Here is a 169,453-nt window from a genome sequence, read left to right on the forward strand (position 1 = left end):
GTCGCGCCGGCGTCGGCTGGTGGTCCATCTCCCCGCCCGGAGGCGGGGCATTTTGTCAGGCGGCGCTGTTCGCCGCGCCGTCAATCAGCGCCATCTCTTCGCTGTTGAGCAGCTTTTCAATGTTGACCAGAATCAGCATCCGCTCGTCGAGGGCCCCCAGGCCGGTCAGGTACTCGGTCGACAGGGTGACCGCGAACTCCGGCGCCGGGCGGATCTGCTCGGCGGTCAGGGAGAGGACGTCGGAAACGCCGTCAACCACGATGCCCACCACGCGCTGGCTGAGGTTGAGAACAATCACCACGGTATTGTCGTTATACTCCACCTCCTGCTGGCTGAATTTAACCCGCAGATCGACAATCGGCACGATTACGCCGCGCAAATTGGTTACCCCTTTGATAAACGCCGGCGTGTTGGCTATGCGGGTCACCTGGTCATAGCCGCGGATCTCCTGCACCTTTAGAATATCAATACCGTACTCTTCGTTCCCGAGGGTGAATACCAGGAACTCCTGGCCGGAAGGCTCTCCGGCGAGAGTGGCTACATTGGTCATACCGGTCATCTTTAACCCTTTATCTGATTATCAGGCGGCGCTTGCCGCCACGCGTTGTTCACGATTTAAGCCCTGCAGCGCCGACACATCGACAATCAGCGCCACGCTGCCGTCGCCGAGGATAGTGGCGGCCGAAATTCCCGGCACCTTGCGATAGTTGCTCTCCAGATTTTTCACCACTACCTGGTGCTGGCCGATAAGCTGGTCCACCAGCAGCGCGTAGCGGCGGCCCGCGCTTTGCAGGATCACCACAATGCCGGTAGTGGCATCGGTTTTAGCGCCCCCAACGTCAAAGAGCTTCCACAGTTCAACCAGCGGCAGGTACTCACCGCGCACCTCCAGCATCCGCTCGCCGCCGGCCAGCGGATGCAGATCGCCGGCGCGGGGCTGCAGCGACTCCATCACCGCATTGAGCGGCAGGATGAATACCTCATCGCTGACCTTCACCGACATGCCGTCGAGGATAGCCAGGGTCAGCGGCAGCAGAATGCGGATAGTGGTGCCTGCGCCCGGCTTCGAGCGGATCTCAACGTGGCCGCCCATCTCCTGAATGTTGCGCTTAACCACGTCCATGCCCACGCCGCGCCCGGAGACATCGGTCACCTGTTCAGCGGTGGAGAAGCCCGGCGCAAAGATAAGCATCGCCACTTCATCGTCGGTCATGCTCTCGCTGACCGCCATGCCCTGCGAAGCGGCTTTATCCAGAATGCGCTGGCGGTTCAGTCCCGCGCCGTCGTCCGTCACCTCAATGCAGATATTGCCGCCCTGGTGTTCGGCGGAGAGGGTCAGCTGGCCTGTCGCCGACTTGCCGGCGGCGAGGCGCGCTTCCGGCAGCTCAATGCCGTGATCGAGACTGTTGCGCACCAGATGGGTCAGCGGATCGATAATGCGCTCGATCAGGCTCTTATCCAGCTCAGTGGAACTGCCCTGCTGGACCAGTTCCACCTGCTTGCCGAGTTTGCCCGCCAGGTCGCGCACCAGCCGCGGGAAGCGGCTGAACACGTACTCCATCGGCATCATGCGGATGGACATTACCGACTCCTGCAGGTCCCGGGCGTTGCGCTGCAGCTGGCCGAGGCTGCCTATCAGGTCGCCGTGCTGCACCGGATCGAGTTCGCCGGAGCGCTGGGCCAGCATCGACTGGGTGATCACCAGCTCCCCGACCAGGTTTATCAGCTGATCGACCTTCTCAACGGCCACCCGAATGCTGGTGGATTCGCTGGCGCGCGGCGTCCTGTCGCGCCCCGCGGCGGCCTGAGGCGGCGCCTCGTTTGTCTGTGCAACCTCGACCTTCGCGGCGGGCGCGTCGTCCGCCAGCGGCGCAAAGCTGATTTGGTCCGCGTCAATCACAAAGCAGAGCACCGCCGCGATGTCATCCTGCGCCACGTCGCCTTCAAGAACCGCGCTCAGGCTATCGGCGGTCTTCTCTACCTCCGTGACCCGGGCAAGGTTGCCGAGCTCCTCCTGCAGCAGCTCGGCTTCGCCCGCCTTCAGCCCGTGCAGATGAATGCGCATTTTCTGGCCCGCCGCCGGCTGCGGCGCCACGACTTTCAGCACCGCTGGAGACGGCGGCGGTTCAACGGGCTCGCCCTTCGCCTCAAGCGCCAGCTGGCGCAGCGCGCTGCAGATATACTCAAAGCTGGCGGCATCGGGCTCGCGGGTGTGTTTATATGCCTCAAGCTGTTCCTGCATAATGTCTTTCGTTTCCAAAAACAGGTTAATAATATCGACGCTGAGCGTCATTTCGCCGCGCCGCGCCTCGTCGAGCAGGTTCTCCATCAGATGGGTCGTCTCCTGCAGCACGCTGAAGCCAAAAGTGCCCGCCCCGCCCTTAATCGAATGGGCGGCGCGAAAAATGGCGTTAAGCTGCTCGGTGTCCGGCGCGGAGGGCACCAGATCCAGCAGATGCTGTTCCATATCGGCCAGCAGTTCATCGGCCTCATCAAAAAACGTCTGATAAAAATCGCTGATATCCATGCTCACGCTATCACCTCGGATCTGCCCGCGGCGCGGGAAGCGCCGCCGGCTGCTGTAGTACGCTTAAGGGTTCGTTCTGGCTTTCGGCGTTCTCATTGACGATAGCCTGCTCTGCCTGGTTATTGAGCACCAGCAGGCTGATGCGCCGGTTAACCGCATCGTCGCCGCCGTGGGCCTGCAGCTTCATGGTGTTGGCCATACCCACCACCCGCAGAACCTTATCGCCGTCAAGTCCGCCGGCAACCAGTTCGCGCCGGGACGCATTCGCCCGATCGGCAGAGAGCTCCCAGTTGCTGTAGCCTCTGTCGCCGCCGGCGTAGGGGTAGTCATCGGTATGGCCCGACAGGCTAATCTTGTTGGTTATCTCATTGAGCACCGGGGCAATACCGCGCAGGATGTCGCGCATATAGGGCTCGACCTCCGCGCTGCCGGTTTTAAACATCGGCCGGTTCTGGCTATCAATGATCTGAATGCGCAGCCCCTCCTGCACCAGATCGATCTTCAGATGCGGCTGCAGCGCCTTAAGCTTCGGGTCGCTTTCAATGAGCTGGTCAAGCTCGCCGCGTATCTTCTTCAGCCTGCTCTGCTCCATGCGCTTTTTCAGCTCGCCGATGCTGGGCTCTTTTTTGATCTCCCCCTCGCGGCGGGTGTAGTCATCGCCGCCGCCGGGGATCGGGCTTTCGCTTTCCGAGATGCGCGTGCCGCCGGTGATCGCCGTAGCCAGCGGCGTGCGGAAATACTCCGCCAGCTGGATAAGCTCCTTCGGGCTGGAGATGGCGATGAGCCACATCACGAGGAAAAAGGCCATCATGGCGGTCATAAAGTCGGCGTAGGCTATCTTCCAGGAGCCGTGCCCGCCGCCGCCGTGCGCCTTCGGCTTACGGCGCCTGACCACCACGATACGATGAGGCTGACTCTTCATACTTCCTCGGTGCTTTCCGGCTGCGCGGCAGGATTACGCACCGCGCGGACGTGCTCTTCCAGCTCAATGAAGGAGGGGCGCTCGCTGGAGTAGAGCGTCTTGCGGCCAAACTCCACGGCAATCGGCGGCGCGTAGCCGTTAAGGTTTGACAGCAGAGTGATTTTTACGCACTGCATCATCTTGGTGGTTTCCGCGCTCTTCTGGCGCAGTACGGTCGCCAGCGGTGAAATAAAGCCGTAGGCCAGCAGAATACCGAGGAAAGTACCGACCATCGCGTGGGCGATCAGCGAACCGAGTTCGGCGGCGGGACGGTCCGCCGAGGCCAGGGCGTGCACCACGCCCATCACTGCCGCCACGATGCCGAACGCGGGCAGCGAGTCCCCCACCATCGCCAGGCTGTTGGCCGGCACTTCGGCTTCGCTTTCGTGAGTTTCGATCTCTTCGTCCATCAGGGCTTCTATCTCAAACGGGTTCATGTTGCCGCTGATGATGAGCCGCAGGTAGTCGACGATAAACTCCAGCATCACTTTATCTGCGAGGATGCGCGGATAGTCGGTAAAAATCTCGCTCTCGCCGGGGTTCTCAATATCGCGCTCCAGCGAGAACATTCCCTGCTGGCGCGACTTGGCCATCAGGCGGTAGAGCAGCGCCAGCAGATCCATGTACAGGGTTTTGGTGTAGGTCGAGCGGCGAAACAGCAGCGGCATCGCCCGCAGCGTGCCCTTGATCGCCTTGCCGTTGTTGCCCACGATGAAGGCGCCGATCCCCGCGCCGCCGATAATGATCAGTTCAGCAGGCTGATAGAGCGCGCCAAGGTGCCCGCCGGTCATCGCGTAGCCGCCGAAGACAGTTCCAAGCACAACCAGGTAACCCAATATGATAAGCACGACATCATCCTTCCGCTGTTAAAAAGCCAGGGATGAAGCAGCGGCGCGCGGTTTAGCGGGCAAAAAAACAGCGGACCGAAGTCCGCTGCCGGGTGTTTGCCGCACCTGAGAGGAGGTTAAACAGCGCGCTCTATCTGTTCATCCAGCAGTTGTGGAGGGTTATCGGCACGCGTCGGAGAAAGTTTACGTCTTTTTACCGCCCGCGACGGCGGCTGGCACAGGCTGCAGACAAAGCTGCCCGCCGGCTGATGGGCGTAGGTGATGAAGTTGCCGCCGCAGCAGTCGCAAACGTTCAGCTCCAGCATATGACTCTCGACAAAACGCACCAGCGTCCAGGCGCGGGTGAGCGCCAGAACAGGCCCGTCAGGCCCCGGCTGACACTGCTCAAGGTAGAGACGATAGGCCTTCACCACCGCGTCAACGCCGCTGCACAGTCCGGTTTTCAGCAGGTACTGCCAGGCGTTGCAGAACATCGAGGAGTGAATATTCTGTTCCCAGGTCATAAACCAGTCGGTGGAAAACGGCAACATGCCCTTCGGCGGCGGGCTGCCGCGCAGCTCTTTATAGAGCTTGATCAGACGGCCGCGGCTGAGCTGGGTTTCGCTCTCCAGCATCTGCAGGCGCGCGCCAAGCGTAATCAGCTCCATCGCAAGCTGAATATCCCGGGCCTCCTGGATAATGCTCTTTTCGCTCATGCTCAGGCCCTTTTGCTGGTTTTATGGGCAGCGCCGTCCGCCTGGCCTGCCTCTTTCAGCAGGCGGCTGGAAAGCAGAATACCGGTGTGGATCTGCTGGAGATCGTCAACCCGCGACTCCTGGGTGAGCTGGGCGATGGTTTGATGGCTGTCGAAGCGAAACTGACAGATAAGCTGGTTCGTCTCCGCAAGTTTGACCATCTCGGGCAGAGTCAGCGCGCCCAGCGTCGTCGCCATCTCTTCGCTCACCCCGAGACGAAACATTGCGGTGGCTTTATCCTGACTAATTAAACGCTGTGCAAGTAGTAAATAAGATAAATTGATATCGTAGATATGCTTCAGCAACTCGGATGTGTGCATTTTTCCCATCCAGAATAAACCCAATCAATGTTACATGCGGCGAAACCGCACCCCGTGATGTCGGCGAGAAAATCCCGCATGAAGAAATAGCCAAAGGCATAACTCATAGTAGGGTCGTATCCATACAGAACGCCGGGCTGACAGGAAACCCGCCGAATGCTTAACATTTCTTACAATCTATTAAGACTTTTCCTAATTGGTGGCAACTCTACCCGTCACTTCAGAGACATACAACGTGACCTTACATGAAATTTAAAAATTATGTGATATTCGTCACAAAATTTAGCTCTTTCACCGCAGCAAATTCATCAGCAAGGATTGTGAATAGGTTATTTAGCTCTCAAAACCGGTCTTTTTCATTCCACGCCGCGGAATAAGGCCGCCCGGGTGGCTTTTGCGATGTGAGATCGGCACAATCCGCCCCCGCGCCGGCGCAGTAAAAGGGTTAAAACAGCGCTCATAATAACGGCAAGTAACATATTGAAAAATATTATGTTATGAAAATGATACATTGATGATCTTTTGCATGCATAAGTATTAATTATGTTGCTCATAAAAGCATCGACGTTGCAGGTGATTTAGCAAAATTTTTATCTGCCGATCGTCGCGGGGAGAGCGTGTGGCTGCGCGAAGGCGCTATTCTTTAGTTAAGAATAATTAATATTTCAAAGAGGATCTCCGCAACCTACACCGGCAATTCCTTGCGCAGAGTGGGGAAAAGGAGTAAGAGAGAAGAAGCGGTCTATTCGTCGTATTCAAGGAGCCAGAATGACGTACTCGCATATTTTAGTCGCCGTTGCGCCTACCCCGGAAAGCCAAAGGCTGGTCAATAAAGCCGTTTCTATTGCCCGCCCCGCCAATGCGCAAATCAGCCTGATTACCTTTGCCGCCGATCCCGAAATGTATAACCAGTTTGCCGCCCCGATGCTGGAGAATCTGCGCGAGCTGATGCACGAAGAGACGCAGCAGTTTCTGAACGGACTGGTGGCGCGCGCGGACTATCCCATCGCCACGACCGTCATCGCCAGCGGCGAAATGAGCGAAAGCATCAAGTCATGGTGCGGCAAACACCAGGTGGATTTGGTGCTGTGCGGTAACCACAATAAGAGCTTTTTCGCCCGCGCCACCACCGCGGCGAAAACCGTGGTGGGCTGCTGCGGCGTGGATGTGCTGCTGGTCTCGCTCCAGGGAAATGAATAAAGCCCGGCAAACGCCGGGCTGAGCGGTATTACGCAAGCTTAGGAAAGGTGGCGACGTTATTTTTCAGGCGGCTCTCTTCCGTGCGCGCCTCCACCTGCTTTAGGTCCTGAATAAAGCGCTCCTGCCAGTGGTTAATATCGTTATGCTTAATCACCGCCAGCATCTCGGCGTGGCGCGAAATCCGCTCGGTCAGCGGCATCGTCAGCGCCCGGTCAAGGGCCTTCGCCACATCGTCGCGATCGTAGGGGTTAACGATCAGCGCCGAGGTCAGCTCATTAGCCGCGCCGGCAAACTGCGACAGCACCAGCACGCCGGGGTCGGCGGGATCCTGCGCGGCGACGTACTCCTTCGCCACCAGATTCATCCCGTCGCGCAGCGGCGTCACCAGTCCGACCTCGGCGTAGCGGAAAACCTTCATGATGAGCTTGCGGTCGAAGTGCTGGTTCAGATAGTACAGCGGCGTCCAGCCGAGCTGCCCATACTGGCCGTTGATGCGGCCAGCGGCGTTCTCCAGCTGATGGCGGATCTCCTGGTAGGCCTGTACCTCGCCGCGCGAGGTGGGCGCTATCTGGGTGTAGCGAATTTTGCCGTGATGGTTCGGGTACTTCTCCAGCAGCGCCTCATAGGCCTGAAAGCGCTCCGGCAGTCCTTTCGAGTAGTCCAGCCGCTCAACCGAAAAGATATTCTTCACGCTCTTGAGCTCCGCCTTGAGCTGCGCCAGCTTGGGCGGCAGCGGCCCCTGCGCCAGGCGGGCGATCTCATCGGCGTCAATGCCTATCGGATAGACCTCGGTGCGGAAACGGTGGCCCCAGGCGGTATGATCGTTGCTGCCCTTGCTGCTGAGGCGGGTCTGGCTGGCGACGCAGTCGAGGAAAGCGACGCGGTCATTTTCCGTCTGGAATCCCAGCAGATCATACTGGCACAGCTGCTCCAGCAGTTCGGCATGCGTCGGCAGGGCGTTAAACACCTCCGGCGTCGGGAAGGGGATATGCAGGAAGAAGCCGATGCGGTTATTCACCCCGCGCTGGCGCATTTCGCTGGCAAAGGGCAGCAGATGGTAGTCGTGCACCCACAGATTATCGTCCGCCTCAAGGAGCGGCAGCAGCTTGTCGGCAAGGGTCGCATTGACCTTAAGGTAGCCCTCCCACGCTTCGCGCTGGAAGTTCACCAGGTCGAGCCGGTAGTGAAACGCGGGCCACAGCACGGCGTTAGAAAACTGATTGTAATAGAGATCGTGATCCTGCTCGTTAAGATTAAACGACGCCCAGGTGATATTGCCCCGGGTGACTTTTTTAAGCGGTTTGTCCTCGTCGCCTACCTCACCGCTCCAGCCATACCACAATCCCCCAGCGGCCTTCAGTGCGCCTAAAATACCCACCGCCAGCCCGCCGGCGCTGGCCTTCTTTTCGTCCGGCGGCGCGATACGATTAGATACGACTACTAAGCGACTCATTGCCATTTCTCCTGTCTGTTAGCGCATTATTTTGTAATTGTTTTTCGATTTCCAGCAGCCAGCGGTGCGTCTCTTCCACACCGGCTAAACGCCACTGCGCGCGCGTCTTGCCCTGCCCAACCTTAATCGTGACGCCGCCAAGGGCGTTCACCGCCTCAAAGCCGGCTTCATCGGTCAAATCATCGCCCGCAAATACCGGGGTACGGCCCCGGAAAGGCGATTCCTGCATGAAGGCCTTTATCGCCTCCCCTTTACTGATGCCCGCCGGCTTGATCTCGACAACGCATTTTCCCGGCTGCAGCGCCAGGCCGGGAAACCGGTTAACCGCCGCCTGCGCCAGGGCAACGACGGCCTGCTGATGTTCAGGAGCCTGGCGATAGTGCAGCGCAAACGCCATGCCTTTACTCTCAAGCTGGCTACCGGGCAGCCGTGCCAGCCCCTCTGCCAGCCACGGCTTAAGTTCAGCGGCAAGCCCGTCGGGCAGCGACAGCGTGTGCGATTGACCGTTGATGTCGCGGCGTTCAGCCCCGTGTACCCCCGCCAGCGGGAAACGGTACGGGGCCGCGAGCATATCCAGCTCGGCCATTGAGCGCCCTGAGATCAATGCCAGCGCCCCGCCCTGCTGCTCCGCAAGTTGAGCAAGCGCATGGCGAACGTGGGCGGGAATAGAGACCTGATCCGGGCGCGGTTTAATCTCAGCCAGCGTTCCATCCAGGTCGAAGAAAAATGCGTAATTTCCGGTCAGTACAGGTGGTGCGTATAGCGTGTCTGACACCCTAAACTCCTCCTTTCTTATGCTGTTTTTTATCGTATGTTAACCAACGGTTAGCAGTGTAAGTATAGACAGTGTGACGGGGCTCGCCATTTCTGAACGAAAACGCCAGCGGAATTTACCGCTGGCGCCTCTCCGGACATAGACTTAAAAGTTAGCGATCGATCAGGCCGCGCGCCCTGATTTCTGCTTGTAGCGGTCAAAAATGACGGCGGCAAGCAGGATAGCCCCGCGCACCACGTACTGCGAAAAGGGCGAAATATTCAGAAGATTCATAGCATTCTCCACGGTCCCCAGGATCAAAATCCCCGCCACCACGTAGGAAATCTTGCCGATCCCGCCCTTGAGCGACACGCCGCCGAGCACGCAGGCCGAGATAACAATCAGCTCATAGCCGATGGAGGTCATCGGCTGTCCGCTGGTCATCCTTGAGGCGAGAATGATGCCCGCCGCCGCCGAGACCAGCCCGGAGAGCACGAAGATAATGATTTTGGTGCGCACCACCGGTACGCCCGCGAGGCGAGCGGCCTCTTCGTTGCCGCCAATGGCCAGCGTATTGCGGCCAAAGGTGGTTTTATTGAGCAGCAGGCCAAAAACAATCAGACAGCCTACCGTCAGCCAGATAGGCGCCGGCAGTCCCAGCCAGCTGGCGTAGCCGAGGGTAAAGAAGCGCTCGTCTTCAATGCCGACGGCCTTGCCGTCGGAGATGATATAGGCAAGGCCGCGGACGATCTGCATGGTGGCCAGGGTGGTTATCAGGGCGTTGATTTTCAGACGGGCGATCACAAAGCCGTTTACCAGCCCGCAGAGCGCGCCGAGCAGCAGCCCGGCGGCAATGCCCAGCCACAGGCTCTCGCTGAGGTTAATCACTACCGCCGTGGTCACCCCGGCGCAGGCGATGACCGACGCGACGGAGAGGTCGAAATCGCCGGAGGCGAGGCAGAAAAGCATGCCGCAGGCGACCATGCCGGACATTGAGATAGCCAGCCCCAGCCCCTTCATGTTGACGAAGGAGGCAAAGTTCGGCACGAAGATGGCGCAGGCGATAAACAGCGCGGCAAAGACCACCAGCATGCCGTACTGATCCCAGATGCGCCCCAGGCTAAAGCCGTTCCGGCGCGGGCCGGTCGTGGTGACAGATGACATCATATTCTCCTTTGTGCAGATCTCAGGCGACGGCCTGGGTGGTTTTGGGCATCGCCAGGCGCAGCGCCCGCCGTTCGTCGGCCTCGTCGTGCAGCAGCTCACCGGCAATCTCGCCTTCGCGCATGACGAGGATGCGATCGGCCACGCCGAGCACCTCCGGCAGATCGCTGGAGGCAAACAGTACCGCCACGCCCGACGCCGCCAGGGCATAAATGACGCTGTAGATTTCATGCTTCGCGCCGACGTCAATGCCGCGCGTCGGCTCATCGAGCAAAATGACCTTCATCTCCTCCGACAGCCAGCGGCCGAGGATGGCCTTCTGCTGATTGCCGCCGGAGAGGTTCATGACCAGCTGTTCTGCGCCCGGAGTTTTAATGTTGAGCGCGCGGATGTGGTGCTGGGCGTTGCTCATCTCCCAGGCATCGTTAATCAGGCAGCCGGCGCGGATATGCCTGCGGCGGGCGCTAATATTGATGTTCTCCTGTACCGAGTGCACCGGAATAATGCCGTCCGCCTTTCTGTCCTCCGGGCAGAGCATCATCCCGGCGCGGATGGCGTGGGCAGGCTTGCGAATGTCCACCGCCTCGCCGTCGATAAACACCTCTCCCGCGCTTATGCGCGTCGCGCCGAACAGCCCCTTCATCAGCTCGCTGCGCCCGGCGCCCACCAGCCCGAACAGGCCGACTATCTCGCCGCTGCGCACGGTGAGCGAGACCGGGCGGCGCACGCCCGGCGCCCTGACGTCAACCAGGCGCAGACGCTCCGGGCCATACTCGCGCGGCTGCCAGCCGTAGACGTCGCCGATGTCGCGCCCCACCATCGCCTGCACCAGCAGGTCGTGATTGACCTGCTGCATATTGTCGAAGGTGCGCACGTAGCGGCCGTCCTTAAAGACGGTGATCGCATCGCTGAGGGCAAAAATCTCCTCCATGCGGTGGGAGACGTAGAGGATGACCCGGCCCTCGCTGCGCAGCTCGCGGATCACCCGAAACAGATTCTCAATCTCCCTGGCGGAGAGCGAGCTGGTGGGCTCGTCGAAGGCAATGACCCGCGCGTTGCGCGCAAGGGCTTTGGCGATCTCCACCATTTGCCACTGACCGATGGAGAGGTACTTCAGCGGCGTGTCGGGATCGATATCGAGGCCAAGGTGCTGCAGCTGTCGTCCGGCTTCGGCGTTGAGCCGCGAACGGTTAACGATCCCGGCCCGCTGCGGCAGCTGGCCGAGGTAGATATTTTCCGCCACCGTCATCTCCGGGACCAGGTGCAGCTCCTGGTAAATGATGGCGATCCCGGCGTCCAGCGCCGCGGCGGTGTTGGGAAAGACGACGCTTTCGCCGCGAAGCGCCAGGGTGCCCGCGGTCGGCGCGTAGCTGCCGCTGAGAATTTTCAGCAGCGTCGATTTCCCGGCGCCGTTCTCGCCCATCAGGGCGTGTACCTGCCCGGCATAGCAGTCGAAGCTGATATCGGTCAGGGCCCTGACGCCGGGAAAGGTTTTACTGATACCGCGAAATGAAAGATAGGGCGATGAGTGTTGCATAGTGACTCCACGCGTAAAGCCCCGGCCTGCGCCGGGGCGGCTATCAGGCCTTACAGTCCCTTCTTCGCCAGCTCGGCTTTGAAATTGTCGCGGGTGATCAGCACCACGTCGGTGACGGCGGTGAATTTCGGCGGCTCGGCGCCTTTCGCCACCCAGTTGTAGAGCATTTCGCTGGTTTTGTAGCCGTGAATATCGGGGCTCGGCAGCAGCGAACCGTAGAAACCGGTCGGCTGGGCCTTGGAGAGCTCATTCACCGCATCCACGCCGTTAATGCCGATGCCGATAACGTCGGCCGCCTTGAACCCCTGTCCTTCGGTCGCGCGCACGCCGCCGAGGACGGTGTTGTCATTCATGCCGAGGATCAGCCAGTGCTTCACTTCCGGATGCTGCACCAGCAGGGAGTTGCCGGCGTCAAAAGCGCCGGGGATGTCGTTTGACTTGGTGGGGACCTGATAAATTTGCCCCGCCGGGAAGCCGGCTTTTTTCAGCGCCTCCATTGAGCCGGTGGTGCGGCGGCGGGCGGTATCCAGCTCGTTGGCCGTGATCGCCATAACGCCGGTTTGCTTCACCTCCCAGCCGCGCTTTTGCATCTCTTTATACAGCTCCTGGCCCTGGCGGGCGCCGATCTCGCTGGCGGCCATCATCACCAGCGGTACGCTCTCCATCGGTTTGCCCTTCGGGCTGACGAACTGATCGTCGACGGTAATGACCTTCATGTCGTAGCCGCGCGCCTTGGCCATTATCGCCGAGCCCAGTTTTGGATCCGGGGTGCAGATCACGAAGCCCTTGGCGCCGTTCGCCGCCAGGCTATCAATAGCGTTAAGGGTCTTTTCGCCGTCGGGCACGGCGATTTTGATCACCTCGAAGCCGAGATCTTTTCCGGCCTTATCGGCAAACTTCCACTCGGTCTGGAACCAGGGCTCTTCCGGCTGCTTGACCAGAAAACCGAGCTTCATGGTGTCGGCAATAGCCGATTGTGACATAACCGCCGCCAGCCCGAGGGCTGCCAGCGCTTTAGTGAATTTGTGCATGGTTTACTCCAGCTCTGCTGTCATTTTGCATAGGGTTAATTCGGAATGCTGTTTTTTTATAATCATTAAAACAATGCATTAGTTGCCTATCAGAAATAATGCATTGCGTGGATACAGTAATAGCGTGGATTTAATTATCCATAAGAGAGCGCCATCACACCGCAGAATTACAGTTGCGCCGTACATATATTCAGCAGAATAAGCCATAAGACCGGGCGAATTTAAACCATGAATAGCGCAATGGATAGCATAATAATCCATAACTACAGCTGCTCTATCCCTATCCGGGCCAGGAGCCCTCGCGATGCAAACGATTTACTGAGCTAACGGCCAAATATATTAATTTAATGCTTCAGCTCTCATTATTAAGAGACGGTCGCGGGACTTCACCTGAGAAAATGATACAAACAGGCGCCGGTGCATTTTTATACGGCTGACCGGTATATTCTTCATGGCTTGTGAATTAACAGATGAACGGGCGTGACGCCTCGCGGCCGCCCTTCAGATAAGGATATAAGTATGACAGTTCCGGGAATGGTCCAGAAGCTTAATACACAGATGAACCTCGGGTTCACGGCATCAAATCTCTATTTACGGCTGAGTGAATGGTGCTGTGAGCATAAACTCACGGGAGCGGCGGCGTTCTTACGCTCCCAGGCGCAGTCTAACGTCACCCGGATGATGCGGGTGTTTGACTATATGAAAAAGGCGGGCGCGCATCCGATAGTGACGGCGAACAGGAGCAGCCCGACGCCGTGCGACTCTCTGGAAGAGCTCTTTGCCAGGACTCTTGATGCCCACCAGCAGCTCTCGGGAAAGATCAAAGAGCTGACGCAGGAAGCCCGCACTCTTGACGATGAGGGGACGCTGGGCTTTCTGAAATCGCTGGAGAAAGAGCTGCAGCAGGAGGGCGTGCTGCTACAAACTATTCTGGATGAAGTTCGCAGCGCCCGCCGCTCGGGGCTGTGCATGCACCAGACCGACAGACTGCTGATTACCGTCGTCAACAATCAGATCCACTGACCCCCGTGAGACGCACGGCTCAGTGCGTCTCTTCCTGAGGGGTAAACTTCAGCTCAATCAGCGCCACGGCCTTCTGCACGGCGCGCAGCGTCACCGGATCGGCCGACGCCGGGTTGCTGGCGAAATCAATGGCCCGCAGCTGGTTAGCCATTTTTTCGCGAACCTCAACCGGGGCGATAACGTCAATAACGTCGAGAATTTGCTTAATGACCAGCTGGCAGGCGACAACGTCGGAGACCAGTTCATCATTGGCGGTCAGATTCTGGGACATAACTCACTCCTGTTTTAAAAGTGCGTCATAGTAACCTGAATTGCGCCGGGGTTAAGCAAAAAACCTCGCCTCTGCCGGCGTTTTGCCGCGCAGCGTTAAAAAGGTGCTGAAAATTTCCCACTTTTTTGTCGAGAAAGCCGCGCAAAACGCGTAAATTGCCATAAAAAAGATGATATGGCATTTCATTATGAATGAACCTGCAGCCCAAAACGAGCGCAAGGGGCTATCGCCGGCGGCCCTGCTGGTCGCCGGGGCATTTTTTATGGAGTTTCTCGACGGCACGGTCATCGCCACCGCCCTGCCGGATATGGCGAAGAGTTTCGGCGTCGATGCCGTTGCCCTCAACGTCGGCATCAGCGCCTATCTGATCACCCTCGCGGTGCTGATCCCCGCCAGCGGCTGGATCGCCGACCGCTTCGGCGCGCGCAAAGTGTTCGCCCTCGCGCTGGCGATTTTTACCTTCGCCTCGGTCTGCTGCGGGTTTGCCCAAAGCGTTGACGGCTTTGTCGCCATGCGCGTCCTGCAGGGCGCAGGCGGCGCGCTGATGGTGCCGGTGGGCCGTCTGGCGGTGCTGCGCACCACGCCTAAGCATCAGCTCATTACCGCTATCGCCACCCTGACCTGGCCCGCGCTGGTGGCGCCGGTCATCGGCCCGCCGCTGGGGGGCTTTATCACCAGCGTCGCCGACTGGCGGTGGATCTTCTTTATCAACGTGCCCATCGGACTGGCGGCGATCGTCCTCGCCCTGCGGCTGATTCCCGATATTCGCGAAGAGGCGCGGCGGCCGTTCGATATTACCGGTTTTGTGGCCACCAGCGCGGCGATGGTCAGCCTGGTCTATGCCATGGAGGCGCTGGGAAATGCCCAGGCGAAGAGCCTGCTGCCGCTCCTGCTGCTGGGCGTCGGCGCGGCCAGCTTCCTGTTCGCGCTGCGCCACTTTCGCCGCGCGGCGGCGCCGATGATCCGCCTCGACGCGCTCAGGGTGCCCACGTTTCGGGTAACGATGTACGGCGGGTCGCTGTTCCGGGCATCAATAAGCGCGGTGCCCTTCCTGCTGCCGCTGCTGTTTCAGGTCGGCTTTGGCATGGATCCGTTTCACGCCGGGCTGCTGGTGCTGGCGGTTTTCGTCGGCAATCTGACCATTAAGCCCGCCACCACGCCGCTGATCCGCCGGCTGGGATTTCGCCGCCTGCTGCTGATTAACGGCGGCCTGAACGTTATCGCTCTGCTGGCCTGCGCTTTTTTAACGCCGCAGACGCCCGCGTGGCTGACGCTGCTTATCCTCTATCTGGGCGGCGTGTTTCGCTCGATTCAGTTTACCGGCGTCAGCACGCTGGCCTTCGCCGACGTGCCGCCGGCGGAGATGAGCTATGCCAATACGCTGTTCAGCACCGCCTCGCAGCTGGCGATCGGTCTGGGCATTACGCTTGGGGCCATCGGCATCCGGCTGGGGGAGAAGGTAAGCGTGTGGACGGGGCTGACGGCAGTGCCGGGCATCAGCTTTCGTCTGTCGTTCGTGTTTATCGCCCTGATTTGCCTGGTAGGGATGCTGGATACGCTGAAACTCACCCGCGATGCGGGGAGCGCCGTGTCGAACAAGCGTTAGGGAGCGCGCCCGGCGAGGCGGGCGCGGAAGGAGGATTTACGCCAGCACCTCGCGGACGAAGGCTTCAATCTCCTTATCCTGGCAGTTCTCAAAGAAGCACTGCTGGAAGCGCTGGCCGCTGACGGCGGTCTTCACCAGTTCGGGGTCGATAGCGCGCAGGGTGTCGAGGTAGTTCTCTTTCACCACCGCCGCCTTCACCTGGTTGAGGATGCCGGCATTGCGCACCTGCGGCTCTTTACGCTCCGGCGGATAGCCTTCGCCGTTGCGCCCGGTAAACGCCTTCTCAAAGATAAAGCGCACGTTCAGCTCGGCGCCCCAGCCGAAGCCCTTGGCGAACGGCAGGGAAAGCGCGTTGCCGTTGTTGATCTGGGCAAACAGGAAGGCGTCAGCCGGATCGATGCAGTAGCCGCACACCACGCCCGGATGGATATTAAGGGACATCAGCGCCCCCTGGCCGGTGCCGCAGCCGGTGACCACGAAGTCAACGGCCTTCGAATTGAGCAGAATGCTCGCCATGATCCCCAGGTGGATATAGGTCAGGTGATGGTCCTGCTCATCGCTCATGCCGACGTTAAAGACCGGAAAACCTTTCTCGTCGGCCACCGCGCGCAGCTCGCGGTGGATGACCGCGTTTTTGCCGGCCTGGCTGTTTTCCATCATCAGTGCAATTTTCATTCGTCTCTCCTGGATACGGTAGGCAATCGTGTTCTTACTCACTGCATCTTACCCCCAAGAAAACGTTCATTCAAATTTAATGAAAAGATGTTTCATAAATTTGCCTGGCGATCACGTTTTCCCGGCGGCCACCGTCAGAAGTGGCGCGGGATCCGGCGGCTGTTCGCCGGATTGCCGCCGCGCGGCTCTGCTAAGCTGTCATCAATGAAAATGTCACCCGAGCAGATCATGAAAAAAAGTCTTACCGGAATTGCGGCTCTCCTGCTCTGCGCCTGCGCCGTGCAGCGCCAGGCGGAAGTCAGCGAAGTGGACGCCAACAGCGGCATCGTGCGCCTGACCTACGGCCAGGCGATGCTGCAGGATGCCAGCACCGACCGCTATGTGGCCGACGGCACCGCCACCAAAGCGTGCCAGAAACTGGGCTATGCCAGCGCCTTTGCCTACGGCCAGCCGGTGACCACCTGCAGCGTCACCAGCGGTTCGCTGTGCGTTAACGAGCGCGTCACGCTGCAGTATCAGTGCCGCGCCGCGGCGGCGCAAATTGTCGGCTGGTAATACCATTAATATTGCCGGGATTATTTCCCGGCAATGAAAAAGAATTATTCTCATTATATTTAATAGCCGCAATGCGTGTTATTCCCATTTGCATTTAACATATTTAATTTTTTATTTTACCTTTTGCATATAAATTAATTACAAATTATAGTGGGCGCGTTTTCACCACTTTATAAATATTATGGAGCGCCCGCATGCTTAAAACAGAAATGATCGACAAGTTAAATGAACAAATGAACCTGGAGCTTTACTCTTCCCTGCTTTATCAGCAGATGAGCGCCTGGTGCAGCTACCACAGTTTCGAAGGCGCCGCCGCGTTCCTCCGCCGCCACGCGCAGGAAGAGATGGGCCACATGCAGCGCCTGTTTGACTATATGGCCGATACCGGCAGTCTGCCGCGCATCAACGCCACCGAGTCGCCTTTCGCCGAATACGCCTCGCTCGATGAACTGTTCCGCGCCACCTACGAGCACGAGCAGCATATTTCGCAGAAAATTAACGAACTGGCCCATGCGGCGATGACCAGCCAAGACTATGCGACGTTTAATTTCCTGCAGTGGTACGTAGCCGAGCAGCATGAAGAGGAGAAGCTGTTCAAATCGGTTATCGACAAACTCTCTCTTGCGGGCAATACCGGCGAAGGGCTTTACATTATTGATAAAGAGCTCTCTACCCTCGACGCGCAGAGCTAATCCTCCCGTGGGCAGCCGCGCGCTGCCCGCCTCTTTATCTGTACATCATTCTTTACACCCACTGTAACCCTCATTTGACGTCCCTGCGCTTTTGCCCTACTCTGCGCGGCATATTTTGCCGTGATTATTGTATTAAGCAGAGGAAAGCGTGAAGAACCGCACCGTGGGGAGTATTTTAATTGTCGCCGGCACCACGATCGGCGCAGGAATGCTGGCGATGCCGCTGGCGTCGGCCGGCGTGGGATTCGGCGTCACCGCCGGGCTGCTCTTCGGCCTGTGGGCGCTGATGTGCTATACCGCCCTGCTGCTGCTTGAGGTGTATCAGCACGTGCCGGCGGATACCGGCCTCGGCTCCATCGCCAGGCGCTATCTCGGCCGCCCCGGCCAGTGGCTGACCGGCCTGAGCATGCTGTTTTTAATGTACGCCCTCACCGCCGCCTACATCAGCGGCGCCGGTGAACTGCTGGCAGCCAGCCTCAGCCAGTGGCTGCACATCCGCCTTGCGCCGTCCGGCGGCGTGCTGCTGTTTACGCTTATCGGCGGCGGAGTGATCTGTGTGGGCACCTTCCTGGTCGATCTGTTTAACCGTTTCCTGTTCAGCGCTAAGATCCTGTTTCTGGTGGTGATGCTGGCCCTGCTGATGCCGCACATTCATCAGCTTAACCTGCTGACGCTGCCGCTGGCCCAGGGGCTGGCGCTGTCGGCGATCCCGGTTATCTTCACCTCGTTCGGCTTTCACGGCAGCGTGCCGAGCATCGTCAGCTATATGAACGGCGACGTGCGCAGGCTGCGGCGCATTTTTATTATCGGCAGCTTTATTCCGCTGGTAGCCTATCTGTTCTGGCAGCTGGCGACGCTTGGCAGCATCGACTCCCCGGTATTTCACGCCCTGCTGGCGGATCACAGCGGCCTCAACGGTCTGCTGCAGGCTATCCGCACGGTCGTCGCCTCTGCCCACGTGGAGCTGGCGGTACACCTGTTTGCCGATCTGGCGCTGGCGACGTCGTTCCTCGGCGTCGCGCTCGGGCTGTTTGATTACCTGGCGGACCTGTTCGGGCGCAGCAACACCCCCGCCGGTCGCCTGCAGACCGGGGCGATCACCTTCCTGCCGCCGCTGGCGTTTGCCCTCTTCTATCCGCGCGGGTTTGTACTGGCCCTGAGCTACGCGGGCGTCGCCCTCGCGGTGCTGGCACTGATCGTCCCGTCGCTGCTGGCGATGAAGAGCCGCCGTCTGCATCCGCAGGCGCGCTGGCGCGTTGTCGGCGGCGCGCCGGCCCTGTGGCTGGTCTTCGGCTGCGGGATTGCGGTGATCCTGATCCAGGCGGCAATCGCCTGCGGCTGGCTGCCGGAGGTAGGCTAAGAAAAAGGCCCCACAGGGCCTTCCGGAAAGCGGTATTACTTCAGGCAGCAGTTTTTATACTTCCTGCCGCTGCCGCAGGAGCAGGGATCGTTGCGCCCGGGCGTCTTTTCGCGGGTCACCGGCTGCTTAACCGGCGCCGCCTGCGGGTTTGCCATCCAGTAAGCGTGCAGGGCCAGGGCCGCGGGGGCGATCTGCTCCACGCTGTCCACGTACTCCTCCGCCGACAGCGCTTCAAGGCGGGTAAAGTTCTCCTCTTTGCCATGCAGGGCGATAGCATCGAACGCCGGCTGCAGATCTGCCGGCAGCGCCGACCAGTCGCTCATCGCCGCGCCCCGCAGGTAGCCGAAGCACCACTCCTCAACGATAGTGATCTCCTGCCCCTCTTCCTCGCGGGTGCCGAACAGCGGCGCGTACTGATCCGGATAGTCGCTTAAGCGCTCGGCAACGTCGTCCATGTGCTGCAGGACAAGATTAACGAAACGGTCGCGCTCGCGGTCATTGGCCCAGCGCGGAACGTGCTGGGCCCCGCCCCACAGGGCCAGCAGCCAGTCGGCGGGCTCAATGTCGGACGGCGATGACAGGACCGCCGTCAGCATGCCGTCGAGTTCGGCAACGTCCATTATCGAGGCTTCATTGCCGTAGCGGGCCAGCACATCGTCCAGCCATTCAAGTTCACTTTCGTTAAGCGGTCCGGTTTTCATTACCTACTCTCAAAATCATCATTCACAAATCTGTAAGGTGGGTGAGAATAGCGGAAAAGCGCCCGGACATACAGCGGGGAACGGCAGGTTAAGGGGACATTACCCTAATCTGCCTCACGAAAAATGACGTTTTTTTTGATATTTATTTCTTTACATTAATCTACAATGTATAAGGCCATTGATTACAATGACAAACACTACGAAGCTAAACTTAACAAGGATATTTAAGATGAAAAAAGTTACCCTGGCTGCATCGCTACTGATTTCCTGCTTTTCCTTCAGCGCCTTTGCCGCTCAGTTAGTCTCCCAGCAGGAGGTCGATCATTACAAACTGGTGAAAGTGGGTTCGGTAAATGTTGCTCAGACCGGCGGTGCGGTCTCTTCTCCGAGCGACCTGCATGAAAAGCTTTCCGATCTGGCGGATAAAAAAGGCGGCGCCTACTATCGCATCGTCGCAGCCAAGCAAATTGGACCGAACTTTGAGGCCTTTGCTGACGTCTATAAAGACGCGAAGAAATAAGTCCCCCGCATTTCAAAACACCGCGCCGGGCGCGGTGTTTTTGCTCCTGAGCAACCCCCTTGCCGCAACGCTTTCTCTTCCCTCTGTATCCCCGGGCAGGGATGCGCTACTCTGAAGCTTGTATCTCGCAACAGCAAATGGCTCCGGTATGCACAACAGCGTCCTACAGTTCTGGTTCGAAGAGATCTCACCCGGCCAGTGGTTCAGAGGCACGCCGGCGCTGGATGAATCCCTGCGCAAACGCTTCGGGGATCTGCTGGCAAGCGCCCGGCGCGGAGAGCTCGCCGCGTGGCGCGACACGGCACAGGGCAGGCTGGCGGAAATTATCCTGCTGGATCAGTTTTCGCGAAACATTTACCGGGGCACCGCCGACGCCTTCAGCGCCGACGTGCTGGCGCTGGTTCTGGCCCAGGAGGCCGTTCGGGCGGGCTGCGATCGCGAGCTTAATGCGAGCATGCGCGCGTTTTTATATATGCCCTATATGCATTCCGAATCGGCGTTGATCCACCGGGAGGCGCTGAGGCTCTTTAATCAGCCCGGGCTGGAGAAAACCTATGTTAATGAAGTAGAGCATAAGGCCATCATCGATCGTTTTGGCCGCTATCCGCAGCGCAATAAGGCGCTGGGCAGAACGTCAACGCCGGACGAAGCGCAATTTCTCGCGCAGCGCCCCACCTCCTGGTAATGCAGGCCCGACCGGCACCAGGAAACCATCCGGAAAGGGATTATGGACATTATCCGTAGCGCAATTGAACGCAGCGTACTTAACCTCACGGGCATGGCGCTCAGGGAGATCGACTTCGAACACCCCGCAGGTGATCCCGGCTGGTACGGTCCTGATTCAGCCATCTGGCAGGTTCACGGAGACTTTAGCTCTATGCTGTGCGGGGGCATCAGCGCCCTGCTGCTGCAAATGCTTCACCCGCTGGCCCTCGCCGGCGTGTGGGACAACTCCCGATTCCGGGAGGACATCTATGGCCGCCTGCGCCGCACCAGCCAGTTTATTTCAGCCACCACCTTTGCCCCTTCTGCGGTTGCTGAGCAGCTCGTCGCGCGGGTAAAAGCGATTCATCTGCGGATTAACGGCGTCGACGGCCGCGGTGTGCCTTATGCCGCCAGCGACCCGGCGCTGCTCACCTGGGTTCACGTGGCAGAATGCAGCAGCTTTATGGCGGCGCACCTGCGCTACCGGCGGCGGATCGTTACCCCTGCACAGCAGGACCAGTATTACGCCGAGGCGGCCAGAGTGGCGATAGCCCTGGGGGCGACAGATGTGCCGGCCTCCCGGGCGGATATCTGCGACTATCTTCATCAGATGCGCCCTCAGCTGCGCTGCGATGCGCGCACCCGCGAGGTGACCAGCGTGCTGTTTCAGGCCCCGCCCCCTTCCCCACTCGCCCGCCCGGCGATGGCGATTATGCTGAGAGCCGGGGTCGATCTGTTGCCCGTCTGGGCCAGTGATATGCTCGGGCTAAGCCAGCCGCCGCTTCAGCGCCGTCTGATCCGGGCCGGCGTCCATAGCCTGGCGGCGGTTATCCGTAGCTCGGTGCGCAACGGGGCGTATCATTGCTCAATGCGCCGGATGGGGCGGGCATTTTAATTTTGCAGGTCTGCGGCGCTGGCCGAACGACAGGCACAAAAAAACCACCCGAAGGTGGTTTCACGACACTGCTTATTGCTTTGATTATTCTGATGTTTCCCACTGGTACCCGGAGCGGGACTTGAACCCGCACAGCGCGAACGCCGAGGGATTTTAAATCCCTTGTGTCTACCGATTCCACCATCCGGGCTCGGGGAATAAAGTGGAGGCGCGTTCCGGAGTCGAACCGGACTAGACGGATTTGCAATCCGCTACATAACCGCTTTGCTAACGCGCCTTAAATCTGACATACCCGCCTGCTGCCGATATGTTTAAACTGGAGCGGGAAACGAGACTCGAACTCGCGACCCCGACCTTGGCAAGGTCGTGCTCTACCAACTGAGCTATTCCCGCGTATCAGGTGATTCACTTAATCACTTGATTTCATTACCGTCTGGCAAGCTGTGCTGCCGTTCGATGCGATGCATTCTACTTACCTGACGGATTGAGTCAACGATATTTTTCACCACCTTGCATCGTTTGCTGCATTTTACGGCGAAACGATCACTGTTCAAGCAGATCGCCGCGGGCGGCGTTCAGATACTGCAGCATCGACCACAGCGTCAGTACCGCAGCCACGATAAACAGCGCGATCCCGGCGCCTTCAACCCACTCGTTCGGACGCCACAGCATCCACACCAGCGCCGTCATCTGCGCCGTGGTTTTCACTTTGCCGATCCAGGAAACCGCCACGTTGCTGCGCTTGCCCAGCTCCGCCATCCACTCGCGCAGCGCGGAGATAATGATTTCGCGGCCGATCATGGTCGCGGCCGGCAGGGTTATCCACCACTGGTGATAGTGTTCGACCACCAGCACCATGGCGATGGCGACCATCACTTTATCGGCCACCGGGTCGAGAAAAGCGCCGAAGCGGGTGCTCTGGTTCCAGCGCCTGGCCAGGTAGCCGTCGAACCAGTCGGTCACGGCGGCAATGAAAAAGATCAGCGCGCAGAGAAACGGTGCCCAGCTAACAGGCAGATAGAACGCCAGCACGAAAAAAGGGATCAGGATGACGCGAAACAACGTGAGCAATGTAGGGATATTGAATTGCATGGCGACGGTAACTATCTGTTGTCAGTAAAATTAGCTCTATGTTGCTACAGAGCCCTCAATGTTTCAACGAGTAGAAGATCTTTTCTGCCAGGCCGTGTGAGATGCCGGGCACTTTGGCAATATCTTCAACGCTCGCTTTCTGTAAACCCTGCAGGCCGCCCATGTACTTGAGCAGCATCTGCCGCCGCTTCGGCCCCACGCCCTCGATGGTCTCCAGCGCGCTGGTGTTTTTGACCTTCGCGCGCTTTTTACGGTGGCCGCTGATGGCGTGGTCGTGCGAATCATCGCGGATGTGCTGAATCACGTGCAGCGCCGGCGAGTCCGGCGGCAGGCTGAAGCCCTCCCCTTCCGGCTCGAAAAACAGCGTCTCCAGACCGGCTTTGCGGTCGCTGCCTTTCGCCACGCCGAGCAGCAGCGGATGGTGCTTGTCCCAGGGGACGTCGAGTTCGGCAAACACCGCCTTCGCCTGCCCCAGCTGCCCCTTGCCGCCGTCAATCAGGATGACGTCCGGAATTTTACTCTCTTCGATCGCCTTGCCGTAGCGGCGCCTGAGCACCTGGTTCATCGCCGCGTAATCATCGCCCGGCGTAATGCCGGTGATATTATAGCGTCGATATTCGGCGCGCAGCGGACCGTTGCTGTCAAACACCACGCAGGAGGCAACGGTCTGCTCGCCCATGGTGTGGCTGATATCGAAACACTCCATGCGCCGGACCTCCGGCAGCTTCAGCACGGTGGCCAGCGCCTGCAGGCGCTGGGTGATGGTCGACTGCTGAGAGAGTTTGGTCACCAGCGCCGTCGCGGCGTTGGTGCGCGCCAGCTTCAGGTAGCGGGCGCGATCGCCGCGCGGTTTAGTCTGGATATGGACTTTTCTTCCGGCAATGGCCGACAGCGAATCGGCCAGCAGGGTTTTATCCCCGAGATTAAAGTCCAGCAGGATCTCGCCGGGCAGCGTGCGCGCCTGGCTGCCCTGCAGGTAGAACTGGCCGACGAAGGTTTCCACCACTTCGCCCACGTCGGTGCCGCCCGGCACCTTCGGAAAATAGCTGCGGCTGCCGAGCACCTTGCCCTGGCGGATAAACAGCACGTGAACGCAGGCCATGCCGCTGTCGAAGGCCACGCCGATGACGTCGAGATCGTCGCCGTCGTTGGAGACGAACTGCCGCTCGGTGACCCGGCGCACCGCCTGGATCTGATCGCGTATGCGCCCCGCCTCTTCGAAGGCCAGCGCCTGGCTGGCCTGCTCCATCCGGCTGACCAGCATATTCACCACCTGCTCATCCTTGCCGGAAAGGAACAGCCGCACGTACTCAACCTGTCGCGCGTACTCCTCTTCGCTGACCAGGCCCGACACGCACGGCCCGAGGCAGCGGCCAATCTGATACTGCAGGCACGGGCGCGATCGGTTGCGGTAGACGTTGTTCTCACACTGGCGGATGGGGAAGATTTTTTGCAGCAGCGCCAGGGTTTCCCGCACCGCGTAGCCGTTGGGGAACGGCCCGAAGTACTCCCCTTTCGCGTGCTTGGCCCCGCGATGCATCGCCAGACGCGGATGAGCGTCGGCGCTGAGAAAAATATAGGGATAAGATTTGTCGTCGCGCAGCAGCACGTTGTAGCGCGGCTGATAGAGCTTAATGTAGTTATGCTCCAGCAGCAGCGCTTCGGTTTCCGTGTGCGTGACCGTAACGTCGATCTGCGCGATTTGCGCCACCAGCGCCTCGGTTTTTCGCGACGCAAGATTGCTGCGAAAATAGCTGGTAAGGCGCTTTTTCAGATCTTTGGCTTTGCCGACGTAAATAACCGTACCGCCGGCATCGTACATACGATAGACGCCGGGTTTACTGGTTACTGTCTTAAGAAAGGCTTTTGAATCAAAGACATCATTCACTGATTTGCTAAGGACTCCGCATTACACAGGCCGTGGCGGATTGCCATGTGGGTCAGCTCGACGTCTCCGTGAATGTTTAGTTTACTAAACATACGGTAGCGGTAGCTGTTCACCGTTTTGGGACTGAGATTCAGCTGTTCTGAGATCTCATTCACTTTCTGACCTTTGGTAATCATCAGCATAATCTGCAATTCACGTTCAGACAAACTGGCAAACGGCGATTCGGTTTTTTCCGGCTCAATCTGGCTGAGCGCCATCTGCTGAGCAATATCAGAGGCAATATAACGCTGGCCGGAGAAGACGGAGCGAATGGCGTTGACCACCTCCTGTGGTGCGGCGCCCTTGCTCAGGTAACCTGAGGCGCCCGCCTGCATCACTTTCGCCGGCAGCGGATTTTCGGTGTGAACGGTAAGCATAATGACTTTAATACCGGCCGAGGAGCGCGCAATCTTCCGCGTGGCCTCCAGACCGCCGATACCGGGCATATTCATGTCCATCAGCACCACGTCTACGGGGTTCGTGCGGCACCATTTCACCGCATCCTCACCGCAGCTTGCCTCACCGACCACCTTTATACCCTTTATGTCTTCAAGAATGCGTCGTATCCCTGCGCGCACCAGCTCATGGTCATCAACAAGAAGTACGTTGATCAAAGGAATATTCTCCTGAATAGGGATAACGCTAACTGCCTCTTAATTCTTAACATACTAACGGTTTTTAACGTAACTTTAAAAGATAAAAAATTGACCTATCAAAATTTTACGGTTTTTTCTGGAAATTAAGTAGTAGTTATAAGGAAATCATCACATAACTGTGAGGCGCCGCAACTCTGGTTAAAAAGTACAGTTTCTGAATGTCGTCAAAAAAACATAATTATGCGTAGATGCTAAATAGTTAATTAAATATGTAACAATAATTAACCCTACGATCGTCATTGTACCAAAAAGGTAAATGGTAAGTTAAAACAATTAATGCTCATCGGACAACCAGGACAAAGAGAACAAAAATCAGACGCTGCTTTTTTATCAGGCCTTTGTGATATACTGCGCGCCCCTAAAAGCGAAACCGCGCCCGTGCGCAAAGATTAAACGAGGAAATAGATGAGCACTCCCGATTTTTCTGCTGCAGAGAATAATCAAGATCTGACCCAGGAAGTTGATTGCATCAAGGCGCTGATGGCGCTGATGCTGCAGGCGATGGGCCAGGCCGACGCCGGGCGCGTGATTGTTAAGATGGAAAAGCAGATCGCGCAGATGGAAGATGAAGCCCAGGCAGCGGCATTCTCCAGTACCGTTAAGCAGATCAAGCAGGCTTATCGCCAGTAATGATTAACCGGTCGCGTCCTGCGGCCGGCGCTTTCCCTCATATAAGCCCTATCGCCGCCGCGTAGCAGGCCACCTGCGTTTTGTTTGGCGCATTAAACTTCTTCTGCATATTCTTCTGGTGAAAATTCACCGTATTCTCCGAAATCGACAGGATCAGGGCGATCTCCGCCGAGGTTTTGCCTTCCGCCGTCCACTTGAGGATCTCCAGCTCGCGCTTGCTGAACTTCATCTCCGGCATCATCACCTGCTCGTCCTCAAGGCGCAGCAGCGTGGCCATACTGAGATCGGCCAGCGTCTGAATACGCAGTTGCTGTTCTTCGTTGCTGAAGGCGCCCCGCTCGGTGTCGCGGGAGAGCGACAGGTAGCCCAGCGCCCGGTTGGGCAGCACCAGGCAGTGGGTCACGCCCTGACGCAGGCCGTGATCGCGGGCGGCGTCCCAGAACGCCGGCGTATCCACAAACAGCTTATCGTCCCAGACCAGATAGCCGGAGTGCATATTCTCAGGCTTAAGGACCGGGTCGATAGCAAAGTAATTTTCCGCCTGATAGCACGCCACCCAGGCCTCGGGATAGGTGGTTTTCAGACTGAACTTCGGCCGGGTGAAGGGCACCGGATGGCGTACGCAGAGCGCGTACCAGTCATAGGCCATCTCGCCGGCCTGCTGCTGAAGGATGCGGAAGATTTGCTCACTGTCGGTGACGCCCTGAAACTCCTGCAGCATTTTGCGCCGCCAGCGTAAAAACTCAATACCCCACATAGCAATGAGAAACCCCTGAAAAATTGATTCAGTGAATGTATCAAATTAACACATAAGAAGTATTTATATTTAGAATATTATTTTTTATGTATTGCGGCCGGAGACCCGGCCGCCGGGGGGTTACTGGGCCAGAAACTTCTCAAGAAACTGGCGGGTGCGGGGCTGCTGCGGGTTAGCAAACAGCGTCCGGGCGTCGCCCTGCTCGACGATGCGCCCCTGATCCATAAAAATAGCCCGGTCCGCCACGTCGCGGGCGAAGCTCATTTCATGAGTGACGATAACCATCGTCCGCTTCTCCAGCGCCAGCTGACGAATGGTGTTCAGCACCTCGCCCACCAGCTCGGGATCGAGCGCCGAAGTCGGCTCATCAAACAGGATCACGTCCGGGCGCATGGCCAGCGCCCGCGCTATCGCCACCCGCTGCTGCTGACCGCCGGAGAGGCGCCGCGGATAGCTTGTCTCTTTGCCGGTCAGCCCCACTTTCGCCAGCAGCTCGCGGGCGCGGGCCGAGGCCTCCGCCCGGCTTTCGCCTTTGACGATCACCGGCCCCTCAATCACGTTATCCAGCACCGTGCGGTGCGGAAAGAGGTTGAAGTTCTGAAACACGAAGCCGACGTGCTGGCGCAGGCGCCGGATAGCCGCCTTCTGCTTGCCGAGCGGCCGGGCGGCGTCGATAGTAATGTCGCCAACGCGGATAGTGCCGCTCTCGGGCTGCTCCAGCAGGTTAATGCTGCGCAGCAGCGTGGTTTTACCGGAACCGCTGGGGCCGATAATCGCCACCACTTCGCCCTCGTTGACCTGCAGATCGATGCCGTGCAGCACCGTCTGGCCGTGAAACTTTTTCACCAGTTTACTGACGTCAATTGCACTCATTTCGGATCGCGCTCCTGGCGGTTCAGCCGGTTCTCAAAATAGTTTTGCAGGGCGGAGAGTACCGTCGCCATGATCCAGTAGATCAGCGACGCCGCGAGGTACATGGTGAACACTTCCAGGGTGCGGGAGGTGATCAGCTGCGCCTGGCGGAACAGCTCCGGCACCTGAATGGTGGCCGCCAGCGACGTATCCTTCACGAGGCTGATAAAGCTGTTGGAGAGCGGCGGCAGCGCCACCCGCGCCGCCTGCGGCAGAATGGCCCGGCGCATCGTCTGCCAGGGGGTCATGCCGATACTGGCCGCCGCCTCCCACTGTCCCTTATCAATAGATGAAATTGCCGCGCGCAGCGTCTCCGCCGCGTAGGCGGCGGTGTTCAGCGACAGGCCGATCATCGCCGCCGGAATGGGATCCAGCTCGATGCCGAACTGCGGCAGGCCGTAGTAAATCATAAACAGCTGGGCGATAAGCGGCGTGCCGCGAAAGACCGAGATATAGAAGCGCGCCAGCCAGCGCAGCGGCGCCACCGGCGAAATGCGCATCAGCGCCAGCGCGAAGCCCAGAATCAGGCCAAAAAACATCCCGCCGATGCTGAGCTGGAGGGTAAATACCGCCCCCTTCAGCAGAAACGGCAGCGAGTCGATGACCAGTTGAATACTTTCTTGCATCGGTTAAGTTCTTATTAAACGTGAGGATGATAGGCGAACAGCGCCGGGGCGCCGCCGGTGTGGACAAACAGGATAGGTCCTTCATCCTTAAAGCGTTTCTGGCTAATGCCGTCGATAAGCCCGGCCATCGCCTTGCCGGTGTAGACCGGGTCGAGCAGGATCCCCTCCAGCTGCGCCAGCAGCTTCACCGCCTCCATGCCCGCGTCGTTCGGCGTGCCGTAGCCCGGCGCGAAGTAGTCGTCCCACAGCGTGATGTCCGCCCGGGCCTGCAGCTCAAGGCTCTGCGCCAGCGCCTGCTGGATGGCGACGACCTTCGGCTTCTGCGCTTCGACGCTGCGCGACACGGTCACGCCGATCAGTTCAGCCTGCGGCATCAGCTGTTCGAGGCCGACCGCCAGCCCGGCGTGAGTGCCCGCGCTGCCGGAGGCCACCACCACCGAGGAGATCGCGACCGCCCCCTCACACTGTTGGGCAATTTCCTGGGCGCTTTCGACGTAGCCCAGCGCGCCGAGGGCGTTAGAGCCGCCCACCGGGATCGTATACGGACGGAAGCCCTGCGCTTCGAGGCGGGTGGCCAGTTCACCGAGCTGGGCCTGCGGATCGGTGAGGGCGTCGCACATCTCCACCTGAGCGTTAAACAGATCCAGCAGCAGGCGGTTGCCGTTGGTCAGGTAGTTTTCAGCGGTCGTGCCGATGGGATTCTCCAGCAGCGCCACGCAGTGCAGGCCGAGCTTTGCCGCCACCGCCGCCGTCTGGCGAACGTGGTTAGACTGAATGGCGCCGGCGGTGACCAGCGTGTCCGCACCTTCGCGCAGGGCGTCCGCCGCCAGAAATTCGAGCTTGCGCAGCTTGTTACCGCCGAGCGCAATGGGCGTGACGTCGTCACGTTTGATGAAGATGTCGCGGCCGAGGTGATCGGAAAGACGCGGCAGGTACTCCAGCGGCGTCGGCGCGCCGATCAGTTCCAGTCTGGGAAAGCGTGAAAGGTTAAGCAGTGACATAGCACCTCCTGTTTTTTGCCTTATTATGCACCCGGTTGCAGCGAAATAAAAAAGGTGCCGCAGTGGGCACCCTTAATAGTGGCTGGCGAAGCGGTTATTTGGTCACGTCTGCGCCAAACCACTTCTCGGACAGCGCCTTCAGGCTGCCGTCTTTCTGCATCGCCGCGATGGCGTCGTCCACCGCCTTCAGCAGATCTTCGTTACCCTTGCGCAGCGCCACGCCTGACTCCAGTCGGGAGAACGCCGGGCCGGCAACCGCCAGCGTATTGTTGGTCTTCTTCACCAGATCCAGCGCCGCCAGGCGGTCAACCAGAATGGCGTCGATGCGGCCAACGCGCAGATCCTGATACTTGGTCGGATCGTCGTCGTAGGTGCGGACGTCAACGCCCTGCACGTTCTGGCGCAGCCACTCTTCGTAGTTGGTGCCCAGACCCACGCCCACTTTTTTGCCCTTCAGGTCCTCGGGCTTCTTGATGGTGTCTTCATTGCCCTTTTTCACCAGCGCCTGGACGCCGGAGACGGTGTACGGCGTGGAGAAGTCATACTTCTTCTTGCGCACGTCGGAGATGGTGACCTGGTTAATCACCACGTCGATGCGCTTGGCGTCCAGCGAGGCCAGCATACCGTCCCACTTGGTCGGCTTGAGGTCGGCCTTCACGCCGAGGTGCTGGGCCAGCTCCTGAGCAAACTCCACTTCAAAGCCGGTCAGCTTGCCGTCGTCGCCCTGGTAGCTGAACGGCGGATAGGTGCCTTCCAGCCCGACGCGCAGCGTGCCGCGCTCTTTAACCTGGTTAAGCAGATTGTCGGCGGCGAAGCTCTGTACGCTCACGCCCGCCGCGAAAACCATCGCCATCATTCCCATCAGAGCCCGACGGCCCGGAAGTGCTAATTTCATTACGCCCCCAATAAGGTCAATGTTTTGAGCAGTGTAAGACCATTCGCCGCCGCAGCTTAGTTCGTTACGTTACATATTATTCTTTTTTAATATAACTCCGACGATGCTGCGCTTACCGGCTTATCGGATGCGGTAGCGGGGCGCATAAACTGCGCGTATTTTCGCAGCGCGATGCGGTAGTTATTGGTGCTGGTGGGCGGCAGCCAGCGGGCGAGCGATTCGTCCGGATTGTCCGCCAGCAGGGCCGGATCGACGTTGTTAGCGCTGAGGTACTCCCCGAGCCGGCGCAGGCGCACCACGTACTCGCGCACCGTGCCAGGGCTCATATCGGTCTGCTCAAACAGATAGCGCTTGAAGCCGATGATATCGAAGAAGCCGCTGCGGGTTTTGCAGTGCAGATCGCCGCAGAAGCGGCACAGGGCGGTCCAGCGCGGGCGCTCGGCCGCCCACTGCGCATCGTCCATCAGGGTATCCAGCCGGGAAATGGCGAGTTTATTAATGATTTCGCCATCGCGCACCAGCGTAATGCGGTCCAGCGCTTTGCCGCAGTGGGCGCAGCGGATCTGGGTATGCTTAAAGTCTTTGAGGTAGCGGCTCAGCGGCCGTTTTTTTGCTATGTGCACTGTCCTGAAACTCCCGTTGTGTGATGAACACCAGGAGAGACAGACTAGTTGTCGTCCTGGTAGCGCCCGAGTTTGGTCCTCAGCCGCTTGATGGCCTGGCTGTGCAGCTGGCTGACGCGCGACTCCCCCACTTCCAGCACGGCGCCGATCTCTTTGAGGTTCAGCTCCTCCTGGTAGTAGAGGGTCAGCACCAGCTGCTCGCGCTCGGGCAGCGCCTGAATGGCCTCTATCACCCGCTGGCGCAGGCTGCTCTCCAGCAGCTGCTGCAGCGGATTCTCCCGCTGGGCCGCCTCGGTCACCGGCTCGATGCTGTCGCCGTGCTCGTCGCGGAACTCGTCCCACGAGAAGAGCTGGCTGTTATTGGTATCAAGCAGCATCTGGCGATACTCCTCCACCGGCACGCCGAGCCGCTGCGCCACTTCCGTTTCCGTGGCGTTGCGCCCAAGCTCCTGCTCCAGCTGCCCTATCGCCTGCGCCACTTCCCGGGCGTTGCGCCGCACGCTGCGCGGCGCCCAGTCCCGGCTGCGCAGCTCGTCGAGCATCGCCCCGCGAATGCGCTGCACTGCGTAGGTGGTAAACGCCGTGCCCTGCAGGGCGTCATAGCGCTCCACGGCGCTGAGCAGGCCAATGCCGCCCGCCTGCAGCAGATCGTCCAGCTCTACGCTTGCGGGCAGCCGCACCTGCAGGCGCAGCGCTTCGTGCCGCACCAGGGGAATGTAGCGCTGCCACAGCGAGTGTTTATCCATTACACCGTCCGCGGTGTAGAGTGATGGCATGGTAAACGGCCCTGCGGTAGTTAAGTTATCGGCACAATTATCCGTTTCTACAGCGCTTTTAATGGCTGGAATAGTGGCGAAAAGGTGGGGTTATTTGGGGGGTTAGCTTTGGGGAAAAGAAACCCCGCCGGCGGCGGGGTTGAGTAGCGCGAGCAATTAGCCCTGCAGCAGGGAGAGGATCTGCTGCGGTACCTGGTTAGCTTTCGACAGCACGGAGTTGCCCGCCTGCTGAATGATCTGCGCTTTCGACATATTGGACACTTCGGTCGCATAGTCGGCGTCCTGAATACGGGACTGCGCTTCGGACAGGTTGGTAGTGGTGTTGTTCAGGTTGGTGACCGCAGAGGTCAACTGGTTCTGAACGGCACCGAGGGAGGAGCGGAATTTGTCGACGGAGGCGATGGCGGCGTCGAGTACTTTTAACGGATCAGCTGTTGCAGTGCCGGTGACCTCATCAGTTGTTACAGTAACCTTGGCTTTTGCCGGATCGGTACCATCAGCATCTGTCATCTCAACTGTTGCTTTGTAATACTTACCATCATCACCTTTTACAGCATACAGGGTGTTACCGTCGGTATCTTTGTATGATTGCAGATCAATTGTTTTAGGGTTTGTCTCTGCTCCATCAGTAATGTTTGATGCAGTTACAACATTACCTTTTGTATCAGTGAGTTTAGCTTCAGAGAAATCTTTTTGCCCTGATACAGTAAAATTATCAAGTTTGAGACTTTTGGCATCAATTGTTTGGAGATTAATTGAAATAGTCTCACCATCGTTAGCGCCAACCTGAATCTTCATTTCTCTGTTATCAGAAAGCACATTAACGCCGTTGAACTGAGTCTGCCCTGATACACGATCGATCTCATCCAGACGAGACTTAATTTCGTCCTGAATAGAAGACAGGTCAGAGTCAGAGTTAGTCCCCGTCGACGCCTGCACCGTCAGCTCACGCACGCGCTGCAGGTTGTTGTTGATCTCGGACAGCGCGCCTTCGGTGGTCTGCGCCAGGGAGATACCGTCGTTGGCGTTACGCGCCGCCTGAGTCAGGCCCTTGATGTTGGAGGTGAAGCGGTTGGCGATCGCCTGGCCGGCGGCGTCGTCTTTAGCGCTGTTGATGCGCAGGCCGGAAGAGAGGCGCTCGATAGAGGTTGCCAGCGCGGACTGGTTTTTGTTGATGTTATTCTGGGTGATCAGCGAAAGGCTGTTGGTATTAATGACTTGTGCCATGATTACGATTCCTGTTATTCAAGTCGTTGATAACGATGTGGGTTTCCACCCGTCGGCGCATTCGCCGTCAGTGTGGTTATCGTCGCCTCTGCCCTAACCTTTAGGATTTTTTTCGCCATCGCCTAAATAATTTTTAACGGCTAAAAAATAGCGCTATTCCGGCCATTAAAAAAAAGGAATTAACCGTAAACTTCCCGCCATTCCCGCCGATAACCCCGGTATCGTTTTACGCGTCAAAGGAGCAAACATGGCAAGTATCTCTGCGCTGGGCGTCGGTTCGGGGCTCGATTTAAACACCATCCTCAGCAATCTGGAATCGGCGGAAAAGGCGGGCCTGAAGCCCATCTCGGATCAGCAGTCCTCCTATACGGCTAAGCTCAGCGCCTACGGCACGCTAAAGAGCGCCCTGACCGCCTTTCAGACTGCCAACACGGCGCTCAAAAGCGGCGACCTGTTTACCGCCACCACCACCGCCAGCAGCTCGTCGGCGTTCAGCGCCACCACCACCGGCAGCGCCATTGCCGGAAAATACACGATTAATGTCTCGCAACTGGCGCAGGCGCAGACCCTGACCTCCGCCGCAAGGACCGACAGCAAAGCGGCAATCGCCGCCGGCGACAGCGTGCTGACCATTCAGCAGGGCGGCGATAAAAAACCGGTCTCGATCACTATCAGCGCCGCCAACTCCTCGCTGACCGGCATTCGCGATGCGATTAATAACGCCAAAGCGGGCGTCAGCGCCAGCATCATCAATGTCGGTAACGGTGAGTATCGCTTATCCATCACCTCAGACGACACCGGCGAAAAAAATGCCATGACCCTGAGCGTCAGCGGCGATGATAAGCTCCAGGATTTTCTGAATTACAGCAAAACCGACAGCGGCAATATGACCGAATCCGTCACCGCCCAGGATGCCGAGCTGACGGTCAACAATATTCCCATCACCAACAGCAGCAACACCATCAGCGACGCGCTTGAGGACATCACCCTTAACCTCAACGATACCACCACCGGCAACCAGACGCTGACCATTACCAAAGACACCAGCAAAGCGCAGAAAGCGGTCGACGATTGGGTTACCGCCTACAACGCCCTGCAGGATACTTTCGCCTCGCTGACCAAATATACTGCCGTCGATAAGGGGGCGGATACCCAGGACGCCAGCAACGGCGCGCTGGTGGGCGACTCGACCCTGCGCACGGTGCAGACCCAGCTGAAAAGCATTCTCGGCAACACCGCCAGCGGCAGCGCCTTCAAGAGCCTGACCCAGCTGGGCATCACCTCCGATCCCTCGACGGGCAAACTGAGCGTTGACGACAGCAAGCTGAAAACTGCGCTGACCAAGGATGCAGGCGGTGTCGCCACGCTTATCGTCGGCGACGGCAAGGACAGCGGCATAACCACGGTGATTGATAAAAACCTGACCGGCTGGCTGTCGAAGACCGGCATTATTCAGGCCGCCACCGACGGGGTCAGCAAGACGCTGAACAATCTGACCCAGCAGTACAACGCCGCCAGCGACCGCATCGATAGCCGGATGGCCCAGTATAAATCCCAGTTCACCCAGCTCGACGTGCTGATGAACTCGCTGAACTCGACCAGCAACTATCTGAATCAGCAGTTTGAGTCATCAAATAACAGTAATAAAAGCTAATTAACGCCAGGAGAGACTATGTACGGCGCAAAGAGCACCCAGGCATACGCCCGCATCGGCGTGGAGAGCGCAGTCATGAGCGCCAGCCAGCAGCAGCTGGTCACCATGCTGTTTGACGGCGCGCTCAGCGCCCTGGTGCGCGCCCGCCTGTATATGCAGGAGGGCAACATCGCGGGCAAAGGCGCGTCCCTTTCCCGGGCGATCAATATCATCGATAACGGCCTGAAGGTGGGACTCGATGAGGATAGCCCGGACGAGCTGACGCAAAATCTGATTGCGCTATATGCCTATATGGTACGGCGGTTAATCCAGGCAAATGCCCAAAGCGATATTGCCGCCGTTGAAGAGGTCGAAAAGCTGCTGAGCAATATCGCCGATGCCTGGAAAGACGTCGCCGCCACGCCACCTATCACTCAGGATGCCGTTTAAATGAGTAACGCACCGTCTCTGTATAGCCTTTACCAACAGCTGTTGACCCGGGGTCAAACCATGCTGGCGCTGGCGGCCAGCGCGCAGTGGGAGGCGCTTATCGCCAGCGAAATGGATTATGTCAGAGCGGTGCAGCAGGTAGCACAACTCACCGAGACATCGCCCCCCTCAGCGGCAGTCCAGCAGCAGATCCGCCCGCTGCTGGGGGCGATACTTGATGTGGAGCAGCAGATTAAAACGCGGCTGCAGGCGAGAATGGACGAGCTGGCTACGCTCGTGAACCAGTCGAGCCGGCAAAAGTCTGTCCTTACCGCCTACGGCAATCAGGGCGGCAAGGTGCTGGTGCCGCAGGCGAGCCGCGATCCCGGATAAAAACGGCGTCACTAAATGCGACGCCGCGGGCAGTTTAGCCGATTTCATCCATACTAGAGTCTCCCATATAAGGAGATTCTGGTATGCGCAACCCCACCCTTCTGCAGTGTTTTCACTGGTACTACCCCACCGGCGGCGAACTGTGGCGCGAAGTTGAAGCCCTCGCCCCCAGCCTCAACGAGATAGGCATCAATATGATCTGGCTGCCGCCCGCCTATAAGGGCGCCTCCGGCGGCTACTCGGTGGGCTACGACAGCTATGACCTGTTTGATCTCGGTGAATTTGACCAGAAGGGCTCCGTCGCCACCAAGTACGGCGACAAAGGCCAGCTGCTGGCGGCGATTGATGCGCTGAAAACCCACGATATCGCCGTGCTGCTGGACGTGGTGGTCAACCACAAGATGGGCGCCGACGAAAAAGAGCCGATCCGCGTTCAGCGGGTCGATGAAAACGACCGCACGCAAATTTCCGACGAGATTATCGAGTGCGAGGCGTGGACCAAATACACCTTCCCGGTGCGCGCCGGGCAGTATTCGCAGTTTATCTGGGACTATAAGTGCTTCAGCGGCGTCGATCATATCGAAAATCCCGACGAGGACGGCATCTTCAAGGTGGTGAACGACTACACCGGCGACGGCTGGAACGACCAGGTTGACGGCGAAAACGGCAACTTTGACTATCTGATGGGCGAGAATATCGACTACCGCAACCGGGCGGTCACCGAGGAGATCAAATACTGGGCCCGCTGGGTGATGGAGCAGACCGGCTGCGACGGCTTCCGCCTCGATGCGGTGAAGCACATTCCGGCATGGTTCTATAAAGAGTGGATCGAGCACGTGCAGGAGGTGGCGCCGAAGCCGCTGTTTATCGTCGCCGAGTACTGGTCTCACGAGGTGGATAAGCTGCAGGCCTATATCGATCAGGTTGACGGCCAGACCATGCTGTTCGACGCCCCGCTGCAGATGCACTTCCACGACGCCTCCCGCCAGGGCCGCGAATACGATATGAGCCAGATCTTCACCGGCACGCTGGTGGAAGCCGATCCGTTCCACGCGGTCACCCTGGTGGCCAACCACGATACTCAGCCGCTGCAGGCGCTGGAGGCGCCGGTCGAGGCGTGGTTCAAGCCGCTGGCCTATGCCCTGATCCTGCTACGTGAGAACGGCGTACCGTCGGTCTTCTACCCGGACCTGTTCGGCGCGACCTATGAAGATACCGGGCGCGACGGCAACAGCTACAAAATTGAGATGCCGGTGATTGCCCAGCTGCACGAGCTTATCGACGCCCGCCAGCGCTTCGCCCACGGCGTGCAGACCCTGTTCTTCGATCACCCCAACTGCATCGCCTTCAGCCGCAGCGGCACCGACGAAATGCCGGGCTGCGTGGTGGTGCTCTCCAACGGCGACGACGGCGAGAAGACCATTACCCTCGGCGAGAACTACGGCAACAAGCGCTGGAAGGATTTTCTCGGTAACAGGGAAGAGACGGTGGAAACCGATGAAGGGGGCACCGCGACCTTTACCTGCCCCGGCGGCGGGGTCAGCGTCTGGGTGCTGGAGGACGTACTTTAGCGGCTGAAGACGCGACAGCCGGGCATTCGCCCGGCTGTCGGAAGGTTACTGCGGCAGCGCCGAACCCAGCGGGTTCTTCTGCAGGTAGTCGGCGCACTCCACCGTCGGGCGGTCGACGCGCTTGAGCGTCATGCGGTCATACTTGAGGTGGCCGCCGTCGCGGTCGATTTCATACAGATCCAGCTTGTTGGTGACGTTATAGATATCGTCGCCGTGCTTCATCAGCTTGCCCGGCAGCGCGATGGTGCGCAGCCACTGGCGGCAGTCGAGGGTATCGCCCTCTTTGGTCACCACCAGCGTCGCAATCGCCTCCGGGCTGACCATCGCGCTCTGCGGCCCCGCAGACTGCCAGTAGCCTTCCAGGCCCGCCGGCGCAGGCGCTTTCACCACGTCATGATAGTTGTCCACCTGAACACAGCCGGTAAGCGCCAGCAGCGCGCCGAAAATTGCAATCTTCTTCATTGGTTATCCTGCAAAACCGGGAAAAAAATATTGTGGCATTAAAGCATTTACTCCACAAGCAAACCGGCCGCCGCGCGCGTTAAAACCTGACGACAATCCGCATTGCTGCCTGTTAACGGCACTGTCCCCCTTCCGTCAGAGCGAGGCTCAAACCATTGCCGCTGACTTTTCATTTTCAACGCCCGGCGCTGTCTCAGAGAGATCGCCGCCAATAATGAATTTTGATACCAGCTGATTAAGGACATCGGCCTGTTCCATAAGCGAAGCGGAGGCCGCCGAAGCCTCTTCGACCAGGGAAGCATTCTGCTGCGTAACGCTATCCATTTCATTGACTGCCTGGTTGATCTGCCCTATTCCAAGCATCTGCTCATGTGCCGCGCCGGATATTTCATTGATAAGATCGGTAACCTGCCTTACGGCATCGTTCATATGGCGCATATTCTTACCCACATCTTCAGCCTGCTCCACACCGGTCTGTATAAACTGCATGGAGGATTCAATCAGCATTTTAATCTCCCGGGCCGAGGTAGATGAACGCTGCGCAAGATTGCGAACCTCGCCGGCCACGACGGCAAATCCGCGCCCCTGCTCGCCCGCGCGCGCGGCCTCCACTGCCGCATTGAGGGCCAGTATATTTGTCTGGAAGGCGATCCCTTCAATAAGTGAAATAATATCGGTAATTTTCGCCGAGCTGGCGCGGATATCTGACATCGTCGCCAGCATTGTCGCCACTTTTTCTGTGCTGTTATCGGAAATATTCCGTACGTTCGTCGAAAGCTCGCTGGCGATGCGCGTATTTTCCGCCGTCTGCCTTACCGTCTCCGTCAGTTGTGACATACTGGCCGCCGTCTCTTCCAGCGATGCCGCCTGCTCTTCGGTTCGCGATGATAAATCTTCATTGCCTGCGGATATCTGCGAAGAAGCGGTACTCACGGATTGAGAGGCCATGCTGACAGCCGCCAGAGATGAGGCGACGTTGCTGACCAGATGGTTATACGCTCTCGCCGTCAGGCCGATTTCATCATTACGCGCATCATCCACCCGCCGCGTAAGATCCAGCGCCGCGCTGGAGCGCGCCATCGTATCGCGTATCGCATTCAGGCTGTTGCGAATGCCAAGGATCGTTCTTAACGTCAGCACACTCAGAATCAGCACAATCGCCGATGCGGCAATAATCATGCTCCAGAAAGTGAGGTGATAAATACGTTTATTGTAGCGCTCCAGGTTTTCGCCATATTCCATATTATGTTTTAATTGCACACGATAATTGGCGATAAGATCGCGCGCTGCCTGCCCTATCCCTTTGTTTCCCTGCAATTCCCGCAGAGTAATCGCATCATCCTGGGCAATCGAACCGGTAATAAAAATCGGCAGTTTCCCACGGAGTGTATCAATAATATTGAGCGCGTTTTCCGTCAGTTGGCGGTCGCGGTCGTTAGAAGTACTGTTTTTCAGATACCGCAGGTTCGACTGACGCAGGTTCTCAATGGTCTGATTAATCTGTTTTTCAATCTGCATCTGCTTTTCTTTATTAGTCGAGCTCTGATGCCGATAGAGCCAGATGATTAAACTATCGCTTTTATCAATCATATCGCCTAAATCGATGATTGAGGGGATTGCGTGCTCCTGCACATACTGAAACCTGCCCTGAAACCCGGACATAATCAAAACGGCTGCGATAACCAGAGAAATGAGTGAAGTAATTAATAAAGAATAACTTAAAATCAGTCGCTGCGTGATATTCATACAACATCCTTCGGTGTCAACGGAAAAAACCAAGTCGATAACTTAGTTTTTTTACTATCGGCAGCCTCGGGGCGTTTATTAGGTTTTTTTAAAGGTTATTAATAAATTCAATTAATGACTAAGCTATTTCCAATTTGAATATAGAAAACCATGACCGGGCGCATTGCGACAGCTCATGAAATAGTTTATATGCGGCCAGAAATAACCGTGTGATAGAGCACGTTACGCGACTGATAATCACGTATTAATAAAAGGCGTTCGGCGTTGGCAACTTAAGGCCCCGCAGCCGCCCCCGGCGCGCTGGCTGGGGCTATCACAACGAGGGCCACCGCTCTTTGATAGCGCTATTTACTCAGCGCCGCCTGCGCCTCGCGCAGTTCATCCTGCGCTTTGTTCAGCTTCTGCTGCTTTTTGCTGATTTTTTCCGGCCGGCCGTCGGCCTTCGCTTCTTCCAGCTCCTGGCGGCGCTCGGCAACCTTCTGCTGCTTCTGCCGGACTTTGGCTTCACGCTCCGCCTTCAGGCCGGCGTCGGTGCAGTTGGTGTTAACGTCATAGAGCGCTTTCTGAAGCCCGGCGGCGCGGTTGGTGTTGCCATGGGCGCGGGCGTGCTCAAGCTGGCGCTGAATATGCTGCGCTTTCGCATCGCAGCCGGTGGCGGAGGTCTGCTGGCGGGCGAATGCCGCCGGGGCGGACAGCATCAGCAGGGCACAGGTCAGAGTGAGGGTCTTTTTCATAAACAATCTCCGGGCTTTCGTATCCGTTATCAGCGCGTTAAGGGTACCACACCGATATTAACCGCAGCTTAAACCGTCTTACGATAGGTCAACCTTCGCTGCGCGAGCGGACCGGTTAATCGCAGCGAATGTTGCGCCCGGGGAAGATAACCCTGCCGCCGGGATTTTGCGTGTTCTTGATGCGCAGTACCTCGTTGTCGCGCATAAACACCCAGTAAAGAACATCCCCGGTTTCGCTGCCGGAAGGGGTTTTATGATTCACGTAAACACAGGTGGCATAGCCGTAGATAAGCTTGCCCCTGTCTGCCAGCACTTCTTTACGCGGTGGGGTAAAACCGGAGAATTTCGCCGAATCAGGATCGTCGAGCACGAAGCGAATCGCCTTTTTGACCCGCTTCTTATATTTCTTCGGCTCATCCCCGAGATTAGCGGTAGCGAAATTGATGCTGTCGATCCTTTTTTGCAGCGCCGCCTGCTGCCGGCTTTCCCACGCCTGCTGGTCACCGATGTGTGCCTCTTCCGCCGATATGGAGGCCCCGCAGCCCATCAGCGACGAGAGCGCCGCGGCTGTCAGAATGGCTTTTTTCATGATCTGTGTCCTTAATCGCAATCGGCAACATCCTAACAATCGCGGTAAAGATTTCAACGCAAAACGCGGCAAATCCACGCCCGTCACGCTCTGAATGCAGAAAATGAAAAAAACCGCTGGCCTTTCCGGGCACGCTCGCAATTGCGTTATTTTACCGGTCTTTTCTGCACGAAACGCGGGACGTAACGCGCGGGCGAGCATAAAGTACCCGCGCAGACAATAAGGCGCGCGGCAGATCCGAAGATCGGCGAAAAGCCGCACTTTGTATATTGACAATCATGGAGGTGTTTTACCATAATGGTAACTATCGTAAGCGAGTATCAGGATGGATTCACCGGCGCGAATACCCGGATAGCCTGCGGCCCTCTCTATTCGAAGAGGATCCTGAGCATGATTGATATTGCCCGTATCGCCGTTGTCACAAGGCAGTGCCGGCGGGATGTTGCCAGCCTGGGCAAAGACGAGAAAGCCCTGAAAGAGGCCGTCAAAACGGCGGTTAAATCCGGACGCTGTCTCTGTTCTGAATGGTGCCAGCTGAGCGCCGCCGGCGCGTGGGCCGCCTGCGATGCACACGGCTACACCGAGCGCGCGTGGGTCGAAGCGGCATGGAAAGAAATGGACTGCGATTTTTATATTAAATTCTGCGTCGGGAAAACCGGGAGCGTCATTTTGACCCTCTCCCACCACCCGCACAGGCAACGCCACTGAGGTGAGTGATGAAAGAACAAATGGAATGCCCTGTCTGCGGCGAAGGACACTTAACCCGCCGGGTTCAGATGTCCCCGATCATCTACCGGGGAGTGACTAAGCAGGTTGAAGATCATTTCAGCGTCTGCGACGCCTGCGGGCTTGAGCAGGCTGATGCAAAAGCGCTGAAGCAGAATAAGCGCGCGGTCATCAAGGCGAAAAAAGAAGTTGACGGCCTGCTGTCCGGCGCAGAGGTGCTGGCGATCCGCAAACGGCTGGGCATTAACCAGGAACAGGCATCGCGCATTTTTGGCGGCGGCCCGACGGCCTTCACCAAATATGAAAATGATGACGTTGCGCAATCCGAGGCAATGGACAAACTGATTAGGGTCGCCGACGAATTTCCGGTGGTTTTTAATAAGCTTTGCGCCTGTGCAGACGTAGTGCCCGCATCCGCCATCAACGGCCGCCCGGGATCTGCGAGCAGCATAGCTGATAATATTAATGCGTAAGCTATCCGCGATGTGCTGGCGATACGAAAAACACTATTTTCAGAGCACTACTGCATCTGTTTCTTTTGATATTTTTTGCGGTACGCCAGCACTTTTTCAACATTCTCATTAGACCAGCCAAACAGCGGTTTCACCACTTCATACAGATCTATACCGAAAGCGGTTATTTTATAGGTCACTTCGATCGGCATTTTATTTCCGTTAACATGGCGCGTAACCAACCCATCCTCCTCAAGATTTTTTAACGTCTGCGAAAGCATTTTTTGAGAAAGTTTCTGATGTTTTTTTAGCAGAGAGCTAAAACGTTCAGGCCCGTTCACAATGTCCGAAAGCAGCATCAAAAACCACTTATTCGCCAGCCTTTCGAAGAGCAACGTCTGCGGACTATCGGCATCATTATTTATTGAAAAGTCATTGAAATTTTTGTTTTCTGGTTTCTTCACGGTAACCACCTATCCCACGGGTACCTGCTTTACAGGGCAATAAATACAATTAGTATAACTCTCGACCCATCATACAGGAGCATATACCATGAGTGAAACCGCCCTCAGGACTAAAGTATTTCTCAGCAGTGATGAACATGACGGATTCGGCGTCACCTCAACCATTATTTATGGTGAAAAAGAGGCCATGTTGGTCGATGCCCAATTTACTATTGCTAATGCGCACCGTCTGTTAGCGGACATTATTGAATTAAATCGCGAACTGAAATACATTTTTATCACGCATCTTCACCCCGATCACTACCTGGGGCTCGAGGTCATTAAGGCCTATTACCCGGATGCCCGCGTCATTGCCTACCAAAAGGCCGCTGACGATATTAATGACGCCTACGATTTCAAAATTGATTACTGGGGTAATACGGTTCTGAAAAGTAACGGCGCCAATATTAAATTTAGCGTCGAAAAATGGCAGCAGGATGAAATAACGCTGGAAGGCGAGCAAATCAAAATTCTCGGCCTGCTCTGCGGCGACTGCACGGATATTGCCGCGCTGTGGCTTGAAAAAAGCCGCACGCTGATTGCCTCCGACCTGGTCTTCGCCGACTGTCACGTCTGGATAGCGGATATGCGCACGCCGGAAATATTGAAAAACTGGTTTAAGACACTGGATACGCTGGAAGCGCTGGAGCCGCTGCGCGTTATTCCCGGACACTCTTCGGCCGCCCTCACGCTCCATCCGTGCGCCATCAGCTTTACCCGCCAGTATATCAACGATTTTATTCGCGAGCTGAAGCGCAGCAAAGACTCCGCGCAGCTGGTGGCGACGATGGACAGACTTTATCCGGACTATCCGATACGCATCTGCCTCGAATACAGCGCGAAGATCCTTAAAGACCGCTATGTCTGGCCCGGCGACTGGCCGCTGTCGCTGCGGCATTTAGCGTCAGGCTACTGATCCCGGCGCGGTCTGCATCGCAGCACGGCCTGCGGTGCGAAGGCATTTCTGCTACACCTGCATATTCATAATGTCCTGATACGCCGCCACCAGCTTGTTGCGCACCTGAATCCCCATCTGCAGCGAAATACTCGATTTTTGCAGGTCGGTCATCACATCGTTGAGCGCCACGCCCGGCTCGCCGATGGCAAACTTCTCCGCCTGCAGCTTCGCGCTGTTCTGGGCGTCGCTGATGCGGTCAAGGGCGGCGGTAAGCTGCCCGGAAAAGCTGATTTCGGGCTCCACATCGGGGCGCTGATTGCGCGCCAGGCTGGCGGTGGCCTGCATCTGCGACAGCACGCCTTCAATACCGGTTACGGCCATAGCTCTCTCCACTAAAATTTTTACTGCACTGAGAGTAGCAGCAAGTCAATAAGACAAAGACGCTAATTAGCGTGAAAAACCCCGGCTATTTGCGCCATCGGAATTGCGGGAACGCCGAATAATGGCACGGCTATCACTTTGTCTTTGCCAAACCGGAGCACGTTTTGCTTTTCAACACCGTTAACGCCGTCAGGCAGGAATGTCGGGGTGCGCGATGAACGCAACAGCCGCAAACACAACACCAACAAAAATGGCTGAATGGTTCGCACGCCTGCGCGAGAATCCGAAAATTCCACTTATGCTCGCCAGCGCCGCCGCGATTGCCATCGTGGTGGCGCTGGTGCTGTGGGCAAAAGCGCCGGACTACCGGGTGCTGTTCAGCAATCTCAGCGACCAGGACGGCGGCGCCATCGTCACCCAGCTGCAGCAGATGAACGTCCCCTACCGCTTCGCCGACGGCGGCGGCGCCATTGAGGTACCCGCCGACAGCGTGCACGAGCTGCGTCTGCGCCTCGCCCAGCAGGGGTTGCCGAAGGGCGGCGCGGTGGGCTTTGAGCTGCTGGATCAGGAGAAGTTCGGCATCAGCCAGTTCAGCGAGCAGGTCAACTACCAGCGCGCCCTGGAGGGCGAGCTGGCCCGCACCGTTGAAACGCTCGGGCCGGTGAAGAGCGCCAGGGTGCACCTCGCGATGCCGAAGCCGTCGCTGTTCGTGCGCGAGCAGAAGCTGCCTTCCGCCTCCGTCACCCTCAACCTGCAGCCGGGCCGGGCGCTGGACGAGGGGCAGATTGCCGCCGTGGTACACCTCGTTTCCAGCGCCGTGGCGGGCCTGCCGCCGGGCAACGTCACGCTGGTCGATCAGAGCGGCCACCTGCTGACCCAGTCCGCCAGCGGCGATCGCGATCTCAACGACGCCCAGCTGAAATACGCCGCCGACGTCGAGGGCCGCATCCAGCGCCGCATCGAACTTATCCTCTCGCCGATCGTCGGCAGCGGCAACGTCCACGCCCAGGTCACCGCGCAGATCAATTTCGACAATAAAGAGCAGACCGAGGAGCAGTACCGCCCCAACGGCGACGCCAGCCAGGCGGCGCTGCGCTCCCGCCAGGTGAGCGAAAGCACCCAGGGCAGCGGCCAGTCGCCGGGCGGCGTGCCGGGCGCGCTCTCCAATACGCCCTCCCCGGCCCCTACCGCGCCGATCAGCACCGCCCCGGCTAACCAGAACGGCGGCCAGCAGAAGAATCTCAGCACCACCGGCCAGGGCGGCGCCAGCAGCAGCTCGCGCAATGAGACCAGCAACTACGAAGTGGATCGCACCGTTCGCCACACCAAAATGAACGTCGGCGACATCACCCGCCTGTCGGTGGCGGTGGTGGTGAACTATAACGACCTGGCGGACGGCAAGCCGCTGCCGCTCACCGCCGACCGGATGAAGCAGATTGAAGATCTGACCCGGGAAGCGATGGGCTTCACCGCCGCCCGCGGCGACAGCCTTAACGTCGTCAACTCGCCGTTTACCCGCAGCGACGACAGCGGCGGCGAACTGCCCTTCTGGCAGCAGAGCGCCTTTATCGATCTGCTGATGTCGGCGGGACGCTGGCTGCTGATCGCCCTGGTGGCCTGGCTGCTGTGGCGCAAGGTGGTGCGCCCGCAGCTTCAGGCCCGCCAGCAGGAAAGCAAGACCACCCTGGAGGCGGTGCGCGTCCAGCAGGAGACGGCTGACGCCGTGGAAGTCCGCCTGAGCAAAGATGAACAGCAGCAGGCCCGCAAGGCCAGCCAGCGGATGAACGCCGACGTGATGACGCAGCGCATTCGCGATATGTCCGACAACGACCCGCGCATCGTGGCGCTGGTCATTCGCCAGTGGATGAGTAACGACCATGAGTAACCTGACCGGCAGCGACAAAAGCGCCATCCTGCTGATGACCCTCGGCGAAGATCGCGCCGCCGAGGTGTTCAAACACCTCAACAGCCGCGAGGTGCAGCAGCTCAGCGCCGCGATGGCCAGCGTGCGCCAGATCTCCAACAAGCAGTTGACCGACGTGCTGGCGGAGTTTGAGCAGGAGGCGGAGCAGTACGCTACCCTCAATATCAACGCCAACGAGTATCTGCGCTCGGTGCTGGTGAAGGCGCTGGGGGAAGACCGCGCCGCCAGTCTGCTGGAGGATATTCTCGAAACCCGCGAAACCACCAGCGGCATGGAGACCCTCAACTTTATGGAGCCGCAGAGCGCCGCCGACCTGATTCGCGACGAACATCCGCAGATCATCGCCACCATTCTCGTGCACCTCAAGCGCGCCCAGGCCGCCGATATTCTGGCCCTGTTCGACGAGCGTCTACGCCACGATGTGATGCTGCGCATCGCCACCTTCGGCGGCGTGCAGCCGGCGGCGCTGGCCGAGCTGACGGAAGTGCTCAATAACCTGCTCGACGGCCAGAATCTCAAGCGCAGCAAAATGGGCGGCATCCGCACCGCCGCCGAGATAATCAACCTGATGAAAACCCAGCAGGAAGAGGCGATCATTACCGCCGTGCGCGACTTCGACGGTGAGCTGGCGCAGAAGATCATCGACGAAATGTTCCTGTTCGAAAACCTGGTGGACGTGGACGACCGCAGCATCCAGCGCCTGCTGCAGGAAGTGGACTCCGAATCGCTGCTGGTGGCCCTCAAGGGCGCCGAACAGCCGCTGCGCGAGAAGTTCCTGCGCAACATGTCCCAGCGCGCCGCCGATATCCTGCGCGACGACCTGGCCAACCGCGGCCCGGTGCGCCTGTCGCTGGTAGAGAACGAGCAGAAGGCCATTCTGCTGATTGTCCGCCGCCTGGCGGAGAGCGGCGAGATGGTGATCGGCAGCGGAGACGATGCCTATGTCTGACAGCACGCCCTGGCAGATCTGGCGGCCTGACGACCTGCTGCCCGCTCCCGATGCCGCAGAGATGCCCGCTGAGCTGCCTGCCGGGCTGCCGCCCGATACCGCACCGGCTGAAGAGGTACTCAGCGACGCACAGCAGCTTGCGCAGCAGTTGGCCCAGGCCCAGCAGCGGGCCCACGAGCAGGGCTACGCCGCCGGCCTTGCCGAAGGCCACAGCGCGGGCCACGCCAGCGGCTTCGCCCAGGGTTTAAGCGAGGGGCTCGCCCAGGGGCTGGCCCAGGCCCGCGAAGAGCAGGCCCCGGTGCAGGCGCAGATGCAGCAGCTGCTGAGCGAGTTTCAGCACACCCTCGACGCGCTGGACGGCGCGATCGCCTCGCGTCTGATGCAGATGGCGCTGGCGGCGGCCCGTCAGGTTCTCGGCCAGGCGCCCGCCGTCGACGGCAGCGCCCTTATCCAGCAGATTCAGCAGCTGCTCCAGCAGGAGCCGCTGTTCAGCGGCAAACCGCTGCTGCGGGTGCACCCGGACGACCTGGCCCGCGTCGAAGAGATGCTCGGCGCCACCCTTAACCTGCACGGCTGGCGCCTGCGCGGCGATCCGGCCCTGCACCGGGGCGGCTGTAAAGTCGCCGCCGACGAAGGCGATCTCGATGCCAGCCTCGCCACCCGCTGGCAGGAGCTGTGTCGGCTGGCCGCGCCGGGCGTGCTCTGATGACCGCCCGTCTGACCCGCTGGCTAACGGCGCTCGACGCCTTCGAAGCCAGAATCAGCCAGCTGCCCGCCGTGCGCCGCTACGGTCGACTGACCCGCGCCACCGGCCTGGTGCTGGAGGCCACCGGTCTCCAGCTGCCGCTGGGGGCCACCTGCGTGATCGAACGCCAGCAGAACGGCGGGATCTGCGAGGTGGAGAGCGAAGTGGTCGGCTTCAACGGCCAGCGCCTGTTCCTCATGCCGCTGGAGGAGGTCGAAGGCATTGTGCCCGGCGCCCGGGTCTACGCCCGGGGCAGCGATGGGCAAAACGGCAAGCAGCTGCCGCTCGGCCCGGCGCTGCTCGGCCGGGTGCTGGACGGCAGCGGCAGGCCGCTTGACGGCCTCCCCGCCCCGGATAGCGGCGAAACCGGGACGCTGACCAGCGCGCCGTTTAACCCGCTGCAGCGCACGCCCATCGAAGAGGTGCTCGACACCGGGGTGCGGGCTATCAACGCCCTGCTCACCGTCGGGCGCGGCCAGCGCATGGGGCTGTTCGCCGGCTCCGGCGTCGGCAAAAGCGTGCTGCTGGGGATGATGGCCCGCTACACCCGCGCCGACGTGATCGTCGTCGGCCTGATCGGCGAGCGCGGCCGCGAGGTGAAGGATTTTATCGAGAATATTCTCGGCGCAGAAGGCCGGGCCCGCTCGGTAGTGATCGCCGCGCCGGCGGACGTCTCGCCCCTGCTGCGGATGCAGGGCGCGGCCTACGCCACGCGCATCGCCGAAGATTTCCGCGACCGGGGCCAGCACGTCCTGCTGATCATGGACTCGCTGACCCGCTACGCTATGGCCCAGCGCGAAATCGCGCTGGCTATCGGCGAGCCGCCGGCCACCAAAGGCTACCCGCCCTCGGTATTCGCCAAACTGCCGGCGCTGGTAGAGCGCGCGGGCAACGGCATCAGCGGCGGCGGCTCGGTTACCGCCTTCTATACCGTGCTGACCGAAGGCGACGACCAGCAGGATCCGATTGCCGACTCGGCGCGGGCGATCCTCGACGGCCACGTGGTGCTCTCGCGCCGCCTGGCGGAGGCCGGACACTATCCGGCTATTGATATTGAGGCGTCGATCAGCCGGGCAATGACCGCCCTGATAAGCGACGCGCACTATGCGCAGGTCCGGCAGTTCAAGCAGCTGCTCGCCAGCTTCCAGCGCAACCGCGATCTGGTCAGCGTCGGCGCCTACGCCCGGGGCAGCGATCCGACGCTGGATCGCGCCATCGCCCTCTGGCCGCAGCTGGAGCAGTTTTTACAGCAGGGCATCTTCGAGCAGGCGGACTTCGGCGCCTCGCTGCAGGCCCTTGACCAGATTTTCCCGGCTGTCCGATAGCCGCAGAGGAGTCCTATGACGCAACATGGCGCACTGAATACCCTGAAGACGCTGGCCGAGCAGGAGGTGGACAGCGCCGCCCGCCTGCTCGGCGAGATGCGCCGGGGCTGCCAGCAGGCCGAGGAGCAGCTGACCATGCTGATGAACTATCAGCTTGAGTACCAGACCGGTCTCAACGGCGATATGGCGCAGGGCATCGCCAGCCTGCGCTGGCAGAACTACCAGCAGTTTATCCAGACCCTGGAGACCGCCATCGAACAGCACCGCCGACAGCTGATCCAGTGGCAGAACAAGGTCGAGCAGGCGCTCGGCGCCTGGCGCGAGAAAAAACAGCGCCTGCAGGCCTGGCAGACGCTGCAGGAGCGGCAGGCCAGCGCCGCCCGGCTGGCGGAAAACCGCCTCGATCAGAAAAAAATGGACGAGTTCGCCCAGCGGGCCGGACAGAGGAAACCCGAATGATTACGCTTGCCACTCTCCGCACTTCTGACGCAGCGCTGCCCGGCGGGAGCGGGCGCGCCGAGCCCGGCGACGCCGCAGACGGCTTTCTGGCGCTGCTCGGCGACGCGCTCGCCGCCGGCGCGGACAAAAAATCGCCGCTGAAGGGCAAACTGCTTCCCGTTGACGATAGCGCCGTCGGGCGGCGGACCGCGGACGACGAGAAGCCGGCCCTGACCGCCGCTCTGCCCCTGCCGCGATCCCTGACGCCCGCGGCGGCGGCAGGCGAGCGGGCGGAGAAGACAAGTCCGGCCGATAAGCCCGGGGACGACGGCGACCCGGCGGCGGCGCTGGGCGCCCTGCTGGCCATGCTGCCGCAGGTCACCCAGCCGCCCGCGCAGGCTCACGCCGGCCGGGCCGCCGTCAGCGCCGCGCCGCCTGCGGGCGGCGGCCGGAGCACCGGGACAGAACGCCCGGCGGACGCGCTTCCCCTCGCCGCCGCTGCCGCCGCACCCGCCGGACAGCAGGCGCCCGTCCCCGATGCAGACGCGCGGCCGATTGCCATTCAGCCGGCCGCCGCGCCCGCGCCGGCTGCCGCCGATATCAGCCCCGCCGCCGCACCGCCGGCGCCGGTTATCAGCGCCGCGACGGCGACGGTCAATACGCATCCGGTGGTCACGGTCAACGCCCAGCTCGGCACCCCGGAGTGGCAGCAGAGCGTCAGCCAGCACATTACCCTGTTTACCCGCCAGGGGCAGCACAGCGCCGAGCTGAAGCTGCATCCGCAGGATCTGGGCCAGGTGACCATCAGCATGAAGGTGGAGGATAACCAGGCCCAGCTGCAGATGGTTTCCGGCCACGGCCACGTGCGCGCCGCGCTGGAGGCCGCTCTGCCCCAGCTGCGCAGCCAGCTCGCCGACAGCGGTATCCAGCTCACCCAGAGCAGCATCAGCAGCGATGCCTCCGGCGGTCAGCAGCAGTCTGCCTTTCAGCAGCCCCCGCAGCCGCATTTCACTAAAGGAAACGGCTTCACTGCCGATGATAGCGCTGCGGCCCCGGGTGAAGAGAGCCTGAGCGCGCCCGCCGCGCTGCAGCTGCGCGCCCGCGGCGACGGCGCCGTCGACACTTTCGCCTAACGCCCGAGGTAAGGCGATTATTCCCGCCTTTTCCGCGCTTTGCGCGCGGGGTAAGGCGGGATAATGCCCCGATAAGCCTAAAGGAAAAACCTAACCCATGACTGACTCCGCGATTGCTAAGAAAAGCAGACGCCAAATCTGGATCCCGCTGCTGGTACTGGTCGCGCTGCTGGCCTGCGCCGCGGCGGGCTATGCCTGGTGGCGGCTGCAGCACCAGCCCGCCGCCGAAGCGAGCAAAGCCCCGCCGCCGCCCGCCGCGCCGGTGTTCTGGGCGCTGGATACCTTTACCGTTAACCTCGGCGACGCCGACCGGGTGCTCTATATCGGCATCACCCTGCGCCTGAAGGACGAGGCGACCCGCGCGCGGATGAATGAATACCTGCCGGAGGTGCGCAGCCGCCTGCTGCTGCTGTTCTCCCGCCAGGACGCGACGCAGCTCGCCTCCGACACCGGCAAGCAGAAGCTGGTGGAGGCTATCAAGCAGACGCTGGCCGCGCCGCTGGTGCCGGGTCAGCCGAAGCAGGATGTGACCGACGTGCTCTACACTGCCTTTATTCTGCGGTAGCCGTATGGGTGACAACATTCTTTCCCAGGCGGAGATCGACGCCCTGCTCAACGGCGACGGCGACCGGGGCGATGAGCCGCAGGCCGCCGCTATCGGCGACGATCTCGTTCGTCCCTACGATCCCAACACCCAGCGCCGCGTGGTGCGCGAGCGTCTGCAGGCGCTGGAGATTATTAACGAGCGCTTTGCCCGCCACTTCCGCATGGGGCTGTTTAACCTGCTGCGCCGCAGCCCGGATATTACCGTCGGGGCAATTAAGATCCAGCCGTACCACGAGTTCGCCCGCAACCTGCCGGTGCCGACCAACCTCAACCTCATCCACCTCAAGCCGCTGCGCGGCACCGGGCTGTTTGTCTTTTCCCCGGGGCTGGTATTTATCGCCGTCGATAACCTGTTCGGCGGCGACGGGCGCTTCCCGACCAAAGTGGAGGGACGCGAATTTACGCCCACCGAGCAGCGGGTGATCCACCGCATGCTCAAGCTGGCGCTGGAGGGCTACAGCGACGCCTGGAAGGCGATCAATCCGCTGGAGGTAGAGTACGTCCGCTCCGAGATGCAGGTGAAATTCACCAACATCACCACCTCGCCGAACGATATCGTGGTCAACACGCCGTTTCACGTCGAGATCGGCAACCTGAGCGGCGAGTTCAACATCTGCCTGCCGTTCAGCATGATCGAGCCGCTGCGCGAGCTGCTGGTCAACCCGCCGCTGGAGAACTCCCGCCGCGAGGATCAGCACTGGCGCGAAAACCTGGTGCGCCAGGTGCAGCACTCGGAGCTGGAGCTGGTGGCCAACTTTACCGACATCTCGCTGCGGCTGTCGCAGATCCTGACCCTGAAGCCCGGCGACGTGCTGCCCATCGACAAGCCGGAGCGCATCATCGCCCACGTCGACGGCGTGCCGGTGCTGACCAGCCAGTACGGCACCGTCGGCGGCCAGTACGCCCTGCGGGTCGAGCACCTGATTAACCCGATACTGAATTCCCTGAACGAGGACCCGCCCAAATGAGCGACATCAATAACCCCTCTGATGCCAATAGCGGAGACGATGCCAATAGCGGCAACATGGACGACCTGTGGGCAGAGGCGCTGAACGAGCAGAAATCCTCCGGCGAGAAGAGCGCGGCGGATGCGGTGTTCCAGCAGCTCGGCGGCGGCGACGTCAGCGGTACGCTGCAGGATATCGACCTGATCATGGATATTCCGGTCAAGCTGACCGTTGAGCTGGGCCGCACCCGGATGACCATCAAGGAGCTGCTGCGCCTGACCCAGGGCTCGGTGGTCTCGCTGGACGGGCTGGCGGGCGAACCGCTGGATATCCTGATCAACGGCTATCTGATAGCCCAGGGTGAAGTGGTGGTGGTCGCCGACAAGTACGGCGTGCGCATCACCGACATCATCACCCCGTCCGAACGCATGCGCCGCCTGAGCCGCTAACGTGAAGCCGCAGATCGCCGTCGCGCAGAGCGCCAGCGCTCCCTCACCCGCCGCACCGCTGATGGAAGTCAGCGGCGCGCTGCTGGGCATTATTCTGCTGATCCTCGCCGCCGGATGGCTGGCGAAGCGCGTCGGCATCGGCGGCGCCCGCCGCGGCGGCCAGAAAGGGCTGAAGGTCAGCGCCAGCGCGGCGCTGGGGCAGCGCGAGCGGGTGGCTATCGTTGACGTCGACGGCGCGCGGCTGGTGCTCGGCGTTACCGCCCAGCAGATCACCCTGCTGCACACCCTGCCGCCGGCGGCGGAGCCGGAAGGGGAGGCGGCGCCCGCGCCGGCGGATTTCGCCGCGCTGATGAAATCGCTGCTGAAAAAGCCGGGGAGAGGGTCATGAGACGTTTAACATGGGCTGCGGCCACACTGCTGCTGTCGCCCGCGGCTTTCGCCCAGCTGCCGGGGCTGGTGAGTCAACCGCTGCCGGGCGGCGGCGAGAGCTGGTCGCTGCCGGTGCAGACGCTGGTGTTTATCACCTCCCTGACCTTTATTCCCATTGTGCTGCTGATGATGACCAGCTTTACCCGCATCATCATTGTCTTCGGCCTGCTGCGCAACGCGCTGGGCACCGCCTCGGCGCCGCCCAACCAGGTGCTGCTGGGGCTGGCGCTGTTTCTGACCTTTTTTATTATGTCGCCGGTGCTGGATAAGATTTACGCCGACGCCTACCAGCCGTTCAGCGAAAATAAAATCTCGATGGAAGAGGCGTTTGACCGGGGCGCGAAGCCGCTGCGCGAATTTATGCTGCGCCAGACCCGCGAAGCGGACCTGGCGCTGTTTGCCCGCCTGGCCAATACGCCGCCGATAGCGGGGCCGGAAGTCGTCCCGATGCGTATTCTGCTCCCCGCCTACGTCACCAGCGAGCTGAAAACCGCCTTCCAGATTGGCTTCACTATCTTTATTCCCTTCCTGATCATCGATCTGGTGGTGGCCAGCGTGCTGATGGCCCTGGGGATGATGATGGTGCCCCCGGCGACCATCGCCCTGCCCTTTAAGCTGATGCTGTTCGTGCTGGTGGACGGCTGGCAGCTGCTGGTGGGCTCGCTGGCGCAAAGTTTTTACAGCTAAGGAGCACCCGATGACACCCGAATCCGTCATGCTCATGGGCACCGAGGCGATGAAAGTCGCCCTCGCGCTGGCGGCGCCGCTGCTGCTGGTGGCGCTGGTCACCGGCCTGCTGATCAGCATCCTGCAGGCGGCGACGCAGATAAACGAAATGACCCTGTCGTTTATCCCCAAAATCGTCGCCGTGTTCGTGGCGATGGTGGTCGCCGGGCCGTGGATGCTGAACCTGCTGCTCGATTACGTGCGCACCCTGTTCAGCAACCTGCCCTACATCATCGGCTGATCGTGATCCAGCTCACCAGCGACCAGTGGCTGCACTGGGTAAGCCTCTACTTCTGGCCGCTGCTGCGCATCCTGGCGCTGATCGCCACCGCGCCGATCCTCAGCGAAAAGTCGGTGCCGAAGCGGGTTAAGCTGGGGCTTGGGGTGCTGATCGCGGTTATCGTCGCGCCGTCGCTGCCCGCAACGGACGTGACGATTTTTTCCGGTAACGCCCTGTGGCTCGCCCTGCAGCAGATCCTGATTGGCACCCTGATTGGCTTCACCATGCAGCTGGCCTTTGCCGCCGTGCGCACCGCCGGGGAGCTTATCGGCCTGCAGATGGGCCTGTCGTTTGCCACCTTCGTCGATCCCGGCAGCCACCTCAGTATGCCGGTGCTGGCGCGGATTATGGATCTGCTGGCGCTGCTGCTGTTCCTGACATTTAACGGCCACCTGTGGCTTATCTCGGCGCTGGTCGATACCTTCCACACCCTGCCGGTCGGCGGCAACCCGCTTAATGCCAACGCCTTTATGGCGCTGACCCGCACCGGAGGACTCATCTTTCTCAACGGCCTGATGCTGGCGCTGCCGGTGATCACCCTGCTGCTGACCCTCAACCTCGCCCTCGGCATGCTCAACCGCATGGCTCCCCAGCTGTCGGTCTTCGTGATTGGCTTTCCGATAACCCTCACCGTCGGCATTATTTTAATGGCGGCGCTGATGCCGCTGATTGCCCCCTTTTGCGAGCATCTGTTTAGCGAGCTCTTTAACCTTCTCGCCGATATTATTGGCGAACTGGCGAAATAGCCAACACCCCATTATTCACAGGGTTAACCTGAGGTAATTCTCAAAATAAATCCGCCCGTCTCCCTGGCGCGTTAATGCTGACGCCTGACGCGCGCATTTCGCCACCGCGGCGCGCCCGGCGGCCAAAATACTTTGGGATAATTCCTGGCAAATTGCCCCACGCTTTACGGGATAGTGAAGTCAGTGGATTGTGTTCTTTAAACTTTTTGGCTTTTAACCATTTTATCAATAAGACACAGGCGAACTTTGGGTTAAATTTCGGCACTCATCGTGAGAGGATATGCCATGTCAATGATTATTATGGATCTCTGCAGCTATACCCGGGTTGGGTTAAGCGGATATCTGGTAAATCGGGGAGTAAAGCGACGGGACATTCGCTATGTGGAGCGCGTTAGCGGTCTGCACAGCGCCTGTAAGCTCAAGGCCCCTTCCGTGGTATTTATTAATGAAGACTGTTTTATTCATCATCAGCAGCGCAGTCAGCTTATTCGCCAGATCATTACTGAGCAGCGCGATACGCTATTTATTGTCTTTATGTCGATTGCCAATGTCCATTTCGATGCTTATTTATTGGTCAGAAAAAACTTACTCATCAGTTCAAAATCCATCAAGCCGGCATCGCTGGACACCATCCTCGCCGGATATTTAAAAACCAGCGCCATTGCGCTGCATAAAATCAATATTCCGACGCTGACCCTCAGCCGCACCGAATCCGATATGCTGAAAATGTGGATGGCCGGTAAAGATACGATTCAGATTTCGGACTTGCTCAATATTAAGGCAAAGACCGTCTCATCCCATAAAGGCAATATTAAGCGGAAAATTAAAACCCATAATAAGCAGGTTATTTATCACGTCGTCAGGCTGGCGGAAAACGTGACTAACGGCATCTTCGTCAATATGCGCTAAGAGAGACTGGCGGACCGGCCGCCAGTACCCTGAAACCTACTCGGCTTTCTCGACGAAAACGCCGTCGGCGTGGCCAATTTCGTTAAAGAACCAGATCCCCAGCGGATAATCCTCCAGCGATACCAGGTACATAACGCCCTCATTGAACGGCTCTACCGCCAGCACCACGCCAGGCCGGCGCGGGCCGCCGTCGGTTTTGACCGTGACGCGATCGTTAACTTGCATAACTGTTCTCCTGTCTTTCACTTCCAGCCAGTGTAGAACAAAACCCGCCCGCCGGGCAGCGTCCGGCCGTTAACTGCTGCTTTTCTCAGCCGCCAGCCGCACCGGGCACGCCGCGCCCGCCCCGCGACGCCCCTGGACCGCGCTCTTCGCCAGCAGCGCGACCACGGCAATGGCCGCCGGGATCCCCAGCAGCAGGAATACCGCGCTGAAGCTGAGGTTGAGGGCTATCATTTCCGCCCCGGCAAAGGCGCTGAGTATCGCCCCCAGCCGCCCCACGCCGTGCATCCAGCTGGAGCCGGTGGCCCGCGCCTGGGTGGGATAGAAGCGGGCCGACAGCGCGTTCATCCCGGTATTGGCCCCGCTCAGGCAGCCGCCGCTGACGAAGGCCACCAGGCAGATGCCGATAAAGCTTCCCGAGGCGAATCCGAGGGCAACGGTGAACAGGCCGCCGACGGTGTAAATAAGGCCCAGCGCGCGGTCGGGATTGACGCGGTCCATCAGCCAGCCCGCAAACAGCGAGCCGAGAGTGCCTCCGGCCTGGTAAAGTGCGGTCATCACCGCCGCCTCGCTGACGCTCAGCCCCACCTCGCGAACCAGCGTCGGCAGCCAGCTGCCGAGCAGGTAGACGAGGAAAAGCCCCATAAAGTAGACCACCCACAGCATCAGGGTGCCGAAGCGGTACTCGCGGGAGAGCACGATCCCGACCGCGCTCTTTACCACCGTCGGTTCCGGCATCGCGAACTGCGCGTCGGCGGCAATCTGGCCGGGATAGAGGCGCTGGAGAATGCGCCGGATGCGCGCGGCGGGGGCGCCTTTAATGACGAGAAAGCGCACCGACTCCGGCAGCCAGATAATCAGCACCGGGGCAAACAGCAGCGGTAAAATGCCCCCCAGCGCCATCAGCGAATGCCAGCCGTAGCGCGGGATCAGCCAGGAGGCGGTAAAGCCTCCCACCGCCGCGCCGAAGGTGAAGCCGCAAAAAATCAGGGTGATCAGAAACGAGCGCCGCCGCTCCGGGGCGTACTCCGACACCAGCGTACTGATGTTGGGCATCGCCGCCCCGAGGCCGAGCCCGGTCATAAAGCGGAAAAACACCATCTGCTCAACGTGTTGCGAAAAGGCGGTCGCGATGGTCCAGAAGCCGAAAAAGAAGACGCTGTTGACGATGATTTTCTTGCGTCCCAGCCGGTCGGCCAGCGGGCCTGAGAGCATCGCCCCCAGCGCCAGGCCCACCAGCGCCGCGCTGATGATAAAGCCGAGTTCATAATGGGCGACGCCCCACTCCTGCTGCAGCGAGGGCGCGATAAACCCCATGATGGCAATATCAAACCCGTCGAGAGCGATCACGCAGAAGCCGAGAAAGACGATCAGCTTCTGGTAGCGGCTCAGCGGCAGGGTGTTGATTAACGTTCTGACGTCAAGGCAGTGATTCTGTGGCATAGACGCTCCTCAGCGGACAGAATGCAGACAGGCGCGGGCGGCGTCGGCAAGCCGCCGGGCGCGAACCCGGGCCGGCAGTTTTCCCAGTTCGCCGCCGAGCGGCACCTCCACGGAAACCGGCAGCCCGGCGGGCAGCGCCCGCAGCAGGCCGTGCAGGTCGAGCCCGCCTTCGCCGGGGACCATCCGCGCCCCGCGCGCCTGGACGATCAGCGCCGCTTCGCTTTCCGGCGGCTGTGCGGGCGCGTCGCACAGCTGCATATAGTTCAGGGCCGACGCCGGCACGGCGGCGAGGCTCTCCAGGGTTTCTCCGGCGCGCCAGAAGTGCAGTGCGTCCACCAGGATGCCGACATCATCGCGGCCGCTGGCGCGGATCAGCGCCAGCGCCTGCGCCAGATTGCGCACGCTGGTCCACGGCATTGGCTCAAGGTTCATGGTCAGACCGTGCGCCCGTCCGGCCTCCGCCAGCCGCGCAAGGTTGTCGGCGGCGCGCGGCGCGTCAGGATCGTTACCGGCCACCAGCACCTGGGCTGCGCCCAGCCGCCGGGCGGTATCGAGAAACAGCTGCATCCGGTCGTCGAGGCGAAAATCCGGGACCAGACGGACAATCTCCACGTCGGAGACGCCGATGCCGGTTTCGCGCAGGGCGGCGAGCGTATCGCGCACCGCAGCGGTATCGCCGAGCATGTCATAGTCCGGATCGGCCGGCGTCGCCGGCAGCAGGCGCAGGCCAACGTGGGTATAGCCGGCCCCGGCCGCGATCCGCACCTGTTCAGGCGGCGGCACATCAAGCGTCGTCAGGGCGGCAAGAGACAAAATTCGGTTCGTCATAGCGTACTCCGGTGCGTTGTTGTAGGGTCAGGCAGTGCGGCCGCGGCACCCGGCCGCAACCGCTTTGCCCACCAGGTAACCAAAGGTCATCGCCGGCCCGAGGGTAATACCGCCGCTGGGATAGTAGCCGCGCATCACGCTCGCCATGTCGTTGCCCACGGCATACAGACCGTTAACGGGGCGCTGCCCGGCGTCCAGCACCCTCGCCGCGTCGTCGGTCACCAGCCCGCTGAAGGAGCCGAGAGAGCCGGGCAGAATGCGCACGGCGTAAAACGGCGCCTCGCTGAGCCTGCCGAGCGTCACGCCGCCGTCGCCCTGCGCCCGATTATAGGCGGACGCGCCGCGCTGAAAGTCCGGATCTTCCCCGCGGTCCGCGAAGCCGTTAAAGCGGCTGACGCTGTCGCGCAGGCCGGCGGCGTCGATGCCGCAGCGTTCGGCCAGCCCCTCGAGGGTGTCCGCGCTCTGCAGGTAGCCGGTGCGCAGCCACGCCTGCGGCGAGAAGGGAAAGGGTCGCGCATGCCCGAGACCGTAGCGGCGCAGCGCCCGGCTGTCCGCCAGCAGCCACGCCACCGGCGTCTCGCCCGCCGGCGTCGCCGCCAGCAGCGCGGCAATAAAGTCGTGATACGAGTCGGCCTCATTGACGAAGCGCCTGCCGTCCGGCAGCACCGCCATAAAGCCGGGCTTGGCCCGCTCCACCAGGTGCGGGAACACCAGCTGCTGCCCGCTGGCAAGGGTCACCCGCGAGACCGGCGCCCAGGCCATCGGGTTTTTCAGCGTGTCGTCGAACTGCCCGCCGGCCGCCTCGCCCAGGCGAATGCCGTCCCCCTGATTGACCGGCGGCGCCGCCGAGAAGTGGCCGTAGCCGCCCGGAGCGTGGGGGACCTGCTGCGCCAGCCGCGCGCGGTCGTGGGGAAAGCCGCCGCAGGCGAGGACCACCGCCCGGGCGCTGACCTGCACCTCGCCGTCATCGCTGCGCAGCACGGCCCCGCGGACGCCGCGCTCATCGCGGAGCAGGCGCTGCGCCGGGGCGTTGAGCTGAAACTGCACGCCCGCATCGAGGGCCGAGCGCAGCAGACGGGCCACCAGCGCGTTGCCGTTGACCAGATGCTGCCCGCGCCCCGCCCGCAGGTGCTGCCAGCCGTGGCGCAGCAGGCGCCGCGAGGCGTACAGCGCCGAACGCGGCGAGCGGGTGGCGTTAAAAAAGTGGGCCATGTCGCTGCCGCCGGCGATGCCCATCCCGGCGAGGCTGATGACCTCCAGGGGCGGACGCAGGCGGTGCAGCCAGTCGCCGAGCAGACGGCCGTCGAACGGTTTCGCGGTCACGGAGCGTCCGCCCGCCGCGCAGCCGGGCGAGCTGTGGAAATCCGGCATCCGGGTACCGGAGAGAAACTGCACCGCGGTGTGGCGGCGGAAAAACTCCACCATCTCCGGACCGTGCCGCAGAAAGGCGCGCAGCCGGGTATCGGCGGGCTGGCCGCCCATTTCGTGCTGCAGGTAGGCCAGCGGCGCCTCCGGCGGCTCGTCGAAGCCCTCCTCCTTCGCCAGCGGATTGCGGGGGATCCACAGCCAGCCGCCGGACCAGGCGCTGGTGCCGCCGAGGGTCGAGGCTTTCTCCGCCACCAGCACCGTCGCCCCGCCCTGCGCCGCCGTGACGGCGGCGGAGAGCCCCGCCGCGCCGGAGCCGATGACCAGCATATCAACCGTTATCTGCCCGCGCATCGGCCGCTCCTTACTGCAGGGGAGAAAAGTCGGTCGGGCGCATCAGCACCGACTCCAGGCGCTCGACCGCCGCCAGTTCGCGATTTTTCCGCGAAAAGGTCAGCCAGCGCTCGTCCTGCGCCATGCGCGCGCGGCGCTCCATCCGGTCATCGAGACTCTCATAGGCCCAGATGTGCACCACCTGGTTGACCACGCCAATCTCGGTAAAGAAGAAACCGATCAGCGTCCCGAGATGCTCGGTCTGCACCGCATAGGCGTCGCTTTTGTACAGCGCCAGCCAGTCGGCCATTTTCAGCGGATTGATGGTATAGGTGCGTTTTTCATAGATCATGGGTATCTCCTGATTACAGTGAATGCTGCTGCGCCATATGGGCAGCGGAAAGGTAGCCAAAGGTCAGCGCCGGACCGAGGGTAATGCCGGGGCCGGGATAGGTGCCCGCCATCATCGAGTCCATGTCGTTGCCGACGGCGTAGAGTCCCGGAATCGGCGCGTTCTGCTGGTTGAGCACCTGGGCGTGGCCGTTAGTGACCAGCCCGCGCGAAGTGCCGAGATCGCCGGTGTAGAGCGTGACCGCGTAAAACGGCGCTTCGCGCAGCGGCGCATTGCAGGTGTTGGGCCGGTGCCCCGGATCGCCCAGCGCCCGGTTGTAGCTGTTGCCGCCTTTGCCGAACTCGCCGTCAACGCCGCTTTCGGCATCGCGGTTGTAGCGCGCGACCGTGTCCGTCAGCTGCTGCGGATCCAGCCCCAGCTGTCCGGCCAGCGCCGCCAGTGAATCGGCCTGGTGCAGATAGCCCGCTTCCACCAGCGCCCGGTTGTTGACCGGCGCGGGCCGCGCCAGCCCCAGGCCGTAGCGGCGCATGGCGACGGCGTCGCAGATCAGGTAGCAGGGCGCATTGTCCGGGCTCTGCTGCATAGCGCTGGCGAAGTGGTGGTAGGAGTTGGACTCGTTGACGAAGCGCACCGCGCCCTGGTTAACGGCAATCACGCCCGGCTTGGCCCTGTCGGTCACCAGATGCGGGAAGCGCTCCTCGCTGCCGTCGGCGCGGCGCAGCACCGACACCGGCGCCCAGAAGAAATTCGACGGCAGCGCCGCCCCCTCCTGCGCCTGCACCGCCGCCGCCAGGCGCAGGGCCGCGCCGTCGTTGGTCGGCGGCGACATGGTGTAGTGCTCCCCGGTGCGGGGGCGAAACTGCGCCGCCAGCTCGCCGGCGGCAAAGCCGCCCGCCGCCAGCACCACGCCGCAGCGGGCGTGCAGCGTGCGGGTTTCGCCGCCCTGCTCCACGGTCACGCCGGTGATGCGCCCCTCGTCGGCGATCAGATCCAGCACGTTGACCCCCAGCTCCAGGGCCATGCCTTTCTCAAAGGCCAGCGCCGCCATGCGGGCGATCAGGGCGTTGCCCATCGCCAGCCGGGTGCCGCGCGGGTATTTAAGACGGTCGCGGCCAAAGCGCAGCAGCAGGCGGCTGCACCAGACAAAGGAGCGCAGGGAGCGGCGCATATCGAGGAAGTGCTGAATATCGACCCGGTTGACCATCATGCCGCCAAACAGCAGCATCCCCGGCGGCGGCGAGCGCAGGTCGCGAAAGCGCGCCCCGAGGCGGCGGCCGTCAAACTCCACGACCTCCAGCGCCCGGCCGACGTCGACGGCGCCGGGTTCGTCCGGGTAGTAGTCCGGCGACAGCGGACGCAGGCTGTACTTCACCGCGCCCTCTTTTTCCAGAAAGGCCAGCGCCTCGCGCCCGGAGGTGATAAAGGCATCGACCACTTCCGGGCGGTAATTCTCCGCCCCGATGATGGTCTGCAGATAGGTTTGCATCGCCTCCGGCGAGCCGCTTTTGTTCTGCGCCCGCGCCTGGTCGCTGTCGTTGATCCACACCGCGCCGCCGGAGATGGCCGAGGTACCGCCGAACTGCGGCGCTTTCTCCAGCATCAGCACCGACAGCCCCTTGCAGCAGGCGGTGACCGCCGCGGCAAAGCCCGCCGCGCCGCTGCCGATCACGATAACGTCCCAGCTTTTCATGCCGCGTCCTCCGACGGCGGCGGCATGGCGCCGATAAACTCGCCCATCAGCGTCATCTGCGCGAGGGCCATCTCCGGCCCGGTCTGCACCGCGCAGCCGCGGCTGCGGGCATACTCCAGCAGCGGGGTCATCACCGGGGCGGTGACCACGTCGGCCACGTGCGTGCCCGCATTGAGCGTGCCGAGCAGCGCTTCCGGCAGCGGCAGCGCGTCGAAGCCCGTCATTCCGGCCGGCGAACCGTTGACCAGCAGGTCGACGCCGGCCAGCGTCTGCGGCAGCCCGCCGAGCTGCACCGCCGGGAAGTGCTGCGCCAGCCGGTCATGCAGGCGCCGCTGCATATCGGGCTGGGCATCGTACAGCGCCAGCCCGGCAATGCCCGCCTCGCACAGCGCCCAGGCGATGGCGCTGCCGACGCCGCCGCAGCCGCAGAGCAGCGCCCGCCGTCCGACGGCCTGCCAGCCGTGGGCCCGGGCGGCCATTAAAAAACCGGTGCCGTCCAGCATATCGCCCTGCAGGCGGCCGTCCGGCAGCCGGCGAATGACATTCACGGCGCCGAGATGCTGCGCTCTCGGCGTCAGGCTGTCCACCAGCCCGGCGGCGCGCTGCTTGTGCGGCACCGTTACCAGCACCCCGCTCATATTGTGCATACCGCGCAGCGCCTGCAGGTAGCCGGCAACAGCCTCCGGCGCAATATCGACCGGGATCATAACGCTGTCTATCTGCCGCTCGGCGAAATAGCGGTTGAAGTTATCCGGCGATTTCACCTGCGCAATCGGGTGGCCGATAACGGCAACAACCTGAGTGGATCCGCTGACCATATTCACACCTCATTTGTTAATACAATGTTGTGGAAGTATTTCAGCGGAAGTTGAGAGCGACAACGCAGAATCCCGCACAGACGCTTGTTAATCGCCATTACGCTGCGATAATCGCACTCCTTGAGCCGATATGTTGCAAAAGTGTGATCTGATATGCAAAACAGCGTTCATCAGCGAGACTTAATTGTGGGGCTGCAAAAAGGCCTCGCCATCATCCAGCTCTTCTCGAAAGCCTTTCCGCGCCTGACGGTGCCGCAGGTAGCGAAAATGAGCGGCCTGACGCCCAGCGCCGCCCGCCGCTTTCTGCTCACACTGCTGCACGAGCGCTATCTGCAGACCGACGGCCGCCACTACTGGCTGACGCCGAGAACCCTGCGGCTGGGGCAGGCGTATGTCGACTCCGCCCGCTTTCCCCGCATGGTGCGCCCGGTCGTGGAGTACATCGCCAGCCGCACCGGCGAGCACGCTTCGGTGGGGGTGATTGACGACGATGAGCTGGTCTATATCGCCCGCAGCAAGCACACGCCGCTGAACTCCACCTCGGTGCGGCTCGGGGAGCGGGTCCCCATCTACTGCACCGCCGGCGGCCGCCTGTGGCTGGCCACGCTCAGCGAGCCGGAGTGCGAGGCGGTGCTTAAGCGCATTCACCGCGAACGGCGCACGCCCTACACCATCACCGATATACCGGCGCTGATGGAAAAAATCGACGAGGTGCGCGCGCTGGGATACGCATGCATTGAGAAGGAGTTTGAGGTAGATATGCTGGTGGTGGCGGTGCCGCTCAGCGACCGGGAGGGAGAATACTGGGGCGCGCTGAGCCTCACCAGCCACCAGTCGCGCACCACGATGGAGGCGCTGTGTGGCGATCATCTGGATCTGCTCTACAGCGCCCGGGAGATGCTGGCGGTTTAAGCCAGCGCGGAATTACTGCTCCGTCAGCTCAAGATCGGCAATCACCGGCAGGTGATCGCTGGCGGCGGACCAGGTAAAGCTGGCGGAGTCCTGCGGGATCTCAATCTTCTTCACGTTCCACTTCTGGCCCTTGAAGGTAAAGATGTGGTCGAGATCGATAGCCGGATTCACCGCCGGCCAGGTGCGGTAATCGGTGCCCTGCTTCTCAACCGGATTAAAGAAGTAGCGGATTTCGCGCAGCGGCTGCTCGTCGCGGGTAGAGTTGAAGTCCCCGGCGAGAATTTTTATCGATGAAGCAATGTCCTTAAAGTCGGAAGGCGCATCGCCGATGCTGAGATCGAGCAGATAGCGGGCCTGCATCAGGCGCACTGCCGGATCTTTTTGCCAGTCGAGATGGGCCGCCATGACCACTACCGGTGAGTCAAAGCCCGGCACCTTCACCTGCGCCATCAGGGTCGCGCGCTGCTCGGCCTGGCCGGAAGGGAGCTTCACCACCTGGCTATGTTCGATAGGATAGCGCGAGAGCACGCCGACGCCGTACTCGCCGCCGTCAAAATCCAGCGCTTTACCGAAGGCATAGTGCATGTGGTTGGCGTCGGCAATCTCTTTAAGCTGATCGACTTTCTTGCTGCGGGCGGTTTTATTGTCGATTTCGACCACGGTAATAATATCGGCATTAATATTTTTTACCGCCTGATTAAGCGCGGTGAAATCGGTAACGTTGCCGGAGGCGTCATTTTTACCGATGTTATAGGTGGCGATTTTTAAATGCGGTTTCTTCTGCTGATAGACTTTATTCGGTACACCACCTTTCTGAACGGAGAGTATTTCGTTCCCCGCCAGCGGCTCACCGGCCTGAGAGGCAAAAGAGAGGAAAGAAAGGCTCATCAGGGTCAGTGCGACTGTTTTTTTCATAGAATACTCGATGCGGTTAGTCATAAACGGCAGGGAGTGTAGCGAAAGCAGCAATAAACTATTGTGACCGATTGCACAACCTTTTCTCGCGACGAAAATTAAGTCCGGAGATCGTTATCAGCTTGTCAACTTATTGATAATGGAAGATTTAAATTGTAGCGCACGCCTGGCGTTAATGTGCAGCAGAGACAACCTGTTTTACGCCAAATACATTAACTTCATGAATGATTCAAATAAAAAAAAACCGACCGCGAATGCAGTCGGTGTGAAACTTACAGTAGCAAAATTGCTTGAAAATTCGTTACATCGGGAAAAAACGATGTAGCAAGACTGTATAGGTAAGCGAATTATATAACAAGCCCTTTTTATAAGTTAAATGAATACATTTAAGAACTTTCTACTATATAGACCGCATTTTCTAAGCATTTTAGACTGATATAAGATCGTACACCAGCATTACACCTCATCCACATCGCGGCAACACACCTTATTGCGCCCCGATGCCTGGCCCGTCAGCGGCGCGTTTTGGGCCCCCACCGACCGTGACCCGATACCATAACAGTCCTGCTCATCGCTGCCGCCGGGCGCAGGAGATAGCCGCCCTCAGGAAGGCGATGAACTTATTTCACAGGAGATATCGCAGCTGAGTTCAGTGCGCGAAGGTCGCGGAAACGCCCGGTCTGAACCGGGCGCCGGGTCAGGTCTCCTGCCGGACGCGCTTGTCGCCCGCCACGAGCTCATCCTCCCGGAAAGCCTCGCGCTTAACGCTGAAACCATCGTACCAGCGGCACTCAATCATGCCGCTGGCGTAGCCGGTGACCACCATGCTGGGGCCGCCGGTTTTCGCCTTAACTTCATCGCTGACCAAAAAGACCATCGCCGCCTCCGGTATCAGGTGAAACAGTTTCACCTTAGCCGAAGAGCGGCCACTTTGCATAACGGCAGGGACAATATTTACTTTGCCGGGCGCAGGCGCGAAATCAGGCTAACGACCCCAAGCACCACCAGTCCGAGGACGAAGCCGAATACGAGGTTAAACAGGTTAGGCGCCAGCGTTTTGACCAGCGCGCCGAAGTCTGCGGCAAAGGACTCCACCAGATGGTGCAGCGGCGCAATACCGTGAACCACGATGCCGCCGCCCACCAGGAACATCGCCAGCGTACCGACCACCGTGAGAATTTTCATCAGCCAGGGAGCGGCCACCAGCAGTATTTTGCCGACGCCTTTCGCCACCGCGCTGCTGCGCTCCGACAGCCAGTACCCCATATCGTCGAGCTTAACGATGATCCCTACCAGGCCATAGACGCCAATAGTCACCAGCACGGCGATACCGGCAAGGATGATCACCTGGTTAAGCAGCGGCGCGTCGGCCACAATGCCGAGAGTGATAGCGACAATTTCCGCCGAGAGGATAAAATCGGTGCGCACCGCGCCTTTAACTTTATCGCGCTCAAAGGCCTTCGGGTCTTTGCCTGCCACCGCCTCCAGCCGCTGCTGGCGCGCCTGCGGGTCCTCTTTATGCTTGCGCGCATGCAGGCTGTGCAGCACTTTCTCCGCCCCTTCATAGCAGAGATAGGCCCCGCCCAGCATCAGCAGCGGGGTGATAGCCCACGGAATAAAGGCGCTGATCACCAGCGCCAGCGGGACGAGGATCACCTTGTTGAGCAGCGATCCCTTCGCCACGCCCCAGACCACCGGCAGCTCGCGGTTGGCGCGCACCCCGGTCACCTGCTGAGCATTGAGCGACAGATCGTCCCCCAGCACCCCGGCGGTTTTCTTCGCCGCGACTTTTCCCATGACTGAAATATCGTCCAGCAGCGTGGCGATATCATCTAATAGCGTTAACAGACTGCTCCCGGCCAAAGTTAGGTTCCTTATTGATTTATCAGACAGAGATCGGTTTTTTTACAGTATGAAGTAAAATACGCGGCGCGCACAGGTGAGCGTAATGATGGCAGCGACAGACCGGATTAATCCGATCCCCCCGACGCCGAAATCCCCCGCATATCGATCTGCGCGCCGCCGCTGCCGCCGAAGACCCACTCCTCCAGCCGCGCAATCAGGGCGCTATCGCTCAGCCGATGCTTACCCCGCAGGGCGCACTCCCACACCACCAGCACCCGCCAGCCCTGCTCCGCCAGGCGGGCAGCGTCGCGGCGGTCGCGGCGGACGTTGGCGTCGATTTTATTCAGCCAGAACTCGCGGCGGGTGGCGGGGAGCCTGAACAGGTAGCAGTCGTGGCGGTGCCAGAAGCAGCCGTGGGTGAAGATAATGCAGCGGTACTCCGCCAGCACGAAGTCCGGACGGCCCGGCAGGGAGGCGTCCTGGACGGTATAGTCAAAGCCGGCCTCCCTCAGCAGCCCGGCGAGCCGCTTTTCAATGGCGGTATCCCGGGTGCCGATGGCGCGCATATTCTTGCTGCGCGTGGCGGAATTATGGACGTCCGCCATCGCCCTGCTCCGCCCTGCGCAGCGCCGCCGCCTGCAGAATGCGCGATTTCAGCAACTTCGCCACGGCGGCGAAAGCGGGCACCACCACCGAGTTGCCGAACTGGCGGTAGGCCTGGGTATCGGAGACCGGAATGCGGAACTGGTAGCCCTGCGGCGTTTCGAAGCCCATCAGCCGGGCGCACTCGCGCGGCGTCAGGCGACGGGGGCGGCGGCGCTGGTTGTCGGGATCGTCAAAGTGCTGTTCGCCAAGCGCCCGGTCCCAGCCGCGATCGACCAGGATCTCCGCCCCGTCCTTGTAGTAGCGCGCAGACAGCGTGCGGGCCACGCTGTCTGCCCGGGCCGGATTCACCAGGCCGTAGCCGAAGCCGTTGCCCCGCGCCTGGTGCTTTTTGGCGTAGCGGTAGAGGTACTTCCACAGCACCGGCGTGAGGATAAATTTGGCGTCCACCGTCGGCTCCAGCAGCTCGCCGAAGGTCGGGCGGCGGGCCGGATAGAGTGCCGGCAGATCCCGCAGGGTAAAGCCCCGGGCGAGGTCAAGATCGCGGCGAAAGCCGACCAGCACGATGCGCTCGCGGTGCTGGGGCAGAAAGTGCTGGCCGTCGACGATCTTCGGATCGTCCGGCCCCATCTCGGCGGCGTCGGCCACATCGTAGCCGAGATCGTCGAGGGTCTGCATGATGATGCGGAAGGTTTTGCCGCCGTCGTGACTTTTGAGGTTTTTAACGTTCTCCAGCACGAAGATGGCCGGGCGGCAGGCGTCGATGATGCGGGCAACGTCAAAAAAGAGCGTGCCCTGGGTATCGCAGGCGAAACCGTGGGCGCGGCCGAGGGCGTTCTTCTTCGACACGCCGGCCAGGGAAAAGGGCTGGCACGGGAAGCCCGCGAGCAGCACGTCGTGCCGGGGCATAACCCGGCGGATGTGCGCCGCCGCCTCGGCGTCGCTGACTTCGCCGCGGTGGCTCAGGGTAACGCTGCGAATATCCTCGTTAAACTGGTGCGCGTCCGGGTCGCAGTACCAGTTGGCGCGGTAGGTGCGCACCGCGTGCTTGTTCCATTCGCTGGTGAACACGCACTGCCCGCCGATGGCCTCGAAGCCGCTGCGGATCCCGCCGATGCCGGCGAAGAGATCGACAAAACGAAAGGCGTAATCCGGATGATGGGCGGGCGGCGCGGGCAGCAGCTGCGCCAGCCGCTGATATTCGCGCTCGCCGAGGCGGCGGTCGATTTTCCCGGTGTCGATTGCACGCTTGAGAATGGCGGGCGTCCAGTGCTGCTCGCCTGCGGCCAGCAGTTCAGCAACCAGCGTTCTGATACCGTAGATAGCCAGCAGCGGGTCAAGCAGAGCCCGGGCGTGCGCGCCATCAGGCTCAGAGCACGAGTAGGAGGCAAGGGTGTTATGCATATCGGTAACCGGTACAGTCTCTTGTTTTTGTGAGAGTACCATACTTTTCCGGCATTCGGCGGCGCAGCGCCATCGGGCTGACGCAGATAAAAAACGGGCGGCACTTTGCGGCGCCGCCCGAGGTGGGGATCGCAAGCCGGCGTCTAGCGGCGCGCCCGGCGGCGCAGCCACCAGATCACCAGCAGGATAACGATAATTACCCCGACGACCATCCCCGGCACAATCATCGGCTGCACGCGGGCCAGCAACGGCTTCGGCCCTCCGGCGCGCACCTCGCTGACGTCAGCCTCGGTGACGCTCACCGCGCTGTTGCCGTACTTCTGCAGCACGAAATTGGCGATATCGGCTACCTGCTTGTCCGTCAGCTCGCCGACGTAGGAGCCTTCGCCGAAGCCCGGCATCAGCACGTGCTTGCCGTCCGCCTGGCGATCGACGCCCAGCAGGATAGTGGCAATCAGGTTTGACGGGTTGCTCCCCGAGGTGGCGGAGTTGTTGAACAGGGAGGGATAGGCCTGATTGCGGCTGCCGCTGCCGTCCGGCTGGTGGCAGCTGGCGCAGTAACCGCTGTAAAGCGCCTCGCCGCCGTTGAGCGTGTGGTTGACGTTGGGCGGATTTGCGCCGCGCAGGTTAAGCTCGACGTTATAGTGCGGCTGCGCCGGGGCACTGCCCTCCGCGCCGCCTTTACCTTCTTCACCCTGAGCGGGCACCGTCTTCAGATAGGTCACAATCGCCCGCAGCTCCCGCTCGCTCAGGTGCTGAAAGCTGTGCTCTACGGCTTCGGCCATCGGCCCCGCCGCCTGCCCGCGGCCTGCGGCCCGGCCCGTTTTCAGGTAGTTCACCAGCTCCTGCTCACTCCAGCCGCCAATACCCGCGTGCGGATCGGAAGTGATATTGGGCGCGTACCACGAGCCCAGCTGCGCCCCCGCCAGGAAGCGGGAGTCGTCCTCCGCCATCATCACGTTGCGCGGCGTGTGGCAGGTGCCGCAGTGGGCCGCGCCCTGCACCAGCGCCGCGCCTTCGTTCCACATATCGCCCTTCGCCGGGTCCGGCGTAAAACGGGCATTGTCCAGATAGAGCAGGTTCCACGCCGCCATGGAGAGACGAATATTGAACGGAAACGGCAGCGCAGTCTCGTGCGCCGCCGGTTCGTCGACCGGCGCGACGCCGTGCATAAAGTAGGTATAGAGGGCGTGGATCTCGTCATCGCTCAGGCGGGTGTAGGCGGTGTACGGCATCGCCGGGTAGAGGTGAGCGCCATCCTTGCGAATACCGGTCCGCAGGGCGGCGGCAAACTCGGCCTCGGAATAGCCGCCAATGCCGTATTTGACCGACGGCGTGATGTTAGTCGCGTAGATGGTGCCCATGGGCGAGGCGATGCCGTAGCCCCCGGCGTAGGGTTTCCCCTGCTGCGGGGTATTGGTGTGGCAGGCCATGCAGTCTGAGGCGACGGCAAGCGCTTTGCCTCTGGCAATCAAATCCCCGTCAATGTTCTCACCGGCGTGGGCCGCGAGGCCGCAGCCCAGCAGCAGCGCCGCGCTCAGGGAATGCGCAATTTTGTTCATTTTCCCTCCAGGACGCGAAGCACGTCGTTGGCCGCCTTGAGGCCCAGCGCCGCCATCGTGAGGGTAGTGTTAACCACGCTGGCAGAGGCCATCGCGCCGCCGCCCGGGATCCAGAGATTGGCGTGATCGTGGGCGCGGCAGTTGCCGTCCACCACCGACGTCTTCGGATCGCTGCCCATGATGTGGCCGCCCATAATGTGATTGTTGGCGTTCAGCTTGTCGTTGATGACAAACTCTTCCGCATCAAACAGGTCGCCTATCTGCCGCAGCTGGGTTTTCACCACCTCCAGCCCCTTGCGCACGTAGTCCCCGACGTCATAGTGGATGTCCGGACAGGCCAGGCCGTGCCTGTCTTTGCGGGTCGGGCTCAGGGTCAGGCGGTTGTTGGGGTCCGGCAGCGGCTCCAGACTGATGGAGAGATCCACCGAGCGGCTGGCGCGGTCGCGCACCGCCTCCTGCAGCGCTTTACCCACCGCGCCCTTTTTCAGGACCTCAACGGCGGACGGAATGACCCGGTTGATGTTGTTGATGATGATTTTATTGGCGGAGTGGTCGGCGCGGAAGCCGCCGTCGCGATAGCCCACCATGCAGCTGCTCTGCGCCGGGCCGCGGCCAATCCACAGCGGCTCGCGGGCAAGGAATGAGCAGTGCAGGCCGGAGTGATCCATCATGTTGCGCCCCACCTGATCGGAGCTGTTGGCGATACCGTTCGGGTTCTTCTCATTGGCCGCTAGCAGCAACAGGCGCGGGTTTTCAATCCCGTTGCAGGCCAGAACGAAGGCTTTACCGCTCGCCCGGTGGGAGGCGTGCGCCGTGTCATACCAGTGGACGCCGGTCACGCGGTTGTCGTCGTCGGTGTCGATTTTGTATACCACCGCCTCGGGGATCACCTTCGCCCCCTTGTGCTCGGCGCGCTCAACGTGGTGGATGCCGTTGTACATCGCCCCGATAGGACAAATGGGCTGGCAGTTATTGTTGCCGCAGCAGGTCGGCCGCTCCTGCCAGGGCCGGGTGCTGCGCCCCTGCGGGATCGGCACCGATTTAAAACCGTGGGGATTGACAATCTCGGCGATGCGCCTGTCGCCGTAGGCCCAGGGCACCATATCCATCGGATAGGGCCTGCTGCGCTCGGAGGGGGACTGCCACTCCGGGTTGTTGGGCCCGGCGACGCCAATCTCCTCTTCGGCTTTGCTGTACCAGGGCTCTATCTCCTCATACGAGATAGGCCAGTCGCGGCCAACGCCGTAAAGGGACTTCATGCGAAAATCGTTGGGATGGTTGCGCCAGCAGGAGGCGGCCCAGTGCCAGGTGGTGCCGCCCACCACCCGCAGGTAGCCCTGCCTGAAGCCAGAGCCGTTGGGGCCGGTCAGCTTGATATAGTCGTTCTCCGGGAAATAGAGCGGCGCGGTGGCGTACTCCGACTGGGGATAGAGTCCCTGGAAATCCGAGCCGGCGCGGTTGCGCAGCGGCATATTGCGCCAGTTCTCGACCACCTGGCCACGCTCAATGCGCGGGCCCGCCTCCAGCACCAGCACCGAATAGCCCTGACTGACCAGGGCATTCGCCATCAGGCCGCCTACGATGCCGGAACCGACAATAACCACGTCGGCTTCTGCATCGCCGTTCGCATTTATGATTGGGCTTTTCACGCATTGTCCTCGTTGGTTGCTAATACGGCAGGTAAATCGATGGCGGGTACGGAAGGCTGGCGGGTTACGCCGGGCGGCAGGTCAGTCCACCACAGGGGCCCGAAGGTGCACCAGGTGGGCACAATCAGCGCATCCTGTACGGTGCGGTACATCAGGGCCTCTTTGTAAGCGACCAGCTGGCTGTTATCGACGCTTGCGGGATCGACAGTGCCGGTATACCACGCGGTGACAATGGCCTGAATCGTCTCCGCCATCCCCCGCTCCCGGGCCATCTGATTAAAAACCTGCGCGTCTGCCGCCTGCTGGCTGAGCGCGTACAGGGCGCTAAGGTGCTGGCTCAGCTGCGGAAAACGGGCGTTCAGTGCGGAAAAATAGCGGGCGGAAAGCGCAACGTCTAACGGCTCAAACCCGGTAATTTTTTGCGAAATCTGCAAAAACTGGGCGTATTCAAGCGGCGCGGAGGCAGCCTGGGCCCGCTCCGCGTGGGTTATTGTTGAATAGGGTAACAGGCTGGCGGTGACCATTACGGCCGCCATCTTTACCAGCGCCTCTCTGCGGGTCAGCGAGGTGTGTAACGACATACTCAGCTCCATAAGATATCAGTGCTATTAATTCATTACGTTCACGCCCCTTCGCGCTGCGTCGGCAAAGGGTAAGTCGTATATAAATGCGCGGTGAACGTAAGGAAGGCGAAGTAATTTACCATCGGAAATTAGGTTTGTGACTGTCTTCTATTACTGGTTTTTTTTAACAAGATGATTAAAAAATTAAGGGTAGTTTGGCTAATATTGCGAACCAGGAAATGATAATGGCGCTGCATCTTAACTCGTTAAAAATCATAGTGAGGTATTACTGAAATAGAACCTCCGCTTTTTAAATAATAGTCTTAGATATAAAATCTATTGATTTACAAATAGTTATAAACCATACCACTGGGTAAAAAAACCTTGCTCCGTATTATTAATAAGCAGATTAGTTTTAATTATGAAATATCGCACTGAGAAATGCGTAAGTTTTTATAATAGAGAAGAAACAAGTGGAGTAACTATAAGGCGCCATGACAATAGCGCTCAATTTGCTAATTGACATAAACCGGGGGTCCGTGCCATTAAAAAAGCGAGGGGTTCCCCTCGCGTCATAAAAAGCATTAGCAATACAGCGATAAATAGCGGCTAGGTGCCAGCCAGCTCATATTTCTTAATTTTACGGTACAGCGTCGCAATACCAATCCCCAGCTCGTCCGCCGCCTGCTTCTTGTTGCTGTAGCGGGAAAGCGCGTCGCGGATCATCTGGCGCTCCATCTCCTCCAGCGCGGTAACGCTCTCCTCCGCCGGCGCGGCCGGAGAAGCGCCGCTGCGCGGCGGCTCCGGTTCAGCTACCTCGCTGCTACTGATAAGGTTTGGCGGCAGCAGCGACATATCAATAATTTCGCCGGAGGGCACGACGTTGACCAGATACTCCATCAGGTTGCTCAGCTCGCGGATGTTGCCCGGCCAGCGGTAGCGCTTGAGGAAGGCGATAACGTCCGGCGCGACGCCGGGATAGACCAGATCCAGGCGGCGGGTGTGCAGATGGAGGAAGTAGTGGATAAGCAGCTCAATGTCGTCCTGGCGCTCGCGCAGCGGCGGCAGGCGCAGCGGGATGACGTTGAGGCGATAGTAGAGATCTTCGCGGAATTTGCCGGCGGCAATGTACTGCTCAAGGTTCTGGTTGGTCGCCGAGATAATGCGGATATCCACCGGCACCGGATGGCTGGCGCCTACCGGCTGGATCTCGCGCGACTCGATGGCCCGCAGCAGCTTGGCCTGCAGGGTCAGCGGCATATCGCCGATTTCATCGAGAAACAGGGTGCCGTTGTTGGCCGCCTGAATGAGTCCGGTCTTGCCGTTCGCCGACGCGCCGGTAAAGGCGCCCTTCACGTAGCCAAACAGCTCGCTCTCCAGCAGCTGCTCGGGAATGGCGGCGCAGTTAATAGCGATAAAGGGCTTCGCCTGGCGGTCGCTCAGCTTGTGGATAGCGCGGGCGACCACCTCTTTGCCGGTGCCGCTTTCGCCGACGATCATCACGCTCGACGGGCTCGGCGCCACCCGGGCAATCAGCTTTTTCAGCTGGCGCATGGGCCGACATTCGCCGACCATCGCCTCAATCTGCGGCCCCTCCTGCGCGCTGCTGAAGTCCGCCGAGGAGTGGGACTGGTGGAAGGCCATCAGAAACAGCCACTGGTCCTGCACCGCGTGCAGCTGGCCGATGATCAGCTCCTTGCGGTCGTCAAAGGAGATAACGTGCTGCATGTGGCCGTGCTTGAAGTTATCCTCAAAAGTCAGCGGCTGAAAATGTAGCGCCTTGCCGATCAGGCCTCCCTGATTAATGCCCATAATTTTCAATGCGGTCTGGTTAGCGAATTTCACCTTTTGGTCATTACCGACCACCAGCACGCCCTGATCCATATTTTCGATCATCGTCAAAAATATTTTCTGAATATTATCGCCGCCGCCCTGATCGTGCAAAAAGCGCGAAACAAATATGCTGGAAACGTGGCGAACGTAGTCGGAGAACTCCTGAATGTTATCATTAATGCGCTCCTGCTGTTCGCGGGTCAGCGCCACCAGACTAATAACGCCGACGCACTGGTCGTGGTATATTACCGGCGTACCGAGAAAGGCCTTTTCTTCGCACTTCTCTTTATTTGTGCAATCTTTACAGAGCGGATCAAAACGGGAATGGGTCACCACTTTTTCCCGCTTTGTTTCTATAATGTAACTAAGAAGTCGAGAGTTTGTATCCAACTTCTGCCCAAGCTGTTTACTGAACATGCCCGTGCCGGCAACGCGGTATAGGGCACTATCGACAATCTCAACTTCCAGCTGGAGCACGCCGGACAGCATCCTGGCAAACTTTTGAATTGTAGGCTGAATTTGCATCAGCACCGAGGGCTTAGTGGACGGTATCATAATCGACCTTTGTTATATTGCTCACCTGGCGCATCACCAGTAGATAATTTTTTATTATTTGCCGGGATGATAACACCCTCAGTACCGGCACGCGTTGATATAGATTGCGCTCTCTCCCCCTCGTTATATGAAATATGCTGTCGCAATCACATTTTCATCTCAATGTGATAATGACGGCAGAGGAATTATCAATTTGGATTGAGTCAACGGCGATAATCCGCCGGATGGTCACTGCATAAATGTCGCGCTGCAACAAAAAACCGCGCTGGATCCCTCGGGCAATTTCAGGACGCGCCCTTTCCTGCGCTTAAATTCGTGATAAACCTCGCAGAATCTTCGTCATTCAATGTCGGTCCCGCACCTTGCCGGGGAACTGGCACGCTTATTGTTAGTGTTATTCCAGCGCTGGCAGTCAGCATTCGGCATTCACGCTCATCCGACCGCACAGCAATCATTAAGCCCGTCATTCACGACCAGGATTGAAACATGAAAACTGTTAACGAACTGATTAAGGATATCAACAAGCTCAACTCTCACCTCAGCGAGAAGGACTTCCTGCTGACCTGGGAACAGTCGCCGGATGAACTGAAGCAGGTGCTGGACGTCGCGGCGGCCCTGAAGACGCTGCGCGCTGAAAATATCGCCACCAAAGTGTTTAATAGCGGCCTGGGCATCTCGGTCTTTCGCGATAACTCCACCCGCACCCGCTTCTCCTATGCCTCGGCGCTGAACCTGTTAGGCCTCGCCCAGCAGGATCTGGACGAAGGTAAATCGCAGATCGCCCACGGCGAAACGGTGCGCGAAACCGCCAACATGATCTCCTTCTGCGCCGACGCCATCGGTATCCGCGACGACATGTTCCTCGGCGCCGGTAACGCCTATATGCGCGAAGTCGGCGCAGCGCTGGACGACGGCCACAAGCAGGGCGTGCTGCCCCAGCGCCCGGCGCTGATTAACCTGCAGTGCGATATCGACCACCCGACCCAGTCGATGGCCGACCTGGCGTGGCTGCGCGAGCACTTCGGCTCGCTGGAAAACCTCAAGGGCAAGAAGATCGCCATGACCTGGGCCTACTCCCCGAGCTACGGCAAGCCCCTCTCCGTGCCGCAGGGCATCATCGGCCTGATGACCCGCTTCGGTATGGACGTCACCCTCGCCCACCCGGAAGGCTATGACCTGATCCCGGACGTCATCGAAGTGGCGAAAAATAACGCCAAAGCCTCCGGCGGCAGCTTCCGTCAGGTAACCAGCATGGAAGAGGCGTTTAAAGACGCCGATATCGTTTATCCGAAGTCCTGGGCACCGTACAAGGTGATGGAGAAACGCACCGAGCTGCTGCGCGCCAACGACCACGACGGCCTGAAGGCGCTGGAAAAAGCCTGCCTTGAGCAGAATGCGAAGCACAAAGACTGGCACTGCACCGAAGAGATGATGAAGCACACTCGCGACGGCGAAGCGCTGTACATGCACTGCCTGCCGGCAGACATCACCGGCGTCTCCTGCAAAGAGGGCGAAGTCACCGAAGCGGTGTTCGAGAAGTACCGCATTCCGACCTACAAAGAGGCGAGCTGGAAGCCGTACATCATCGCCGCGATGATCGTCTGCCGCAAATACGCCAACCCGGGCCAGGTGCTGGAGCAGCTGCTCAAAGAGGCGCAAAAGCGCATTAAGTAATCTCCCCCGGCTGGCCCGCGGGCCAGCCCCTCATTTTCGTCATGCATGATAAGGACAGAGTATGTCTGCTTTCTCACTGAAGATGGATATCGCCGACAACCGCTTTTTTACCGGGGAAACCTCCGCGCTGTTTTCCCGCCAGCAGGCGCGGCAGGCGCGCCACTTCCACCAGAAAATCGCCGGCTATAAGCCGACGCCGCTGGTCGCTCTCAACGAGCTGGCGAACCTGTTCGGCGTCAACAAAATTCTGGTTAAGGACGAGTCGCAGCGCTTCGGCCTTAACGCCTTCAAAATGCTCGGCGGCTCTTACGCCATCGCCCGGCTGCTGTGCGAAAAGTATCAGTTAGATATCGACGCCCTCTCCTTTGAGAAACTGAAATCAAGCATCAAAGAGAAGATGACCTTCGCCACCACCACCGACGGCAACCACGGCCGCGGCGTGGCCTGGGCGGCGCAGCAGCTCGGCCAGAACGCGGTTGTCTATATGCCGAAAGGCTCCGCGCAGGAGCGCGTTGACGCCATCCTCAAGCTCGGCGCCGAGTGCATCGTCACCGACATGAACTATGACGACACCGTGCGCTTCACTATGCAGACCGCGCAGAAGAACGGCTGGGAAGTGGTGCAGGACACCGCCTGGGAAGGCTATACCAAAATCCCCACCTGGATCATGCAGGGCTACGCCACCCTCGCCGATGAGGCGGTCGAGCAGATTGCCTCGATGGGCATCGCCCGCCCGACCCACGTCCTGCTGCAGGGCGGCGTTGGCGCGATGGCCGGCGGCGTTCTCGGCTACCTGGCCGACGTCTACGGGCCGAAAAATCTGCACGCGATCGTCGTTGAGCCGGAACTGGCCGACTGCCTCTACCGCTCCGGCATCAAGGGGCAGATCGTCAACGTCGGCGGAGATATGGCGACCATCATGGCGGGCCTCGCCTGCGGTGAGCCGAACCCGCTCGGCTGGGAAGTGCTGCGCAACTGCGCCAGCCAGTTCGTCTCCTGCCAGGACGCCGTCGCGGCGCTGGGCATGCGGGTGCTGGGCAATCCGCTGGGGCGCGACCCGCGCGTGATTTCCGGCGAATCCGGCGCCGTCGGCCTCGGGCTGCTGGCCGCCGTCCACTTTCATCCGCAGCGCGACGCGCTGATGCACAAGCTGAAGCTCGATAAAGATTCTGTGGTGCTGGTGATCAGCACCGAAGGCGATACCGACGTCAAGCACTATCGCGAAGTGGTCTGGGAAGGTAAACACCCGGCCGCGCAGTAACCCACTGACTAAATTCCTCCCGCCGTGCGGGACATATTAAGGACTGGAGAACACATTCATGGCTAAGCAAATTCCGTTTAAAGAGATCGTGGCAAAAGCAAAAAGCTACGAAAAAGAGATGACCCGCTTCCTGCGCGACATGATTGCCATCCCGAGCGAAAGCTGCGACGAGAAGCGCGTGGTACACCGCATCAAAGAAGAGATGGAAAAAGTCGGCTTCGATAAAGTGGAAATTGACCCGATGGGCAACGTGCTGGGCTACATCGGCCACGGCCCGCGCCTGGTGGCGATGGATGCGCACATCGATACCGTCGGCATCGGCAACATCAAGAACTGGAACTTCGACCCGTATGAAGGCATGGAAACCGACGAGCTGATCGGCGGACGCGGCACCTCTGACCAGGAGGGCGGCATGGCCTCCATGGTCTACGCCGGCAAGATCATCAAGGACCTGGGGCTGGAAGACGAGTACACCCTGCTGGTGACCGGCACCGTGCAGGAAGAGGACTGCGACGGCCTGTGCTGGCAGTACATCATCGAGCAGTCCGGCATCCGTCCGGAGTTCGTGGTCAGCACCGAGCCGACCGACTGCCAGATCTACCGCGGCCATCGCGGCCGCATGGAGATCCGCGTTGAAGTACAGGGCGTCAGCTGCCACGGCTCCGCGCCGGAGCGCGGCGACAATGCCATCTTCAAAATGGCGCCGGTCCTGACCGAGCTGGAGCAGCTAGCGCAGAATCTGGGCCACGACGACTTCCTCGGCAAGGGCACCCTGACCGTGTCTGAAATCTTCTTCACCTCCCCGAGCCGCTGCGCGGTCGCCGACAGCTGCGCCGTCTCCATTGACCGCCGCCTGACCTGGGGCGAAACCTGGGAAGGCGCGCTGGAAGAGATCCGCGCCCTGCCGGCGGTTAAGAAAGCAAAAGCCGTGGTCTCGATGTACAACTACGAGCGTCCGTCGTGGACCGGCCTGGTCTACCCGACCGAATGCTACTTCCCGACCTGGAAAGTGGAAGAGAACCACTTCACCGTCCGCGCCCTGAGCAACGCCTATGAGGGCCTGTTCGGTAAAGCGCCGGTGGTCGATAAGTGGACCTTCTCCACCAACGGCGTCTCCATCATGGGCCGCCACGGCATTCCGGTGATCGGCTTCGGTCCGGGCAAAGAGCCGGAGGCCCACGCGCCGAATGAGAAAACCTGGAAATCGCACCTGGTGACCTGTGCCGCGATGTATGCCGCCATCCCGCTGAGCTGGCTGGCAACAGAGTAATTGTTTGTCCTTTCTCCCGCCGCGTTCTGCGGCGGGATATTGAGGTTCCTATGCGCGTACTGATTAAAAATGGCCTCGTCGTCAATGCCGATGGGCAGATGCAGCAGGATCTGCTGATCGAAGATGGCCTCGTCAAGCGCCTTGCCGACTCTATTGAGGCGGAACACCCCTGCGAAATCATTGACGCCGACGGCTGCTACGTGATGCCCGGCGGCGTTGACGTTCACACCCACTTGAATATTGACGTCGGGCTGGCCCGCAGCTGCGACGATTTCTTTACCGGCACCCGGGCGGCGGCCTGCGGCGGTACCACCACCATTGTCGATCATATGGGCTTCGGGCCGCCGGGCTGCCACCTGCGCCACCAGTTCGACGCCTACCGCGGCTACGCGGCCTACAAGGCGGTCATCGACTACAGCTTTCACGGCGTTATTCAGCACGTTAACCACGGCATTCTCGACGAGATCCCGATGATGGTTGACGCGGGCATCAGCAGCTTCAAGCTCTACCTGACCTACCAGTACAAGCTTAACGACGACGAGATCCTGCAGGCGATGCGCCACCTGCATCGCGCCGGGGCTCTGACCACGGTGCACCCGGAAAACGATGCCGCTATCGCCCAGCGGCGGGCGGAGTTTATCAACGCCGGCAAGACCGCGCCGCGCTATCACGCCCTGAGCCGTCCGCTGGAGTGCGAAGCGGAGGCCATCGCCCGCACCATCAACCTGGCGAAGCTGGCGGGTAACGCGCCGCTCTATATTGTGCATCTCTCCAACGCGCTGGGGCTGGACTATCTGCGCCTCGCCAGGGCGCGCCATCAGCAGGTGTGGGTGGAGACCTGCCCGCAGTACCTGATGCTCGACGAACGCTGCTACGAGCGCGACGACGCGCTGAACTATCTGTGCAGCCCGCCGATGCGCAGCGCCAGCAATAACGACGCCCTGTGGTGCGGCATCGCCGATGGCGCCATCGACACGGTCGCCACCGACCACTGTGCTTTCTCAGCGGCGCAGCGCAGGCAGATCTCCGACGGCGATTTCAGCCGCTGTCCGAACGGCCTGCCGGGCGTGGAAAACCGCCTGCTGCTGCTCTTCTCCCACGGCGTGATGACCGGGCGCATCAGCCCGGAGCGCTTCGTGGCCCTGACCAGCGCCAACCCGGCGAAGCTGTTCGGCCTGTGGCCGCAGAAGGGGCGCCTCGCACCCGGCGCCGATGGCGACGTGGTAATTATCGACCCGCGGCGCACCACCACCATCCGCCACGAGATGCTGCACGACAACGCCGACTACTCGCCCTACGAGGGCTTTATCTGCCGGGGCGCGATTCGCCAGACGCTGTCGCGCGGGCGGGTCATTTTTGATAACGGCACCTTTACCGGCAGCGCCGGGCAGGGCCGCTTCATACGCCGTACGCCATTTTCCGCCGCCGCGCTTCCCGTGGGCGGACCCGACACTTTAGAGAGGAATTTATGAGTAAAAAAATCGTGCTCGCCCTCGGCGGCAACGCGCTGGGCGACGATCTCGCCGGACAGATGGCCGCAGTCAAGCAGACCTCGCGGGCCATCGTCGACCTTATTGCCCAGGGCCACCAGGTGGTGGTTACCCACGGCAACGGCCCGCAGGTGGGGATGATCAACCTCGCCTTTGAAGCGGCGGCCAAAACCGAGGCCCATACGCCGATGCTGCCGATGTCGGTCTGCGTGGCCCTCAGCCAGGGCTACATCGGCTACGACCTGCAGAACGCCCTACGCGAAGAGCTGCTGTCGCGCCGTCTGGATATCCCGGTTGCGACCCTGATAACCCAGGTGGAGGTAGACGCTAACGACGAAGCCTTCCTGAACCCGACCAAGCCGATCGGCTCATTCTTCAGCAAAGAGGAAGCCGACAGGCTGACGAAAAACGGCTACATCATGAAAGAGGACGCCGGGCGCGGCTACCGCCGCGTGGTGGCCTCGCCGAAGCCGGTGGACATCATTGAAAAAGAGACGGTGAAGGCGATGATGGACGCCTGCCACGTGGTGATCACCGTCGGCGGCGGCGGCATTCCGGTGATCCGCGAAGGTAACCACCTGCGCGGCGCCAGCGCGGTGATCGATAAGGACTGGGCCAGCGCCAAACTGGCGGAGATGATCGACGCCGACATGCTGATTATCCTCACCGCGGTGGAAAAAGTGGCCATCAACTTCGGCAAGCCCAACGAGCAGTGGCTGGATAACCTGTCGCTGCGCGACGCCGAGCGCTTTATCGCAGAGGGACACTTCGCCAAAGGCTCGATGCTGCCGAAAGTGGAGGCCGCCGCCTCGTTTGCCCGCTCGCGCCCGGGGCGCAAGGCGCTGATCACCGTGCTCAGCAAGGCCAAAGAGGGCATCGAAGGAAAAACCGGGACGGTCATCAGCCAGTAAATCGTTCCATCACGCTGCCGGGCTTTCTGCCCGGCGCACCGCCGCCCGGCACACTGCCGTCCGGCGCGCCGCATTCGCGCCAGTCGTTCGCCGTAACTCTTTCTCTTCGGGTAAGCACGTACAGATATAAGCCGGTTTCTTAGCGTCAGCAATTCTGCGACCTTCCGGCAGGCTGAGGTTCATAAGCCAGCAGGGCTATGTGAATACGGTCGATAAGATAACGTGAAAGCCCGCATCGCACAGTGTCTTTAAACCATTTTTGAACAAGGTTCTGCTTTAACTTTAAGCAAAGGAAAAACCATGAAACGCAAAATATGCGGTTATACCTGTGCCAGCGCTTTACTGTTTTTTGCCGTTCCCGGGGTCGAAGCCGACACCCGAAGCAATATCGACGCATCCTGCAGCTACGGCGCGGACGGCGTCAGTACCCTGAGCGATTTCCTGACCTGCGGGACGGTCAGCGGCACGCTCCGCTCGCTCTACTACTCCACCCACAACGCCTATTTCAACAAACACCTCAATCAGGACACCATCAGCTACGGCGGCAGCATTAACTACACCACGGCGGTGCTGTCAGGCTTTCAGGTTGGCCTGAGCGGCGTCTTCCTGCGCGGCATTAATCACGGCGATAACAGCCGCACCATCAGGGATATCGGCCAGAACCAGAACAACCTCGGCGAAGCCTGGCTCAGCTGGCAGTACCGGGACCTGAAAATCACCGCCGGCGATCAGCGCCTGACCCTGCCGTTTATGGGCGACTACGACTGGCGCATTACGCCGATCCTCTACCGGGCTCTTGACGTCAACTACGGCGACAAGGAGAACTTTCTGCGCGCCACCAAAGTCTGGCGCTACAAGCCGTGGGGCGATGATAATTTTCTCAAAACCACCGCCTTTAGCGAGATTGATACGCCGATCAACGGCATGTGGGGCGTCGGCGCCGGGCGCGGCGTGCAGCTGGAGAATAAGCGGCTGACGGGCCAGATATGGTACCAGGAGTACGATGACTACGTGCGGCTGGTGTACGGCGAAAGCCATCTGAACTGGCAGCAGGCCGCCCTGGCGCCGGATATCGGCGTGCAGTTTATTCGCGGCACCGACGCGGGCAAAGCGCTGGCGGGCGAGGTCAACAGCACCTCCTACGGCACGCAGCTGGCGCTCACACTCACCCCTTCCCTGAGCTGGAAGCTTGGCTACAACCACATTGCGGCCAGCGGCAGCAGCTGGAAAAACGGCGCTCTGGTGCTGCCCTACGCCCACAACACCGCCTCCGGTCCCTACTTTGCCCAGCCCTACTTTACCAGCACTCAGGATCTCGGCAGCGGCAACGCCTGGGCCACCGGCGTGCACTTCATTGCCAGTGAGAATCTGACGATGGGCGCCCGCTACGCGTTTATGGATCTGAAGCCCTCGACGGCCAGCGCGAGCATCAATCAGTCCGAGTATCTGCTGTACGCCAGCTGGGCATTTGACGGTGCGCTAAAAGGGATAAGCATCAGCAATTTTACCGGCGTGCAAACCTCGCCGCTGTACGACCACAGCTTCTGGCAGAACCGCCTGACGCTGCAGTATCGTTTCTGAATTTTGCCCGCAGCGGTAATTATCAATTGGCGCAATCAATTTGAGAATCGCGCCGCCGCAATTGAGGTAACGCTGCGATTTTATTCATTTTCCGGTTATTTGATGGCCGTTGCAGAAAATGAACGCTTCAGCCTGATTACTGTGATTACTCACTCACTTCAATCAGTTTACTCCCCGTTTGCGGCTTTCTGGCACCGGATAAGCATAGATAGCCGAGCGTTAAAAGAAAGTAGGTTCATGACAATACCAGGAGGAATGTCTTCATGAGCAACGCAAATTCGCACGCAAACGCTGTACCTTTAGAAAATCCCCCCGTTGATGACGTCGATCGCATGCTGCCGATCGGCAAACTCATTATTCTCGGCCTCCAGCACGTACTGGTGATGTATGCCGGGGCCGTTGCCGTGCCGTTAATGATTGGCAGCAGGCTGGGACTGGATAAACAAACCGTCGCGCTGCTCATCAGCTGCGACCTCTTCTGCTGCGGCGTGGTGACGCTGCTGCAGTGCCTCGGTATCGGCCGCTTTATGGGCATCCGCCTGCCGGTGATCATGTCCGTGACCTTCGCGGCGGTCACGCCGATGATCGCCATCGGCATGAACCCCGACATTGGCCTGCTGGGCATTTTTGGCGCCACCATCGCCGCCGGCGCCATCACTACGCTGCTGGCGCCGCTGATCGGCCGCCTGATGCCGCTGTTCCCGCCGCTGGTCACCGGGGTCGTTATCACCTCCATCGGCCTGAGCATCATGGGCGTCGGCATCGACTGGGCCGCCGGCGGCAAAGGCAACCCCCACTACGGCGCGCCGATCTATCTCTGCATCTCCTTTGCGGTGCTGCTGTTTATCCTGCTGATCACCCGCTTTGCCAAAGGCTTTCTGTCAAACGTCGCCGTGCTGCTGGGTATCGTTTTTGGCTTCGTCGTGTCGGCAATGATGAATGAGGTTAACCTCGCCGGGCTGCGAGACGCCGCGTGGTTTGCCATCGTCACCCCGCTGGCGCTGGGGATGCCGGTGTTCGATCCGATATCGATCCTGACGATGACGGCGGTGCTGATCATCGTCTTTATCGAGTCGCTGGGGATGTTTCTGGCGCTGGGCGAAATCGTCGGCCGCAAGCTCACCTCCGACGATATCGTCCGCGGGCTGCGCGTGGACGGCATCGGCTCGATGTTCGGCGGCATATTTAACAGCTTCGCCCACACCTCGTTTTCACAGAACGTAGGTCTGGTCAGCGTCACCGGAGTCCACAGCCGCTGGGTGTGCGTCGCCTCCGGCGCCATTCTGATTATTTTCGGCATGGTGCCGAAAATGGCGGTGCTGGTCGCCTCGATCCCGCAGTTCGTGCTCGGCGGCGCCGGGCTGGTGATGTTCGGCATGGTGCTGGCCACCGGCATCCGCATTCTGTCGCGCATCAACTACTCCACCAACCGCTACAACCTCTACATCGTGGCCATCAGCCTCGGCGTCGGCCTGACGCCCACGCTGTCGGTGGATTTCTTCTCGAAATTCCCCGCGGCCTTCCAGCCCCTGCTGCACAGCGGGATCATGCTGGCGACCATCAGCGCCGTGGCGCTCAACCTGTTCTTCAACGGCTTTCATTCCGGCAGCGAAGAGGAGAAGCGCTCCCCGGCGAAGTTCCTCAAGGTGAGAACCGTGCGGATGTGGCTGCTGCTGCGCAAAGTGGAGAAAGACGAGCAGTCCGGCGGGGAGCACTAGCGGCCCAACGCGGTGAAACAAAAAAACCACTCGCAGACTGTGAGTGGTTTTTTTTAGCCTGCTGGCGTCAGGCGACGGTCAGCACCGGGGCCTCCTCTGCCCGGGGCTCGGGCGGAGCGACCAGCAGCCCGCCGGCGGCGCCGTTTTTCACCTGCAGGATCTCCGCCAGCACGCTGATGGCAATCTCGTGGGGCGCCTCGGCGCCGATATCGTAACCGATGGGCGCCCGCAGGCGGCTGAGATCCGCCTCCGGCACGCCGTTGTCGCGCATCTGGCGCATAAAGGTCTGTACCTTGCGGCGGCTCGCCAGCAGCCCGAGCCAGGCGCAGGGCTGAGAAATCAGCCGGTCCAGCGCCTCGCGGTCCTGATTATTGGTGGCGATCAGCACGAAGTCGTCCGGGCGCACGGCCATTATATCGACAACCCCGGAAAAGGTGTCCGCCTGCAGCAGCCGGGTCGCGGGCGGAAAGCGGTCGGCGCCAAGGCTCTGGGCGTAGATATCGCCGACGCACAGCTCGAAGTCGAGCGGCGCCGCATACTGGGCAATGGCGCGGTTCACGTGCCCCGCGCCGACCAGCAGCAGCCGGGGGCGCTGGCCGTGGACGCTGATGTAGACCGACATCGCCCCGCCGCAGTCGGAGCCCACCGCATCGCTGCCGCTGCGCGCCATCCGGCCGTGAAACATTCTTGACGCCTTCGCGCGCAGGGCCGCCAGCGCTTCGTCGATCACCATGCGCTCCACCATGCCGCCGCCGATGGTGCCGGCGATGGTGCCGTCCTCGCGGATCAGCATCTGGGCGGAGTGTCGGGGGGTGGAGCCCCGGCTGTCGACAATCTGCGCCAGGGCAAAGGGGCGATTCTGTTCTTCAAGACGTGCTGCTTCTGCAAAAATAGTCATACCAACCTCAGGGGATATTTCTCGGGCCCGTGGCCTGCTGCTGATGAATTCTCCGGCGGCGCGTTTTCTCAGTTTGAGACCGGGGCAACGGCCGCCTCGCCATGCTTAATTAATGCAATATTCATGCAGGCCACCGTGCCTTTTGCCCTGAAGCGTGAGCGCCATCATTATCGGCAAGCTGAACGCGCTACTGCGAGGGTAATATTGCAGAAATTCTGCGCAGGGGCGCGAAAATAACCGTCATCCTGCCGCCGATAATTATCATTGTGATATTGCCGCATTATTTTTGAGAAATAATGGCGGCGATAAAAATGGAGTGATTTTAATTCTCATTAAGCCGCTGTGAATTCATTCACACTCTGCTATCGGGATTCGACCTGCCTCACAATTTCATTATTCGCCATAACCTTATCTGAATAACTGGTGTGATTGTTGCTCCTCTCTCATCACCCGTCGGGATTATTTAAACCGGCAATGTCTGTCTTATAAATATGTCTAAGGAGAGGGTTATGGGAGACATCATGCGTCCCGTCCCGTTTGAGGAACTGTTAACGCGCATTTTTGATGAGTATCAGAGCCAGCGGTCTATTTTTGGCATTCCCGAACAGCAGTTCTACTCGCCGCAGGCGCCGCACCACCTCAGCGTCTTTGGCGAAGGCTGCGCCACGCCCCTCGGCCCGGCCGCCGGGCCGCACACCCAGCTGGCGCAGAATATCATTACCGCCTGGCTGACCGGCGGGCGCTTTATCGAACTGAAAACCGTGCAGATCCTCGACCGGCTTGAGCTGGAAAAACCCTGTATCGACGCCGAAGATGAGTGTTTTAACACTGAATGGTCCACCGAGTTCACCCTCAAAAAAGCCTGGGACGAATATCTCAAGGCGTGGTTTGCCCTGCACCTGCTGGAGCAGGTCTTCCCGCTGACCCCGGTCAAAGACGGCAAGTCGTTTATTTTCAATATGAGCGTCGGCTACAACCTCGACGGCATCAAGCAGCCGCCGATGCAGGAATTCATCGACAATATGATGGACGCCTCCGCCCATCCGAAGTTCGCCCAGTACCGCGAAATCATGCAGCGCTGGCTGCGCGATAAGGGCTTTATCGACCGCCTGCCGCAGAGCGCCCGCCGCGAGGAGCTGGCGACGCTGGCCGAGCGCATTCCGGCCACCATGGTTCACGCCGTCACGCTCTCCACCATGCACGGCTGCCCGCCGGATGAAATCGAGGCCATCTGCCGCTACATGCTGGAAGAGAAAAACCTCAATACCTTCGTCAAGCTCAACCCGACTCTGCTCGGCTTTGTCCGGGTGCGCGAGATCCTCGACACCTGCGGCTTCGGCTATATCGGCCTGAGCGAAGAGTCCTTCGAGCACGATCTGAAAATTGACCGGGCGCTGGAGATGCTCACCCGCCTGATGGCGCTGGCGAAGAGCCGCAATCTGGGCTTCGGCGTCAAGCTGACCAACACCCTCGGCACCGTCAACAATAAGGGCGCGCTGCCGGGCGATGAGATGTACATGTCGGGCCGGGCGCTGTTCCCGCTGTCGATCAACGTCGCCGCCCTGCTCTCCCGCGCCTTCGACGGCAAGCTGCCTATCTCCTACTCCGGCGGCGCCAGCCAGCTCAATATTCGCGAGATTTTCGAAACCGGCATCCGGCCGATCACCATGGCGACCGACCTGCTCAAGCCCGGCGGCTATCTGCGCCTGAGCGAGTGTATGCGCGAGCTGGAGAAAGCCGACGGCTGGAACATGACCCAGGTTGACGTCGCGCGCCTCAACGCGCTGGCGGAAAAAGCGGTCAGCATGGAGTACACCCAGAAGCAGTGGAAGCCGGAGGACCGCATCGACGTCGGCGAGCCGCTGCCGCTGACCGACTGCTACGTGGCGCCCTGCGTCACCGCCTGCGCCATCAAGCAGGACATCCCGGAGTATATCCGCCTGCTGGGCGAGGAGCGCTACGCCGACGCCCTGGAGCTGATCTATCAGCGCAACGCCCTGCCCGCCATCACCGGCCACATCTGCGATCATCAGTGCCAGTACAACTGTACCCGCCTCGACTACGACAGCGCGCTCAACATCCGCGAACTGAAGAAAGTGGCGCTGGAAAAAGGCTGGGAAGCGTACAAGCAGCGCTGGCATAAGCCTGCGGGCTCCGGCTCCCGTCACCCGGTGGCGGTGATTGGCGCAGGCCCCGCCGGACTGGCGGCGGGCTACTTCCTCGCCCGTGCGGGCCACCCGGTGACGCTGTTCGAGCGCGAAGCCAACGCCGGCGGCGTGGTGCAAAACATCATTCCGCAGTTCCGCATTCCCGGTGAGCTTATCCGGCAGGATATCGACTTCGTGGTCAACCACGGCGTCAAGATAGAGTACGGCTGCGATCCGCAGCTGACGGTAGAGAAACTTCGCGAACAGGGCTTCAGCTATGTGCTGGTCGGCACCGGCACCGACAAGAACAGCGGCGTCCGGCTGGCGGGCGATAACCAGAACATCTACAAATCGCTGCCGTTCCTGCGCGACTTCAACCGCGGCGTCGAACTACCGCTCGGCAAGCACGTGGCGGTGGTCGGCGCCGGTAATACCGCCATGGACTGCGCCCGCGCCGCGCTGCGCGTGCCGGGCGTTGAGACGGCAACCATCGTCTATCGCCGCTCGCAGCAGGAGATGCCCGCCTGGCGCGAAGAGTACGAAGAGGCGGTCCACGACGGCGTCCGCTTCGAATGGCTGTGCAACCCGGAATCGTTCAATGCCGACGGCACCCTCACCGTGCGCGTGATGACTCTCGGCGAGCCGGATGCGAAAGGCCGCCGCCGCCCGGTCGAGACCGATGATACCCGCGTGCTGAAGGTGGATGCGCTGATCACCGCCATCGGCGAACAGCAGGACGGCGAAGCGCTGTCGGCCATGGGCATTCCGCTGGATGCTCAGGGCTGGCCGGTGGTTAACGCCGACGGCGAAACCAGCCGCCCGAACGTGTTCCTGATTGGTGACGTCCAGCGCGGACCGTCCTCTATCGTCTCCGCCATCGGCAACGCCCGCCGGGCCACGGACGCGATCCTGGCGCGCGAAAATATCGCCAGCCACCACGGCAGCAAGCGCTGGAACAACGTCGATCCGGCGGAGATCTACCAGCGTAAAGGCACCATCGCCGTCGCTCTGGTCGATAAAGACGATCGCGAGGCCTTCGTCGCTCAGGAGGCGAGCCGCTGCCTGGAGTGTAACTACGTCTGCAGCAAGTGTGTCGACGTCTGCCCGAACCGCGCCAACGTCTCTATCGCCGTGCCGGGCTTCCAGAACCGCTTCCAGACCCTGCACCTCGACGCCTACTGTAACGAGTGCGGCAACTGCGCCCAGTTCTGCCCGTGGCAGGGGCGTCCTTACAAAGACAAAGTTACCGTCTTCAGCCTCGAGCAGGATTTCCTCAACAGCACCAACCCGGGCTTCTTTATTGAAAACGGTAAGGTCAACATCCGTCAGGACGGAAAGACCTGGCAGTTCTACATCACCAGCGACGGCCAGTTTGCCGGCGTGCCGCAGGAGCTGACCGACATCTGCCGCATTATCACTCACGTGCACCAGCACCACCGCTATCTGCTTGGAGGGGTTGAAGTATGAGTATCGTTATTCTGAAGAATGCGACTGCCGCACAGCTGTATCCGGCAAAAGTGTGGGAAAACGTCGATATTGCCATCGAAAACGACAAGATCCTCGACGTTGGCCCGGCGCTGAGTCAGCGCTATCCGCAGGCGCAGATCAAGGAGATGCGCGGGCGGCTGGTGATGCCCGGCATGGTCTGCTCCCACAACCACTTTTACTCCGGCCTGTCGCGCGGTATCCAGGCCAATATTGCGCCGAGCCCGGACTTTATCTCGACGCTGAAAAACCTCTGGTGGCGCCTGGACCGGGCGCTGGACGAGGAGTCGCTGTACTACAGCGGCCTTATCTGCGCGATGGAAGCGGTACGCAGCGGCTGCACGGCGGTTATTGACCACCACGCGTCGCCGAACTACATCGCCGGCTCCCTCAGCCAGCTGCGCAACGCCTTTATCAGGGTTGGCCTGCGCGGGATGACCTGCTTTGAAACCACCGACCGCAACTTCGGCAGCCGCGAGCTGCGCGACAGCGTCGAGGAAAACATTCGCTTTGCGAAAGAGATTGACGCCGCGCGGCAGAAAGGCGACCAGCCCTATCTGGTGGAGGCCCACATCGGCGCCCACGCGCCGTTCACCGTGCCGGATGAAGGTCTGGCCATGCTGGGCGAAGCGCTGAAAGCCACCGGTCGCGGGCTGCACATCCACGCAGCGGAAGACAGCTACGACGTCTCCCACAGCCACCACCATTACAGTAAGGATCTGCTGGTGCGGCTGGACGACTTCGGGCTTATCAACAGTAAAACCCTGATCGCCCACGGCCTGTACATCTCCGAGGCTGACGTTGAGCTACTGAACGCCAAAGACGGCTTCCTGGTGCACAACGCGCGCTCGAACATGAACAACCACGTGGGCTATAACCACCGCCTGCCGCAGATCCGCAACCTGGCGCTGGGCACCGACGGCATCGGCTCGGACATGTTTGAAGAGATGAAGTTCGCCTTCTTCAAGCACCGCGACGCGGGCGGCCCGTGGTGGCCCGACAGCTTTGCGAAGGCGCTCAGCAACGGCAACGAACTGCTCAGCCGCAACTTCGGCGCGCAGTTTGGCCGCCTGGAAGCGGGCTGCAAGGCGGATCTGACCATCTGCGACTACCTGCCGCCGACGCCGCTGCTGGCGGCAAACATCGCCGGACATATCGCCTTCGGCCTCGGATCTAACAGCGTGCACAGCGTGATGGTCAACGGGGTTATGATCTACGAAGACCGGCAGTTCAGCTTCGACAGCGCGCCGATCTTCGCCGCCGCGCAGAAGGTGGCGAAGAGGATGTGGGAGCGGATGGATGCCCTGCCGTAATGGCGTAGCCTGATGTTCTGAGTGAGCCCGGCCTGAGATGGCCGGGCTTTTTATTAGGCGATGTGGAAGCGCCGGATGCGCTGCGCAATTATAAATATCCATTCTGCAATGGGTTGTGGAATAGTTCCGTTCACTCGTAGCACTCTGCTTCTCTGTAAGAGTTTCTGCGGTGAACGTGTTAAGAGGGCTCGCCGCCGCCCTCTTAACAATCTCGGCTCCCGGCAACAAAAATCGCCGCTGCGCGGAACCTCAGATTATTGCTACTGGCTAATCGGGTACGGCTCGACTCGGCATCCATGCCTCGTTTCGCCTCAGCCAGCATCCATGCTGGCTGCCCCGGCCATCCGCAATAATCTGAGGCGATTTTAAGCCGGAACTAAAACCCTCAGAGTACATAGCATAAGCGCAAAAGAGTTATGGGGACACGTAGGTCGGTGCAAGCGAAGCGCCGCCCGACAGGAGGGCGGCGCGATGGTTGAGGAAAGAGCAAAACCCGGCAGGCGGTGCACCGCCGGGGATACGGTTACAGCGTCAGCAGCGCGGCGGTCTTTATATTGCGCTGCTTCTGCAGGGCCACCAGTTGCGCTTCGGTCATTTTGCTCAGCGCCGCCGTCGGGCAGACATCCACGCAGGCGGGACCGCGGTCCCGATCGTGGCACAGGTCGCACTTCACAATCACCGGCGCCGCCCCGGCGCTGGCCTCGATGGTAATCGCACCGAACGGGCAGGCCACCGCGCAGCTCTGGCAGCCGATGCAGCGCGAGGCGTCGGCCTCGACCCGCTCGGCGCCCATCGACAGCGCGCCGGTCGGACAGGCGCCGACGCAGGGCGCGTTCTCACACTGGTGACACATCACCGGCACGCTGAGGTCGTCCAGGCGCATCACCTTCAGGCGCGGATGAAACTCCGCGCCCGGCGCGACGTGCTCCAGCGCACAGGCCACTTCACAGGTCCGGCAGCCGATACAGGCCTGCGGACTGGCGACGATAAAACTGGTCATACATCCTCCTTCTCCCTGAACAGCGTCAACATCTCGCTGGCTGCCTGGCGTCCTGCCACCATGGCGGTAACGACCAGATCGGCGCCGGTCACCGCATCGCCGCCGGCAAAGATTTTATCGTTGCTGGTCTGCGTGGTGCCGCGCCCTTTCCCGCCGGTGCAGATCTGCCCCCAGCGGTCGAGCTTGATGCCGTGGCCGCGCAGCCACGGCATATCGTGTGCCTGAAAGCCGAAGGCCATAATCAGCACGTCGGCCGGCAGCTCAAACTCCGAGCCGGGGATCGGCTGCGGGCGGCGGCGGCCGTCCGGACCGGGCTCACCCATTTTGGTGCGGATCATGCCCACGGCGCTGACCTGCCCCTTGCGGCCGCGCTTGATATACTGCGGCTGGACGTTAAATTCGAAGTTAACTCCCTCTTCCCGGGCGTTCACCACCTCTTTCTTCGAGCCGGGCATGCTCAGCTCGTCGCGGCGGTAGGCGCAGGTGACGCTCTCCGCGCCCCGGCGCACGGCGGTGCGCAGGCAGTCCATCGCGGTATCGCCGCCGCCGAGCACCACCACGTTCTTGCCCTTAATGTCAGTCAGCGGATACTCGGCGCTCTCCTCAAGGCCCATCACCTCGCGGGTGCTGCCGACCAGGAACGGCAGCGCCTGGATCACGCCCGGCGCGTCTTCGCCCTCCAGCCCGGCGGCCATCAGGCCGTAGGTGCCGACGCCCAGAAAAACGGCATCGTAGCTGTTGACCAGATCGTCAAACGCCACATCGCGGCCAATTTCCTGATTAAGGTGGAAGTTAATTCCCATGTTGCTGAAGATGTCGCGCCGCACCGCCAGCACGTTTTTGTCGAGTTTGAACGGCGGAATGCCGAAAGTCAGCAGGCCGCCGATCTCCGGATGGCGGTCAAAGACGTCCACCTGTACGCCGGCGCGGGCCAGAATATCGGCGCAGCCCAGCCCCGCCGGACCGGCGCCGATCACCGCCACCCGCTCTTTGCGCGGGGTGATTTCGCCAATAGTCGGCCGCCAGCCCATCGCCAGCGCGGTGTCGGTGATGTAGCGCTCAAGGTTACCGATCGCCACCGAGCCGCCTTCGCCCTTCATCGTGCAGGCGCCTTCGCAGAGGCGGTCCTGCGGACAGACGCGACCGCAGATCTCCGGCAGGGAGCTGCTCTGGTGACAGAGTTCGGCCGCCTCGATAATTTTGCCCTCGTTGACCAGGCGGATGAAGTCGGGAATGTGGTTGTGCAGCGGGCAGGTCCAGTTACACCACGCCTTCTGTGAACAGTAAAGGCAGCGCTCGCTCTCGTATTCGGCGTCGCAGGCGGCCAGCGGCTGATAGATTTCGCCGAAGTGCTGGCGGCGCGCGTCGGCGGCGACTTTTTTCGCCCCAATGCGCGGCGCCTTATCCAGAATCGCCTTACGCCGCGCGCCGCGCGCAGATGCCATCGGCTGGCCGAGCGCCGAGCGCACCTGGCGCTCTTTGCGCAGCGCGGCAATGCCGGCTTCGTCCATCAGGCGCAGGGCCTGAGTCGGACAGCTGGCGACGCAGGCCTGCTGCCCGGAGGGATGCTGGCTGCACAGGTCACACTTCTGCGCCAGCTGCGGGCCGTCCTCATCGTTGGCGACCATCTCAATGGCGCCGAACGGACAGGCCACCACGCAGTTTTTACAGCCGATGCACAGGGCCTGCTTAAACTGTACGCTGTCGTTCTCAAACTGCAGCGCCTGCGTCGGGCAGGATCCCACGCAGGGTGCGTCGTTGCAGTGGTGGCAGGTGGTAGCGCTGCTGGCATTGCGATGAAAAAAGACGCGGATACGCGGAAGAAAGTCGTCGCGCTGTAGCGGCCAGCTGTCCTGATGATGTGAGGTAACGCAGGCAACTTCACAGGCGTGACAGCCAATGCAGTTTGCGGCGTCGGCAACGATAAATTTATTCATTTGCTTCCCTTTATTATTCTTAAGCTCACTTCGGGCTACGATGCAATAATCAGGCGACTTTTGTTATTTCACTCCATCGAGGCATATTTTTGCGAGTCAACTCAAAAAATAACACCACAGGCGGCCCCCAAAAAATGATGAAGGACCATAAAAAGAACTATTACGCAGCGAATGATTAATTTTACAGCGATACGGGCTCTGCGAAATGAGAATCACAACGCCTATCTGACATACCAAAATGAGAGATCTCTTATCTCATTGTGATAGCGATATTCCCGCGCTATGCCACAAATAGTTCATTTGTATGAATCCTCGCCAATTTAATATTGAACGGCGCGTGAGTTAATTCACAAATATATTCTCCGTTCCTCCCGGTCCTCATTTTTGGCACAGCTTACGCATAGCTCTCCTGTACCCACAACACGCCGATGAAATATCGGCTTAGAAAGGCACCAGCCTTCACACTATAACTTCTGACCTTTCGTCACTATCTGGAAGGGAGTTGTACAGGAGAGAGTACTTTCATGAAAGATCTTGCCCAATCTGTCACACAGACGTCGGGGCCAGTCGCTCCCGTCGATGAGGTTTTACCCTTTACGCAAATGTTCCTCTATGGCCTGCAGCATGTGCTGGTGATGTACGCCGGCGCGGTTGCCGTGCCCCTGGTCGTGGGCAATGCCGTCGGACTGCCGCCCGAACACATTATTCTGCTGATTAGCGCCGACCTGTTTATCTGCGGCGCCGCGACCATTGTCCAGTCCCTCGGGGTGACGCAGTGGTTTGGCTGCAAACTACCGCTGATCCAGGGCTGTACCTTCGCCGCCCTTATCCCTCTGATCCTTATCGGCAAAGAGTACGGGATGGGCGGGATCTCGGGCGCGGTTATCTGCTGCGGTATTTTCATTCTCTGCTGCGCGCCGTGGATAAGCCGCCTGGTGCGCTTTTTCCCGAAAGTGGTGATGGGCAGCATCGTGACGCTTATCGGCATGTCGATTATGCCGGTCGCCGGGGGATGGATCGGCGGCGGCACCAGCGATATGGACGGCTTCGGCGGTTACTTTGCCCTGCTGATGGCCTTCATCACGCTGGTGATTATCCTCAACGTCTACACCTTCGCGTCGGGCATGATCAAAAATACCTCCGTGCTGATCGGCCTTATCATCGGCAGCGTGCTGTGGAACTTCTTTAAGCCGCTGGATTTCCATCTTGTTCACATCACGCCCTGGATCCACCTGCCGGAATTCATGCCCTTTGGCCGCCCCGAGTTTCACATCATCCCCGTTGCCCTGCTCTGCATGGTGATGGTGGTGGTGATGGTGGAAACCATGTCCTCGATTATTGCCACCGGCGATATTGTCGGTAAAAAAGTCGATGCCAGGATGCTGCGCAACGGGCTCAACACCTGCGGTCTGGCGACCACCGTGTGCGGTTTTTTCAACCTGTTTCCCTACTCTGCCTTCGCCCAGAACGTCGGGCTTATCGGCCTGACGGGGGTGCGCAGCCGCTTCGTGGTCTCGGTCTCCGGGATCATTCTGATTATGATGGGCATCTTCTCGAAAATGGCCGCCCTGGTGGTGCTGATCCCGAAACCCGTGCTCGGCGGCGCCGGAATCGTGATGTTCGGCATGGTCGCCGTCTCCGGCATCCGCACCCTCGGCCAGGTGGACTACCGCAACAACAACAACGGTATGGTTGTCGCCCTGACCCTCGGGCTCGGCATGATGCCGGTGCTGGTGCCGAACCTGTTCAGCCAGTTCCCGCCGATGATGCAGATGTTTCTGCACAGCGGTATCACTATCGGCACGCTGACCGCCATCGTCGCCAACCTGACGCTCAACGGCAACGTGCCCTTCAAATTTACCCGAGAGACCCCGGTACCGGATCCGGCGCCGCCGGCTTCTGCCGCGCGCAATATGGCCGTCAGGACCGTCAGAATGTGGCTGCTGCTGCGCAAAGTGCAGAAGGAGCAGCAGCCGCAGGAGGGAAAATAATGACCCTGCGCATGATTGTCGCGCTGGTATTCCTGGCCCTGCTGGCGCTTCCGGCGGTCCAGCAGGCCATCGCCTTAGCCTTTAACAGCCGCTTTGGCGTTGCGCTGCTGTTTTAGTGTTGCAGATTAAGGAGCGTCATGATGACAAAAGTGACCACCGTCTGTCCCTACTGCGCCTCCGGCTGCAAGATGCAGCTGACGGTAGAGGACGGCAAAATCACCCGCGCCGACGCGGCGATGGGTAAAAATAATCAGGGCACCCTGTGCCTGAAGGGCTACTACGGCTGGGACTTTATCGACGATCCGCAGATCCTCACCCCGCGCCTGAAGTCGCCGATGATCCGCAGAAGCCGCGGCGGCAAGCTGGAGTCAGTCTCCTGGGAAGAGGCGCTGGACTATGTCGCCACCCGCCTTAGCGCTATCAAGGAGAAATACGGCCCCCACGCCATCCAGACCACCGGATCGTCGCGGGGCACCGGCAACGAGACCAACTACATTATGCAGAAGTTCGCGCGGGCGGTGATTGGCACCAACAACGTCGACTGCTGCGCGCGCGTCTGACACGGCCCTTCGGTTGCAGGTCTGCACCAGTCGGTCGGTAACGGCGCCATGAGTAACGCAATCACCGAGATCGATAACACCGATCTGGTGTTTATTTTCGGCTATAACCCGGCGGATTCGCATCCAATCGTGGCGAATCATATCCTCAATGCGAAGCGCAACGGGGCGAAAATCATCGTCTGCGATCCGCGCAAAATCGAGACCGCGCGCATCGCCGATATGCACCTGGCGCTGAAGAACGGCTCGAACATCGCGCTGCTGAACGCCATCGGCCACGTCATTATTGAAGAGAACCTCTATGACAGCGCCTTTGTCGCCGGGCGTTCGGAGGGTTTTGAGGCGTATCGCAACATCGTCGAGGGCTATACGCCGGAGTCCGTCGAGGCAATAACCGGCCTCAGCGCCCGGCAAATCCGCGACTGCGCGCGGATGTACGCCACCGCGAAGACCGCCACCATCCTGTGGGGCATGGGCGTGACCCAGTTCTGGCAGGGCGTGGAGACCGTGCGATCGCTCACCAGCCTTGCGATCCTCACCGGCAACCTCGGCAAGCCGCACGTCGGCGTCAACCCGGTGCGCGGGCAGAACAACGTCCAGGGCGCCTGCGACATGGGCGCCCTGCCGGACACCTATCCGGGCTACCAGTACGTGAAGTTCCCGGAGAACCGTGAGAAGTTCGCTAAAGCCTGGGGCGTGGAGAGCCTGCCGGAAACGCCCGGCTACCGCATCAGCGAACTGCCGCACCGGGTAGCCCACGGCGAAGTGCGGGCGGCGTACATCATGGGCGAAGACCCGCTACAGACCGACGCCGAGCTGCCGGCGGTGCGCCAGGCGTTCAGCGATCTGGAGCTGGTCATCGTTCAGGATATCTTTATGACCAAAACCGCCGCCGCCGCCGACGTGGTGCTGCCCGCCACCTCCTGGGGCGAACACGAGGGCGTCTATACCGCGGCCGACCGCGGCTTCCAGCGCTTCTTCAAGGCGGTGGAGCCGAAGTGGGATCTGAAGACCGACTGGCAGATTATCTGCGAGATAGCCACCCGCATGGGCTACCCGATGCACTACGATAACACCCAGCAGATCTGGGACGAGCTCCGCCACCTGTGCCCCAACTTCCTCGGCGCGACTTACGAAAAAATGGGCGAGCTGGGCTACGTGCAGTGGCCCTGCCGGGATGAATCCGACGCCGACCAGGGCACCTCTTACCTGTTCGCGGAGTCGTTCTCCACCCCGAACGGCCTGGCGCAGTTCTTCACCTGCGAGTGGCAGCCGCCGCTGGACAAGCTCAGCGATGAGTTTCCAATGGTGCTCTCCACGGTGCGCGAGGTGGGCCACTACTCCTGCCGCTCAATGACCGGCAACTGCGCGGCGCTGGCAAAGCTTGCCGACGAGCCGGGCTACGCCCAGATCAACACCGCCGATGCCCGGCGGCTGGGGATCGACGACGAGGCGCTGGTGTGGGTCAACTCGCGCAAGGGCCGGGTCATCACCCGGGCGAAGGTCAGCGACCGCCCCAACCCCGGCGCGGTGTATATGACCTACCAGTGGTGGATCGGCGCCTGCAACGAGCTGGTCACGGAGAACCTCAGCCCGATAACCAAAACGCCGGAGTATAAGTACTGCGCGGTGAACGTCGAACCGATTGCGGACCAGGCGGCGGCGGAGCGGTATGTGGTGGAGGCGTACGGGAAGCTGAAAGCGCAGCTCCGGGAGAGTGCCGCCGGGTAAGGGCTAAGGCCGCCTTCTTGTCGGAAGGTGGCCGTTTCTATCAGCGCTCACATTATTTTCCAGCGCAGGTTCTTATTTTCGGTTTGTTGATTTACTTCACCGCTGTAAGTACACCGTGCACCTGCTCAAAGTTACCTGTCAATAAGGATATCAACGTTAACGCGCCTGTTTTGCTGACTGTCCTGCCAGTTAAGCATCGCAACGACCGAAACATATCACTCACCACGGAAATATACAGGGTCAACTTTTCTCTGCGCGGTGACGTGGAGGTCAGCGCCCGCGCGGCATGGTATCGCGCCGCCTGGGACGCCGCCAATGCGGTTTTACTGCGTCATAACGCCTCGCTCAGCCACCATCATGGAGTAGGATTATTGCGCTCCCCCTACATGCGTGAGTCGCTTGGCGAGGCCCTTACTGTGCTTGCAGATATTAAGCGGGCGCTGGACCCGCACGGCATTCTCAACCCAGGAAAGCTCGGGTTAAGCGATAATCTTTCGTCACACGCACAGGCTAACCATGATTAAAAACCTTGGCGCGCAACTGGCGCGCCATCCCGTTATAATGGCGGTCTATGGTATGGATCGACTGGAAGCCGCGCTCGCCAGCCGGGCGCAGGTGTGTATTATCGCCAATATCGATCTGATAAAGCTCCAGCCGGTTGTCGCCCTGCTGGAGAAGGCGGATAAGTACGTTATCGTCAATATCGACAGCTGCAGCGGCCTGTCGCAGGACAAGGGCGGTATCGACTATATTGTAGAAACTGGCGCAATGGGCCTGCTCTCCACCCGGCTGCAAACCATCCAGCGGGCGAAAAAAAGTGGGCTGCTGACCATGCAAAAAATCTTCGTCACCGACCGCTCCACCTGGCTGCGCAGCCTGCACGCGCTGGAGCTGAGCGAGCCGGACTACGTTCAGCTGATGCCCGCCCCGATGCTGCCGTTGATTACGAAAGAGGATCGCCTGCGCCTGCCACCCATCGTGGCGTCGGGATTTGTGAGTCACGAAGAACACATCCGCGCCGCTCTGGCGCACGGGGCCGCCGCGGTATCCAGCAGCGACAGCGCGCTGTGGGATCTGGCCCCGCCAATCTGACAAGAGGAAAACGTTATGGCACATCCATTACAGGTCATCGCCCACTATTACGTACGGGACGGTAAAGCTGACCAGGTCGCCAGCGCACTGCAGGCACTGGCGGAAGCAACGCGCACAGAGCCGGGCAACCGGTCTTATGCGTTTTTTCAGTCCTGTGAAAACCCGCTGCATTTCGTCATTCTGGAGCGGTACAGCACCGAACGCGGGTTAGAGGAGCACCGCGCCACCGGGCATTTTCAGACCATTGCGACGGACATCATCGCACCTCTGCTCCAGAGGAAAGAGGTGGAGACATTTATTGTGTCGGATGATGGTGGCTGAGTGCGAGGCCATAGCGTGGTGCAAGGTTGACGCTGGGGGCGCAGGAATAAATCTTAAATGGAAGACGGTGTTGTACCAAACGCCGTCGTCATGGATTTCACACGAGGCCTATTTACAAGTGGTGCATCACATAAAATGAAAATATACTTTGTGGTGCCTATGCTTTATTTTTTTATAATATAAAGGATTATTTATGTACAAAGTACACTTTTCGATGTGCCCAATATTAATTTTATCTATTTTGCCGTTTTCTTTTGCTCAGGCTACAGATAAGATTGTCGTGACCAGTGGCGGTACTAATCCCTTTTCTGTAACCAGAATCCACGATCGTGTAAATTACATGACCTCATTAAACTTTAACAATGGAAAAGCTGCTCAACAATGGCGTTCAGTCGATTGTAAGCAAGGGAAGGCAGAGCTTCTCTACAAGGATTTACTTAATGACAAAGGATTAACCGAAACTCGCTTTTACGGCAATAGTTACCTCCGTTATGCACCTGCCCAGGACGATAACTATATGTTAGAAAAAGATATCCATAAAATTTGCCAGCTACCAGTAAAGGAGGCTCGATGGGAAAAATTATCAGTCACATCAACCACTGGCATTACCGACCTTATTGATGTTAACAGTATTCAACGCATTGGCGATATTTTATCCGTACAAATGGGATATGACTTTGCAGATATCATTTGGGAACCCCCTTACGACGCACCGCTGGTGCTAAAAATTGAACACTATCTATATAACTGTAAAACACATCAGAGCGATGCTGTTGCTGCCATGAACTTCGATAGTGAGGGACGTGTAACCGACTCGCTCATCACAGCCGATATTGTTCGTCGTAAGAGTAGTTTTAGTCTTTCTCCTGAAAAAGCGCATATTTTCGAGCAACTATGCCAATTACCTGCAGGCAAAACGTTCACTGCCGAAGGGCACTTTGTACCTGCTGCTAATAAAAAAGCATCAACTCTGATGGGACCTACAATGCCCGATTTGAGTAATAACAATCCTCAATGGTTGAATAAATACCCTCTTCCAAATGGAGTTGAACAGCAGGCACAATCATTAATCAAGCCATTGGCATTTCCGCGCTTTAAACAAATTCGGTATACCGAAGTCAGTGCGTTTGGTAAGGTCAAAGTACAACTGGATGCACAACCTGATGGATTTATCCGCAAGTTGGAAGAATATGGTATCTGGGCCGTGCAACGGTTAACGCTGGCAAATCAGCTACAACTAAAATTCGCCATGTCCATCAGCAGGGGAGCTTCACTGCTTAACAAACTGCAGACGGATCTACACTTCCCTTTGGTGAAAGGTCAGCGATATCAAGCACAATGGGACAGTATTGATGGCGACAAGAAAGTAACAGCTGCAACATTACGTTGCGAGGTGACCGGACAAGGGAAAGCAAATAATATTGCCCCTGAGTTTAATGGGACGTATCTATTAGTCGAGTGTAATGAAACGAGGAAAGGGCAAGTCGAAAGCCGTAATAAACTCGCCTGGCTACAGGAATTCAATGTTTTTGTTCCGGTTGCTATGCAAGTAGGAGATAAACCCGAAAGCCCGGTAAAACTGGAAGAAATCAGTGTAATACGCTAATAAAAAACAAGGCTCACCATTCTCACTGGCGAGCCTTTCATCAGGCAATGCTGCCTTAATCAGGAATCACTTGTATCGTTGATATTCAAGTATGTTGCTCAATAGACGCATACAATAAAAACTCAAATATTATTCCAGAAAGCCTTGAACTAAATATTGTAAATGATGCATGCATTTTTATTACTAATACCTACTTTTCACCCACTTAGCCGGTTGAATACAACCTTGTTTAGCCTCCAAAGCCAGGCCAATCCAAATCAGATAAAATACGCTCCTATAAAGCCTACCCCTATAGGTATAAATGTTGCAGCCAGTTTAGTCTCATTCACCGTGGTGAAGCCGGATCATACTGAAGAATGTGACGATATCGGGCACTGCCCGAAACTAAAATGGTAAGCAAATTTGCCCTCATGGGATAGGCCCTGACAAACGCCAATAACGCCCCCTTCTGTCACCCCGCCGCCGCCTCCACGCGGCTCAACCGCCCGACCCGCTCATAATCCACCGGCGTATCCACGTCCCAGTGGATCCCCTGCGCGTTGACCGGGACCACCTTCGTTTCCAGCTGGCGAATCACGTCCTTCATCGTCGAGCCCGGCGGCGCATTGCGAATAAGCGCCAGCGCCCGCTGGGGCAGCAGCACCGGATGCCCCTTGCCGCGGTCGTAGCCGGGGATCAGGCAGGCGCCGCGTTCGGACTGCGCCCACAGGGTGCGGTAGACGCCGGGGGTGACTTCGGGCATATCGCCGAGGGCAAGAAAGAAGCGATCGGCGGTGACCGCCGCCGCGCCGCGCTGTACCGAGGAGAACATGCCGTCTTCAAAGCTGGCGTTGTGGACGATATCAATGCGCGGGTGGTCCTGATAATACGCCTTCAGCTCGTCGCCGCGAAATCCTGTGACCAGCACCACGCGGTCGCAAACGGCGAGCGCGCTGGCCAGCGCGCTGTCGAGAATGGTGCCCTCGCCCCACGGCATCATCATTTTCCACTTGCCCATGCGGCTTGAGAGCCCCGCCGCCAGCATCACGCACTGTTTCGCTTGCTGTTTTCTCATATTGATACCCTCCTTGCGCACCAGCGCCGCCGTCACCGGCGACGCTGGTGCCGGCTCAGGCCTTCAGTACCGCCTTGATGGAGGTGATGATCGGCTGATAGCCGGTGCAGCGGCAGAGGTTGCCCTCCAGCGCCTCCTTCAGCTCGTCGTCGCTCGGCGAGGGGTTCTCATCCAGCAGCGCTTTGGTGCTCATCAGCACCCCCGGCGTGCAGAAGCCGCACTGTACGCCGCCGTGGCGGACAAAGGCGTTCTGCAGCTTTTTGCCGACCGGATCGTGGTGCAGCGCTTCGACAGTAGTGACTTCCGCACCGTTGCACTGGGCCGCCAGCAGCAGGCAGGAGCAGACGGACTTGCCGTCCATGATCACGGTGCAGGCGCCGCATTCGCCGACGGAGCACCCCTCTTTGGTGCCGGTTAACTGCAGATCTTCGCGCAGAAAGTCGATCAGGCGGAGATTGTCTTCAACATCGCGGGCAATGCGGATGCCATTCACTTTTAGCTCAATATGGTTCACGGTCATGGCTCCTTATTTCTTCTGCTCTGACATCACGTCTTCCAGCATCTGCCGGAACATGTCGATAAATACCGGGATTTTGTACGGTGCGGACCAGCGCCCGCCGATCGCTTTCTCAATGATGCCGCCGAGCACCTGGGCGGCGGCGTCGATGGTGTCGGCATTGAGCGGCTTGCCAATCAGCGCCTGCTCGACCTCCACCAGCCGCTGCGGCTTGCTCATCAGCGCGCCGTCGACCAGCCGGCACAGGCGGATAGTGCCGCCGTCGACCAGGAACTGGCCGGTGAGGCTCTGGCGGGTAATGTTCAGCGCATTGCGGCGGCCCAGCTGCAGATAGCGGTCAATCAGCGGCTGCTTCATCGGCGGCGGCAGGATAAAGCGGGTCACCAGCTCGTCCTTCTCAAGCTGCGTGCGGTAGCCGCCGGTGACGAACTCGCTCACCGGCATGCGGCGGGTGCCGCGCGCGCTCTTAAGCTCGATCTCTGCGTCGTAGATAATTAGCGGCGGCATGGAGTCGGCGCACGGCGCGGCGTTGACGATATTGCCGCCGATAGTGGCGCGGTTGCGCAGCTGCAGGGAGCCGACGGTGCGGCAGGCGGTGACCAGCAGCGGGTAGCGCTGCTGGATCAGCGGATGCTTCACGAGGTCGGTAAAGCAGACGCCTGAACCGATGGAGATCCCGCCGTCGACGTCAAAGATCTCCTTCAGCTCGCGCAGGCCGGCAATATTGACCAGCGGCACGTCGCCGGACTGCATCCGCGCCTGGACCAGCACGTCGGTGCCGCCGGCAATCGGCATGGCGCCTTTTTCCGCCATCAGGGCCAGGGCCTCTTTCACGCTCTGCGGCACGCTGAGCGACAGGGAGTTGAGGCGATGGACCTGCTTCTTATCGCCGGACTCCAGCATCTGCTCGCTCTGGCGTTCGGGTTTTTTCAGGTTGTAGCCGAGGCGCACCTGCTCCAGAGTCAGCGGCAGGATGCGGTTGTGGCGCTCGATGGCGAAGCTGACGGCGTTATTGAGCGCCGCGGCCCCCAGCTCCAGCACCGGTTCGCCGATCACTTTCGCCCCCATCGGGCCCGCCTTGTCGTAGTTCTCGACCGCGATAATGTCGATGTGCGGCATATCCTTGATGGTCGGCAGCAGGTAGGTATCGAAGTTCTCCGACTTGACCACGCCGTGCTCGGTGTTGAAATCTTCCAGCATGCCGTAGCCAATCATCCCCTGCAGTACGCCGCCGTACACCTGGCCGGTAAAGCCGACCGGGTTGATCACCTTGCCCACGTCATGGGTGGCGACGACGTTGTTAACGGTGATTTTGCCGGTGCGGGTGTCAACCGCCACGTCCGCCACCTGGCAGCCGTAGACCCAGGTGAAGTACGGGCTGCCGCAGCCCTTCTCTTCGTCCCAGTGGATGTTCGGCGCCACGTGCCAGCCGTAGGAGGAGAGGTTCGCTCCGGTGGCTTTGGTCATGTCGCACACCTGCTGGAAGCTGAGGCTCAGGTCCGGGTTATGGCGGTTAAACACCTTCCCGTTCTGCCACAGGATGTCGTCGATACCCTCGACCTTGAGAGTCTCTTTGATGGCGTCCGCCATGCGCTTTTTAATTTTGTTGGCGGCGCTGAGGATAGCCTGACCGCCCATCAGGGTGCCGCGCGAGGCGACGGTGGAGCCGCCGTCGGCGATCATCGCGGTGGCCGGTTCGGTGAACATTACCTGGTCAAGGCCGATGCCGAAGGCTTCCGCCGCCAGCAGCGACATGGTGGTCTGCAGGCCCTGGCCGTTCTCGGACACCGAGGTGGAGATGTTGACGCTGGCGTCGGCGTTGACCTGAATCAGCGCCGAGGAGGCGTCCAGACCTTCCGCGCCCAGCGAGCAGCCGCGGTGGCTCAGCGCGAAGCCGATGCCGTAGCGGATCGGCCCGCCCTGGGCGTTGAGCTTCTTATAGTGTTCGCGCTTAGCCTCGTACTCGGCCTTGATCAGGGACTTCTCGAGCACCTCCTGGGCGGAAACGGTGTGGTCGCTGAACACCTGGCCCGCCATGCTGGTATCGCCCTGCTTAAGGACGTTGCGCAGGCGCAGCTCGGCCGGCGAGATCCCCATCAGCTCGGCCACTTCGTCCATCAGCGATTCGTTGGCAAAAATAACCTGCGGCGCGCCGTAGCCGCGGTAGGCGGAGGTGTAGTTGTTGTTGGTGTAGACGCCCACCAGGTCAACGCGGACGTTGGGAATGTTGTATGGCCCGGCGGCCTGCACGGAGCTGCGCCAGGTGACGAACATCGTCTGCCCGCAGTAGCTGCCGCCGTCGGCAATAATGTTGATCTTAATGGCCTGGATGCGCGCCTCGTCGTCCAGCCCGATGCGGTACTTCATCTTGTAGGGATGGCGCTTGTAGCTTTCGCGCATCGACTGTTCGCGGTTGTAGGAGATTTTCACCGGGCGGCCGGTGAGGTGCACCAGCAGCGCCGCGCGGCAGGAGACGTTATCAATAATGTCGTCTTTACCGCCGAAGGAGCCGCCGAGCACCGAGCGCTTGACGTTGACCTTCGACTGCGGCAGCGCGAGGTACTTGGCGATCACCGCCCGGGTGCGGTGGGCGTTCTGAATCGAGCCCTCGATGGTCATGATCTGCTCATTGTTATCGAGATAGGCGGTAATCGACTCCGGCTCGATATAGCCGTGCTCCTGGAAGCCGACCTCGTATTCGCGCTCAAAAATGTGGGTCGAGGCGGCAAAACCGGCGTCGATATCGCCCTTCACCGTATGGTGGCGGTTGATAATGTTGCTGTCCAGCTCGCTGTGGATCAGTCGCGCGCCCGGCTTCATCGCCTCTTCCGGGCAGGTGATCGGCTCCCACGGCGTATAGCTGATTTTGATCTTATCGACAGCGATACAGGCGGCTTCATAAGTTTCAGCCGCCACCACCGCCACCACATCGCCGCGATAGGCGATTTCATTGTCGATAATCGGCGGATGGTCCGGGAGGATAGCCCCCAGCTTGCGCTGGCCGGGGATATCGTCCCAGGTGGCGATACGCACCACGCCGGGCACTTTCTCCGCCTCGGAGAGATCGAGTGAATCGACCCGCCCGGCGGCGATATCGACGTAGCGGCAGACGCCGTACAGCATGCCCTTCATCTTGATATCGTCGCCGTAGACGGCTTTGCCGGTAACCTTGGCGAGGCCATCGACGCGGGGCACTTCATTGCCAACCAGCAATGTTTCCATGTTATTCAGTCTCCACTAGCAAGGAATGATGCCTGAATAAAGCAATGGCTATGCCAGCTCGCGGAAATAGAATATTGGCGATAACGTTATGTGAGGTAAATCGAAAAACGATCGGAAAATGAGAGCGCGCGCAGTCCCTGCATTTCCGCGCCGATTATCAAAAAGAGAAACGAAATATCACTATGATAAGAGACTGATTTTTATCATGTTATTTAATATACTGGCATTTGGTAAATACAGTGTTATGAAGCCAGAAATAATATGTAGCTAACGAAAATGAGTGCTATTCCGGTTAATCTTTTGCGCACATTGACTGCCGGACAAAATAGCAGCGTTATAAACCAAAGTATATAGTGCCGGGATATTTATCCCGGCGCGCGATGATTAACAGCGGGCCCTCAGTCCGGCGATATCCGCGGGCGTGGTGCGGCAGCAGCCGCCGATAAGCCTTGCGCCGGCATCCAGCCATTGGGGCAGATAGTCCGCCAGGCAGGCGGCGCTTTCGCCGTGAGAGTGCCAGGTTTTGCTTACCGCATCATAGTGCTCCCCGGAGTTGGGATACACCACCAGCGGCAGCGCCGTAAGCCCCTGCAGCGTGCGCAGCGCGGCGGTGGTGCTTTCCAGCGCGATGCAGTTGATGCCGATCGCCACCACCTGCGGATTATCCGCCAGCGCGGCCGCGACTTCCGCCAGCGGCGTGCCGTCGCTGAGGCGGCCGCTGTCGCGCAGGGTAAAGGAGAACCAGGCCCGGGCGCGGGGATAGTCGGCCAGCAGGTCGCGCAGGGCGCGGATTTCGTCAAACGACGGCAGGGTTTCGCAGGCCAGCAGATCGGCCCCGGCGTCGAGCAGGGCCTCCACGCGCGGGCGGTGGAAGTCAGTAAATTCTTCGCGGCTGCGGCGGTAGTCGCCGCGGTACTCCGAGCCGTCGGCCAGAAACGCCCCGTAGGGCCCCACCGAGCCGGCCACCAGCAGCGCGCCCGCCTGCGGATTTTCCGCCAGGTAGGCTTCCCGCGCCCGACGGGCCAGCGCCACGCTCTTGCTAATCAGCGCCCGGGACTGCGCCTCATCGAAGCCGCGGGCGGCAAAGCCCGCCGGAGTTGCCTGGTAGCTGGCGGTGATCGCTACCCGCGCCCCGGCGCGAAAATAGTCGAGATGAACATCGGCAATCAGCTGCGGGTTTTCCAGCAGCACCTTCGCCGACCACAGGCCGTCGGCCAGGTTACAGCCGCGCGCCTCCAGTTCAGTCGCCATCGCGCCGTCGAGTACGATAAACGGCTGCGCGCCGAGGATCGGGGTTAAGGGATTATTCTGCGACACGCTCGGTGACCTCCTGCGTCTTGTTACGCGTTTGCGTCAGGTAGTAGACACCATAGCAGAGCGCAACGAAAGGAATACCGCACCACAGGGCAATGCGCTGGGCCGGGTCAAAAGCCAGCCCAGCGCAGGCCAGCAGGCAGAGCGCGAAGCCCAGCAGCGGCACCAGCGGATAGCCCCACGCCCGGTAGTGCAGCTCGCTCAGCACCCTGCCCTCCGCCAGGTGGCGGCGGCGGAAAAGATAGTGCGAGGCGCAGATGCTCAGCCAGACGCCGACCACCGCAAAGCCGGAGATCGCCGACAGCGCCACGAACACGGTATCCGGGGCCACCACGCTTGAGAACAGCGCCAGCACGCCGCCGAGCATGCTTACCGACAGCGCGGTCAGCGGCACGCCGCGCGTCGTCACCCGGCTGAAGCACTCGGGCAGCGTCTTTTCGCGCGACAGCGACCACAGCATCCGCCCCGAGGCGTACAGCCCGGAGTTGGCCGCCGAAAGGATAGCCGTCAGGATCACGACGTTGAAGATATCGGCGGCGTAAGGAATGCCGACCTTCTCAAACACCAGCACGAAGGGGCTTTTCTCGACGCCCGCCTGGTGCATCGGGATCAGCGCCGCCAGCACGAACACGGTGCCGAGAAAGAAGATAATCAGCCGGGCGATGGTAGTACGGATAGCCAGCGGCACGGCCTGCCGCGGGTTTTCGGTCTCTCCCGCCGCGATGCCGATAAGCTCGGTGCCGGAATAGGCAAAGTTCACCGCCACCATAGTCATCAGAATCGGCAGACCGCCGTGCGGGAACCAGCCTTCGGCGGTGATGTTGCTCAGCCCCGGCGCCGGCGATCCGTCGTGCATCGGGATAATACCAAACACCGCCGCGCCGCCGAGAATAATAAAGGCAATAATGGTCACTACCTTCACCAGCGAGAACCAGAACTCGCCCTCGGCAAACAGCCGCGTGGAGAAGACGTTAAGGCCGAAGATAACCGCGCAGAACACCACGCACCAGGCCCACACCGGCACCTGCGGGAACCAGTACTGCATGCAGAAGCCGGCGGCGGTAAAGCTGGAGCCCAGCGCCACGGTCCAGGTCAGCCAGTAGAGCCAGGCCACGGTATAGCCGGTGGCCGGGCCGAGATAGCGCGCGGCGTAAACGTGAAAGGCGCCGGTTTCCGGCATTGCCACCGACAGCTCGCCGAGGCACTGCATCACCAGCCACACCACCAGGGCGCCGATCAGGTAGGCCAGCAGCGTGCCCACCGCGCCGGTGGTCGAAATGATATAGCCGGTATTAAAGAAGAGCCCTGTACCAATTACGCCCCCCAGCGAGAGCATCACCAGGTGGCGGGTTTTCATCGTGCGCTTAAGCTGCCCGCACGGTTGTTCGGTTTCCTGCATATTTCTTCCAGGCATGTAGCCATCTAAACGTCCAGAAGTATGTTTATAGCGCGTTCAAAGGCAAAAAACCAGCGCGCCGCGCGTTTTAACGCGCGGCGCGGGTGCCGCGATGGAAGTGAGGTAACCCTTCAGCCGAACATGGCGGAACGGCGCCGGGACGCTATGCGCTGGCGCGCTGGCGTTCGACCTCGGCGTCAGGCGCGCCGCTGCGCTCTTTGTGCAGCGTAAAGTTGAAGTCGATTGAGGAGAAAGGCTTGCTCAGCTCGCGGCTGTCCAGCGCCTGCGGATCGCTGACTTTTTTCACCTCCGGCACCAGCCCCTCGCGGCTGGCGAAGGCAAAGTCGTCCCACAGGTACTCGTCGCCGTCGATGTTGATCTGGGTGGTCAGCTTGCGAAAGCCGTCGGCGGAAGCGAAGAAGTGGATGTGCGCCGGGCGGCGGCCGTGGCGGCCGAGCTGGTCAAGCAGCGCCTGGGTGGTGCCGTCCGGCGGGCAGCCGTAGCCCGACGGCATGATGCTGCGAAACTGATAGTTGCCCTCTGCGTCGGTGACGATCGTGCGCCGCAGGTTAAAGGCGGGCTGGGTCTTATCGAAGAAGGAGTAGTTGCCCATCAGGTTGGCGTGCCAGACTTCGACTTTCGCCCCGGCGATCGGCGCGCCGTCCTCGTCCAGCACTTTGCCCTGCATAAACAGCACTTCGCCCTCGTCGCTCTCGCTGCCGTCGTCAAGGCGGGCAAAGCCCACCGACTCCGGCGCGCCCGCCACGTACAGCGGCCCTTCAATCGTGCGCGGCGTGCCGCCGGTGATGCCGATCCGGGCGTCTGCCTCGTCGGCGCGGATATCGAGGAAGCGCTCCAGGCCGAGGCCCGCGGCCAGCAGGCCAATCTCGTGGCTCATGCCGGAATCCGCGATGTACTCCAGCCCTTTCCACACTTCGCTGGGCTGCAGATCGAGATCCTCAATCGCCTTAAACAGGTCGCTCAGCAGGCGCACGGTCACCTGCTGAATGCGGGGATTCACGTCGCCGGTCGCGGTATCGACGATGAAGTTTTTGACCAGCTGGTCAATCTCGTTATGTGTCATTTCATTGCTCCATAGTTATCGTATTTGTGAACAATTACTTTGCCGTAGGGGTACAGTCTCCGGCAGGATGAGAGGGTCTTATTACTTACCGGCGGCCTCTGCCGCCGGGCAGTGCGGGCGCTGCTGCGCGGCCGCTAGCTGTCATCGTCGCGAATCGACGACGGGTGGCGGCACAGGGGCATCACCTCCAGGGTCATATAGGGGAACAGCGGCAGTGCCGAGAGCAGCTGATGCAGCTCTTCAACGCTTTCAACATCGAACAGGCTGATGTTGGAGTACTGCCCGGCGATGCGCCACAGGTGACGCCATTTGCCGCTGGCCTGCAGCTCCTGGGAAAACGCCTTTTCTGTGGCTTTCAGCGCTTCGGCGTCGGCCTTTGGCATCGATGGCGGAAGATGAACGTTCATCCTGACGTGAAATAACATAGGCACTCCTGATAAAAAGATTAATGACGAAGAAGAGCGGCGACCCGGTCAGGATCGATGGCGATCCCCAGTCCCGGCCCCTGCGGCACCTGCAGCATAAAGTCGCGGTAGACCAGCGGCTCGCGCAGTATGTCCTGCGTCAGCAGCAGCGGGCCAAACAGCTCGGTGTCGAAGCTGAGATCGCTGAAGGTGGAAAACAGATGCGCCGAGGCCGCCGTACCGACCGCGCCCTCCAGCATGGTGCCGCCGTAGAGGCCGATCCCGGCCTGAACGGCGATGTCGGCCACCTGTCGGGCCTTAATCAAGCCGCCCGCCTGGTTAATTTTGACCGAGAAAACGTCCGCGCCGCTGCTGGCCGCCAGTTCAAAGGCGTCCTGCGGGCCTTTCAGCACCTCATCGGCCATGATCGGCGCCTGGAAACGGCGCGCCAGGCGCTGCAGCGCGCCGCGGTTTGCCGCCGCCACCGGCTGTTCGATGGCGTCAATGCCGCCCGCCTCCAGCATGGCGATGCCGCGCTCGGCCTGCAGCTCGCTCCAGGCCTGGTTAACGTCCACGCGGACGCTGACGCTATCGCCCAGCGCTTTTTTGATCGCCAGCACGTGGGCGACGTCATCGGCGACGTCGCGCAGGCCGATCTTGAGTTTAAAAATGCGGTGGCGGCCCAGGTCCAGCATACGGTTGGCTTCAGCGATATCTTTCTGCGTGTCGCCGCTGGCCAGAGTCCACGCCACCGGCAGCGCCTCCCTGACCCGCCCGCCGAGCAATTCGCTGAGCGGTATATTCAACTGGCGCGCGCGGGCGTCCAGCAGCGCCGTCTCCAGCGCGCATTTGGCGAAGCGGTTGCCCTGAATCACCTTGTTGAGGCGGGCCATAATCACCGCGGTCCGGCTCTCCTCCATGCCCACCAGCAGCGGCGCCATGTAGGTATCAATATTGATCTTAATGCTTTCCGGGCTCTCTTCGCCGTAGCTCAGCCCGCCGATAGTGGTCGCCTCGCCCCAGCCTTCGGTGCCGTCATCGCAGAGGATGCGCACCAGCACCAGCGTCTGCACGTTGACCGTCGCCACGGAGAGTTTGTGGGGGCGGATAGCGGGTACGTCGAGCAGCAGTGTTTCAACTTTTTCAATCATAGGATTCAGGTATTAACTTTGTGAAAAAGGGATACAGAAACCATAGCTTTGGCCGACAATATTCGTCCATGACTTAATTTGCATCAGTTTGATACCTTTAAGGTATCATAGGCGCTAAAACTGCTCGCCCGGAGAGACCATGGAATTACGCCACCTGCGCTACTTTATTGCCGTAGCCGAAACGCTGAACTTCAACCGCGCGGCCGAGCGGCTGCACATCAGCCAGCCGCCGCTCAGCCGCCAGATCCAGCAGTTGGAAGAGGAGCTGGGCGTCGCCCTGTTCGAGCGCGGGGTGCGGCCGCTGGCGCTCACCGAGCCGGGGCGCTTCTTCTACGCCCACGCCCGGGAGCTGCTCGCCCGCAGCGTCGAACTCAAATCGATGACCCGGCGCATCGGGCAGATGGAGCGCTCGCTGTCGGTCGGCTTCGTCGCCTCAACCCTGTACGACATTCTGCCCCGGCTGATCCGCCGCTTTCGCCGCGAGCATCCCGAGGTGGAAATAACCCTGCACGAAATGACCACCATGGAGCAGATCGCCGCCCTCAAAGAGGGGCGCATCGACGTCGGCTTCGGCCGCATTCGCTATGAAGATCCCAGCGTCAGGCGCATCGTACTGCGCGACGAGCGCCTGATGGCGGCGCTGAGCGTCGATCATCCCCTGGCGCAGCAGCAGCCGCTGACGCTCGGCGACCTGCTCGATGAAACGCTGATCCTCTACCCGCAGGCGCCGCGGCCGAGCTTCGCCGATCAGGTGCTGGCCGCCTTCCACGATCGCGGCATGACGCCGGAGAAGATAACGGAAGTGCGCGAGCTGCAGGTCGCCCTCGGGCTGGTCGCCGCCGGAGAAGGCATCACTCTCGTGCCCGAGTGCCTGCACAGCCTGCAGCGCCAGGACGTCGTCTACTGCCCGCTCAACGAGCAGGCGCTGGTGTCGCCGATTATTCTCAGCACCCGGCTGCTGGACGAATCGCCGGATATCCGCACGCTGCTGGCGATGGTTTATGAGCAGTATCAGGGCGAGGGCATCGCGCATTTGAAGCCGGGGGAGAGCGCGTAAGGTCGTTCTTAAGAACGATAGCCAGCGTCAGATTGCCTTCTATGATGAATAATCAGCCAGAAGTCATCTGATAACGAGACGCCCTTATGAACGCGCCGCCCGCTTTCGCCGGCGGTAAAAACAGGACCCGCCACTATGCCGGATATTGCCACCCTGCGGCGGCAGCAGATCCCCGCCATTGTGGATGCCCGCGCGCCGGTGCCGTTCCACATTCTGATGAAGCCTATCGGGCCCGCCTGCAATCTCGCCTGCGGCTACTGCTACTACCCGCAGGGAGAAACCCCGGTGCGCAAAATGGGCGATGAGATGCTGACCCGGTTTATCCGCCGCTATATCGATGCCCAGCCCGCCGGGGCCAGAGAAATTAATTTTGTCTGGCAGGGGGGCGAGCCGCTGCTCGCCGGGCTGCGTTTCTACAAAAAAGCGCTGGCTATCCAGCAACGTTTCGCCCCGCCGGGTGTGACGATCAGTAATAGCCTGCAAACCAACGCCACCCTGATCAACGACGCCTGGTGCCGACTGTTTCGCGAGCACAACTTTACCCTCGGCGTCAGCCTGGAGGGGAGCGCCGCGCTGCAGGCCCGCCACCGCCCGGACAGGCGCGGGCGCTCCAGCTACGCCGCCGCTGAACGGGGCATCGCCCTGCTCCACCGCCATCAGGTGGATTTCAATCTGCTGATCGTGGTGCACGATGAGATGGCCCACGACGCAGCGGCGGTCTACGATCGCGCCGTCAGCCTCGGCGCCCGCTATCTCCAGTTCCAGCCGCTGATGAGCGAGGGGGAAGCCCTGCGGCACGGCTACCGGCTGAGCGCGGAGAACTGGGGGCGGTTTATGATCGGCATCTGGCGCCAGTGGCGCCGGCGGAGCGATATCGGCCGGGTGTTTATCATTAATATCGAACAGGCCTGGAGCCAGTACTTCACCCACACCAGCGCCACCTGCGTCCACGCCGCGCGCTGCGGAACCAACCTGGTGATGGAGCCCGACGGCCAGCTGTACGCCTGCGACCACCTGATCGACCCTGAACATCGCCTGGGCCACCTCGATGCTCAGCCGCTGCCGCAGGCGATCGAAGCGGCCACCCGGCTTGAGTTTGGCGTGAAAAAGAGCCAGCGGACCGAGTGCCAGCGCTGCGCGGTAAAAATGGTTTGTCAGGGCGGCTGCCCCGCCCACCTCAACGCGGCGGGCCACAATCGCCTGTGCAGCGGCTACTACCACTTTTTCAATGAGATCCTCGCGCCCCTTCGCCCCTACTCCCGCGATATGAGCGGCCTGCGGGCCTGGCGGGCGGCCTTCGTCGAAGGGCGGCCTCAGGCGTGCTAGCCGCAGGCATCGCGTTTTACCCATCATGGAGAACAGGCAGTGAATAAAAAAACTATGGCCGCCGCCGTCGGCTTGATCCTGTCAGGTGCCGCGCAATCGGCGCATTCCGGCACGCATCCCAACGTCATCGTCATCATTGCTGACGATATGGGCTACTCGGATATCAGCCCCTTCGGCGGGGAGATCCCCACCCCCAACCTGCAGGCGATGGCCGAGCAGGGCCTGCGCATGAGTCAGTACTATACCTCGCCGATGTCGGCGCCGGCGCGCTCCATGCTGCTGACCGGCAACAGCAACCAGCAGGCGGGTATGGGGGGCATGTGGTGGTATGAAAATACCCTCGGGAAAGAGGGCTACGAACTGCACCTGACCGACAGAGTGACCACCATGGCCGAACGCTTCAAAGACGCGGGCTACAACACCATGATGGCGGGCAAATGGCATCTCGGCTTTATGCCCGGCGCAACGCCGAAAGATCGCGGCTTCATCCACTCGTTCGCCCTGATGGGCGGCGGCGCCAGCCACTTCAGCGATGCGCTGCCGCTGGGCACGGTCGAGGCTTTCCATACCTTTTATACCGAGAACGGCAAACGGACCTCGCTGCCGGCGGACTTCTATTCCAGCGCCGCCTATGCGGGAAAAATCAATACCTGGATCAGGGAGACGCCCGCCGACCAGCCCTTCTTCGCCTGGCTGGCATTTACCGCTCCCCACGATCCGCTGCAGGCCCCCGACGAGTGGATCAGGCGCTTCCGGGGCAAGTATGAGGAGGGCTACGCCGAGGTTTACCGGCAGCGTATCGCCCGCCTGAAAGCGCTTGGCATTATTGGCGACAGCACCTCGCTGCCGCAGCTGTCTCTCGATAAGGAGTGGGAAGCGCTAACGCCCGAGCAGCAGAAGTACACCGCTAAAGTGATGCAGGTTTACGCGGCGATGATCGCCAACATGGACGCGCAGATTGGTACGGTAATGGAGACCCTGAAGCAGACCGGGCGCGACAAAAATACGCTGGTGCTGTTTCTGACGGACAACGGCGCCAACGCCGGGGGGCAGATGCACTACGCCTCAAAGCCGGAGTACTGGAAACAATTTGATAATCGCTATGAGAATGTAGGCCGCCGGGGCTCATTCGTTTCTGAAGGCCCCACCTGGGCCAATATCAGCGACGCTCCCTACGCCAACTACCACAAAACCACCAGCGGTCAGGGTGGGATCAATACCGACTTTATTATTGCCGGGCCGGGGATTAAGCACCCCGGTAAAATTGATACCGCCACCATGGCGGTGTACGACGTCGCCCCGACGCTGTACGACTTTGCAGGCATCGACGCCACCAGGCCGCTGGGCGGCAAGCCGACGCTGCCTATGATTGGCATCAGCTTTAAGCGTTACCTGACCGGGGAAACGGCAACGCCGCCCAGGCGCGAATTTGGCGTCGAGCTGCACAATCAGTCCGCCTGGGTCGAGGGCGAATGGAAACTGCGCCGGCTGGTTAAGGGCGGTACGCAGGCCGGGGACGCGCCGTGGGGGCTGTTTAACCTTAAAACCGATCCGCTGGAAACCCGCGATCTTGCTGCCCGCTATCCCGACAAAGTCGCCACCCTGCGCCGGCACTACGAGGATTTCGCCCGCCGCACGCTGGTGACACACGCCCGGGGAAGGATGCTGGACTATGCCGGTATCGACGAAAAAACCGGCCGCTACGTGGTGCTGGATGCCGCAACACTACGACCGGTTTCCGCACCGCAGGCCGTTGTGCCCGACAAAAAATAGCCCCCGCTGCTAATGCCGCTGCTGAGCCGCACAGCGGCGGCATTTTCTCCACCGCAGGTGTGCATAAGCGCGCCGCAGCAAGAATCAGAGATAACCTAATGCAGATCCCCGGATGCCAGGCCATCTTTGAATAAGCGAGTTCATCGGCAGGGGCACCTGACTTAGTTCACAAAATGAAGGAGATACTGGTAAACCGCTACCGACAGGCCACCCTAAGTGGTAACGTACCCGGGCGTGAGAAATCTCCGGCACGGGTGAACGCCAGAAGAGATACGGAAAGAATAACGCGTTGACTGGAGCCGTTTGAAATCAGAAGGATAAAGGGGAAGTTGGCGGAGAGAGGGGGATTTGAACCCCCGGTAGAGTTGCCCCTACTCCGGTTTTCGAGACCGGTCCGTTCAGCCGCTCCGGCATCTCTCCGCTGAAGCGGTTGCTATAATACGATTTCTTTCGCATTTTAACAGCCCTACGCCCTTAATTTGTGTTCAAGTGACGAGTTTGCGAGCAAAGCGATGATCAAATGGCCCTGGAAAGCACATGAAACATCCCGGAATGCGGATATCGAATGGGAGCAGGCTCTGGATGTGCCGATTCTGGCAAACCTCTCTGCAGACGAGCAGGCGCGCCTGACCCAACTGGCGACCCGCTTTCTGCAGCAAAAGCGCATGGTGCCGCTCCAGGGACTGAACCTTGAACCTATCCACAGCGCGCGCATCGCGATGCTGTTCTGCCTGCCGGTGCTGGAACTGGGCTTCGAGTGGCTCGACGGCTTCCACGAAGTGCTCATCTACCCGGCGCCGTTCGTGGTCGACGACGAATGGGAAGACGACATCGGCCTGGTGCACAGCCAGCGGGTGGTGCAGTCCGGCCAGAGCTGGCAGCAGGGGCCTATCGTGCTCAACTGGCTCGATATCCAGGACTCCTTCGACGCTTCCGGCTTTAACCTTATCATCCACGAAGTGGCCCACAAGCTCGACGTGCGCAACGGCGACCGCGCCAGCGGCATTCCGCTGATTCCCCTGCGCGAAGTGGCGGGCTGGGAGCACGATCTGCACGCAGCGATGGACAACATCCAGGAAGAGATAGACCTGGTGGGCGAAAGCGCCGCCAGCATCGACGCCTACGCCGCCACCGACCCTGCGGAATGTTTCGCCGTACTCTCAGAATACTTCTTCAGCGCCCCGGAGCTGTTCGCTCCCCGCTTCCCCGCGCTGTGGCAGCGTTTCTGCCACTTTTACCAGCAGGATCCGCTGCTGCGGATGCGTGATAATTACGGCGATGAGGGGAAGGGTCTGCGCGCAGTTCACTAAAACGGCAGCCTGAGCTAAAATTAGCCATCTGAATCAGCGAGTTAATTTTAGTATTGACACAAAAAACGGTGGCCAGTAATATGCGCCTCGTTCACACGATTCCTCTGTAGTTCAGTCGGTAGAACGGCGGACTGTTAATCCGTATGTCACTGGTTCGAGTCCAGTCAGAGGAGCCAATTTCCTGTTTGCATGCATCTTTGCGAATCCTTATCTGATATTGATTCAAGAGGTTAGCGTGAAAACTCTTCCCGGTGCATTTTGATTTTACCCTCCGCATCGGGAAAAATTGGTGGTCAAATCTGGGGTCAGGTTAGTTCGATGACGGAGTGACCCCCAAATGTCCCTTAACGACTCAAAAATCCGCAACTTAAAACCATCCGCAAAACCCTTCAAAGTTTCTGATTCTCACGGTCTGTACCTTCTTATCAAACCAGGCGGCTCACGTCACTGGTATCTTAAATATCGTATAAACGGCAAAGAATCCCGCATTGCACTGGGTGCCTATCCTGCCGTCTCCCTGTCTGATGCCCGCCAGCAGCGCGAAGGTATCCGTAAGATGCTGGCGCTGAACATCAACCCGGCACTGCAGAGGGCTGCTGAACGCAGAGCCTGCACACCAGAGAAGGTGTTTAAAACAGTGGCGCTGGCATGGCATAAAAACAATAAAAAGTGGTCGCAGAACACCGCTGACCGTCTGCTTGCCAGCATGAACAACCATATCTTTCCTGTAATTGGTCATCTGTCCGTCACGGAGCTTAAACCCCATCATTTCATTGACCTGCTGAAAGGCATTGAGGAAAAGGGCCTGCTGGAAGTCGCGTCCCGCACGCGGCAGCACCTCAGTAACATCATGCGCCATGCGGTCCATCAGGGATTTATCGACACCAACCCGGCAGCAAATCTTGATGGCGTGACGGCTCCCCCCATGAGACACCACTATCCCGCCCTGCCGCTGGAGCGGCTGCCTGAACTGATTGAACACATTGAAGCATATCATCAGGGCCGTGAACTGACCCGGCTTGCTGTCCTGCTGACGCTGCATCTGTTCATTCGCTCCAGTGAGCTGCGCTTTGCACGCTGGTCAGAAATTGATTTCATAAACAGAATTTGGACGATACCCGCCACACGCGAAGCCATTGTGGGTGTGCGTTATTCAGGGCGCGGTGCAAAAATGCGCACTGCTCATATCGTGCCCCTCTCACAGCAGGCTATAGCTATTCTGAAACGGATTAAGGAAATATCCGGGGCTTACGAACTGGTCTTCCCCGGCGACCATAACCCGTACAGGCCGATGTGCGAAAACGCGGTTAATAAAGCACTGCGCCTTATGGGATTCGACACGAAACAGGACATCTGCGGACATGGCTTTCGGGCAATGGCATGCAGTGCCCTGATGGAGTCTGGCTTATGGTCGCAAGATGCAGTGGAACGCCAGATGAGTCACCAGGAGCGCAACACCGTGCGTCTGGCTTACATTCATAAGGCTGAGCATCTGGAAGCCCGCAAGGCGATGATGCAGTGGTGGTCAGATTATATCGATACATGCCGGGTCGCATACGTACCACCTTTTAACACAGGGCGGGATAAAAACAACGAAGCTGCATGACCAATAACAAAAAGCTGTATCAGCATACCCTGGTACGGCTTTATTCATTTCTGATGGCTTGCCAACCCCTCCACCCCGACCCGACCCGTCGCTGCCTGTAGAAAGCTGTTACACAACAACAACACGCTTGCGCCGTCAGCCCTGGCGTGCCATTTCATTTGAGAGCAAGGATCATCCCTACTGCCCCAGCGACGAGAACGGCATCAATGAGAAGCTCGAACGTATGCGTCTGGAGTTTCTGGACGAGACGTTTCGCAATCATCGAACCGACGAACAATGCGATGCCGATGGCAAGTCCATGTGTGAGGACAGGCTGCGCGAGTGCGCCCGATATACCGAACGTAGCTAGCTTGCCAGCGTAGAGCAGGATTGCGCTTGCCGCCTCTGATCCCAAAAATACGCCTCCACTCATTCCGTATCCGGTAAATACCGGCACGCTGAGCGGCCCGGTGGACAGCACGAATCCGGTCATAAACCCGACAATCGCCCCGGCCAAACTCATGTGCCAGAGATTCAAGTGGAGGTTCGATCGTCTGATGAGACGGCGCAGCGGGATCATCGCAAGGAAGAAAGCTGCCAGGAATACCTCCACTGTGCCAGGAGAAATCGTAAGTAACGTGTGCGCCCCGAGAACAGCCGCAGGAACTCCCGCCAACGAATAGGCAAACACCGGTCGCCAACGAATCTCATGCCACCAGACAATCACCCGTCCGATGTTGCCGAAAAGGGAGGCGATCGCCATAACAGGCACAGCAATCCGTGGCCCGTACGTGGCGACGAGGACGGGCAGCATGATTAACGACGAGCCAGTGCCGACGACACCGCTGAGTACTCCGGCACCGAGAGCGACGAAGAAGAGAAGTAAGAGTGCAATCATCGGCTTTAAGATCAACCAGGGCCATCGCTCGCAGCCGCAAGAAGCGGCACCAGGATGTCGCTGATCGGCGTTGGAATGCTGTGAACCCGGCCGCGACGCGCAATGACGCCGTTGCGGATATCCCATTCAAGCGGTCGGCCAGCTTCTCGATCCGTGAGGATGGAGGTGCTCATGTCTGCAGGAGCCGCCCGGAACTTATCGAGGATCTCCTGCGGCACTTCGTCTCCGAGTTCAGCGCCCTCTGCACGTGCCACGGCCAAGCATTCCTGCAGATAAGCCAGCGTAAGCCTGGCGATATCAGCACGGCCAAACATGCCTGAGCGGCGGTGCGTGAGTGCCATGAGTCCAGCCACCGCATTCTGCATCAGCTTGCGCCAGGCCAGGGAGCTGAAATTCGCGGCCAGATCTACGGAGCACCACGTGCCTTGCAGCGCTGCGGCCACTACACGGGAAGCTGGTGCGTCTGGCACGCTGAGGCGCGCCTCACCACGCAAGCGTACCGAGCCATCGGACTGCGCTTGCGCAGGGAACCACACGACAGCGGGAACGATCTGTCCGGGCAGAGAGTACGTAGCGAGCCTGTCCAACTGTTCAACCCCATTCTGGAGCACGCATATAACCGTCTCCGGGCCAGTCAACGCCCTGAGCCATTCTGCTGCCGCGTCGATTTGTGTGGACTTGACTGCCAGAAAGATAAGATCAACCGTGCGAGTGATTTGTGCCGGATTCGTCTGTACCGGACCGGGTACGGTGATAAAGCGGTTGCCATCTTGCAAGGTCAGGCGATCGCGGGGAGTACGTCCACACAGCAATGGTGTGCGGTCGACTTCGTGTAACGCCGCCGCGACTGTTGTACCGATGGCACCTGGACCTAAAACAGCAACAACTGTATTGATTTCAGTGTTCATGAATGCGGACTCCTTGCAACAGAATCTAATTATGTGGTGGTTGTGCCCTTCCCAAAGGACATGTAATATATTACATATGAATAAAGAAAATGGTAATATAATTTCAGAAGGTGAGCAGCGGTTACAGCAATGGCTTGGCAGCATTCACGCCCGAAGCGGCGACCTCGCTGCAAGTGAGGCTAAAGTTGTCGATCTCCTGCTTGTCGATCCTTTATTTGTCGGTACAAGCACGGCAGCACAGGTTGCCACCCGTGCTGGTGTATCACCGCCGACAGTAATACGCGCTGCACGAGCGATCGGTTTCACCGGGTTCACTGAACTTAAGATAGAGATTGCCCGGGCTCGTGGCACTGCCCAATTCTTTGCCCCGCCTGAAGTTCTTACAGCGGATGCGACGCTGGCATCAGTGCTGGAAACATCAATTCGTGCTGGTGTAGACGCACTGACTGCGCTCAGCGGTGCTATCGAAATCTCCGCACTTGATGAGGCGGTCGATTTAATCCAGAGCGCACGCCAGGTATTTGCATTTGGTGCTGGTCCCTCTGCGACGGTTGCCGCTGATGCGGTCTTTCGTTTGCGGACGGCGGGTGTGATAACCGTCAGTATCCAGGATTATTTATCAGCGATGATTGCTGCTCGTCTACTCGGTCCAGGCGATGTCATCATCGTCGTCAGTTCAACAGGGCGCACATCATCCACACTCTCCATCGCTGATGCAGCATCCTCGGCAGGAGCATCGCTTATTGCAATAACTAACCAGTACGATACCCCACTGGCGACACTCGCCAACGTTTCGCTCGTTGTTGGCGGAATGCCACTCCCGGCACAGATGGCCGCTGCCGGGAGTCGACTGGCCCAGCTCGTCGTTATTGATACGCTGGTCGCTGCTCTCACTCTGCGGGATAAAGAACAAAGTCGCCGGGCTGAACGGGCGGGTATTGATTTGCCCGATATGTCCTGATGCAGTTCAGCACGGTAGCAATGATTCTTACTGCTGCGGTAGCTCATGCAGTATGGAATATAGCCTCAAAATACAAGAGGGAAGACACTCTTGTGTTCGTCTGGGCGTACAGCTGTGCCTCAGCATTGCTGTGGCTCCCGTTCAGCCTCATTCTGATAGTTGAGGGACAACAGGAACTCGACTGGAGACTCGCTGTCGGCGCAGTTATCTCGTCTGCACTTCATATCGCTTATTCTCTAATCTTGCAGGCTGGCTACGAGCGCGCCGAACTGGGTGTTGTTTATCCGATTGCCCGAGGAAGTGGACCAGTTCTGACGATACTGTTTGCAACCCTTCTCATGGGAGAACGGCTTTCACCAGGCGCTTTACTCGGCGCTTTTATCGTTATCGCTGGTATTTTCGTTGTCACCGGCAATCCGTTCAGGAGCGGAAGCCGACCACTACAGGGAATGCTTTGGGGGGCAGCGACAGGCACCGCCATCGCTGGCTATACACTCTGGGACGGTTATTCGGTAATCTCTCTGCACCTGGATCCAGTGCGCTACTACGCCAGCACACTCCTGCTACAGAGTCTGATTCTTACCCCTGGTGCGATGCGGCGACGAAATCGCATTCCAACTGCTGTACGTGTGGATATCATCCCAATCCTTATCATTGCTGTATGCTCTCCCCTTGCCTACATCCTTGTACTGACAGCCATGCAGAGCATGCCACTGGCACTCGTCGCTCCTCTCAGGGAAACATCCATTATTGTCGGCTCCCTTCTTTCGTACTGGCTGTTTCGTGAAAATCATCTGGCACGCCGGATTGCCGGTGCAGTGGTGGTGCTGACCGGCATCGCAATAATTAGCCTTTGATCGCTTCGTTGGATGCCAATCGTCGTCTTATTGTCAGCGTGGATCGTTCGTCGAAGTTCAGTTTTCATCACCAGTTTGATCGCAAAGCTATGCCACATAGCACTATTGGCTTTATAATCATTAACGGTAAAAGTGGTATTGAATAGTGATACTCCGATGCAACACATTCAACATGTAGCCTGATTCTGATAACCGCTTTCGTTAGAAATGGCTTACTCCATAGCGAGAGTTCGTGATGCTCAAAACAGAAGATCTCAACACTATGATATCAATTGATGAGATTCACTTTGCTGACTGGCAAATCTGGCCACAGCTAAGGATTCTGTTACATCGGGGTAAGCCAGTAAGAATTTCTGCCAGAGCTTTTGATGTTCTGGTTGTTCTGGTGAGTGCCAGAGGTAAAGCGGTAAGTAAAGAATCTTTACTTACGCAAGTGTGGGGAAATGAAATCGTCGAAGAAAATAATCTTCAGGCACAAATTTCAGCTATACGCCGCATACTGGGACATGACCGCCATCTACTGGTTACTGAATTTGGTTGTGGTTATCGCTTTAATATCAACAAATCGCCAACTGAACCTCTCTCTAAATCAAAAATAACTGAGCCCGCTATTACCCCTTTTCTAGCGTCGATTCTGGGGCGTGATAAAGCTGTGCAGGAATTATGCGCCTTATTGGATCAATACCGTCTGGTGACGATTACTGGCTCAGTGGGCGTGGGTAAGACTCGTCTGGCATGGGAAGTCGTCAGTCTTACACACACGCATTTTCCTGATGGAATATGTGTGGCTGAACTGGCTCATATCACCGAAGCATCCAGCTTGCTATCCGTTATTTCACAAGCGCTCCATCTTCCATTAGCTGCCATTCATAATGATGCCGATTTACGGCAACAGCTTGCACGGCGTCGATGTTTACTGCTGATTGATAACTGTGAACATGTAATTAATGAACTTGAACCAGTGATTACGTTGCTCCTGCACCTGGCTCCCCATATCAAACTGTTGTTGACCAGCCAGGTAGCGTTGCAGGTTGCCGGCGAGCAACAATATCTACTACCACCATTACAAGTTCCTGAGAGCGAAGAGGCTGATACCCACGAGTTACTGACTTTTTCCAGTGTCCGCCTCTTTATCGAACGCGGGCAGGCAAATCGACATGATTACCATCCATCAGCCAGCGAACTGTCTTTGATTGGCGAGTTATGCCGTCATCTTGACGGTCTGCCGTTGGCGATTGAACTTGCGGCCTCCCGTCTGCCAGTCATGAGTGTCAAAGAGATCTATAGCCGACTGGAAGACCGTTTCCAGCTATTGAGCAATACTCACAGATCTCTGGAGCCCAGACATCAGAAAATACTGACCGCGCTGGAGTGGACTTATCAGTTGCTCAACACACGTGAACAACGATTATTTTGCTCTCTGGGGATCTATACCGATATGTTCAGTGCGAAATCAGTAAGCGACCTTCTGCTGATTAAAGACAAGCATCGCTGGCAGGTTGTTGACGATCTGCAAAGATTACTGTCTTTATCCCTGATTCAGGTCAGTACTCAGGTACCAGAGACCCGTTTCCGCCTGCTGGAAACCATGCGCCAGTTCGCATGCGATAAACTCAGGCAACAGGGTGAATATACTGTTCTTGAGGCCCGTTTTGCCGGTTATTATAAAGTTCTGGTAGAAGAGGCCCAAGGTGATTGGTTTATGCTGCCAACGGGACAGTGGCGTGAACGTTATAGCCATATGCTTAATGATTTGCGGAGTGTATTACAGCAAACGTTGACTGAGGGGGCCGATCCTTCTAAGGGGCTTAAGATATTACAAGCGATGACCCCTTTTTGGATTGAATATTCACTATACGATGAATGTCAGCGCCATATTTATCCTCTGCTTTATGAAAATACTTCGCAGGTAGTATTAACGCTACGCCAGAGAATGAATCTCAGCGCTGTAGCAGGTAAGGCGTCAACCTGGGCAAAAGGCCCTACGCCTGAAACACATTCAGCCTGGAAAACCGCGCTGACAATTGCAGAAAAGCTCGACGACAAAGAAATACGTTTACAGGCACATTACGGATTATGGTTGTATTATCTGCGTACTGGCGAGTTGGATAAAGCGCTTGAGCATGCGCAATCTATGTGCGAGCTAGCACGGTCCATTACCGACGAGGAGGCGATGGCAACCGGGCTGCGTATTCTCGGTGTATCCCTGCATTTTTTGGGCCGTCATGATGTCGGGCGTGATTATCTCCAGCAATCTCTTGATTGGTATGAACATGGTGAATTAAGCCACTCTTTCCGTTTTGGTCTTGATCAAGCGAGCGCCGGTCAGGCCTTTCTGTCTCGTTTACTCTGGTTACAGGGTGAGTATAAGGCCGCGAAACAGATGGCATGGCGCGGTGTTAAAAAAGCCGCTCGTTTGCAGCATGTCTGTTCTCTTTGCTGTGCACTGGCTGAAGGCGCTTGTATGACAGCAGCACTGGATCGTAATCCGCGTTGGGTTATAAAGGCCGCAAACTGGCTTATTCATCTGGCAAAAAGGCATGATTTATATTTCTGGAAGACATACGGCGAGCTGTTTCTTGTTTGGGCCAAACAGTTCAGTCATACCGATGTTAGTCAAACTACACTGTTTAGCTCGTTGCGGGCGATGGGATTAGACTGGCAATATTCCCCCTTGTTGTCAGAAATTGATACCAGGGTATCACTGAGAGCCACCCGCCAGGATCATGAAAACTGGTGCACGCCTGAGCTGATGCGTCTTTCTGCCACTCAATTACCTCCTCAGAAGCAACGCCTGCTGTTGGAGAAGGCCCTGGACAAAGCGCGTCAGCAACAGGCTCATGGCTGGGCCCTCCGTATTGCTTATTCATTGGCGACATTGCAGGCTGAAGCCGGGGAAAAATGGGCTGCTAAACAATTGATACAGGACGCTTTACATGATGTTGATGACTCAGACAATGCGACGGATGTAAGAAGTGCTATTGCGCTATGTGCCCGAATAGGGACCTGAATATTTACGTTTTACGGCTATCAACATCCCCATGATCACGAGTCCGCCCCCTGCTGAAGAAATCAGCGCCCAGCTATGAGTTGTCTCCCATAACCAGGTGGCAGTCAGTGAGCCACATGCTCCGCCAATAAACATAACGCACATAAATAATGTATTAAGACGGTTTCTGGCATCCGGACGCAAAGAATAAATCGTGTGCTGATTAGCTATCAGTACACATTGCTCACCCGCATCCAGTAGTAGAATGCCCACCACCATACCCACAATACTGTTCCATCTCCAAAAAACAGTCCAGGCTAGCAGCATGAGTATCACACCAAAAACAACCATTCGGAATGGTCCCTGACGATCGCTGAAACTTCCCGCCAGAGGCGCACACAGAATACCGATTAACCCCAAAGCAGCCAGGGCGCCGGTTATCCCTGCACCGTAATCGTAGCGATGAGCTAACCAGAAAGGGAGCACGGTCCACAGCACGCTGAAGGAGGCAAACAGCATTGCTTGTGTAAGAGTTGCACCACGCACCTGCGGCTCGTTTTTCCACAGCAGTCCTAATGAACGTAATACCGCCAGATAGTTAAACTTTGGCGTTGACAACGACTGAGTAGGCAAAATGCGTAAGATGAAAAATATAGCCAGCAATGTCATGATCGCGCCGGATAAAAAGACGCCACGCCAGCCGAAATACTGACCAATAAGGCCTCCGATAGCCCGGCCAGCAAGGATACCTGCCAGGACACCGCTCATCACAGTACCAACGGTTTTACCTCGTGCAGAAGTTCTTGAGAGCGAGGCGGCAAGCGGCACTATCTGTTGAGCTACTGTTGCAGCCATCCCGGTAAGGAAGGAGAAGAACACCAACACTGTCGCCGTTGGGGATAACATCATGCCGATCATTGCCAGGAAAAGCACCTGCGCTTGACGCAGGATAAGCCGCTGACGTTCAATATAATCGCCCAGGGGGATCAGAAAGAATAAGCCCACCGCATAGCCTACCTGGGTGACCATGGGGATCAAAGAAACAGCTCCCCATTCATTGGGAAATGATCCGACAATTAAATTCAGGACAGATTGATTAAAATAAATATTAGCCACAACAATACAACAAATAATCCCCAGCATAAGAATCCTGGTAGAAGAAAGCTCGTGATTGTCCGAACGCATTGACCACTCCTGGCACTAAATTCAATATTGTCTGGAGTATAAGCAAAGGCGACACCCAACTCTTTGACCGCTTTTTTCAGACATCTGAATTCTGATGCACAAGCTCCTGAAAAAGAGATTTGTTACTAATACTGCTCATGTTATTGACTGTGCTTAACTTGAGGAGCAACAAATGGATTTAAAACTGACTGGAAAAGTGGCTCTGGTAACTGGAGCCCGTACCGGAATTGGTTTCAGCATTTGTGAAGAATTGGCAGTGAATGGTGTGCATTTAGTCATGGTGGCCAGACGAGAACCTGAGCTGATTCTTGCTGCGAAAAAAATTTCAGAGAAATACGGTGTTTCGGTGCTGCCTATTGCCGGGGATGTGACTGATCCCAAACTACCTTCTTTAGTGGTTGAACAAGCGGAAAAAGTTTTTCAGCGTATTGATTTACTGGTGAACAATGCCGGAAGAGCCCATGCGGGCACGCTGTTAACCACTTCGGAAGAAGACTGGCAGATAATGACTGAGACCAAATTCTCCGCCATGCGACGTTTTTGTAAGGTAATCATCCCCGGGATGCAGAGACGAAACTGGGGGCGTATTGTCAATATCTCATCCATTGGCGGTATCTACCCTAATCCGCAACTTACCGTCTCACACGCACTGAGCGCCGCTATCAACAACCTGACCCGTAGTTTAGCACTTAGCGTGGCTCCGGATGGCATTCTGGTCAATGCGATCGGAGTGGGTGCTGTCGCGACGGATAACTGGGCGCAGAACATGCTACCGAATGTTCGCAATCGTCGTCCTGAACTGGCTGACAGAACAGACGAAGAGGTAATGGCATTACTGGGTAAAGAGAAAACGCCTGTGGGCCGCTTTGGACTTCCTGAAGATATTGCTGCAATTGCTGCGTTCCTACTTTCTGGGAGGAATCAGTTTGTTACTGGACAGACAATTGAAGCATCAGGCGGAGCAGACAGATTTATGTAATGTCTTCCATTCAACTTAAATAATGTTTGAGAATTGAATTAGTTTAACCTGATATTTGTTCTTCTTTTCAATCACTGCGAAATATGAGGCCGGACATGGGGGACTGAAACGCTAAGAAGCCCCCGCACCAATATAATCCAAATATTATAACGTAATAGATCCCGCACCATGAAATTAATTTCACTGGAAAATTCATGGTATTTTTTTAAAAAAATAGAAATAGAGGCAAACCACTATGTCAAAAAAACAAACACTATCAAATACAAACTATAGTTCGCCTGACTGGCTGACTATCCGTGAAGCAGTCGAAGTGATAAATAAAAAAGGACTGAAAATTAAAAAAAAGTGACATTTACAAGCATGCATTACATGGCAGCATTCATCTCTCTATTTACTTTCAGTCGCCAATTACATTACGAAAAATACAGAGGTCGGGCTACAAAGTAAGGCTCAGACCATGTGATATGTCATCAATAAATCGTTTATGCCTTCTTGACAAAAAAGCGTTTATTGAAGGACATAATTTTATTGTTAGCACTACTGGCAAATATATCATTCCCACAGAGAGAGTTATTGACACTCTATTGATTGGATATGAATATGTTCTAGTACAAAAATTACTTGCCCAATCTCTTAAAATACCATTACCTGTAACAGGAGCTATTGATTTTAATCATGGCATAACAGTTAGCTTACAAGGAGAACCATTTCAACTATTCGATAAAATGACATGGGAAGAAAGAATAACACAAAAAATCATGCAACTCCCTAAAAACATTTCACCATATGTACATAAAGAGATATTCTCAAAGAGGATAAATAATTACCTGGGGAAAGAGTATTTCCCGGCTCATATTTTACCTCGGGATGCCTGGTTTGTTATTCGACACACTGAACTTGATAAAGTCATTGACATCATAACCAATAGCAGAGTGCCCCCATTATCTGCAACGCGAATATCAACACCACTATCTCGTTTTTTCTGGCTGGCCTGTAAAAACAATGAAGTCATCCGTCCATTAATTAGTAAACCGTACAAACTACTATCTATTTTCGAACAATGGGCATCTGACGAAGGCATTACCGACAGGCTCAGTGGTGATACGTTAAAAACTGCACTCGTACGCGGTTCCCCCACATCAATGTCGGATTGACGCAAGTGAATTTTACCAAACCCAAATGTCCGTATTAAGGACTCTAAAATCAGTAATACGGACATAATTAGTTTTTTTGACTCTTTTTTCCTTGTCACCTCAAAGGATATTATATTTCTGCATTACGGGTATAAATACATATCATCAATTACCAAGCATTAGAAATGTAAAAACAAAATAGTACTTAAATGCTTACAACCCCACACATACATAAAAGCCACTCCTTATGCAAGGAGGATTTAGCCGACCTGCATAGGTTCGATCGAATCCAAAATGCGAAAAATAGATTAACCTTAATTTATCCAACCATTAAATACACACATGGGTTCGTAATTATATTCCAATTAATTAATCCAAAATTTACTCACCAATACATTACACATGCAAAAACACTAAAACATACATTGCACAGAAAGACTTAGATTCATTTACAATGAAATAAATGAGTGATTTCATTTCGTTCAACAAATATATAACTGAGGTACTAAGGCCATGATTACTAGATGAACCCGTCCATAATCCAGATAGTTACTAAATATTTAAAAACTCATCCTTATGATACGAGTAATTACCTTACTCCCTAGTAGACTTGCTTTTAATATTTACGGCCTTTTTTCTATACCGGTGCGGGGGGACATTATACCTTTTCCGAAATGCCCTGGTTAATGATTGCTGAGAGTCAAAGCCAAATCGCATCGCGATGTTTATCAAAGGTTCATTTGTTGTGATAACAGCCTCTAAAATAAGACGTAATTTTTTCTCTCTGATAAAACCTCCCAGGCTCTGCCCTGTTTCAGAAAAAAACAGTCTCTGCAAATGCCATTTTGAATATCCGGACCTGATAGCCACATCATCAATTTTTAGTGGCATCTCTATATTTTTGTTTATCCAGATAATTAAGTCATTTACAAAATCTTTTCTGTTTTTCATAACCGAAACCTTAGAATTACTCTACTAGAAATACATTTTCATCAGGCATATAGATCAAGAGCTGACAATCCCTAAGTTCTGCATAAATCCTCAATAGAAACCATACTTTTTATTATGGTGTGATGGATATACTCGCAGACAGTCCAGCCACCAATTCAACTCCCTCCGGCAATCTGTCAATATGAATCCGAACCGGGATACGCTGCGCGAGCCGCACCCAGCTAAAGGTTGGCTCGACATTAGGCAGGCCAAGCCCCCCGGTCTCGTCATTGTTATCATCTATTCCGCGTCCGATACTCTCAACATGACCCGTGATCACCGGCTTAAATCCCATCAGCGTAATGTGTGCAGTATTTCCCGTGCGGATATGTTGCAACTTAGTCTCTTCAAAATAGCCAACCACCCAAAAACTATTGGCATCAATGATGGAAACTTTAGTTTCTCCCGCTGTGGCATAGTCACCAGGGCGAAGCCGCAAATGTGTGACATAGCCCGTAACCGGTGACCGAACAATAGCATGCGATAAGTTAAGCTCTGCAAGGTCCAGCGCAGCCAGTGCACCGTGGTAATTAGCCGCAGCGACGCTGGCTGCGCTGGCTGTTTGTTGTAAATCCTCGCTGGAAATCACCCCTTTAATCTGAGAGCGTCGCCTCGCCGCATCCTGGCGCATCAGCATTTCATGACGTTTCGCCTCAACATCAGCCTGGGCGCTGACCACTGCCAACCTCAACCAGTGCGGGTCAATGGAATAGAGCACATCGCCCCGATTAACCCACTGATTATCGCGGACGGCCACATTCAGAACCGGTCCAGAGACATCCGGCGCAATCTGGACCACATCCGCACGAACCCGACCATCGCGGGTCCAGGGGGTTTGCACATAATGTTTCCAGAGAATAAAAGCCAAAAGCGTAGCAACCGCCACAGCGCTGAGCGTCAGCAAATAGCGGCCCAGTAGAGAAAGTAACGATTTCATTTTAAAAACCCCAGTTCGGTCAGTCCCTGCAATAACAGGTAAAAAGTAATAATAAAGATGGAAAAATCGATCATCGGGCGAAACGGCAAGCGACGGTAACCCTTGCTTAGCGAGAAAAGCTGCACGAGTAATAGCGTACAGGTGAGCGCGACGAGGGAAATTAACAGTAGACCGGGTACAAAAACGCCCTCAATATTGAAATCATTGATCATCGACAGGCTCCATTTCCTGAGTGCTTAATGCGCAGTACAGATCAACCAGTTGATTAACATGATGCCGCGATAGTTCATCTGCTACGGACAGGCTACGCTCAGTCAGGCTGACAATCCGTTCAAGTAAGGTGTTAATATCCGTCGAGTGTGTAAGACAATTGAGAACCTCTTTTATTTCTTTGTCTGCATGCGCATCCCATCGGCGTAATCGCATTACACACAGGCCTATACGCAGGGTGTGCAAAAGATGATTCAATGCCTGTTCTGATGACTGTCCGCTGCGTGGCAAACGTGGCAGTATCAACGCAGCCCGATCGATCATCAGGTTGATCCAGAGAGTTTCATCAGTATTCAACACACCTTTCACGCTGCGGTTAATATCGCGCTGGCATAATTTAAGCAGGCGATTTATTGCCGCATCTGCCTGCACAGTCTGCAGAAAGCCCATGCTGAATACCGCAAAGCCAGTTGCAGAAAATAATGCGATAGAGGTATTCACCGCCACGGCAAAATCCCCGCTGTAATGAGCACCCAGCTCGCACAAAATAGGCAGCGTCAGTGTGATCCCCATCGCCATAAACGTGGTGGGCGGCCTTGCCTGGAGCGATCCGGCAAGCAGATATACCGGAGCTAGAACCACTACCAGCACGATAAAATCACTGACTTGCGGTAAGAGAAAGAAGCTGTAAATCAGGCTTATCACAACTCCCCAGAGGGAACCAATGATGTATTTCACAATATGCGGGGCAGGCGTATCGAAGCTGCCAAACAGTGTGCAACAAACGCCAAGGATAGATACTGCCGTACCGCCATCAGGCCATGCCGAGAAAATCCACACCATGCAGCCGCTCAAAATGATGGTGAAAGCGCCCAATGCGGTGCGGGCAGCAGTAAGAGGATCGCGGTGGAATACATACCCTTTCACGGTATTCATTTCTGAGTGCGCAGGCATCTGATTCGCGTGATGAATGGCATCCGAAAGACGATAGCACTGCTGCACGAGGACAATGGCCTCTGTCATGTAGCGCATAAAACTTACATGCAGTGCTTCTACAAACGTCAACTCATGTACGACATAGCGCTGCAGTAATTTTTCACTGCGTTTTTTGAGCTCTTCCCCCTCGCTTTTAAATTTTCCTTCATCTTTGCAGGCCAGCCAGACCTCAACATCATCCATTAAAATTTGCACATCGAAAGGTATCTTCGCTATCAGCGCTAAACGGTCACGTAACTCACAGTTAACAATGACTAATCGCGCAAGCCTGTCATGAAGCCTTTTTCTCGCTTGCCGGACCGGTACAGAGAACGCAAAATCATAAGGGATATGATGGCTGATGCCCTGCAGGAACTGCAATGCCAGTGCCATATGCAGCGGCGAGGAAACAGGATCGGGTTTGCCTGTTAAAGTCTCTGCGATACGCTGTCGCGCCGCGAGCAGCGTCTGCGATAATTTACTGTTGAACTGGCCTGAGATGCGCGCGGGCAATACATAGCGATGAATAAGTGCCGCGCAGAAGATACCGATCATGATTTCCTGTACCCGAGTGATAGCGATTTCAAAAATCGCGCCAGGATCGGATACAGCAGGGAAGCCAATCAGACTCGCAGTGTAACCAGCAAGGACAAAACCATAGGCCCGGGGCGTACGTTCCAGCAAGGACAAATAGAGGCAGAATGTAATCCAGCCTGCCAGTATCACGCTGCAAAATACGGGGGAATTCACGAACGTGGGTACAATTAATACCGTCATGCCAGCGCCAATTACCGTTCCCACCAGACGATACAAACTTCTGCTTAGCGATGCTCCGACGGAGGTTTGGGAAACAATATATACGGTGATAATTGCCCAGGAAGGCCGCTCCAGGCCAATTGATAATGCAATATAGTATGCGAGCATCGCAGCGGTAAAACTCTTCGCCGAATAGAGCAGAGCGTTCGCATCATTCAGTAGTGAAGGAGAAGCCATACCGTGAAGACGATGGCATATCGTGTGTAAAAAAATGAAAGTAACTCGCGTTAATTTTTTCATGCCGGAAATTATTACCGGCTTGCATATCTACTTAAATACTCTATTCTGTCAAAAAATACCTAAATGTTGCCAATCTATGTTACCCCCACTTGCCAATACGCTGTTCGATCCGGATACCACCTCCTGCCCCGCAGTCGCGCGTCATTTGGATTTTGTCGATTACGCGGCCGAAGTGCCTGTGCATACGCACCGCAAAGGGCAATTGATTATTGCCCTCTATGGAGCGGTCATTTGTCGCGCCGAAAATGATATCTGGATCGTGCCGCCTGATTGTGCCGTCTGGATCCCTGGGGGAGTGCCGCACAGCGCAAAAGCTACTTGGAATGCGCATCTCAACTATCTTTTTATCGAGCCTGGAGCCGCCGAGCTGCCGGAGCGATGCTGCACTCTGGCCATTTCTGGTCTGATCAAAGAACTCATTGCCCGTTTAACCCACGAGGGCGTCGGATACCCACCAGAAAGCCATCTAGCCAGACTGACCAGAGTAACACTTGATGAATTAGCCACCATGCCTCAGCAGAAACTGAGCCTCCCTGTGTCGTCGCATCCTAAAATCCGCGCCATGGCCGATGCTCTGGTCAGTCAACCTGATGACCGAAGCACATTCAAAACATGGGCAAAAAGACTGGCGCTTAGCGAGCGTTCTCTCGCGCGTTTAATGCTGCGCGAAACCGGGTTGACGTTCGGACGCTGGCGTCAGCAACTGCAACTGATAATTGCTCTCCGGGAACTGGCTAGCGGCGTTTCGGTTCAGAATGTTGCAGCTAATCTGGGGTATGAATCGGTTAATGCGTTTATCACCATGTTCAAAAAAACCATGGGCAGTACACCCGCACACTATTTTGCCGAACGGAAAACAAGCGCACACTTAACCGATATTTAGCGACATCAGGTTTCCCAAGAAACCAGAGGTGAGTCATAGAGCTGCCATATCCGTCTCCCTGTGCGGGGGATCACACTACAGAATCTTTACCGCATGGAACCTCCAGCCAGGACTATATTGCCTCAGCCGCCTTAACGATAACAAGAATCAAAGGACGGTATTATATCTGTTGGATCGGTCTATACATGATCGGGAAGCACAATCAATTCAGCATTGTGTTAAGGAAGTAGTTGAGCATATATGTTTCGACCACACAGAACACTTCTATGGCGATGCTTCATAGCGCATTACCGCCACAGTGGTAACGCCCCCCCCTGACTGAAATTCACAATGAATGTATTTAACCGCATCTTTTTATTGTCCTCATTATCACGCTAAGTCATGACACCATTGCAGCAGCGAAACGCTGAAAACTACACAGCAGCACAACTATCCTTCTCCACATCCTTATACAACTAATAACTTATTATTTATTCACTACAAAACCGTACTAAGGATCTTCCCATCAGTAATAAGGTGCTATCGGCTTTTCCTAAGCTTACTGCTGTGTTCTTTTATTTTCTCTGGACATGCACCAGTCATTCCACAATAGGAGAATACAATGACATCACATCAGTTATTACGTTTAAAACAGGTCGAAGAAAAAACCGGTTTGAAACGCTCTCAAATTTACTTGTATATGAAAAATGGTTCGTTCCCACGTTCAATAAAAATTGGCCCGGCCAGTGTGGCCTGGCTCGAATCGGAAATTGATGAATGGATCAACCTTAAGTTAGCCGGACGTTAGATCAGTTAAAAATGTCCGTTTATTTGCTCAAATTTTCCATATGGATTGAGGAGATAACAGAATGATTCCATTAATTAATTACACCATCTTAACTGATGCATTGCACGCTCTGAAAGAAGGCAATATTCGTCACTGTAAATCCCTCGGATTTACTTTCGACGAAATGAATGCTCTTAATCAGTTATCACTCGATGAACTGTTTACGGTCAGCCGGGCGGCAGTTCCCTTTGTTTCGGTCAGTGTCCGCCATGATGTTCTGCATCATTTACTGGCGCAGGCCCGCCAGGAATACCAGTATCAACAGGAGATTAACCGTGCTATCCGCCTGGGTGGCTCTATCTCGTTGCTCAACCACTATTTTGGCCTGACATCAAATGAAGTCTGCCTTCGTCGCCGGTTGCTGAGTGTCAGCGTGCCGTATGGGCGGACGCCTGAACCAGATGAAGAGACAGATGCCGAAATCTGGAGGCAATGGCAAAAATGTCGGGTGGATAACCTTGAATCCTCCGACGCGCTGGCCGCCATGATGCAGGTGACGGAAAAGCTATTGCCGGACGCCGAAGGTCTGTCTCTCACCACCATCTGGAAGCGCATCACACTCTGCGAAAAGGAAGCCGCCAACAGGAGGGCATCAAATGCCGGATGAGATCGACCGCGATCAGGAGTTCAATGAACAACGACTGGAAGAGATGATTGAACAGAGCCGTTTCAAACCAGGAACAACACCATCATTATTCCACTGCCGTTTATGCGGTAAACCTATTCCTGAAAAACGACGTCAGGCACTACCAGGCGTAACAACCTGTACGGAATGTCAGGATAAACTTGAACGCCGTCGTTGTTAAATGTGAACCAAAAGACGTATGAGTAATAAATGCTCATACGTCTTTATCTGTATCAGAAAATAAAAATAAATCCCCATAATTTACTTCAACTTCCTTTCCTGCTCTCCAATTTCTTTATTTATCCATCCGACTAACTCTTTCATTTTTGTTTTGAGTTTATCGTTTATGACTCGATCCAGACCCCTCATGCTGAGCACGCCATTACAGAATGGTTGCCCTAATGGACGTTAATTCGTCCGGGCCGGGTATTGCTCTTTAATAATACGGAACGGGCTGTCACAAAACCACAATTCAGGGTGCCGCTGAATGTTCTCGCTGACCCGTTAAAACCGGAATGCAGAATCGGGACGTGATCGAAAAATATTATTTTCTACCATTTTATTAAAAGGGCTCATCATGAGAAAACCCGATTATTATGCATATGTTGCCCAGGAAAGTCAGCCGGATACTCAGGGCGAGAAAAATACGTACTGGACAAAAGTCGGCGTTGCCTTTGCTCACCACGGTAAAGCCGGTCTGAATATTGTCCTGACGCCCGGTTTTGCCGTCTCCGGCAAACTAGTCCTGCTGGAACCCCGCGAGGAAAACAGTCCGCAGCAGAGTACGGCTCCTGTCGAAACCGCGCAGTAATCCCTTTGATTCTGACTCCACAGCATGCAGCGTCTGCAGACCCTGCATGCTGTCTGCTTTCTGAGGCCATCATGCTTTCCACCACTGCCTTTCTGGCGGCGGCCATGCAGTGCGCCGCCAGCATTCATCCGTCCACGGCACTCGACGTGGCGCGGGTGGAATCCGGTTTTAACCCGTATGCCATTGCCGAGATTGTCCCGAACTCCGGAGAATCTTCCGGCGATAAAAACGTTAATTCTCACCAGCCAGCCAGTCGGGGAGAGGCAGAGCATATTCTCCGCAGCCTGATGGCTCAGGGCCGCCGTTACTCTGTTGGACTGATGCAAATCACCAGCACCAATTTCCGCCATTACAGCGTCACGGCCAGCGACCTACTTAACCCTTGCATCAATCTGTCGGTATTTGAGCGCATTCTCGCCGACTGTTACCGGCGCGGCGGCACCCTGAAACGAGCACTCAGTTGTTACTACTCCGGCAACTTTGAAACCGGACAGCGACCGGAATCCGCCTTTAACCAGATCAGCTACGTACAGCGCATTGGCTATGTCGTCCCGTCCACGCGGGAAGACCGGCACCGTGCCCCTGACCGGAGTGTACAGCCCTCTGTCCGTTATCCCGCCGTTGTGCTGCGCGGCGAGCCTGCCGGTGCCACTGCGCCGATCCTGACTTCTCTGCATTATCCCGGTGCCGTCATTCGCGGCGCTATCCCTGTTATCCCTGATGAGGATAAATGATCATGCGTAAACGCCGTTACTCCGTTGTTGCTTCCGTGCTGCTGCCTGCCCCGCTGCTGGCGGCGGACAGCGGATTTAACAAGGCCAATGAGACACTGAGCAATACTTCGACCGGCCTGCTGGGACTGGCCGCCGTCACCATCACGCTGGCGACCATGTGGGTGGGCTACAAGGTGCTTTTCGACGGCAAGAGCCTGCACGACATGCGTAACGTCATCATCGGCGCGATCCTGATTGTCGGCGCGTCCGGCTTCGGTGCCTACTGGGTGTCATAAGCGAGGTAACGATGGCTACGCTGAATAAAGCACTCACGCGGCCTGCCGCCATTATGGGTATTCCTCTTGTGCCGTTCGTTCTCGTCAGCGGGGCCATCGTCCTGCTGGCGGTCTATGTCAGCTATTACCTGGCACTGTTGCTGATCCCGGCCTGGGCGGAAATGAAAAATAAAGCCCGGAAGGATATTCATTATTTCAGTCTGCTCTGGCTGGCATTTAAAACCCGTGGGCGACTTTTCACCAGTAAGCATTTTGGCGCGAATGCCCTTCTGGCAAACCAGTACGATAATGTTGATGTGTCGGAGTTTATTCAGAAAATGAAATTAAACGAGCGTATTACGCTGGATAAATATATTCCGTATTCCTCCCATATTCACCCTTACGTCATCAGAAACCGTCACCGTGATTTGGTTGCCACCTGGGAACTGGGCGGTACAGTCTTTGAATGTGAAGACGAACATCACCTGACCCTGATGGCCACGCATCTGAACAATATTATCCGCTCGTATGAAGGTCTGCCGGTAACATTTTATATTCACCGGCTCCGTGAAAAATACCATGATGCTTTTGAAGCCTGTTCGGGCATACCCTTTTCTGATGACGTGACCCGGCGGTATTACCAGCCGGTAAAAGAAAAACCGTTCTGGCGGCACCGGCTGTTTTTCACCGTCTGCTACGCGCCGTTATCTGCGATTGAGAAAAAAACCATGAAAGCGCAGTCGCACGGTAAACGCCAGCCAGCTCTGGATGACGCGCTCAAAATCATGCAGGAATACCGTGAAGCACTGGAATCTTCATTATCCCGCTATATGGCAACGCCGCTGGGGATATATGAAGAAAACGGGCGGGTATATTCCTCGCAACTGGCGTTCTTCCATCGTCTGCTTACCGGTCGCTGGCAGAAAGTGACCGTAACGCGCTCGCCGTTTTATGAAACGCTCAGTACGCCAGACGTGTTTTTCACCACCGACACCGGTGAATGCCAGACGGTCAGCGGTTCCCGCTTCTTCCGCAGCCTGGAGATTAAGGATTATTCCCCGGAAACCCATACCGGTATGCTGGATGCGCTGCTGTACGCTGAAAGCGAGTATGTTCTGACGCAGTCCTTTACCTGCATGGCACGGGATGAGGCGCAGCATCATATCCGGCTGGCGGAAAAACGGCTGAACTCCACGGACGACGACGCGATTTCCCAGCGCGAAGAGCTGATTGTCCTGCGCGACCTGCTGCAGTCCGGGCATGTGTCGTGCGGTAAATTCCACTTTTCCCTGCTGATCTCCTCAGAAAGTCCCGGACAGGTGGTGAAGGACACTAACGTTCTGGCCCAGCCCTTCGCCGATCTGGGTATTATGACGACGCTCTCCACCCTGTCACTGCCCGCCGCATATCTGGCGCAACTGCCGGGCGTCTATACGCTGCGTCCCCGACTGGTGGCCGTCAGCAGCCAGAATTTTGCCGATATGGCCTGCCTGCATAACTTCCATCCCCACAAACGCAGCGGTAATCCGTGGGGGGAAGCCATCGCCATCCTCACATCTCCCGGCGGTGGCGGGTATTACCTGAACCTGCACGACAGCCAGGCCGGGCGGGATGACACCGGTGAGAAAACGCCGGGGAATACGGCGATTATCGGAAAAACCGGCTCCGGTAAAACCCTGCTGATGACTGTCATGCAGCAGCTGATGCAGAAGTACCGTAACCCGGCAACGTTTGCGCCTTCTGCCACCATCAAACGGCTGACCACGGTGTATTTCGATAAGGACCGGGCGGCGGAGATGGCGATCCGCCAGGCGGGTGGACGATACTTCCGCATCCGTACCGGCGAGCCCACCGGCTTCAACCCGTTTGCGCTGGAGCCAACCCGCCGGAACATCAGTTTCATCAAACGGCTGGTGCGCATGCTGTGCCGCCGCAACGGTAAGCCGCTCGATCCGCGCGATGAGGAGCGGATCAGTGTCGCCGTTGACACCATCATGCTGGACTATCCGCCGGAGTACCGCCGGTTAGGGATCACCCGGCTGCTGGAAGTGCTGCCGGAGCCGCCGACTACAGATGCCCGCACCAACGGGCTGCGTATTCGCCTGAAACAGTGGGCGCAGGGGGGCGAGTTCGGCTGGGTGTTTGATAACGAGGCCGATACATTCACCATCAGCGATGTCGATAACTTTGGTATCGACGGCACCGAATTTCTGGATGATGACGATATTCGCGGCCCCATCACATTTTACCTGCTGTATCGCGTGACCAGCCTGCTGGACGGTCGCCGCCTGGTGATGTTTATGGATGAGTTCTGGCGCTGGCTGGCCGATGTCGAATTTTCCCGCTTCTCCCTCAATATGCTGAAAGTCATCCGCAAGCTGAACGGTATCTTCGTCCCGGCAACACAGTCACCGGATGAAATCGTCAGACACCCCATCGCCCCGGCGATTATTGAGCAGTGCGGCACCCAGATTTTCCTCGCCAACCCGAAGGCCAGCCATACGGATTACGTGGAGAAAATGAAAGTGCCGGACAGCGTTTATGAGACGGTCAGGAATCTGGATCCAGGCGAGCATTATATGGTCATCCTGAAAACACCGCTTCGGGCCGGGGAAACGCGCCCGTTTGTGGCAATGGCGAAAATGGATCTGTCCGGACTGGGTAAACTCACCCGGCTTCTCAGCGGCAGTGAGGACAACCTGAAAATATTCGATGCCATTTATCAGGACGGTATGCGACCTGATGAATGGAAAGAAACCTTCCTTGAGCGGGCAATCTGATATTCATACGGAGGTCATTGATATGCGGACCCGATATACCTTTCTGGCATTATCGTTATTTTTCTCGACGCAGGCGTTCAGCGGCGGAATACCGGTTTTCGATGCCGTGCAGAATACCGAATCCATTAACCAGTGGATGCAGAAACTACAGCAATGGGAGGATACGGCTACCCATTATAAAAGTGAACTTGATGCATATAAGAAGCAACTGGCTACCGCAACCGGCGTGCGGGATATTCAGGGTTTTCTCAGTGATGCCCGAAGTCTGAAAACCGATATTGATAATCTCCGTAAGAGCGGTATTTCACTGGATGATCTGCTGACCACGCAAAACAGTTCATATTCTTCTGAACTGCAAAACCTTTACAATAAATACAAATCGTTCAGCGTATGCAGCGAGGAACAGGAAGGAATAAAATCTCAGGGCCTGGCCGACAGTTGTAAACAGATGATCCTCAATCAGGCAATGGCGATTGAGAATACCACTGACGTTGAAAACAGGATCAACAGCACACTCAGCGACATATCAGACTTATCTGACCGTATATCGAATGCGCAGGACTCGAAAGAGTCTCAGGATCTGGCTAACGCCATCGCGGCGAAAAGCGTACAGTTAAATGCGCTGACGAATCAGTGGGAGATGTCTGTCAGACAGGCTGAACAGCGAACGACATTGCTGGAACAGCAAAGACAGAAAGCCTTTGAACAGCAGCAGCTAACGGCACCTGTTGCTGACCTTAATAATTTATAAGGAGGTTATCCGTGCTCAGATCCTTAATCACCTTATGCACACTCTCAGGCGTGATATTACTGTCCGGCTGCAAGGAAACCAAATCCGAAGCCTGGTATAAGCAGCATCCTGACGAAACATATGCGGTTTATACGCAATGCCTGAAGGATGGCGAGGCAAGCGATAACTGCGAATTTGCCCACCGGGCAGCACTTATGTTTGCACAGGAAGGCCAGCCCGGGGTTAAGGAGAAATTCGGGGCGATATTTCAGCAGGAAGCTGAAAAACGAAATGCAGTGACACAGTAATTTCTCCTCCAGCAAAACAGGGAATTCTCCCTGTTTTTATTTCCTTTCTTTATATATCAGGTGAGGCATCATGTCCGGTGGTATTTTTGTTGGTATGGACAAAAACATCATGGATGGACTGAATGCCGTACTGGAAGGTCAGTCTTCCACTTACGGCACGATGATCAGCGTCATCATCGTCAGCTCTTTTACCTTATTTATACTGTACCGCGGTTACCAGACACTGGCTGGCAAACTCCGGACCCCGGTTGAAGATGTCGTCTGGGATGTGGGGCGAATGCTGCTGATCACCACCTTTGCGTTAAACCGGGATGGCTGGCTGGATTTGGCGGTAGCGGCTATCCAGGGACTCAAAGACGGTATCAGCGGCGATGATAACGTCTGGGCGCTGCTCGATACCGTCTGGGAAAAGGCACAGGCGCTGGGGCAAAAGTTATTTAATATGGACACCTCAACTTACGTCAAACTGAATGGCGGCCTTGCCGAAGTCCTGGTATGGGGCGGCTCTGTTGTCCTGCTGATGGCAGCCACCTTTGTGAACCTGCTCGCCGAAATCACCATCCTGTTAATGACGACCACCGCGCCGCTCTTTATTTTCTGCCTGTTGTACGGTTTTCTTAAACCGATGTTTGATAACTGGCTGAAAACAATTTTCGCGGCAATATTAACGATCATGTTTTCTGCCTTATCCATCCGTATTGCCATTAATTACCTGAATAAGATACTGGATGCTGCAACAAAAACATCCGCTGAAACCAATATGGTAACACTGGCGGCGCAGTGCCTGCTGGCCGGGATAGCGGCAGGTGTGGTGGTCTGGTTCTCCGCGAAGCTCGCCAGCGCACTCAGCGGGGCCGCCGTACAGGCGGTGCTGCAGGGTGCAGCCATGAGTGGCCTGAGCGGACTGGCGAATAAATCCGCCGACCTCACCGGGCCGGGTGTAAAGGGAGGTGCCCGCCTGGCTGCGAAAGGCGGCATGGCCGTCGCCGCGGCGACAGGCAGGCTCACCGGCGCAGGCGTGGGTAAAACCGTGAGCGCCTGGCAGAAACGCGCCGCCGCCATCGAAAGTATGAAACGCCTGAACCGGCAGCGTTACCGTTAATCCTCCCGGCTGTTAATTTCCTTTCCCCGTCACGCCGTGCCCAGCGCCACCGGTGCGGCATTCCTGCATCCATACGATAAGAGGCTTCCATGAAATTCAGCATCTTTCTTCTGATGCTGTGCGCGCTCACGGGCTGCGCACGGCATCAGGGCGACCTCCCGCCGGTATCCGGCGAACCCGAGCCGGTGAATTCCCCCGCCATCATTCAGGAGCTGACTCACCATGTCTGATATTCAGAACATTGTTAATGTTTCCCGCTCTTTTGAATCCATCCTGCTGGAAAAGGAAGAGCGTTCCCGAAGAACCGCCTGGCGGGTGGCCGCTGCCGGACTGATTCTGGCTGCAATGGCGATTGCGGCCATTATTATTCTGCTGCCGCTGAAAACTACCGACACTGAATTATGGTCAGTGGATAAACAGACCGGGCGCTATGAATATATGACCCGTGTGAAGGAGCGGGATATCTCGTCTGAAAAAGCACTGGCGCACTCTCTGGCAGCACACTATGTCAGACTTCGCGAGGGGTATAATTATTTCTCCCTCCAGCGTGATTATGACGACGTACAGTTATTTAACAGCGACAGCGTGAACCGGGACTATCTGGACGGGTTTAACGGTGACCAGGCACCGGACGTTATTTTTAATAAGGCGGAATATGTTGTCTATATCGACATTATTTCCAATGTTCATACGCCTGCCACCGGGCCGGATAATCTGGCAACCCTGCGTATCAAGCGCACTATCCGCCGTATTGCTGATAATTCTGTGAAAACGGATGTGTGGAATATCCGTCTCACATACCGCTACGTCCCGCACCGGCAACTGACCGACAGCCAGCGCGAAGTGAACCCGCTGGGCTTTATCGTCACCAGCTACCAGCGCGACAAAGAGCTGAGGGGGGAATGATGCTGAAATACATTCTGCTCCTCACGGGTTTACTGGCGTCATGCGTGGCATGGAGCGCGGCGACACCGCGCGGCAGCGCGTATGACAGCCGGATGCAGAACGTCACGTACAACAGCCAGAACGCCACGGTCGCCAGTACCCGACCCGGCTACGTCACCATGCTGGTGTTTGATGATGATGAAACCGTTATCGATGCGCAGGCGGGTTTCCCCAGAGGCTGGACCGTGACGAAAAGCGATAACCGGGTGGGCGTCAGCCCGAACCCGATTACCCAGCCGGTCACGGACGCCAGCGGCAACAACGTCAGTCAGGTGTTTCTGCCGACGGCAAAAGACTGGAAAACCAACCTGTTCGTGGTGACATCGAAGCGCGATTACAGCCTGGAGCTGAACGTGCTGGATAAAGACTCGCCCGCCCAGGCCTTTGTTATCCGCTACCACTATCCCGATGAGCAGCGGAAAAAGTCAGCGGCCACCAGCGCCACCCTCCAGCAACGACAGCAGGAAACACTGGACCGGCAGCGGATAGCGGCGGCATTCGGGCAGACAACCACGCCGCGCAACTGGCGCTATACAAAACGGGTGGCCGCCGGTTCCGCCGCCATCGCCCCGGACTTTACCTGGGATGACGGTCGTTTTGCGTATATCGGTTTTTCTCCTGCGAAAACCCTGCCTTCCGTTTTCCGGGTGGTTAACGGCCAGAAGCAGGCGGTCACGCCCGGAACGGTTAAACGGGGCAACTACACCGTGATGGTGGTTCCGGCATCGCCGCAACTGGTTCTGCGTTACGGCAGCTCGGTGGTGGGGATCGAAAACGACGGATTCGGGCGTATCCCGCTGACCAACAGTGACACCGTTTCGCCGTCCGTTACGCTGGAGGAAAAATGACCGACAAATCTTTCCCGGACGAACCGGAAAAAACCACCGCAGAATGGGAAGCAGAAGCCCGCGAACGCGCCCGCGCGGCAATGGCATATCAGGAACCGGAGCAGAAAACGCCGCCCGGTCAGCCGGAAGTGACCCGCTTTCGTAAAGCTTCTGGTCGCCGCACGCTGATCGTCAGCCTGCTGAGTCTGGTACTGGTCATCGCGCTGGCATCCGGTGGCGATCGTCTTCTCAGCGCCCTGAAAAGGGGTGCTGAGAAAGAATCTGACACCGCGCCGCCCTCCTCCGGGGCAGTGCTGCAGGAGCGTAAGAATCTGGGCATGGACAGTAACCCGTTTGGCCTGTTCGGGCCAGGGAGGCAGGAAAGCGCAGGCCCTGCCAGTCAGAGCGCCCCGGCCACTCCAGCTCTGCCGCCCGGGCAGCCCGCCCTGAACAAGGCGGCAGCACTGGCAGACGGGCTGAACAGCGGCAGTACAGGGTCAGGGGACAATACACGCACGTCCCGAAGAGGAGTGCGCAGCAACACGGAAACGTCGGGCAGACCGTCAGCCTCCACGGCGTACACATCCTGTCAGTCTGTACTGGTCAGTGGCGAAGATGGACGCCTGCGCTGCCCGGATACGACAGCACCGGCAGGCAGCAATAACAACGACGATCCGGGCGTTGCCCGCGTCACCGGTGTCAGGCGGCTGGGCCTCGATCCCGATCTCTATATCCCGGTGGATCGTTATATTCCGTGTTCGATGATGCGGCGCTTCGTATCCGATGTTGGCGGTCATATCTCCTGCCTGATCAGTGAGAATGTCTGGAGCGCCAGTAACCATGTGAAGCTGATCCCGGCAGGAACGGTCGCCCGTGGCGTCTACCGCACCGGCGCACTGCAACACGGGCGCAGCCGGATGTTTGTGCTGTGGACGGAGCTGCGCACACCGGAGCCCGGCAGCCTGCAAATCCCTTTCACTGATACGCAGGCCACTGGCCCGCTCGGTGAAGCAGGGATCGCAGGCTGGATCGACAGCCATTTCTGGGAGCGTTTCGGCAACGCCCTGATGCTCAGTACCGTGCAGGACGTGGCGGCAGCGGCATCAGATGCTGCGCCGGGTAAAGACCGCAATACCGACTATACCGAAAACACCCGCGCCGCCACGGCGGAAATGGCGAAAACGACGCTGGAAAACAGCATCAGTATCCCGCCCACGATGTACCTGAACCAGGGCGATGTGATCGGCATCATGACCGGCACGGATATTGATTTTTCCTCTGTTTATCAACTACAGCTAAAAAAGAAATGGTATGAGCGCTGAAAACCTGTCACTGGATTTTATGAAAAATCAGCTGTTCGGTGATTATCTGCCAGTCGAAGGGCTGACCGAAATCGCGATTAACCGACCGGGGGAACTGCACACCAAAATAAAGGGGGCATGGCAGCAGCGTGAATCCCCGATCACGCTGCGTCAGTGTTACGCCTTTGCCAGAGCACTGGCGTCCTGGCATGACGATAATATTGACGATACGTCACCGATACTGTCGGCCACGCTCGAATCCGGCGAGCGTATTCAGACGATTATTCCCCCCGCCTGTGAGCGTAATACGGTATCCATTACGTTACGCAAGCCCTCGTTTGAACAGAAAACACATCAGTCATGGATTGATGCGGGATTTTATCAGCGCGTGGCCGGTCAGGAAAATACGAAAAGTCAGGATAATGCACTGATCCGGTTATACCACAGCGGGGATATTCCCCGCTTTATGGAAAAGGCGGTGGAATACGGCAAAACAATTTTTATTGTGGGTGAAACCGGCTCCGGTAAAACCACCTATATGAAAACGCTGCTGCATTATATTCCGCTGCATCTCCGGCTGGTAACGATTGAAGATAATCCTGAAATCCGCTTTTATCACCATGCCAATTATGTTCATCTTTTTTACCCGGCGGATGCCGGGGATAACGCCATTGTCACACCCGGCAGGCTGATCCGGGCTAATTATCGTATGAACCCTGACCGGATATTACTGGCAGAAATTCGTGGGCGTGAAGCGTGGGACGGGCTGAAAATTGTCGGCTCGGGACATGAAGGACTAATCACCTCCCTGCATGCGGGCAGCCCGGAAGAATGTATTGAAGGGATCATTGACCGCTGCTATGAAAACCCCGACTGCCGGAATATTCCCTTTGATGTGCTGTTACGCAAGGTACTTAAAAGCATTGATGTCATCGTCAGTATTGACATACACGGCGATGTGCGCCGGATGAGTGATATTTACTTTAAGCCAGTTCATTTAAAAAGCATGAAAGAGGCATTCAGACAATAACTCTGGCAAATAACATTACCCTAAATACGCAACCTTTCATTAATCATACCGGTGACTGAAATGAAGAAAGTCATACTCTCCTTATTATTTCTCGGCGTTATGGCGTCATGTTCAACATCCGCAATGGCCGCTGATGCCTGCGAAGTGGTTTTATGTATGTACGGTAAAACAACGGGAAACAGCGGCAGCAGTGAATGTCATTCCGCTGAACGGGCATTCTTTAATATCGTGAAAGAGAATAAACACGGTTTTCTTCCTGACCATACGGCCGATGCCAGAAAATCGTTTTTACTTGAATGTGTTTCGGCAGACCCGGCGGCTATCAGTCAGGTCATCAGTAAATATGGCCGCGTTCGTGGTTAATACTGGCGAGACGGGCACAGAGCGTGACGGTTTTCAGGTTTTTACGGCTTCTGTTTTTCGCGGATTAAGAAGCGAAGAAACAGGGGCCGTAAAAATGAGGCAGCGGACAGAAATATTTTCGCGGGTTAAGGAGCGAAAATAATTCAGGCACCGCGCCTCACCTGCAAACAGCCGCGCCCACGCGGATTTTGCAGGCCGGGGGGAGCCGGATAAATTTCGCCGCCCCAGCGAGCGAAAAGCTGTCGCCCACGACAGCGATTTATTTGGGGGGCATCGCCCCGCACACCGTCGCAGCTAAGTCTCCGGCCAAAAGCCGGTAGCGTGGCGCGACCACCCTCTTTAAAGGTCAGCTTCCCTTTTATTCCCGCTGCGAGGAACGAGCAAAGGGAAGAAAAAGGCGAAAGCGACCGTCTTAAAGGGGGTGGTCGCGCATAGCGTGCGACGGTGTGCCGCCGTTGACCCTGGGGGTTTTGGCGCGGCGTCCAGCCACGACATTACCCCCATGTGACATGCAATGAGAGCGTCCAGCCCGAGCGTAATGTCACACGCCGTTGCCCGTCATTCGGGCGTTTCAGGGGACTGACGACCACCGGTCGGCAGACTTCTGAAACGCCCGAATGACGGGCATGAGCGCCGGAGGCGTTCAGTGCTTTTCGTCCTTTTATGGGCGTCACCGGTGGGCGTCGCGCAGGGGCGTGGGGTATCACGTCCATCGGTGACGTCCATGTGATGCGCCCGCCACACCGAAATCAGACCGGAGATCACTGCAATGAGAACTCATCTGTTGCAAAGGCTGAATGCCTTTTCGGATGCCTTTTCTGTTTTTCTGCTCTGGCTGCAACACAACCCGGTCATATTATCCGTGCTTGCCGGGCTGACGCTGCCCTTTATTTTTCATCTGCCACGCGAAGAAAGAAAAAACGCCCCCTTCTGGTTAAAACTGATGGCGGGTGTATCCACCTTCTTTCTCATATTTGGCACCCTGTCACCGCTGACCATTCAGGGGCTGAGTTTTTTCTTTAAGATGCTCGATAATGACATTCTGCTCAGATTACCACTATGGATACTGACTGTCGGATTTACGCTGGCAGGTCTGGCTTTTCATATTGCAGTCCGAAGGCTGCTGACGGGTGAAATCGACAGTTTAAAACATCGAATGATTAAAAAAAGTAAACTGGAAAGAAATGTCAGAACAGATGTTCGTGAAATCAGAAACATGTTACCTGACAGCATTGCGTATAATCCGCTGGATTATATTGACCTGAATAAAGGTATTTTTATCGGGCTGGATAAAGACAACCAGCCGCAATATATCCCCGCCGAAGAATTTCAAACTCAGCACGCCGACCTTATCGGCACCACAGGGTCTGGTAAAGGCGTCAGTGCCTGTGTGCTGCTTTATCAGGCAATACTTTCAGGTGAAGGCGTATTTGTAGAGGACCCAAAAAATGATGAGTGGGCACCGCATGTTCTGCAGGAGGCCTGTCAGAAAGCGGAAAAACAATTCGTCCTTATTAACCTGAATGACCTTAATTTTCAGCTTGATTTACTGGCTGATATTTCTCATGAACAACTGGAGGAACTGTTTAATGCCGGTTTCAGCCTGGGTAAAAAAGGCGAAGGTGCTGACTTTTATCGTATCGCCGACCGCCGGGCTGCCAGAAATACGGCAGCTATTTATGAAAAGGGCATGACATTACGCGACTTATTTAACACTGACTTTGTGAAATCTCTCAGTGAAAATGTACCTGCTTTTTATGGTGAGCTGGAGGAAATCGCTTTAGTGAATTCCATTAATGCCAGTAAGGGATTTTCATTAAAGACAATATTTGACGAAGGTGGCTGCTGTTACATCATTGGATCGATGCGTAATCAGAAAATCATTTCAGCGCAACGTATGATTTTAACACGACTTATCCAGATAGCCGAAACACGTGACCGGATAAAAGGCAAACCTCGCTCTGTCGCTATTTTCCTGGATGAACTTAAATATCACCTTTCCCGCCCGGCGCTTGAGGGACTTGGTGCGGCAAGAGATAAAGGCGTGCATATCATCATGGCGCATCAGTCGGTGAAAGATTTGTATGACTGTCCGGCAGACCTGGAGGGGAATGCCGTTGCCGGTTCGGTGATTGAGAACTGTAAATTCATGCTGGTTTATCGCCTTCGTGATCCGGATACCGCCGACTGGGTGGCTAGGATGACCGGCTCTATTCTGGTTGACGATGAGATGAGAAAAGTGAAAACGGATATCGCCCTGACGGAGAAAATGGAAACCGACCGGATGATCCGCCAGGCGGAACGCTATTATATCGACAGTAATATGCTGCTTAATCTGCCGAAATTTGTTGGTTTTGTATTTACCCAGAATGACCTAGCGAAGGCGACCAAGCTTTTTCACATACCGGCGAAAAAGCAATATCTCGACCTGCTGTCATTTGAGCATAAACACCCGCTGCATGTCAAAAGCGAAAATCAGGTTCACAAACCGTCCATTAATCTGTGAGGCTGCCCGTGCTTATTCATAACGTTGCTGAAAGAAATGAAGCCGCAAACCTGAGAATGGAAGCACTGCTGAATTTTCTTAAGGAAGAAACTTTCTCTGACTTTTCGACCTTAAAAAAAGTTGTCGGCTATAAAGGAAGACATAACCATGCGATGTATAACCTGCTGAATAAAGCGGTGGCTCTGGGATTTCTGAGTAAACATGAATATCCGGTACTGACCGGGAAAAAGGCATTGTGGGGAATAACCATGCCGGGGCTGGCAAGGGTGGTTAACGCCGAGGATCCTGTTTTTCCCGCTTATTTTGAGCCGGGAAAACTCAGGCACTGGACGCTGGAGCATCGTCTGTTAAACCAGAGGGTCAGACTAGCCCTGGAGGAAAAAGGCGGTACAGGCTGGCTTAACGGCGACCGGGGGGCGTTTATGGCGCGGTATGCCGGTGTACGGCACCGACCGGACGGCATTATTACCTTAAGCAGCGGTGCCATCATCGCGGTGGAAACCGAGCGCTCGCTGAAAACCCGAGCCCGCTATATCAACATAATTAACAGTCATCTGGCGGCCAGCGACAACGGATGCTGGCACTACACCATGTACGTCATGCCGGACGATAAGACCCGCGTGTCCCTTAGCAGACTTTTTGACAGCATCAGGACGGTAATAAGGAACAGTGTTCCCGTTCCATTTGATGCGAAAAACAGGGGAATGTTTCTTTTTCGCACTATTGACGAACTGGAAGCCCCCCCACCAGCAACATCTAAATGAAAGCTCGACGTAAAATAAGTCACCCCTTCCACCCAGAGCACTTTAATCGCAGGACACAGCGTTTTTACTGTCGCTTTGTACGTTGCGAAGCTTCGGGAAGTGCATAAGCAGCAGGAATATGGAGAACCCATCCGTATCATTCGCCATCCCGATACAACCGGTCTTTTGGAACCAGAAACAAGTATCACTTCTTAAGCCAAGGCATTGTCTGAGCATTCATAACATGATTTCTGATGGCACCGTCACACTATTTTTGCGTTCACGCAAGCAGGCCGTTTTCAGGATATTGTATGCACCTGTACTGTTTTTAGGCGCATACCAGTAAACCCGTTTAACACCACGAGTAACCGCCACATACGCTAAACGAAGGGCTTCATCTTCCATCGCATCATCATAAGTAGAGGAAAAGTACTCAACGATTTCATAAATGCGGTTTCGGAACGTATTTCCCTGAAGGGATCGACTATCTTCAAAAATCACTGCAACTTCACCCTGTAACCCTTTCGCAGTGTGTATCGTATGAAACGCGACGTTTCGACCAAACCGACCTGCCGCTTTGATTTTCTTCAGGGTGATGTTTGTCCGGCTCAAAACGATAACTTTGTTCTTATCCGATTTCTGTTGTTCCGATACCAGTGCTATCTGTTTTCTGATTAAATTAACCGCATCTTTTACCCAGCCCTCATCAGCTGGATCATAATCGATAAACTCAACCCCGGACTCATCACCGTCCGGCTTACGACAAGGTATTGCCTTTTTATCAATTTTAGAATGAACATTCTTCATTAACAATTCAGCATCATGAATGATCTGCCCGTCTGACCGAAAGTTTTCCATCATGTGAATATTCTTGTTCTTGCCCAGGCTTTCATGAGTAGGGAAAAAATGTGAAAATTTCATAAATATTTCCGGCGAACTCCCCCGCCAGGCGTAAATGGACTGCCAGTCATCACCGATGGCCATAATGCTTGGCTCCCGCTCCTGCTGGGCCAGTTCTTGCTGTACAGCTTTTATCCACATGGCTATCTGTGGTGAAATATCCTGAAATTCATCAATCAGCAGATGTCGTAACGGTATATACTTATGGCGTAATTTATCCCGGTGATTTCTGAGAAAATCAGAATCAGAAAAAATAAGAAATGCCCGATTGAATGTAACGTACCCTTTCTCAATTATCATATTCTCGAAGTAATTCCAGAACATAATGATTGCACAGCAGAAGTGGTATTCCAGCCCCTTACTTTTGAAATTCCTGATATTCTTTATCGCAAAGCCCACCTCCATCCCCATACTTTCTATGAAAGAAGCCTGCTGATACATCAACTCGACAATATCGGTTTCAGTCAATTCCCCTGCCAGTTTGACATCGAAAAAAGGAACCTCAGTAACTGAATCTTCATTTTCCTGTCTGGCTAAAAATCTCATCAGTCTTAACTTTGAACTGCTGTCAATGAAGATAAATGGCTTATCACATCGCCAGGCCATAATCTTATTCCTCAGGGACAAGCAGGAGAGGATGGGGAATTGTTCTTCTTTTCCGTTATATCCCCGGTAGCAAAAAGACTCGCTCTTATCAAAAAAATATTCGTTATCCATCGTACTGCTTAAAAAAACAGGTTGCCCGGTGGACTCAATGAGGCCATTAGCATAAAAAACATGACCTTCCGTAGTAAAACATTTTACCGGTTCTCGCGCCACCCCCGCTATGGGCCATAACCCTTTCTCCGCCCAGACCTCATTCAACCTCATCGCCAGTTCGAGATCCCTTTTTCCAGCATTCCGTAATGCTGCTTTTTTGAGATCACTATCGTCCTGGACTGGTGCAGAAAGTGCCGCCAGCTTCATCAGTTCTATAATTTCCTTTCGGAAGCGTTGGTTATCATTAAACAAAGAAACATAAGCTTCATTCAGTAACATTTTTTGTTTTACTGACATCTTTCCCGATGAAAACGGGTTATCGATGTCACCATCTTCAGACAGAAGAACCTCATCGTTATCTTTCAATGTATCAAACCAGGTTTTCCCTGCCAGTAAATCGCGACTAAATGCGGACAATGCTGAATGGAATGTTCTGACCAGGCCAAAAACACGCTCTTTAGTTAAATCGTCACGCCAGAATTTAAGAACATGGTATATTTTCGCTCTTAACTCTTTGCATGAATCACGGGTAAAAGAAATTACGGTAATTTCATTAAGGGGAATGTTGAGATAACAGTGCATAAAGACAACCCGCAGCACCAGCGTGGTTGACTTTCCCGATCCCGCGCCAGCCACCACACACGTCGAAGGGTGATCAGATAAAATCATCTTCCACTGAGAAGCAGTGGGGGCGCTGACAATGCCCGCTGAGACCGCAGTGGCAACAGCGTCTTCCATTTGTCTGGCCAAAGTAGCTGATACAGGGAATCGCTCTGGGCCATAGACAGAATTATCAATGTCGGGAAACACATCCGATGTTCTCACGTCTTGAATTACAAAGAGATTTTTCCCTTCTTCAAGACCCGCTTCCCTGCCTTCCCTTAAACCTCTGGTGTGTCCTTCTTCATATCCCTTTATTCTGCCCGATTCATGCTCATCGATACGGATTTCTTCGAGTTCTACTCTAAGCAACCAGGCAGCTATTTTTTTTAAGTATCCCGGCACCAATGTCTCCTTTACATCCTCATATTTGCTACCACAGCAAGTTATAGCCACTATAACACACGCTTTTGCCTGTCTGGTTGATACGAAACAGACTCTTGCCCTTGCGAACGGGGTATTCCTGTTAACCAGGGGCGGTTTGTGTTTCTCCTTTTTTGGCTCTGTCAGTTTAAGCATCTCGGGTTCCTGCGTTGATAATCCGTGCTCCGAAAAGACTATCATTCCGCAGCAGATACGGTGGTTTGCCTTAAAAAAACTTTGTCCAGCGAGCCTTCATCACAGCAGGTATATTCGGTATCATACCGGGCAGTACATCAAAAAGACGCTAAGCGGGATTTGCGTGCTCTTTGCCCTCACCCGCAGCCTGCGAATGTTGCGGACATCATATGCCCGCAACATTCGCAGGAAAATTGAAATCCCTGTCACTCTGCCTGCCCCGGTATAAGGTGAATGCCGCATTCCTTTGCGGCGTCCTTTTGCTCAGTTCAGACCTTATCCATTAGATAACGATGCGCTTTTGAGGCCGTGCTGGCTGCTTTGAAAATATAGCGCTTGTCGTTTTTCAGTGCTTTCAGCCAGGAAGCAATGTAGCTTTCATGCTGAACCTCCCCGACAATCCCCAAATCCGCCATCAGAAAAGCACTTCCCAGCTCCGCCACCAGTTCTTCCTCTGCATAATTCGCACTGCCAAACTTCCCTTTCATTTCACGGTTCAGGCGTTTTTTGCCACCACTCCAGTGAACCAGCTCATGCAGGCCGGTAGCGTAGAAGTTAGCCGCATCCGAAAACAGATGGCGTTCCGGTAGCCAGACTTCATCAGTTGATGGGCTAAAAAAGGCGTTTTGTCCTTTCTCTATGATGTTTGCGCCGCTCTTATGGAGCAGATTTTCAGCCTGTGGCAACGGGTCAAATGTCGCTTCCGGGCTGACTGTGTCAGATATCAGAGGCAAACCTTCAATTTGCTGAACGTTAAACACGGTGAAAGTTTTCAACATCGGGATATGCTCAATGTCTCCGGCGGCGTTTTCCTTCTCTAGGGTGGTGTAGAAAATGGCTGTTGTGCCATGTTGACCCTCGCGAACCTGTCCACCTGCTTCCTGAGCCTGTTTGTAGGTCATCCAGCGTGAATCGCTGAACCCCTGTTTTGACGCACTGCACCACAGTAACATGATATTCATGCCACTGTAGGTTACGCCGGTAGCGTAATTGGATGGCAGACCAGACATGCCTGATACACGCTGCCACGGGCAGGACCAGGGTTTAACACCGGCTTCAAGCGCTGCAATGATGTTGTCGGTAACGGTCTGATAAATATCCTTTCTGGTTTTAGAAAATTTCGTTTTTGAGGAGCCTGACTGCTCCAGCGGGGATACGCTGGTCGCCGCTGCGGTGTTAGGGGCGCTTGTCCGGGTGGTATACAGGGAAATGGTCATGGTTTTTTCTCCGTCAGTGTGTGATTTTCGTCTTCGTATCGCCTGACGGTTCGCTTTCCCGGCATCGTTCCGGCCTGCAAGGGCGCAGCATGCGTTCTATTTACCCTTGTGGGACGGGTTGTGCTGGGAAACGATTAACCGGAAGCCGATACAGGAATGAAAAGCGCACAGGAGAAAAACTTGCCCCTGCATAGCCGGGCGTAGCGCCCCTTACTCCGTAGTGGTGAAAAGTCGATTTGGTGGTGTTGAGTCGGTGACTGGCACTGACAGGAACTTCATGTAGGTGTTAGCATTCTTTCCTGCCGGACGAGACGATCCTGCTAACCTGGGGTGGTTTGTTCTTAAATTGTCTCGTTCCGGCATCAATCACTAGCTGTTCCGGGCTATATCCGTATTGAACGCAGCATAGAGTTTATCTACCACCACCCGGATCCGGGGTGAGAGATTTCTTGACACAGGCCACAGCGCCGTAATGGTCATTGCGGGCCGCTGGGTTGTCCGGGGGGCATGGATTTGACCATATTCTGGAGCTCATCGGCGGGGATAATTTGCGCCAGTCTGCAGATGCCCTTGCGCCGGGAGGCAGGATTGCTCAGATTGGTTTCCTCAAAGGCAGTGACATGGTTGTTCCTGCCGTCTCCCTGATGCTGAAAAGAGCGGTTATTCAGGGGATTACCGTGGGTCACCGACGGGCTCTTGAGGATTTATGTCTGGCTGTTGACCGTTATCGGATAAAACCGGTGATTAATAAAATATACGATTTCTATGACGCGCAGGCAGCCTTCACACATCTGGATAGAGGACCATTCGGGAAAATCGTAATCCGAATCGGTTAAGCATTTGGGGTGTATATAGAAAAAGTTTTCTATCTTGTATGACATGCAGGGGGACATTTTCCTCCTCATTTTCTTATGATCCTTCTACCCGTTCGCTTTCAATAAGAGACATACTGATGAGCACTTACATTACTCTGTCTTCGATTATCGCCGCTGCCGAAAGGATTAAAAAATCCGTCATTCGTACCCCCACGGTTTTGTCTCCGGGATTGTCGGATATGGTGGGAAGAGACGTTTTTCTCAAACTTGAGAATTTGCAGACTGGCGGCTCTTTTAAAGCCAGGGGAGTGCTGAACCTGCTTTCCGCTTTTACCGGTAATCTGAAAGATTACCGTTTCGCTACCGTCAGTGGCGGTAACTTTGGTATCGCAGTGGCGGAAGCGGCCAAAGCGCTTGATATAAACGTGACCGTGATTATGCCAGAAAACGCCCCGGCCTCATCCATTGAAAAAATACGCCATTCTGGCAGCACTGTTATTCTTGAAAAAGATGTCAGCTCCGCGTTTGAACGGGCAAGGACGCTTGCAGAGCAGGGATACCACATAATTGATGACTGTAGCGATACGCTGGTCGCGGAAGGATACGGAACCCTTGCACTCGAACTGATGGAAGATTGCCCTTCACTGACCGATGTATTTGTTGCGGTGGGTGGCGGTGCAATGCTGGCAGGCATTGCGACGGTACTCAAATCCCGTAATCCAGACATCCGGATATGGGGAGTGGAAACGGAAGGAGCCAGTTCGATGTACCAGGCATTGAGGGCAGGAAACCCCGTCAACGTGGATATCACTTCTGCCATTTCAACCCTTGGCGTCCCTGTGATTGACCGCCTTATGCTTGAACACGCGCAGCGCTACATTGAAAAGGTCATCACCGTGTCGGATAGCGACGCCATAAAGGGCATGCTTTCATTTGGCGAGCAAGCCAGGCAGTGGGTTGAGCCAGCAGCCGGGACACTTATTCCCGCAGCTGTCGCTGTAATCCCCGACCTCCCAAAAGATGCGGTCATTGGACTCATCGTATGTGGGGGTAACGTTACGCAACGAGAGATGAATTCGTGGGCAAACCATCGAGTTCTTAGTTAGGTATTATGTAATAAAAACAATAGAGTATATCTAATCACCAAGCTTATTCCTGACGAAATGAAACCGCATGCGCAATTTCCACTCGCTTTTCTGAACACAGTTGAAGCGGGACGGGTTGTGCCGGGAAACGATTAACCGGAAGCCGATAAGGGAACGGAAAACGCACAGAAGAAAAAACCGCCCTTGGCAGCCGGACGTAGCCCCATATGCTCCGCAGCGGTGAAATGAGTGCGGGGATAAATTGAGCACCCCATTTCCGCTTCAGTGCCGTACCTGTTCGGTGCTCACTCTGATGCGCTATGCTTCAGTTATGACGCTAAAGCGTTACGACCAAAGCTATTGAATAAACAGGATATTGCAGTGTCACCTCCTGTCCCCGTTGTTTGTCCTTTTAAAAATACATATCCGCTGGGCCCCAAAAGCGGGAAGACAAAAAACAGGAGAACTTCTTGCAAATTGATGCATCAACTCTATGAATATGATAAAGATAAAGTTGGTAATTTTGAACTATATCTGATAAGCAAAATTACCTGTAAATTGACCACATTAATTTAATATTTTGAGGTAATTACACATGGCTGGCGAGACGCAAAATATCTCATTAATGGCTGATAAAATATCATCAGAGTTATTTAAATGGTTCAAATGGGAGCAAGTCGGTACTTCCAATGAAAATTTTAAATGCTTGAAAAAAGACGAGCATTCTACTAAGAGTGATACTCATCCTAATGATGTTGTCTATAAGTATCACGATCCGTACCTCAATCGAACTGTTTTTTTCAATACAGACCTAAAAAGTTATGCAAAAGGTTCAATCACAGCCACTTCAATGAGAAACGCCTTAACATCACTTGCTAATGCAATTGACTGCGCTGAAGGGAGCAAAGAATGGAAAGAAAGATATTCTTATATCACAGGCTCATCAGAAGTAAGAGGACTTCTATTCGCTTATAACCATGATGGTAACTTTGACCAGTCATTTTATGATGTTTTCCATTCAGTTAAAGATACAACGGAAGCAAAAGGTAAAAGAGGTATAAATCTCGATAACTTGCCATTGAAGCAAGGCCAAAAAATACACATCATTGAACCTCGCGTAATCAATTACCTTCAATCTGTTATTACTGATTTAACTAAGCTCAGCCATCAAGGGACTTTTCCATTAGGTTCTAACTATCAGTTTTACTATCCGGATCTAACCCTTCATAAAGTTAGCGGCCTCCCTGAAAGTTTACCTGCAACGATTGAGTCATTAACTGGTCCCTTTTTTATCATTAAACATGGCGAGGTCAAACGTCTTAATGAGAAAACTGAGGAAGTTGAGAAATCCTACGATCATGGATACGTAATCTATTACAACGGTGAAGGTAAAAACGAGTATGAGTTCATCTATATATTCGACACATTGTCAAAATATCAGCTACTTGATGGAAATGAAAAAATAAGAATCAGATTAATCCATCCAAATATTTACAAAGACGTAAGAGGAATCTATATGAGAGCTATAGAAACCTATTCACGTGAATGGGGTTTTGATGAACACAAACGCTCTATAATTGAATCCATTGAATTTGAACTTGTTGATTTCACTAAGCCAAATTTTAGCTCAGTTGAAATTGGTTGGGAGCGATAATAGATGAAAATCGGACTATATAGTGTTACTGATAAAGCTTTGTTTGATGCATTAAATCAAACAAAGGTAACAAATGATGACATGAAGTCTCTTTTTTTTAAGCGAGGAACCATTATATCTAAAGACACTAAAAGGAAATCGCTAGCTTTAGATTTTTCGCGCTACTTTCATGGTTTTGATGATTATAAGAAACTTTCAGAAATTTTTGGTTCTATTGGCCGAAGAGAGAAATGTTCAATCAACATCATTAACGCAAATGTTGAAAAAAATGATATTGAAGCAGCTGTGAAATTAGTTTGTGAAGATTTACAAAAGGAAGGTGATCAAACGGATTTTATTTATACTGACGCAGGAATCGAAGTAAAAATAAAATATATAAAACTCGACTATAAGATGAATGAATTCAGACAATCCTCTACAAGAGAGGCTATTGTCCTTATAGAAAAAAATGAGGATGGTGAATTTATAGCAAGATTCCCACAAAACAGTAAATCCAGAGAGTTCACCGATAAACTTGTGAACAAAATTAAATCCGAAAACGTCGATAGCACTGTATCTATTGATGAGATAACGTTGGAGAGCGTCAAAGATCATTCAGAACGAACCTATTTTTTTAAAAAACTGATTGAGAGCATACCAAATTATAATTGTATTGATGTGACAGATGTATATGTCACCCACCCTGTTTTAGAGGATAAGAAAAAAGAAACTACTGATGAAGATAATGATGATGAAATTGAAGATATCTCTGTAGATTTGGGTTGCCATATATCAAAGGCGTCGTTGAAAGGTCGAGGTGTTTTAGAGTCCAAAGAATTAAATGATCTTCTTTCGCAAGGATTTTATATAACAAAGATCATTTGGGTGTCTGTTGTAAATGGATTCGTCGATTCCAACAAATTTGAATTTGAAGCTCAGTTTTCAGACACTGACAATTGCAAACTTTTTTCATATCTTGTTAGAGGCCAATACAAATATAAATCTATTGATGACTATACACATAGACAGAATGTCGAAAAAGAAAAGGAAGTAATATTATTAACGCTCATCGAAGGGGCAGCTCGTGAAATTTCAGATGAGATAGTTGAAAGGAACTCCATTAAAGTTAAAGCTGAGTAATAGGAGGGTGTAATGAAGACTAAATGGTTTAATGCATATTTCCAAAAGTCATATGATGAAGTTTATGACTCTATCATACATACTCCCTTCAAAGACGATAGTGGGTGGGGGTTCAGAATCAACCATTACGAACACGATATATTGTCAGCTAGATATATCGAACGTATAGAAATGAAAGAGACAATTACTGACCCATTTGGGAACGAGACATTACTTGAATATTTTAAATTTATTCAATTTAATTTCTGGTTGAAAAGAGAAAGGGGTAATAACTATCTATTATCTATTGAGTCCGCTCCTCGAACAATAAAGGGGTTTATTGCAAACATGAGAAATACGGTATCTTCTGAATTTAGTGTTTCTAATCTAAATATTGTAGTTGAAGAATTCATTAGTACCATGCGAGAGCATTTTTCTGATGTAAAAGTAATTAAGGCAAAAATCAAAGGATTAACATTTAGCAAACACACATTCGGCGATCTCGAAATAGAATCATCATTCGATGCTTTAGACGAAATAAAAATATTTTTTAATAAAAAAGATTTTAAAATTGAAAAAGCCAAATTATTAATAGGCATTATTCCAAATGAAGAAACTATAGAGATTAATTCGAATGGAACAATTATTTTTTCGGAAGACAACTTTAGAAATATATCAGAAACAATCGAAATGATTAATCACTTGAAGTGATTCGGAAGGGGCATTATATGCCCCGAACCAATTTCCCAAATATTTTTTTCTCATTATCCTATCGCTAATTACCTGCATCACGAATGAAAGCTCAAAGAGAACATGTTATTTCCCTGCCCTCCCAGGCTGTCAAAATGCTCAGTACGCTATAAAGGTTAACCGGACTTCGGCAGCACCTTTTCCCGGTCAGGGATAATCCGCTAGGTTCAATGACATCGCACTCTCTGCGTCAGCTATTTAAAAGCCTCGGCTGGAGTGGTACTTATAGCCCACATGACACCAGAACTACAGGAAGCACGCGTTTAAACGAGATGGATTATCGACCTCAAGAACCTCATTCACGGGTATAATCAAATTTAGTTCTAGAGAGCACTTCATTTGCAAGATAAGGACCGCTTTTATGCCGCCGTTCGACTTCTGATATTAAGTGTAATTTTTTCTTAGCTCTTGAACACAATACGTACAATAGCCTCTTAGACTGCAACTCATCCTCATCAAATCGTGGGACAATACCCTGTAGCAACCCAAAAGCAATGACACAATCAAACTCCAATCCCTTGGCTGAATGCACCGTAGTAACTGTCACACCTGATTTTTTATCAAACATTTTCTTGTAGTGCTCAGTTTTTGTCAGAACTCCCAAACCTTCAACTTCCAGCTTTTCCTTTCTTTTTTGTGCAGACGAAAAAAAGGCATTATATGATTCACTAAACTCTTCATTTTGCAAAATATCAAAGTCAAAATACTCTGAGCTCTCCTTGAAAAAAGCTTTTAGATAGTTTAGTCCATCTTTTTCTTGCACATCCAATGAGTTACAATATCTTAGAAAATTTTTTACCTCGATTGAATCGTTTTTCAAAATCATACCAGCTTCATTCAACTGCGTCAGAAATTCACTTGCATAATAAATTCTTGTCAAATAGTTTTTCGGCGAAGAGGGGATTAAAGCGATTCTTGCAAATTTATACCAAAGACTTTCTGTGTTTAATGAGATAGGTGTGACACCAGGACCGTTGAAAGCAATGTCAGGCATTAATACCATTAAGCGCCGAGTTATCTCAGATAAATGGAACCACCATGGAGCAATAATACAAATATTGGACTGTGATATCCCATCACTTATGGCAGAATGGACTAAATCCTTCACATAATTATCTAACACAGCGATACTACAACTTTTATTATAAGTCACTTTTGAATCATAACTACTGAATTCACCAACTGCTTTAAATGGCTCTCCAGCAATTGTTCTGAATAATGAAAAATAATTTACAATAGATTGACTCGAACGATAGTTGTCATTTAAATACAACAATTCGAAATCAACCCCAGATCTTGCACAAAAATCTTCAAAACTTAATGCAACCCCTCCCATAGAATTAAATATAGCCTGATTTGGATCTCCTACAAAAAATAAACGACAGGTATTACCCCTTGACTTCACTAGGGTAAAAAGCAATTCATATTGTAATATTTGAGTGTCTTGGTATTCATCTACAAGGATAAGATTGAATATTCTCGAAAGATTTAAAGCAATTGATTTATATTGAACCAAAAGCAAATAAGAAAAATATATGACTTGATCGAAATCTATTAAATCGTTAGATTTGAGGTGGCTGTAATAATCCTCCACTGCCCTCCTATTATTTACTCCTTTAACTTTCAACCCTCTTTCATTCCAACCAAAATCAGTTTTGAAAATACTACACGAGTATTTATCGCAAAACATTTTCTTTAAACCATCAGCATCATGTGGATCAATAATCCTATACCCAAACCTTATATCTTCGCAAAATCCTGAGTAAGGTTTTAGTATCCATCTCAAACAAAAAGAATGAATTGTACCAATCCATAACTTTTCTAATGAAATACCCATCTCAACAATTCTTTTCTTTATTTCATCAGCAGCATTATTGGTATATGTAATTGCAACAACAAAGCGATCATCTTTTTTTGAAGACAATTCATGAGCAATTTTGTAAACCAATGTTTTTGTCTTACCGCCCCCTGGACATGCCATCACCACAGCATTTTTCTCAAACAGAACAGCGTCAATCTGCTTTTCGTTTAGGAACTCTCTAAGGAAAAGTCTATCCATTTCAGATCATCCTTAAAAGTGCATCATCTTCGTCAAATTTTTCTAAGTAGAGATCTTTTATAAATTGCCTTTTTACGCTCGCTTTACTCTGCGTTAGTACATCAATTATTCTGTCAATACATTCCAACTCTGCTGATTTAGACGGCTCAATATAAAACTGCCTACGGTAAATCAGCACAGTAACTAGAATTGACTTATTAAACTTACCAATTGAAAAGGCTAAAGCATCTAATATATATTCTGGTATTTTAACGTTATGATCAATTTTCTCAGCAAGAGCCAATGCTAACCATCCTTTCCCAGCATATTTAGCTACGCTCAAAACTCTATCTCCATACACCTCAACATCCCGAGATTTGAGGTCTTTTTCAATAGATTCTATTTTACTTTCATGAGTATAAATATCACCAAGAACATTAATAACATATTCTTCGTTACCAAACTCACTCATAAACTCTACTTCAAAAGTATAATCTGCATAAAATGGCTTTACATAAGCGTTTTTGTCACAAAAATGATCTAGTAATATCTTTCTTTCCTTTCCTATTTTCTCCGATCCCAATGCCTTTCTTTTTTTTGTTTTTAGCACTTTAGAATCTTTTTTCTTTATATCACTATAAATAGAACTATCAAGGTCAGTTATAATCGCGCATCGCCTCCTTAGTCTTTTATCATGAAAGATATTAGCGACATTTTTAAAACCGGTACTTCCAACATTTACAATAGTAACACCCAACTCATCTAAGGTTAAACCGAAGAATTTCGAAAATAATGCAGGAATCATTATCTCCTCAGCATCGCCCTCAACTAAAATAACTTTCTTTGCAAACAAAAGGTTACTTCTTTTAGCATCCAAATATCTTTCAAGCTTATTTATTTCTTCGCCAGATAGCCCTGCTGATGGCTGGCACACGTCGACAAAATCTTTACCCTCTGTTTTTGAAATAATATTAACCTTACTGACCTTAGAAGCTTCAGATATTTGCGTTGAATGCGTAGAATATAATATCTGTGTATTCTTGAAATTCAACTTAGTAAATAAAGCCTTCTGTATATGCGTGTGTAAATGAGCCTCAGGCTCCTCAATTAAAATAAAATTAGCTACCTTTCCTTTATTTATAAGATACTTGTACTTTAAAATCTTAAGGGTCAAATATAAAAGATTAGCCCCACCAAGACTCATATCACTGATGGTTCCATCAAAATTTTCAGAACCTTCACTAATAGTTAATGTTAATGATTTAAGTAGCTCTTCAGGCTCATCTGGAAGTTGTGATTTTATCGATAATTTAGTAGGTGAAAATGCCTCACCAACAGTCTCTCTAATGGTGGAATGGATTCCTTTAGAAACATCAATAACATCAGGGAGACTTTCAATTTCCCCATTTAAAGATATAACATTCTCGATTATTTTTTCATAATCCTCATCATTTAAAGTTTCACTTTTTATCTCTAACAACTCTAAAAGCGGGTTTCTTTTATTACCATTAAAATCCTGTATTACATCTCTCAATGCCTTTATAAAAGTGAAAGAAATATCTTTCGATAAAGACATCTGCTTGCTTATAGTCCAACCAATATCTCTGCTATCAAATTTACTTGGGAATACAACCCTATCAAAATCGCCAACAATTTTTAAATACGAATCTTGATTGTAAAAATCTGCAAAACTTCTTCCGGTAAATACAACCTCATAATCATCAATTGAAATATTATTTCTGACTTGAGCTAATGTATCCTTATCGCCTACAGGTAACCTTGCCAACTCCAATCTTTTCGATATTCCTGGTCTGAATATAAGATTATATGAAGCCTCAGTAACATCCTTTTCAGATTCAGCATCTACCGCTCCCCCTTCATGAAGAAAAATAGATTGAACCGATTCATCATGAGATATGTTTTTAAACTTTATATTAATTATTATCCAATGCCCCCTCCAATCGTCTAAGTCATGACTAAAATCATTGACCCCTAATTTATAGGCCCTATATAACATTTCATCATCAAGCAACAATCTTATAGCCCGGAACAAATTACTTTTCCCAGTACCATTCTCACCGATAATAGTATTGATGTCTTTATCAAAAACAAATCTGCTACGCTTGAAATTCCTATAATTTACCAGAACCAATTCTGATATATACATATCAACTCATCCTTAAAATATATTCTGAATAAAAAGATAGCATTTTCTTTCTTTGTTCAATGTAAAAAGAATAGTTATATATGCCAAAAATAGTGTTTTTATCAACATAAACTAGTTTTTTTTCTCTTGCCACGAGTTCTCGCGCTTCTTCACGACGAGAACGAGTGTCGCTAATGTGATCGTTGGGTAGACGCCAAGCGAGATAATTTTGGATTTACCGGCCTAGCGTTAGCAGAACCGCCAGCTCTTGCTTCCACTAGGCTCAATGACCAATGACAAGCCTTGTCCATCCCCATATGTGTAGCGTTTATCTTCAGGCTTAGCGCGACGAATCTGCATATCGTTAAGGGACATGTGTATAAGAATCCGAGACCGAACAGAAACATATACACAATCCTATACACATTTCGAACCGGATTCTACTGGATGGGCACGGCATGATGTGCAATAAATCACATCCCAACGTTTAACCTCTGTTTTAGGGCAACCTTGCCCTCATAGTCCGACAAAAAACCACGCAATTGCGTAGTTTTTTATACAGCATCATATTAAAACCGATTACACTTTTAGCTTATTTTCTATCAACGTCATAAAATAGGATGTATCGCTTACTGTATCCTGGTTTTTTCCGTGATCAGCTTCATCAACAAGCTTCATATACTCGATGAAATGGGATTCTTCGAATTTAATATTCATTTTCTCCCGGAGAATATTCAATTCATCGAGGCGCTCTAACCTTCTGATATAGAGTTTGTGACGTTCATTTTGACGAGTCACCCCCAAGGTACGGTCAATTACCAATGGTAATAATGTCAAACCAAGAAACACGATAAAACCATAAAACACTTTATTATTGGTGCAATAAATAAAAACAAATAAAAGCACGCATGCAATAACAAATACAACATGAGCAAGTAATTTATAATTTAACTTACGAGCCCCAACAACTCCATTCGTATCCTGCGGACTGTATTTACAGTTGAAGCACGTCCACTGCAAGAGTAACACGACACCAGAAATAATAATCCCCAGCAGCAGGCAACTACTGAAGGATATACTCACGGTTCCAAGAATATTAGTCACTTCCTCTGCCCCAACTTTCTTCGTCAGACTCAGACAAAAGAAAAAAGTGAAGAACATGAGGAATGGAAGAGCATAAAGCGAAATTCTACGTATCAGAAAACGAGGCCAGTAGGACAAATACTCTTTTCTCCGTAAATTTTTCAACTCTTCTTTGAGCTTAGGTTGTAGCCCATTGACATCCGTATATTGCAAGTAAGGGAATGTACCACTCACGATAAAATCCTCTATTCAATAACTTCAAATACATTTAAATGATTACGCTGAAACTGTTCCAGCCCGTACAGGCGCAGCCTTTCCAGCCAATATTCTGCCATCGTTCGGCTGACACCACGCTCAATCGCAGCCTCTCGCAGTAGTAAAAATTCCGTCCGTAATGTCGTAGGCATAATCCCTGGATCGTCAGTATTGACCAGAACCCTGACTGGCCCACGGCGCAATCCATAACGATTAAATTCAGCGCCTGGTTTCAACAGTTCTTCATCCGGAGGATTCCAACGAAAAATAGGATGCTCTACGTGCTTTTTGAATCGCGCGATATATACGTTTGATGTTGGGTTGGTTTCTATAATTAACCCTTTACGATCATAGTGATCTAGCAAATAGTCCTGTAAAGCATGCATAAATTGCAGCTCTACCGGCGTATCAATGTCTTGGAGGATATCTTTACCGTCAAGAGCCTGCTGACGCAGTTTACCAGGATTTCCCAAGCCAATAAGCTCCTGAGTTCCCCATTCGTCCGCTACACGCACAACTACCAGTTGCGGCGGCATATCGTCAAGGAGACTCGAGTGTCTTTGCTGATAAAGCTGCGCCGCCACATTGCCTTTATCGCTGAGCGTGGCCCAATCCGGCAGCGCACATTTCTCTTGCGAGGTCAAAGGGGAACCGCCGTGGAGTTGCTGGAGTCGATATGAACAATTACGCCGCAGTAGCCAGGCCCGGTAGAGCGTATCAGGTGTAATATTTTCCAGAGGTTTATCATCACTACAGGCCTGTTTCCCCACCACACTGTTATCTATTTGCGGAGGTCTCTTTTTGCACCATTCGCACCGTGCAATAAAGCGTGCAATTCTACGCTCAAGCAGCGGTAATACCGCCTGAGCGAGAGGCAATGAAGCCGATAAAAGCGTAGCATAGTGCCACTGCCAGACAAGATTATCTAAATGTTCATCCAGAGGTAGTATCATTTCACCATGCCGTTTCGCCCAGAGCGCAGGTTCAATTCCGAGAGCCAGAGCATGTCCTAGCCGGTCTCCCTCCCGCATTTCGCAGAAGCGAACCGTTTCATCAATATGACGCAATCCTGACGCCGGATGTGCGTAATCCTCCCCGGCATGAATACTGAAATGAAAACTCATACTGGCGCGAAGCCCTTCTGGTACGGGATATAATCCACTTCGTAGCCAGCGCAGCATCGGGGCAAAGCCTGCAATTTTTAGTACGTTTTCATCCCCTGCAACATCAAGCCCCCGAAACCAGTTCGACGGCTGAAAATGAAAATGTGGGTTACGTTTACCCCCTAAGAAGACGGGATGATTCCAGCCATTATGACTGTACAGTTTCTGTAACAATCGCTCCGCTTCTGTCCAGTTAGCCTGCAAATCAGCCTTTGCTCGCTTGCCGCGACTTGCAGTTTTAGAGCGAGAAAAGTGCCCACAAAACTGCCAGCGCTCCAGTGCTCCAATATAGCGCAGCACGCGTTCATCTGGCTTAATCTCATGCTCACCAAAAATATACGGTGGAAAAACAGCTGGAATGCCGAGGGTTTTCAGCAATGTCGAGGAAAATCCAGTGACCATCTCATGATCGAAAGCCTTTGGGGATGCTTTCACTTCGGCCACATCGTCTTTACCGGCAAACAGGTAGCGCATATTGCTACTGTCAGCTTTCTTACCCGCACGTAAAGCACCATTAAAATAACGCTCGGTAAAACACGCAAGCCCCTGTCCGTCCATAATAATGTGACGCCGTAGCGCATTTACCGTAAGCCAAAAACAGAGTATTGCCGTGCGCTCCAGTGGATGAGTGTCTTTAAGCTGATAAGAGTGGCAAAGGTATAGCTGCAGCCACAGCCAGCGCGAGGGATGTTTTTTTTCGGAGGCATGCGCCAGTTGGTTTAAAAACCAGCCGGGGCTGACGCTTTCAGTTCCGCGATTCTTTTTAGCAAGCAATAACCAGTCTGGGAGACGATGGATGCTATCCATTGGGTTCTGTAATGCCTTGTACTTCTCAGATACAGTTTTACGCTGATCAAAACCATTTTGAGTTTGCTCAGAAACCGTTTGAGGGGGGGCAGAAAGTAGAACTGTAAGCAAAGACTTTGCTCGATTTATCAACGGTGTTAACTCATCATGCTCTTTGTGCGCCCACAACAACATATCTTTGCTTTTGGGTAGTTCAATCTCTTCAAAAAGATAGCCATCCAAAATAGTATCTCCAGCCGTCACTCCCCCGAGATGTACGTGCCCCTCGGCAAAAGGTTTACCTGCATTAGCAGGTGGAGCAAAAAACGGATTCTGCGCCATCACCACACGGGTTATGTCCGTCAATCGCGGCGGTGGGCTTTGCAAAAGCCAGTCGCCAAGACGCCATCCCACTAGAAGGGCAGGGTCGAGTTCCGCAGCTATTCGCACGTAGTCTTGAACCTTATTTTCGCGGTAATAGAGTAAGTCGCCATTCCGCAACAGTAACTGATCCGCAATGACATCGAGCCAAGGTAGTGTCGGACTCGTCAGTAACCCGTTGTCACATATGTTCCCCACAAGCTGGCGTACGTCGGTTAACCGGTAAGTGCGTGGATATCGGCTATCGATGCTCTTAACGAGCAGCTTGAAAGATTCCTCCTGCAATGATGACCACGTTTCAAAATCCTTGGGTGGCGATAAAAGGATATCTAGAAAGCGTTGTGACAGACGCTCATCAGTGAAAAAACACCCTGCAGCATGTTCACTTAGAGACCGAGTTAACATTATTTGTCACCATCGGGGTAAAGTTCTGCAAATGCTTTCTGAAGCGTATTAATTGCGGGATCATTCTGAGGGAAGTGGTTTGTAACTTCATCAATGAAGTCCTTAGCCTTATCGTAGTTTGGATATAACATCTTAAGCTGTTTTATTATACGTGTTTTAACCAACCGGGAGTGTGAATTTAATGAAAGTTTTCTTGTGATAAACTCTCTTGCCGGGCTGATATCTATAATTTTCTCAGCCTGAATCGGCATTTTTCTCTCGGTCTGAATCTGAGCATTCTGTTTTTGTTTAAACTCAGTGCGTAATACCTCGTCGATCCATTTTTTCAGCGGATGAGTTGCTAATACATAACTTACCGCTCTGGTTTTTTCACCATACATTTTGCGATGCTGATATGCCTCACGATCGCTGTCAGAATTTTGGTTTTGCTCAGGCGTAAACGGTCCAACATTCACTCGGAAGTTATCATGATTATAAAAATTTTTTGCCGAAATAATATTAGTTGTAGCAACCACATCGGATAGTCCGAACAATTCGCCTTTTTCAAAACTACCAAATGCTGACCAAACTGCATAAAAAACCCTACCAAAAACATTTAGAGCCGCATCAACATTTTGCATTCCACTGGGAACAAACACATTATTAGCAACCTGACTATATGTTTTATTAAAGACCTTATAAACCAGCCAAGGTGATAAGTTTGTACTAGCCACATTGTGTGTCTTTCTCCAATGGTTTATTTCATCACAAATTTTTTTCCATGCGTCCTCATTTTTATCCGGCACATCAACAAGAATATCATCAGAAATGTCTCTGTCAGTTTCACTTCTGTTATTCATAAATCTTGTATTCTTTTTCGTAAAATCCTCTTCCAAATCTAACGTTTTGGTAGGTGCAAGCGCGCTAGCAGAGTAAAATGGAGAACGTTGTCTAATTCTCTGCAAGTCGGCCAACTCTAAATCCGAAACAAGACTAGCAATAATTATTTCAAAAACTCTACCAATATTTATCACGACTGACTGTTTAGAGTTTGTATAAAAATTCCTCTGCATCAACGTGGACAAAAGGAAATTTGCCTTGCTTTCCAAAGCAGGATCAAACCCATAGTTCTCTAATTCTTCCCAATACCTCCACTTTAAACTGGTATTAATTCCCGCTTCTGCTACAGGATAGGGTAAAAGCGTTTTTTGCCCTTTAATGGCAGTCAACCAACTCTCCGGTAACCTTGTTCTTAACTGAGATTCCCAATCAGAAAGATCATCATACCTTTCAAAGACATCGTATTCACGAAAATTATGCAATAAGGGTTGAAAAAGCGGAGTCGCAAGAATCGATTGATTACGATTGTCACCCTGCGCCCATGAGACCCAGAACTGTTTTGCCTGAAGCGTTAAAAACACAGCCCCAGCCTTAGGTTCAAAACGAAAATACTCACACAACCTATCGAGCCATGCAGATTGTTTATCATCTTCTAGATAAGCCTTACTATCCCAAGCAGTAAAATTCTTTAGTCCATCATAAAATAGCTTGTAAGCCTCCCCATATTCACGCTTAGCTTCTTTACTCAATTCCCGATGTTTTTCAGCAAAACTTTCAAGAACATCAAGAGGAACATCAGGCATTTGCCACATACGACGTAAGGCCAGCGTACTGACTTTCTTTCTGAATGGTTCAGGAAGCTCACGAATTAAATCCCTGCAATGGTTGATGAACTGGGTTAAAGCACGTATTGAAGGTATCGGTAGAGGTAAATCACTACCCTCAAGGCCATTCACGGGGCCAGTAATAAATATTTTCAACCATGCCATAAAATTACGCAGAGGAATGCCATTTTTATCTAGCGTAACTTCGATACCATCTTGCTGCCAGTAATCACTTACATCGGGCATACTCAGTCTGCGCGGTAGCGGCAGAATTTTACGCTGATACTCAATTGCCAAATCTCTAGCAATATCATATGTGTTCTTGCGATTATATGCTGAATCCTTATTCAACCTTCCATGAAAATCTCGCCAGCAGACCTCATCATATAAACGGCGATCGCCGCTCACTACCGGCAAAACATACGGAGAGGTAAGATAACGACGCAATATTTCCAGATTTTCAAATGCCCGGTTTAGTGAAGTGTCCACATCATCAATCGGTAGTATCAATAATTTCTTTCCGATCAACTCCAACGCAGATTTTAAAAACTCTTCAACGCAATTTGCCAGATGCTTGCTGCCATATAAGGAGCGAATTTTATCCATTCCACGTTGATTCTGTTGCAAATCAACGGACTCCAGTCCGTGTGCCAAGTTCTCAAGCTTCTGGGTAAACACTCTGGACTTATCGAGGTCTCTGCTTTGGGCAGTTTTGATCTCTTTATCATGAAGCACGGCAGCAACAATAATATGCAAGAACAGCGACTCACCATCTTCAAGTAGAGTCGGATCGATAGGATCAAGGATATGAATTTTCCCCGCCAGTTGCTGAGCATTACTCTGCAGATAGTCGTTCAAATTCACTAGCACCGACGTTTTTCCTGTCCCCCTTGCGCCGTCAATCGATATAGCCTTATGGCTACGGGTTTCATTAAGCGCTTCGTGAGGCTTCGGTACTTCATTAACAGCCTTTTCAATAAATCGAGTAAGCTGTTCGTAAATATTTCGGGGAAGTAAGGTATCTGGATCCTTAAGAACCGCAGACTCTCCGCTGTCTAATGGTATGTATATCGTGTTCACAATAATCCCTTTACAGTTGTTTTTGGAGTGAGAAAAGCTTGTGAACTATGAATTTTGATGCAAAACCAAATAAAATCAAGATGGTAATGAGAATAATCTCAAAAATCTAAAATTTTTAATTATTCCACACCGTGACAATGGGCAGTTGTAGAAGAGTGGATTTGGCCCGTTCGCCATCGGTTGACGCATCATTATTCATAATTAAAAGAAATGGTATTGGTCAATCAAAAAGCTCGAAAATAGGTTAGTGCTGTGATAACTAACCACAGATAACACCAAAAAAGATGACTACAACGGAGAGTATAGAAATGATGAATAACAATAAAATCATTACATAACAAATAAATACGAAATCACGGGTCAACGTCTTATCCTCCCCAGTGGTCATTGCCTCTTCAAAATGTATACATTTAGAAGAGGTGGTCACTTTGGTGGTCTTGACAGAAAAGCTGTTACCATTTAGCTTGTTTATTAGCCAGTTACTGGCAAAGGCGATCCCAGTCAGAGGAGCCAGATTTAGAGAAGCCCGCTTAAGGAAACTTAAGCGGGCTTTTTGGTTTTTGGTGCTGCCAGGGGGCCGGTTTGAGTGAGAAACGGACGTTCTTGTGGGGAGCAAATAGTTTGATTATAGTTAAGCTATTAGCTTGAATATAAATTGTATAAATATCAATTATTCTTCTAGAACCATATCTAATTAAACAACCAAGAAGTTGAAAATATGAGTAGACGTTTATGCAGGGATAACCGTACAAAAGTACGTAACATTCCCCGACGTATAAGATCACTTAACCGTTGGGCCGAAAACTTTCGTAACCCAGATCGTGCAATTTTTCCAATAAACGAACGATACTGGAATTTTAAAATCCCAGTGGAAATTAATCTTATTCAAGGAAAATACAGCAAACAAAAAACAAAAGCAGAGTGTGCACAGGCGTTGATTAATGCTTGTTCTAACTTGATACATGCCACAGCAGATTGCGGCAATACACTTCGAATTACTGCCGTAATTTGCCTTCCGGATATGTTTACCAGTGAAGTATGTTTATTTCGTTCTGAGGAATACTTTCAAGGCTTCATCACTGAAGCCAGCTCTGAAAATGGCTCATCAGTACTACTCAAAGAACGTAGCCTTGCCAAGGAATGGGGGCTAACTCTCCCTGATGGTGTGCAAGAGTTAGGTATTACACTTGATTACTATGGAGGTGACGATCCGGATGAGTGGTTTTCAGGCGAACGCTGGTATTATGGGCAACTGCGTTGATCGATACTATTTTCTAAGCATGATA

154 protein-coding genes, 5 tRNA genes and 3 pseudogenes are annotated in these 169,453 nt (G+C 55.9%); 85 read left to right on the top strand and 77 right to left on the bottom strand.

The features are described 5' to 3' along the window. Positions 1 to 55: 55 nt before the first annotated feature. The 6 genes from cheW to flhD form a co-directional block, all read right to left on the bottom strand. A complete protein-coding gene (gene cheW / locus ENGE1_RS06250; RefSeq protein WP_043083285.1) occupies positions 56 to 559 on the bottom strand; it encodes a chemotaxis protein CheW in 504 nt (167 codons plus the stop codon). A gap of 21 nt (positions 560 to 580) precedes the next feature. Beyond that, on the bottom strand, positions 581 to 2,527 hold the full coding sequence (gene cheA / locus ENGE1_RS06255) for a chemotaxis protein CheA (RefSeq protein WP_048252886.1): 1,947 nt from the start codon (positions 2,525 to 2,527) through the stop codon (positions 581 to 583). 10 nt (positions 2,528 to 2,537) lie between these two features. Continuing rightward, a complete protein-coding gene (motB, locus tag ENGE1_RS06260; protein ID WP_048252885.1) occupies positions 2,538 to 3,449 on the bottom strand; it encodes a flagellar motor protein MotB in 912 nt (303 codons plus the stop codon). Further along, a complete protein-coding gene (gene motA, locus ENGE1_RS06265) occupies positions 3,446 to 4,336 on the bottom strand; it encodes a flagellar motor stator protein MotA (RefSeq protein ID WP_043083282.1) in 891 nt (296 codons plus the stop codon). Before motA ends, motB begins: the two co-directional genes overlap by 4 nt. 116 nt (positions 4,337 to 4,452) lie before the next feature. Next, entirely contained in the window at positions 4,453 to 5,037 is a 585-nt protein-coding gene (gene flhC / locus ENGE1_RS06270) for a flagellar transcriptional regulator FlhC (RefSeq protein WP_225823570.1), read from the bottom strand. Beyond that, positions 5,034 to 5,390, bottom strand: a complete 357-nt coding sequence (gene flhD, locus ENGE1_RS06275) for a flagellar transcriptional regulator FlhD (protein WP_043083280.1) — start codon at positions 5,388 to 5,390, stop codon at positions 5,034 to 5,036. The genes flhC and flhD overlap by 4 nt, the downstream gene beginning before the upstream one ends. A 768-nt stretch (positions 5,391 to 6,158) precedes the next feature. Here flhD and uspC point away from each other — a divergent pair. Continuing rightward, positions 6,159 to 6,590 (top strand): universal stress protein UspC, encoded by a 432-nt coding sequence (uspC, locus tag ENGE1_RS06280; protein WP_043083279.1) that lies wholly within the window; start codon positions 6,159 to 6,161, stop codon positions 6,588 to 6,590. Positions 6,591 to 6,618: 28 nt separating this feature from the next. Here uspC and otsA read toward each other — a convergent pair whose 3' ends face one another. From otsA to ENGE1_RS06305, 5 genes are all read right to left on the bottom strand, one after another. Further along, positions 6,619 to 8,043 (bottom strand): alpha,alpha-trehalose-phosphate synthase, encoded by a 1,425-nt coding sequence (otsA, locus tag ENGE1_RS06285; protein WP_048252884.1) that lies wholly within the window; start codon positions 8,041 to 8,043, stop codon positions 6,619 to 6,621. Then, positions 8,018 to 8,818 carry a trehalose-phosphatase gene (gene otsB / locus ENGE1_RS06290; protein ID WP_048252883.1) on the bottom strand — a complete coding sequence of 267 codons (801 nt, stop codon included), beginning with the start codon at positions 8,816 to 8,818 and terminating at the stop codon, positions 8,018 to 8,020. Before otsB ends, otsA begins: the two co-directional genes overlap by 26 nt. Positions 8,819 to 8,980: 162 nt before the next feature. Beyond that, a complete protein-coding gene (araH, locus tag ENGE1_RS06295; protein WP_043083276.1) occupies positions 8,981 to 9,961 on the bottom strand; it encodes an L-arabinose ABC transporter permease AraH in 981 nt (326 codons plus the stop codon). Between the two features lie 22 nt (positions 9,962 to 9,983). After that, a complete protein-coding gene (araG, locus tag ENGE1_RS06300; RefSeq protein ID WP_043083275.1) occupies positions 9,984 to 11,498 on the bottom strand; it encodes an L-arabinose ABC transporter ATP-binding protein AraG in 1,515 nt (504 codons plus the stop codon). 50 nt (positions 11,499 to 11,548) lie between these two features. Then, positions 11,549 to 12,529, bottom strand: coding sequence for an arabinose ABC transporter substrate-binding protein (locus ENGE1_RS06305; protein ID WP_048252882.1), 981 nt, complete (start codon positions 12,527 to 12,529; stop codon positions 11,549 to 11,551). A gap of 519 nt (positions 12,530 to 13,048) precedes the next feature. On the opposite strand from ENGE1_RS06305, the gene ENGE1_RS06310 reads away from it, so the two are divergent. Continuing rightward, positions 13,049 to 13,552 (top strand): non-heme ferritin-like protein, encoded by a 504-nt coding sequence (locus tag ENGE1_RS06310; protein ID WP_045289216.1) that lies wholly within the window; start codon positions 13,049 to 13,051, stop codon positions 13,550 to 13,552. Between the two features lie 19 nt (positions 13,553 to 13,571). Here the strand turns inward: ENGE1_RS06310 and ENGE1_RS06315 are convergent, their stop codons facing one another. Continuing rightward, entirely contained in the window at positions 13,572 to 13,823 is a 252-nt protein-coding gene (locus ENGE1_RS06315) for a DUF2766 family protein (protein ID WP_043083272.1), read from the bottom strand. 187 nt (positions 13,824 to 14,010) lie between these two features. On the opposite strand from ENGE1_RS06315, the gene ENGE1_RS06320 reads away from it, so the two are divergent. Further along, on the top strand, positions 14,011 to 15,429 hold the full coding sequence (locus ENGE1_RS06320; protein WP_048252881.1) for an MFS transporter: 1,419 nt from the start codon (positions 14,011 to 14,013) through the stop codon (positions 15,427 to 15,429). Positions 15,430 to 15,465: 36 nt separating this feature from the next. Here the strand turns inward: ENGE1_RS06320 and ENGE1_RS06325 are convergent, their stop codons facing one another. Beyond that, positions 15,466 to 16,104, bottom strand: a complete 639-nt coding sequence (locus tag ENGE1_RS06325) for an RpiB/LacA/LacB family sugar-phosphate isomerase (RefSeq protein WP_043083269.1) — start codon at positions 16,102 to 16,104, stop codon at positions 15,466 to 15,468. A gap of 228 nt (positions 16,105 to 16,332) precedes the next feature. Here ENGE1_RS06325 and yecR point away from each other — a divergent pair, with 228 nt between their 5' ends. The 3 genes from yecR (at position 16,333) to tyrP (ending at position 18,711) form a co-directional block, all read left to right on the top strand. Continuing rightward, positions 16,333 to 16,659 (top strand): YecR family lipoprotein, encoded by a 327-nt coding sequence (gene yecR, locus ENGE1_RS06330; protein WP_048252880.1) that lies wholly within the window; start codon positions 16,333 to 16,335, stop codon positions 16,657 to 16,659. Between the two features lie 194 nt (positions 16,660 to 16,853). Next, on the top strand, positions 16,854 to 17,351 hold the full coding sequence (gene ftnA / locus ENGE1_RS06335; RefSeq protein WP_043083268.1) for a non-heme ferritin: 498 nt from the start codon (positions 16,854 to 16,856) through the stop codon (positions 17,349 to 17,351). A gap of 148 nt (positions 17,352 to 17,499) precedes the next feature. Next, positions 17,500 to 18,711: a tyrosine transporter TyrP gene (tyrP, locus tag ENGE1_RS06340; RefSeq protein ID WP_043083266.1), complete on the top strand. Its 1,212-nt coding sequence runs from the start codon at positions 17,500 to 17,502 to the stop codon at positions 18,709 to 18,711. A gap of 35 nt (positions 18,712 to 18,746) precedes the next feature. On the opposite strand, the gene ENGE1_RS06345 is transcribed toward tyrP, so the two are convergent. Beyond that, positions 18,747 to 19,412 carry a YecA/YgfB family protein gene (locus ENGE1_RS06345; RefSeq protein ID WP_043083264.1) on the bottom strand — a complete coding sequence of 222 codons (666 nt, stop codon included), beginning with the start codon at positions 19,410 to 19,412 and terminating at the stop codon, positions 18,747 to 18,749. A gap of 229 nt (positions 19,413 to 19,641) precedes the next feature. On the opposite strand from ENGE1_RS06345, the gene ENGE1_RS06350 reads away from it, so the two are divergent. The 3 genes from ENGE1_RS06350 (at position 19,642) to ENGE1_RS06360 (ending at position 21,532) form a co-directional block, all read left to right on the top strand. Beyond that, on the top strand, positions 19,642 to 19,932 hold the full coding sequence (locus tag ENGE1_RS06350; RefSeq protein ID WP_043083263.1) for a YdgH/BhsA/McbA family protein: 291 nt from the start codon (positions 19,642 to 19,644) through the stop codon (positions 19,930 to 19,932). A 148-nt stretch (positions 19,933 to 20,080) separates the two neighbouring features. Beyond that, the gene (locus tag ENGE1_RS06355) at positions 20,081 to 20,617 is read left to right on the top strand and encodes a DUF924 family protein (RefSeq protein ID WP_048252879.1); all 537 of its coding nucleotides are present in this window, start codon (positions 20,081 to 20,083) and stop codon (positions 20,615 to 20,617) included. 42 nt (positions 20,618 to 20,659) lie between these two features. Beyond that, positions 20,660 to 21,532: an oxygenase MpaB family protein gene (locus ENGE1_RS06360; protein ID WP_048252878.1), complete on the top strand. Its 873-nt coding sequence runs from the start codon at positions 20,660 to 20,662 to the stop codon at positions 21,530 to 21,532. Positions 21,533 to 21,635: 103 nt separating this feature from the next. On the opposite strand, the gene ENGE1_RS06365 is transcribed toward ENGE1_RS06360, so the two are convergent. The 6 genes from ENGE1_RS06365 to uvrY all read right to left on the bottom strand — a co-directional run bounded on the left by ENGE1_RS06365 (position 21,636) and on the right by uvrY (position 25,165). Then, a tRNA-Leu gene (locus ENGE1_RS06365) sits at positions 21,636 to 21,722 on the bottom strand. A gap of 13 nt (positions 21,723 to 21,735) precedes the next feature. Next, positions 21,736 to 21,809 (bottom strand) — tRNA-Cys (locus ENGE1_RS06370). 40 nt (positions 21,810 to 21,849) lie between these two features. Beyond that, positions 21,850 to 21,925: transfer RNA gene (locus tag ENGE1_RS06375), tRNA-Gly, on the bottom strand. A 150-nt stretch (positions 21,926 to 22,075) separates the two neighbouring features. Beyond that, positions 22,076 to 22,624, bottom strand: coding sequence for a CDP-diacylglycerol--glycerol-3-phosphate 3-phosphatidyltransferase (gene pgsA / locus ENGE1_RS06380; RefSeq protein ID WP_043083260.1), 549 nt, complete (start codon positions 22,622 to 22,624; stop codon positions 22,076 to 22,078). Between the two features lie 55 nt (positions 22,625 to 22,679). After that, positions 22,680 to 24,512, bottom strand: coding sequence for an excinuclease ABC subunit UvrC (gene uvrC / locus ENGE1_RS06385; protein WP_043083259.1), 1,833 nt, complete (start codon positions 24,510 to 24,512; stop codon positions 22,680 to 22,682). Then, complete coding sequence (uvrY, locus tag ENGE1_RS06390) at positions 24,509 to 25,165, bottom strand: UvrY/SirA/GacA family response regulator transcription factor (RefSeq protein WP_043083258.1); 657 nt, start codon at positions 25,163 to 25,165, stop codon at positions 24,509 to 24,511. Before uvrY ends, uvrC begins: the two co-directional genes overlap by 4 nt. A gap of 447 nt (positions 25,166 to 25,612) precedes the next feature. On the opposite strand from uvrY, the gene ENGE1_RS06395 reads away from it, so the two are divergent. Continuing rightward, complete coding sequence (locus ENGE1_RS06395) at positions 25,613 to 25,837, top strand: DUF2594 family protein (RefSeq protein WP_043083257.1); 225 nt, start codon at positions 25,613 to 25,615, stop codon at positions 25,835 to 25,837. Between the two features lie 37 nt (positions 25,838 to 25,874). Here ENGE1_RS06395 and sdiA read toward each other — a convergent pair whose 3' ends face one another. The 8 genes from sdiA to ENGE1_RS06435 all read right to left on the bottom strand — a co-directional run bounded on the left by sdiA (position 25,875) and on the right by ENGE1_RS06435 (position 32,654). Further along, positions 25,875 to 26,594 carry a transcriptional regulator SdiA gene (gene sdiA, locus ENGE1_RS06400; RefSeq protein WP_043083255.1) on the bottom strand — a complete coding sequence of 240 codons (720 nt, stop codon included), beginning with the start codon at positions 26,592 to 26,594 and terminating at the stop codon, positions 25,875 to 25,877. Positions 26,595 to 26,714: 120 nt separating this feature from the next. After that, positions 26,715 to 27,467, bottom strand: coding sequence for an L-cystine ABC transporter ATP-binding protein TcyN (gene tcyN / locus ENGE1_RS06405; RefSeq protein WP_043083254.1), 753 nt, complete (start codon positions 27,465 to 27,467; stop codon positions 26,715 to 26,717). Beyond that, positions 27,464 to 28,132 (bottom strand): cystine ABC transporter permease, encoded by a 669-nt coding sequence (gene tcyL / locus ENGE1_RS06410; RefSeq protein WP_048252876.1) that lies wholly within the window; start codon positions 28,130 to 28,132, stop codon positions 27,464 to 27,466. Before tcyL ends, tcyN begins: the two co-directional genes overlap by 4 nt. Before the next feature lie 14 nt (positions 28,133 to 28,146). Continuing rightward, entirely contained in the window at positions 28,147 to 29,133 is a 987-nt protein-coding gene (dcyD, locus tag ENGE1_RS06415; protein WP_043083251.1) for a D-cysteine desulfhydrase, read from the bottom strand. A 94-nt stretch (positions 29,134 to 29,227) separates the two neighbouring features. Then, complete coding sequence (gene tcyJ / locus ENGE1_RS06420; RefSeq protein WP_043083250.1) at positions 29,228 to 30,028, bottom strand: cystine ABC transporter substrate-binding protein; 801 nt, start codon at positions 30,026 to 30,028, stop codon at positions 29,228 to 29,230. Positions 30,029 to 30,114: 86 nt separating this feature from the next. Beyond that, complete coding sequence (fliZ, locus tag ENGE1_RS06425; RefSeq protein WP_045288872.1) at positions 30,115 to 30,651, bottom strand: flagella biosynthesis regulatory protein FliZ; 537 nt, start codon at positions 30,649 to 30,651, stop codon at positions 30,115 to 30,117. 44 nt (positions 30,652 to 30,695) lie between these two features. Beyond that, positions 30,696 to 31,427 carry an RNA polymerase sigma factor FliA gene (locus tag ENGE1_RS06430; RefSeq protein WP_043083248.1) on the bottom strand — a complete coding sequence of 244 codons (732 nt, stop codon included), beginning with the start codon at positions 31,425 to 31,427 and terminating at the stop codon, positions 30,696 to 30,698. Positions 31,428 to 31,583: 156 nt separating this feature from the next. Continuing rightward, a complete protein-coding gene (locus ENGE1_RS06435) occupies positions 31,584 to 32,654 on the bottom strand; it encodes a FliC/FljB family flagellin (RefSeq protein ID WP_048252875.1) in 1,071 nt (356 codons plus the stop codon). A gap of 247 nt (positions 32,655 to 32,901) precedes the next feature. Here ENGE1_RS06435 and fliD point away from each other — a divergent pair, with 247 nt between their 5' ends. The 4 genes from fliD (at position 32,902) to amyA (ending at position 36,680) form a co-directional block, all read left to right on the top strand. Further along, positions 32,902 to 34,308 (top strand): flagellar filament capping protein FliD, encoded by a 1,407-nt coding sequence (gene fliD / locus ENGE1_RS06440; protein WP_048252874.1) that lies wholly within the window; start codon positions 32,902 to 32,904, stop codon positions 34,306 to 34,308. 18 nt (positions 34,309 to 34,326) lie between these two features. Continuing rightward, positions 34,327 to 34,737 carry a flagellar export chaperone FliS gene (gene fliS, locus ENGE1_RS06445; protein ID WP_048252873.1) on the top strand — a complete coding sequence of 137 codons (411 nt, stop codon included), beginning with the start codon at positions 34,327 to 34,329 and terminating at the stop codon, positions 34,735 to 34,737. Further along, positions 34,738 to 35,109: a flagella biosynthesis regulatory protein FliT gene (fliT, locus tag ENGE1_RS06450; protein WP_048252872.1), complete on the top strand. Its 372-nt coding sequence runs from the start codon at positions 34,738 to 34,740 to the stop codon at positions 35,107 to 35,109. A gap of 83 nt (positions 35,110 to 35,192) precedes the next feature. Beyond that, complete coding sequence (gene amyA / locus ENGE1_RS06455; protein WP_045288878.1) at positions 35,193 to 36,680, top strand: alpha-amylase; 1,488 nt, start codon at positions 35,193 to 35,195, stop codon at positions 36,678 to 36,680. 45 nt (positions 36,681 to 36,725) lie between these two features. Here amyA and yedD read toward each other — a convergent pair whose 3' ends face one another. The 4 genes from yedD to ENGE1_RS06475 all read right to left on the bottom strand — a co-directional run bounded on the left by yedD (position 36,726) and on the right by ENGE1_RS06475 (position 40,211). Then, on the bottom strand, positions 36,726 to 37,142 hold the full coding sequence (yedD, locus tag ENGE1_RS06460; RefSeq protein WP_043083241.1) for a lipoprotein YedD: 417 nt from the start codon (positions 37,140 to 37,142) through the stop codon (positions 36,726 to 36,728). A 147-nt stretch (positions 37,143 to 37,289) separates the two neighbouring features. Next, positions 37,290 to 38,888, bottom strand: coding sequence for a methyl-accepting chemotaxis protein (locus ENGE1_RS06465; RefSeq protein WP_048252871.1), 1,599 nt, complete (start codon positions 38,886 to 38,888; stop codon positions 37,290 to 37,292). 344 nt (positions 38,889 to 39,232) lie between these two features. Continuing rightward, positions 39,233 to 39,622 carry a DUF1090 domain-containing protein gene (locus ENGE1_RS06470; protein WP_043083240.1) on the bottom strand — a complete coding sequence of 130 codons (390 nt, stop codon included), beginning with the start codon at positions 39,620 to 39,622 and terminating at the stop codon, positions 39,233 to 39,235. Positions 39,623 to 39,737: 115 nt separating this feature from the next. Continuing rightward, positions 39,738 to 40,211: a hypothetical protein gene (locus tag ENGE1_RS06475; RefSeq protein ID WP_052682714.1), complete on the bottom strand. Its 474-nt coding sequence runs from the start codon at positions 40,209 to 40,211 to the stop codon at positions 39,738 to 39,740. Between the two features lie 297 nt (positions 40,212 to 40,508). Here ENGE1_RS06475 and ENGE1_RS06480 point away from each other — a divergent pair, with 297 nt between their 5' ends. Both ENGE1_RS06480 and ENGE1_RS06485 read left to right on the top strand, forming a co-directional pair. Continuing rightward, positions 40,509 to 40,919 (top strand): hypothetical protein, encoded by a 411-nt coding sequence (locus ENGE1_RS06480; RefSeq protein WP_146144451.1) that lies wholly within the window; start codon positions 40,509 to 40,511, stop codon positions 40,917 to 40,919. Between the two features lie 8 nt (positions 40,920 to 40,927). Continuing rightward, entirely contained in the window at positions 40,928 to 41,410 is a 483-nt protein-coding gene (locus ENGE1_RS06485) for a type II toxin-antitoxin system MqsA family antitoxin (RefSeq protein ID WP_072065262.1), read from the top strand. 47 nt (positions 41,411 to 41,457) lie between these two features. Here the strand turns inward: ENGE1_RS06485 and ENGE1_RS06490 are convergent, their stop codons facing one another. Further along, positions 41,458 to 41,853, bottom strand: coding sequence for a winged helix-turn-helix transcriptional regulator (locus tag ENGE1_RS06490; RefSeq protein ID WP_127626257.1), 396 nt, complete (start codon positions 41,851 to 41,853; stop codon positions 41,458 to 41,460). Between the two features lie 88 nt (positions 41,854 to 41,941). On the opposite strand from ENGE1_RS06490, the gene ENGE1_RS06495 reads away from it, so the two are divergent. Continuing rightward, positions 41,942 to 42,808 (top strand): MBL fold metallo-hydrolase, encoded by an 867-nt coding sequence (locus ENGE1_RS06495; protein WP_048252870.1) that lies wholly within the window; start codon positions 41,942 to 41,944, stop codon positions 42,806 to 42,808. Positions 42,809 to 42,859: 51 nt separating this feature from the next. On the opposite strand, the gene fliE is transcribed toward ENGE1_RS06495, so the two are convergent. After that, a complete protein-coding gene (fliE, locus tag ENGE1_RS06500) occupies positions 42,860 to 43,171 on the bottom strand; it encodes a flagellar hook-basal body complex protein FliE (protein WP_048252869.1) in 312 nt (103 codons plus the stop codon). Positions 43,172 to 43,385: 214 nt separating this feature from the next. Here fliE and fliF point away from each other — a divergent pair, with 214 nt between their 5' ends. The 14 genes from fliF to rcsA all read left to right on the top strand — a co-directional run bounded on the left by fliF (position 43,386) and on the right by rcsA (position 54,777). Beyond that, entirely contained in the window at positions 43,386 to 45,056 is a 1,671-nt protein-coding gene (gene fliF / locus ENGE1_RS06505) for a flagellar basal-body MS-ring/collar protein FliF (protein ID WP_043083231.1), read from the top strand. Next, a complete protein-coding gene (gene fliG, locus ENGE1_RS06510) occupies positions 45,049 to 46,044 on the top strand; it encodes a flagellar motor switch protein FliG (protein WP_043083229.1) in 996 nt (331 codons plus the stop codon). The genes fliF and fliG overlap by 8 nt, the downstream gene beginning before the upstream one ends. Next, positions 46,037 to 46,750, top strand: coding sequence for a flagellar assembly protein FliH (gene fliH, locus ENGE1_RS06515; protein WP_048252868.1), 714 nt, complete (start codon positions 46,037 to 46,039; stop codon positions 46,748 to 46,750). The genes fliG and fliH overlap by 8 nt, the downstream gene beginning before the upstream one ends. Continuing rightward, positions 46,750 to 48,114, top strand: coding sequence for a flagellar protein export ATPase FliI (fliI, locus tag ENGE1_RS06520; RefSeq protein WP_048252867.1), 1,365 nt, complete (start codon positions 46,750 to 46,752; stop codon positions 48,112 to 48,114). The genes fliH and fliI overlap by 1 nt, the downstream gene beginning before the upstream one ends. 15 nt (positions 48,115 to 48,129) lie before the next feature. Continuing rightward, positions 48,130 to 48,573: a flagellar export protein FliJ gene (gene fliJ, locus ENGE1_RS06525; protein WP_043083226.1), complete on the top strand. Its 444-nt coding sequence runs from the start codon at positions 48,130 to 48,132 to the stop codon at positions 48,571 to 48,573. Beyond that, positions 48,570 to 49,685: a flagellar hook-length control protein FliK gene (locus ENGE1_RS06530; RefSeq protein WP_048252866.1), complete on the top strand. Its 1,116-nt coding sequence runs from the start codon at positions 48,570 to 48,572 to the stop codon at positions 49,683 to 49,685. The genes fliJ and ENGE1_RS06530 overlap by 4 nt, the downstream gene beginning before the upstream one ends. A 97-nt stretch (positions 49,686 to 49,782) precedes the next feature. After that, entirely contained in the window at positions 49,783 to 50,250 is a 468-nt protein-coding gene (gene fliL, locus ENGE1_RS06535; RefSeq protein ID WP_043083222.1) for a flagellar basal body-associated protein FliL, read from the top strand. A 4-nt stretch (positions 50,251 to 50,254) separates the two neighbouring features. Continuing rightward, the gene (gene fliM, locus ENGE1_RS06540; RefSeq protein WP_043083221.1) at positions 50,255 to 51,259 is read left to right on the top strand and encodes a flagellar motor switch protein FliM; all 1,005 of its coding nucleotides are present in this window, start codon (positions 50,255 to 50,257) and stop codon (positions 51,257 to 51,259) included. Beyond that, positions 51,256 to 51,687, top strand: a complete 432-nt coding sequence (fliN, locus tag ENGE1_RS06545; protein ID WP_043083219.1) for a flagellar motor switch protein FliN — start codon at positions 51,256 to 51,258, stop codon at positions 51,685 to 51,687. The genes fliM and fliN overlap by 4 nt, the downstream gene beginning before the upstream one ends. Before the next feature lies 1 nt (position 51,688). After that, entirely contained in the window at positions 51,689 to 52,075 is a 387-nt protein-coding gene (gene fliO / locus ENGE1_RS06550) for a flagellar biosynthetic protein FliO (RefSeq protein ID WP_043083218.1), read from the top strand. After that, positions 52,072 to 52,803: a flagellar type III secretion system pore protein FliP gene (gene fliP, locus ENGE1_RS06555; protein ID WP_043083217.1), complete on the top strand. Its 732-nt coding sequence runs from the start codon at positions 52,072 to 52,074 to the stop codon at positions 52,801 to 52,803. The genes fliO and fliP overlap by 4 nt, the downstream gene beginning before the upstream one ends. A 10-nt stretch (positions 52,804 to 52,813) precedes the next feature. Beyond that, on the top strand, positions 52,814 to 53,083 hold the full coding sequence (gene fliQ / locus ENGE1_RS06560; RefSeq protein ID WP_043083216.1) for a flagellar biosynthesis protein FliQ: 270 nt from the start codon (positions 52,814 to 52,816) through the stop codon (positions 53,081 to 53,083). A 2-nt stretch (positions 53,084 to 53,085) separates the two neighbouring features. Continuing rightward, positions 53,086 to 53,868: a flagellar biosynthetic protein FliR gene (fliR, locus tag ENGE1_RS06565; protein ID WP_048252865.1), complete on the top strand. Its 783-nt coding sequence runs from the start codon at positions 53,086 to 53,088 to the stop codon at positions 53,866 to 53,868. Between the two features lie 285 nt (positions 53,869 to 54,153). Further along, complete coding sequence (rcsA, locus tag ENGE1_RS06570; protein WP_045288891.1) at positions 54,154 to 54,777, top strand: transcriptional regulator RcsA; 624 nt, start codon at positions 54,154 to 54,156, stop codon at positions 54,775 to 54,777. Between the two features lie 36 nt (positions 54,778 to 54,813). On the opposite strand, the gene dsrB is transcribed toward rcsA, so the two are convergent. From dsrB to ENGE1_RS06605, 7 genes are all read right to left on the bottom strand, one after another. Beyond that, positions 54,814 to 55,002 (bottom strand): protein DsrB, encoded by a 189-nt coding sequence (gene dsrB / locus ENGE1_RS06575; RefSeq protein WP_043083204.1) that lies wholly within the window; start codon positions 55,000 to 55,002, stop codon positions 54,814 to 54,816. Positions 55,003 to 55,071: 69 nt separating this feature from the next. After that, the gene (locus tag ENGE1_RS06580) at positions 55,072 to 56,442 is read right to left on the bottom strand and encodes an MFS transporter (protein WP_072065261.1); all 1,371 of its coding nucleotides are present in this window, start codon (positions 56,440 to 56,442) and stop codon (positions 55,072 to 55,074) included. 9 nt (positions 56,443 to 56,451) lie between these two features. Beyond that, positions 56,452 to 57,270, bottom strand: coding sequence for a sugar phosphate isomerase/epimerase family protein (locus tag ENGE1_RS06585; protein WP_048252864.1), 819 nt, complete (start codon positions 57,268 to 57,270; stop codon positions 56,452 to 56,454). 27 nt (positions 57,271 to 57,297) lie between these two features. Then, entirely contained in the window at positions 57,298 to 58,989 is a 1,692-nt protein-coding gene (locus tag ENGE1_RS06590) for an FAD-dependent oxidoreductase (RefSeq protein WP_048273037.1), read from the bottom strand. A 10-nt stretch (positions 58,990 to 58,999) separates the two neighbouring features. Then, on the bottom strand, positions 59,000 to 59,320 hold the full coding sequence (locus tag ENGE1_RS06595; protein WP_043083201.1) for an NIPSNAP family protein: 321 nt from the start codon (positions 59,318 to 59,320) through the stop codon (positions 59,000 to 59,002). 13 nt (positions 59,321 to 59,333) lie between these two features. Then, the gene (locus tag ENGE1_RS06600; RefSeq protein WP_048252862.1) at positions 59,334 to 61,010 is read right to left on the bottom strand and encodes an FAD-dependent oxidoreductase; all 1,677 of its coding nucleotides are present in this window, start codon (positions 61,008 to 61,010) and stop codon (positions 59,334 to 59,336) included. Next, positions 61,007 to 61,828, bottom strand: a complete 822-nt coding sequence (locus ENGE1_RS06605) for a shikimate dehydrogenase family protein (protein WP_048252861.1) — start codon at positions 61,826 to 61,828, stop codon at positions 61,007 to 61,009. The genes ENGE1_RS06600 and ENGE1_RS06605 overlap by 4 nt, the downstream gene beginning before the upstream one ends. Before the next feature lie 153 nt (positions 61,829 to 61,981). Here ENGE1_RS06605 and ENGE1_RS06610 point away from each other — a divergent pair, with 153 nt between their 5' ends. Then, complete coding sequence (locus tag ENGE1_RS06610) at positions 61,982 to 62,740, top strand: IclR family transcriptional regulator domain-containing protein (RefSeq protein ID WP_048252860.1); 759 nt, start codon at positions 61,982 to 61,984, stop codon at positions 62,738 to 62,740. A gap of 12 nt (positions 62,741 to 62,752) precedes the next feature. Here the strand turns inward: ENGE1_RS06610 and ENGE1_RS06615 are convergent, their stop codons facing one another. The 9 genes from ENGE1_RS06615 to ENGE1_RS06655 form a co-directional block, all read right to left on the bottom strand. Then, a complete protein-coding gene (locus ENGE1_RS06615; protein ID WP_043086529.1) occupies positions 62,753 to 63,655 on the bottom strand; it encodes an endonuclease/exonuclease/phosphatase family protein in 903 nt (300 codons plus the stop codon). Between the two features lie 697 nt (positions 63,656 to 64,352). After that, the gene (locus tag ENGE1_RS06620; RefSeq protein ID WP_043083195.1) at positions 64,353 to 64,532 is read right to left on the bottom strand and encodes a YodC family protein; all 180 of its coding nucleotides are present in this window, start codon (positions 64,530 to 64,532) and stop codon (positions 64,353 to 64,355) included. A gap of 77 nt (positions 64,533 to 64,609) precedes the next feature. Further along, on the bottom strand, positions 64,610 to 65,518 hold the full coding sequence (locus ENGE1_RS06625; protein ID WP_043083193.1) for a DUF808 family protein: 909 nt from the start codon (positions 65,516 to 65,518) through the stop codon (positions 64,610 to 64,612). A gap of 107 nt (positions 65,519 to 65,625) precedes the next feature. Next, positions 65,626 to 66,105: a very short patch repair endonuclease gene (locus ENGE1_RS06630; protein WP_048252859.1), complete on the bottom strand. Its 480-nt coding sequence runs from the start codon at positions 66,103 to 66,105 to the stop codon at positions 65,626 to 65,628. After that, the gene (locus tag ENGE1_RS06635; protein WP_048252858.1) at positions 66,089 to 67,507 is read right to left on the bottom strand and encodes a DNA cytosine methyltransferase; all 1,419 of its coding nucleotides are present in this window, start codon (positions 67,505 to 67,507) and stop codon (positions 66,089 to 66,091) included. Before ENGE1_RS06635 ends, ENGE1_RS06630 begins: the two co-directional genes overlap by 17 nt. A 143-nt stretch (positions 67,508 to 67,650) precedes the next feature. Next, entirely contained in the window at positions 67,651 to 69,069 is a 1,419-nt protein-coding gene (locus ENGE1_RS06640) for a cytochrome c (RefSeq protein ID WP_048252857.1), read from the bottom strand. Continuing rightward, positions 69,066 to 70,718 carry a GMC family oxidoreductase gene (locus ENGE1_RS06645; RefSeq protein ID WP_043083186.1) on the bottom strand — a complete coding sequence of 551 codons (1,653 nt, stop codon included), beginning with the start codon at positions 70,716 to 70,718 and terminating at the stop codon, positions 69,066 to 69,068. Before ENGE1_RS06645 ends, ENGE1_RS06640 begins: the two co-directional genes overlap by 4 nt. Then, the gene (locus ENGE1_RS06650) at positions 70,715 to 71,299 is read right to left on the bottom strand and encodes a sugar dehydrogenase complex small subunit (protein WP_043083184.1); all 585 of its coding nucleotides are present in this window, start codon (positions 71,297 to 71,299) and stop codon (positions 70,715 to 70,717) included. The genes ENGE1_RS06645 and ENGE1_RS06650 overlap by 4 nt, the downstream gene beginning before the upstream one ends. A gap of 591 nt (positions 71,300 to 71,890) precedes the next feature. Further along, a complete protein-coding gene (locus tag ENGE1_RS06655) occupies positions 71,891 to 73,669 on the bottom strand; it encodes a sigma-54 interaction domain-containing protein (RefSeq protein ID WP_048252856.1) in 1,779 nt (592 codons plus the stop codon). Positions 73,670 to 74,155: 486 nt separating this feature from the next. Between ENGE1_RS06655 and ygeW the strand changes: the two genes are divergently transcribed. From ygeW to ENGE1_RS06690, 7 genes are all read left to right on the top strand, one after another. Next, positions 74,156 to 75,343: a knotted carbamoyltransferase YgeW gene (gene ygeW / locus ENGE1_RS06660; RefSeq protein WP_045288904.1), complete on the top strand. Its 1,188-nt coding sequence runs from the start codon at positions 74,156 to 74,158 to the stop codon at positions 75,341 to 75,343. Positions 75,344 to 75,404: 61 nt separating this feature from the next. Next, positions 75,405 to 76,604: a diaminopropionate ammonia-lyase gene (gene dpaL / locus ENGE1_RS06665; RefSeq protein WP_045288905.1), complete on the top strand. Its 1,200-nt coding sequence runs from the start codon at positions 75,405 to 75,407 to the stop codon at positions 76,602 to 76,604. Between the two features lie 58 nt (positions 76,605 to 76,662). Continuing rightward, positions 76,663 to 77,874 carry a YgeY family selenium metabolism-linked hydrolase gene (locus ENGE1_RS06670; protein ID WP_048252855.1) on the top strand — a complete coding sequence of 404 codons (1,212 nt, stop codon included), beginning with the start codon at positions 76,663 to 76,665 and terminating at the stop codon, positions 77,872 to 77,874. Positions 77,875 to 77,924: 50 nt separating this feature from the next. Next, positions 77,925 to 79,346 carry a dihydropyrimidinase gene (gene hydA / locus ENGE1_RS06675; protein WP_048252854.1) on the top strand — a complete coding sequence of 474 codons (1,422 nt, stop codon included), beginning with the start codon at positions 77,925 to 77,927 and terminating at the stop codon, positions 79,344 to 79,346. After that, positions 79,343 to 80,275: a carbamate kinase gene (gene arcC, locus ENGE1_RS06680; RefSeq protein WP_043083172.1), complete on the top strand. Its 933-nt coding sequence runs from the start codon at positions 79,343 to 79,345 to the stop codon at positions 80,273 to 80,275. The genes hydA and arcC overlap by 4 nt, the downstream gene beginning before the upstream one ends. 300 nt (positions 80,276 to 80,575) lie before the next feature. After that, entirely contained in the window at positions 80,576 to 81,856 is a 1,281-nt protein-coding gene (locus tag ENGE1_RS06685; protein ID WP_043083170.1) for an OprD family porin, read from the top strand. A 263-nt stretch (positions 81,857 to 82,119) separates the two neighbouring features. Beyond that, complete coding sequence (locus ENGE1_RS06690) at positions 82,120 to 83,574, top strand: nucleobase:cation symporter-2 family protein (RefSeq protein WP_048252853.1); 1,455 nt, start codon at positions 82,120 to 82,122, stop codon at positions 83,572 to 83,574. A gap of 67 nt (positions 83,575 to 83,641) precedes the next feature. Here ENGE1_RS06690 and ENGE1_RS06695 read toward each other — a convergent pair whose 3' ends face one another. Further along, positions 83,642 to 84,472 carry an XdhC family protein gene (locus tag ENGE1_RS06695; protein ID WP_073971307.1) on the bottom strand — a complete coding sequence of 277 codons (831 nt, stop codon included), beginning with the start codon at positions 84,470 to 84,472 and terminating at the stop codon, positions 83,642 to 83,644. A gap of 509 nt (positions 84,473 to 84,981) precedes the next feature. Between ENGE1_RS06695 and ygfK the strand changes: the two genes are divergently transcribed. Then, on the top strand, positions 84,982 to 88,086 hold the full coding sequence (gene ygfK, locus ENGE1_RS06700) for a putative selenate reductase subunit YgfK (RefSeq protein WP_064360565.1): 3,105 nt from the start codon (positions 84,982 to 84,984) through the stop codon (positions 88,084 to 88,086). Between the two features lie 2 nt (positions 88,087 to 88,088). Then, positions 88,089 to 89,417 (top strand): putative aminohydrolase SsnA, encoded by a 1,329-nt coding sequence (gene ssnA, locus ENGE1_RS06705; RefSeq protein WP_162185261.1) that lies wholly within the window; start codon positions 88,089 to 88,091, stop codon positions 89,415 to 89,417. A gap of 523 nt (positions 89,418 to 89,940) precedes the next feature. On the opposite strand, the gene ENGE1_RS06710 is transcribed toward ssnA, so the two are convergent. Beyond that, a complete protein-coding gene (locus ENGE1_RS06710) occupies positions 89,941 to 90,417 on the bottom strand; it encodes a 4Fe-4S dicluster domain-containing protein (protein ID WP_043083165.1) in 477 nt (158 codons plus the stop codon). After that, entirely contained in the window at positions 90,414 to 92,354 is a 1,941-nt protein-coding gene (gene ygfT, locus ENGE1_RS06715; RefSeq protein WP_048252851.1) for a formate-dependent uric acid utilization protein YgfT, read from the bottom strand. Before ygfT ends, ENGE1_RS06710 begins: the two co-directional genes overlap by 4 nt. A 524-nt stretch (positions 92,355 to 92,878) precedes the next feature. On the opposite strand from ygfT, the gene ENGE1_RS06720 reads away from it, so the two are divergent. From ENGE1_RS06720 to ENGE1_RS06750, 6 genes are all read left to right on the top strand, one after another. Continuing rightward, positions 92,879 to 94,345, top strand: a complete 1,467-nt coding sequence (locus ENGE1_RS06720; protein ID WP_043083163.1) for a nucleobase:cation symporter-2 family protein — start codon at positions 92,879 to 92,881, stop codon at positions 94,343 to 94,345. A 140-nt stretch (positions 94,346 to 94,485) separates the two neighbouring features. Next, entirely contained in the window at positions 94,486 to 96,633 is a 2,148-nt protein-coding gene (gene fdhF, locus ENGE1_RS06730) for a formate dehydrogenase subunit alpha (protein WP_080964507.1), read from the top strand. 17 nt (positions 96,634 to 96,650) lie between these two features. Continuing rightward, complete coding sequence (locus ENGE1_RS29185; RefSeq protein WP_225823413.1) at positions 96,651 to 97,157, top strand: FAD-linked oxidase C-terminal domain-containing protein; 507 nt, start codon at positions 96,651 to 96,653, stop codon at positions 97,155 to 97,157. Further along, positions 97,150 to 97,725, top strand: coding sequence for a glycerol-3-phosphate responsive antiterminator (locus ENGE1_RS06740; protein ID WP_043083157.1), 576 nt, complete (start codon positions 97,150 to 97,152; stop codon positions 97,723 to 97,725). Before ENGE1_RS29185 ends, ENGE1_RS06740 begins: the two co-directional genes overlap by 8 nt. 15 nt (positions 97,726 to 97,740) lie before the next feature. Continuing rightward, positions 97,741 to 98,046 (top strand): putative quinol monooxygenase, encoded by a 306-nt coding sequence (locus ENGE1_RS06745; protein ID WP_043083155.1) that lies wholly within the window; start codon positions 97,741 to 97,743, stop codon positions 98,044 to 98,046. Between the two features lie 193 nt (positions 98,047 to 98,239). After that, positions 98,240 to 99,652 carry a hypothetical protein gene (locus tag ENGE1_RS06750; RefSeq protein WP_048252848.1) on the top strand — a complete coding sequence of 471 codons (1,413 nt, stop codon included), beginning with the start codon at positions 98,240 to 98,242 and terminating at the stop codon, positions 99,650 to 99,652. Between the two features lie 451 nt (positions 99,653 to 100,103). Here ENGE1_RS06750 and ENGE1_RS06755 read toward each other — a convergent pair whose 3' ends face one another. From ENGE1_RS06755 to ENGE1_RS06790, 8 genes are all read right to left on the bottom strand, one after another. Then, a complete protein-coding gene (locus ENGE1_RS06755; protein ID WP_048252970.1) occupies positions 100,104 to 100,706 on the bottom strand; it encodes a CTP--molybdopterin cytidylyltransferase in 603 nt (200 codons plus the stop codon). Positions 100,707 to 100,761: 55 nt separating this feature from the next. Beyond that, positions 100,762 to 101,220 carry a (2Fe-2S)-binding protein gene (locus tag ENGE1_RS06760; protein WP_043086524.1) on the bottom strand — a complete coding sequence of 153 codons (459 nt, stop codon included), beginning with the start codon at positions 101,218 to 101,220 and terminating at the stop codon, positions 100,762 to 100,764. Positions 101,221 to 101,232: 12 nt separating this feature from the next. After that, positions 101,233 to 104,445, bottom strand: a complete 3,213-nt coding sequence (locus ENGE1_RS06765; RefSeq protein ID WP_048252847.1) for a molybdopterin cofactor-binding domain-containing protein — start codon at positions 104,443 to 104,445, stop codon at positions 101,233 to 101,235. Positions 104,446 to 104,829: 384 nt separating this feature from the next. Further along, positions 104,830 to 105,762: a homocysteine S-methyltransferase gene (gene mmuM, locus ENGE1_RS06770; protein ID WP_043083150.1), complete on the bottom strand. Its 933-nt coding sequence runs from the start codon at positions 105,760 to 105,762 to the stop codon at positions 104,830 to 104,832. Further along, on the bottom strand, positions 105,749 to 107,158 hold the full coding sequence (gene mmuP / locus ENGE1_RS06775) for an S-methylmethionine permease (protein ID WP_048252846.1): 1,410 nt from the start codon (positions 107,156 to 107,158) through the stop codon (positions 105,749 to 105,751). Before mmuP ends, mmuM begins: the two co-directional genes overlap by 14 nt. Positions 107,159 to 107,318: 160 nt before the next feature. Next, complete coding sequence (gene catA / locus ENGE1_RS06780) at positions 107,319 to 108,239, bottom strand: catechol 1,2-dioxygenase (RefSeq protein WP_043083147.1); 921 nt, start codon at positions 108,237 to 108,239, stop codon at positions 107,319 to 107,321. A 134-nt stretch (positions 108,240 to 108,373) separates the two neighbouring features. After that, positions 108,374 to 108,664: a muconolactone Delta-isomerase gene (catC, locus tag ENGE1_RS06785; protein ID WP_045288927.1), complete on the bottom strand. Its 291-nt coding sequence runs from the start codon at positions 108,662 to 108,664 to the stop codon at positions 108,374 to 108,376. A gap of 20 nt (positions 108,665 to 108,684) precedes the next feature. After that, complete coding sequence (locus ENGE1_RS06790; protein WP_269465016.1) at positions 108,685 to 109,803, bottom strand: muconate/chloromuconate family cycloisomerase; 1,119 nt, start codon at positions 109,801 to 109,803, stop codon at positions 108,685 to 108,687. Between the two features lie 130 nt (positions 109,804 to 109,933). On the opposite strand from ENGE1_RS06790, the gene ENGE1_RS06795 reads away from it, so the two are divergent. The 3 genes from ENGE1_RS06795 (at position 109,934) to ENGE1_RS06805 (ending at position 113,950) form a co-directional block, all read left to right on the top strand. Further along, a complete protein-coding gene (locus ENGE1_RS06795; protein ID WP_048252845.1) occupies positions 109,934 to 110,851 on the top strand; it encodes a LysR family transcriptional regulator in 918 nt (305 codons plus the stop codon). Positions 110,852 to 110,986: 135 nt separating this feature from the next. Then, complete coding sequence (locus tag ENGE1_RS06800; protein ID WP_048252844.1) at positions 110,987 to 112,177, top strand: anaerobic sulfatase maturase; 1,191 nt, start codon at positions 110,987 to 110,989, stop codon at positions 112,175 to 112,177. A gap of 39 nt (positions 112,178 to 112,216) precedes the next feature. Beyond that, positions 112,217 to 113,950 carry an arylsulfatase gene (locus ENGE1_RS06805; protein WP_048273039.1) on the top strand — a complete coding sequence of 578 codons (1,734 nt, stop codon included), beginning with the start codon at positions 112,217 to 112,219 and terminating at the stop codon, positions 113,948 to 113,950. Positions 113,951 to 114,280: 330 nt separating this feature from the next. Here ENGE1_RS06805 and ENGE1_RS06810 read toward each other — a convergent pair. Further along, positions 114,281 to 114,370 (bottom strand) — tRNA-Ser (locus tag ENGE1_RS06810). 92 nt (positions 114,371 to 114,462) lie between these two features. On the opposite strand from ENGE1_RS06810, the gene mtfA reads away from it, so the two are divergent. The 3 genes from mtfA to ENGE1_RS06825 all read left to right on the top strand — a co-directional run bounded on the left by mtfA (position 114,463) and on the right by ENGE1_RS06825 (position 116,866). Continuing rightward, positions 114,463 to 115,260, top strand: coding sequence for a DgsA anti-repressor MtfA (gene mtfA, locus ENGE1_RS06815; protein WP_045287923.1), 798 nt, complete (start codon positions 114,463 to 114,465; stop codon positions 115,258 to 115,260). 100 nt (positions 115,261 to 115,360) lie between these two features. After that, positions 115,361 to 115,436, top strand: a tRNA-Asn gene (locus ENGE1_RS06820). A gap of 161 nt (positions 115,437 to 115,597) precedes the next feature. Then, positions 115,598 to 116,866, top strand: coding sequence for a tyrosine-type recombinase/integrase (locus ENGE1_RS06825; RefSeq protein ID WP_049097176.1), 1,269 nt, complete (start codon positions 115,598 to 115,600; stop codon positions 116,864 to 116,866). A 154-nt stretch (positions 116,867 to 117,020) separates the two neighbouring features. Here ENGE1_RS06825 and ENGE1_RS06830 read toward each other — a convergent pair whose 3' ends face one another. Both ENGE1_RS06830 and ENGE1_RS06835 read right to left on the bottom strand, forming a co-directional pair. Next, positions 117,021 to 117,743, bottom strand: coding sequence for a sulfite exporter TauE/SafE family protein (locus tag ENGE1_RS06830; protein ID WP_032105408.1), 723 nt, complete (start codon positions 117,741 to 117,743; stop codon positions 117,021 to 117,023). 11 nt (positions 117,744 to 117,754) lie between these two features. Further along, positions 117,755 to 118,651 carry an oxidoreductase gene (locus ENGE1_RS06835; protein ID WP_049097175.1) on the bottom strand — a complete coding sequence of 299 codons (897 nt, stop codon included), beginning with the start codon at positions 118,649 to 118,651 and terminating at the stop codon, positions 117,755 to 117,757. 76 nt (positions 118,652 to 118,727) lie between these two features. Here ENGE1_RS06835 and ENGE1_RS06840 point away from each other — a divergent pair, with 76 nt between their 5' ends. The 3 genes from ENGE1_RS06840 to ENGE1_RS06850 all read left to right on the top strand — a co-directional run bounded on the left by ENGE1_RS06840 (position 118,728) and on the right by ENGE1_RS06850 (position 123,479). Continuing rightward, positions 118,728 to 119,612, top strand: coding sequence for a MurR/RpiR family transcriptional regulator (locus tag ENGE1_RS06840; protein ID WP_064360566.1), 885 nt, complete (start codon positions 118,728 to 118,730; stop codon positions 119,610 to 119,612). Continuing rightward, positions 119,612 to 120,469, top strand: a complete 858-nt coding sequence (locus ENGE1_RS06845; protein ID WP_049097172.1) for a DMT family transporter — start codon at positions 119,612 to 119,614, stop codon at positions 120,467 to 120,469. Before ENGE1_RS06840 ends, ENGE1_RS06845 begins: the two co-directional genes overlap by 1 nt. 235 nt (positions 120,470 to 120,704) lie before the next feature. Continuing rightward, entirely contained in the window at positions 120,705 to 123,479 is a 2,775-nt protein-coding gene (locus ENGE1_RS06850; RefSeq protein WP_064360567.1) for a winged helix-turn-helix domain-containing protein, read from the top strand. Here ENGE1_RS06850 and ENGE1_RS06855 read toward each other — a convergent pair. Continuing rightward, complete coding sequence (locus tag ENGE1_RS06855) at positions 123,456 to 124,643, bottom strand: MFS transporter (protein ID WP_064360568.1); 1,188 nt, start codon at positions 124,641 to 124,643, stop codon at positions 123,456 to 123,458. The genes ENGE1_RS06850 and ENGE1_RS06855 overlap by 24 nt on opposite strands. A gap of 172 nt (positions 124,644 to 124,815) precedes the next feature. Here ENGE1_RS06855 and ENGE1_RS06860 point away from each other — a divergent pair, with 172 nt between their 5' ends. Both ENGE1_RS06860 and ENGE1_RS26815 read left to right on the top strand, forming a co-directional pair. Beyond that, positions 124,816 to 125,622: an SDR family NAD(P)-dependent oxidoreductase gene (locus ENGE1_RS06860; RefSeq protein ID WP_064360569.1), complete on the top strand. Its 807-nt coding sequence runs from the start codon at positions 124,816 to 124,818 to the stop codon at positions 125,620 to 125,622. 235 nt (positions 125,623 to 125,857) lie between these two features. Then, positions 125,858 to 126,776, top strand: a pseudogene (locus ENGE1_RS26815) (hypothetical protein). 573 nt (positions 126,777 to 127,349) lie between these two features. On the opposite strand, the gene ENGE1_RS06865 reads toward ENGE1_RS26815, so the two are convergent. From ENGE1_RS06865 to ENGE1_RS06880, 4 genes are all read right to left on the bottom strand, one after another. After that, the gene (locus ENGE1_RS06865; protein ID WP_064360570.1) at positions 127,350 to 127,706 is read right to left on the bottom strand and encodes a helix-turn-helix domain-containing protein; all 357 of its coding nucleotides are present in this window, start codon (positions 127,704 to 127,706) and stop codon (positions 127,350 to 127,352) included. Positions 127,707 to 127,818: 112 nt separating this feature from the next. Next, positions 127,819 to 128,682, bottom strand: coding sequence for an efflux RND transporter periplasmic adaptor subunit (locus tag ENGE1_RS06870; protein ID WP_004899294.1), 864 nt, complete (start codon positions 128,680 to 128,682; stop codon positions 127,819 to 127,821). Beyond that, on the bottom strand, positions 128,679 to 128,894 hold the full coding sequence (locus tag ENGE1_RS06875; RefSeq protein WP_004899298.1) for a DUF1656 domain-containing protein: 216 nt from the start codon (positions 128,892 to 128,894) through the stop codon (positions 128,679 to 128,681). The genes ENGE1_RS06870 and ENGE1_RS06875 overlap by 4 nt, the downstream gene beginning before the upstream one ends. Next, entirely contained in the window at positions 128,884 to 130,923 is a 2,040-nt protein-coding gene (locus ENGE1_RS06880; RefSeq protein WP_064360571.1) for an FUSC family protein, read from the bottom strand. Before ENGE1_RS06880 ends, ENGE1_RS06875 begins: the two co-directional genes overlap by 11 nt. A gap of 76 nt (positions 130,924 to 130,999) precedes the next feature. Here ENGE1_RS06880 and ENGE1_RS06885 point away from each other — a divergent pair, with 76 nt between their 5' ends. The 19 genes from ENGE1_RS06885 (at position 131,000) to mobC (ending at position 147,712) form a co-directional block, all read left to right on the top strand. Continuing rightward, the gene (locus tag ENGE1_RS06885) at positions 131,000 to 131,806 is read left to right on the top strand and encodes an AraC family transcriptional regulator (RefSeq protein ID WP_049096918.1); all 807 of its coding nucleotides are present in this window, start codon (positions 131,000 to 131,002) and stop codon (positions 131,804 to 131,806) included. 601 nt (positions 131,807 to 132,407) lie between these two features. Then, entirely contained in the window at positions 132,408 to 132,593 is a 186-nt protein-coding gene (locus ENGE1_RS26820) for an AlpA family transcriptional regulator (RefSeq protein ID WP_032936812.1), read from the top strand. Positions 132,594 to 132,654: 61 nt separating this feature from the next. Then, complete coding sequence (locus tag ENGE1_RS06890) at positions 132,655 to 133,239, top strand: DUF2857 domain-containing protein (protein ID WP_064360572.1); 585 nt, start codon at positions 132,655 to 132,657, stop codon at positions 133,237 to 133,239. Beyond that, the gene (locus ENGE1_RS26825) at positions 133,229 to 133,438 is read left to right on the top strand and encodes a TraR/DksA family transcriptional regulator (RefSeq protein ID WP_048211278.1); all 210 of its coding nucleotides are present in this window, start codon (positions 133,229 to 133,231) and stop codon (positions 133,436 to 133,438) included. The genes ENGE1_RS06890 and ENGE1_RS26825 overlap by 11 nt, the downstream gene beginning before the upstream one ends. A 396-nt stretch (positions 133,439 to 133,834) precedes the next feature. Next, positions 133,835 to 134,068 carry a hypothetical protein gene (locus tag ENGE1_RS06895; RefSeq protein ID WP_064360573.1) on the top strand — a complete coding sequence of 78 codons (234 nt, stop codon included), beginning with the start codon at positions 133,835 to 133,837 and terminating at the stop codon, positions 134,066 to 134,068. A 71-nt stretch (positions 134,069 to 134,139) separates the two neighbouring features. After that, the gene (locus ENGE1_RS06900; RefSeq protein ID WP_064360574.1) at positions 134,140 to 134,802 is read left to right on the top strand and encodes a lytic transglycosylase domain-containing protein; all 663 of its coding nucleotides are present in this window, start codon (positions 134,140 to 134,142) and stop codon (positions 134,800 to 134,802) included. Then, entirely contained in the window at positions 134,799 to 135,077 is a 279-nt protein-coding gene (locus ENGE1_RS06905; protein ID WP_049096914.1) for a TrbC/VirB2 family protein, read from the top strand. The genes ENGE1_RS06900 and ENGE1_RS06905 overlap by 4 nt, the downstream gene beginning before the upstream one ends. Positions 135,078 to 135,088: 11 nt before the next feature. Continuing rightward, entirely contained in the window at positions 135,089 to 137,836 is a 2,748-nt protein-coding gene (locus ENGE1_RS06910) for a VirB4 family type IV secretion/conjugal transfer ATPase (protein ID WP_064360575.1), read from the top strand. Positions 137,837 to 137,858: 22 nt separating this feature from the next. Further along, on the top strand, positions 137,859 to 138,587 hold the full coding sequence (locus ENGE1_RS06915; RefSeq protein WP_064360576.1) for a TrbJ/VirB5 family protein: 729 nt from the start codon (positions 137,859 to 137,861) through the stop codon (positions 138,585 to 138,587). A gap of 11 nt (positions 138,588 to 138,598) precedes the next feature. Further along, complete coding sequence (locus ENGE1_RS06920) at positions 138,599 to 138,874, top strand: EexN family lipoprotein (protein ID WP_064360577.1); 276 nt, start codon at positions 138,599 to 138,601, stop codon at positions 138,872 to 138,874. Positions 138,875 to 138,944: 70 nt separating this feature from the next. Continuing rightward, a complete protein-coding gene (locus ENGE1_RS06925; RefSeq protein ID WP_064360578.1) occupies positions 138,945 to 139,976 on the top strand; it encodes a TrbL/VirB6 family protein in 1,032 nt (343 codons plus the stop codon). A gap of 89 nt (positions 139,977 to 140,065) precedes the next feature. Beyond that, a complete protein-coding gene (locus tag ENGE1_RS28960; protein ID WP_032936799.1) occupies positions 140,066 to 140,206 on the top strand; it encodes a hypothetical protein in 141 nt (46 codons plus the stop codon). Next, complete coding sequence (locus ENGE1_RS06930) at positions 140,199 to 140,882, top strand: VirB8 family type IV secretion system protein (RefSeq protein ID WP_049096908.1); 684 nt, start codon at positions 140,199 to 140,201, stop codon at positions 140,880 to 140,882. The genes ENGE1_RS28960 and ENGE1_RS06930 overlap by 8 nt, the downstream gene beginning before the upstream one ends. Then, positions 140,882 to 141,769 (top strand): P-type conjugative transfer protein VirB9, encoded by an 888-nt coding sequence (gene virB9 / locus ENGE1_RS06935; protein WP_064360579.1) that lies wholly within the window; start codon positions 140,882 to 140,884, stop codon positions 141,767 to 141,769. The genes ENGE1_RS06930 and virB9 overlap by 1 nt, the downstream gene beginning before the upstream one ends. Next, positions 141,766 to 143,070 (top strand): VirB10/TraB/TrbI family type IV secretion system protein, encoded by a 1,305-nt coding sequence (virB10, locus tag ENGE1_RS06940; RefSeq protein WP_064360580.1) that lies wholly within the window; start codon positions 141,766 to 141,768, stop codon positions 143,068 to 143,070. Before virB9 ends, virB10 begins: the two co-directional genes overlap by 4 nt. Then, positions 143,060 to 144,079 (top strand): P-type DNA transfer ATPase VirB11, encoded by a 1,020-nt coding sequence (gene virB11, locus ENGE1_RS06945; protein WP_064360581.1) that lies wholly within the window; start codon positions 143,060 to 143,062, stop codon positions 144,077 to 144,079. Before virB10 ends, virB11 begins: the two co-directional genes overlap by 11 nt. A gap of 60 nt (positions 144,080 to 144,139) precedes the next feature. Next, positions 144,140 to 144,442, top strand: coding sequence for a TrbM/KikA/MpfK family conjugal transfer protein (locus ENGE1_RS26830; RefSeq protein WP_073971308.1), 303 nt, complete (start codon positions 144,140 to 144,142; stop codon positions 144,440 to 144,442). Between the two features lie 769 nt (positions 144,443 to 145,211). Further along, on the top strand, positions 145,212 to 146,948 hold the full coding sequence (locus ENGE1_RS06950) for a type IV secretory system conjugative DNA transfer family protein (RefSeq protein WP_064360582.1): 1,737 nt from the start codon (positions 145,212 to 145,214) through the stop codon (positions 146,946 to 146,948). 8 nt (positions 146,949 to 146,956) lie between these two features. After that, entirely contained in the window at positions 146,957 to 147,712 is a 756-nt protein-coding gene (gene mobC, locus ENGE1_RS06955; protein WP_064360595.1) for a MobC family replication-relaxation protein, read from the top strand. 216 nt (positions 147,713 to 147,928) lie between these two features. On the opposite strand, the gene ENGE1_RS06960 is transcribed toward mobC, so the two are convergent. Both ENGE1_RS06960 and ENGE1_RS06965 read right to left on the bottom strand, forming a co-directional pair. Continuing rightward, a complete protein-coding gene (locus tag ENGE1_RS06960; protein ID WP_064360583.1) occupies positions 147,929 to 150,529 on the bottom strand; it encodes a UvrD-helicase domain-containing protein in 2,601 nt (866 codons plus the stop codon). A 308-nt stretch (positions 150,530 to 150,837) separates the two neighbouring features. Further along, positions 150,838 to 151,785 (bottom strand): ArdC family protein, encoded by a 948-nt coding sequence (locus tag ENGE1_RS06965; RefSeq protein ID WP_064360584.1) that lies wholly within the window; start codon positions 151,783 to 151,785, stop codon positions 150,838 to 150,840. Between the two features lie 494 nt (positions 151,786 to 152,279). Between ENGE1_RS06965 and ENGE1_RS06970 the strand changes: the two genes are divergently transcribed. From ENGE1_RS06970 to ENGE1_RS29190, 6 genes and pseudogenes are all read left to right on the top strand, one after another. Further along, positions 152,280 to 152,621: a zinc-binding dehydrogenase gene (locus tag ENGE1_RS06970; protein ID WP_064360585.1), complete on the top strand. Its 342-nt coding sequence runs from the start codon at positions 152,280 to 152,282 to the stop codon at positions 152,619 to 152,621. Positions 152,622 to 152,737: 116 nt separating this feature from the next. Then, positions 152,738 to 153,706: a threonine ammonia-lyase gene (locus tag ENGE1_RS06975; RefSeq protein WP_064360586.1), complete on the top strand. Its 969-nt coding sequence runs from the start codon at positions 152,738 to 152,740 to the stop codon at positions 153,704 to 153,706. A gap of 574 nt (positions 153,707 to 154,280) precedes the next feature. Next, positions 154,281 to 155,339, top strand: coding sequence for a hypothetical protein (locus ENGE1_RS06980; RefSeq protein ID WP_064360587.1), 1,059 nt, complete (start codon positions 154,281 to 154,283; stop codon positions 155,337 to 155,339). A gap of 3 nt (positions 155,340 to 155,342) precedes the next feature. After that, entirely contained in the window at positions 155,343 to 156,458 is a 1,116-nt protein-coding gene (locus ENGE1_RS06985; RefSeq protein ID WP_064360588.1) for a hypothetical protein, read from the top strand. Between the two features lie 12 nt (positions 156,459 to 156,470). Further along, positions 156,471 to 157,148 carry a hypothetical protein gene (locus ENGE1_RS06990; protein ID WP_064360589.1) on the top strand — a complete coding sequence of 226 codons (678 nt, stop codon included), beginning with the start codon at positions 156,471 to 156,473 and terminating at the stop codon, positions 157,146 to 157,148. A gap of 68 nt (positions 157,149 to 157,216) precedes the next feature. Then, positions 157,217 to 157,474 (top strand): annotated as a pseudogene (locus ENGE1_RS29190) (tyrosine-type recombinase/integrase); the annotation flags it as partial. 8 nt (positions 157,475 to 157,482) lie between these two features. Here the strand turns inward: ENGE1_RS29190 and ENGE1_RS26845 are convergent. The 6 genes and pseudogenes from ENGE1_RS26845 to rdrA form a co-directional block, all read right to left on the bottom strand. Further along, positions 157,483 to 159,246, bottom strand: a complete 1,764-nt coding sequence (locus ENGE1_RS26845; RefSeq protein ID WP_073971309.1) for a UvrD-helicase domain-containing protein — start codon at positions 159,244 to 159,246, stop codon at positions 157,483 to 157,485. A 1-nt stretch (position 159,247) separates the two neighbouring features. Further along, positions 159,248 to 161,392 carry an ATP-dependent nuclease gene (locus ENGE1_RS07000; RefSeq protein WP_064360591.1) on the bottom strand — a complete coding sequence of 715 codons (2,145 nt, stop codon included), beginning with the start codon at positions 161,390 to 161,392 and terminating at the stop codon, positions 159,248 to 159,250. Between the two features lie 118 nt (positions 161,393 to 161,510). Next, positions 161,511 to 161,746 (bottom strand): annotated as a pseudogene (locus ENGE1_RS29050) (Arm DNA-binding domain-containing protein); the annotation flags it as partial. Positions 161,747 to 161,950: 204 nt separating this feature from the next. Further along, positions 161,951 to 162,688: an antiviral RADAR system accessory protein RdrD gene (gene rdrD / locus ENGE1_RS07005; protein WP_064360592.1), complete on the bottom strand. Its 738-nt coding sequence runs from the start codon at positions 162,686 to 162,688 to the stop codon at positions 161,951 to 161,953. An 11-nt stretch (positions 162,689 to 162,699) separates the two neighbouring features. Continuing rightward, positions 162,700 to 165,444: an antiviral RADAR system adenosine deaminase RdrB gene (gene rdrB, locus ENGE1_RS07010; protein ID WP_064360593.1), complete on the bottom strand. Its 2,745-nt coding sequence runs from the start codon at positions 165,442 to 165,444 to the stop codon at positions 162,700 to 162,702. Beyond that, the gene (gene rdrA, locus ENGE1_RS07015; RefSeq protein WP_155731552.1) at positions 165,444 to 168,167 is read right to left on the bottom strand and encodes an antiviral RADAR system adenosine triphosphatase RdrA; all 2,724 of its coding nucleotides are present in this window, start codon (positions 168,165 to 168,167) and stop codon (positions 165,444 to 165,446) included. The genes rdrB and rdrA overlap by 1 nt, the downstream gene beginning before the upstream one ends. 380 nt (positions 168,168 to 168,547) lie before the next feature. Here rdrA and ENGE1_RS29195 point away from each other — a divergent pair, with 380 nt between their 5' ends. After that, positions 168,548 to 168,757 (top strand): hypothetical protein, encoded by a 210-nt coding sequence (locus ENGE1_RS29195; protein ID WP_081214704.1) that lies wholly within the window; start codon positions 168,548 to 168,550, stop codon positions 168,755 to 168,757. Between the two features lie 128 nt (positions 168,758 to 168,885). Beyond that, complete coding sequence (locus ENGE1_RS26855) at positions 168,886 to 169,428, top strand: DUF3916 domain-containing protein (RefSeq protein WP_071883369.1); 543 nt, start codon at positions 168,886 to 168,888, stop codon at positions 169,426 to 169,428. The last annotated feature ends 25 nt before the right edge of the window (positions 169,429 to 169,453 follow it).

The organism is Pluralibacter gergoviae ATCC 33028 = NBRC 105706 (assembly GCF_001598855.1).
Lineage (GTDB): Bacteria > Pseudomonadota > Gammaproteobacteria > Enterobacterales > Enterobacteriaceae > Pluralibacter > Pluralibacter gergoviae.

Excerpts from the sequence above, each read along its gene's own strand:
- rdrB (WP_064360593.1), bottom strand. The coding sequence starts at position 165,444 with ATGTTAACTCGGTCTCTAAGTGAACATGCTGCAGGGTGTTTTTTCACT.
- ENGE1_RS06695 (WP_073971307.1), bottom strand. The coding sequence starts at position 84,472 with ATGACTATTTTTGCAGAAGCAGCACGTCTTGAAGAACAGAATCGCCCC.
- araG (WP_043083275.1), bottom strand. The coding sequence starts at position 11,498 with ATGCAACACTCATCGCCCTATCTTTCATTTCGCGGTATCAGTAAAACC.
- ENGE1_RS06595 (WP_043083201.1), bottom strand. The coding sequence starts at position 59,320 with ATGATCTATGAAAAACGCACCTATACCATCAATCCGCTGAAAATGGCC.
- dcyD (WP_043083251.1), bottom strand. The coding sequence starts at position 29,133 with ATGTCACTGCTTAACCTTTCACGCTTTCCCAGACTGGAACTGATCGGC.
- ENGE1_RS06840 (WP_064360566.1), top strand. The coding sequence starts at position 118,728 with ATGAATAAAGAAAATGGTAATATAATTTCAGAAGGTGAGCAGCGGTTA.
- hydA (WP_048252854.1), top strand. The coding sequence starts at position 77,925 with ATGCGCGTACTGATTAAAAATGGCCTCGTCGTCAATGCCGATGGGCAG.
- ENGE1_RS06530 (WP_048252866.1), top strand. The coding sequence starts at position 48,570 with ATGATTACGCTTGCCACTCTCCGCACTTCTGACGCAGCGCTGCCCGGC.
- ENGE1_RS06990 (WP_064360589.1), top strand. The coding sequence starts at position 156,471 with ATGAAGACTAAATGGTTTAATGCATATTTCCAAAAGTCATATGATGAA.
- ftnA (WP_043083268.1), top strand. The coding sequence starts at position 16,854 with ATGCTTAAAACAGAAATGATCGACAAGTTAAATGAACAAATGAACCTG.
- ENGE1_RS06865 (WP_064360570.1), bottom strand. The coding sequence starts at position 127,706 with ATGAAAAACAGAAAAGATTTTGTAAATGACTTAATTATCTGGATAAAC.
- ENGE1_RS06315 (WP_043083272.1), bottom strand. The coding sequence starts at position 13,823 with ATGTCCCAGAATCTGACCGCCAATGATGAACTGGTCTCCGACGTTGTC.
- fliF (WP_043083231.1), top strand. The coding sequence starts at position 43,386 with ATGAACGCAACAGCCGCAAACACAACACCAACAAAAATGGCTGAATGG.
- catC (WP_045288927.1), bottom strand. The coding sequence starts at position 108,664 with ATGTTATTTCACGTCAGGATGAACGTTCATCTTCCGCCATCGATGCCA.
- ENGE1_RS06600 (WP_048252862.1), bottom strand. The coding sequence starts at position 61,010 with ATGAAAAGCTGGGACGTTATCGTGATCGGCAGCGGCGCGGCGGGCTTT.
- ENGE1_RS06980 (WP_064360587.1), top strand. The coding sequence starts at position 154,281 with ATGGCTGGCGAGACGCAAAATATCTCATTAATGGCTGATAAAATATCA.
- ENGE1_RS06360 (WP_048252878.1), top strand. The coding sequence starts at position 20,660 with ATGGACATTATCCGTAGCGCAATTGAACGCAGCGTACTTAACCTCACG.
- ENGE1_RS06950 (WP_064360582.1), top strand. The coding sequence starts at position 145,212 with ATGAGAACTCATCTGTTGCAAAGGCTGAATGCCTTTTCGGATGCCTTT.
- ENGE1_RS06640 (WP_048252857.1), bottom strand. The coding sequence starts at position 69,069 with ATGAACAAAATTGCGCATTCCCTGAGCGCGGCGCTGCTGCTGGGCTGC.
- ENGE1_RS06890 (WP_064360572.1), top strand. The coding sequence starts at position 132,655 with ATGATTCCATTAATTAATTACACCATCTTAACTGATGCATTGCACGCT.
- ENGE1_RS26855 (WP_071883369.1), top strand. The coding sequence starts at position 168,886 with ATGAGTAGACGTTTATGCAGGGATAACCGTACAAAAGTACGTAACATT.
- ENGE1_RS06635 (WP_048252858.1), bottom strand. The coding sequence starts at position 67,507 with ATGCATAACACCCTTGCCTCCTACTCGTGCTCTGAGCCTGATGGCGCG.
- ENGE1_RS06395 (WP_043083257.1), top strand. The coding sequence starts at position 25,613 with ATGAGCACTCCCGATTTTTCTGCTGCAGAGAATAATCAAGATCTGACC.
- ENGE1_RS06325 (WP_043083269.1), bottom strand. The coding sequence starts at position 16,104 with ATGAAAATTGCACTGATGATGGAAAACAGCCAGGCCGGCAAAAACGCG.
- dsrB (WP_043083204.1), bottom strand. The coding sequence starts at position 55,002 with ATGCAAGTTAACGATCGCGTCACGGTCAAAACCGACGGCGGCCCGCGC.
- ENGE1_RS26825 (WP_048211278.1), top strand. The coding sequence starts at position 133,229 with ATGCCGGATGAGATCGACCGCGATCAGGAGTTCAATGAACAACGACTG.
- ENGE1_RS06830 (WP_032105408.1), bottom strand. The coding sequence starts at position 117,743 with ATGATTGCACTCTTACTTCTCTTCTTCGTCGCTCTCGGTGCCGGAGTA.
- ENGE1_RS28960 (WP_032936799.1), top strand. The coding sequence starts at position 140,066 with ATGAAATTCAGCATCTTTCTTCTGATGCTGTGCGCGCTCACGGGCTGC.
- ENGE1_RS06710 (WP_043083165.1), bottom strand. The coding sequence starts at position 90,417 with ATGACCAGTTTTATCGTCGCCAGTCCGCAGGCCTGTATCGGCTGCCGG.
- ENGE1_RS06480 (WP_146144451.1), top strand. The coding sequence starts at position 40,509 with ATGGTAACTATCGTAAGCGAGTATCAGGATGGATTCACCGGCGCGAAT.
- uspC (WP_043083279.1), top strand. The coding sequence starts at position 6,159 with ATGACGTACTCGCATATTTTAGTCGCCGTTGCGCCTACCCCGGAAAGC.
- ygfK (WP_064360565.1), top strand. The coding sequence starts at position 84,982 with ATGGGAGACATCATGCGTCCCGTCCCGTTTGAGGAACTGTTAACGCGC.
- ENGE1_RS06585 (WP_048252864.1), bottom strand. The coding sequence starts at position 57,270 with ATGACGAACCGAATTTTGTCTCTTGCCGCCCTGACGACGCTTGATGTG.
- tcyL (WP_048252876.1), bottom strand. The coding sequence starts at position 28,132 with ATGCAAGAAAGTATTCAACTGGTCATCGACTCGCTGCCGTTTCTGCTG.
- fliD (WP_048252874.1), top strand. The coding sequence starts at position 32,902 with ATGGCAAGTATCTCTGCGCTGGGCGTCGGTTCGGGGCTCGATTTAAAC.
- catA (WP_043083147.1), bottom strand. The coding sequence starts at position 108,239 with ATGACACATAACGAGATTGACCAGCTGGTCAAAAACTTCATCGTCGAT.
- ENGE1_RS06915 (WP_064360576.1), top strand. The coding sequence starts at position 137,859 with ATGCGGACCCGATATACCTTTCTGGCATTATCGTTATTTTTCTCGACG.
- ENGE1_RS06655 (WP_048252856.1), bottom strand. The coding sequence starts at position 73,669 with ATGATACCGTCCACTAAGCCCTCGGTGCTGATGCAAATTCAGCCTACA.
- ENGE1_RS06765 (WP_048252847.1), bottom strand. The coding sequence starts at position 104,445 with ATGGAAACATTGCTGGTTGGCAATGAAGTGCCCCGCGTCGATGGCCTC.
- fliP (WP_043083217.1), top strand. The coding sequence starts at position 52,072 with ATGAGACGTTTAACATGGGCTGCGGCCACACTGCTGCTGTCGCCCGCG.
- ENGE1_RS06975 (WP_064360586.1), top strand. The coding sequence starts at position 152,738 with ATGAGCACTTACATTACTCTGTCTTCGATTATCGCCGCTGCCGAAAGG.
- fliI (WP_048252867.1), top strand. The coding sequence starts at position 46,750 with ATGACCGCCCGTCTGACCCGCTGGCTAACGGCGCTCGACGCCTTCGAA.
- ENGE1_RS06430 (WP_043083248.1), bottom strand. The coding sequence starts at position 31,427 with ATGCCATCACTCTACACCGCGGACGGTGTAATGGATAAACACTCGCTG.
- fliS (WP_048252873.1), top strand. The coding sequence starts at position 34,327 with ATGTACGGCGCAAAGAGCACCCAGGCATACGCCCGCATCGGCGTGGAG.
- mtfA (WP_045287923.1), top strand. The coding sequence starts at position 114,463 with ATGATCAAATGGCCCTGGAAAGCACATGAAACATCCCGGAATGCGGAT.
- otsA (WP_048252884.1), bottom strand. The coding sequence starts at position 8,043 with ATGAGTCGCTTAGTAGTCGTATCTAATCGTATCGCGCCGCCGGACGAA.
- ENGE1_RS06310 (WP_045289216.1), top strand. The coding sequence starts at position 13,049 with ATGACAGTTCCGGGAATGGTCCAGAAGCTTAATACACAGATGAACCTC.
- ENGE1_RS06795 (WP_048252845.1), top strand. The coding sequence starts at position 109,934 with ATGGAATTACGCCACCTGCGCTACTTTATTGCCGTAGCCGAAACGCTG.
- ENGE1_RS06740 (WP_043083157.1), top strand. The coding sequence starts at position 97,150 with ATGATTAAAAACCTTGGCGCGCAACTGGCGCGCCATCCCGTTATAATG.
- dpaL (WP_045288905.1), top strand. The coding sequence starts at position 75,405 with ATGTCTGCTTTCTCACTGAAGATGGATATCGCCGACAACCGCTTTTTT.
- ENGE1_RS06965 (WP_064360584.1), bottom strand. The coding sequence starts at position 151,785 with ATGACCATTTCCCTGTATACCACCCGGACAAGCGCCCCTAACACCGCA.
- araH (WP_043083276.1), bottom strand. The coding sequence starts at position 9,961 with ATGTCATCTGTCACCACGACCGGCCCGCGCCGGAACGGCTTTAGCCTG.
- fliL (WP_043083222.1), top strand. The coding sequence starts at position 49,783 with ATGACTGACTCCGCGATTGCTAAGAAAAGCAGACGCCAAATCTGGATC.
- fliH (WP_048252868.1), top strand. The coding sequence starts at position 46,037 with ATGTCTGACAGCACGCCCTGGCAGATCTGGCGGCCTGACGACCTGCTG.
- ENGE1_RS26820 (WP_032936812.1), top strand. The coding sequence starts at position 132,408 with ATGACATCACATCAGTTATTACGTTTAAAACAGGTCGAAGAAAAAACC.
- ENGE1_RS07000 (WP_064360591.1), bottom strand. The coding sequence starts at position 161,392 with ATGTATATATCAGAATTGGTTCTGGTAAATTATAGGAATTTCAAGCGT.
- ENGE1_RS06320 (WP_048252881.1), top strand. The coding sequence starts at position 14,011 with ATGAATGAACCTGCAGCCCAAAACGAGCGCAAGGGGCTATCGCCGGCG.
- ENGE1_RS06650 (WP_043083184.1), bottom strand. The coding sequence starts at position 71,299 with ATGTCGTTACACACCTCGCTGACCCGCAGAGAGGCGCTGGTAAAGATG.
- ENGE1_RS06960 (WP_064360583.1), bottom strand. The coding sequence starts at position 150,529 with ATGCTTAAACTGACAGAGCCAAAAAAGGAGAAACACAAACCGCCCCTG.
- fliE (WP_048252869.1), bottom strand. The coding sequence starts at position 43,171 with ATGGCCGTAACCGGTATTGAAGGCGTGCTGTCGCAGATGCAGGCCACC.
- ygeW (WP_045288904.1), top strand. The coding sequence starts at position 74,156 with ATGAAAACTGTTAACGAACTGATTAAGGATATCAACAAGCTCAACTCT.
- ENGE1_RS06925 (WP_064360578.1), top strand. The coding sequence starts at position 138,945 with ATGTCCGGTGGTATTTTTGTTGGTATGGACAAAAACATCATGGATGGA.
- ENGE1_RS06670 (WP_048252855.1), top strand. The coding sequence starts at position 76,663 with ATGGCTAAGCAAATTCCGTTTAAAGAGATCGTGGCAAAAGCAAAAAGC.
- ENGE1_RS06495 (WP_048252870.1), top strand. The coding sequence starts at position 41,942 with ATGAGTGAAACCGCCCTCAGGACTAAAGTATTTCTCAGCAGTGATGAA.
- ENGE1_RS06855 (WP_064360568.1), bottom strand. The coding sequence starts at position 124,643 with ATGCGTTCGGACAATCACGAGCTTTCTTCTACCAGGATTCTTATGCTG.
- ENGE1_RS06835 (WP_049097175.1), bottom strand. The coding sequence starts at position 118,651 with ATGAACACTGAAATCAATACAGTTGTTGCTGTTTTAGGTCCAGGTGCC.
- ENGE1_RS06590 (WP_048273037.1), bottom strand. The coding sequence starts at position 58,989 with ATGCGCGGGCAGATAACGGTTGATATGCTGGTCATCGGCTCCGGCGCG.
- ENGE1_RS06905 (WP_049096914.1), top strand. The coding sequence starts at position 134,799 with ATGATCATGCGTAAACGCCGTTACTCCGTTGTTGCTTCCGTGCTGCTG.
- flhD (WP_043083280.1), bottom strand. The coding sequence starts at position 5,390 with ATGCACACATCCGAGTTGCTGAAGCATATCTACGATATCAATTTATCT.
- fliQ (WP_043083216.1), top strand. The coding sequence starts at position 52,814 with ATGACACCCGAATCCGTCATGCTCATGGGCACCGAGGCGATGAAAGTC.
- ENGE1_RS06615 (WP_043086529.1), bottom strand. The coding sequence starts at position 63,655 with ATGAAAAAAACAGTCGCACTGACCCTGATGAGCCTTTCTTTCCTCTCT.
- ENGE1_RS06685 (WP_043083170.1), top strand. The coding sequence starts at position 80,576 with ATGAAACGCAAAATATGCGGTTATACCTGTGCCAGCGCTTTACTGTTT.
- virB9 (WP_064360579.1), top strand. The coding sequence starts at position 140,882 with ATGCTGAAATACATTCTGCTCCTCACGGGTTTACTGGCGTCATGCGTG.
- mmuP (WP_048252846.1), bottom strand. The coding sequence starts at position 107,158 with ATGCAGGAAACCGAACAACCGTGCGGGCAGCTTAAGCGCACGATGAAA.
- ENGE1_RS06470 (WP_043083240.1), bottom strand. The coding sequence starts at position 39,622 with ATGAAAAAGACCCTCACTCTGACCTGTGCCCTGCTGATGCTGTCCGCC.
- ENGE1_RS06690 (WP_048252853.1), top strand. The coding sequence starts at position 82,120 with ATGAGCAACGCAAATTCGCACGCAAACGCTGTACCTTTAGAAAATCCC.
- ENGE1_RS06745 (WP_043083155.1), top strand. The coding sequence starts at position 97,741 with ATGGCACATCCATTACAGGTCATCGCCCACTATTACGTACGGGACGGT.
- ENGE1_RS06800 (WP_048252844.1), top strand. The coding sequence starts at position 110,987 with ATGCCGGATATTGCCACCCTGCGGCGGCAGCAGATCCCCGCCATTGTG.
- ENGE1_RS06605 (WP_048252861.1), bottom strand. The coding sequence starts at position 61,828 with ATGGTCAGCGGATCCACTCAGGTTGTTGCCGTTATCGGCCACCCGATT.
- fliN (WP_043083219.1), top strand. The coding sequence starts at position 51,256 with ATGAGCGACATCAATAACCCCTCTGATGCCAATAGCGGAGACGATGCC.
- sdiA (WP_043083255.1), bottom strand. The coding sequence starts at position 26,594 with ATGTGGGGTATTGAGTTTTTACGCTGGCGGCGCAAAATGCTGCAGGAG.
- ENGE1_RS06870 (WP_004899294.1), bottom strand. The coding sequence starts at position 128,682 with ATGAAATCGTTACTTTCTCTACTGGGCCGCTATTTGCTGACGCTCAGC.
- fliJ (WP_043083226.1), top strand. The coding sequence starts at position 48,130 with ATGACGCAACATGGCGCACTGAATACCCTGAAGACGCTGGCCGAGCAG.
- ENGE1_RS06910 (WP_064360575.1), top strand. The coding sequence starts at position 135,089 with ATGGCTACGCTGAATAAAGCACTCACGCGGCCTGCCGCCATTATGGGT.
- ENGE1_RS06750 (WP_048252848.1), top strand. The coding sequence starts at position 98,240 with ATGTACAAAGTACACTTTTCGATGTGCCCAATATTAATTTTATCTATT.
- ENGE1_RS06895 (WP_064360573.1), top strand. The coding sequence starts at position 133,835 with ATGAGAAAACCCGATTATTATGCATATGTTGCCCAGGAAAGTCAGCCG.
- yedD (WP_043083241.1), bottom strand. The coding sequence starts at position 37,142 with ATGAAGAAGATTGCAATTTTCGGCGCGCTGCTGGCGCTTACCGGCTGT.
- ENGE1_RS06880 (WP_064360571.1), bottom strand. The coding sequence starts at position 130,923 with ATGAAAAAATTAACGCGAGTTACTTTCATTTTTTTACACACGATATGC.
- ENGE1_RS06435 (WP_048252875.1), bottom strand. The coding sequence starts at position 32,654 with ATGGCACAAGTCATTAATACCAACAGCCTTTCGCTGATCACCCAGAAT.
- cheA (WP_048252886.1), bottom strand. The coding sequence starts at position 2,527 with ATGGATATCAGCGATTTTTATCAGACGTTTTTTGATGAGGCCGATGAA.
- ENGE1_RS06580 (WP_072065261.1), bottom strand. The coding sequence starts at position 56,442 with ATGCCACAGAATCACTGCCTTGACGTCAGAACGTTAATCAACACCCTG.
- cheW (WP_043083285.1), bottom strand. The coding sequence starts at position 559 with ATGACCGGTATGACCAATGTAGCCACTCTCGCCGGAGAGCCTTCCGGC.
- ENGE1_RS06845 (WP_049097172.1), top strand. The coding sequence starts at position 119,612 with ATGCAGTTCAGCACGGTAGCAATGATTCTTACTGCTGCGGTAGCTCAT.
- ENGE1_RS26845 (WP_073971309.1), bottom strand. The coding sequence starts at position 159,246 with ATGGATAGACTTTTCCTTAGAGAGTTCCTAAACGAAAAGCAGATTGAC.
- fliG (WP_043083229.1), top strand. The coding sequence starts at position 45,049 with ATGAGTAACCTGACCGGCAGCGACAAAAGCGCCATCCTGCTGATGACC.
- ENGE1_RS06755 (WP_048252970.1), bottom strand. The coding sequence starts at position 100,706 with ATGAGAAAACAGCAAGCGAAACAGTGCGTGATGCTGGCGGCGGGGCTC.
- tcyN (WP_043083254.1), bottom strand. The coding sequence starts at position 27,467 with ATGAGTGCAATTGACGTCAGTAAACTGGTGAAAAAGTTTCACGGCCAG.
- ENGE1_RS06875 (WP_004899298.1), bottom strand. The coding sequence starts at position 128,894 with ATGATCAATGATTTCAATATTGAGGGCGTTTTTGTACCCGGTCTACTG.
- ENGE1_RS06610 (WP_048252860.1), top strand. The coding sequence starts at position 61,982 with ATGCAAAACAGCGTTCATCAGCGAGACTTAATTGTGGGGCTGCAAAAA.
- ENGE1_RS26830 (WP_073971308.1), top strand. The coding sequence starts at position 144,140 with ATGAAGAAAGTCATACTCTCCTTATTATTTCTCGGCGTTATGGCGTCA.
- ENGE1_RS06355 (WP_048252879.1), top strand. The coding sequence starts at position 20,081 with ATGCACAACAGCGTCCTACAGTTCTGGTTCGAAGAGATCTCACCCGGC.
- motB (WP_048252885.1), bottom strand. The coding sequence starts at position 3,449 with ATGAAGAGTCAGCCTCATCGTATCGTGGTGGTCAGGCGCCGTAAGCCG.
- arcC (WP_043083172.1), top strand. The coding sequence starts at position 79,343 with ATGAGTAAAAAAATCGTGCTCGCCCTCGGCGGCAACGCGCTGGGCGAC.
- ENGE1_RS06885 (WP_049096918.1), top strand. The coding sequence starts at position 131,000 with ATGTTACCCCCACTTGCCAATACGCTGTTCGATCCGGATACCACCTCC.
- virB10 (WP_064360580.1), top strand. The coding sequence starts at position 141,766 with ATGACCGACAAATCTTTCCCGGACGAACCGGAAAAAACCACCGCAGAA.
- ENGE1_RS06630 (WP_048252859.1), bottom strand. The coding sequence starts at position 66,105 with ATGGCGGACGTCCATAATTCCGCCACGCGCAGCAAGAATATGCGCGCC.
- ENGE1_RS06985 (WP_064360588.1), top strand. The coding sequence starts at position 155,343 with ATGAAAATCGGACTATATAGTGTTACTGATAAAGCTTTGTTTGATGCA.
- ENGE1_RS06850 (WP_064360567.1), top strand. The coding sequence starts at position 120,705 with ATGCTCAAAACAGAAGATCTCAACACTATGATATCAATTGATGAGATT.
- ENGE1_RS06930 (WP_049096908.1), top strand. The coding sequence starts at position 140,199 with ATGTCTGATATTCAGAACATTGTTAATGTTTCCCGCTCTTTTGAATCC.
- virB11 (WP_064360581.1), top strand. The coding sequence starts at position 143,060 with ATGAGCGCTGAAAACCTGTCACTGGATTTTATGAAAAATCAGCTGTTC.
- fliT (WP_048252872.1), top strand. The coding sequence starts at position 34,738 with ATGAGTAACGCACCGTCTCTGTATAGCCTTTACCAACAGCTGTTGACC.
- fliM (WP_043083221.1), top strand. The coding sequence starts at position 50,255 with ATGGGTGACAACATTCTTTCCCAGGCGGAGATCGACGCCCTGCTCAAC.
- amyA (WP_045288878.1), top strand. The coding sequence starts at position 35,193 with ATGCGCAACCCCACCCTTCTGCAGTGTTTTCACTGGTACTACCCCACC.
- ygfT (WP_048252851.1), bottom strand. The coding sequence starts at position 92,354 with ATGAATAAATTTATCGTTGCCGACGCCGCAAACTGCATTGGCTGTCAC.
- ENGE1_RS06485 (WP_072065262.1), top strand. The coding sequence starts at position 40,928 with ATGAAAGAACAAATGGAATGCCCTGTCTGCGGCGAAGGACACTTAACC.
- ENGE1_RS06305 (WP_048252882.1), bottom strand. The coding sequence starts at position 12,529 with ATGCACAAATTCACTAAAGCGCTGGCAGCCCTCGGGCTGGCGGCGGTT.
- ENGE1_RS06350 (WP_043083263.1), top strand. The coding sequence starts at position 19,642 with ATGAAAAAAGTTACCCTGGCTGCATCGCTACTGATTTCCTGCTTTTCC.
- ENGE1_RS06900 (WP_064360574.1), top strand. The coding sequence starts at position 134,140 with ATGCTTTCCACCACTGCCTTTCTGGCGGCGGCCATGCAGTGCGCCGCC.
- ENGE1_RS06345 (WP_043083264.1), bottom strand. The coding sequence starts at position 19,412 with ATGAAAACCGGACCGCTTAACGAAAGTGAACTTGAATGGCTGGACGAT.
- pgsA (WP_043083260.1), bottom strand. The coding sequence starts at position 22,624 with ATGCAATTCAATATCCCTACATTGCTCACGTTGTTTCGCGTCATCCTG.
- ENGE1_RS06825 (WP_049097176.1), top strand. The coding sequence starts at position 115,598 with ATGTCCCTTAACGACTCAAAAATCCGCAACTTAAAACCATCCGCAAAA.
- ENGE1_RS06860 (WP_064360569.1), top strand. The coding sequence starts at position 124,816 with ATGGATTTAAAACTGACTGGAAAAGTGGCTCTGGTAACTGGAGCCCGT.
- ENGE1_RS06720 (WP_043083163.1), top strand. The coding sequence starts at position 92,879 with ATGAAAGATCTTGCCCAATCTGTCACACAGACGTCGGGGCCAGTCGCT.
- ENGE1_RS06475 (WP_052682714.1), bottom strand. The coding sequence starts at position 40,211 with ATGAAAAAAGCCATTCTGACAGCCGCGGCGCTCTCGTCGCTGATGGGC.
- rcsA (WP_045288891.1), top strand. The coding sequence starts at position 54,154 with ATGTCAATGATTATTATGGATCTCTGCAGCTATACCCGGGTTGGGTTA.
- ENGE1_RS06465 (WP_048252871.1), bottom strand. The coding sequence starts at position 38,888 with ATGAATATCACGCAGCGACTGATTTTAAGTTATTCTTTATTAATTACT.
- ENGE1_RS06620 (WP_043083195.1), bottom strand. The coding sequence starts at position 64,532 with ATGGTCTTTTTGGTCAGCGATGAAGTTAAGGCGAAAACCGGCGGCCCC.
- tcyJ (WP_043083250.1), bottom strand. The coding sequence starts at position 30,028 with ATGAAATTAGCACTTCCGGGCCGTCGGGCTCTGATGGGAATGATGGCG.
- yecR (WP_048252880.1), top strand. The coding sequence starts at position 16,333 with ATGAAAAAAAGTCTTACCGGAATTGCGGCTCTCCTGCTCTGCGCCTGC.